Raw genomic sequence first — 227,216 nt, forward strand, 5'->3', positions numbered from 1 at the left:
TGTTAAATTTTTAGCTCCCTACGTGTTAGCTCACAGACTCATTCTAAAAATGGAGGCAAAATTTGAAGGAATAACAGGAGAACAAGTTATCGCAAAAATCGTTGCGCGAACTACCGTACCTACTCAAAGGAAGATGAACCTTTGATGAAACGGATACTACGAGCACTCTATCATTTTACTAAGTTATCACTCATTCCGTTATGCCTAGTCTTAACATTTGTATACGCTATGCTTCAAGGAGGGTTTGTAAGTTGGTTTTTGTTTTACAGTGCGATTCCTATTGGCCTTTATTCACTATTGCTTCCCTTCTTTGCTTTACGGAACGCCGAGGTAAAACGAAGAACAAATCAAGACGAATATGTAGCAGGAGAACCATTTTTAAGTACGATTACAATAAAAAGAAGTTTCCCTTTTCCCTTACTTTATTTAATTATAGAAGATGAACTGCCATCACAATTTACAAATTGTAAACAAACGAATATGAATAAAGTAATACTCTTTCCAGGATTGAAACGAAATATTTCGTTTCAATATGCAATTGACACAATCCCTAGAGGAGAGCACTCTTTTTCAAGCGTACGTGTCAAAACTGGCGATCTATTCGGTATGATGGAGAAAGAAGTAACTTTTTCAGTTCCAGATACATTTTTAGTCTACCCTCAGTATGTAGATATAACATATCGACAAATGGAAAATCATTTCGAACAAGGAGCACTTTCAGCAAATATAAATTTAGTAAAAGACTCTACCATTTCTGTCGGTGTCAGGGAATATAAACCTGGTGATCGCTTTTCGTGGATTGATTGGAAAGCAACTGCACGAACAAACAACATTATGACGAAAGAGTTTGAACAACAGCGCAGCCATAATATTATGATATTCATGGACAGAACCCCATCCCCTCTATTCGAATCAGTCGTCACATTTACTGCCTCTATTGTCAGGTCTGTCTTGAAGCAAAATTCACCGGCGTCATTCGTATCTGTCGGAAAAGAACGAACTTTTTTCCCTTTAGACAATGGAGATAGTCAGTTACATCAAATCTTTTGTCATTTAGCGAAGGTACAAGCAGATAGTGTATTCCCGCTCTCCCGGAGTGTAGAAATGGAATTAAGAAAAATTTATGAGCCCGTCACGATTATACTCGTGACAAGCGATCTTTCTCCCGATATTCAAAAGGCGGCTGACTTTGCTGCTATAAAAAATAGAAAATTAATGGTGTTTGTCGTAAAAGAAAAAGCAAATCAACTCTCACACCGAGAACTCAGTATTCTAGAAACTCTACAAAAACGACAAATATTTGTAAATGTGGTTTATGGAAACCAGTATACAAACGTGTTTTTTGAGGTGAGCAAATGATAACATTACAGGCAAAAAAACAATGGGATATGACTAGATTTTTCATGCATGCATGCGCATTTCTACTTTTACTAGAATGGCTAAGGCCCCTCGTAGGTATTACAAACGTAGGTAGATTAGATGTTTTCGTAATATTTATAGGGATTTGCTTCACTCTCTCTTTTTTTCAAATAAAATGGCAGATTCCAATAAAGATCGTCACGATTTTATTCATCATTCATTTCTTATATTATAAAAACGCTATTATAAATCCATCTTGGCTAATGAAATTTTTTACTGATATTTCTCGAAATGCCTCCTTGTTATTTCAGGGGAATTTGCTAGAGGTTTCTCCAGTTTTTCCAACACTTTTATTTTTTTTATCCTTTTGGTTTTTGAGTGCTTTCATCTCTTTTTGGATGATTCATAAAAAACGTGGGCTGTTATTTCTTATATTGACTATTATTTATATCACCGTTTTTCATAACTTACATTTATATCATGCAAACTACGCTATTATTCGTACTGTTGTCATCGGCTTTTTTATGCTTAGTCTTCTCCGCATAGAACGAATAAAAGAGATGGAACACTTACAAAATTATGCTAGAGAAATCTCAAAATTACTTAAACCTCTTACAATATTTATTGTATTGTCAGCAACTATCGCATACTTTGCTCCAAAATTTGGCCCTCAATGGCCAAACCAAATGGATTTTTTAAAATTCAACACATCCGAAGCAAGTAAAAAACAAGAAGTTTCTAAAATTGGGTATGGTTTAGATGACTCACGATTAGGCGGTCCTTTTAAGGCAGATCCTACAATTGTTTTCACAGCACAAACGCAAAATAAACAATATTGGAGAGTCGAAACGAAAGATTTTTATACAGGAAAAGGCTGGGAAGTTTCTGTAAATCAAAAAAAGGTTTCTTTTAAAAATAAAAACGACGTCGTGAGCTGGTACGAACAAAATACAAAAACGGAGACAACTATGGCAACAATCAACATGCAAAAAAGATATCCTCATCTTACCTATCCAGCAGGGTTAATATCAGTTGAGGCTTCTTCAGATGTATCATACAGCGTTGACCCATTTTCTGAAAAAATCTATACGATGGACGGAGACTCTTCTACTACTTTACAATCGTATAAAGTAACATATGAGGTCCCGGAGTTTTCCATAGAAAAATTGAAAGCTGTAAACACGAATGAAGGCCAAGAAACAAATCCTTATTTCATGACAAAGTACACGCAACTTCCCGAATCATTACCGCAGCGAGTCAGAGACTTAGCTGTTAATCTAACAAATGATAAAGACAACCGATATGATAAAGTATTAGCTATTGAAAATTACTTCACCGACCATTCTTTCGTATATGAAACAATGAATGTGTTGTTCCCTGCCAAAAATCAAGATTATGTTGATCAATTCCTTTTTGATACAAAAAGCGGCTACTGTAATAACTTTTCGACATCTATGATTGTGTTACTTCGTTCTGCTGGGATTCCTGCTCGATGGGTAAAAGGTTATACAGAAGGAACTCTTGATAACACACTAGTTGGTGCAGAAGGTGAGGATGTATATAAAATCGCGAACGATAACGCACACTCTTGGGTCGAAGTATATTTCCCAGGATACGGATGGATTCCATTCGAACCAACAAAAGGATTTACCAATCCCTATAATTTCACAGATAATACTCCTGCTCCTACTTTACAAAATAGCGAAGAAACTAAGTCTCAAAATGCGCAAATGCACCAAAGAAACAATGAAGCAAAGCCCAAAAGTTTAATTGAAGATACAGAAGACGCTCCTACTAAAAAGCTTACAAATTCTAAAAATGGACTTTCTTGGTGGTACGTATTCCTCTCTACGATACTAATTAGTATCATCGGATACATTCTCTTCGCTAATAGAATGAAATGGATTACATTTTTTATTATTCTTTTTTACAAATACCGAAAAGATGATGCTGTTTATAGCAAAGCTTACGGTGCACTTTTAAAACAATTTGGCAGAATTGGTATACCACGTGAGGAAAGTCAAACATTCCGAGAATATGCTCTCCACATCGATACACTTTACAATTCGGCCGATATGCAACAACTTACTTTCAGTTATGAGAACGCTATGTATCAAAAGGGACAGGCCGTAGCAGAATGGAAGAAATCCGTACACTTATGGGAAATTCTTATGAAAAAAGCAGCCTCTCCGCCTAAATCAAATGACTTCCATTCAGCGATTTAATCTTGATAATGTGAATTGATAGAAAAAGCCTCAAAGAACTACATTGTTCTTTGAGGCTTTTTTAATAAAGTGAAACTTCTAGTTATTCTCCAAGTACCTTCTCAATCTCAACCTCTAAATCCACCGGCTTCGTCTGCGGCGCAAAACGCCCTACTACTTTCCCGTCTTTTCCGATTAAAAACTTAGTAAAGTTCCATTTCACTGCTTTCATACCGAGTAAACCTGGCGCTTGCTCTGTCATGTATGTATACAGAGGATGAGCTTTATCACCTTTCACATCAATCTTTGCAAACATCGGGAAATTCACACCATAGTTTAATTCACAAAAACTAGTAATATCTGCTTCTGTACCTGGTTCTTGTCCTCCAAATTGGTTACAAGGGAAACCGAGTACTTCTAGTCCTTGGTCTTTATATTTATCATATACTTCTTGTAATCCTTTATATTGTGGTGTAAAACCACATTTGCTAGCTACATTTACAATAAGAAGTGCTTTTCCTTCGTAATCTTTTAACGATTTATCTTCTCCTGTTATCGTTTTAGCTAAAAAATCATAAACTGTCATTTTCCTTACCCCTCTCTTCACTATCATTCTATGTTTATACTATACTACATTCATGAATATACAGCTCTTATTACGTACTTACACCCCAATATGATAGCGCTTTATTTCTGTTCAAAAATTCGACACAAACTACTAGACTTTTATGATGGAAAGTTTTACAATTAAATTGTGAACAAAATGTGACAGTTTATATTCCATTATAAAAGAAAAGGATGGTGTTCATTATGAAAACTGCACAACATGAAACGATTTCAAATCGCGAGTTTTATTTCGTACTATATATGATGTTATTGTATGTGATTGGCTGGGTAATCGATGTAAATGGTTTATTTTTAAGCTCCTACTTTAATTTAGCAGGAGAAATTATGCTTCCAATCGTTGGTGGCATAGTTGGACTGTTTCTTATGTCTATCAATAAAGAACAAACGAAATAATAACACTTTAAAAAGGCAGAAGACGAGCTTTCGTTTTCTGCCTTTTTTCTATTTTAGCGTATAATAGAAACATATAGTAAATAAGGAGTGGTAATGATGAAAAAAGTAGAGCAATTATCTTCTCACCTATATCTTATTGATGATTTTGATTTACAACATAATGAACGAACAGGTACGTACGTTTTAGTAGGTGACGATATTACTTTAATTGAAACTTGTGCAGCCCCTTCTATTCCGTATATTTTAGACGGCTTACAACAATTACATATTGATTTAAACGAAGTTAAAAACATTATCGTTACACATGTTCATTTAGATCACGCCGGTGCTGCTGGTTTAATGATGGAAAAATGCCCAAACGCTACTTTATATGTGCATTCTCGCGGTGCTCGTCATATGATTGATCCAACAAAACTCATTTTAGGCGCAAAAGCTGTATACAAAGAAGATTTCGATAAACTATTTGATCCAATTCTTCCTATAGAAGAAGAACGTGTTCGTATTGTACAAAATGGTGATACGTTAAAAATTGCCGAAGACCGTACACTTACATTTTACGATACACCGGGACATGCTAAACACCATATTAGCATTCACGATTCATTAACAAACGGCATTTTTACTGGCGATACAATTGGAATTTATTATAGAGAACTCGCAGACCTTGGTGTCGAACTATATTTACCATCAACGTCCCCTTCACAATTCCAACCAGATGCGATGATTGCTTCTAAAAATCACATTCAAAGTATGAATGTAGATACTATTTATTTCGGTCATTACGGTGCATCCTCTAATGTTACAGAAGTATATAACCAACTGGAACATTGGCTACCTATTTTCGTTCATACTGGAAAAGAGATCTTTAAACAGTACACGGATTTCGATGAAGCGACTAAAGCTTTACAAACTGTATTAATGGATAAGATCTCTTCTCATCTTACAAAGTTAAACGTTCCATCAGATCATTCTGTTTACAACATTTTACATCTAGATATAGAAATTAGTGCGATGGGCATTATAGATTATTTCACGAAGCAAGAAAAAGCAAACTCCACTATTAAATAACCGTAAAAGAAGAGATATACAACAGTAGTTATTGTATATCTCTTCTTTTTTTGAATATATTTTGAGTAAAGGATGGTGGAATGTAATGCAAAAAGTGATGCTATATCTCTGCTTCACCTTATTTATCGTCTTATTATTATTTGTCGGAGTGAAAATTCAATTTTATTTAGATACAGACGCACAGGTGAACTTTAACGTTTATCCAAGATTATTCTACTTTACACTCTTCCCTCTTATAGTTGGCATTTTATTACGATTCCTTCAATCCATTAATCGCGAAACGAGTAAACAAAACTGGCGCTTTCAACCGGATAAATTTATCGCTATTACTGTGCCTACGCTATTCATTTCCTTTTCTCCAGCTCTACTCTTTTCACCAGTTGGTGCATACCTGCCTTATTTAACTAATATTATTCTTATCAATACTACTTTTGTTACGATAATAAGTTTAATAGCTGGTTATTCCCTTTTAGATTGCTTTATACAAAAAGACAAGGAGAATAGTAAGGAATATAACTAAATGATTTCCCTCTTTCACTTTATTAAGCAAATCAAGATAATTCTGCCCTGAATTGTATGCAAAAGAACCTAATGTTCAAATTTTTAAGTGTCGTTGGTTACGGTGGTTTATTTATAAATGCGATATTACTTGTAAGAGTAGCTATTCATGCGGTAAGGAAATTTAAGTAAGAATAAAACGAGTATACAATCACGTAGATTGTATACTCGTTTTTTATTGTTTACATATTCAATATATACTAGGAAATTTATGTTAAACTAAAGAAAATCGTGTACTAAGTTAAATGACACTTCAAATAAGGGAGAATTATTATGTATAAACTTTTTGGATTCTCGTGTCTAATGTTTATCGCAAGTATATGTTCTTTCTTTATTTTAAGAGGACCTAATGCAAATTTAACTCTAATTATTGCGATTCTAGTTATACTTTCATTACTCGGTATTATTTTTGCGATCGCATCAAAGAATTGGTTATTCGGAATAGGTGGTACAGCATTAAATGCAGTAATACTAGTATTTGTATATTTCTTATCGCTAGCAAAAGGAATCGGTGGTTAATAATTTTACGTTTCAATAAAAAAGCTCAGAGCTTAGGCTTTGAGCTTTTTACTTATCTCACCTTTTCATCTACATACTCCATAAACTGCTCTGCTTTCATAAATCTTTCTTTGTATGCCTCAGGTATATCTTCTGCTTTTATTCCACCAGTTGATTTAGTCTTCACTCGTACTATTTCATGTGTCATTAAAGCTTCCATATAGCGATCAAACTCTTCTTGCGTTAATATTTCTTTACTAGATTTATGACCATTTAATCTATCAAAGTATGGTTGAAGGCCCATACTTACCTTTTTCATTTCTTCTCTTTTTTCTGGTGATAATTGATCATAATCAATATTACCGTTCGAATCCCCGTACTCAAGCTTTGCATTTGTTAATTTCTTTAGTTCTTTTGTAAACTCTTCATATTCCTTCGCACCCATTTCGTCTTTCGCTTCTGATAACTTTGCATTAAAACGCATATACGCTTCTAATGTCATCGCTCCGGCATGTTTTTTTAAGTTCTCAAACGACCCGTATATACCATCCGCCATAATAGATTGGTAAGCAAAACCAGTCGTTGGGATTAAAAATGCTGCTGTAAGCACTCCTGCAATAAGGCGTCTCTTCATCTTACTCCCGCCGTGATTCATTTTTATTTGAACGATTACTTTTTCTTTTAACTCCGGCGGGGCAATAATCCCATTCGCTTCTTCTTGTATAGATTCTCTAACTCTACAATCTAAACTCATTTCACATTCCCTACCTCTCCTAAAAAGATTTCTTCTACTTGCTCTTTTTGACGTAGTTTTTTTAATGCCGCGTGAATTCTAGATTTCACAGTACCAATTGGAATATGTAATATTTGTGCTACTTCTTCTTGTGAATAATCGTGTAAATATCTTAAGATAATAACTTGTTTCAATTTATACGGTAATTTATGAATGAGTTCGATTAGTTTTTTGTTTGATATTTTACTTACAACATCGTTCGAAAAATCAATTTGTTCCGGTTTTCTTTGCTCTTCTACTTTTTTTATAATTCGTAATCGCATCCACCTCTTTCTTCTATAAGAGTGAATTTGTTTAATCGCAAGTCCAATTAGCCAAGGTCTAAATGGCTTCTCGCTATCATACTTACGAAGCGATTCATATAACTGTATGTATATTTCTTGAACGACATCATCTACATCCATTTTATCTTCAATTAAAAAATGTGCTGTTTTATATACTTCTTGAATCGTTTTATCATACAACTTGCTATATGCTTCTTTATTGCCTGATAAAGTTAATTGGATCAAATCTGTATACACTGTTTCACCCTTCACATACCATCCCTCCTTTGTCTTACACTATATATTGGCAAGTAATTGACATTTCGTTCGATTTTTTCAAAAGTTTTTTTATATAGATTAATATAATGATTCAATATGTTCATAAGCTTCACTTATAATCACACATAACTATTATATAATTTTCCAATTTCTAATGAACATTTAAAATGATTTATATAGTCAAATTTAGGAGGATATATAATGAAAGCTATCATTGTAACGTCGTTCGGTGGTCCTGAAGTGATGAAATATACAGATGTGGATATGCCGGCTATTTCAGAAGATCAAGTTTTGATTCGCGTTGTTGCTACTAGTATAAATTTCGCCGATATTAAATCCCGTTATGGTAAAAAAGGAAATAAAGCACTACCTTTTATACCAGGGATAGATGCCGCTGGTGTTGTAGAACGAGTCGGTTCTCATGTGAAAAATATTTATCCTGGACAACGTGTCATTGCTTTTCCTCAAGATGGCTCTTACGCAGAATACGTTGTCGCAAACGAAAACCTTACTTTTGCTTTACCTGATGAAGTCGATTTTCAAACTGCAGCTGCTTGTCCGATTGTATCTTTTACAAGCTATAATTTACTCGCAAATGTAGCAAGGCTTCAACAAGGTGAGTCTGTACTCATTCATGCAGCGGCTGGTGGAATTGGTACGACAGCAATTCAACTTGCAAAACGATTAGGGGCTGGAACCGTTATTGGTACTGTTGGGAGTGAAGTAAAAAGAAAAATAGCTTTAGATGCTGGAGCTGATTATGTTATTTGTCATCAGGATGAGGATTTTGTAGAGAAAGTCAATGAGCTGACCAACGGTGAAGGGGTTGATGTAATTTTAGATTCTATTTCTGGAACGGTTTCGGAAAGAAGTTTAAAATGTCTTGCTTATTACGGTCGCCTCGTTCATTTCGGAAATGCAAGCGGTGAAATTGGTAACTTTCAAACGAAAGATTTACACGCAAGTTGCCGCTCTATACTCGGTTTTAGCTTTGGTACTACACGAAAAAAACGTCCTGAACTACTCCAAGAAACTGCAAATGAAGTTTTCCGTTATTTACGTGACGGAAGTTTGCAAATTAAGGCTACGAAATCTTTTCCACTTCAAGATGCAGGGAAAGCACATGAATGGGTCGAAAGTAGAAAAAGTACAGGGAAAGTCATACTAACTGTTCAGTCCTCTTCCTGAAATGAATACTTGAAACCGAGGTGTCATTCATGGGATCACGAATTATGCATGCTATTATCGCTAACAGGATTGCCGAGAAATTATCGATTCAAGATAAAACTTCTTTTATACTTGGAGGTGTGGCCCCTGATGCTGTGCATTCAAAGATAGAAAAAGTCACCTCACATTTTTACGCCGGCTCAACAAAAGACTATACGAGACGAATTGATTATGGATCATTTATTCATAAATATAAAGATTATATGGAGTCCCCTTTTCTCCTAGGCTATTGCACCCACCTCATTGCCGATGATAATTGGCTAAGCGGCTTTTTTCTACCTTGGCTTAAAAACAGAATCGAAAATGACGAAACTATCGCGCCTATGTACTACAACGACTTTAAATTATTGAACGCAAAATTACTTTATCATTACGATAAAGAACAACGGCTCTTCTCTCTTCTCAATCAAGAGGCTCACATTATAGATATTGAAGAGGTTTCTAAAGAAAACGTTTTAGCTTTTCGAAAGTATCTTTTTGAAGATATGTTGTATCCAGAGCAACATTTACATGAAAACTTACAAGTATTTACGTTCGATCAAATCGTTGGTTATATTGAAACAGCTATTGAAAAAGGGGCATTTCTTATTAATCAACTCTCTAATGAAAAATCCACTTCAAACATGTAATCCCCCTCAATATATTTGAGGGGTTTTTTCACATAGCAATATTATTATTTGTTCTTTGCCATAACCGCAAAATAATTCTCTTCACTATCAGCAAAGTTAAATACTTTACCAGAAGGCATTGTTACCATTTCACCAACAGTAACATTTTTATTTTTTAAATCTGTATATAATTGATCAAGATTTTCTGAGAAGAACATTAAAGATGGTGTACCAAGATTTAATTCTGGGCTCATCTTAGAAATCACTTCTTTATTATGTAATATAATGCTCGTTTCTGCACCGCTAGTCGGAGCAATCTCAATCCATCTCATTCCTTGCTTATTATCTTCCTCTGCAACTACATGAAACCCTACCTTTTCCGTCCAAAAATGTACTGCCTCATCTTGATTATTTACATACAGCATAATTTGTCCAACTTTATGGATCATTTCATTTCCCCCTAATGGTTTTTATATTCTATGTAGGTTTCTACAGGTACTATCGTTATTCCTTTTGAATTTATATGTACTTCTTTGCAAAATTTATCGACTGACTCATCCCATCCAATTCGTCAAAATAATCATTTCTTTCAATCATGTTATATCCGTCGAATCTAATTTCATCTAATACCTTGAAGAATATATCGAAGTCCACTTCACCATTTCCTGCTGCTACTTCTATATACTTACTCGAACTATCACTTTTTACTTCTTTACAATCTTTAATATGAGTTTGTACTATATAATCTTTTAATAGTAATAAACCTCCTACCGGATTTTCATTTACATCACTTATTAAATTTGCTGGGTCAAAGTTAACCGCTAGTCCTTTTGAATTTATATTTTCTAAAAATCTTTTTAACACTATCGCTTTTTCAGAACCCGTCTCAATTGCGAAAATCCCTCCAAATTTGAATGCTAATTCGCCTATCTCATAGCAAACTCGTTCCATTTTATTATAATACTCACTTTTTTCATCATCTGGAATTCCCCCGATATGAGCTGTTATTATCTTTGCTCCCAGCTCCAAACCTCTGTCAGTAATGTATTTAAACTGATCTATTTCACTGTCAACTTCCGTTCCCACAATTCCATTTTCTCCAAAGCTAATCGCTAATGATGGAACCTTTATTCCATTAAAAGATAAGCTTTTCTTTAAAGTATTCCATTCTACCATTGGAATATTAGCCAAGTTGAATTTCTTATTCATAGCATATAATTGAATACATTCTAAATTCCATTCTCTCGCCTTTTTTATTCCTTCATTTACTTCAATATGTTTCGTATTTAAAAACATTCCTAATTTCCTATCCATATATGTACCTTCTTTTAATTATTTCGCATCAGTTTAATATTCGACTCTCTTTATATTACTTCCTGGTACAAAACTAAATGAGAAATAATTTACCTTTATCGATATTTCTTATAAGATAGGTACATTTAAATTCCCTTTGTTATTCAATTACAAACAAAAAAGACGTAACTACAAATAGTTACGTCTTTCTCTTTATTTATCTAGGCTTTTTCTTCCCAGTAAATGCTGGTTTCTTTTTCTTTGGTGCTTTCGGTTTCGTTTCTACAAATGATCCGTTGAACATTTCTTGCTTCGTAAATACGATGCCTAGTTTTTTTGCAAATTGAAGTAATTTACGCTCTTCTTGTTGTGTTACAAGAGAAACGACTGTTCCTTCTTTACCCATACGTCCTGTACGTCCTGAGCGGTGAATATATTGGTCTACTGTGTCTGGTAACTCCAAGTGGATTACATGTGTTAAATCATCGATATCAATACCGCGTGCTGCAATATCAGTAGCAAGTAGAATTTCTAATTTCCCGCCGCGGAAAGCACGCATCGTTGCTTCACGCTCTTGCTTACTTGCCTCTGCATGAAGAGCCGCTGCTTTCATTTTACGGAATTGCAATTTCTGAGTAATTTCATCTAAACGGAATGGGTCATTTAAGAAAGCAACTGCTTTTACATCGCCCATATGCATAATTCTTCTTACGTAATCATTTTTTTCGCGTCGCTCACAAATGATATACGTATGCTCAACTAAGCTTTTTGACTCTGCACGTGTTATACGTACTAATTGTGGTTCAACTGCTAAATCACGTGCAGCATCTTCTGCCGCTTTTGTAATTGTCGCCGAGAAGAATACTAATTGACGATCTCGCATTGTAGATTTAATTACATCTTGTACTGCGCCCATCATCTTTTGTTTTACAATTTGATCAAACTCATCAAATACAATCGTTTTTACTTCATGCATCTTTAGCTTTTTCATTCGAATTAATTCTAAAATACGTCCTGGTGAACCGACAATTACTCTCGGGTGTTTCTTTAATTTTTCAACTTGGCGCTTAATATCTGCACCACCAATTAAAGATGCCCCTGAAATTTCAGTCCCTGCTGTAAACTTTTGAACCTCTTCGTGAATTTGCATTACAAGCTCACGTGTTGGCGCTAAAACAACAACTTGTGGTTGTTTTACTTCAGGATTAATTTTATGTAAAAGGGGTAATAAGTACGCTAATGTTTTTCCTGTTCCAGTTGGAGATTCAGCTATAACGTCTTGTCCTTCTAAAATAGTTGGAATCGCTTGTTTTTGAATTTCAGTTAATTCTTTAAAACCAGCCTTCTCCCAAGCTTGTTGTAAAAATGGTTGCATATCTTTTATCATTTGTTTTTCTCCTTTATCTCTATTTTTGAAGAAAATGTTGTATTGTTCGCACCGTTTCTATCATGTGTGAAATAACAGCTATTAAATCATCAACATGGTCTTCTGTAATCGCTTTTTGAAATATAACCTCTACCTTATTATGATATGAAATCGCTTGCTTATTATATTCGTATGAAATTTTCTGCGTAATCATTCTTTCTTTTCCCCATATAGAATGCATGAAATTTTCAATTTCTTCACACACTACCTCTGGCTTTTCTATCGGGAATGAAAATGCTAACTTCATTTCACAACCTGGTGTAAATTGTGGTACTTCCAATATTTCACCAGACAAGTTCTTTGCATCTACAGATAGTGAAAATGTTGCTTTTACTACCGGTTCGAACGGTTCTGTTAATTGAAATGAAATATGGTATATACGACTTAATGAGGCAAGGTCCATCATATCTTTTCGATCTGTTACAAGAATATCTCCATGTAAATCAAAATCATAAACAGCACCTTCTACGATTACTTTTAAATTATCAAAAGCAGTTGGATCAAACATAATTTCCTCCAAAAAACAGGCGCCTTTCGATGGAAAGGCGCCACTTGATGTATATATAGTTTACAGATAAACGAGATGAATTACAACCTTTTAGAATAAACCTACTGCTTTTCCATCTTCATTTACATCCATTTGTAGTGCTGCTGGCTGTTTTGGAAGGCCTGGCATTGTTAACATTGTTCCTGTTAACGCAACGATAAACCCTGCACCAATTGATGGTTTTAGCTCACGAATTGTAACGATAAATTCAGACGGACGACCTAATTTTGTTGCATCGTCAGAAAGAGAGTATTGTGTTTTAGCCATACAAATTGGTAGGTTACTCCATCCTTCTCCTTCATATTGAGCTAATTGCTTACGTGCTTTCGGAGCAAATTCAATATCTTTTGCACCATACACTTTTTGAGCAATTGTACGGATTTTTTCTTCTAATGGTAATTCTAATTCATAAAGTGGTGCGTAGTTGTTCTCACCTTTTTCAATTTCTTTTAATACTTTTTCAGCAAGGTCAACTCCGCCTTGGCCACCCTTCTCCCAAACTTCCGTTAAGGATACTGCATAGCCACGCTCATTGCACCAATCTTGTAAGTATGCAACTTCTGCATCTGTATCTGTAATAAATTTATTAATTGCAATTACGAAAGGCACACCGAAGCTTTGAATTGTTTCAACATGCTTCTGTAAGTTTTCCATACCTTTTGCTAATGCATCTACATTTTCTTCTTTTAATTGATCTTTTGCTACGCCGCCATGCATTTTAAGCGCACGAATAGTCGCAACAATAACAACTGCTTCTGGTTTAATGCCAGCTGCACGAGCTTTAATATCTAAAAACTTCTCTGCACCTAAATCAGCACCAAATCCAGCTTCTGTAATAACATAATCACCTAATTTTGCGGCCATTGTTGTAGCGATAACACTGTTACAACCGTGAGCGATATTCGCAAATGGTCCACCGTGAATGATAGCTGGTGTATTTTCTAACGTTTGCACTAAGTTTGGTTTTAATGCGTCTTTTAATAATAATGTTAACGCACCTTCTACACCTAAATCTTTAACCGTTACAGGTTGATTTGCAAAGTTATAAGCAACTACGATGCGAGATAGACGAGCTTTTAAGTCTTGAATATCTGTTGCAAGGCAGAATACGGCCATAATTTCAGATGCTACTGTAATATCAAAACCGTCTTCACGTGGTACACCTTGAACTGGTCCCCCAAGACCAATTACTACGTTACGTAGGGCACGATCATTTAAGTCAACACAGCGTTTCCAAACGATTTTACGCGTATCAATTCCAAGTGTGTTCCCTTGTTGGATATGATTATCAATAAACGCCGCTAACGCGTTATTAGCAGTTGTGATCGCATGAATATCTCCAGTAAAGTGAAGGTTAATGTCTTCCATAGGTACAACCTGTGAAAAACCGCCACCTGCTGCCCCGCCTTTTAGTCCCATTGTTGGTCCAAGAGATGGTTCGCGAAGTGCAATTACTGTTTTCTTACCAATTTTATTAAAAGCTTGGCCTAAACCAACTGTTACTGTTGATTTACCTTCTCCAGCTGGAGTTGGGTTAATCGCTGTTACTAAAACAACTTTACCGTCTTTCTCATCCTGTAAGCGCTTAAAAATATCAAGAGATAACTTACCTTTATAATGCCCGTATGGCTCTAATTCATCTTCTAAAATATTTAATTCAGCTGCAATTTCTTGAATCTTCCTCATACTCGCTTCTTGCGCGATTTCAATATCGGATTTAACTGTTGTAGTAGTTGTCATATACCCTAGTCCCCCTTTAATTGGTTCTGATGATATTGTATCAGTTTTTTGTATTTTCTGCACTTATTTACCTCCTAAAAATTCTTTCATTTCTTTATGCGTTTTTTAACATAAATACCCATAAGAATGTTAACGATTGTTGTAACTCGATAGGTAGTTGACCTAGCATCTTCTCATTTACTCCGCGCTTATATACACCGATGCCATCTACAACTTCAAAACCTTGTTCTTTCGCTAACTGTTCAAACTCCCAAGGCATCATCGTATTACAAACAACGTCTTTGCCATATAAACGAGGATAACTGTTCTCTCGAGGCTTTGCTGTCGGTCCTAAAATTGCAATACATGCATACCCATCTCTTTTTAAAACGCGCTTTATCTCATTTAATGCTCGTAATGGCTCCTCGGTCCATTCTAAAGAATTTATTGCCATAATTGATTCAAATTGCTCATTTTCAAATGGTAAGGAAGAAAGATCCCCTTTTATAAAAGATAAATTCGGTCCTTCTCCACGCTCCTTCCCTTTTTGAATCATCACTTCTGATAAATCTACTCCAACTGCTTTATAGCCCGCGCGACTTAATTTATATGTACCATATCCATCCCCACAACCAACATCGAGCACCTGAGCTTCTTTCTTCACATACTGTTCAAAAAATGGAATAATTGTACTCCTACTCCCGCTGTCCCACATCTCTTGACTATTTTGATTCCAAAATTCTGCACTACTATCCCATTTTTTCTCTGCTGATTCATGCCAATTAAATTTCGTCATACATTCCCCTGCCTTCACGTTTTATCACTCATTTCATTCTACATCATTTTCCAAAATTCCTGTTTATCTTCATTAGGAGATGTACAAGCTAATAATGGAATCTTTATTCTCCAATTTTTGCTTTACTTGGGTTTAACTCATACTCATGTTCTTCTCTTTGTGTAAGATACTATAGGTACACCCAATTGAAAGAGAGGGATGTACATGCGAAGAAAGAGAAATCATCATTTTAAAAGTGGTGAAAAACACGAAGAGTATGCAGCTGAAATATCACCAGCTGGCATACCAATTAGACATAAGCGTAAAGAAATTGCAAATGAAATAGAAGGTACAAACACCGGTGCAATGGTAGGCTATGTCGCTTTATTTCTTTCGCTTTTCTCAATTGCATTTTATCCAGTTACACTCGGCTCTCTTGCGATTTTAGTCGGCTTATTAGCTGTCAATTTCGGAGCAAGAACACTTGGATATACAGCAATTGGTTTTGGTAGTTTTTCTGTTTTATTTACTTTACTCTATCCGCTTTCTTTGTCAGCGTTTTAAAAAAAACACACCAAGTTATACTTGGTGTGTTTATTCGTGATACAACATAATATGACCGCATCCACAGCAATGTTTCGCTGTAATTTCTTGAAACACTGGATAATTTTCTTCATCCCTATGTTCAATAAACACCTTTTCAAAACGGTACATGTTTGGCGCATATGCCCAATCTTGTTTCGTACGTGCATACAAAGTTGAGGAAAAAAACTCCTCACCACCGCAAACGATACATGTATTCTTCATTACTATCCCTCCTATGCTTGTCTTACTTCATCTATATGAACATAAGCATAAGAAAAAGACCTTCTATTACTAGAAAGTCTTCTCTGAAACAAAAAGAAATGTACCAAACATTCCTACTCCGCTATATTCTTTCGTAACACCAGCTTCTGTTTTAAATGTTTGCTTTGCAGTCATAAAGAATACACCATTTCGTGCATCTGTACTTTCAAATTGTAATTTTTCTTTTTTACCATCTACATTTTGTGTGCATTCAAAACTACTCTCATCACATTTCAATGCATACTTATCCTCTACATATACTTTAAAATCCGATTCTTTCGGACAAGTAATAAGTAAAATCGCTACGAGAATAATACTTACAATACCCACAATTGTATAATATTTCTTCATTTGTACTCCTTTCAAATGACAAGAAAACTTGACTTCATGCGCCAAGTTTTCTTAGTCCACAACCCATTGCCATTCTTGTTCTTTCTTATCAAAAATAAGCCAGCCTGTCTCTGTTGCTTCTTCTTTCAATTCATCGATATTATCTAGCACCTCATCCGTACTTTCATACGAACCAACTACATATACCGGAATTTCAAGACCTCTTCTTGACTCAATTTTCCCTGCTAGATCAATATAAAGACCATCCTCCATTAATGGAAGAAGCCCCATGATCACTTCTTTCGAAATTGCTGGGAAAATTTTTGATTTTTGGAACAAAGAAAAACGTTTCTTACCAAAAGCACCGAGTTTATAAGGAATGACTTTACTTAACATCCCTACAAAGTCAGCAATTCTACGATAATACACTTTGTTGTACCATCCGTCATCATGTGAAAAATAAACAAATCTATTTTTCAATAGCGGAAAGAATGTTCTTGCAAGTGGTTCTTTTTTGTGAGCCAAATATAAAAGCTCTGCAATTTCTTTTGGCTCTAATTCATCTAAATCGCTTGCATCATCAAAATCTACCCAACAAAATTCATCAAATTCATCAATCTCTGCTTGAATTAGCTTATGTATATTTTCTTCCTCAACATATTCAAATAAAGTATGATAATGAAAATCTGTCCATTCAAAGTTATGCTTCAAAAGCAACACTTGATGAAGCGGTGAAGGGATGTTACTTGCAAACTCTTTAAACGTAATTCCTGATGTAATAAAACAATGACCCCGACGATTACCATTAATATATATCATATTTTTTACTTGGTCAGATCCTCCAGACAAAGCACCTAGCCACCTTCGTTTTATATGTTTCAATTCTATAGCATATTTTAACATGAAAAATTTTAGAAACATAGAAAAAAATTCAAAAACTATTTACAATTTCATGTGTTTTATTACATAGTGATTACAAGAAAAAACACCTGCTCGTGAGCAGGTGTTTTTAAAGGATTTCATCTGGGTTTTGAGGATGATGATTTCCCTCTTTCTTTTCATCTTTTTGGAACATCGATTGAATTTTATCAATTGTTTGTGGAGCTAATTCAATCATTTTTTCTGCTAAATGTGTCGCATTTTGTAGATGCAGAATATTTACTCCATCTTTATTCACTACAAGAAATGCTACTGGTGTAATAGAAACACCACCCGCGCTACCGCCACCAAATGCAGGGTTACCGTTCGCTCTTTGGCCATCATTCGTTTGGAAATCAGAACCTCCTGCTCCAAAACCGAACGCCACTTTAGAAACCGTTAACACCACACCACCGTCAGCCGTTTGAACAGGCTCTCCAACAATCGTATTTACATCGACCATTTCTTTTAAATTTTCCATTGCCGCTTTCATTAACCCTTGAATTGGATGATCCACCGTTCATAACCTCCTTTGTCATATCTTTCCTAGTTTTTCCGAAAGTTGGTGAACTAAACATAAAATTTTATATTGATTTCAAAAAACTTAAGTTGTAATATTTAGAAAAGTAAAAAAGAGGTCGATTCGTTATGATGCGAAAGTTAACAAAGAAAGATCATGAACAAGTATTCGATTACCTAAAAGAAGAAGCAGCCCTTAACTTGTTTATTATTGGGGATTTAGAAGCTTTCGGTTATGAAACAGACTTTCAAGAATTATGGGGCGTATTTAAAGAGAATGGAACATTAAAATCGATTTTACTCCGCTTCCATGATGCATTTATACCCTATAGTAAAGAAGAATTTGTTACCATTGATTATGAGGCACTTATTTCCGCCTATACGCCGCTTAAACTCTCTGGCAAATCAACTATTGTAGAAAGATTTGAAACCGCTCCGAGTATACAACTAGGTGTCAAAAATGAAATGTATTTTTGTGAATGTCTAAATGACAACAACTTACCTATTACGCCTGTCCAAGAAACAATTAAACTTGCCACACTAGATGATGTAAAGCGAATAATGCAATTACGAAGTAACATCGTTGAATTTCCGACTGCTAATGAATCAGAGAAAATATTAAGACAAGCTCTCGAAACAAACACAGGACGTACATACTATATTGAAAAAGACGGCGCTATTATTGCATCCGCCTCTACATCTGCTGAAAATTCATTATCCGCTATGGTAGGACAGGCGAGTTAATCCCCCCGAGGTAGGACAAGCCTCACAAGGTAAGGCTGAATGGTTGTATGACAGAAACAATATTCTCACAAGAGACCACTTTCTAGGTTACTCACAAGTGGTACTCCTCGTAGGTTCAAATAAGTAACACCCCGAGCTGGCTCCCTGAGTCGGCTCTTTTGTTTGCCTCTTTTGTTTGCCTCCTCAGTTTTACCCTTACAGTAATTGAAATTATAGTTTGTACACTCTTTGAAACCAGTGAGATAACTCTTGGGACTACTGTTTATTTAGCACAGATCCCCATTTTCACCTACAGTAATCCCCCCTCAGATATCCTAATTTAATGATGCTCTACTTAGTAATTCTATACAAAAAATAAAGCAAGGATTTCTCCCTGCTTCTGTTAGTTTCTTTTATTGAGAAGATTAATCACCAATATTCTTATCTGCCATTCTATACAATTTATATCTATTTTGCCCTCTTCTTTTTTCGATTTCTAAATATAACCTCTAACACTACTACTGTGGTGAATCCTACAGTTAGTTGTAAACCTGTAAACAGCAGTTTATCATTTAGAGGAATATCAGGTGCACTCCACAGTAGTACCGGAGGGATAAATATACCTATGATTACAAGAGTTCTCATTATCTTTCCCATTTTGTTTCCCCTATCGTGTTTTTAAAATCTATACGTATTTTTCAATTTTTTTACAATTCTACTAACCTCTCACGTAAAACTAATTCACTCTCATTCAAATATCCTCTATGTATTTCCTCTACAATCTTATCATGATTAAAGCATAACACTTTTTCATCACCTAAATAACCAACCGGATAAAGAACCCCTACATAATCAAAATCACGTTTATCTGCTGAAATGACCATTCTTCCAATAATCATAACAGGTTGTTTTAGATCTTTTAGCTTTACAACTGAACCAATCGGGAAAAGCTCCATCGTCATTCTCCGTTCTTTTTAGATATATTCTTCGACTTGTTACTCAAAATTTCTAATAGATAGGAAATTCCAATACCTATTCCACCAATAATCAATGCTGCAATAGCTGTTAAAAACCTTTTTTCCATTGGTTGCGGAAAAAAGAATGAAGAAAAAAATAAAACCGCGGTAAAAATATACATCAAAATACGTCCTTGTTTAAACATGTGTGATTACTCCTTTTTTTCAGGTTTCAAGAAAAAACCTCCTCCAAAACCTTCGTATGATGCATAAAAACCTTTCTCTTGACCCATGTGAAGCTTATACCCATAAGTCCCTACTCCCAATTCTAAGCGGATTGTTATATCGTGATCACTGAAATACGGAATAATATCCGGAACATCAATTTTCTCTAAAAGCAATTCATACTTGCGCGAACTATATTCCGCACCTACCTTCGCTGTATACTCATCATAACCTACAATACTACTAAAATCGTGCATTTTTTGAGTTACAGTTATATCTTCCATATAAGGAATATCCGTTCTTACATAAGATGTTTCTTGAGCGCGTGCCTCCACTTTTCCACCAATCAAGTTACCACTAGAAGCATCTTCGCGGAGTGTTTCTTTACTATACGGAATATTTAGCTCTGCAGAACCAGTACCGAACTTTGTATTTATTTTACTATCCTTACTTAATTCAAACTCACCATTTACTACTGTACCTTCTAATTTCCCTCCAAGTCGATCTCCTTCAGCACCTTCTGCCTTACCTGTAAGATATTCGACTTTATCATTATTTTTATTAAGAATACCAGAAGCCATCGCAATGGCAACATCCATATTATCTACCTGTTCGAATTTATTAGCAGAATCAAGTAGAAACTTCTCAAGCGGCTCTAATATGGTTATAAATTGAGCCATTTTAAATGATGAATCACGGAAATCCGTATTAAATTTCATATAGGTTGAGCCCAACCAATTACTAGAAATCATATCAATATCTCGTTTTAGTCGCTCCTGTGTTGCAGTTGCATTCGTGATAGTTGATCTAATAGTCCCAGCAACTTTTCGCAACTGTTCAGGAGTAACTTTTATATTCCCCATATCCATTCCCCTTTTAAATATTTATATAGGATATTTTACCATAGAAAATTAATTTTACAGAATAATATTTTTTATACTCTTAAAAATCCGAAAACTCCCATTCTCAAGAGAAGCAATTCCTAGTATTCTTTTCCTAGATTATTTGTACACAAAAAAGAGTAACCTGTGCAGGCTACTCTTCCTGAAATCTCTCTTAATGGAGAAAATTATTGTGATAATCCACCTATTTTATTAGTCTTATTTTTTATTAAGTTTACTATACATCCGTTCGTAAAGTTTGTTAGTTCCAAGTGCACATGCTCCTAAAATAAGAACACCTATAATAAAGCCAATCTTTTTAGGTAATTCATAAGGAGACATTATAGCGACTACAAGAAATATAGCAATTGCAACATATGTAATATATTTCCCCGCTTTAATTGGATACATCTCAAATTTTCTCCTTTGTTTTTTCGACTTTTATAAATTCACTAAGTCCAAATGCTTCTCCAAAGTATCCGTCTGTCTCAGCATCTAATTATACTCTAGTGCCAGATGGACCTAGTTTAACTTCTCCTTTTGCTATCAGATCATGGTCTCCTACAACTAGAATGAAATCTAATATACGAAAAGATTCCATTCACCCATATTAATTATTATCAGAATATACCTACAATAAATTAGGTCCTTCCTTTCTTAAACAAACTAATTATTTCTATTCTCTCTAAATTTATTAGTTATGTATTCTACTAAGTTTGTAGTCCCAAGAGACATTACACCCAATACCAGTATAAAAGTAAAAGAAATAATTTTCCCTTTTACATCGAAAGGGAAGAATATACTAGCAATAGCCATTGCTATAAACCCAATAATTTTAATAATTTTTAACGGTTTTAACATTCTCTTATTCCCCTTGTTTTTTAACTTTACAAATAGACCACCAACTACTTTTCCGATTGGTAAAATTTTTATTTATAACTTTCTTCTTTGCTTTTTAATGATATAATCCAATAAAGTAATTCCACCTAACCCCGTTGCCCCCAAAAAAACCATACTAAATGTATATATTACCTTTTCCTTAATTGAATATGGACCCATTAATCCAACAATGATTGCAATTACAACTCCTATAACCATCACAATTTTTGGAATCTTCATCACCTAACTACTCCTTACCCATCTTCTCAAATTTTACAAATCTACACCTTTGGGCTTTACTACTGTTTCCACTTGAAAAAGCTTCATTGTCATTCTCTTCTATCATTTTTTTCCAATAAAGTTCATCAAATATGTAAATCCAATTGCTAATCCGCCAAAAACAAGTACAAAAAAGAAAGTAAGTATACGATCTCCTACTGACTGTGGAAAAAATAATGAGAGTAATGCAATAATAGGTACTGTTATTAAATATATAGTTCTCATTTGCTTGAAAGGTCGCATTTATTTAATCCTTTTTCTATTGAATTTCTCCATAAGATTTATAACAAATGTGTTCCATACTAGAGAAAATCCAGTAAATATAAGAACAGCTAGCGAAACAACAATTTTATCTTTCCACGTTTCTCCATTTATCATAGCTAGTGTGATAAATAGTACTGCTGCTGCACAGATTACTATTTGTGTAACTTTGCGCATAGTAATCCCCTCCTTATACACCTTTATCATCAAATTTCCCCACTTCTTTCATTAAAACTCCTTTCTCTAGTTCCTCCGACTCAATCACAATTGCCATCAATCCCTTTTCCGTACTCGTTTCATGAAATTCGCCCTTCTCCCAAAACACAGCCTGTCCCGCTTCCACCTTCACATTTTCTTTATCTGCTCCGCATACATATCCTTCTCCATCCACAATAAGAAGCAGCTGTGATACAACTGCTTCATGATATCCAATTATTCCATTCTCTCGTAAATGCATAGCACCAATATGTACATTTCCTTTATGGTTTAATATTTTTGACATTATGAAATTAGATTGAAATGCTGAGATTTTCTTTCCCACTTTTTCACTAAAATCAAAAATTTTCATTACTAATCCTCCCTATACGTATAAAACCATCCTTACTGTCTGCATCATATGTCCTTCAAAATCTTCTTCAAATTCCTCTAATTGTGCAAAACCTTTCGCTTCATAAAAACGTTTTCCTTTTTCATTCGCTGCTTCTACATGAATGTATAGTTTCCGAATTCCTTTTAATTCCGTTAACCCTTTTTGTAATAAAGCACTTCCTACCCCTTTCCCTTGCTGATCTGGTAACAAATAAATCGCTCCTAATTCTGCTTCGTTTTGCAATCTAACAGGTGAAAAATTCGCAAAGCCAATTACTTCTCCCTCTTCTTCCGCAACGAATAAATGTGTATTTTCAAGACGATATTTCATTTTTTCATCAGAATAGGCCTCGTCTAAAAATCTGTCTTGAATCTCTCTCGGAATAATGCTTTCGTATGTATCATGCCAAGCTATTTTCGCTACGGATTGTACAGCGTGAATATCTTCTTGCTTCATTTCTCTAATTACATATGTCATCTCGTTGTCTCCATTCTCTTTAACTTATATTCTGCTAATATACTAGAAGAAATGGCAGAACCATTTTCATAATTCACTTTAATTAATTTTAATTTCTCAATTGAAGCTGTTGCATAATCAAATTTTTCATATATATATTCCATTACACTTAAAAACTGATTTGCATGTAACTTATTTGCAATCGTGCAATGCGGAACCCATTTTCCTGGTACATAATATGAATTTAAATTATCATGAAAAGTTTTAAAATTATCATGATAAGAATGATGAAGTTTTAACAATTCATCTGTAATGGTCGGTGCTAAAAAGATCGTTCCATTAGTAGGAAAAACTCCAACAGAAGGAAAATTTATTGCAGCCATATTTTCTTGAACAGCTACAAACTCCTCTAATTTCTTAGTATATAAGTTAACATCTACCTCATTGTAATCAGCTAATGTAATATGAGGTTCTACTCCGGCTAATTGATTTGTGCCAATGATATTTGTTATTTCATTTTGTAATTCTATAATTTTATTAGTAAACACACGATCAAATGTAGCAATAATAGCGTACATACTTTCTCACCCCTTTGTTACATATAACGCTTCCCATTCTTCACGAATCATTCCCATTCGAATAGAATCATAGTACGTCCCGTTATAATAACGACATTTTCGCATCCTACCTTCTAAGCTCATTCCTATTTTCTCCGCTACTTTCATCATTCGTTCATTGCCAGACCAAGTCGTGATTCCTACTCTGCCAATCTCCATCTTTTCAAATAGTAAATCTCGATATAACGTTAACGCCTCTGTACCATAACCACCATTCCAGTAATTTGGATTATAAATAACAAGCCCTATCTCTAACCAACGCGTCGGTTTATATTCCCAATAAAACCCGATTGTCCCTATAATTTGACCGTTACTTTCTATAATTAAATTGGATAGAGGTTCCTCTTTTAAACGAGTTTTCATCTTCTCTTTATAAGACGAGTATTCTTGCATTGAAAACGGAAAATACGGTGCATCCCATTTTTTCCATTCTGGATTTTCTTCTTTAAATACGAGATCCCATAATGTTTTTATATCTGATTCTTCAATTGCACGAATTGTAACTTTATCCCCTTTTACTCTTACGTTTTGCATAATTTCCTCCTACACTCCTCTTTATTTCATATATAATTATAATGTTTTTTCAGAAAAATCAAAACAAATATCGTTTATTATATTGTATAATTTTGTTATAAGATACCAATTATTCATGTGGAAAGCTGGTGATTCAATGAATAATCGATTTAGTATTACATTATTTCTCACTATTATTACAACAAATATTATTCTCTATTTCTTCTTACCATTACGTATTGTTACGAAATGGGACTTCAATGGAACGCCTACATCAACAATGGATAAAAGCACTTTTGTTATCGTAAATATAATTATATGTACCTTCTTATTCTTTTTATTTTTAGCTTTATCTAAAGCAGCGAGTAACCAGAAATTTCTCCTTTGGATTGGCAACACAATTTTACTATTTTTATTTTTTGTCGATATTGTCATTGCTCTCATCGCTCTTGGCTTCACTCTTCCTCTTGATCATTTAATATTTTTAGCATTAGGGCTTTTATTTATATTAATAGGCTATTTCAGTTCCAAAATCGATACGAGTAAATCAACGGTTTCATTGGAATGGAATGATAAACATCTTGAAAAAAGAGCTTCAAATATTTGTAGTATTTCAATGATAATAGCAGGTATTTTCCTAGCCGGGCTTCCATTTATCGTTCCTGTTCCGTATAGAGGTTATGCTATAATCGCAATTATTTTAGGAATGACGCTTGCCATTTTACCGAGTACGATTTACTTACTTATGAAAGACAGCAAGCAATCTACTCATTTAAAAAGGTAATAAAAAATAGGAGGTTCTATACCGCCTATTTCAGCTAAACGTTTTCTTTTTCATTTTTTCTATCTCAACTAAAATCCCTTTCTCTATCCAGCCTTCTATTCCATCTCTTTTCACTAAATCATATCCTGAACAGCTTCCATCAATGAGAGAAACAATGTCCCCTTTCCTTACACATATTTGTGCACAAGAAATATCGGTTTTCACTGTGTAATCACCTGACTCAAGCTGCCTAATATATTCATTTTTCACATAAAGTAATGTATTCGTTTCCTTTTGCTTGCATATTGTGTATTCTTGCACCTTCTCCATCGGCTCTATGTAATAATATGGATATGTTACCCCGCCCTGCATTTCTGAATTCGCATTAAAATCTGCTATCACTTCAAACTCTGGAAAATAGTCTACATATGTATAAGAAAACATATCACCTGCTGGTTTCCTTTGAATGATAAATGCGTTTAATTGCCCTGCCTCTTTAATCGCATTTCCCCCATCCATCGCAATAATCTTTTTCTCCTTATCAATAACTGGATTATTAGACGGTGCTTTGTCTGAATAGTTTACAACAGGCCAATGACCGACAACTACATATTTATGTGCTCTATGTGATTTATTGAAAAACTCCGGCATTGCTATCGCATTTTTTCGTTCTGTCTCTTTCCAATCTTCTCTATCTTCAAGGCCAGCATGTACAAAGATATAATCTTCTGTTTCAAGCGCTGTTGGCAATTCTGTCAGCCACTTTATTTCTTTTGAAAAATGGCTCATTAATACTTCCCTTACTTTTTGAATAGGCGTACCTTCATGAATAGAGAAATGCACACACTCTAACCATTCATTAAAAATCGAATGCTTTCTCGTACATAAATAATTGATAAGACCAGGATTTTCATTTAAAAGCGCATCAACTAAAACTTCACAATTCCCTTCAACAACGTGAACATTTGAATTGTTCTTTACAAGATTCATAACGTAGTTTACGACGCCGATGCTGTCTCTTCCTTTCTCACAAAGATCACCATTAATAATTAAATAATCTTCATCTTTAAAGTTAACTTTCTGTAGTAATTCTTTTAAAAGAAGTAATTCTCCATGAATATCAGATATTACGATTACTCTAACATCATTAGGGATTGATAGTTTCTTTATTTTTCCCAAGTGTAAGCGCTCCAATCATTCTCTGTATTATTTACAAAAAAACAATTCAACAACATAAATTATAAACCTTTCTAAATGAAATAGGTTCTATATATTATGTCATATAGAACCTATCCTTCTTTATAATTCTTTATAAAAAGAAAAACTTACCTTATCATAACCTTCTCTTTCATAAAAGCGGTGAGCGTCTAATCTAGGAAACGCTGATGTAAGAACGATGGACTCACATTCGTTTTCTTTTCCCCAGTTCTCTATATAGGAGAGTAATACATTCCCATACCCTTTTGAACGATGTGCTTCTGCTGTTACAAGGTCATATACGAAAACATGTTTCTCATTATAAAAATTCGTACAAATCGCTACACCGGCTAGACTAACTGCTTCATCCTCTTCATTACGTAGCGAAAATAGTTTATAATTCTCTTCTTTCATTTTTTGAAACAAAGAACTTGCTTCTTCTCTTGAAAGTTTCGTTCGTAACTGCTGTAATACGGGAAATACATCATGTAAATCCGCTTCTGTTACTACTTCTCTAATATTCATTTTGATTCTCCCCTTACTATTTATAAAATTTTCTAAATGTTATATCATCATTATAGAAAGCCACTGCCCTTAGCTTAAGTGACAGTTTTATCCTTTTTTATAAGGCCAGTATGAAAAGGAGCGTCTACGAATGGATCTGACTATCCCATTATTATTACAAAGTAAAACACCCCTTTACTTACAAATTTATGAATATATGAAACGAGAAATCTCTCATGGATCACTATGTGCCGGTACACGCCTTCCTTCTCACAGAAATTTAGCAGTACAACTTAATGTGAGCCGTATTACAGTGGAATCCGCTTATCAACAATTACTAGCTGAAGGGTATGTAGAAAGCAAACCGAAACGTGGGATTTTTGTTGCAGAAGTTGATATGGATGTCATTCAAAAGAAACAGCAAATTGCGTCAAACAGTGCTAACAATAAAGAAAACGAACAATATGATTATGATTGTAGTCAAGGACTTATTGATCAAAAAGCTTTTCCGATAACAAACTGGAAAAGAGCAATACACGAAACTTTATTTCAGTATGAAAATGAATTATTTGCTAAGGAAGATCCACAAGGTGAGCTCGTTCTACGAGAACATATTTCAAAGTATTTATATCATGCTCGCGGGGTACATTCTTCACCGGATCAAATTATTATTGGAGCAGGTACGCAGCCTCTTCTTTGGCTACTACTTCAACTACTTGGTTCAAAAAAGGAATTCGGAATCGAAAACCCTGGATTTCACCGTATTCCTGCTATGATTCAAAGTTCTGGTCTTACCGTTCACCCCATCCCTTTAGATGATAAAGGAATTCATATTTCCGCTTTACGTGAATCGGGTTGCAATGTAGCTTATGTCACTCCATCTCACCAATTTCCACTTGGAATCATTATGCCATTATCTAGAAGACTCGAGTTATTAAAATGGGCGAATGATTGTAAGGGCTATATTATTGAAGATGATTACGACGGGGAATTCCGTTATATAGGAAAACCTATTCCTTCTTTACAAGGACTAGATGCAAATGAACGTGTTATTTATATGGGAACTTTCTCGAAATCTTTTTTACCTTCTTTACGAATGGGATATATTGTTTTACCACCTCATCTGTTAAGATCCTATGAAGAGCTTGGTGGTATGTTTAAACAAACTGTTTCTACGCTGCAGCAACTTACCTTTGCCACCTTTATTCAAAATGGTGATTGGGAACGTCATATTAACCGAAGTCGGACGTTATATAAAAGAAAACATATTTCTTTAATTAAATCTATTACAAACGAGATGGGAAATAACGTTCATATACTCGGTGAACAATCCGGACTTCATATTGTACTTCACGTTCATAACGGGATGAATGAACAAGAACTTATTCATGCAGCCGCAAAAGAACGTATTAAGTTATACCCTCTCTCCACATACGATTCTGTTCATAATGTAATGGATGAATCGTATGTATTGCTCGGTTTTGGCAGTATTCCAGAGGATTGTATCGAAACTGTAGTTCAATTACTGAAGAAGGCCTGGTTCCTTAAATAAGAATAGCTCCACGCAAGTTATACTTGCGTGGAGCTATTTTCATTCACTATTTTTCTGATCTCGCTGCCCTTCCCGGACGTTTGACACCAGTTGTTTCTGTTGAATAGGAAGCTTCAATGATAGCAGTTGGATCTACAGAGAGAACGAGATCTTTCATTTTTGGATAAATGAAACGGTTTGTAATACAATAAATGATTCTCTTATGTTCTCCTAAAAAACCACCTTCTCCATGTAGATACGTAACGGATAATTGCAATTCTTTCATAAGCAGATCGCCTATTTCTTTATTTTTACCAGAAATAATCATGACGCTCTTTCCTTGGTTAATACCATCTAATATAAAATCAATCATCTTCGTAACAATATAGAAAATTGCTAATGAGAACATCGCTTGTTCGATTGAAAATAAAATCGCTACAAATGTGAAAATAACTGCATTTACAGCAAGTAAAAATGTACTAATCGGTACTTTAAAGTGTTTGTTCATCCAAACCGCTAACATTTCTGATCCATCTATTGCGCCACCCATTTTAACAACAATCCCAACGCCTATTCCAAACAGTACGCCACCATAAAGTACAATTAATAATTCAGAAGTTGTAATCGCCGGAAATGGTTTTAAATAGATTAATCCGAGTGTTGTAACTACATTTGCATAAGATGTACGGATGAAGAACTTCTTCCCCATTACTTTTGCAGTAAATAACAGGATAGGAATATTAAGTCCTAAAAACACTCCGTAAAGCGGTAATCCAGCAACTTTATTTGCCATAATAGCAATGGCCGTTACCCCACCATCTACTAAGCCATTAGGTGCTAAAATAAGCTCTAATGAACCCGCTACAATAATCGATCCAATTGTTAATAATACGTATTCAAATACCCTTTTCATTCATTACCCCCAAAACTTATATATTTTCTTAGTATTATTTTAACGTAATTTTACTACTAATTCAAAGATATGAGTTTATATACACAAAAGTTTCACCTTTACAGTGATTTTTTATGTAATTTATTTACAGAAACACACTTACGTATTACAGTAAGTGTGCTCCAAACATTTATTTAAGTTTTAAGTATGAATTCATTTTCACTTTTAATATTTCATCAACTGCCCTATTATACCCACCAGCATTTCTAAGGGACTCACCAACTTTACGACTATTTTCTTTAAACTTCACATCATCCATTACTTTTTCTACAGTCTCACGTAACAATTCAGAACTTAATTCTTTACGATTAATCCTTATTCCAGCTCCTACTTCACTCACTCGTTGCGCAACTAAAGGCTGATCTCCTGTTACCGGAATTACAACTAACGGGACACCGTAATATAGTGCTTCACTCGAACTATTCATACCACCGTGTGTCACGAATACATCAGCATGCTGTAATATTTCTAATTGCGGTACGTAATTATACAACTTAAAGTTATTCGGAATGTTTTCAAATTGATTTATATTTATCTTCTTACCAACAACTAATACGACTGTCGCTTCTACATCTTTAAACGCTTCAAAACATTTTTCATATAGTTCAGGTTGTTCATTAAAAACTGTTCCCATAGAAATGAAAATCAGTTTTTCATCTTTTAAATCTTCCATAGAAAAGCTGTCTACTTCTTTTCGAGTAGCAATTGATGGGCCGACAAACTTATACGATTCATCGAATACATCTGAACGCGGCTGGTATTCTTTTGAAGTATATACAATAGTAATATCACCAGGATGATTCATAATATCATACATACTATTACATTTCATTCCATACTGCCTATTCCATTTTTCCATTCCCGCTAAACAAGATTGATATAACGGATTCGTTTCATCTACTTGTCTTGATTCTTGTTCATCATTAAAATTAATGTACTGATTAAAAGCAAATGTTGTACAAGAAGAAACGCTAGGTAATTTTAAAACATTGGCTATAATACGTCCTACGGGAAAATGATTATCGTATAGCAAGTAATCGTACTTTTCCCCTTTTGTTTCTTCTACAATTTGAGTCACAATACGCTCTGATGCTTCAATCATATGAGATAGCATCGTCAAAGGACTCCCACCTTCATTTACTCGTTCCATAATATTAATTTGAGAGAGGAAATTCTCAAACACTCGGAATTCTGCACCTGTTGCTTCAATCTTCTTTCTATAATCTCCAATACAATACGAAACAACTGTCTCCCCTCGCCGAATTAACTCACTTACAATAGCTAAAGTCGGATTTATATGACCTTCTCCGGGAAAATTTATTACGAGTACATTTGCCATCATATTCTCTCCTATCTAACAATATTAATAGTTAATTATATTAATTAATTTAAAACTATTATAAAGGAATCTATTCTACTTCTTCATATTTTTCACTTCATTTTATTATTGAGAAATATTTTTCATAACCTACATTATAACTCTTATAAAAGTATGCTTAACCTTTCATTTATTGAAAAATACGGGAGTTACATTCAGGCATTTTTACAGATTTATCATCAGAAACATTATTTTGATAATTCATACAAAAGTAGAAAAATATAATTTTCACACTGATTTCTCACTATAAATTTATTTAAGTTCTAAGTTGTCCTCATCATTATCCACTTGGAACATATTCTGTTATATAATGAATTTATAGAATTTACAGAAAAAGAGGCAACTTCATGCTACAACAACTATTCACTTCACCTATTTTATCTATTCAAGCTTTACACCCAGGTTATGAAGACCATGCAAGCGATGTGTTTCTCGTCCGAACAGAAGATGCAGAAGTCATCGTTCGTTCTTCTAAAATGAATGAAGACCCAAATAATGATTTTTGGTGGGGATGTAAAAACCTATTTGGAATTGATCCAAGGAACGTACATCATTTAAAAGCTGTACATACATTGCTGCAAGAACATACTAATCTTCCTATCCCAACAATATTAGAAAAACATATTTTAAATGGCCGTGAATTCGTTGTAGCCGAAAAGTTAGTAGGTAACACAGTTCAATCTTTTATCGGGCAACCAGATTCTATTTTATTCAGTCTAGGAAAAGGGCTTGCAGAAATACATACATTTAAAGCCGATTACATAGGAAATGTGTCAGGTTCCTTCCAAATTACACTAGATGAATACCAATCACACATTTTAAATGTGAGTAAAGAGCTTGTGAATATGTTTTATTCCGATAATGAAAGCATACAAAATGCATTTCCTACTTTTGAATCACAACTTTCTTCCTTACCAGCACCAAAGGAATCAACGCTCGTTTTAATTGATATGGACCCTACTCAGTTTTTATCAGATGGTACAACTATTACGGGATTAGTAGATACAGAAGCCTATGCCGTTGCTCCCCGGGAGTTTGATTTTATCGGCTTAGAATATGTGTTTACAGAAAAAGAGGCACATGCTTTTAAACAAGGTTACGAAACCATTATGCCCCTTCCTCATCTTGCAGAATGTAGACCTCCCTATCGATATTTGTACCGGTTATTATCTGTTCAGGGCAGTGTGGAGTTAAAAAAGTGGCTTAGTCATCCATCCTATTTTTAAATACGAATGAGAGGGGTTATGAAATGAATATTGAACAAAAGAAATCTTTAATAGCAAACGAAATTCAGCAAATGAAAGATTTAGCTCATATTTGTGGGCAACACGATCAAATTGATTACTCATCAGATTTACATATAAACTTTTTAACTGCTCGCAATAATGAAGAGGTATATGATTTCCTATTTTATGATAATACCCAATTAATCGGTGCATTAAGTATGTATGATTTTGAAAGACCGACAAAACTGGAGTTAATAGGGTTTGTTCATCCGAACTATAGGAAACAACATATAGGCACTACTCTTTTACAAACTGCAATGAAAGAAATACGAATAAGAGCGGCAGATGAAGCTCTTCTTATTATGAATGTGGATTCTGCTTCTGGGAAAGAATTTGCAAGACATATGAAGTTACCTTATTTATATAGTGAATATAGTATGGAGTTCAAAGCTAAAGAAGTTCAAAAAACAACAAAGAATTCTATACAGCTTACTCTTGCATCTTCAGAATCACTTCTTGATCTTATTGAAATTTCTAGTAAAGCTTTTGGAGATTCAGCAAAAAATACCGCTACATGGTTACAAAAAATGATGAATTCCCCTTCCCATCAAGTTTACTGTGCTCTTATCGACGAAAAAGTGATAGGAACGATTACAGTTTCTGAGCAAGATCAATCTACTACACTATCAGGATTCGCCGTTCATCCTTCTTATCAAGGTAAAGGATACGGAAAAGATATTCTTAGTTATATGGTACATACCCTTATTACAAAAGGAATTTCAACAATTGAATTAGACGTGGAAACGAAAAATAACCACGCTTTAAAACTATATACACAATGTGGTTTTGAAATGAAAAAGAAGCATGACTATTATAATGTAATGAATCTTGAGGTGAATACATATGTGTAAAAAACTAATTTATTCTGATTATGATATTTTCGCATCCATTTATAATAAACATTGGGGGCATTATGCTGAACACTCCTATCTACTTTTGGAAAAACTCGTTTTACAATATGCACCACCACATTCTCATATTCTAGATCTTTGCTGCGGGACTGGTCACCTTACTAAGAAATTAATTGATAATACTTTTTTAGTAACTGGTATAGATGGTTCTGCTCAAATGATTGAATACGCACGTCAAAACGCGCCAGACGCAACCTTTATCGTCGATGATGCTCGTTATTTCAATATAAATGAGCAATTTCACTATGTTATCTCTACTGGCGATAGCTTAAACCATATTTTAAAATTAGATGAATTAAAAAATGTTTTTCATAATGTTTACTCCGTATTACATAGCGAAGGTACATTCGTATTTGATATGAATATGGAGAAAGGTTTTCTTGAAAATTGGATTGCTTCATTTCATATTTCAGCGGAAGAATATGTATGTACAATTGATTCTACATATGATATAGAAAATAAAAAAGCAGAAATGAACTTTATACTATTTCAGCATGACATAGATAATTCTTGGACAAGAATTGACTTTTCTTTTGAAGAAGCTTGTTATTATAAAGAAGAAATAATTTCTTCTTTGGAATCCGTAGGTTTTAAGAATATTCAACTACACGGTACGAATAGAGCATTTTTCATTTGTCAAAAATAAAAAAACTGAATCATATCGATTCAGTTTTTTCTTAGTATATTTACGACAGCAGCCGTTTCATTATTTTCTTTATAAACTCGCGGGATTCTTCTGTCTAACATACATGTCACTTCATAGTTAATTGTACCTAACATATCCGCTACTTCTTCTACCGCAATTTCTTCTTCACCTTGTTTACCGTAGAATACTACTTCATCCCCAACTTGTACTGGCATTGCTTTTGAAACGTCTAACATAAGTTGATCCATACAAACACGGCCAATAACAGGTACTCGAACTCCATTTATTAATGCATGCCCTTTATTAGATAACTGACGATTATATCCATCAGCATAGCCAATCGGTACAGTTGCAATCCATTCTTCACCAGTCGTTACATACGTATTCCCATAACTTACACCGCGATTCTTCTTCGCATGTTTAATATGAGCTACTTTTGATTTTAACGACAACGCAGGCTGTAAAGAAACGATTGCATGATCTACCTCTTTTGAAGGATACATTCCATATATTCCAATACCTACACGAACCATATTTTGAAATGTATTGCTAAGCTCCATTGAACCTGCACTATTTGAACTATGAATATATGGAATATGAATTCCTAATTCTTTTGCTGCATTGACAGCTTTCTCAAATAAACTTGTTTGCATATTCGTATATGATTTATCAATTTCATCTGCCGTAGAGTAATGTGTAAACATTCCTACTACCTCTACATACTCCATACGGTTTAATTCTTCTAAAAATGGTTTAACCTCTTCTTCTTGTAAACCGATACGACTCATTCCTGTATCAATTTTCACTTGAATTTGCGCTTTCTTTTGAAGACGGTTTGCGATTTCATTTATACCTTGTAAATCTTCACTTCTATAAACAGTCATCATAACGTCATATTGAATTGCCTCTTCCGCAGCTGCTACTGATGTATAACCTAAAATTAAAATCGGCACGTTAATTCCTGCTTCTCTTAACTCTATCGCTTCATCTACAAATGCAACTGCAAGCTGATCTATTCCTACTTCAATAGCAGCTTTCGCAACTTCAACCGCCCCGTGACCATACCCATTTGCTTTTACAGCCGCCATCATTGCAATATTTTCATCATTCACACGCTTTTTAAATTCTTTTACATTATCTTTTACTGCATTTAAGTCAACTTCAATAATTGTATCTCTTCCATATTTCAAACTCATTGGTCTAACTCCTAACTCAATAATTGCATTCCATTCTATTTCACGTTTCATATGACCTTTTACAATATAATACTTTTCAATATGCTAGTCAAACTACTAGAATTTTCAGAATTTTGAGTATGATATAATACCCTCAAGAAACTATTATATACGGAGAAGAGGAGAATTACAATGGTTGTTCAATCTGCCTTACATCAATTTAAAGTTGCTGTTGATACTTCTATTCAAATGCTTATGCAATATAAAGAAGACGAATTAAAAATACACCCCATTCACTCAAAGCGGTCATTATTTGAAATGTGGGCACATCTTTCTCTTATTTGCCATGCAGATTTACTCATTTTAAATGGTATTACAGAAAAACAACTACACACTTTCTATAAAGAACAAACGCCCAAAACAATTACGCAAATGCAAAAAACGATGCTACAGGGCTACGATTTACTTTCTAAAACTTTTTTATCCTATTCCAATGAAGAATTAGCGGAAATTAAGACTGCTTATTGGGGTATTTCTTATTCCCGCTTTGAATGGTTACTTGAAATTGTTGCCCACTTTTATCATCATCGTGGGCAAATTCATATTTTATTGTGCGAGCACATTAAAGATCCTAACATACCTTTATTCCAATAAAGGTATGTTAGACGACATGAAAATTCTCTAAAGCAAATAAAATACCACCTTCACTCGCCTTCTTTGTAACGAAATCAGCTTTTGTTTTTAGTACTTCTCCGCCATTCCCCATCGCAATACCTAATCCTACATACTGCAACATCTCAATATCGTTTCCACCGTCACCAAAAGCAATTGCTTCTGATTTACAAATGTTTAAGTGATCCAATACTTTTTGAATTGCGGTGAGCTTCGATACTTTATTATCTTCCAATACATTTATGACATAACCATGAAAACGGTCGAATGTAAGCATTGGGTATTTTTCAATAAATTTTTGAGATTCTATTTCATCCGCATACAAACATAAACAATAGATCTCTTCAGACAAATCCTTGCTTTTTTCAGGGTACTCCCCTAAATTTAACGTCTCGCTAAGCGCTTGCATTACACGCTCATTATCTGAGGCTATTCCGTTCATTGTAAAACCCTCAGTAAAATAAGAAACGCCGTGACCATGTAATTCTGCAAACTCTGAGATATCATGAACGATTTCACTTGAAAGTACCGATTTATGTAGAACTGTTTCCCCACACTTAATATGTGCACCATTTGCAGAAATAATTGTATGTATGCCCAGCTCTTTAAATTGCGAACATAAGCTATATGGTCTCCCTGTTGTAACAACTACGTGAATTCCTTGATCTATTAATCTTTGTATCGCTTCTTTTGTACTTTCGTGCATACTTCTATCAATCTCACTTAAAAGCGTACCGTCAACATCAAAAAACACTACTTTGTACACGGGTCTTTACATCCCGTCCAAATGATTCGTATCATTAATGAAATGTACCGTTTTTTGTTCGCCATCAATTTCAATTAAGCTTATTCCCGTATCTCCCATTTTAAAATAATAGTCCATTGAAATGGGCATTTTGAAAAACGCACGTAATAGACTATTTATTACACCACCGTGTGCAACGATTGCTATCCGTTCATACGTATTCTCTGTCACGATTTTAGAAAAGATTCCTTCTATTCTCATTCTAAATTCAATAAATGATTCCCCATTTTCAAAACGGTCATGAAGAAACTTTGGCTCTGGATATTTCTTTGCTTCTTCAAAAGATAGGCCTGCTTGCACTCCGTTATTAAACTCCATTAATTCCTCTTCTAGTTGAATTGGGCATCCAATTCCTTCAGCTAACGTTTCACCAGTTTCACGAGCACGCTTTAATGTACTTGCCCAAATGAAATCTGGTGGAAAATCTGCTTTCACTTTCTGTACAAGCCTTTGCACTTGCTGTCTTCCTTTTTCTGTTAATTCAAAGTCAGCTCGTCCTTCATGTACGTTTAAGATATCAGCTTCTGATTCTCCGTGGCGTATTAATAATATTTGCACTTGTTTCCCACTCCCTTGTTTAATATCCACAAAATTCCATTATATCATATTTTAAATTTTATTTAACAAAAATATATTACTTTGACAGTTTTTTAACCGTCTAGTAAACGTGTTATTCCACTTAACATTTCCAAACACTCTAAACTTATAATTCTTTGAAAAGTGACAAACAAAAAAGCCCTATCCATAATGGCAAAGGACTAATATTTTTTATCCTACTCAAAAATAAAAAGAGAAATGGCATCCCATTTCTCTTTTTCACTCTTATTGTTCTTTTTGTGTATCTGAAGAAGGCAATTTCTTCGCTTGTTTTTCTTTAAAGATTTCTCCAATTGCCCCGAGAGTACCAAGTGTTTCAATTGCATTAGACGGAATAAAGACTTTATTTGCTGGCCCTTTTGCAACCTCAATCAATGATTCAAATGATTTATAAGCAAGTATACGTTCATCTAAATTCGCTTCACGAAGTAATTCAATTCGGTTTTGTTCTGCTTTTGCGATTTCCTCGATCGCTCTTGCTTCCCCTTGCGCTTCTAATTCTTTTGCTTCTTTTATACCTTCAGCTTCTCGAATACGTGCTTCTTTATCACCTTCAGCCATTAAGATTTTACTTTGCTTTTCACCTTCAGCACGAAGAACTTTATCTTGTTTTGCAGCTTCAGCTTCTAAAATGATCGCACGTTTATTACGCTCTGCTTTCATTTGTTTTTCCATTGATGCTTGCACATCTTTCGGCGGATTAATATCAACAACTTCAACACGTTCAATACGAACGCCCCATTTTTCTGTTGCTTCATCAAGTGCTAAGCGAATTTCTGTTGAAATTTTTTCACGACCTGATAACGTTTCATCCAGTTCCATATTACCAATGATTTGACGCATCGTTGCAGAAGTAATGTTACGAACACCATATTCATAGTTTGAAATACCATATGTCGCAAGTTCCGGTTCCACAATTTGATAGAAAATAATTGTATCAATCTCTACTTGTACATTATCTTTCGTAATTACCTTTTGCGGTGGTACATTCGTTTGTTGAATACGTAAGTCATGATATACACGAACTCGATCTACAATCGGGATTAATAAATTTAATCCTGGCTGCATAACACGTTGAAACTTACCAAATCTTTCAACGACTCCAACTTTTTGCTGTGGAATAATTTTAATTGTTAACGCGATAAATGTAACAACAATTAGTGCTAAAATAATCGTTAATGTTAATGCTACTGCCATATTTATTCACTCTCCTTTTTAACTTGTAATATAGTACTATTCCTCTTTATAACAATAACTTTTTCTCCAACATCAATTGGATCATCTGCAATAGCTGTCCAAGTATCTCCATCCACCTTCACAATACCATTCGCTTCATTTGTAATCGCTTGCATAACAATGCCTTTTTTACCGACAAGCAAATCTACTGTATCAGTAAAACCTTTTGCTTCTCGAAAGTTTTTTGAAATTCTTTTCGTAAAGAAAGTCAATGTTAAACTTACAATCGCACCAGCAACAACTTGTAACAGTAGTGCTTCAGGGGCAAACAAAGCAATTAGACCTCCGACAACAGCTCCAATTCCAAGCCAAAGCATATAAAACGTAATCGACAACAGTTCCGCAATAAATAAAATACCAGCTATTATAAACCAAATTACCCAAGCAGCCATATGCAACCCTCGCTTTCTTTCTCATTTTCTATATGTATATGAAGAAAAGAATGGTTTATCCGCCCTTTCTTATACCGGGGCATTTACTACAAGCTATTGTACATATTCACTGTTATAAAAAGTATCAATAAAATACTATATTAATATATTCTTCATTATACATGACATTTCCTTTCAAAAAATGACAAAAAATTAAATTCTTTCACAATTCCAACTTTCAAATTATAATTATTCTAACTATTGGAATGTTTTTCCTCAGGAAGGTTGTGTACTTATTGCAAAATCGTTCACTAATTTACTATTTAGGCTCTAAAATATGCATTACTCTCGCTGACATCGTATACATCATGATTATTACAACTCATATGTATACCACAACGAAATCAGCTACATTAACCGCGCTTTTTCCATTAGTACAAGTCATAACTAATCTTATAGCAAATACATCTGCACCACTTATCATGAATCGTTTTTCATCTTATTCCTTACTTTTCACACTACAATGGACAAAAACTGTTCTATTATTTTTATTAATGATATTATTCCCAGCCCTTTCCTCAAACGTTGTAACACTATTCATTTTCATTTTTTTCATTTCTTTATGTAGCGGCTGGAGCGCACCGTTATTATACGGTATCCTTCCTCGCCTTACACGAAAAGAACAATTAGTAAAAGTAAATAGTATTTTTTCCTTTTCCACACAAATTGCGCAAGCCGCTGCTTATTCATTTACAAGTGTTATAGTTCTTCTTATCGGTGCTACTTCTACACTCATGATGAATAACATTTTGATGATTTTTGGGTGTGTTGCACTACACGTTTCATTACGTTCCATACATACTGAACGAGTAATTGAACCTTCTTCTTCAAAAGGCGCTGCTTTACTGGAAGGTTGGAAACTCTTATTTCAAAACCCCTCTCTCCGTACCGTTACATGTATGGACTTAATTGAGACTTTCGCAGGGACGATATGGATCGGCGCTATTACGATGGCTTATGTAACAACTGTCCTTCATAAAGGAGAAGAATGGTGGGGATATATTAACACAAGTTATTATGCAGGGACGTTAATTGGCGGGATATTAGCGTGGAAAATGAGTACATACATTCAAAACAATTTAATACGCTCCATGGCGATAGGCTCTCTTATGTTTAGTATTCTTACATTTTTATATGGTATGACAAGTAGCGGGTTTATTGCGCTTTTTCTATGCGTTCTAATGGGGCCATGTTATCAAATTAGAGATATTTCTCAAACGACGGTTTTACAATCCAGCGTCGCTCCTTCTTTATTATCCAAAATGTATACAGCACACGGCGCACTTCTTTCAACAGCTTCTGGTCTTTCTATGCTTAGCGTTGGCATTATTACCGACCTGTTCGGTGTTCGTACTATTTATATTCTCGCTTCTATCCTTATATTGTGCTCTGCTTGTTTATCATTTAACTTATTAAAATATGATAAAACAGAGAAAAAAGATATTTCACTTTTATGAACAAAATAAATAGGACAGGAATTCCTGTCCTATTTATTTTATTCATGATAAGTTAGGGATTTTCCGATGCTTTGTCGCTTGTTCAAAAGCGTATGCTAGTTTAATCAAGGTCCCCTCAGAAAAAGCAGTGCTTGCAAGAGTAATTCCAAACGGTCTTCCGTTATCCATATATCCCGCAGGTATCGCTATAGACGGATAACCTGCTTTCGCACATATAGTCGAGCCGATATAGGAAGGGAATAGAATCGCATCAAGATCATATTTTTTCAGTGCAAAATCAATACCTTGTTCTTGTGAAAAATATATATCTGCTAATCTTGCATTTAAATATTCTGGATTTCTTAACGTATTAGGAAAATCTTTTCTTCTTTCTAACTTAGTTTGTCCATATTTTAAAGCTCTTTCAGCTATGTTTTCATTAAACGCCATTAACTCTGAAATAGAATGTACTGGCATAGTAGAAGGTAATTTAGAAAGATAGTTATCTAAACTATGCTTTAATTCATAGAGCGATACTCCCCAGCTCCATTCTCTATGAAAAGACGGAATATCAATATTTTCTACTACTGTTGCTCCCTCACTACGCAATACTTCAATCGTTTCCTTAAACAATTTTTCATCATATTCACCAGTTTCATAATAATCTTTTGGTGCATTGCTATATACACCAATCTTTGCTCCATGTAAACCGTTAACATCAAGATATTTTGTATAATCATGTTCTGCTATACCTTCACTTTTATGAGTAGCTACATCCTTCTCGTCTACCCCAGTTAAACTCCCTAGCAAAATAGCAGCGTCTGTAACCGTTCTAGCAAATGGACCAGCTGTATCTTGCGAATACGTGAACGGAATAATGCCTCTACGACTAATTAGACCAACAGTCGGTTTAATACCGACTACAGAATTTTGAACAGCCGGGCTTAAAATAGAAGCATCCGTTTCCGTTCCAACAGATACTACTGTAAAGTTAGCAGCAACTGCAATCGCAGCCCCCGTACTAGAGCCACCAACAAACATATCATCCTCGCCCGTCCCATATGGATTGATTGTTTGTCCACCTCTTGCACTATATCCAGCCCACATGTCAAAAGACATTGCATTTGCTAATTCTGTCATATTTGTTTTTCCTATTATTACTGCTCCTGCTTCTCGAAGTTTCGTAACGAGAAATGCATCTTCACTACTTATATTTTGTTCCAGGGCAATCGTACCTGCACTTGTATGCATAGAGTCATTCGTTTCAATATTGTCCTTAAGTAAAACAGGTATACCATGTAATGGTCCCCGTCCACCTTTTGTCTTTCTTTCATAATCTAACGCTTCTGCAATAAAAATAGCGTCTGGATTGATTTCTAAAATAGAATTGATTTTTGGCCCTTCTTGATCATATTTCGCGATTCTATGAAGATAATACATAACTAATTCTTTTGAAGTTAATTGCCCAGCTTCCATCGCTACTTGTATATCATGAATTGTTAATTCTTTTTGTAATCGAGCATTGAACTGAATCTCCATCTTCATTCTCCTTCTTTAAAAGCTTTTATTGATAACGTGTATCTATTACTTTTTCATTTTCTCCGCTCCTCGCATATACAACTACAATCCCTTTCAAAGAATTCAACTTACCAATGTAAAAACCTTTTATTTCCTGAAAAATAAAAAAGTCTGAAACGATTAAATTTCCGCTTCAGACTCTTTTATTACTTTACATATACCTCATCTAACAAATGTAAAAACTCACCTTGTTTCCCAGCTAGTGCAGGGCATTTTGCAATATCAATCCATTTGTAGCAAAATACTAACCCTTGATCTTCCTCACCGGCACTTACAATATGTTCCCAATCATCTTTTACATCTGTTAGTAAAGTTACGTGGAAAAAATGCCGCTTTTGATATTCCTTTTTCTCTTTCACAAGTATGATGTAATCGGCTAGGAATCTTTCTATGCATAAATGACGTAATCCAGACTCTTCCTGTACTTCACGTAAAATTGCTGCTTCTAACGTTTCCCCTTCGTCAACTGTTCCCCCTGGTACTTGTATACCAGCTTCAGGTATATCACGATGTTTAAAAACAAGCAGTTGCATAACTCCTTCTTTTTCTCTTGTCACATATGCGTATACTTTTTTCTTATATAACACCGTCATAATCCTTCTCTCCCCTCAATTGCTCACTGCGTTACTTCTTCAAGCGTCAGTTGATTTTCATATAAATATGTAGCTTGTGGGTTACCCACATACCTTACGTGCCATGGTTCATATCGATAGCCCGTAAGCGATTCTTTCTCTTTTGTATATCGAATTACAAACCCAAATTTATGGGCATTTTCAGACAGCCACTGCCCTTCTTTCGTTTCACCAAAAATTGTCTCTAGCTGAAACTTAGCAGCTTGAGATGTAATATCCATAGCAAGCCCTGTTTGATGTTCACTCGTACCAGGAACCGCACTCGACATCGCTGTTTTTACTGCTCCATCTTGCTTTTTATACATCGTATTTAATGCTTTTTGTCGATCGAAAGATCTAAATCCCGATACTGCAAATAAGAAAATATGCTCCTTATCTGCTTGCTGAAACATTTCCTCTAGCGCCCCTGCTGCTTCTTTCCTCATTTTTTTCTTTTCTTGATCACCTTCACTTGAGTAGCGCACTTTCGGAATAACTAAATCTGGCGGTCTGTATCCATCTGGTAAACGTCTACTTTTATTCACAAGCACAAGCATCGAATTCGGATTACTAATTACCGCAATATCACCATCCATATTGGCAATCGTTTCTTTCGCTTTCGGAAATATGTTATTTACATTTACCTCGCGCGCCTGCTTATCCTTATACATTTTATAATTGATTCCTGCTACTCCAACAATGAGTATCATCGCTACGATACCAAGTAGTATCCATCTTTTTTTCATATAACGACCTCTTATTTTAATAATTTGGCCATTTCATACTCATCGATGTTCTCTCCACCGATAATAAGAGCTGCTCTTTTGACACCTTCTTTCTCAAATCCAACTTTTTTATATAGTGCCTGAGCTCTTGTATTGTGGGCCATTACCGTTAATTCTAAACGCCATACATCATGTAATCTTGCCCACTTCTCAGCCTCTTTAAACAATCTCGTCCCAATACCTCGCCCGCTATACTCTTGCAAAATACCAATTACAATACTTGCTACATGTCTCTTTCTTTGAATATGATTTCCATTCACTAAAATAAACCCTACTATACTTTCTTCTTCAACTGCTACGAATATTGTTGCATATTCATTTTCTATAAAGCGATGAATCATTTGTTCTTGTTGCTCGGCTGTAAATTTTCTTTCTCCTGGTTCATATAGCATGAATTTCGTTTCTTCATCTAGTTGCTTACTTAATTGCAAAAATGGTGCTGCATCTTCTATTTTGATCTCCCTAATCACTTCTATCACCCTACCCGTTTTATAATAAAAAGTTTTCCTTGTAAAAAGATTTTCTCTACTTTCCCGAAAATCCCTTTGTAAATCTCCCAGTATGATTTGACAAATTTCGATATTACTATAACAACGACAAATTATGTCTATTCTGTGACGTCTCATCATGACAAAAAACGCAAGCTTTACACTCACGTTTTTTCAGACTCTCCCACAAATTTATGTTTCATTTTATCCATTCACCTTTTCTGCCTGCCAGAAATATTCACCAAATGCTTTAGCAAGGGCATCAATCGATCGATTTAGTTCTTCCTCCGTATTATCTACGCCACCAACTTCAATTAATATCGCTTGTCCTGATAAGTCTTGATTGTAGACACCATTTCCTGTTTGGAATCCTTTTTGAATGACACCACGACTCACTCCTGGATATTTCTTATTAATTTCCTCATGAAGAGCTGTTGCTAATTGTAAGTTCTTTTCATAATTTTTATTACCTTTCCCTATTACGAAAGCAAGCTTTGCATATGATTTATCTCCAATTGCTTTTGTCGTGACATTTTTCCGAGCACTATCACGATGCAAGTCAAAGAAGTACTGCAGTTCTTTATTACCTGTCATTGCTTCTTGTACAATTTCCCGTGACACTTTGTAAGAACTATTACTATTTAACCCTTTACTAATCAACTTTTGACCGACATCAGTCTTGTCGTTAGTAGCTCCTATCCCTTCACTTTCTAATTGTTCACGAAATCGATCGCCCACTATTGAAATATTAGTGACGGAACTTGTTGCTTTATTCGGATTTGGATCGTTTGCTAAATTTAGTAACGGCAAATAAGATTCCCAACTATGCGAATGATAAATAAGCGCAACTTGTCTTTTTCCTGTTGTTTGAGACGGTTGCTTTTTCTCTTTGTTCGTATTTGGCTTTTGAGCCTGTCCGCCTTCACCAGTCCGTTCTTTTACCACTTCTTCAAGCGGAACGCTCGACTCTATCGGTAAGTTAGAGTAATTTGTCCCTTCACCCGCAATAACAATTTCTGTATCGTACTTTCCAAAACCAGGTAGCTCTTTTCCAACAAAACTGCGTACATCATTAAAACGAATATTCGTAGCCATAGAAAAGAGAAACGAAGAAATTGAAAAATCTTGATTTAAATTTCGATACTCCTGTGTAAAATAATGATTCTCTTTCCCAAGAACGTACATGTAACCATTCATCGATAACTCATTTAACCAATTATATAAATACGTTGACTTTGTCTCTTTCATAGAGGTTACCATCATACTAATAAGAAAAAAAGTCGCTAGTACTGTAGTAATAATAAATAAAACTAACTTACGTACACTTGTGAACTTCACATAAAAAAAGCCTCGATTCATACTATCACCCTCTCTATTTCAAGTTATGTACAAGCTCTAGAGAATAGACCGTCTAAATTCCGGCTATATTGTTAATGAGGTGAAATGAATTGAAGCTACTAATAGGAACATTACCCATTGTACTATCATTTATTTTTTATTGGCTTGCTAAGCATCCTACAATCCGTGTTGCTTTACATATTTCAGCGTACTTAGCACTTTATGTACTCGGTACAATTATTTCTATTAATATATATGATGTTTTAATACAAGATTTAGTTTTCATGACAAGCATTCATGGAATTTTACTAAATCCATTTTTTCTTATATCAGGAGGATATATAGGGATATACACCTTGCACTTAATCTTGTCTTACGTTATTACGAAAATAAAAAATGGAGCGTAATAAAATGCAACCACCATTCATCTGTCATACATGCAAAAAAAGAATTGTGCGAAAGAAAGATCTTATTATTGCCACATCGTACTTCCGCTTTTATTTATTTCACAGTGATTGCTTTAAACGACAGCAAGTGTTCATCTCACGATTTATCCCTGTAAATACGCTTTTTAATTTCTTTCTTATTATATACGGACTTATTTTTGGCAGCATGCTTATGATTACAGAACCATCTATTATTTGGGTGATTTTCTTATTTCCCATTTTATCTCGGTTTCTTTCCTATTATTATGTTGAACGTTTTTTCTCTACATAACGTGCAGACTGTCCTCTAGGAATACTTAGACATTCCCACTCATTTTCTTTTAACATCTTCCCAATGTAAATAATCTGTCCAATATGCAAAGCATAATGAGAAATTTGTCTTTCAATTGCTTGCATGACAGTATGTGCTTCACCGCGAATATATACCGTCTGTAATAAATCTTCTGGCGTTAGCACATGCATCGTTTTCAAAACATATTCCCATCCTTCATTCCATGCTGCGAGAACCTCTTCCTTAGAATGATAACCATCTTCAAATTCAGCGTCTCGGTTACGATTTATTTTTTCACCATCAGATGTTAAAAAATCCGTCCATCTAGAACGCATATTACCTTGCAGATGCTTTATAATAACCGCTATACTATTTGTTGCTTCATGAGAAGACCATTCAATCTGTTCATATGATAATTGAGAAAGCACCCGTTCCCCTTGTTTCTTTGTTGCTTCAAAATTCGAAATGGCACATTGTAAATATTCTCGTCCAATATCCATGTTCCCCCGCCTTTACACTAACTAATTTTCGTTCCATTTGGTAATTCCATATTGGGCTGAAGTAATACGACATCACCGGCTTCAGGTACTCCCCCTAAAACAAGCACTTCTGATTTAAATCCAGCTACACGTTTTGGCGGAAAATTTACAACAGCAACGATTTGCTGACCGATTAAATCTTCTGGGGTATATCTCTTCGTAATTTGAGCACTTGACTGCTTAATTCCAAGCTCTCCAAAATCAATTTCTAGTTTAATCGCTGGAACTCTTGCTTCTTTAAATTCCTCTGCATGTGTTACAGTTCCAATTCGTAAATCCAAAGCTAAAAAATCTTCAAAATTAGCCATTTTATCATTCCTCCCATTTATTACTTAGACAAAACAATAAAATCCCCTTTAAAAAAAGAAAGGCGCCTAAGCACCTTTCTTTTGTAGTTCACTTGATTCATTTGATTTATAGAAGAAGAAACCAAGAATCCCGCCAATACATGATGGGATTAACCATCCTATTCCTTCATTATATAATGGTAACATTTGTAGTACGTTAGAAATCGCGTCAATTTTAATGTTCGCACTTTCTAAACCGTTAAAGAAACTAATTAACAATGCGCCTAGAATAGCTCCAATATAAATGGTATTACGCTTCCCAATCCATTTATGGAAGTAAGAAAGTACGATTAATACGATTGCAACTGGATAAATGATCATTAACACTGGTAAAGTAACTGTGATTAATTGTGTTAAACCTAGGTTAGATACAATTAAACTAAACACACATACCATCGTTACAATCGCTTTATGCGAAAGTTTAGGGAATAAGTTTGTAAAGAAGCCAGCACAAGCTGATGTTAATCCAACAGAAGTTGTTAAACAAGCGAGTATAATAACGAGCCCTAATAAAATTTTACCACTTGTTCCATATAACTCATTTACAACATTCGTTAAAATAAGTCCACCATTCTCTGATACACCAAGTGATGTACTTGTTGAACCAAGATAAGCAAGTGATAAATAAATTAACGTTAAACCAAGTACTGCAATAATACCTGATACTACTGTTATTTTTGCAACTTGACTACTTTCTTTTATTCCTTTAGAACGGATAACTTGTACAACGACAATTCCAAATACAAGCGCACTAATTGCATCCATCGTTAAATATCCTTGTATAAATCCACCAAAGAAAGCATTTTCTTTGTATGCTGCTAGCGGCGCAGCTGGTTCTCCAATTGGATCAATAATTGCCTTTCCAACAATAACAGCAACAATCAATACTAACAATGGTGTAAGAAATTTTCCGAACCAATCCACTAATTTAGATGGATTTAATGATAAATACCAAGTTATTCCGAAGAAAACTATCGTGAAAAGAAATAGCATGTACCATTCGGAAACCAATGCCTCTGATAAAAATGGCTTCATACCCATTTCAAATGAAACGGCTCCAGTACGCGGAATCGCGAAAAATGGTCCAATTGCTAAATAACTAATCAATGGGAAAATAAACGCGAATATTGGGTGAACTCTAGAAGATAGCGCTTTCAAGTCCCCCTCTACAAACGCGACAGCTGTTACAGCTAATAGGGGTAATCCGACTCCCGTCACAAGGAATCCAATTGTAGCAATCCAAACATTCTCTCCAGCTTGTTGCCCTAAAACTGGTGGGAAAATTAAATTTCCTGCTCCTAAAAATAGTGCAAATAACATTAAACCGATTGCTACCGTATCACCTGGCCTTAAACGTCCCTTCATACTTTTCATTTGCATAGCACTTTTTCATTGTTTATCTCTATTTTCACAATATGCTATGCATCCTCCTCTCTGCTCAAGCTGATAAAATATGCCCCTTACAAAGCAGTGTCTTTCTCCATAATTTCTCCATTCCCCTTATTTTTACTCTAATTATTAATTTTTGATTTTTTTGAATATTTAACTCATTAGAGTGGTATTGCGTGGAGTATAGTTGTCAGACCTCTTTGTTTTTATCACACATATAGTAACATATTTAGTTGAAAAATAAAAACATATTTTCAAATTGATTTTTTTGAAAATCAAAATTATCTACATTTTTTATTCTTTTACACAAATATTGTTACAATCTCGACTTTTATCCTATCATTATTTTTAAATAACTTTATTCAAGTAACATAACAAAAACCATCCAACATAATTAGATGGCTTTTGCATGTTACTCTATCGTTTCAACTTCGCGTGGATTTTTCATCTCTTCCACATACACAACTCTAAATCCGTGATCTTCTAAATCTTTCAGTAACGTCTCTAATTCACCGTCGTTAAACTCTTCTCCTAATGTAAACATAATTCTCCGAACTAATAAGGCATCATTATCAAAAGTCATTAAACTTTGGATACCTGTATATTTCTTTAATACTGTCGATAATTTTTGAATGGCCCCATTATAATCTTGTGTCCCAATCATGACAGAATATTTACTAGAATGAACGCCCCAAGCATCTTCTAATAACTCGAAAACCTTTTTATGCGTTAAAATTCCAAGAAAGACTCCATTTTCATCAACTACTGATAAATAAGGTAATTTTTTTATTGTAAAAAATACTTTAAAGAACGAAGAATCTTCTCTAACATAACCTTCTTTATCGTTTAATAATTGTACTACACTCTCTTCCAGCGAACCTTTATATTCTAAAATATCTACTTTGTATACATTCCCTAAATATTTCTCTTTTTTTTCATCTAAAACTGGTACACAACGATACCCAGTTTTATTTAAATGCTCCAGTGCTTCCCCTATCGTAATTGAACTTGAGCAAAATAAAACTTCCTTTTTCGGCACATAATTCCCTTTAATCCTCATAAACAGCCTCCTTATGTTAAAATACTTTCTGTGCCATAACTATATTATATTTTCAGAAAAAAATAAATAATTTATTTTACTTTTCTGAAAATTATTCATTTTCTTGTCATAATTTATTCACGTTTCATTCACTTATATCCCCTACAATACTAAATTTCTTTAAGAAAAATATATTGTAACTTACGCCGAAAAAAGCTAAAATAAGAATAAGAATTTTCTGAATATTCTAAGAGTAGGTGATTACATGTCTTTATTGCGCTCACATATATGTAAATTTATCGTTGGTGTTCTCATTATATTTATCATTAGTCCTATTCCTGCATTACTCATTACACATAAATACTCATACATAACTGGCTTTATAAGCATTTTTCATAACTTCGCACAACTTTCTTCTATAACAATTCCAAAGATTGATTGGATGCACGAATCTATCTTTTTCTCAGCAAATCAAATGGTTCATACTTCTAATCATTCAACACCGTTATTCCCTTACATATGGGAAATATATTTTTTATCGATTGTTCGTTTTACCTTTACTCTTGCGATTGGATTCTTTATCAGCTTAGGGATCGGCCATTTATTTTTTAAAGCACCTCAATCGGTTAAGAAGTTCACTTATTTATTAAAATGGATACCGTACTCTTTTTGTACTGTATTATTACAATGTTCGGTCTTATTACTACTCCTATACATCGCAAAATTGATAAAGCTTCCTTACTACTCATCTTTTATCATCGTTTGTAGTACTTCCATGATTATCGTTATGCAAGCAATAAAAAAGTGGGTTCCTTTCTTAAGTAACACCAATGAATATGAAATAAAACAATCTTCTTTCCTTGTAGATACATTGTTTTTAGCGCTTACTTCGAATCATAAATCTATTCTAGGTTCCATTATTCTTTCATTCGTTATTATGGAATGCGTTTTTCATGCAAGCGGACTATTGCAATTTGTCGTTCAATTCGGTGGAAATGCACCTGTTATTGTTACAATTAGCTTATTACTTTTGTATATCCCGTATTGCATACTCTCTTTCCTTCAAACACTATGGACGACAAATCACGTTAAACAACAATCATACGCTTTAACGAGAAGTATTCCAAAACCTTAATTTGAAATAACCCTCTATAATCTGAAAGTAGGGGGTTATTCCTTTTGGATAGCGGACAAAATAACAGCAAATTCAAAAACTATTGCAGAAACATGCCAATATTTACCCTTTTTCTTTGACTATTCTTTTCGTTTGGATTTATTATAAAAGCATAACATAATCGCAGGAGGTGACATCTTTATTCCAAACTACGGAATAGAGAACACACTTGGACATATTAAATATTTTTCTCATCTTTGTGCTCATCCTTATTTCCGGCTTTTTCGTTGCATCAGAATTCGCTGTTGTAAAAGTACGAAAAAGTCGCATTGACCAACTTGCAAATGAAGGCAATAAACAAGCTTTAGCTGCAAGAAGTGTCCTATCTAATTTAGATGTTTATTTATCAGCTTGTCAGCTCGGGATTACGATTACTTCTTTAGGGCTTGGTTGGCTTGGTGAACCGACTGTGGAACATTTACTACGACCGCTCTTTGAAAAGATTAATATTACTGGAACAATGGCGAATACTTTATCCTTTATTATTGCTTTTAGTGTTATTACATTTTTCCATGTTGTATTAGGTGAATTAGTTCCAAAGTCTTTCGCCATTCAAAAAGCTGAAGCAATCACACTTAAGTTTGCACGACCACTTATTTTATTTGATAAAATTATGTATCCATTCATTTGGCTACTTAATAGTACGGCAATCTTTTTCACAAAACTACTCGGTTTAGAGCCTGCGAAAGAAAATGAACTTGCCCATTCTGAAGAGGAACTACGACTCATTTTAGGTGAAAGTTTCAAAAGCGGCGAAATAAACCAAACCGAATATAAATATGTAAATAATATTTTTGAATTTGACGACCGGGTCGCGAAAGAAATTATGGTCCCTCGTACAGAAATGATTTGCTTATCTACTGAAAATACGTTAGAAGAGAATATGGATATCGTCGCAACTGAAAAGTATACACGCTATCCGATCATCGAAAAAGATAAAGATGATATTATCGGTATGATCAATACGAAAGAAGTATTTCACGATCAAACGAAAGGCATTCATAAACCACTTGAATCTTACATACATCCAGTACTAACTGTATTTGAAACTGTTCCAATTCGCAAAACATTAGTACATCTACAAAAGAATCGCGTTCAGATGGCAATCATTATGGATGAATATGGTGGTACTGCTGGACTTTTAACAATGGAAGATATTCTTGAAGAAATCATTGGAGAAATTCAAGATGAGTTTGATGCGGATGAATCACCTATGATTGAAAAACGTACGCCGAAGCTTACTGTTTTAGATGGGAAGGTGCTCATTTCTGAAGTAAATGATATGTTTGGCCTGCATATTGATGATAGCGATTTAGATACAATTGGAGGCTGGCTCCTCTCTCAAGCAGTTGATTTAAATATTGAAGCTGGTTATTCCATTGAATTTGCCGGTTTTCAATTTAAAGCACTAGAACTTGATGGACATCAAGTGAAAAAAATTGCGGTACATAAATTAGACACGAAGAAGGAGTTATAAAGTGACAGTATTATTAACAATCTGTATCATTGCCTGTTTCATTGTTTCATTTCTCGCCTTTATTTATCCTATCATTCCAGGCATCCTTGCTGTTTGGGCTGGATATTTCATTTACCATTTTGGTATAAATGGCGGAGAACTAACAACTTCCTTTTGGATTATTCAAGTCATTTTCACACTATTTATTTTCATTGCTGATTTTATTGCAAATGGATATTTCTTAAAGAAATATGGGAGTTCTAAATGGGGAGAGCGTGTCGGTATGATTTCTATTATTGTCGGATCTTTCTTCTTCCCACCATTCGGTTTAATTATCATACCGTTCTTATCGGTATTTATTACAGAACTCATGCATAAAAAAGCGCCAAAAGACGCCTTTCTAGTAGGAGTTGCTACTGTAGTTGGTTTTTTAAGCAGCACAGTAGCGAAAGCTATTCTCCAAATCATTATGATTCTCATATTTGTATGTTATATCATCTTTTAACCATCCCAATTTCGGGATGGTTTTTTTAATATGAAATACCTACTCGACTATTCTCATATTTGTTTTCACTACACAGATTCCACGTAAATTGCGCTGTATCACCAACTGTTATTTTCGCTCCCCCTTCTGGTAATACATCTTTTTCAGTTCGATACACTCCTGTCACATCACCGTCTATTAAATGCGTCGGACAAACGACCGTCCAACATAAATTACTACTACTAAGTATCTTATATGCAGCTAAATGATCTTCTGCTGCTGTTGTCATTTTCCTTTTTGATTCAGCTGATTGAAAACGATATAAATTTAGATTTGTTCTTGCTTGTAAAATACCTGCTGTTCCTATTGTAATGATTTTATGTACCCCTTCTTCTTCCATTTGCTTTATAATTTGTGGCATACTCTTCGCTAACGTTCCATTTCGATCCGTACCAAGTGCACTTATTACTATATCGCTTCCTTCTATCGCTTTCTTTATATCATTTTCATTTAGTACATTACCTTCTATTACTCGTAACCTTTCATGTTGTATTTCTATTCTATTTAAATCACGTGCTAATGCAGTTACTTCAGCTGCATCCTTTAATGCTAATTTTATTATATTTGAACCTACTCGACCTGTTGCTCCTAATATACATACTTTCATTTGTTTTCCCCCTATTTCATTCTCCCTCTATTTTTCAATAATCTCAATCAATTTACAACAAAAAAGCTTCCTCATATATAAGAGGAAGCTCTATTATTATTTTAACCCGCTTTAACGGGCAGTAAGACCCCACCTCAAAATTCAGTAAAAACAAAGAAGTTAGATGGGGATCAATTGCCCGTTAAAGCCCGATTGGTTCAACTAATAATCAGTGGGGGATGCCCCACTGATTAAAGTTTCACTTTATTTCTTTTCTTTAGAATCTGTAGACTTCTCAGTTCCACTTGTTTCTTTATCCTTTTTGTCCTCTTGTTGTGTTGTTGTATCGTCTTCTTTCTTCTTGTCCTCACCTTTACTACAACCTACCATTAATAAAGAACTTGCAAGTGCCATAGCAGTTAATGATTTAACCCATTTGTTCATTTGCGTTTCCTCCTTTAGATAGAATATGTACAACCCCCATATTACTCTCTATTTTTAAAGGAAAGATTGAAAAATAGTAAATAAACGGTAAATATTTGTAAATTTTCTAATAATAGATATGTACACCTAGTCTTTTTTCTCCATGAAAAGTAAAAAACTAAGGCGCCTATCTTTCCGCCTTAGTTTCTTATGCAAACTTCTCATTTTCATATACATGTTTAATCTTATACTCTTTCTTCACAACATATTGCCATACACTATAGGCATAACGATTCATTTTCAGGAAGCAATTTTCTAAGAACGAGCGGAATTCTGGATTCGCAACTTCAACTGCCACTTGAGCGAACTTTAGTGCTAACCGTTTTAAATGCGAAATATAACAAGTTGCAATATGGATATCCCCTGTATATTTACTATCAGTTTCCTTTTCCATTTCATGAAAATGAGATGAAATTGGTTCACAAGTTATATGCTGTACATTCTCTCCTTCTTGAAAATTCACTTGTTCATTATACGCTTGCAACATATATGGTAAATGATGCTGTAATAGCTCTTTTAATTCTTCGTCTCTTACCTCCCCTGTATACTCCCCAACCTTATAAATAAGCATATAACTATACCTCATTAATTCTTTCATACAATCCATGAAAATACCTCCCTCCTCTTTTGTCTATATGTTATAAATATGATGCTATAACATTTGCTATTCTTGCTAAAAACCAATCCCACTTACTAATTTTCTCAAAGTCTTCTTCTGAAAATCTTTTTGATTTATGAAAGTCTTCTTTTAATCGGTTCCATACGTCAGCAACAACTGTTGTATCATATATGATACAGTTAGATTCACAATTTAAATAAAAACTTCTATTATCAAAATTCGCTGTACCTATATCAACAATTTCTCCATCAATGATTGTTACTTTCCCGTGAAAAAAACCATTCCGATATTGATAGATCTCCGCTCCAGCATGGTTCATCTCTCTCAAATACGGATAGGCAGCTTGTTTTAACAATACTGCGTCGCTTTTAAATGGTACGAGAATTTTCACATTGACACCTCGGTTTAATACACCTTTTAACTCTTTCATCATTTCTTTACTTGGTACAAAATATGGCGTAGCAATAATTAAAGACTTTTTAGCCTGCTTTAAAAGCGCTCCATATTTTTCCCATAACCCTTTTCCATCTGAAAATAAATATTGATATTTCACATGCCCAATTGCAGGTAGACTTTTATGTATAGGCATTTTTTCTCCCGTATCTTCTTTCCAGTCAGCAGCAAATTTTCTTTCCATATCCTTAGCACCATTCCCATTTACTCGCACATGATAATCACGCCACGGACCAAATTTCGGATCTTGTCCAAGGTACTCCTTTCCAATGTTAAAGCCGCCGATATATGATACTTTTCCGTCAATCGTAACAATGCGTCTATGGTTTCGTTGATGCAACGAATAAAATAAATGTTTCAATTTAGGTTTTTTACTAAACGTAAACTGGACACCATTGCTTTTTAGTTGACGAATTATCTTTTTCTTCAGCTTATATCCACCTATTCGATCAACTGACAATTTTACTTCTACTCCACTCAATGCCTTTTTCTCGAGTAACTGCAAAAACTCTTTGCTTATTTCATCTTTACCTACAATATAAAAATGGATATATATGTACTTTTCTGCATTACGTATATCCTCAAATAATTTCGTATATAACTCTTCACCGTTCGTATATAGTTGAAATTCACCTAATCGAACTTGCCCTAATTCATATTCACTAGCCATTTTTTTCCCCATTTCCACATCGATGTTCATCCAAATGAATACACCTATTAAACAAAGGATTACAACGAAAAAGTGTTTCATGGATATTTTCCTTCCTCCACTTACTGTTATTTCTATATCTTCCCTTTTTTAATACAATATCATTCAAGAAAATATGTCATTACATGATATATGTCCATATCAAACGATAGCTCATTTGCATATTGTATGTTGTATCTTAAAATAAAAGGAGGAAATAACAATGGGCTTCGCACATGGTAATGGATTCGCACTATTAGTCGTATTATTTATCCTCTTAATCATCGTCGGTGCTGCTTGCTTCTGCTAAGTAGTTATCGTCATATGATATGTGGATGAAAAAACTATAAAAGCGGACACCTATTTTTAGGTGTCCGCTTTTCATATGAAAAACATTTCCGTTTGTTATTGTACCTTTAACGACTACATATTCAACTCAAAAAGTTAATAATGTAGCTACTTTCTTACTCTCCGCCTTACGTATATGGCGTTGTTCTGCACGTAACACTGCAATGCGATGTAATTCTTTCTCTTCTTCTGTTTCAGGGATAACTCGCGGCACAGGAACCGGATTATTTTCCTTACTAAGTGCAACAAAAGTAACAAATGACGTTGCTGCTATACGTTTCTCACCCGAAATTAAATCTTCTGCTACTACCTTCACAAATACTTCCATAGAAGTTCTACCCGTCCAAATTACAAAAGATTCATAACTAACACAATCTGAAGAGCGAACAGGATGTAAGAAATCTACCCAATCCATAGATGCTGTGACACATTCTTTTCTTGCATGCCTCGTTGCTGAAATAGAAGCAACCATATCCATCTCGGCTAATATCTTCCCACCAAATAGCGTATTATGATCGTTTAAATCTGTTGGAAATACTCGGCTCGTTTTAAACACTCTAGACTCATTAGCTGTTTTCCCTTTTACTTCAGTCATTGTTATCACCTCTTTGATTATTTAACCCGCTATTTGCAGACATTAAGACTCCCACCACAAAATTCGGCTGGAGCAAAGAAGTTCGGTAAGAGTTCCATTTCCCATTAACACTAGAACGGTATGAGCTTACTATCACTACACGTTTAATATTAACAACATTCAGAACTCTTAGTCCACAAAAAAGAACCGATGTTATCAATCGGCTCCTCTAAATACATATTGTTCTTTTGGCGGTTCAACCTTATTCCATTTCGTTACTTCTAATACAGGGATATTCGCATGGAATGGCTGATAAAATTCCGTTGATATTTCTCCTTCAACTTGAATCCAATCATCATTTTTCCATTCTACACCTTCTGGTTTTTTCACTAACATACCATATACACCAGAATCCGCTACACAATGTATAATCCCGAAACGGAATAAGAAATATTGTTCTTTTTGAGAAGAGTCATCTTTGAAAACAAACCCTTTAAAAGATAATTTTTTCCCAGTAAACTCGCCAGGATAATTATAAATTGTTTCCATCCCTTTTAGAAAATCTTCATCTTTTAAAGTAATACTATCTTTCGTAACAAACTCTTTTTTCCCCTTTTCCATTACACCACGGTATCCTTCTTTCCCGTAATAAATGCTCGTATCAGGTCTTAGAAATTGCCTTGTCATAAATGGATCTGTACTTTCTGCTTGTGCAACAGGAAAATGAAATCCTTTCGCCTTAACGATATCTGAATCTAACGTTGCAATCGGGAAAAACAGCCCTGAGACAATCGGAAAACAAAACAATGAGTACGAAAATGCTTTTTTCCACCATGTATTCTCATCTTTTGAATGATCATGCCCGCAATGGCTATGATCACAACCACAATTGTGCTGTTCTTTTTCTTTTTGATGTTCTTTTTGGAAAACGATAATAATTTGAACGACCGTTAAAAAACCTAAAATAATAGCTGCTGTTTTTGATAAATAGGCATACTTCATATTGATATACTTCGTAATATTACCTGAAATATGAAGCTGCGCAATTAAGATTGTAAAACCTAATAATATATATGCTCGAAACATAACCTACCACCCCATCGCATAAATGAGTAGTGAGCTTGCATAAACAACAAGTGTAACTGTAACTGTAACGACAATTACAAATTTCGTTTTAAATGTCGCAAGCATCATAAACATATTTTTAATATCCACCATCGGTCCATATACGAGGAACGCGACAAGTGATGCTGTTGAAAATGTACTTTGGAATGACGAAGCAATAAACGCATCCGCTTCTGAACAAAGTGATAAAATGTAAGCTAGTCCCATCATAACAGCTGGTGAAGAGAACGGCCCTTGTCCTATAGCAAGAAGTGTTGAAGTTTGTACGAACGTTTGAACTGCCGCTGCAATTAACGCACCTAATACTAAATATTTTCCCATCGAGAAAAATTCCTCAACAGCATGCGTACATACATCCCACATTTTTTTACGTAATGGACGCTTATGATTCACTTCTGGGAAGTGATCATCTCGTAATTGATGTTCTTTAAACATAAATGATAATATAATTCCAACGATAATTGCTACGATAATCGCTACGATAGAACGATACCATACCATGTGCATACTACTTCCAAAGGCAACGTATGTTGCAAATAATACGACCGGATTAATAATTGGCCCAGTTAACATAAATGCAATCCCGGCATATGGTGGAACCCCTTTTCCGATTAACCGTCTTACAATCGGAACGATTCCACATTCACAACCTGGAAACATCATACCTAAAAAAGTAGCCATTAAAACAGACAGAAAACGGTTTTTCGGCATCCATTTTGCTACCATATCCTCTGTCACAAACATTTGAATGAATCCTGAAATAAATACACCAATGAGCACAAAAGGAAGTGCTTCGATCAATATGGAGATAAAGATTGTATTCATTTGCAGGAATGCTTTCGGTAATTGAAACAATTCCATGATGTATTTCCTCCAACTTTTCATTAACAATATGTAATTTTAACCCCATTTTATGAATTGGACAAGGCTTATACGGAATTCACTTCCTTCATATACATTACATTTTATAAGTTATATTCTATTCAAAACTTTCGATTTCATAGCAAAAAAGCTGCTCTAGCGCAGTTATATAACTATGCTAGAGCAGCTTTCTTCTCGTTAAAAGTAACGTTTCTTCCAAAAAACAAATGCTAATGTGAAAGATAGTGTTACACATATTATGAGTACAATTACAAAACCATGTGCTTCCCCTTCAAACGGAACCTTTACGTTCATTCCAAAGAAACTAGAAACCATCGTTGGTAATGATAAAATGATTGTAATAGACGTTAACAGTTTCATAACACTATTTAAATTATTTGATATAACGGAGCTAAAAGTATTCATCATTCCACTTAAAATGTGACTATATATTTCCGCCATTTCAATAGCCTGTTTATTTTCAATTAATACATCTTCTAATAAATCTTGATCGTCTTCATACATTTTTAAAAATGTACTGTTACGCATTAATTTTTGAATTACAATTTTATTCGCCTTTAATGATGTTGTAAAGTAAACTAAACTTTTTTCAAGGCCTAGCAATGTGAAAATCTCTTTATTTTTCATCGACTTATTTAATTGATGCTCTAAATCGATTGTTTTTCTGTTAATTTGCTTTAAGTATCTTAAATAATAAGTAGAAATCGTATATAAGAGCTGAAGTGCAAAGCGTGTCTTTTTAAACGTATAAAATTCTTTAATACGTTGATTAATAAAGCGTTCGAAAATTGGGTTTTCTTCTAAACAAATTGTCACAAAGCAATCTGGCATTACAATCATACCTATTGGAATCGTGTCATAAATCGAATTTCCTTCTTCATCATGTCTAACTGTTGGAATATCCACGATTATTAAGGTATTATTGTCTTCCTTTTCAATACGAGAGCGTTCTTCATCATCTAAAGGGTCTTTAATGAAATCTAAGTCTACATTTAAAGTTTGTACTAGATATTGAATTTCTTCTTCCGTTGGATGAAGTACATTAATCCAGCAACCCTTTTGCATTTCCTCAACCTCTTGTAGTTTTCCGTTTCGGTCTGTTAAATAAATATTTAACATACTATCACCCCGATTCTTTTTACATGTAGGAATCTACCTCTCTTACATAACAGTTTTTGAACCGCCATTCTCAGCATATGAAACATACGTTTAAATTTCAATAGAAAAATTATTTTGAAAACGTTTTTATAAGAAAAATATTCTAAACAAAGAAAAAGACAGAGTGCTCTCTGCCTTAAAAAGCTTATGTTGCCTTTATAACATATTTAGAAAGCATCCACAAGTTAAAGCCAACTGAAATCGTATAACCAGCGTATGTTGAAATAATAAAACTTACATAATCCAAATACGGAAGCAATACGATATTTAAAACTATCTTTACAATAATGCCAATTACTAATCCTAGCACTGTTTTCTGTTGTTGGTTAATTCCTTGTAACATCGCAGCTGTTACTGTAAAAAGCGAAAATAGTATACAGGCAGGAGCATAATACTGTAAAATAACTCTCCCCATCTCCGGATCATTTCCGGCACCAAATAAAAGAGTATATACTGGTTTTGCTAACAACATCATTCCAATCGCCGCTGGTACCGTAATACCTACTACTAATACATTCGTTCTCGTAAAATGTTTGTACAGTAACTTCACATTCCCTGCTGTATAGGCTTTTGTCATCTCAGGTACGAGAGACATACTAAAAGCAGTCGCAACGGAAACTGGGATGAGTACAACCATCTGAACAAGACCAATTATTGCATTTATCTTCTCCGCTTCTCCTTGCATATACCCTATTTGTATAAGTAGTTTATTAATTGTAAATGTATCAATCGTCTGATACAACGGAATTGCTAAACCAACCACAACAAACGGTATTGAATATGTAAAGAGCTCCTTATACAGTGAGAAGAAAGATTTCGTTGTTTGCGGTATACTTGCCATCTCTTTTTTCTTTAAGTGCTTTCTCCTCCTTATGTAATACGCACTTAGAACTGTTAATCCACCTATCGCTCCCATAAAAGCACCGAACGTTGAAATACCAACAGCTAGCGAGACAGAAGCTTTTAAAATATATAAAACGACAAAGCTTCCTATTAAAATGGTTAAGACCCGAAAAAACTGCTCAACAACTACACTTAAAGCAGAAGGCCCCATCGATTGAAACCCTTGAAAGAATCCCCTTAATAAACTCATTACCGGTACAAGTATTAACGCAAAACTTACAATTTGGATATTAGTAGTGACCGCTGCTACACTATTCCCTGTTTGATCATTTCCATCGATTACAAGTTTAGCTAAATGTGGAGCTAATATATATAGCGTAAAACATGAGATTACTCCCATTATTAACATAAAAAAGATACCGCTCTTTAGCACTCTCTTAACCGTATGATAATCATTCAGTTGATCATATTTTGATACCATTTTTGAAACGGCAAGTGGTAGTCCCATCGTCGCAATGCTGAGCATAATCGTATAAGGACGATATGCATATGTGTATAAAACGTACCCACTCGTACCAACCATTGCTGTAAATGGTATAACATATATAAATCCTAACATTTTAGATATCATCGTTGCCATCGTTAAAAATATCGTTCCACGTATAAACGGTGACCCTTTCATCACATTCCTCCGCTACGCTTTATTATTACACATTATGGACAACTCCTTTTTTTTAGAACCGAAACAAATAAAAAAGCCAATGAAAAATCATTGACTTTAACGCGCTGCTTTTTTCTTTTTTAAATACTTTAAACCGAAGTATAGAGCAACAAAGAGAACAGCTCCTATAATTATGTAATGTGTGTAATCAGATGCATACTCTTTAATGTGTCGCCAATTTCCACCAAGCTTTTCACCTAAGTATATAAATAGTATTGACCATGGAATAATCGCAACTACTGTATATAGTGTAAATAGTTTTAACGGCATTTTAGCTAATCCTGCTGGAATAGAGATTGCATGACGTACGACTGGGATAAAGCGTGCAGAAAAGATTACTCCTGCTCCGTAACGCTTAAACCAACCTTCTGCTATGTCTAAATGGTGTTTATTAATAAGTAGATATTTCCCATATTTCTCTACAACCGGACGCCCTCCGTAATATCCAAGCCAGTATAAAAAGATTTGGGCTAAAGTACCACCAATAGTTCCGGCGATAACTGCACCAACAAAACTAATTTTACCATCCGCTACTAAAAATCCAGCATACGAAAGTACAATCTCACTCGGGATAATTTCAATCATTAAAGCTAGCGCTACTCCAAAGTAACCTAAGCTTGCAAAAAATTGCAATAACTGATCTATTATGCTTGCTAACATTTTATTTTCTATCTCCTTTTTTCTTCACATACCATCCCATTATTACATAAAGGTCGCATTCTGCCAATATCTTCATTTCAACAATATTATCGGCATAAGCATAATTAATCTATTAATGTTTCTTTTTGAGGTTCTTTCATGTAGGCAAACATTTCTTTAATTTGCTCTTCTGTATTTCTAGCAATCGATAAATTAGGCAATTCATTCTCACCAAAAAACTCCACATCTTCTGTTTCAATACTAGTTTTCTTTTCGCCACCAATAATCTTACAGCTAATAAAAATTTTATATACGTGTGTTGCTGAAGGCGATGGTTGATGTTTTTCTTTATCAAATATAGCGAGTAGCTTAAAATCATCTACTTCATAACCCGTCTCCTCTAAAACTTCTTTTGCTGCTACTTCTGTTGGCGTATAACCGATATCGGCCCATCCACCTGGCAATGCCCATTTCCCATCACTTTTTTCTTTCACAAATAATAACTTTTCATTTTGAAAAATGACTGCTCTTATATCAACTTTAGGTGTTTGATAGCCTGTCTCACTTGCAAATAACTTCTCTACTATTTCCCAATCTGTCTTTGTATAATGTGACATCATTGAAATGGAAATATCCCGTAATTGTTGGAAACGCTCTATATCATACACATCTTTAGAATACGTTAAACCCGCTTGAGCTATAGATTGTATTTGTTTTACCCAATCAACCCACTTAACTGTCATGTTTCCACATCTCCATTCTTTATTAAGTAAATATTACTTCAATTCAATTGATACATCTTTATTATACAAAAAAAGAGATTGATAATGTTCCAATCTCTTTCAAAATTAATCCAATTCATGTAAGTGGTCTTGTATATACTTTCTTCTTTTATTTATATATTCATCAATCATATCAGCTTCTTGATCAAATGTTTCTAATTTTTCTTTCATATATGGATCTTGTAGTAAATATGGGCGAATCGATTCACACAAACCTTCTACTTTCGGCATCATAAATGAAACGGTAAATTGTTCTTCTAATATTTCTTCCAAAATGCTTCGGTATTGTTTTCTAAATACAGGTATATCTAACAATCTTGCACTTAACGTGTTATAACCTTGGATACGAATATACTCATGATTAAGTGGTCTCCCTTGTACATCTCGCCCCCAAGTCGCATCATAATCCCACGGTATCACTTCAAATAAATTTGTTTCATCGTTATGATATAGTGCATAGTTATGAACGAAACCATCAAAGTTTTGTGTAAAAATAACGCCAGCTAACCATCGTAAATATTTATCAACATGCAAAAACTTTCCAATTTCTTTTTCATAAGCTTCCCTCGACAAAGCATTCGCTTGAAATACAAATTCACTCAGCTGTTCTTCACTATTTTTATTCGAATATTTAAATTCATAACCCGCAAAGAGCTCAGTCTTAACATCTTTATCTCTCTCACTCATTAAAGAAAAATTCGCATCATCATCTATCGCATAATAAATAGAACCACTCGGTAATCCTCTATTTTTCAAAAAGTTTTCATCAACTGATTCTAACTGTAAATATACACCTTGAATTTGACCATTAATTTTTATAAATACATGTTGTGATTTTGGTGAAAGTACACCAATATCATGAAAAAAATCTAAAGATAATTTATTTCGTATGAGAGACGGATCCATAAACTCAGAATTTAAATGAAACTCTTTCGCACCTTGAAATTTTTTCGGTTTATAAAACATAACATGATAAGACTTTTTCTCAAATTCACGAATATGAGCGCCTCGGTATACGATATCAATGTCATACTTCTTTTTTCCATAAGTTAATTTTGCTGGCACTGGACTATCTGACCAAATTTCTTTTTTCAACTCCACTAAGTTCATTGGATGAATAAAAAAATCATATGAAGGTAGCATATTTCCCCATCCCTTCTCAGTTCTCTTCATTCAATGTATGCACCTTGCCTTGTCCATACATCCGCTATCATCTATTTATATAAAATTACACTCTTGTCCTGTTCAGAAAGACGTCATATCTCATATCATGTTAAGGAAAAAGAATACCTTTTCAACTTAATACATGATAAGGAGGATTTCTATGAAACGTGATATTAGAAAAGCGGTTGAAGAAATCAAAAGTGCTGGGATGGAGGATTTCTTACACCAAGATCCAAGTACTTTTGAATGCGATGATGATAAATTCACTCATCATAATTGTACAACTGGATGTAAATGTACAACTGGGGGTAAATGTCCAAGAACAAGATGTACTCGCGTGAAACATTGTACGTTCGTTACAAAATGTACGCATGTAAAAAAATGGACATTTGTTACGAAATGTACTCGTGTACGTGTTCAAAAATGGACATTTGTTACGAAAGTAACGCGTAGAAAAGAATGCGTTTTAGTTACAAAACGTACTCGCAGAAAACATTGTACTTTCGTTACAAAATGCATACGCTTTGAAAAGAAATTTTTCTGGACAAAACGAAGTTTCTGTAAAAAATGCGAATTCTTCCCTCACGGACACGGTCACTCTTGCGATGATTCATGTGATCATGGTAAAGACTGTCACGATGACGGGCACAAATGGAATGATTGCAAAGGCGGACATAAATTCCCATCTTGCAAAAACAAGAAATTCGATCACTTCTGGTATAAAAAACGTAATCGCTAGTTTTTATGCCTACAAAAAAAGGCCGTTTTGCGGCCTTTTTTACGTTCATTGAAAATGACTTATATCTGCAAATTGCTTCACTTCACCTTTATCTTCTTCAAATTCTATTATACTTAGACTAGCACTATGCATAAATGGATCATCCCATACATTTTCTATTTCAATACCCGCAAAATGTCCTACAAGTAGTTTTGCCGCTGCCGCATGGGAAACAATTAATATACTTTCTCCTTTATGCTTTTCTAAAAGAAGCTGTATCCCATCCATTACCCTTTTATGAACAGCCGCAAAATTTTCTCCCGATGTTGACTGGAAAAGATGTGGCTCATACCAAAACAACTGTATTTCGTCTGGGTACTGCCTTTCTATATCATCGACTGTCTGTCCTTCCCATATACCCATGTTAATTTCATAGAAATGCTCATCCGCGATTATCGGTATATCACGTTCGCCCTTTATTAACTCTGCAGTATGAAGGGTTCTTTCACTCGGACTACTATAGATCGCATCGATAGATAAATCTTTCATTCGATCTCCTAATTGCTTAGCTTGTAACATACCATTTTCAGTTAAAGCAGAATTTTTCCTGCCTTGCATTCGTTTCTCTACATTCCATTCCGTTTCACCATGCCTTGTTACATATACCGTTGTCTTCACTTCAATTCCCCCTTACCATGTCGGCCGCAATTCCCACGGTTCTACTCGTCCTACAATCCATTCATCACATTTACTTTCAATTCCTTTTATTACTCCATCCGATATTTCTTCATGAGTAAGCCATCTTCCGTATGTATCTTCTAATATAAAACCTAATATTATTCTATGATAGCTACATCGCGTACCGCCTATTTTTTGTGAGGCTATTCTCGACGCTTTACTGCCTAAAATATGAAAAACGTTGTATGTTTCAGACGACAAGTCTAATTCTCTACAAATGAGTGATAATGCATCCTTTGCACTTGAGTGTATCCATGCGACAACCAATGTTATTGGGCCATTCCTCTCAATTGTGTTTTTAATAGCTAACTTTACATCGTCATCATGATGATAATCTAACAGAAGGCATGTGATACTTTCAGGTGTGGTACTCTCCCGTTTAACATTTTCTAATTTCACTTCATCTCTTCCAATAATAGAAACATGAAACCCTTGCTCACAAAGCCACATAGACACCCTCTTTAGCATTCCCGTTCCACCAATTACTAACGCATGCAACTTCTTCCCCCCTTAGTAAAATGTCATATGAGGTTTATCTTCCCTATAATAATTAATTCGGTCTTGCAATGTCCCTGAATGAAACTCAAACTTATGTCCATCAGGATCAACAAAATATATAGACTCACAATCTCTTACATCCCGTTCTCTTCCTTGTAAAATATGAACATCATTTTCTTCTAATCGCTGTATTAGACGTTCAAAGTCTTCTTGTTCAACAGAAAATGCAATGTGCGTATAAGATTGATGAATCTCATTTCTCGGAATATGTTTCTCTTCATTAAGTGCTATCCATACTCCACATATGTTAAAATACGCCAATTTCCTCCCTTTAACTAATAATTCTCCCCCTAATACTTTTTCATAAAACATAATAGAGTTTTCTAAATTAGACACTGAAAAACAAAGATGATTGATTCCCCTTAACAACTATAATTCCTCCTTATACAAAAAAGATGAGCGAAAATTCACTCACCTTTTATTTTACTATTTTTTTGTAATATATGCCCATTTATAACTGAAGTCCCCGCCAAACGTATGATTAGCAATACCTTTTACAAACGGCTTCTCTAAATAAGCTGTGCTTTGTTGATACGTAGGAGAAATGGCAGCATCTTGACCAATTAAGATTTTTTCAGCTTCCGCAAGTGCATTCCAGCGTGCTTTATCATCTTTTAATAGCTCTCCTTTTGATTTCGCTACTAAATCATCATACTTCGGATTAGAATAATTCATTTCATTAAATGAGCTTCCAGTAACAAACATATCAATATAAGTCATTGGATCTGGATAGTCAGGGCTCCATGCAGATAATGAGAATTCATATTCGAATTTCTTTTCTAAATCTAGCTTCTGCTTGTATGGTTGCTGTTTCAAATTCACTTTAATACCAGGTAAGTTTTTCTCTAATTCTTCTTTAATAAAGTCGCCTACTTTTTTACGGCTACCATTATCATCATTTAGTAATTCAACCGTAATTGTATCTTGACCAAGCTCTTTCTTCGCTTCTTCCCATAATTTTTTTGCTTTCGCTGCGTTATCTTTACTATCACGGAAGTTTTTATTTACAGAGCGGAAGTCTTTTCCATCCGGACCTGTCGTGAATTTTTCAGGTACTAAGAAATATGCTGGCAAAGAACCGTCATTTAAAATGACATCAGCAATTCCTTTTTTATCGTATGCTAAATCAATCGCTTCACGTACTTTTTGGTTTTTAAATGTTGCATTTTTTTGGTTAAAACGCAAGAAATACATACGTGGATCTAACTTCGTTTTAAATTCATCTGGCTTATTCTTTTTATATTTATCAACAAATTCAGAAGTTAAAATAACTCGATCTGCTTGATCACTATCATATAAATTTACTCCAGTGCTTGTTTCCTTCACAATACTTACATTAATTTCGTCTAACTTTACAGTATCTTTATCCCAATAATTAGGATTTTTCTTTAACTGATAATTTTGTTCATGTTTCCATTGACTCATTGTAAATGGTCCATTATATAATAATTTATCTGCTTCTAATCCGTATTTATCTCCTTGCTCTTTCACATATTTTTCATTTAATGGGAAAAATGTAGGGAACGACGTAAGCTCAAGAAAATAAGGTGCTGGTTGCTCTAATTCTACTACCAACGTTTTATCATCCTTCGCTTTAACACCCAATTGATCTGATGGTAATTCTCCTTTATTTACTTTCTGTGCATTTTTCACATCAAATAAAATGAATGCATATTCTGCCGCTATTGCTTTATCTAATGTACGTTGCCATGCATATACAAAATCTTGTGCTCGAACTGGATCACCATTTGACCATTTCGCATCACGTAATTCAAATGTATATGTCTTTTTATCTTCACTAATCTTCACATCTTTTGCCATGCCTGGTGTTGGTTTATTATCTTTATCTAGACGATATAAACCTTCCATTGCATTTACAAATACACGGAAAGATACAGAATCCGTTGATTTAGATGTATCCATTGAAGGAATTTCAGCTGTTTCTAGCAAATTTAAAACTTGTTTATCTGCCATTTCCTTATTCGATTCTTTCTTCGTTGTCGAAGCCTTCTCACCATTCCCACATCCTGCAACCAATACACTCGTCGTTAACGCAAGTGCAGCAATTGTTGTTGTCTTTCTCTTCATTCTTCCTTCCCCCAATCTATATGTATAAGTTAAATCTTGTATAATATATTTCATTATACAAAAGATTCTGATTATTTTAAATATTTATTTTAACAAACATAGAAAAAAGCGGTCGGAAGTTTCTTTCCAGCCGCTTTTTTGAATCGCATTTACTTGTAATCCATCCTCTATATCAAATGGATTTTGAACCTTAAATATTTCGTCCATCATCTTCAAAAACTCTTCTTCATTTTTAGATTCACCATTAACCGTAAGCGAGTACGGTTCCACTTCACCCAATTTATAATCGACAACAAATTGAATCGTCACCTTTTGTCTTGGTGCTCCCGCGTTATATCCTTGGAATTCTACTAATTCTAACCCTTCCGTTCCACGATAATATATCCAATCTGAATTTTGAAAATAATTTTCGAAAGATTCACCTATTGAAAAGAAAGGATATTCATAAAGCGAGCTTGTACGAACCTTTTGTATAACGTCTCGATCAGTCGGAAAAAAGAAATGACTAAAAAATATGCTAGCAACTGCTAAAATAGTAACAATTGTCGCTCCCATTTTGCTCGTTCCGCCGCTATCATGGATAAGATAGTTTTCAACTGATTTATCTTTTATTTCTCTTGCTTTTATTCGGTATATACGTCTTTCCACAAATTGATAGTATAATCCATTTGCAAAAATCCCCATTCCAAACAGAATAAAAATGAGTAATAAAAACGTAAGAGGCACCATATTAATGATTGGCAGTGCTACATTGAAACCCATATAATAAGAAAACGCATCACACGCTACTAATAACAATACAAATAATGCTGCCGGTAAATAGTACTTACGATATCCAAGCCAACCTATATTGAAAATAGTTGCCCAACCATTCCAGCTCCACCTAGCAATCCGCTTATTCTCAAGCTCCCATTTCCTTTTGTAATACGGATATTGTCTCCCTACATATACTTCTAGTTCTTTATCTATTAACGAGCTACTTTCACCTTGTTCATTATCCAACTTTCGCTGACAACTTGCACAATTTAACTGTTCCTCCTCGCAAGGTTGCCCACAATTTATACATTTCAAAACAATCCCTCTTCCCATCCATACGTCATTTCAAAATACCTTCGTGTTTTAATAACCACTCTTTCCTCCATAAACCACCAGCATATCCAACAAGCTTTCCACTCTTTCCTATTACACGGTGACATGGAACGATTATTGAAATTGGATTCCGACTATTTGCCCCTCCTATCGCCCGTACAGCTTTCGTATTTCCAACCTTCTCTGCAATATCTAAATATGAAGCACTTACGCCATAAGGGATAGTATAAAGCGCATCCCATACATTTTTTTGAAATACTGTTCCCTCAGCAGATAGCGGGACTGTGAACTCTTTTCTTTTCCCCTTAAAATATTCATCTAGCTCATTTATACATTGATCTATTATTTCATTTTTATGTTCTTCTTGTCTCTCATCAACAAATATAACAGACGTAATTCCTTTATCGTTCGCTGTAATTTCCAGCAAGCCTAATTCACTTTCATAATAAGCCTGGTACATATGTCATCCTCCAATTCAATTCATATTAATTATTGTAACACGAATAGACAAAATTTTTCGTATAAGCGTTTTATTAGGGAAACAAAAACAAGAATGATACAATGTAAGAAAATTCAATCTAGGAGGCTATTAGATGAATTCTGAACTTTTTTCACCTTATACAATTAAGGACGTTACATTAAAAAACCGTATCGTTATGTCACCTATGTGCATGTATTCATCAGAAAACGAGGATGGCCAAGTAACTAATTTCCATCACGTTCATTACGGAACAAGAGCTGCTGGTCAAGTTGGTTTAGTTATGATCGAAGCAACAGCCGTGTTACCTGAAGGAAGAATTTCTAATAAAGACCTAGGTATATGGGATGATAACCTAATTGAAGGCTTACATAAAACGACAACTTTTATACATGATAACGGCGCAAAAGCCGCCATTCAACTTGCTCACGCCGGAAGAAAAGCTGAATTAGAAACGGATGCTCTCGCTCCATCCGCAATTCCGTTTAATGAAACTATGAAAATCCCAGTAGAAATGAGTATACAGCAAATAAAAAAGACCATATTAGCTTTTCAAGAGGCTGCAATACGATCCAAACAAGCTGGATTTGACGTTATTGAAATACACGGCGCTCACGGTTATCTTATTAATGAATTTCTTTCTCCACTTTCTAATAAACGGACCGATGAATATGGAGGTTCACCTGAAAATCGCTATCGTTTCTTACGTGAAATCATTGACTCAATAAATGAAGTTTGGAACGGACCGTTATTTGTTCGTATTTCAGCAAACGATTATCATCCTGACGGTTTAACGGTTCAAGATTACGTTCCATATACAAACTGGATGAAAGAACAAGGAGTAGATTTAATTGATTGTAGTTCTGGAGCTGTTGTTCCGGCACACATCGATGTATATCCCGGGTATCAAGTGCAATATGCTAAACATATTAAAGAACATGCTAACATTGCAACTGGGGCTGTTGGTTTGATTACGACTGGAGTACAGGCAGAACAAATTTTAAATAATAACGAAGCAGATTTAATTTTTATCGGACGTGAGTTACTTCGCAATCCTTACTTTCCAAGAATAGCCGCCAATGAACTTAGTTTTGAGTTAGAAGAACCGTATCAATACAAACGAGCACCGGGGAAACTCCATACAAATAAATAAAACCGAGAATAATATGTACTACTGAATCTAGAGGAATAAAAAGTATACTATAAGATAACGTATGTTATTTCATAATATCGTTTTAAGGTGGATCAACATTTTGCTTGATACACCTATTTTTTTATGTATTTATCTCCCTTTCTGAATATGTGACAGGGTTAAAAATCGAATTCCACAATCATGATTACGAAAAAAAACAATTCCTCAGATTAAGTGAGAAATTGTTTTTTCATATAGTAGTATTCTACATATTAATTCGTTTGTTTCGTTTATAACTCCAACAATTTTAAGTATCATTTACAAATAAGAACGATGCGCTGGCCATGAACCTTGAAGCTTGCGAAGTTGCACAATTTGCCCGGTATGATAAGCATCGTGCAAAAGGATGTTCATATATTGTTGCCAAATTGGTAGAGAAGGAGTTAATTGATTTAGTTCTGCTTCTTGAAGGGATATTAATGCAGATTGTAAGGCATCATGCACTTGAATTGTTCGCAACACTGTTTGTTGCCAATCCCTCTCATCATTACGTCCACCTTGGACAAACGTTTCATCATTATTTTGTGGCGCCACAAATGTTTCATCTTGATGCAAGCGGGCAAGTAAGCGTTCTTTAAAGATAAGTAAATGGTTTACATTTTCCCAAATCGTATTACTAGCCTCTCCTTCTGGTTGCCAACATGCTTGTGCAGCAGTAAGGTGCTTTAACGCGTCTGATAAAGGTGGATACCATTCTTCTTCGTAAAACACTTGCTTAATTCCATTTTGCAACATTTCTTTTTTACTCATTCTTATATCCTCCTTTTGCAAATCTCCCAAAAATACGGAGTAGTACATATAGGACTTTTATATCTTCGGAACCCAATTCCCTTCAGATTTTACTCAAACAGATTATTTCCAAATAGAAAGTATATTCTATTTGATTTATTGGCATTACAAACAATGGATATATGATAGTAGTATATTTTCAAATGAAGTGAAACATTCTTATAAGATGAAATCATCCGTTAGTATAATACGACTCTAAAAATAGCATTGCAATAAACGAGGTCACTTGTCGTACTAGAGTTGGAGACGTATAAAGTAAAACTTTAATCCGCGGGGGTTTTGCTGTCCACAAATAGCGGGATAAGAATGCGATTTGCATAATAAATTATCGTAAAAAAGGAGTGGGCTTCCCACTCCTTTTTTACTTTCTTATAATTGCTAAACTACATGTATTTACTATTCATTCAAGATTCAAACTTGATTTTTAATACATGCCATTTTTCACGTTTTTTATTCTATCGTTGTAATTTCATTTGAGTTATAAATATAAATACCCGTTTCTTCTCTCAATGCAGTTATATACATCCCTTTCGCCACATCTTTCGCTGAAATTGGTTTATACTTTTTGAAAGCCCCTTTAAATATAAAAGGAATGATACGAGATAACTTTTCAGCCATTCGTTCACCGAAACGAAATTCTTGTCGATTTCCTACTAATAAAGATGGCCTAAAAATGTGAATACCACCAATGACTAACTTTTGTAATTCCTCTTCCATTCTCCCTTTAACTTGCGAATAAAAGAAAAACGATTTAGGTTTTGCTCCCATTGAAGACACAACAAGGAAATTTTGTACTCCTTGTTTTTCAGCTAAACAAGCAGCTCGTAACGTATATTCATAATCTACCTTTTTGAAATTTGCCTTTGTTTTTGCTTTTTTGATTGTTGTTCCTAGACAACTAAATACGTCATCTACAGCAAAAAACTCTTTATATTCCTCTAACATCGAAAAATCTATTTGCTTTTGCTGTAATTTTTCATGTTGCCATTGCATTGGTTCCCTTACAAAAATAGTAACCGAATCGTAGTAATCTGATTCAAGTAATAGACGCGTTATCTCTTGTCCAACTAAACCACTTGCACCAAGTACTAACGCTGTTCGCTTATTCATATATGCATATACCTCTTATTTTACTTTTCTCTCCTTCAGTAAAATACAACTTTTAGGAGTTTCCTGCTCTCATTTTACCACAAGTAAAGCACTATGCGTACGCATAGTGCTTTACTCACTCTTTTTTCTCATCTTTCTCTCGCAATTTTGTTACTGTTGATGCATCTCCTAAATTACTTATTAATCTTCTTAAAAAAATTAAGACTAATGCTAATGGTAATACTACCGCTAATATCAATAAAATAGCTTCCATTAAGTAACCCAAACACTCATCCCCCTCTACACCCTCCTTTCAAATATATGAACGTAGCGTTGTCACATATGCATGCATTCCTAAAAATAACACATCCAAATTTGACAACTTTATAACAAAAACAAATCGGAATGATTATTATTTATTGCAACTTTATAAAAGATGTATTATACTAAGTTCGCAAACTAAAACGTAATTATTCCGTTTTGTATTAAAATGATATTTTTCTTCTATAATTGGGGAAAATATATCCGTAAAAAAAGAAAAGAGGAGAACTTCATGCCTAAAAGATTGACTATATTTTCATTCTTACTTATTTTCACTTTAATTTTTACTGGCTGCTCAAATAAAAAAGAAGGTAATGCCAAGAAAGACGGAAAGCTAACTGTTTATACTACTATTTTTCCTCTTGCAGATTTTGCAAAAAAAATTGGTGGCGACTATGTAACTGTTGAAGCGATTTACCCACCTGGTGCAGATTCACATACATTTGAACCAAGTCAAAAACAAACAGTACAAGTTGCAAAAGCCGATTTATTCGTTTATAACGGCGCTGAATTAGAACCATTTGCTGAAAAAATGGAAAAAGCATTACAAAAAGAAAATGTTAAAATTGTAAATGCATCAAAAGGTATTGAACTGCGTACTTCTACTGAAGAAGAGTATCATGATCACGGAGACGGCCATAAAGAGGATGAACATCATCACGATAAAGACCCACACATTTGGTTAGACCCTACTCTAGCAATGAAACAGGCAGAAAAAATTAAAAATGCACTTGTAGAATTACAGCCTGATCATAAACAAGAGTTCGAAAAAAATTTCGCAGCACTGCAAACAAAATTTACTGATTTAGATGATCAATTTAAAGCAGCTGTTGCGAATGCAAAAACGAAAGACATTTTAGTTTCTCATGCGGCTTATGGATACTGGGAACAACGCTATGGCCTGAAACAAATTGCTATCGCTGGTATTTCAGCTTCTAATGAACCATCTCAAAAACAGCTTGCTGACATTACAAAAACAGTAAAAGAACATAATCTACAATATATTTTATTTGAAACATTCTCTACACCAAAGGTAGCGTCCGTAATTCAAAAAGAGACGGGTACAAAAATTTTACGCTTAAATCATCTTGCTACTATTTCTGAAGATGATGCGAAGAGCAATAAAGATTACTTCACTTTAATGGAAGAAAACGTAAATACATTAAAAGAAGCTACTAACTAATCAAATTTTTAAAAGAAGCTGAATATGTCATTCAGCTTCTTTTTTATTTGTTCTTACTTGACTTGACCAAAATAACAAGTAAAATTATCCATATTAGCTTTTAAGCTATATTAATTTAGAAGGTGAGTTGGAATTATGACTCTTCACATTTGTGAAGTTACAGCAAAAAATTGGCGTTCGGTAGCTGCTTTAAACGTCGCAAAAGACCAGCAGCAATTTATTGAAAGCAATGCGTTTTCTCTAGCAGAATCATTATATGAGGGAAACGGAACGTCAGTAGGTTTATATGATGGAGAAACACTTGTAGGATACGCAATGTATGGATGGTATTGGGAAAAACGTAAAAGTGTGTGGTTAGATCGCTTTATGATTGACGAGCAATATCAAGGAAAAGGATACGCAAAACGTTTCCTTCGCATACTCATTCAATTCTTACAAGATAAATTTGAATGTAAAATAATTTATTTAAGTTTACATCCAGACAACAAACTCGCAATGGGATTATACGAGTCATTTGGTTTCCGTTTAAATGGTGATATTGATGACGAAGGTCCAGTTGTAGGTGTTGTAATGGAGTTACTATTAGATGAACATACAAGCCTGTGAAAACAGGCTTTTTATTATCCTTCGTTTTTTGCAATCTAGCATTTTTCTACAAAATACTTAGTTAAGTTAAAAAAATAAGCCTGCAATATATGCAGACTTATTTCACACACTCCCCGAAATGTTCTTGGAACCATTCTTTATTAATATCTTTTCCGATAAACACAACTTCACTTACTCGTTCTTCGCCCTCTTGCCACTCTCTATCATATGATGCAGCAAACAGTGTATGCACACCTTGGAAAACGATACGTTTATCTACTCCATCAATCGATAAAATTCCTTTGTAGCGATATAAATACTCCCCTAGCTCTTGAACGACAGCTGACATCCACTCATTTAGTTTTTGTAAATCTAACGGTCGCTCTTCGCGTAGTACAAACGACTTTACCCCTTCTAAATGATTATGCTCTTTATGAGGATAAATTTGTAACGTATCTTTCGTTTTAAACGTTTGAATTTGTAGTAACGATGGAATATCTACATCACAGTTAGTCGCCTCGATTAACTTTGCAGTTGGGTTAATACCTTGCAGTTCCTGCAATAGATTTTCCTTTTCACTTTCATCCACTAAATCTAATTTATTTACTAAAACGACATCAGCAAATGCAATTTGTTCCTTTGCTTCTAGTCCTTTTTCAAAATGTTTATGTATATGATAACTATCTACTACTGTTACAACGCCGTTAATTTGGTATGCAGATTGAATCACAGGATCTAAAAAGAATGTTTGAATAATCGGACCTGGATTTGCAAGACCAGTCGTTTCAATTACTAATCCATCAAATTCCATTTTACCTTCTGCTTTTACGTCCAGTAATTGTTTTAAAGCGACTAGTAAATCTTCACGTACAGTACAACATAAACATCCATTCGTCATCTCCATAATCTCTTCTTCGACATTCATAATCAGCTGATTATCAATACCAATTTGTCCTATTTCATTTACAATCACTGCTAATTTATGACCGTGATTTTCTGATAAAATGCGATTTAATAATGTCGTTTTCCCTGATCCAAGAAAACCAGTTAATATTGTTACTGGAATCATTTCGTACATCTCCTTATAGCTATATGTTTTTACATTATAGCATATAGAGAAAATCGTTTTTGTAGCAAAACATATTTATTGTATGTACGACACTGTAACTATATAATAATATGTAGCAAGAAAGCCTTTTCAAAAAATGATTCATTCATCAAGGAGGTACTTATAATGGAACGAGTTCAAATGGCCGAAACACTAGAATTTTCTCGTATTATTCAAGGTTTTTGGCGTTTAGCAGAATGGAATATGCCAAAGCAAGAGTTACTTTCTTTTATGGAAGCTTGTATGGATATTGGAATTACTACTTTCGATCATGCTGATATTTATGGCGGATATACGTGTGAAGGATTATTTGGAGAAGCGTTACAACTCAAGCCTTCCTTACGCGAAGACATGCAAATTATCACAAAATGCGGAATCGCTCCCCCATCACCAAAATTTCCAGAGAGATATGTTGCGCACTACAATACGAGTGCTGAACATATAATAAAAAGCGCGGAAGACTCACTACAAAACTTACATACAGATTATATTGATGTACTGCTCATTCATCGCCCTGATCCATTTATGGATCCAAATGAAGTAGCAGAAGCGTTCTCACGCTTAAAGCAAGAAGGAAAAGTCCATCACTTCGGTGTATCTAACTTTTTACCTTCACAGTTTAATATGTTAAGTTCTTATTTAGATTTCCCGCTCATTACAAATCAAATTGAAGTATCTGCGATGCAGCTTGAACATTTCGAAAAAGGGACAATTGATTTATGCCAAGAAAAGCGAATCAATCCTATGATTTGGTCGCCTCTTGCTGGCGGAGAAATCTTTACTGGTCAATCAGAACGTGCTGTACGTTTACGTGAAACTTTACAGAAGGTTGCTACTGAACTAGATGTTACTAGCATCGATACAGTTATGTATGCATGGCTGCTTGCTCATCCAGCTAACATGATGCCAATCGTTGGATCTGGTAAATTAGATCGTGTTAAAACAGCCGCCCTTGCTACAAAAGTTAATTTAGATCGTCAACAATGGTTTACAATTTTCGAAAGCTCTAATGGACATCCTGTACCATAATACACAAAAAGAAGAGCTGTTTCTTTACAGCTCTTCTTTTTCATATGTATTTCTAGTCATGGCAAATACACACATATCCCTTAATCCATTTCCATCTACCGCTACACTCGCACTTTCCAATGTACCTTCTAACTTAAATCCTAATTTCTCAGGTATCGCTCTACTCTTCTTATTTAAAGAATCACATCGAATTTCTACGCGATTTGCTTTCAGCTCAGAAAAAGCATAATCTGTTATACCCTTTGCAGCCTCTACCATATAACCCTTTCCACTAAACCTTGAATCAATCCAATACCCAATTTCAAATTGAGGTATATCCCAATTAATACGATGCAATCCAGCTGATGCAATAAATTCACCTGTTTCTTTCGAAAAAACTAGTAATCTTAAATCCTCACGCTGTAAAAATTGAATATGCGATTTTCTAATGCTCACTTCTACTTCTTCCTCTGTTTGCTCTTTTTGTGCAAAAACCATCCAAGGTTTTAATTCTTTCATAGAAGCTTGAATTGCATCGTATACAGATTTACCGTCACCCGGTTTCGGCATTCGAATAAATAGCCTATCAGTATAAAATTCAGAAGGAAAATCAAATAATAACGGATTCACTTTCAACACTCCTTTTAATTCTTTTATATATAATAATATCCATCTCAAACTATACAGTAAAGAAATTTCTGAATTTTATACATTTTAATTATTTACCTCTACCGCTACACGAACTCCAGATTCAATTGCACCTTGTATCCATCCGTGATATAACGTTGTATGATCACCTGCAAAGTATAATCTCCCCTCTGGTTTTATAATCGCTGGTTGTAGCTCAGATTCTTGACCTGCCTGAAATAGCGCAAATCCTCCAAGTGCATATGGATCCAATGTCCAACTTTTTGATATGCCAGACATGAACTCATCATATACTTGACCGCCTAATATGGTCGCTAAATTTTGTAGTGTGTAATAAATACGATCACCTTTTGATAACCCATCCCATAACAACGCATCATAAGACCATGTATAGCTTCCTAACATCATAGCAGGTCCTTTTTCTCCAATTCCGTGACTTGGATAATAGGCGTAACGAATTGGTAAATCCGTTATAATTCTGCCACCTAATTGTCCTTGTTCTTCCCAAAATCGACTTTTAAATTGAATTCCTATTTTCGTCGCTGGCATATAATGCAATTCACGAATCGCTTTCCATTTTTCATGAGATATAGAATTAAATGGATCTACTTCCACAAAGCGCATTGTCGAAAATGGAATTGTAATAATAACTAAATCCCCTGTAATACTACTATACTCAAAAGTTTCCTCGTTTCGATAGAAAGCTGTCACACCATTATCATGTTGTTGTAGCTTCATTAATTTTTGATTATATATAATATTTTCTTCTAATTGTGGTAAAAAGGACTTCGGTAATCTATCATTCCCGCCTACTATTTCACAAAATCCACTCTCCACTTGCATAATATATAAAAAGCGTAACGTCTCAACAAATGACCTTTCCAAAAAACCTTCTAAATCTAATAAAACACCAATCATCTCGATTGTTACTGGTGAAAAGTAAGTATTATATTGATAAGGGTAATACTTTAAAAATTGTCCTGTAGAGTATCTCCCAAAATCCTTTACTACAATATCCCAATTTTTCTCTGGGTTCTTTTTTATAAAATTTATAATGGGCTGCACCGCTAACATTAATAGCTCCTCAGACGTTTTCCCAACTTCATTCATTTCCACAGGATACTTTAATATACTTGGATCTTTTTCATATTGTTTTAATGTCGTTTTTCGGCCATTTACGTAAACGATATCTGTCTCATTCCTATTAATAAAAGGGCTTACCTGTAGCCCGAATTTTCTTATATATGCCATCGTTAATGTGTGCGAATACGGAATTCTCATTGCCCCAACATCTAAATATAATCCGGTATCTTCCATTCTAACCGTCTCTATGCGGCCACCTACCCGGTTGTTTGCTTCAAAAATCTTCACATCATGTCCTGCAGCTTTTAATAAAGATGCCGAAACCAACCCAGCCATACCGGCCCCTACTACTATAATTCGCTTCGGACGAGTCGTCTTCTTTAACCCTTTATTTATAACTTTTAACGTTTCATCCATCTCAGTGTTATACATTATATCTTTCTGCACAATTCCACCCCTTACTTCATAAAGTGAAACTATAATCAGTGGGGGGTCTTCCCCTACTGATTATAGTTGAACCAATCGGGCTTTTATGGGCATTAGTGGTTTAGTGCATTTTATTCATAAATTCCTATAAACATAACAACATAGAAAGAGGAATATTCACTAAAAGTACATAAGAGTTAGCTTTCACACCTCTTCACGCTTCGTATAATATAGCAACAGCAAAGAAGGAGTGGTTAAAAATGAAACAAACTTACGACTACCACGCTACAAAGAAGTATTTAGAAGAAAAGAAACAACAACTATGCAACAAACTTAGTTGTAAGCATCTATCTAAAAAAGAGCGTGAACAACTAAAACTTGAGATTGATAACTACGAATATATATTAAATTTAGCCGAAATGAATCATTATGAACGAGGATTTTCTCGTTAAAAGTAAATATAGAATTTATCCACTTTTTATTTTGAGCATTTTATTACGCATTTTTCGTAAGTAAATATATAATAGGATGTACATTAAGATTGAGAGGTATATTCTATGATCAAATTAAGCGTATTAGACCAATCACCTATTTCAGATGGTAGTACAGCAGCCCAAGCTTTTTCACATACAGTTACACTTGCGCAAGAAGTTGAAAAACTCGGATATACACGCTTTTGGGTATCGGAGCATCACAACTCTGTCAGCCTTGCTGGTTCAAGTCCTGAAATACTTATTTCACATATTGCAGCAAAAACAGATCGTATGAGAGTGGGTTCAGGTGGTGTTATGTTGCCGCACTATAGCCCATATAAAGTTGCTGAGAATTTCCGTGTTTTAGAAGCGCTTTATCCAAATCGTATTGATCTTGGTGTCGGCAGAGCACCTGGTGGTATGCCAATTGCAACTCGCGCACTTCAAGAAGGCAAAATGGTCTCACTTGATCAATACCCAGAACAAATTGCAGATGTTGCAATGTACTTACATGATCAAGTACCAGAAAACCATCATTATGCAAATTTAAAGGCTACTCCTGTCATTCCAACATCTCCCGAGATGTGGATGCTTGGTTCTAGCGGAGAGAGTGCAATGATTGCCGCAAAACAAGGTGCTTCTTTTGCATTCGCACAGTTCATTAACGGATACGGTGGCCCTGAAGTAATGACTGCTTATCAAGAACAGTTCCAACCTTCTTATTTAGGAGATAAACCAAAATCAATCGTCTCTATTTTTGTTATTTGCGGAGAAACGAATGAAGAGGCGGAAAAAATTGTTTCTAGTTTAGATTTATCAATCTTATTACTAGAACAAGGAAAGCGTACAACTGGTACTCCTTCTATCGAAACTGCACAAAATTATTCATACAGCGCTTATGATTTATTCCGTATAAAAGAAAATCGTCAACGTATGATCGTCGGTGATCCATCTTCTGTGAAAGAACAAATCGTAAACTTAAGCAAAGCGTACAATACTGATGAATTTATGATTGTCACAATTACTCATCGATTTGAAGATAAATTGAATTCTTATCGCTTACTAGCAAATGCTTTTCATTTATAATGACAAAAGGGAGATACATCAATTATGATGCATCTCCCTTTTTTACTACTTATTATTTTTGTCGTCTATATATTCAATAGCTTCTTTTAATAGTTCATCAAAATCCTTAGGATAATCATGATTTAAATTGGGTATAACTTTAAACTCATGTTCTATATTCTTATCTCTTAATAATTGTACAAATTGCTGCGTACATTCGAAACAATCTTCATCTTGATCCCCACACACTATATATCCCTTTATATTTTTATTCTGTAACACTTCCAACAACTCATTCCATTCTTCAATCTCTGGAAGCCACGGCGCCACAAAAATAAAACCATCTACATCTATATCTTTTTGTAAAATTGTATACAAAGCTACTCTTGTGCCAGCAGAAAAACCACCAATTATTACACTTTCTACTGTATGATTTTCTATAAACATAACGTAATGCTCTTTTAATTCCTCTTTCCCTCTATGTTTATCATCCCAAACAAATCCATCTGAAAACTGAATTTGCGAAGATTGTGGTAAAGCTAACGTATAATCTTGTGTCAAAACAGATTTCCAATATGGTTCTATTATTTCTATATTTTCTTGATCCCCGTGCATTGCAATAAATAGTTTTCCTTCTTTATTGCTGTCTAAATATTTCACGTCTGCTCGTTCTGTTTTCTTTGCTAATTCTTCTCTTTCTTTACATAATTGAACCATTTTATGAAACTCTTCAAATTTATGTAGTGGTGTTAAATCATCGTCCGAAATTAAATACTCATTTCCGTACCAAAATCCATTGTCTATAATAGCTTCCTTCATTATCTGTAACGCTTCTTCTTCAAGCCCCGCTGCACTCGCTAGCGCATATTTAAAATTATATATTTGCGCTTTATTCCCCACTACACCTTTAGCATGCTCCATTATATAAGTGTACGCTTCCAAACTCCCTTTATTTGCGTAACAATGTAACGTTTCATTTAATAATTGAATGTAAGTCATACTATTTTTCATACATCCATTCCCCCGTAATCTTTTATAATATTTATTTCTCAAACCTTTATACCATTCTGTAATCACTGTATATAACTCACGCTAACAATACTTAATCATTACTTCTCTTCGTCCAATAAGTTTAGTATAAAATTTAATAAACTGAAAAATCAATATTTTACTAAACAAAAAAAGACAACAATATATTTATTGTTGTTTTCAATACATCTACCCACTCTTTTGTTTTTTTCTGTCTGGTTTACTTGAAACTAAATAGTGTTTTTCTGAAATATATAAGTCTCTTTTTAATATACGATTTAAATACGGCCCTAATTTCATCCCGCATATAAGGCGATCTTCACTACCTTCAACAATTGGAAACATTTCTTTTTCTGTTACGTATTGATCTACTGCTTTTTGTACGATATCAATTTCTTTAACTAGGTTTAGATTTTCTTCTGTATGTTCAAATACCTCAAGCGTTTCCTTCGTAATAAGAAAACTATTTGTTGGAAATGCAAGTAAATACGGCTTTAACAAATCATAATTTACTGTATAATCATCATTTACTAATACTGTATAAACAATATTAGCATTCGTTTCTAGAAACTTAGCCATCGCTTGTTCTAATTCATCTTTCGTAATTTCACGCTCTTCTTTTCCAGTTCTGAAAAAGCGAAACATTGCATCGCCTCCTTTTTACTATATTATAGCATAAAAGAAAACTGAAAAATGACAAAAAAAGCCATTGAAAGAATTTTTCAATGACTTTTTTCTTTATATACTTATATTTATTTTAAGAACGCACTTAGCATCCATACATGTTGTTCTAATGTTGTATGAATCGCTAACAACATGTCTGCTGATGTTTCATCGCCAGCTTCGCCAGCAACTTCCATACCTTCTTTTAATTCTTGAATAAGTGCAGAGTAATCATTCACTAATGTTTGCACCATTTCTTCTGCAGATTCCTTGCTTGTCCCTTCACTCACACTAGATGTTGCAAGATATTCTTTCATTGTCGCTAGCGGTTTACCTTCCAACGCTAAAATACGTTCTGCTAATTCATCAATATTTGTTCCAGCTTCATTGTAAAACTCTTCAAATTTCTCATGTAACGTAAAGAAGTGTGGTCCTGTCACATACCAGTGATAATTATGTAGTTTCACATATAACACATTCCAGTTTGCTACCTGCTTGTTTAATACTTCAACAACATTTGTTTTCGTACTCATACAATCCACTCCTCTTATCATTTCATAATGTTTATCTTTTAATAACCTAGTTACATGTTACCATACATTTCCTATCCTTTCGAACGATTGGCTCATATGTAACAAAGTTTTAACACCTTTAATACTTCCCTAATATCTTTTAATTCATGTATGTTTTCAAACACTTCATACGTCTAATTGTCCAAGCTCATACATATGCATAATAGTAAATCAAGCTCATCGTAGTAGAAAGAGGGATAACATGGACAATCAACAATGGCAAGTAGCAAAGAAGGTCGCTGCTACTTATATTGGAACAGTCGTTGGAGCTGGATTTGCTACTGGACGAGAAATCGTTGAATTTTTTACAGTGAACGGATTATATGGAACAATTGGCATATGTGTAAGTGGATTTTTTTTTATTTGGCTTGGCACAAAGATGATGTTACTTTCATCACAAATCGGTGCATTTTCAGCGCAAGAATTTAACAAATATTTATTTGGGGATGTAGTTGGCAATGTTGTAAACACACTATTATTACTCGTATTATTTGGTGTAACGAGCGTTATGTTATCAGGAGCTGGGGCGGTATTTGAAGAGCAACTTCGTTTACCAAGACAACTTGGTATTTTCATTATATTGATCGCCTGTCTCATTATAGGTAGTCGCGGATTACAAGGGGTTTTTGAAGTTAATACACTTGTCGTACCTATTATGATGATTTTTATTATCGGACTTGCTATTACAACTTTTTTTCACGGTACAACTCCTATTAGTGACACTATTCCTGCAGAAAGCTGGAATATGAAGTGGATTACTAGTCCTATTACATATGTCGCCTTAAATCTTTCTCTCGCCCAAAGCGTTCTCGTCCCGTTAGCCAGTGAAGTAAAAGATCGAAAGGCCATTTTATGGGGCGGTATTTTAGGCGGTGCAGGACTTTCTTTAATTTTATTATGTAGCCATTTAGCTATTTTATCAGTCGATCAATTTTATCAATATAATATCCCAATGGCTGAAGTCATAAGAAAATTCAATGCAACTTTTCACTTTTTCTTTGTTCTTATCATTTTCGGTGAAGTGTTCACAACTTTAGTTGGTAATGTGTTCGGAATGACAAAACAAATTCAATCCATCACCAGATGGAAAAGTAACAATATTATTTTCTTCATTTTACTAATTAGTTATTGCTTTAGTTACATTGGTTACAGTGAATTACTCCACATTCTATATCCTATAATTGGATGGGTCAGCATCATTTTACTGCCAATTATTGCTTTTAAACAACTTCAAAAAACATAAAAGAAGCATCCATGTTATTGGATGCTTCTTTTATGTTCATTCACAATCATCGCATACTTCCCAGTACGGCCCCATTTCGAGTGCTAAATATGGCTTTAATTGCAACCGAATCATCCGACTAGGCATACGTTCTAAAACGAATTGAATTCCTTCTTCCTCTTCGTCTAATTCAACTTTTGAAATCGCAATTCTTTGCATAGTAGAAATAGGCATTCCATCTTTATATAAAGTGATTTTCACCTCATCATATTCATTAAAATACAATTCAACACTCATTTGATTTTTCAACAGTTCATCAACAATTTCATATTTATCATTTCGTTCCTGGATTATATATTTCCAGCCGCCTCTACCTTCTTCTTTCGGAGCTGCTTGAAATAATGTCATCAAATCCTCGTATAGCATAAGATAACCCCTCTCTTACTAAAAAACGATGAGTATTTTATATACCCTTTATCTCTATCACTATCCATATGTATTGTACCATATATCGTCGTTTTTACCGTATTCATTTGCTTCATAATTGCATGTAAAACACCTGATTCTCTTCATTATTATATGAATTGTCTCTCATTATATTTCTTAATATGCTTCTAACGCTTTCCAATCATATCAAACATAAGTAAATGCACTCTTTGTCCATCCTCCGCTTAGTATTTCCTTACAATAACAAAAAAGAAGAGTGACTTTTATCACTCCCCTTAAAAGAATTTCCCCGTAGCTACTAACGCTAATACTAGTATTAAAATTGTAAATAATAATGATACAATGAAACTAAAAATAGGTAATGCTTTCTTTTCATTCTTCTTAAAGAGTAACTTTAAACTAAGAAAGATGTTTACTGGTACAAGTATAAAATAAAAATATTTAACAATTTGCACCGAACTATTCGAAAGTGTTTTTAAAATAAACACTTCAATTAGAAAGACAATAAAAAATGAAATACTTAACCAAAATGAGACATAACTAAGCCAAGAATGTCTTTTGGTACCCCAATAAACTCCCATAGTAATCTCCTTTATTTGCATTTTATACGATTATAATTATACACAAAGCAAACAAATACCTCTATTTTTCGACAAATATCATACAAAATATACCTTTAAATATTATAAAGATACTCTCAATCTCATTTCATTTTACATAATAAAAACAGACTACTCCAATAGCATACTGCTATTTTGGAGATAGTCTGTCCTCTGTTAAACTTTAAATCTTTCAATTAACCCTTGTAACTCTTCAGCCATTTGAGATAATGTACCAGCCGCCGAACTAATCTCCTCAATGGACGCTAGTTGTTCTTCTGCTGATGCTGCAACGTTTTGAGTACTCGTCGCATTGTTCTGTGCTGTCATTGCAATTTGACCTACTGAAATAGACACTTCATTTGCACCTTTTGACATCCCGTTAGCCGTTTCAACCATCGTTTTAATTTGATCTGCAATTTCATTTGTAGATAGTAAAATCTCAGTAAAGTTTTGCTTCGTTTCATTCGCAATAACAAGTCCAGATTGAACTTCTTCATTTACATGCCCCATAGATTTTACAGTCTTACTCATGTCATCTTGTATTTCACATATTAATTTACTAATTTCACTAGAAGATACACTAGACTTCTCCGCCAATTTACGTACTTCATCTGCAACAATCGCAAATCCTCTTCCGTGCTCTCCTGCTCTTGCAGCTTCAATTGCCGCATTCAAAGCTAGAAGATTCGTTTGATCTGCAATATTTTGAATGACTTCTAGTATGTCACCAATTTGTTTTGATTTATTATTTAGCAACTGTATAACTTCATCTGATTGTGAAACAGATTCTGCAATAGACTGCATTTGATTTACTGTTTTTCCTACTAGTTTCCCGCCATCTTCTGCTTTTTCACGAGTATGAGCAGAAGCCGTACTAATTGATGATGAACTATTTGCTACATGCTGAATTCCTTCTGTTACATCAAATAATAACATTGCACCATTTTCTACGCTCGTTGTTTGCGTTGTTGCCCCGCTCGATATTTCATCCATTGCCATTGTAATTTGCTCAGTCGCTTCACTCGCTTGTCTTACACTTGCCGTTAGCTCTTCTGATGCTGCTGCAACATGTCCAGCCGACGTATTAATTCTTCCAATTAACGTTCGCAATGCATCTGTCATCTCATTGAATCCTTTTGCAAGTTGGCCAATTTCATCATTAGAATGAATCTCGATTGTTTGCGTTAAATCTCCCTCACTTATTTCTTTAGAAGTAGCAACTAATCTTTTTAATGGCTTCGTTATAGAAAGTGTCACAAAATAAATAAGTGCTCCGCCTATAACTAATGAAATGAACATAACAATTAACATATTATAAAATACAGGCTGCGCAGCTTCAATTATTTCATTTGAGTACATCGTTCCACCGATTTTCCAACCTGTTTTTACATTTGTAGCAAATACCATTTGTTTTTCGCTGCCATCATACATATATGAAAAAGCACCATGGTTATCTTCATAAATTTTCTTCGCCCAAGAATCAGCTGCTTTTTCTCCTGATTTTTCTTGAGGATGTGCAATTATTTTTTGTTTTCCATCTAAAATGAAAGCATATCCCTTTTTACCGATATTGATTAACTTTGTTGTTTTTAATAAATTATCTAAACTTAAATCTATTGCTACAACACCGTTTTTATCTTCTGCTTGTTTTGCAATCGTTACGACAATATGTCCATTTCCTTGCGCCTTATACGGCTCAGTAACGACAATACCCCCTTGTTTTGCCACTGCATCTTTATACCAAGAACGTTCTGTTGGATCATAGTCTGCTGCCATTTGTATATTTGGTTCTTGCACAAATTTCTTATCATTCCCAGCAAAGTATACTTGTTCAACATCTTTATTCAAATTAATATATTGAGATAACATTTTTCTTAATTCATCTTGATTATCCCCTTGATACATATTACCTTGAATCACCCGTGCAAAATTATTTACATCATTAAATTTCGCCTCAATCATTTGATTGATTAAATTATCTAATATTTTTATATTGTCGTGAGCACTGCTCGTAATTTGTGATTCAAAGTTCTTTTTAGCCGTTTGATAAGACATGCCTCCAATAATAGAGACAGCCGCAATTAAAATGACAAAAAACGAAATTAGTAGTTTTTTTGCTACTTTCATATCACGAAACAAATTTAATAGTCTACCCATTACAAACCTCCTGCTTTTCAATTTAAAAAGTTAAACGTAACGAATTATAAATATTTCCCAATCCCTAATTATTATTTTCATAACCTATTATGATGAATACTTTGTAAAGTTTAAACAATTAAATTCCCTTTGTCTATATATTTGAATAATATTATTATAAAATTTACAAATGCAAAAAAAGCCAAAGGGAACCACCCTTTGGCTTTTCATATTTTTTTATGCTGTTTAGAAATCTTTTTCCACTTATCACGCTCTGCTCTCGCAAGAATAGCATCTTGTTTTCTCATAAAATACGCCAGTTCTCTTTGTAATTTTTTATAGCTTTGCAAACGATTTATCGTAATAATTCCGTTATCAATTGCATTATGCACTGCGCACCCTGGCTCATTTTCATGTTTACAATCCCTAAAACGGCACGTTTTTGCTAATTCTTCAATATCAGAAAATATTGTTTGAATTGCATCGCTTCCTTCCCAAAGCTGCAGCTCCCTCATACCCGGAGTATCAATAACTAAACCACCACTCGGTAATCGGAACAATTCACGATGAGTTGTCGTATGCCTTCCTTTACTATCTTCCTCACGAATATCTCCCGTTTTTGCTACTTCAAGTCCTATGAGTGCATTTAACAAAGTGGATTTTCCAACCCCCGATGACCCGACTAAAGCAATTGTTTTTCCTGGAGAAACAAATTGCTGCAACGATTCAATACCAACATGCTCTAAACTATCAACGACGAAGATCGGAACACCAATTGCCACAGCTTCCGTTTCAACAATTTTCTGTTCCACGTCTTCACATAAGCTACTCTTTGTTAAAACAATAACAGGCATTGCACCACTTTCATACGCTAATAGTAAATAACGTTCTATTCTTCTTACGTTAAAATCATGGTTAAGTGCATTTACTAAAAATAGATAATCTACATTTGCTGCTATTACTTGTTCTTCCGTTCGAGTACCAGCCTCTTGTCTAGAAAAAGAACTTCTTCTTGGAAAAATACGATGAATAATTGCTTTCTTTTCATTCTCTATTTTCTTTATATACACCCAATCGCCAACCGCTGGATAATCTCCCTTCGTTACTGCTTCATGTCGAAACTTTCCAGACAGCTCTGCCATATATTCACCATCATTACAAATAATTCGATATATATGTTTATGCTCTAGTAAAATACGCCCTACTTCAAAGTTCTCTACAGCTTGTTCTTCAAAAAAAGAATCCCAGCCGAATGATTCTAAAATATTTTGATTCAAATTGATATCCTCCCTAGTTTAAGCTAAGCGGAAGGATCGTGCGCTCACTTATACAGTCTCGCCCTTTCCATCCACCTTTGTATTTGGTTTATGATTCATATACTTTATTTTCACCATAATACATCACCCCGTTCTCATTTTAATTACTCTCATTATATGGAATATTTATTTAAAAAGCTACCTTTTTTAACGCAATTTTCAAACATTTTATTTTTCATCATTCTAATTTGTCCACGATGACTAATCTCATCTTCTAGCACATGAAACCACAGATAGTGCTGGTTATACGCTACACCGTTAGGCCACTTTCTTTCTGACATAAGCCATTCATCATCTTGTTCATTCAAATACTTCAGAGATTCTTCTCGAACACTTTGTAGAATTTGTATATAATACTGTATTTCATTACCACGGATTGTTCTCCCCGCTTTCCCTAAATACAGTGCGTCTTCCCATATTTCTAATTCTTCTTTTGTAAAGTCGCGCTCTTGAAATGAAATAAGTTGATGGGCTTTTTCTATAGCTGCTATATGCTTTAGTAACGCTCCGATGGAATTCCCTCCACTCGTCATAATGAAATCTACTTGCTCAACTGATAGATCGTTTATTTCCTGTAATGTTACAGCCCTCGTATGCTCCAGCATGCTTACTAATTCCCCTATATTTTTTGTATAACCATCCATACTTCTTATTCGATAATCTATATTCATCTCACGCACCCCTTTCTACATTCATATTAAGGAATAACCGCTTCATATAATAGACTGAAATATATCAGATTTTTCTGTTATAATTAAATTGAATACGTAATAAACCCAAACAAACTTTCTCAATATGCTTCTATGAAATATTAAAAGGAATCAATATAAAAGAATCGAATCTTATTCACTAAAAGGAGTGGATTCGATGGAAATGTATCAATGGCTAACCGCTATACTCGTTGGTGGCATTACCGGTTTCGTTTCCCATCTAATCAATAACCAAGGTAAGTTATTGCTTCCACGCCGTTTGAAAACTTTTTTTCACTTTGGGTTTTTGACTGATATTTTCACTGGTAGTCTAGCTGCACTTCTTGGACTCGTTTTATTCGATGTTACCTTAATAAAAGAAATTATTAAAGTATCCATTGTGACTGCTATTTCCGGTCAGACTTTCTTACTGCACCAAGCGCTTGGTGGTGAGCAGGCTAAAAATAAACAAATTGGGAAAGCTGATGAGAAGATTCAAGAAATTGACAAATTATTACGACGTTAGTCTATACTTTCTTTAAAAATTATTGCTATAATAAACAATAAATATTTTCTATTGCGTCGTTTGTCAGAAGAAAGGGTGTTTCGTATGACAAAAAAGAAAATAGAAGATTTCTTAACAAACACTGAAAAAGAGGAACTGCTAGAAAACTATAAATGTTTACGAGAAGCCCGCACAAAAAGCGAAGCTAATTATTTTGGTGAAGCAGTAGACCATCTATTAAATAAAGCAAAACAACGAATTATTAAAGATGCAGGCATACATGATGAAAATGCAGCAACAGTTCAATCAAAGAGAAAAGCACTGTTTTAGTTACATTAGCTAAAACAGTGCTTTTTATTACGGGATTTTTTCACATCTATTTCACATCTTTTTCACAAATATAAGTAGTCCTATATGCTAAACTAAGTATATCCTTTTCCAAGGAACTATATGCCGATATATAAATCCCTATTTTTATAGGGATTTTTTATTTTTGGATTCCTCATAACTTTATTACGATACCTTTATACTATTTGTCTATTTTCTTTAATCTCTGCACTCAAAAACTCCTTTATGTATTTCTTCTCCTTTTATATAAAAGAGGGAACTCCCCCTCTTCTCAACTAATCTTCTAAAATAGATTTAATTTCTTCCATAACCTTTTCATTTAATGAAACTTCCACCGCTCTTACACTTTCTCTTATTTGCTCCGCTCGTTTCCCACCAGGAATAACAGTATCAATTCCTTTTTTATTTAATAGCCATGCTAAAGCTAAATGTGATACTTCAAGATTCATTTCTTTAGCTAAACCTTTTAACTTCTCAACTTTTTTAAAGTTACTCTTATATGTATTTTCTTCAAATAGATTTACACTTTGACGCCAATCGCCTTCGTTTAATTTAAAATCTTCTGTATATTTTCCACCTAGTATCCCAAAAGCAAGAGGCCCGTATGGTATAAATGAAATACCTGATTCTATACAATACGGCAAAAGTTCTTCTCCAGCAGTACGATCCAACATATTATACGGTGATTGTACAACATCTATTTGTTTGTGCTGATTCGCTTCTTTTAATTGCTCTACGTTTACGTTAGATATTCCAATTGCACGAATTTTACCTTCTTCTTTTAGACGAGCAAGCTCTCCAATTGAATCTATGTAACTTGTTTCTGGATTTGTAAAATGTAAATAATATAAATCAATATAATCAGTTTGTAATCTTCTTAAGCTATTTTCCACAGCATTTCTTAAATAGCTTCGTTCATTATTAATATAAACTTCTCCATTTAATAACGGCTGTATTCCACCTTTTGTAGCAAGTACAACTTCTTGACGTTTTCCTTTCAATACTTCTCCTACCAATTCCTCTGATCTACCGAGACCGTATGAATCCGCTGTATCAAAAAATGTAACCCCTCGCTGGATAGCTTCTTCTATTAATCGTTTTCCTTCTTCTTCGTTCACATTAGCATATAAATTATGCCCCCCTACAGCATTTGTTCCTAGCCCTAACTTCGAAATATGTAGTCCTGCCTTTTGCAATTTGGTATATTTCATTTTTTCTCCCCCTATATTTCTATTGTTCGAACATATTCGAACAATAGAAATATACCACTTTATATGTTATAGTGCAAACTATATTAACTTATACAAGCAGGTGAAAAAATGCGTACTCTCTATCATCCAAATCGAGAAGAAATTCAATTCTCTTCTGTCTTATACGCACTTAGCGATCAAATTCGTTTACAAATTGTAACGATGCTATTAGAGAAAAATGAACAATCTTGTGGTGCGTTAAACATTCCAATTGCGAAATCAACTTTATCTCACCATTTCAAGGTTTTACGTGAATCCGGTGTTATGTATACACGCATTGAAGGAACACAACGTTTCATTTCAATTCGTGAAGATGACTTACATGCTAGATTCCCTGGTTTATTAGACGTCGTATTACATGCGGCAGAACCATACTAAAAACATCTCATATTCATATGAGATGTTTTTTAGTATGGTTCTATTCTTTTAATAAAATGCAACTTTAATCAGAAGGAACTTTGTTCATCACACACTAGAAATATATACGCTTCATTCTTTTCACTTTATTTTTGTACTGGATCCTTTGGACACTTTAATTATTTGATTACATTTTATACACATCATTAATATAGGGCCGCCTATCTGTTTCAATTCCTGTAGTTGCTTATGCTCACACTCCTCCATATTATTACCTCCCTTATCATATAATTAGGTCATTTTGTAATCACCATCACTACTAAGTTCATTCCTTATTTAACCTCTGAATAAAACGTTTAAATGCCGATATCCCTTCGTCATCTCGTTTAAAAACGCCAGCATCTTCAAGCGCCTGTATAAATTTCTGTCCTAATTCTGCTCTTACTATCTCCTGTACATTTTGTTCATGTATCCGATGGTAATATTTGATTTTTAATTGTTCAGCCCATCGTATATGAAGCGTTGGAATATCACTTGGAATGTTAAGTAAGAATTTTTCCACTTCCTGAAGTTCTGTTTTTAAACGCGCCGGAAGTACTGCTAACCCCGTTACTTCAATTAGACCGATATTTTCCTTTTTAATATGCTGTATTTCCGCATGAGGGTGGAAAATACCTAACGAATGTTCTTCATTTGTACGATTGTTCCGCAAAACAAGATCCAATTCGTACATACTATTCCGGTAACGAGCAATCGGAGTTATCGTATTATGTGGAATATCATTCGTAAATGCAAATATATTAACAGATGGATCACTATATCCCTTCCACCTCTCTAATATGTACTCCCCTGCATTTACTATTTGTTCTATGTCTTTACTTCTTAAGCGAATAACTGACATAGGCCATTTAATAATAGAACATTGCATTTCTGGAAAGTTAGTTAGTTCAAAAATTAGGTCGTTTGATGCATTTGCCATAGCAAATTCATAGTTTCCACCTTGATAATGGTCATGTGTTAGAATAGATCCTCCTACAATAGGCAAATCAGCATTAGAACCAAGGAAATAATGCGGGAATTTTTCTACAAATTTTAACAAACGTAAAAATGTTTGACGGTCAATTTTCATATCACGGTGTTCTGAAGACAATACAATACAGTGTTCATTGAAATATATATACGGAGAATACTGTAGAAACCAGCTTTCATCTGTAAGATTCATACGAATCATACGATGATTCGAGCGTGCTGGATGTCCAATTCTGCCTCTATATCCTTCATTCTCAATACAGAGTAAACATTTTGGATAATTTGTACTTTCCAATACTCTCTCTCTAGCAATTTGTTTCGGGTCTTTTTCCGGTTTTGATAAGTTAATCGTTATATCAATGGGTCCATATTCCGTATTTACTTTATAATTTATATTTTTGGCAATTTGCTTCATTTGGATATAGTTGCTGTTTTTACTTAACTCATAGAAGTAATTTGTCGCAGCCTTCGGATTTTGTTCGTATTTTTCATAAAATAGAGAATTGATAACGGACGGTTTGGACATAAAAACATCCATAATTGCACTTGCTAAAATCTCCTTCTCGTCCATTACTGCCTCAATGACTTTATGCATACAAGCATATTCAATTAACTCTTCCAATAACTCCGAAATTGCTTTCTTTGCGGGTGCGGGCGCTGACGCTTCCACTACAAAGTCATCTAAACGAAGTAAGGAAAGGATTTGATTCCTTGTATATATTTCATCTTCTTTTTCAATTAATTGAACTTCAATAGCACGATCAATTAACTGCTGGATAGCTTGATATATCATCAGTATATACCTCCTCTAACCTTATAGCGGTTTTCGTTGTTACGATGCCAGTTCTATGTACCTTTTATCATTTTATGAACAGATCTATGGGATAACCACCACCCTAATAAACATTTCATGAAAAAGAAATAAATACTAGATTCCACGATATATTCGACAAAGCCATACAAAAAAACATCTCATAAAATTATGAGATGTTTTTAGTATTTGCTATTCTTTTAATAAATCTATTAATCCATTCCCTTCAGATGTACGTTCATACCCTAAAGGTACAGTTCTTTTAATAAGTTGTGCATATATTTCTGGCTCTGATAACTTTCTACCATATTCTCTCTCACACTGCTTAATGAGCAATGCCAGCGCTCCAGCGACATGCGGTGTCGCCATAGAAGTTCCACTTAATACCGCATATTTCCCTTCAGGATACGTAGATAATATTTCATCACCTGGCGCCACTAAATCAATTTCTTGATTCGAATTACTAAAACATGCGATTTTCCGTTCTAAATTGACAGCGCCGACTTCAATTACTTCGGAATAAGCACCTGGGAAATCTAGTTCCTCTGTATTATCATTACAATCTCCATTATTCCCAGCAGCACATACGACGAGAACATCTTGCTTTACTGCATTTTGAATCGCTTCATGTAATTCTGGAACGTCCTGCGGGCCACCAAGTGACATTGAAATAACTCTAACTCTTTCTTTATTAGGCCCTCTCCAATTTACAGCATAATGAATCGCCTCAATAATTTGCTCATAACTTCCAGAACCATCTCCCGCTAAAACCTTTAACACTAACATTTTAGCAAGTGGTGCAACTCCTAAAACACCGACACCATTTTCAGTCGCTGCAATTGTCCCCGCTACATGAGTACCGTGTCCGTTATTATCAAGATAAATATTTGGATCCCCTTCGTAATCTTTCGTGAAATTTCTTCCACCGATAATGCGATCCTTTAAATCTATATGATTCACATCACAACCTGTATCTAATACGGCAACAACAATATCATTTCCTTTCGCACTCTTCTCCCATACTTGTGGAGCATGAATGAGTTGTACACCTGGTGGAATTTCATTTACTTGTTCAACCACCTTATCTACTGTAAAAGGAATCAATTGTATACCTTTTTGTTTATTCGCTGTACTACTATTCATCGTAATCCCTCCTGAAAATATATTATTTTCATTTCAGACCACTTTTGAAAAGGTTTAAATGTAACATTCGTTTTATTCGTTTCGTTTTCCTTCCTTAAAAATATTTCTCAATATAGCTTACTAATTCTATACTACTCTTTTTATTTATCTCGTAATTTTTATTCACCAAAAATTCGATTGGTACAACCAATAACCAAAATAAAAGGACCAATTTAATGGTCCTTTCATAGTTTTTAAAGAATGATATGAAATTTTAAAAATAAAATAAATTAAGACTAAGCCTCACTCTTATTTAAAAACTTCTCTATTTCTTTTATTAAATGTTTCGCTCCATCTATACTAACAGTAATGTTTCCATTTGCTAATGATATGTTTTGATTTGAAACATCACCTGTTATTTGACAAGCATTGTAAGGTTGATATTTTTGTAAAATGACTTTATCTTCTTCTACGAAAATTTCAAGTGGTGATTTGATTTGTATTCCTAATACTTCTCGTAACTCTTTAGGAATAACAATTCGTCCTAATTCGTCTACTTTTCGAATAATTCCTGTTGCTTTCATATTACTCCCCCCTTACTTTCTATTAATTTTTCCACCTCGCTCTTTCCATTTTATCACTTTTTGGTAATACTTGTATCTTTTTAGAAAATTTTGTACTCAAGTTAAAAATACACATTTAACTAATACGTAATCTCTCTTTCAATTGTTTTAAATAACGAGATCGTATCAATAAGAAATATACAACTTGAATTCCTACGAAAACACTTAATACAATCGCATTTTCTTTAAATAATGAGTACTCAAACATCTGTCCCAGTGCAGTTAACGCTACTGCCCCGTGTAATGTTGCAACACCTATTGGAACGAAGAATAATAGTGCTAATCGAATTGTAACTACTTTCGATAATTCTCCGCTCGTTAAACCTACTTTTCTAATCATTTCAAACAAACGAGTATCATCCTCTAAATCAGAAAACAAACGGAAGTAAAGGAAGCTTCCTGCACATACGAAAAATACTATACCAATAAAGAAACCTACAAATAAAATTGGTCCTGCTATTTGTAAACTTTGGTTTTGTTCGTACTCTTCCGCACTAAACGTTGCATGTTCTTCATAAGTCTTCATTTGATGCGTAAGCTCTTTACCAACCTCTATTTCATCTTTCGTTCCTTCTGTTTTGTACACATAATCTTTTTCCTCTTTAAATCCATCTTGTAATGCATCATATTGATTTTTAGAGATTACATAAACGTTACCTCTTAGTATTTTACTTAATGAAGAAGTATTAACTTTTTTCACTTTTAAAGATTCATTCAAATGTGGTAAAGTAATTTCTTTTCTTTCTTTCATCGGTGGGCCTGGTATATCGACTGATAAAAATAAAGCTTCTTTATTTGCTACAGTTTGAAATGGTTCTCCTGTTAACTTCGCATATTCCTTATAATCTGATTCTTTTATGAAAATAGCACTTCTTAACGACTGCTCCTCCGCCCTTTTCGTTGAAATAGTAGCTTTAGAAGCTGTTATACTATGTTTCTTTAATCCTTCATCAATCATCTTCAAATGCTGTGATTCATTACTATTTCCTTGCTTAGAATGATACTGAAACGCAATTGGTCTCTCCATAATCCCTTTCGTCATGGACGTGAAACCTACTAATGTACCTATTGCTGAAAATGCTACAGTTGAAATAATAGTTACAATAAAGAACATTCTGGCGTTGTCTCTCATACGGTAAGCTAAATCTGATAACGTAACAATATTTGTCTGTGTCCAATAGAAACGTTTACTTTTTTTACATAGTCTAATAATAAAGACACTCAACTGCTTGTACAGCAAATATGTACCAATAATGACTACCGTTGTAACAGGAATCATCATGACAAATACCATTGCACCGTGTGACATAAGCGCTCCCGCATATCCCGCACTAAGCAATATGACCGCTAATATAGAAGAAATAATGGAAGCTTTCGGTTCCGGCTTCGCTTCTGCTGATCCTCTAAACAATTTCATAATTTTATTTTTCCGAATCATTCCTGCACTAAACAATGAAATGATCATAAATAATACGAAAAACATAATGCTCGTTACAACAATGGCTTTCATTGGTATGTAATAAGCTAAGGAAATATCTAATTTTAATATCATCGGAGCTACAAATATTAACATTCCGGAAAATAGCATTCCTGCAAGTATTCCAAAAATAATAGCCCCTATCCCAATCATAATATTTTCAAAGAAGATAAGACGCTTTAATTGATATTTCGTCATACCTAACATCATTAAAATTCCTAATTCACGCTTTCTCGTTTTTAAAAACATTCCCATCGAATATAAAATAAAGAAAAACGTAAATAAGTAAATAATGGACTGTGCAAAAGACATACTTACGAATACGTATCGTCCCAATTGTCCAGCACTTAATGCGGGATGAAACGCAAAAAATGAATAAACAAAAAAGGCCATAATGGCAAATGCACTACTTAAAAAATATGCTGAGTATGTTCGTCTATTTCGTGTTACATTTCGATATGCGAGTTCTCTAATGTTCATATTCCTTCTCCGCCCTTCTACTAACTATGTTCTTATATTAGTAAAGTCCGGAAATACCTTCCATCGATTCAAATGACAAAAACCTTACATTATTGAAAGGTTTAAAAAAAATTGCTTAAACGAAAGAGTTTCATTATAATGACTACATTCATATTCATACACGCATCCTATTGTATATTCGTTAGTTTTGCGAAATAATAAAGGATAGAAGTATGTACCAATATACATATAAACTTATTTACCGCTTTAATATGAATAGGAGGAAACATAATGACATTACAAGAACAGATTATGAAAGCATTACATGTTCAGCCTGTAATTGATCCGAAAGCAGAAATCCGTAAACGTGTTGATTTCTTAAAAGATTATGTGAAAAAAACAGGTGCAAAAGGATTTGTACTTGGCATTAGTGGCGGACAAGACTCTACATTAGCTGGACGTTTAGCTCAGCTTGCAGTGGAGGAAATTCGTAATGAAGGTGGTAACGCAACGTTTATCGCCGTGCGTCTTCCTTATAAAGTGCAAAAAGACGAAGATGATGCACAATTAGCATTACAATTTATTCAAGCTGATCAATCTGTTGCATTTGATATCGCTTCAACAGTTGACTCTTTCTCAAACCAATACGAAAACTTATTAGGTGAATCATTAACAGATTTCAATAAAGGTAACGTGAAAGCACGTATCCGTATGGTTACACAATATGCAATTGGAGGACAAAAAGGTCTACTTGTTATCGGAACTGATCACGCGGCAGAAGCTGTTACAGGATTCTTTACAAAATTCGGAGATGGTGGTGCAGACCTATTACCATTAACGGGTTTAACGAAACGTCAAGGACGTGCTCTTTTACAAGAATTAGGTGCGGATGAGCGACTTTACTTAAAAATGCCAACTGCTGATTTATTGGATGAAAAACCAGGTCAAGCTGATGAAACGGAGTTAGGTATTTCGTATGATCAACTAGATGATTATTTAGAAGGTAAAGCAGTTCCAACTGACGTTGCAGAAAAAATTGAAAAACGTTACACAGTGAGCGAACATAAAAGACAAGTTCCAGCATCAATGTTTGATGATTGGTGGAAATAAATAAAACATAAAAAAGAAGCTAATCTCATTAGCTTCTTTTTTATGTTAACGATACACCCCTACTCTTTTCTCTAGTAAGTCCTGTAAACAATCCTCATGTTGTTGATTAAACAATGGTGGCATTTTGTTTAGCGGGAAAAACTTCAATTCCAACGTTTCATCACCGTCTACTTTTTGCTCTCCACCGGCAATTGAGCATGAAAAGAATATTAAAATTGACTGGGCATTATCTCCATTTGGATATGCTTGAAAATATTTTGTATACACCCCGATAAGCTCATTTATTTCCACGTCATAACCTGTTTCTTCTTTTATTTCTCGAATCGCGGTTTCTGCGGCAGATTCTCCAATTTCCATTGCACCGCCAGGAAATCCCCAAGCGTTAAAATCACCTCTTTTTTGCAGTAATACTTCTCCATGTTCATTCAACACACAACCACCCGCAAAGTTTATGAGAACACAGTCGTGACCTACTTTTTCACGTAATTCTTTTATATAATTAGCCATCCTCTTCCCCTTTTCATACATCTTCTATCATTATTTCTTATCTTTTTCAAGCAATTCAATCATTCGATCTAGCTTATTATTCATATTAATTACATGTTGTTTTTTTGCAGCGCTGTTTTGCAATAATTTTCTAAGGAACAAAGTAAATGATAGGAAAAACAAAACGATAAGTCCGATTACTAAACAAGTATATATCAATGTAAAAATATTACTTTCGAACAAATTCATTCAAATCCCACATCCTTCCTTTTTATATTTTATCACACAATTCTGTTTTTTAAAGTGATACATAATAAAAAGAGCACCTTTTACAGATGCTCTTTTTAATTAATAAGTAAATGTAATTGTCGCTAATGAATAATCTGCCATCGCACTATATGGTGCTACTTCATAAGATACACGTTTTGCACCTTTTGGCCAATTTATTTCATTTAACACTTTCTTTATATCTTGCATTGTTCCATCCATCGATTGCTTATATCGTACTTCTACCTTTTCTGGCTTAGAAGCGAATTGTTGCTGTAATTTTTTCTTAAATTCACTATAATTATCTGCCCCGTATTGTGCAGACAAATATTTTAAATTTGTTTCTTTTAACATTTGTTCATACGCAGCAGTCTTTGAACTACCCGTTTTTATTTTGTTTGTTAATTCATTAAAGTAACTTGCAGTTGCCGCCGGATATTTACTACGATCCCATTCATGATCTTTACTTAATTGCTCATCAGACATATTAAAATATGAATATGTTACACGCCCAGCTTTATCTGGTACTGGATCATCGAATGTCGTATCAATGTGGTACCATTTGTTTTCAATGTTTACTAAATTCCATGCATGAGCTTGTCCATTCCCTGTGCCTGTTACAATATGATTTTGAATACCTGCTTCTTTTAACAACTCATACGTTAATAACGTATAGCCTTGACAAACGGCAGAACGATTCGCTAATGCTTCATATGCTGTATACGCTTTATAAGACGTATCATAAGATACATGTTTTACAACATAATCGTGAATAGCTTTTACTTTCTCATGCTCATCCATCCCTGTTTTTACAATTGAACCGATAATTGCTTTTGCCTGAGATTTTACATATTGTGTTTGCTCTTTTGATTCACGGTATTTCACTTGCAATGTAAACGTATAGTTTCCTGGTAACCCTTTAATAGAATATTTAGTAGACGCTACATTATATTTTACATACTCATCTGCATCTACAATTTTATTAAACTCGCCATACAATTGGTCCATAACATTTCTAGCATTTCTATCTTTCTTTTTATATGTGATTGTAATATTTTCTTCTCGATTATCAACCTGTTTTTTTAATTCTTTTCGGAAATCATCTAATAGCTTTGCATCTGATTGTGTTGTCGCTACAGACGGATTCGTAGCTGCATAAGATACCGTTGACGCGTGTAAGCCTCCCATTACTATAGTTGAACAAAGCAGGGTAGCTGTCACATACTTACTTGTCTTTCTCATCTCGTCACTCCTTACATTCTATAACTATACGAAAAAGTATCGTATAGTTTCAGAGTATACAATACTTTTCCGTATAGGTCATATGAGATTATGCATATTTAACATTGTAAAAAGGTTGTTCTTTTTACAAGAACAACCTTTTTCATTAACAAGTTTGTAATACACAACATGTATTTTCAAAACGTCGATTTTTTAAGTCTTCATTTCCAATACAGAAATAAAGCATTCCTAAATCTCCCCACATCATATTACAATTTTTAGTATCTGAATCGATTTGGAATAAAAGCGTCATTTGCTGCGGGTCTATCCCCATATATTCTCCTGTCTCATATAATACTTCCTCTTGTACAGAGAATGGTTCACCAAACATTTGATGGTTATCATAGTTGTCTGGGATTAGTTCTTCAAGCAATTGTAAGAAACGATCTGAATCAGCCTCATCTTCAATGAAAAGCTCTGGCAATTTATATGTCAGTTCAAAAGTAGTTGCACACTGGTTATAATTTGTTTGCAATTCATCTGCTCTTCGTAATTGCTCTACAGGAACATCATAATAAAGTACACGCCCCGCTTCAGTTGGATTCACATCTTCTTCAAAGTAATTTTCAATGCTAAAGAAATATAATATCCCTGTCTTAGGAAGATTGTGACCCATACCAACATTTTGTAAATCATTTAAATTAAATTGAGCGATAAATTGTAATGGATTTCCTTTGTGCATTGGGTATTCCAATGTAGCTGGCAAGTCAGGAACTCCTCCCATTTTCGAACTACCTACCGCAACTGTTTCCTCCTGCTTTGGCACAACTTTTACAAAAGGAAATACAGTGTGAATAAGTTCCTCTTTTAAATGTGTCAGCCCATATTTATCAATTAATACTTCAATTTGTTTATTCATAAATTCTCCTTATATTTACATACTTATTTGTATCATCGCACAAAAATTATACTCCATTCTTTGTAAAAACAACAAGCCTCCAAAAAAACGGGCTCTTCCTCCATACGCGAACAAGTTTAAAAAAGCATAGTATACATTGTTCCTACAAACACGATAGTTCATTATTTCTTCCAGTACATTTTCCCCTCGTTCATTTTTATTTTTAATTTAAGGAGGAATTCCACATGGGTTACGGATATAGTTGCGGCGGTTACGGTGGTAGTTGCGGCGGTTACGGCGGTAGTTGTGGTGGATGTGGTTATGGAGGTTTCGCTTTATTAATCGTTTTATTTATCCTTCTAATCATCATCGGAGCTAGCTGTTGGGGCGGCTTTGTAGGCTGCTAGTAAATTTAAAAACTATTGCAAAAAAGCACGTACAATACGTGCTTTTTTGCCATTTTCAAATCTTTTATTCGAAAGGAAGTATGATTGATGAAGATTGATGGTGTTTTTGAAGGAGGCGGTGTACGCGGAATTGCGCATGTAGGAGCAATTTGCGCGTTAGCTGAAAAAGGCTATGAATGGGAACGTGTAGCTGGAACATCAGCTGGTTCCATTATCGCTGCGCTCCTAGCAGCAGGATATTCTTGCTCAGAGTTAAAAACGATTATAACCGATATCGATTATAATACATTTACAAAGAAAACCTTTATTGACAGAATCCCCTTTATCGGAAAAGGATTAAGCGCATGGACTACTCTTGGTATTTACTCTAATATATTTATAGAAGAATGGATTGAAGAATTACTTCGAAAAAAAGGAGTTCACTTATTTACAGATTTACCTGATTTAAATAAGCTTAAAATTATCGCTTCTGATATAAGTAATGGCAAAATGGTTATCTTTCCTGATGACTTACCAAACTACGGATTTTTAAATTATCGCTTCTCTATTGCTAAAGCTGTAAGAATGAGTAGTACAATCCCTTTCTTCTTTGAACCGGTAAAATGGAGAACCCCAAAATGGAAGCAACCTTGTTATATGGTTGATGGAGGGATTTTAAGCAATTACCCAATTTGGATTTTCGACTCACCTTCCTCTCCTCGCTGGCCAACATTTGGATTTCATTTCGTAAAAGATGAGATTCAAGCTGATCCTGCCCACTATAATGAGCCTATTTCCATGTTCAAAGGACTTTTTAAAACGATGATGCAAGCCCATGATTTACGACATTTAGACAAGGAATCAAAAGCAAGAACGATTACAATTCCAACAGGGTCCATTACAAGTACAAACTTTGAGTTAACAAAGGAAGAAAAAGAGTGGCTTTACAATTCTGGTTATAACGCCGCAAATAAGTTTTTACAATCTTGGAACTTCAGACAATATATTGATGACTATAGAAACGGAAATCAGGACCGAAAAACAAATCGGTATTTCCGTCAACTTGACTCATAATACTATTACTTTTCATACGAAAACACGTAACGCTTTCAAAAAAAATAAGCCTAGTAATTACACTGTAAAACTAAGGGAATATAAATAATAATTTAGCCTTTAATTTCGATATCCCAAATAGAATGTTCCACATTATATAAATATTGGTACATCACTAACTATTAGTGGTGTATCTTTTTTTATTTATAAGACCCCTAAATGACCTCGATTTTTACCGCGACAAGGAAAAAAAGTTATTTATTTACAACGATTGTATAGGTGTTGTAAAATCAGAACATATATTTGAAGAGGGAGGATATTAATGAAAGAGTACACAGTCAAAGAAGTTGCTAGTCTTCTAGGGAAGCACGAAGAAACAGTAAAACGATGGATTCGTGCTGGTAAATTGTCTAACTCATATAGAAACAGTGATAAAGAAGGTTGGAGAATCCTAGAAAGTGACTTATCAAGTCTCAATAAAATTATTGTTCCTGTCGGAACAACAGAGCAAAACCCCTACGAGCAAGTAAAATCTGATTTTGATGATACAGGACTGATTAAGCTTGCTTATGAAGCTGTTACCCTAGCTTCACCTACTGATGACATAATATCCATCCTTAATGTTGCAGGAATTAAACGAACACTAGAAATACTCCTTATCATGCAACAATCTCCTACAAAAGTGAAAAACCCAAATGGATTCATAAAAAAAGCCATTCGAGAAAATTGGAGTCCTGATTCTATTCTTGTGACAATACCACGAAAACAAGGCAAACATTTATACGACCTCACTCAACAAGATTACAATCCAATACATAATAATGAGAGCAAAACATATAAGCAACAAGTCCATCTTTACAATTGGTTAGAAGATTAACTTTTAAAAGTGCAAAGAAGGTGACTGTTTATGACAACTAAATACTGGTATAGTTACTGCCCCGATGGTGTTAAAAGTCGGTATGGATTACTTGTGTTTGATCATAATAATCAGCCGTTTTTACCGTTAACAAATTTTTACCATGACTGCATTGGGAAAATAGACAAAAGCTCTGCTCTATCATATTTACAATGCTTACTCCCTTTTTTTAGTTGGCTCGATACTTATGGTAACTACCAAGGAAATCATGTTCAATGGGACGAGCATCCTGAAGCTATAAAAGTGGTTGTTGAAGACTACCTTAAGAATGAAATGAATTGTAAAGTCAGTGAAAAGAATTCTTTTTGTTTTGTAAAACGTACAAGCAAAAGTCCTAACACAGTCAACCTATTTCTAACTGCTTTAAGGAGGTTTTATAAGTCTCTTACAAGGTTAAAGCAATATAACTATCCCAATCCAATGATAGATCCTAATGCTATTTTAGATGAGTACAAAACTCAAACCGAAGGTGTGAGAAAGAATAAACCACGTATGCCATCTGAAGCAGGAACGGAAGAACCTGTTCCTCACCGAAGATTAACAGATTCATATTTTAAACTTATTAATGAAGAATGGCATCCAGAAATTATTGATGATCCTTATCTTCCGCATCAAGTTTATCAAGCAGGAAAGAAAGTTAACTGGTCATTAAGGGAAATGGTGATTGCTCGTATAATTTTCGAGTCAGGGGCAAGAGTTTCAGAAGTAATTGAATTAACCATTGGAGACTATCGTTCGCGAAAATCTTCCCAGGAGGCTAATACGTTTAGTAAAGGAAGTCATGGTCGGAGGGTGAAGTTCATTCACTTTGGTAAAGATACCGTTAAAATGCTCATGGACTATATAGATACGGAGCGCAAGCAAGTAGATTCCTTACAACGAGGTTTTAATATGTTACCAAGCACAGAATCGATATTTCTTACGAAATCAGGAAATCCATATAACTATGATGCATGGTTATACCACTGGAACAATGCGATGGACAAAAGTTACATGAAGTTAAATCCTCATAAAGCAAGGCATTGGTTTGTTACTACAAGAATGCGCGAGATCCTTAATACATCTAAAGATAAAGCGGGAGTTGAAAAAAGAAAAAAGGAACTCATTAATTATATGAAGTGGTCTCCTAAAAGCAATACGATTGAGATATACGAGCATCACTTTGATGAAGAAAACCATCGTAAAGAACATGACAAAATGCTAGAGAACATGGATAAACGAGGGCAAGAGTACATTAAACAGAAGAACAAACGAAAGAAAAAACCAACACTAACAGTGTTGGAAACTACTGATGAAATTGAAATTCCGGAAGATTTACGAGACTTATTTGATTGATTGGAGTGATTCATCTGACAGTATTAACGGTTGTACCCAATTCCCCTTTTTATCAGCAACTAAAAGACAAAGTTGACGAGAAGCTCCTCCACTTACAAGATTCACGAGGAACATTTTTGTTAGATAATTTACATGAAATAAATTTAAACTATTTTGTTAGTCATGTGTTAGATAAACCTTGGAATAATCACCTTTTATTGATGGTAATGATGGTTAGTGTTGATAATAATAAAGATGTACAAACAATACTCAATTTATCAAAGGTAATTCATCCAAGGATGAAAGATTTCTTCAATGCTTTTTCTTTGAAAGATATGACGGGATTTGATGTGGAGGTACATCTATATCAATACCTAAAAGGAGATGTTTTTCCAGAGCATTCAAATAATATGAGAGTACAGATATTAAGGAATTATAGGTGGGGAGTTAGTATAACAAAGAAATGGTTAACGACCAAAAAAGACGTTGAAGAACAGGTCTATTTTCAACAATTTTTGTTGCCTATGCCATCTTTTAATTCAAGAGATTTTTCGTTTAGTAAATTAGCTATTTCTGAGCGACATAACAACCGAAAAAATGAAACAGATGCTGTTGTTCCGTTGATCTCTGAGATTCGAGCAGAAGGAAACTTCCGTATGAATCAAATCAAAAGAATGAGAGATAACTTTTTGGCAGCTTGTGAAACGGTTAAAAAGACCGGTGTAGATTTACCCTTAGAGTTTTCTTGGGATGAACCTGAACGAATTGGAGAGCGTTTTTATTTTCACTTATGGGACAAGACTTCGTTTGTGTTGCATCACCGAGAGCAGTTCCCTGAAAGCTCTATAAAGGCAGCTGAAAAGTGTTCTGGTTCATATTCAACTGAGAAAAATTATTACTTCGTAGAGTTTATCAAAGCAGAACGCATTGAAGATGACGACGTGGCAGAGGGCCCTTGGTTCATTGAACTTTTTGAAAAAGGTGTTGTTGGGAAATGGTTTCAAGGGGCTACTGATGAAGAAATACAAAAAAAGCGTCAGTTATTGTATTCGTGGGGATATGGAGAAGAAGATTTAGCTTCAAACCCTGATCCTTTTAATTCAAAACATGGAGAGATACTCACCTCTAGTACATTTGTTTCTCGTAACAAAGATAAAGTGGAAGGAGCTTTGTTCGATGTAGAACCAATATATGCCGCAACAACTTTCGGTTTGTTAGCGTTAGATATTTTTACCACAACAGGTGCCAGAATCAATGAATTATTACAACTTAACAATGATAAAGGTTGTCTCAAGGCAGTGAAGTTTAAAAATAAAACGCAATACTCTTTTTATGCTGTCCCAAAAGGACGGGATGAAGTAGAACAATTTTATATTAGCGAACAAACTGTAAGACTAATTAAAGAAGTTCAGATGATGTTAAAAGAGCATTATAAAGGTGAAGAAATTCAAAAGGTTATGTATAGGAATAATCGCAAGCACTTGTTTCCTAACCCTAAAAAATATTTTTTTCAATATAATCATAAAGCCTTTGACAATACTGGAGTTTCGGTATGTGTTCGTTTTTTAGTTCACGGGTTAAGATTTGAAACACAGGAAGGGAAACCTGTCGTTGTAAAGTCGCACTTATTACGCCACGCATTTGCCACTGAAGCCGTTCAAAGGCAAAACATATCAGTTAATGTTATAGCAAAGATTTTACACCAAAAAGACGTTAAAGTAACAGAGTATTATTCAGAGCCTACGCCAAGTCAAATAGCTCAATCTGTTAGCGACTTACATGATGTAGTTTCTGATTATGTTGACATAGATGAAGTCTATCTTAGAAGTTCTGAGAAGCTCCAAAAGGAACTAGATGAATATCAAGAAAAAGTAGGAGTATTCAATAACGTTTTGGGTGGAACTTGTGTTACAGATATGGTTTGCCCTATCAAGATGGCATGTTTAGGCTGCCAAGCAAAAATTCCAGATCCAGAAAAAAGGCATGAGTTAGTAGAGGTAATTGATTTATCAAAGGATATGGAAAAACGTTACGCTGATCTTGGGTTAACGGTAGAGGTGAAAAAAGCAAGAGCAATGAGGAGACATGCACGTAATGAGCTAAAAGAAATTGAGTCAATTGAACGGTACAGGGAGGAACAAAATTATGAGTCAAAAATTCAATTCAATAAGTGAACGTCCTTGGCTGAAGAATAATCACCTAGCTAGTAGTCAACGTGTAGTTGAATTGGGACGAAAAGTGATTGACCTTCTAGTTAAAGCGGATCGCCCTGTCACCTTCAGTTCTATATCGGAAGAGTCAAAAAAAATCGATACTAAAGAAAAAGGTATTCATGAAAATACCATTCGTACAAACAAGGAGTTGTATGACTATTATAAACAACACAGTACAACGTATAAACGAAAGCAGAACTCTAACAGAACTAGTTCAGCAAACTTTTCCAGTATCGAAGATACTGACTACCGAAAGTTAATTCATAAAAGAGACCCGGAATATCAAAAAAAGAAATACATGAAGTTAACCAAAGGAGAACTTATACAAAAACTAATCTATGCAGAACAGTATATTGTTGAAAATAATAAAAATTGGGTAACTAACTATTTCGAAAAATTTAAGTAGAAATTCCCTTTCTTCATTTTTACGTGAGACTTTTTTTCTAAAAACCCAGTGTAAGCTCTATAAAGATTTGCATACCAAATAAACCCTATCGGGTTTCATTTTTTGAATTAAGCGGCTTGATTATCAGACAGGGTACAATTGTAAACGACACCTAATATATCAAAGACCGTTTTTTTCTCATATCGATGAGATTTCCGCCCGTTTTGCTGTAGGAGATTGAACAGGCGAAGTAACACCTTTGATAGCTCTTGGGTGTTTTTTTGTATAGTTTGGAATAGAAGTAGAAAATAATCTTTAATCATATATATGGCTTTATATTCACTCAGCTCTTGTTTCTTCTTCATGAGAAGTAACTTCCGCATTTGAAACATAATAGAGGAACAGAGTAGAATGGCAATCAATTGCCCATACAAATGACATTCTAATCGTTCTCGTTTTATCTTTTTACAATGATGAATGTGAAAAAATGATTTCCACGTTTTAAATAAAATTTCGATTTGCCAACGTAAAGAATACCAATCATGTACTTGTCCCATCGGGACAATATCTGTAGGGGTGTTTGTCATATATACATTGATACCACTGAGTCGTTTACTACGAGGAGAATACTTCATTCCTTTCTTTTTTTCTCTTACAGTTTGATCTTGTAATCGTTTTTGTTGTTGTTCTTTTGTTAGTCGATGAACAATCAAGCGAGTTGGTATTTTATCAGTCATTCCTACATAAGCGTCGAATATTTCACATGTTTGTCCTGGCTGAAGAGAGTTCATTAAGACCTCCATATCTATCTGTATATACTCTGTACTTTTTTGATTCTTCCATCTTGAAAATAATCAGGGGTGGGATTTTTTTGATAAATACGTGTATTCGTTTTGATACGTGAGATATAATAAGCCTTTTTATCTTGTATATGTTGAAAATCTTTCAAATGAAAATAACCTAAATCTCGAATACATAAATCATTCGCTGCCACAGTTGGGACACACAGAGAACCGTAGGTTCGATCATGTTGTTTACCTGGACCTGTATGAATATGTAGGAACTGTCCACTTAATAGATCATACTCAAGCTGAATCTTCACCCCAGCTGTATGGCTGCATCCTCCTGCACCTGGATAAACGAATGAAAAGGGATCTGGGAGTTGAAATGCAGTGGAATCTAAAATACGAATACGCTTGAAAACAGAAGTGTATGGAAAAGAAATCGGCATAGATGAGGACAATTTTTGGTTTAGTAGTTCAGCTAATATCTGTTGTGAAAATTGGACGGCTGCTTGATTAAATCGTTGATTCAGTCCCTCAGGACTGATAAGAACTTCTGTTGATGCTTCTAAACAGCTAGATAACTGAGTTAAAGAAGTCGAAGCGGAATTTTGACTCATCCATACACATAAAGCGACTAAATCTTTTGCTTGGTACTTACTGGTTCGTTGCACAAAACCAACATCCCTAGCAAGATTTCGTAAGATATTTTGGGATAAGAAACTTTGAATTTCTTGAGCAAATAGTTGTAATTCATCAGATCCAGAAATAGACATAAATAAACGCCATCCTTTCCTATGATTCTACAGAAAGAATAACGTATTTCTTTCATTTTGAGGGTATTTCTTTTTATTAGCTGAATAGCAATGTGGAGTTACCTCTTTATAAATTTGTTATGTTGTTGTACACTTGTTTATTATTTGATGTGGTTAATTTTCAAAGGAGAATTTTGATGAAAAAATATAAAGTATGTCAAAGTTGTGGAATGCCTCTTTCGAAAGATGAATTAGGTGGAGGTACAGAAAGTAATGGGAGTAAAAGTATTAAATATTGTAGTCATTGTTATATGGATGGTAAGTTTGTTCAAGATATTACAGCAATACAAATGCAACAATTTGTACAAGAACATTTAATAAAAAATATAAAAACCCCTAAATTTCTTGCTAAATTTCTTGTAAGAAATATTCCTAAATTAGATCGTTGGAAATAGTTTATTGGTTATATAATGTTATCATGCGTTATTTAGACCCTAGTACATTTATTTAAAAGTTTACATTTTAACACTTTTTCGAAATTCAACGTATAATGCTATGAGCATTCACAACATAGTTTAGGTCATTAAAAGAAAAACCACAGCAATTGCTGTGGTTTTTCTTTTTGAAACTGTGAAATCATAAGTTCCTATCCTAAATAAAAAAATAAGCTTAGTTCTCATAATCAGCTGTAGAGAGATAAAAATTTCGTTTTTGGGGGTACTTCAAAATCTTAGGTTGATGGCAATGTGGCGGTACCCCATCGCTATCAACCTAACAAATGCAACAGATCCAGTGTATTTTAGCATACTTGTAACTATAGTAGTATTAATAAAATGTGGATTAGATTACAAATTGTGGATATGAATATTGCATGTCTTTTTTTCAATTGAATATCGACAGTGAAAATATTCGCAACCATCTGCTGTATTGTTTAGAAAAAATAAAAAAGAGATCCGATAGGTTCTTTTGTCATAATTGATTCCACAATGCATATATTTAGTATGATAAGTGTTTTTTGGAGGTGACGTATGTCAGAAGAAAAAGATTTACAAGGTGCGGCAATAGACCCAAGCTTACTCGGTCCGACACTTCCACCTATTCCACCATTTACTTTGCCTACAGGACCAACGGGACCTACAGGAGTAGCCGGAATAACAGGCCCCACAGGACCAACGGGACCTACAGGAGTAGCCGGAATAACAGGCCCCACGGGACCAACGGGACCTACAGGAGTAACCGGAATAACAGGCCCCATAACAGGCCCCACGGGACCAACGGGACCTACAGGAGTAACCGGAATAACAGGCCCCACAGGACCAACGGGACCTACAGGAGTAGCCGGAATAACAGGCCTCACAGGACCAACGGGACCTACAGGAGTAACCGGAATAACAGGCCCCACAGGACCAACGGGTCCAACTGGATTAAACGTAATTGAATCTGCATTTAGAGCTTCTAAACAAGGACCACTAGGGGCACAAGCATATACCGCAGGGGATGAATTAGTTCTTACATTTAATAATGAACAATTTGATTTTGGAAATGAATTTGACGGTGTTTCAACATTCCAACCAAATCAAGACGGAGTATATTCATTAGCAGCAGGTGCAAGATTTAGCCCTAGTAGTACATTAGTTAGGTATGGGTTTTCATTCAATATTTTACTTAACAATGTTGAAGTTATAGTTGCAACTAATAATGTGGATTTTTTTGCCGACTTACTTGTGAATATTTCCACTATATATGGATTAAAAGCAGGAGACAGTGTGCAAGTTATATTTCGTGCTACTACAAATGGAAGTATTGTGGGCGATCAATTTATTCCAACATTCTTTGCGGCATCAAGATTTCCTTTTACAAGCCCGATTCCATAAACTTATTATTGTGTATGAAACAAGAGAGCCAAATTGCTCTCTTGTCATATTTGGGGTATCACCACATCCATCAACTTAAGAAAAGTAAACACCCCAAAAACAAAAAAGGAGCTGACTTCTCAAAATAACTAACTGTAGAGAAAGAAAAATTTCATTTAGTGGGTACTTCAAAACCTTAGCTTGATGGGCATGTGGTGCTACCCCGATATGACCTACAACATGTTGTAGTACAATCCCCTATTGTTGTAGTAGTAAATGAGGTCATATGTGGTACTAAAAAAGGATAGATAAAGCCGATTATATCTGCGTTATCTATCCTTTTCTCTTACTCCATATAATGTGGAACATTTTATGAGAAATCAGTAACTGAAAGTCCGATAACGCCTTTCGGTGTTTTTAACAAAAATCATAGATTACGAGGCTTATTTACTTCCTGCATAAATTATTATACGTCTCTTAAGGATACGTTAACCCTTTAGCTTCTTCCGCAGTAATAACGGTATATCGATTTCCCGTTCGTAACCCTAACAATTCTGCTTTTTCAATTGCATCCTGCTTCGTCTCCGCATAAGCAGCTAAATATTTTTCTCCATTAATAATTTGGCAAATTACGTATTGTTTCATTACTTTCTCCTCTTACTTTTTCATTAGTTGTGCAAGCTTTTTTATACCTATTTCAATTTCTTCTAACGTTGCGTATGAATAGGATAGACGCAAAAATTGGTTTGCACTTCTATCATACAAAGTACCTGGATTTAATAAAATCTTTTCTTTCAAAGCTTTGTCAAATAAGCTACGGTTCGAAACGGGTACATTCATATGTAACCAAATATAAAAACCACCTGTCGGTTCATACCATGTTGCTATATCACGACAATATTTCTCTAACATTTGCAACATAAAATCTCTACGTTTTTTCAACTTAGTTCTTACAAACTGTAAATGTTCATCATACAATCCATCTGCAAACCATTCCGCTGCAATTTGCTGGGATATAGAACTTGAACCATAATCTGTTTGCATTTTTATGTCTGCCAATCTTTGAATGACTGGCTCAGATCCAACAATCCATCCAATTCTTAATCCTGGACTAATGACTTTAGACATACTCCCAATATGTAGTACAATTCCGTTTTTATCATATGCTTTTAAAGGCTTTGAAACAGGCTCATCAAACCATAAGTCTTGGTACACCGCGTCTTCTATAATAGGCAAACCAATTTCGTTACATATTTCCATCACTTCTATTCGTTTCTTCGCATTCATACTAAAGTTCGTCGGATTATGAAAAGACGGAATTGTATATAAAATAGATGCATTAAATTGCTTCTTATATTTCGTAATATATGATGCATGTAAACCGTTCTCATCCATTGGTATACCAATTAAACGCATTCCTGCTGATTGAAAAACATTAAGAGAATATAAATAAGATGGTTTTTCTAATAAGATGGATGCCCCTTTTGGAAGAAGTCCCATAGAAATAAGTTGCAACGCTTGAATTGCTCCTGAAACAATTAATATAGAATCAGGAGTTACATCTATACCATGTCCTTTTAAATAGTCCGCAATTTTCTTCCTTAAATAGAAATTCCCTTTTGGTTCTTCATACCCAAGTATCATGCTCGACTTTAAAAGCTTATTCATAATATCTTTCATCTTTTTTTCAGGTAAAAGACTCGGCGCGAGCTCACCTGTTCCTAAACGAATTACATGCGGATAAAATTCAACTTGATTAATCTCTTGAATAGCAGGCAGATTCGGATAATGAAGTCCTGTTTCTACATAAGACTGCCAATTAGGCGGGGGCGCGTACGTTGAAGCATTCTCATTATTATTTACAACAATTGTTCCTTTCCTGCCATTCCCTTCAATGTATCCCTTTGCCACTAGTTCATCGAAAGCCATTACAATTGTACTCCGGTTCACACCGAATGTATGTGCCAAATCTCTTTGTGAAGGTAATTTCGTTCCAACAGTCCATTCTCCATTAACGATTCTTTCTTTTATATACGTTTCTATTTGTTTATACAGAGGAGTCGCTAGAGACATATTCGGTTTCCAAACAAATCTTTCCATCATATCACCTTATATTCTTTTTGGTTGGTAACCTCTCCAACCATATGGATGGATACAAATTTTCATTTCTTCTATACAATATACACTATCATACTGAATTAAAATAGGAGGTAATATGATGAGTGAAGCAATTATTCATGGTATCATTCTTGCATTTGGTCTTATCATTCCATTAGGTGTCCAAAATGTTTTCGTCTTTAACCAAGGTGCGAGCCAACCAAACATTTGGAGGGCAGCCCCTGTAGTATTAACTGCCTCTATATGTGATACGTTACTCATATTGATTGCAGTGCAGGGTGTCTCCCTTGTACTCCTTACTTTTTCTTGGCTAACTAACACGTTATATATAATTGGATTTTTCTTTCTCCTATATATGGGCTTTGTTATTTGGAGAAGTAACCCTTCCAACGATATAAAAAAAGAAAACAGTATGCCATTAAAAAAGCAAATCCTTTTCGCTGCATCGGTTTCGTTATTAAATCCACATGCAATTTTAGATACAATCGGTGTAATCGGAACAAATTCTATTCAATACATAGGAAGTGAAAAATGGGCTTTCACACTTGCAACTATTATCGTTTCGTGGATTTGGTTTATAAGCTTAGCTTTAGCGGGGAAATTTCTAAAAAGAATAGACTCAACCGGAAAGACAATCGTATTATTAAATAAATTTTCTGGCCTCATCATATGGGGCGTCGCGCTTTATATGTTAAAACAAGTTATGTATTCTTAATGAATGAAAGAGAATTGCATGTTACTGAAAACATCATGCAATTCTCTTTCAAATTATGAAGTAGGTTCCGGTTTCTGTTTTACGTTCTTTGCATCTTTTGCTGGTTTAATCCAAATCATTGCTATAACAGCACCGATACCAGCGAAAATACTTGTTACATAAAACACTTCATGGTCAGCACCTTTCATGAAAAAAGAGTATAGAGGTGGGCCGGCTGCTACACCGATAAATCGCATGGAACTATAAAAAGATGTAACCGTTCCCCTTTGCTCCTTTTCAATTCCTTGTGTAATTAGGGAGTCTAAACATGGGAGTGCCATACCAATTCCTATCCCCATGATAACGAGACAAAGAAGTAGTAAATAAATCCCTTTTATAAATAAAGGAATGATGACTGATGCAGCTGCCATTAAAAAACCAATATAAATACACTTCTTCATTACATTTTGATTATCTCCAATTTTTTTACCCGCCATATATGAACTAAGTGACAGTACAAGTAACGGGATAGCAAGTACACAACCTTTCCATATACCATGTATGTCATACTTTGATTCCAGTATCGTCGACAAATAAAAGAGAATTCCGAATAAAATAAGCATAATAATTGCACCTAATACAAAAATGGCAATTAACCATCTTCCCTTTTCTCGAAATGTAGAGATAATCGATTTTATAAACTCTTTAAGTGGTGGCACTTCTCCTTCTTGTTTCTTTGCCTTTACTAGAATAAGTAATAAAACAATTGATACTATGCATAAAACTGGAATTGCCCAAAATGGTAAGAACCATACAATGGCAGCAAGAGCAGATCCTAAAATAGGGCTCAGCACTTTTCCAAATGTATTGGATGTTTCAATGATTCCTAAACCTGTACTAACTTGTTTTTCATCCTTGTATAAATCACCAACACATGGTATAACAACTGGCATTGCACCAGCAGCACCAATACCTTGAATCGCTCTACCGACCAATATCCAAGTGTAGGGATTATCAACTTTCCATGATACCCAACCAGTTATCGCTCCTCCTATAGCCGCAATCAGCAAACTCGGAACCATTATCATCTTTCGTCCCCATCTATCTGATAAATAACCAGCAATCGGTATAAGAAGAATGGCTACGATAGAGTAAATTGTAATAATCATGGATACTTGAAACGATGAAATATGTAATTTCTTTTCGATTGTCGGTAGAATTGGAATGAGCATTGAATTCCCTAATGTCATAACAAGTGGAACTGATGCAAGCGCAATTAAACAACAGTTTTCTTTTTTTAACATGTTGGCTTCGGAACCCTTTCATCGTATATTTCTGACCATATAATAGCCCTGCTGGAACGTAATTTTTCATTCCACCAGGGCTATTACATCTTTACTACTTCCCATTTACAACAAAAGAAATTGGGGAAAATATAGTATTATTCCTATTCTTTGAATCCAGTTCGCAATATATTCATACCAATTAATTGAAAAAAAAGAAAGGAAGAATCCTTCCTTTCTCCTATAACCTTCTACAATTAGCGAGTATATCCGCCACCAAGTTGTTGTTCTGCCATCGCTACTAGACGTTTTGTAATTTCACCGCCTACAGAACCGTTTGCACGTGAAGAAGTATCAGCGCCAAGTTGTACACCAAATTCTTGTGCAATTTCATATTTCATTTGATCTAAAGCTGCTTGTGCTCCATGTGATGCTAATTGATTAGAGTTACGATTTCTAGCCATTACCAATCACCTCCTTATTTATATATAAATTGTGTTAAATTTCAATTTAAATACATGGTAATTTTTGGTTATTTATATTTTTAAAAAAAGAGTCTCTACAATGAGAGACTCTTACATCATTTTATATTAAGAAGTTACTACTTCTAAATTTCTATTTGTTAATACTTTCATTTCTTCTTTTAATATATCTTTCGCATTATGTCCAAACCATTCGAGTGAAGCAAAATGGTCAGTATCTCTCACTTCCTGAATAATCTCATCATAATTTACCACACCTTCAAATAATGGAACCATACCAATTCGACTTCCCGCTGCTGCATATACATTATTTGGTTCAAACACATGCAAATAATCTGCTGACGATATATTCTTAAAATGGTAATGTTGTATCCACGGCTTTAGTCGATGGAAGCTGTCTATTGGATCTGCACCAGACTCCCATATATGAAGAAAATCAAGGTTTATTTTCAAATTCGGATGATCTACTTCTCCTAATAATTCCAAAGTAGAAGGCAGCGTATCCGTTAACGTATTTGGATGTGTTTCTAAAAGTACATACATATTATGCTGAGCAAATACTTCACAAATCATGCGAATACGATTCACATACTCTTTTCTCTCCTGTTCCGAGAAACCTTCGCTACCTTTTTGTCCAGCAAACGTACGAATTTTGTTTGTTTTAAACCAATTAGCTAATATTGCAAGTTGTTCACATTTCTCTATCGTTTTTTCAAAATCTGCCGATAATGATATGTCTAAGTAATCACTTATCATCGTAATTTCCAAGTTTTTATCCTTTAAACAATTCAATTCTCGTTCTGTCGTTTCATACTCTTGCATATACAAATTTCGTGCATGAGTCCCCCACAATTCAATTCCTTTAAAACCGTTTTCATATGCAAATTGAACAATATCAGTAAATGAAATTAATTGATGACGAAAGGAAATAGTACATAATGAATATTTCATAGGTTTGAACTCCCTTATCTTAAATTCAGTTAGGTTTTTAAAATGCTAAGACAGACTCGTTTGTTTTCATTTCTTTCCATGATAAAAACTGTCTCTCTAATTCAGCCTTAATTTGCAGTTCAATTGCATTCATTTCATCCAACTTTTCAACAATTGATAATAACATGCCTTTATTATTCGTCATCGCCATTTTAATTGCTCGATACTGTACATTTGTAAATCCTTGTACAATATCCTCTACCCGATCACACCAATAATCAAACTCTTGCTCCGAATATTGCAACGTTTCACGGAAGTATGCAAAGGCATGTTCATAACTATATTTACGAATTGCAAGTACTGGTATTTGCTTCACTGCCGCTACAAGACCAGAAAGCGAATAACCTTCTTCTTCATTTGCCATTTTTATAATTAAATTTTTCAATTCCATAGTCAGTTCATTGTCATTTCTTTTGAAAGTTTCTATGAAATAACTCGCTACCATTTCTTCTGTTGGCTCCTGAATTTCTTCTACATCAATGAAATACCCTCCACCAAATGGGTTATCTTGAACAGAGTGAAGCACTTTTTCTCTTTCCATATTCCCTTCCCAGCGAAAATCAGGATCTAGCATGAACCATTCTTCATCTTTCTCTGTCTTCGATATCATTAAATAATGCGGAAACGGTTTTTGATGAAATTTATTTTCCCTCTCTGGCAATAGAGACATATCAACCATTACAATGACATAGCGATTTTCTGGCTTGTTTTCTACTAATTGTAAAAACGTTTCTACATTGCTATCTTTACCTTTTGCATGATCATACCATTCGTTCACTTTCATACCGTACAATTTTTCATACCATAATAAATAATTATCATGGTTAATATTTTCGGAGTGATACGAGATAATGCCGCCTTCTGTTATATCAAAATCTCCGTCCCATAATCCAAAATAAAATGGACGGAAATCTATTTCGCTACGCCTTTTTATAATTTCACAAAAACAACTCACTAAACAGTGAACTTTAATTGAAGTCATATTCTCATCCACTTTCCTAAAGGTTAATTATTCACATTTACTACTTATACCGGCTGTAACTCCTCCATAAAATCAAGCAAAGATCCTACAGTAAGAAATGCTTTTGGGTCTACCTCATCCTCTGGAACGCATAGCTTTACATCCATTTCTATGTAGACTATGAGTTGTAACATCATTACCGAATCTATATATAAATCTTGGTTTAAACGCATCGTTTCTTCTAAATGCGTTACATTTTTTAGCTCCATTTTTTCTGTCATAATTTTCAACACTTCATTTTTTAATGTTTCACGTCTCATGTTGTAACCTCTCCCATCTCTAGTAATTTTCTACTTACTTTTCCAGTTTTATTTTTCGGAATTTCAGTTACACTTTCAATCTCATGCGGAACTTTATAAGATGGTAAATGCTGCATACACCATTCTCTTATTCGCACTGGATCAACATGAGAGATTACTTTCGCTTTAACAACTTCGCCCATCACAGGATGTTTTCCCCGATATACAATTGCCTCTTGAACGCCTTCTAGTCGAAGCATTGTTTCTTCTACCTCTATCGGAAAGACTTTTAATCCTGAAACGTTAATCACATCATCCATGCGCCCCATAAAATGAAGACCATGCTCAGATTTATACCCCAAATCTTTCGTGAAAATTTCCTTATCTTTCATTTTCACTACGATTTCTTCGGGCATATTTTCATCTGAACCTATACTTATACTCGCATGAGGTAGTGGATTACCTAAATCTAAATGGCTTTTCATATCATGACATATACTAATACAACCTGCTTCAGAACAACCGTATTGCTGCATCATATATGTTGTCATTTCTTTTAGTTTATAAAATAATGCTTCTGGTAAAGGTGCTCCGGATGTCATAATTTTATGAAACTGAAACGTTCCTTGCGGGAAACTCCCCATAATATGTAACATAAGCGGTACTGCATAAATGATATGTTTTTCTGTATTGCGAACTATATTTAATGCGAATTTAGGGTTTTTATTCGTAATGATGATAGGTTTGCTTCCTCGCGTAATTGCAGATAACGTACCACATATTAGTCCGTATGAATGTGAAACAGGAGCCATAACGATCGGCACTTCATCTACTTCACAGTTTAAAGCTTCATTATAAGCAGTAATTTCTGTATCCACTTCCGCCCATGCTCTACGAATCAGTTTTGGTTCTCCTGTTGTTCCAGAACTATATTGCAATAAAGAAGGCTCTTCTAGTAAAGCGTTCACTACTTCTAATTTCGTAAAATCGGGATATTCTCCATATAATATCCCGATACAATTTGCACGCTTTGCCATTTCAATAGCCGTTTCTTTTGGCGTATCTTCATGTATAAGCAATACTGATGATTTCTTTTCTTTTAAGAAAAACACAAGCGTAATAATATCGAATGGATCTTTCAGACAAAGCGCGAATCTATTTCCTGCTGCTTTTTGAAATTGTTCCATTTCCTCATAAACTTGTAATCTCAAATCAAAATCACTTTTGCTATACTCTTGTTTATTAACGATTAGCATAATTTCCCCCTGTAACAACTGATTTTTGTTTGATAAGTTGTCTTGCTCTATACAATGGATTTGGAACTTCATGAACAAGCGAGTCCACATCCATATATAATCGTCGCTTCGTTAATTGCTCAGCATAGAATGTAGGAGTGTATAGCTGAATACTTTCAAATCTATCTTTCAAGTGTGGATATTTTCTAAAATGATTTTCAATTTCTTCGACAACTATCATCCAAAAAATTTCTTCTTTCCAATCATATTCGTCTGCAAGTACGAAAGCTAATTCTCCTACATTAAATAAGAACAGTGCATCTAATACCATCTCTTGTAAACATTCAATACGATCCATTTCAAAGAAATCATTCATTTTCCCATTCGCATACGTTTTATGCATTTTAGTAAAGTCTGGACATTTATTCATTTCTTTTAAGAATGGACGATAAAACTCAAGTCCTTCATGGAAATCCTTTAATGCAATACGGACAGGTAGCCCTTCTTTATGAACTAAAATCATATTTTGTCCGTGTGATTCTAATGCGATTCCATACTCTACAACAAGATGTATAACTGGTATGATCGCTTTTTGAATCAGTAATCGTAGCCAATTTTCTATCCCGTATTTGTTTAACCATGCATCAATAACTGGTGTCCCGTCTTTCTCCTTTGCATATAAGCCGTTAAAGGGAACCGCATCCTCTTGCTCATCTAAATATTTATGAACGCTTTCACGCCAAATGCACCCTAATGAACCATATGTGGCTTTCTTATTCGTATCATACGTTACACTCGAAAATTCCTTTAACAAAATAATGCGCGATTCATCCCTTAAATAAGAATCCTGACTTACGACATCACTTAACCAATTCGATATAGCTGGTGCACTCACAACCGAATATGGTTTCAGCGTACGGAGTGTTGAAGTGTTAAGTATGTTCAGCGATAACTTTACATATGGTCTCTTTGGATTCGTAGCATTTCTTAACGTCCTCATCGATTGTTGCGCGCAATAATCATCCGCCGATTGTCCTAAATAAATTATATTTTTATCCTGTATATGGTCAGCGTAATTTGGAATGATGAAATTCTCCCACTGCCAAGGATGAACAGGTATAAACACGTACTGTTTTGGATTACATCCCGCACTGTGAATTCGTTCCATATACGTTTCTAATGTATGCTCGCCTATCTCACCTTTTAAAATATTGTCATAGATCATTTCATTTTCATAACCTACAGTCGCATACTTCTTATGAGCTGCAATCCATATAATTTTTATTGGTCTCATAAATTCATATCCATATTGAAAATTGTCACGATATTGAAACCCAATGCGTGCTTTATAGCTAGGATGATATGGATGACCGTCTATTAAATGGCTTTCAAATTCATCGTACGATTTTTGGGTATATTTCACCTTATTATGTCTTTCATATTGTACAATCGTGTCTTTAAATATCGTTTGTTCTAATTCATGAATAAAAGAATCTAATTTCGTTTGTTCTACGTTAACAATTCGAAAAACTTCTTCCAAAAATTGCGAAACTGATTGTATTTCTTGTTTTTCCTCTTGAACTCTTATTACTAATGAATCTATAGAGATACGTCCAAATGTCATTCGTTCTCTTCCGTAACATTCATACGTGACACTTTTGTTGTCCTCATCAAGTCCTTGAATAAGAAAAAGAATTTGTTCTTCGTTTTCTATGCGAATTGGCGTAATAATCCCCTCATAAATTAACGACTCTACTAATTGACGTAACACTCTTCTTCGTACTGAAATGTAATCTTTTGATTCAAGCGCTTTCAATATTCTCGTATGATACATGTCCACTCTCATAACTCCTCCACCTTATGAAAAATACCATTATTTGTATTACGTGAAATTTTAACGTTATTTATGAACGGACAGCCACTTCTCTAACGAGCGGATTCTGTACCTGTGCGTAAATTGCTTGTTCTAAAGGATTACTTAACTCATCGACATCGAAAAATCTCGTTAATAAATTTGCTTTACATGCCAACTTATCCTCTTCTAACAATTCTCTTAAAAAGGTAGAAGGTTCACGGTTATACGAAAGGAACGCTTCAAGTACAGATCTTAATTCAGAGAGAAGAATTTCCTCCTTAATTAATCCTGCTGTGCCAAAACCGTTAATGAGACCAAACATATGATTGAAAATTAAGTAGTAACGAAATCTCTCATCTACAATATAATCGTCATATAGATTTCCAGTACGTTCTCCAATGCCAGCCAACTCATTATTAAGCGTCTCTTTCATTGAATTACAGAAATAAAACCCTTGATTATCACGGAAATAATATTTGACCGGATAACCATCCTTTAGCTGAACAACACTATTTTGCTGATGCGCTTCTACTGCAACACCATAACGTAAGTACATCCATACCATCGGCTTTAAAGAAATATTCATATATCGTCTAAACCAATCTAAACTTACTTCTTCACAGCTTCTACTTTCTACATCTGCTAGTCGATGAATAATATTCGATAAACGAGTACGTTCTCCAGGTATTGCATCTTGAACTAGTCCAGCAATTAAAGTAGCGTCATTTGCATGTTCACCATAAAAAGGGTTCTCTCGTATAATTACTTCAAATCCAGATTCTTTTGCCCCGTAATTTAATGTAATAAATGCTGGATCACAAATAAAATCAAAACCTGGAAACTTATCTAACACTTCACCAATTGCTGTATTTAGCATTTCCTTTCCTTCAAGACCACTCTCTAGTTCCTTCAATTTATTAATACGCATTGAATTTGTTACTTTTACTGGGAATGAAAACTTAAGCATATATTTTGATTGGGGATGATATAACGTCCTAAGTGATGATGTTGCCATATAATACTTACCGACAGGACCGATATATTCAAGTACTCCTTGATCTATCCACTCCTGTACGTATGATTGGTGTAATAGCCATTCTGCCTGAAGCGGATGAATTGGAAGTAATGAATATTCATCTTCATTACAATACTTCGATATAAATTCTTTACAAACCATCTCATCATTACGTAACTCTTCTTTTAGAATTACTGTTGTAGAATCTAACAATAATGATTTTTCATTTACTATATTTTTATGTGCCCTAAAATAATGAAGCTGACATTCTCCTTTTAATTCTGGAGAATACATTGCGCTTTTCCATTCCAAAATACCTTGTCTACTCTTTGGGGTTGGATGCGTTAAATGTCCAAATAATAAAGATTGCTCCGCTTCTATAAAGGATGTATGGAAACCGTATAATGCAGATGTATCTTCTATTCTCTCCTTTGTAAATTCTTCAATATTTTGACAACTACAAATAACTCGAAGCATAAGTTCAGCAGGATTCGTCCCTTCTCCGTAGTTGATAGACATCTCTTTTATTAAGAATGTAATAACAGTAACGTAATCTGCTTTTATAACATTCTTATTTTCTCCCATTTGATAATAAAATTGTTCTCCAAACAAATGGCGATCTGTTGCTGATTTATATATAACTTCTCCATACAAAGTAATGTTTTGTGCCGATAACCGACAACATAAATAAGTAGAGCCAGTATCTCTTTGAAATGAATTGTAGAAAATATCCTCTATCCTTTTATCCGCTGTAATCCATTCTCCACTTCCTGTTTCTCTTAAATAACAATTTAAAAAACTTTGTATTGTTGCATGTTCCGCGATTTGTTTCGCACGCTGCATACTTGTCCTCCTCTTTATATGAACACTATCGTAATTTCATATTACAATCGATAATTGAATATCGTTATCAATTAAAATTTTAATTGATTATCATTATCAATTCAATAGTTTATTTCAGAATTTTTAAATCCGAATAAATATTTCTTTTTTTCAGCCTTTCTTTAATCTAATTAAAAATACACAAGAAAAATTCTCACTTTCAAACTACATACTTATTTATTTCATTAGTAATCCCCTTCAAAATAGTTAAACAAAAGAGGTATACATTAATTCGTATACCTCTTTCAAACATAAAGTTTACATAATAATATTATTTATATCCCTCCAACAATAGGCTGTCTCTTCTACCTGTACTCTCTCTAAAAATTTCGTATCAATTTTTTCTGGATTAAATTTTTCATAAAAATTTTTAGAAGGGTTATTCGTAACAACCCATACTAAAAGTGATTGCATATCATTGTTTATACATTCCGATAATAAAGCTTGAAATAACTTTTGTCCTATTTTCATTCCTTGATACTCTTGTAAAAGGTAGATTGCATATAATTTCCCATCACAATTATATGTACCACTTCTTTCCACTCCCCCGTCAATGAATCCGATTATTGTTTCATCTGACGTCTCTGCTACAAATCTATATTGGTATTTATCTTCTTGTTGAAAAATGTTTTCCCATTGTTTTTCTCGTTGCTCATATGTTATATTTTCTAAAAATTCGTCAGCAAATATCCCTTTATACGTTGTTTTCCAGCTATCAACATGCACCTTTGCTATACCTCGTATATCATCTTTTATCGCTCTTCTAATATGTATTTCCATCATTTCTCCCCCTTGTTATTCATCATTATATCAATTTATTTCCTTAAAAATCCAAATAAAAAAAAGAGCGAATGCACTTCACTCTTTTTTATCACAATTATCTACTTTCCACTTCAACTGAAACAACACGATCAATCTCTTTCAGGGAACTATATAACTCTGTTGTATATAAATCTTCTGGAGCTAAAATAACCATTTCCAGTTGCTGAAATGCTCCATTATCTATATCTTTAATTTTCACTCGTTTCACATGCATACCTAAATTTTTAATTTGCTTAAATATACCATCTAACTCATGATGCTCTTTTACAGTAATTTTTATAGATAAATCCTTTTGTCTTAATGAATACGGACCTGCAATTTTCACAAGTTGTGGAAGTACGTTAATTGCTAAAATAATTAAAATCATAGCAACCGTCGCTTGTAAATAAAAGCCCGCCCCAATTGCTATACCTAAAGCTGAAGCAGCCCACACCATAGAAGCTGTCGTTAATCCAGAAATAACATCATTACTTCTTCGTAAAATAACACCTGCCCCAAGAAAACCAATCCCACTCACAATTTGAGCAGCTAGACGCATTGGATCCATATTTGTATGCCCTGGAACAGAATATACATGTACGGCTTCAATTGAAACCATCGTAATTAAACAACTTGCTACAGAAATAACCATACTTGTTTTCACACCAAGCGGTTTATTCTTTAGCTGCCTATCTATCCCGATGAATAATCCTAAAAAGAGTGCTAAACCTAATTTGAGTAAAAATTCATATGACATATTTCCATTCTCCTTACTTTACAATGTTTCCCTTGGAATAATTCACTATAACTCTTTTATGATATCAATTCCAGTCTTTTCTATTCATTTAACATAAAAAGCCGAAAAAACATTTGTAACGATGTTTCTCCGGCTTTTTATTATGCTTAAGATTCTTCTTTATTTCTGATCTTTAATCTTAATCTCTGCATCTTTGTAGAATGCTAATTTACTGTCATTATACTCTTTTGTAAAATTGTTAAATTGCTCTTTTGATTTTTGTGCTTCCACAGTTAATTCATTAACAGCCTTAACTTTTTCACCAATCTCCTTTAATTTCGTTTCTTTTACTTTTAATTTTTCATACAGTTCTTTTTCAGTCGCTAACGCCTTCGTATAATTTTCATTCATCTTTTGGAATGCATCATAACGGTTTTTATACGACTCTTCTACTGCTTTCGCTTGTTTTTGTAACTTCTTATCTTCAAGCTTCTCTATATTTCCTTGAACAGATTTTGTTTCTTTCTGAGCTTTTTCTAGCATTTCTTTCTCAGTTTTTAATACTTTTTCACGGTCATCTACATTTGCAGTAGCTTGCTCTATCTTCTTCATAACAGCGTCATTATGATCTTTACCTTCTTGTAAAATTTGAGAATATAGTTCTTGACCTTCATTCTCTAATTTCTCTAACTTCTTCGCTTCATCAACTAATAATTTTTCTTGTGTCGCTGCTGTTTCAAAAGCTGTATATAGATTTTCTTCTGGTTTTTCACCGAAACAACCTGTTAATAGTCCTACTGATAGTGCTCCAACTACTGCTACTTTTCCATACTTCAACGTTCATTCCTCCATTACATACGGTTATCATGCCAGAAATTCACTGGGAAGTGACTCTCTTCATGATAAGCTTCAAACTCATAACCCTTTTCTTTTAACCCTTTTAAAATTGCTGGCACAGCAGCAACTGATTGTGGGTGAATGTCATGCATTAAAATAACTTCCTGTGGTTTTGTTGCATTTGTTATTACATTTTGAGCAATTTGTGCTGCCGCTGCATCAACTTGCATTTTGTTATATCTCCAATCTAATGAATCAATTGTCCAATCCCATACTTTAAAACCGCCCTCTACTACTTTATTTCGAAGACCTTCATTTAATCCAGGCATCGAACCGTATGGTGGACGTGTTAATTTAGGTGATTTTCCAATAATATTTGCGATTAAGCTTTGATCTTCTTTCATTTCATTTACATACTCGCCATTTTTATATAACTTTGCAAAATTATGTGTCATACTATGCATACCTACATAATGACCCTCTGCATTTTCACGTTTCACTAAATCCGGAAATCCTTTTACATTCGCTCCAATTAAAAAGAACGTCGCCTTCGCATCATGCTGTTTTAACGTATTTAACAATTCAGCCGTATATTTCCCTGGGCCATCATCAAATGTAAGGTAAGCAACTTTTCTTTCTTTTCCATTAAAACGACTTGGTGCCGTTTTATTCATTTCTACTTTCGGTTGTTCACTTGCAAGCTGTACTACGTTTTCTTGTTTTGCAACAGCCTTTGCTGGTGAAGTAATGGATTGAAACATGAAATACCCAATAGCTACTGCTGCAATCGCTATTAAGCCGACTACTACTCGTTTAACTTTAAAAGCTTTTTCCATTCTATCGAATTCCTCTCCCTATTAATCTTATATATAAATCACCCAATATAATTATACATCTATTTATTTTATTACACTATATAAACAGACTTTATATGTATTATAATGGGAGTTTTATCAAAATGGTTGTTCCTTTTCCTTCTTTACTTATAATAACTAAGTGTACCTCCATGAAGCTCCACCATTTTTTAACGATAGCTAAAACACCTGTAGCACGGTTATTAATCTAGTAAAATGACTGTTCTATATATGGTAAATGCTCTGTAGCAATTCCAATCCCTTCGTCTTTCACCTTTATCACTGCTTGTCCTTCTTTTTTAGTCGCTTCAATATATACTTTACCATTTTTATGTGAATATTTAATGGCATTTTGAACAATATTCAAGAAAACTTGCTTTAGCCTATTTCGATCTCCTATCAATTCAATTCGTTCTATAGTTTTGATGAATTGCATTTGCTTCTCTTCAGCATTAGGAGTTAATTGCCAAATCGTCTCCTCTAGTATATCGTATAATTGCACCTTTTGTTTATATAAATTGAAATGATTTAAGTATAAGTTTTCTAAAATAAAAAATCGTTACAGAAAAGTTACAAATCCATCTCAATAAAAAAGATTGGCAAAGGCCAATCTTTTTTTATTATTCATTTCGAACTGGTTTTGGTGTTACACCTAAATGCTCATTTAATTTTTTCGAAATATCTTTTACATTTTTTTCGTTTGGAATGTAATAATAAATACCTCCGATACGTTTATCCGTACCTTCTATTTGCATTTTTTCCATTTCTAAATTAGATCCTGCCATATTTTTTGTAATCGCAAGCATATCATCGAAAGTTAAGTTCGTTTTCATATTTTTATCAACCGCATCAAGTAAAGAGCCCATTTTGCTAATTGATTGCACAGACATCGCTTTTTTTGCAATTGCTTCTATTACAAGTTGTTGTCTTTGTCCACGCATTGCGTCACTATCAATTTTACGCGTTCTTGCAAGTGCAAGTGCTTGTTCTCCATTTAAATGTTGGAAGCCTTTTTCTAAATGAATCATACCCGCTTGGTCTTTACTATCTTGCTCTGTGAAAGTAACAGGTACATCAATATCAATACCACCAAGTGAATCGACAATTTGTACGAATGATTCAAAGTTAAACTTCACATAATAATCAACAGGAACATTTAAAAATCTTTCCACCGTATCTCGTGTACTTTCAACACCACCAAATACGTGTGCGTGTGTAATTTTATCTAATTTCTTTCTAGATGGAATATATACACGTGAATCACGCGGAATACTTACTAATTTAACTGATTTATCATCTTTATTAATTGTTGCTAATAAAAGTGCATCTGTGCGAACAGCTTCACCATATTGACTTTTTCGCATTTCACTACCATCTACACCCATAATTAAAATAGAGATGTTATCCTTTAAAGGCTCAACTTCTTTATCACGTTTTGATGATTTATCAATTTGTGCATACGCATCACTTACAACAGCTTTTGCTTTATTATATATTAATGATCCATATCCTACTCCTCCAAAAATAAGTAGGAAAAATGGAATTAAAATGAACCATTTTATTGACCTTCTTTTAGAACGTTTTTTATTGCTTCTCGTATTTTGTTCTAATTCAGAGCTCATCTTCATTCGCCTCTCTTTCTCTTTCCCTAGTATAATGTATGTCTAGTATTCTTCATATTGAATTTCCTTTCAAACACCTTACATTTTTGTAAGGTTACATGATGAATCCAATATGTATTCCATTTCACATTATACTCTCGTGCTTATTTTTGGCAAGTCACTATTTTCCAACTTCAAATATTTAGCGCTTCGCAACATTCGAAATTATAGATTTATAAATTTATTCGTTTCGAATCCTTCAATTTTCACCTAAAAAATTAGTAATGCAACAATACATTTCATATTATCTCTCAAGCGGTGTATACATTGTTTTCTTCCCATGATTATTAATGAAAGCGGATTTTGCTTTTAGTTTCGTCTTTTCTATTTCTATATCTTCATTCGAGAAATTCACAATAATTTTAATATCTTTTCCATAAGAAGCAGATTGAACTAATTTATCTTCTGACAAATATACAAAGTTCGTCATTTCTTCTTTTACTGCCTTTTCATGAACGTCATTCCAAACTTTCAGGTGCTGCGTAATTTCTTGTTTATGCTTATTCCACTCTACTTCATCTAAATGGTACAACGGAGGAACATTATACAATAATTCGTATAGCATACGGTTCCCTACCTCATCTTTTACTTTCAAACTTCCCCATTCCCAGTGGTGCGTTGTAATTACAGAATCATTGTATACTAATTTATATAATGGTACTGAATATACAGGGTTTAAATACACTTGTTTATATTCTTCTTTTAACGGTACTTGTTTTGCATATTTTTCTGGAACATTTTGATTCGGTGACCAATATCCGCCCACATAATACGGACTTGTTTTATTTTTCCTCATATCTTCATCGTCCCATTTAATAACCGGTGTTTCAATACCGTGAGCAAATGCAATCGTGCTACTTGCAAAGTCATTTCCGCCTTCTGAGCCAACTACCATACCTTTTTCTTGCGCAATATAATCCATTCGTTGCAATCTTGCTTTTAAATCTTGTTCTTGTGTCGTTATATGTTTGGCTGAATAGTCATCATAAATTTCACCTGTTGCATCACAATCAATAAACCATGAATTATATTTAGGTCCATTTTGTAAAATATCGTTCATTCGCTCTTTTACACTAGGAAGAGATAAAGTTGGATTTAACTTTCGCCCTCTACCTAAAAAGCCTTGCACTTTTTCTCCATTTTTCTTCGTCACAGTTCCCTCTTCATATAACGATGGATCCTGAAAAGAAGCTGTATTCCAATTTTTATCAGCTTTTTCGTGAATAGAATGATAAGAATCATACGGACCAACTAAATATCCCATTTTCTTAGCTTCTGTCACGAAATCAGACTGCATATACCCTTGTTCCCAGTTCGGTAGCCCAATCCATGCATTGTCTATTCCTGATTCTTTCATTTCCTTTATAATATCCGTTCCATCTGCCTTACCCCATTTACTTACTTCTTCAACCGCATCACCGAGCGCTGACTTTAATACATGCTTATTTAAGTTATATAACTCCATCTTCGATAAATGGTCTATCCCTTTGTTTAATAACTCACTAGCGTTCTGATCAACCTTTTGAAAAATATCATCTTTATACAATTCCTTCATTGATAATACTTCATTTACATAACGTAAAATAACATTTTTTTGGTACTTATCAATGAAATCTTGTTTACTTACTTGCTCAAACACACTCAGTTCTCCAGGCTCCGAACTATTCTTTTGAATAAGCCCTTTTATATGACTAAATACAGGACTATTTATTTGCTCTCTTATTTTAGGCCAATTTACGTTACTGTCAGACAAACCATTTTGATTCCAAAAATAAAAATGAGCAGCACCATAAAGTTTTTCAATCTCTTTATTTTTTCTAGCCTTTTCTTGTAATGTTTTAAATTCACCTTTTTGAGCAATATTATCCTTATACAGTTTAGCAATACTGACTGCATCATTATTTGTCACATATAATTGAAATCCATATGCTTTATTTTTATTTATACTCGGGAATTCATGTATAAAATCAAATCCTATTTTCGGATCCGAATGAAATTTCAATTCATTATTAAACATATTGTTCGCAATAAATACAATTGAATATTTCGAACCATTTAACGCAAAAAACTTCATAGAAAATGATTCAGCAAATGAATATGCATCATCCTTTAAAAACTTCTTCCAATTTTCATCATTACTCGGAATTTGCTTACCTTCCCATAACGGAAGTGTATAATTTTCAGCTTGTACTTTCGGCCACGTAAAGCTTTCTGCACCAGTCGATTCCACTTCAATATTTAAGTGATCTTTTTTCTTTTCTAGATTCACTTTTACTTTTTGATCTGGATATTCCCAAGATGTTCGATCCTTGTCTTTTTTTACATTCGACACCTTCATTTTCGGTAACGGCTGTGACGCCTGTTCCTTTACACCATCATGTTCTACAGTTAACATGAAAGTCTCTGGATTTACATCGTAAGTAAACTCTTTATACGTCGCTTTCTTTACTTTAGAATCTTGTACAGCCTTGTTACCTTTTACATCACACCCGACTAAAGTCGAAAATGACATCGTTGTAAGAAGACATATTGCTATCATTTTTTTCATCTTCTGCACCTCCACCACTGAATATACAGGGGCTTTGTTACAGGAATGTGGCAAAAAAATAGAACTAGCATAACGCTAGCTCTATTTTGAGTATTATAAATAAGTGTGTATGAACAACTATAATCTGCTTAAAGTATATGTAGTACAATAACCGTGTTTTTTCATCCCCACTAAATATAAAAGCAAATAATTCGAAGCCTTAACACTTATTTTTCAACTAAAAAAATAAGTGTATATAATATACCCTAAAACTAGCACTAAAATTACTAGCGCTGTACCTTTCCAATTCATACCACCCGTCATATCAACTGGACTACCTGATTCAGCTCTGCTGAATCCATCATTTAAAGAACCGGTAGGATTATTTTTCAATTCACTTTTCCTTATACGTTCTCTGTTTTCTTCTGGTGACTCTTTTTTCATACGATCACCTCCAAATTAATACACGCTTTACTAAATTATACATTATTACTTTTCTTTTATATGCCAACTGAAAAGATATTTACAACAAAAAAAGCTAGCAATGCTAGCTTTTTTATAGTTCTATATGTTCTTCTTTATTTACAGTAATTCCTCTATGATCGATTTCTAGCACACACACTTTCATAGACGTAAATACTCTCGCTAATTGCTCAGCAATTTCTTGACGCTTATCATATGGCGTTAATATAAAAATGGATGGACCTGCACCACTAAGCGCTGTGCCGTATGCTCCAAACTCTTTTGCACATTTACGAATTGAGGGTAATAGCGGTACGAGTTCTAAACGATACGGCTCGTGAAAATGATCTCTTTCCATCATTTCACCTACAACTTCCCACTTCTTTTGACAAAACGCAGCTACTAATACGTTGCTGATTGCACTAGCCTTAACTGCTTCATGAAACGGAAACACATCTGGTAATACAGATCGGCTTTCCTCTGTATTTAACTCTTCATTTGGAATAAGAGAAATTACACCTAATTCCTTACTTTCAATTCTTACAACCGAAACATTCTTTCCATCAAGTGCTCCGATTACAGTTCCTCCTAATATAGAAGCCGCAACATTATCTGGATGCCCTTCAAAATTTGTTGCAATTTGAACTTTTTGATCAGTCGTTAAGTTTAAATTGCCAAGTTGATTCGCAAGCTCTATCCCTGCTACAATTGCTGATGCACTACTTCCTAGTCCTCTTGTAAGCGGGATATTACTAGTAACTTCTATTATATGAGGTGATAAAGAAGGACATACTTTACATGCCGTGCTAACGATTAAATTTTTATCATCTGTCGGAATTAATTCTTCAAAGGAATGGATTACTTGCCATCTATCAGCTTTTTCTTTTACCACCACATCTAAATATAATGACAAAGCTATTCCTACTGAATCAAATCCAGGTCCAACATTCGCTGTACTAGCAGGAACACGAATACTTAATGGTATCACGACATAATCACCCCTTTAATATGTTCTTTAATTTGTTCTATATTATTTGAAACACTTGCAATATCTAATGTATTAGAAGAAATTGCGATATCAGGATCTTTCAAACCGTTTCCAGTTAAAACTGCAACAACTGTCTCTCCTTTTTTGATTTTTCCAGATTGAACATGTTTAATTACACCTGCTAATGAAGCATTTGATCCTGGCTCAGCGAAAACCCCTTCCGTTTTTGCTAATAATCTATACGCATGTAAAATTTCTTCATCTGATACCATATCTATTTCACCGTGAGACTGTTCAGCAGCCTCTACTGCATATGACCAACTTGCGGGGTTACCGATACGAATCGCTGTTGCAATTGTTTCAGGTTCTTCAATGACATGTCCTTTTACAATAGCAGCTGCTCCTTCCGCTTCAAATCCGTGAATTCTTGGCTTCTTATAGCCTTTTTCTTTCTCATATTCACAGAAACCTTTCCAGTATGCTGTAATATTTCCGGCATTCCCAACAGGAATCGCTAAAACATCTGGTGCACTTTGCAACTGGTCACAAATTTCAAATGCTGCTGTCTTTTGCCCTTCAATTCGATAAGGATTCACTGAGTTTACTAATGTAATCGGCTCTTCCGCAGCAATATTTCTTACAGCCTTAAGTGCATCATCAAAATTTCCTTCTATTGAAATGATTTCAGCTCCGTAAGCGACTGCTTGCGCTAATTTTCCATGTGCAATCTTTCCTTCCGGGATTACGATTATACATTTCATTCCAAGGCGTGCCGCGTATGCTGCGGCCGATGCCGAAGTATTACCTGTTGATGCACAAATAATTGCCTCCGAACCTTCTTCTTTCGCCTTCGCAACAGCCATTACCATACCACGATCTTTAAAAGAACCTGTCGGATTCGCACCTTCGTACTTACCGTATAACTGAATCCCTAATTGTTTTGATATATTTAATAGCGGAATAAGAGGTGTATTTCCTTCCATTAAGCTAACATCAGGTGTATTTTCATTCACCGGTAAATAAGAAGCATACTGTTTTAATAATCCTTTATACATATTGTTTTTCCTCCTCAATAATGTAATAACTGTTTATTTCACTTGCGACACTTTCTATCGCTCCTAGAACTCGTTCAAATTGATACTTTGAAGTTTGATGTGTCACAACAACGACTTCTGCAAGTTCACGATTTAAAGGTAATTGAATAACTTCTTTTAAACTTACAGAATAATTAACGAAACATTCTGTTATTTTTTGCAACATCCCAGGTTCATCTCGTAATGAAATACGTAAGAAATATTTCGAAACGACTTCTTCATCCCCCTGTAATTCATACGGTTCTGGTTCTTTTAATGCGCTTTTATTTTTCTGAACTTGATTCATATTTTTAACGATTGAAATAATATCACTTACTACAGCAGAACCAGTTGGTAACTTCCCAGCTCCAGGTCCGTAAAACATTACTTCTCCTACTGCTTGACCATGAACATATACTGCATTAAATTCATTATTTACATTCGATAATGGATGATGACTTGGTAAAAGAGTCGGTTCTACACTTAAATGAATGGCTGACCCTTGTTTCTCTGCTTTACCAATTAATTTCATAGTAAATCCTAACTTTTCAGCCATTTGTAAATCTTCTTTTTCGACCTTTCGAATCCCTCTTACTTGCACATCATCTAAAGAAACATTCATCGAAAAACCTAAGTTTGCAAGAATGGCTACCTTTCTCGCCGCATCTAACCCATCTACATCCGCTGTTGGATCCGATTCTGCGAAACCTAATTTTTGTGCTTCCTGTAAAGCCTCTTCATACGACCATCCATTTTGACTCATCTTTGTTAACATGTAATTTGTTGTTCCATTTACAATTCCCATTATTTTTTCAATTTGATCTGAAGCTAATCCGTCTGTTAATCCTCTTAACACCGGAATACCGCCCGCTACACTTGCTTCATAACATAAATCACAATCATTATCGTTCGCCACTTGGAGAAGCTCTGCACCGTATACAGCCATTAAATCTTTATTTGCTGTTACGACATGTTTTTTATTTCGTAAAGCCTTAACAATATGTTGCTTTGCTTCTTCAATTCCGCCCATTACCTCTACTACAATATCAATATTTGGATCATTTAGAACTTCATCGACATGACTTGTTACTACGATTCCATCAATGCAAACATCACGTTCTTTTTCTAAGTCACGTACAACGACTGTCTTTACCTTCACTTCATACCCTGTATCAAGTGTAATTTTTTTATAATGTTCTTTCAAAATATGGACAACACCACTTCCGACCGTACCTAAGCCTAACACCCCAACATTAATAACGTTATTCATTTTCTAATCTCCTCCTACAATTTTATTTTTTATCTCTATCAATCACCTTGCTCTGCTTTTTAATCATGCAGGTGGTGGTTATTTCCGTACGTACAAATCGTTTCATTTTACTGCACCTCCTTTCAAAGTAAAAAAACACACTCATCCCTAGGAAAGGGACGAATGTGTTTTCGTGGTTCCACCCTTGTTCCAATCCAGACTTAACTCTTTCTAGATTGCTCAAGTTCAGATAACGGCTGATTCCGTCAATAATTACTAGATTACTCGTTCACTATTGAAGTTCAAAGGTGGTAAAATCATTTCTCGTGTTAGGAAGCTCACACCCTTGGCTTCCCTCTCTGTAAACCGTAAAAATGATTCCGTGTCCTTATCGTTACTTTTTCGTTCATGTTTATTTGTTAACTCATTATACTCGTATAAACAACAAAATCAATACTATTTTTTAATTATTTTTAATTTTCAATCCCTAATTCAATAAAAAAACACACTCATCCCTAGGAAAGGGACGAATGTGTTTTCGTGGTTCCACCCTTGTTCCAATCCAGACTTATTTCCTTCTAGATTGCTCAAGTTCAGATAACGGCTGATTCCGTCAATAATTACTAGATTACTCGTTCACTATTGAAGTTCAAAGGTGGTAAAACCATTTCTCGTGTTAGGAAGCTCACACCCTTGGCTTCCCTCTCTGTAAACCGTAAAAATGATTTCATGTCCTTATCATTACTTTTCGTTCATGTCTATTTGTTAACTTATTATAGTTATCAACTTTTTAAAAAGCAAGCCTATTTTTACTAACTATTTTCAAAATCTTTTTTTATTATATTTCACAATAACATTTTACAATTGCCGCTCGATTTACCTATTTTGCTATTTCTCCATTTTGTAAATCAACAGTTCATATATAAATATCCCATTCTAAAATGTGTACATATTCACCTTACAAAGATATATTAATAAAGTTTTTTAATACAATCTTTTCGTATAACTTTCTTCTAAAGAACGTGCAACATCTTCTTCTGAAGCATTCACTTTCGCATGCTCCAGCAACATTTTTGCTGCTGAAGGTAATTCTTTTTTATTTAACCAAAATTCTGAATCCCACATCTTAGAACGAATAAAAGCTTTTGCGCAATGAATATAGCATTCCTCTATTTCAACAACAATTCCAAGTAACGGATTGCGTCCATTTGCCTGCATTTCTTGCAAAATTTCTTCATCGTTTGTAATGAATGCTCGGCCGTTTATTCGGAGTGTCTCCCCAAGACCAGGGATCAAAAAGAGTAACCCTACGTGCGGATTTGAAATAATATTCAAAATGGAGTCTATACGACGGTTGCCTGGTCTTTCTGGAATAATAATTTTATTATTATTTAATACGTATACAAATCCAGGTGCGTCTCCTCTCGGCGAAGCATCACACTCTCCTAATTTATTTGCAGTAGATAATACTAGAAAAGGAGATTTAGACAGAAAATCTATGCAATGATGGTCTAATGATGAAATAACTTTTTTCAAAGCTCGCTCACTTGGTCGCCCCAATATTTTTCGTAACTCTTCCTCTGTTGAAATAATCGATTTTATTTCCTTATTCTCTATCCCCACTTATACCTACCCCTTTTTCTTTATTCTTCCAAAATTCAATACAGATATTGTATAATAAAATTTGCAGAAAGGGGAATTTAAATGACAGAGTGGTTAACAATATTTGATACTGAAAGAAATATACTTGGGAAGAAATTACGTGATGAAGTGCATCGTGACGGTGATTGGCATGAAACATTTCATTGTTGGTTTGTAGAAAAAGATGCTGAAGATATGTTTTTATATTTTCAATTACGCTCTAAAAATAAAAAAGAAGCACCGAGTATATGGGATATTACTTCAGCTGGACATATTATGCATGATGAAGAAGTACAAATTGGCGGTCTTCGTGAAATTGAAGAAGAATTAGGGCTTTCCTTTCAAACTACTGATTTAGCATACAAAGGTATCTTTAAAATAGATTATGAAATTTCAAATCTTACTGATCGTGAATTTTGTCATATGTATTTTCACAATGTCATCAATACACTTTCATTTGCACCAGGTGAAGAAGTAGACGATGTGATGAAAATACATGCAACTTCTTTTCTACAACTATTAAAAAGAGAGATTTCATCTTTTACGGCTATTTCTGTTTTAAGCAATACACCGATAACAATAACATTTGAAGATATTTATCCATATGATCTTGCATACTATGAATTTGTTATAGAAAAAGGAAAAAACTTACTAGAAAATAATAGTTTATAAATAAAATAGGACTCCCATTTTAAAGTACTTGGGAGTCCTATTCTTTATAGTGGATGATTGACAATACCCGACTGATTTAAATTCCAGTTTATTTTCTCTCTTTCGATGTTTGGAACATACTTGGCAGCGTTACAAAGCGTGCCCCTTTCGTTTTTAACTGCGGAATAATTTTGTCTAGTGCCTCTACAGATCCTTGCAAATGCCCACCTGGTGTTGAATGCTGAAGTATAACACTGCCAGGAAATGAATTCCCTAACACATTATTTGTAATCGTATCAGCGCTTACTCCTTTCCAATCAACCGTATCAACACTCCATTGTACAATCATAAAATTTTGCTCTGTTGCCCACTTCAATTGATTTTCAAGTATTTCACCGTATGGCGGACGAATAAATTTCGGTGCATAACCAGCTAAACGATTTAATATTTCTTCGGTTTTCATAATTTGATTACGGTACTCAGCATCATTTACTTTCGCTAAATTTGGATGGCTATACGTATGATTGCCAATTACATGCCCTTCATTCGCAATACGTTTTACTACATTCGGAAACTTTTCTGCATTTTCACCAAGCAAGAAGAAAGTCGCCTTCACATTATGTTGTTTTAACTTATCTAAAATTTTCGGCGTAAATTCTAAATCTGGTCCATCATCAAATGTAAGAGCGACTTCCGCTTTATTGTACGGCCCTGAAAATGCGTACGCATATTTTTCGACCCACGAAAATGGCGTCCACGATCCACGCTCATATGCTTTCATTTGTACTGTATATTTTTGAGGGATATATGTGTATGGCAATGAACTCATATAGTCTCCATAATAAAATGAGTGATATGGCATATAGGCGTACGAAACATCTCGTTCTAGTCCCCATTCATATGGGGCAAACATTTCTGACGAATAAAAATAATACATAATAAAAACCTCCCTAAAATTTCATATGTGATTCATCTGCACTTTGTTAGAGAAATTATTATTCATGAACAAAAATAAGACTGTCCATAATTAGGACAGTCTTACTGCTATATACAATTAATAAATCGATGCACTATCTTTCGGCAAAGCTTTTACATGTTTTAAATAGCTTGTCACTCTGTCATCATCACCTTGCGGGTATTGATACCCATATGTGTTACCAATTTCGTTCGCAACTTTTCTAAATAAATCGCCCATTACAAAAAACGACTCCCAAATGTCTTCATATTCAGCATTCGAATAGGTCCTTTTAAATTGCTCCCACATATCTTTTTCAATGTATTGCTCGAAAAGCTTTCCAAACTTTCCTGCATTAACTGTAAAGTCTGTTTTCATACCAATATGCCATTCTAACATTACGATGAACATATCCCGCACCGGGCCATCAAGTATTCCTTTCGCATAAGAAAGTTCTTCTCTCCATAGTCCTTTTGCCACATTCGTACTACACCACCAAAATTCATTACAGCAATCTAAAAACTCTTTTTCTGTAGGCTTTTTTATTAAGTAATCCCTATCGCTTGCTGGTGGAAATTCGTCAATACAATTATCTTTATCCAGAAGCAGTTCACTTAAACTATCTTGTCCAATGAACTTATTTATCAAATCAAAGGGAACGAGCGTTAAATCAATTCGGTTTCCATCCATAAACTGCATTAAATACGGAAATTTCCCGTCTTCATCTGGTGGAACTAATGACATTTCTTCCGGCATTTGTACAATCATTATTTCGCCAAATCTATGAATCCAATTATGATTAGACGTAAAAGATTGTATATCATTTACAACATACATAATATCATAGTCTTGAAAACAATCTTTTTTCACATGTTGATTTACACGTGACCCATTCATGATGACAGCTCGAATTCTTCCATCCTCTTTTGCTGTACTAATAATTAAGTCTAACATTTCTTTTTCAGTTCTCATCTATTCCTAACCTCCAATTTTTATATAAACTTATATTTCCAAGTATGTTGGAGGTCCACGAGCTAGCTGTGTTGTACACGATACATATTATAATTTTTGAAACATCTTTTTCATCTTTTTACCACCTTCCGTCATTCTTTTACGACTACCATTACAAACCCATCGTATCCTTTACTTCCGACAGTTTGAAGCGCAGTAGCACTTACACGTGGCTCTGCAGCTATTAATTCATAGAAGCGACGTATCCCTTGTACGCGAGGATCGTTACTCGTATTGTCAATAACTTCTCCTTCACGTACTACGTTATCACCAATAATTATAGTACCAGGGCGTGATAGTTTCAGTGCCCATTCAAAATAAGTAGGGTTATTTTGTTTATCAGCGTCTATAAAAATAAAATCAAATGGTTCATACTTCTCATTTTCGATTTGCTGTAAAGAATCTAAAGCTAATCCTGTTCGCACTTCAATTCTATCATTCAAATTGGCACGCTCAATATTGCTACGTGCAATTTCAGCATGCTTTTCACTTGCCTCCAATGTAACAACTCTGCCTCCAGATGGCAATCCCCTTGCAAGCCATATCGTGCTATATCCGCCTAGAGTACCAATTTCCAAAATGTTTCGAGCTCCTTGAATTTGTACTAATAGTTGCAAAAACTTCCCTTGCGTTGGCGATACATCATGTGCTGGTAAATTAGCTGCAGCGTTTGCTTGAAGTACTTCTTCTAATGTAGAATCTTTCGGTATTAATACATCACTCACATATTGATCAACAGCCGTCCATTTCTCAATCGTACTCATGTAAATACCATCCCTTTCAATATATTTCTACTATTCACATATTATTATACAGAAAATTCTGCCTTATAAACAAAAATAAAGAAGGGACATCTCCTCCATTACAGAATAAATATCCCTTCTTTTGTTTATGAAATTATCCCTTACGGATTAGTAGACCAAAGTCCTGCTGATTTAATAAATGTACGTTTATTTAATTTCAGCTGCGCTACGATAAACTCTGCAATATCTTCTGCTTGCATTACTTTATCTGGGTTTCCATCAGTTAACCCTAAATCTACAGCCATATCAGTTGCTACTGTACTTGGGGTTAAAGCTGTTACACGAATATTATGTTTGCGAACTTCCATCGCTAACGATTCTGTTAAGCCAAGAACACCAAATTTAGAAGCACTGTATGCACTTGTTACAGGTGCACCTTTTTGTCCTGCTGTAGATGAAATGTTAATAATATCACCAGATTGTTGTTCAATCATACTTGGTAAAGCTGCACGAGTTGCATAGTATACACCCATTAAGTTTACTTGAATGATTTTTTCCCAATCAGCAACGTCTAATTCTAAAAACTTACCGAACTTAGAAATACCAGCGTTATTAATTAAAATATCGATAGACCCTAAACCATTTTTTAACGTTTCAATTGCAGTCGTTACCTCTTCATATGAAGATACATCAGCAGTCGTAATAACAGCTTTTACGCCTTCTGCTTCTACTTCTTTCGCTACAGCTTTCAAGTTTTCTTCTGAACGAGCTAAAAGACCTACATTTACGCCCTCTTTCGCTAATGCGATTGCTACAGCGCGACCAATTCCTCTACCTGCTCCTGTAATTAAAGCATTTTTACCTTGTAATAATTCTGCCAAGTATAACACTCCTTAATCATCTCAGTTATGTATTATATTAAAATTGTATCTGTGTTTATGTAAAAAGGCAATGATGCACTTTCATGTGCGTAGGTTACTTATAGGTAACTATGGAAAGTTTTTATTGATAAGTCTCATGTTTTTGCCATAATTCATGTAAAATAAAAATAAATCCAGCATAGGAGAGTGTATGTGTATGAAAAGAAAAAAATGGTTCTTGTCACTAACTGCAGTCGGACTATGTATCATATTTTTGGCTATGTACTTTATATTTGGTAATCCACTACATTATAAAGTAATAGAAAAAGATACTAGCGACTATCTCTATACTATACAAGGCTATAAGCAAAAAGAAATACAAAGCATAACCGGAAAATATACTCCCATTTATAATATCGACTATTATGCAGAGGTAGTATATAAAGACGAACCTTATTTTACATACTCTTATACATACGATAATAATAAGAAAATAATACAAGACAACGGCATTTTAGGAAGACATACTGATTCATTTAAAAATCTTAATTTAAACTGGTCATTGTTTGACGAGTTAGTAGACGGTATCCATACTAACTTGCAAGAAAGAGGTTTAAGCGAAAAGAAAGATTATTCTATACGCTATGTTCAATTCATTGATATTGATGATGATACAAACGGTGCAGAAGCATATGTTGACTTTAAGAAAGATAAAGAATCAGATTATTCATACCGTATGAATGGCCAAGGAACAGCTTATCAATATAGTTGCAGTAACGGGGAATGTATTTTTAAAGAAAAATAGTGTTAGAAGATATCCTCCTAACACTATTTCTCTTCATAATTCGGAATACACACAATAAATTCTGTTCCATTCCCTTCCTCACTCTCGACTTTTATTTCTCCTTGATGAAGGTCAAGTACCTTTTTTACAATGGCCAAGCCTAAGCCACTTCCTCCATAAGCACGATTTCGTGAAGAATCTGCTTTATAAAAACGTTCAAAAATATGTTGTTTCTGTTCTTCAGATATACCAATTCCATTGTCACGAATACGTATTTCTACGAATTTCTCATGTTCTTGTAACTGAATTGTAATTGTGCCACGACTTGGAGTAAATTTAATACTATTATGAATTAAATTAATCCACACTTGACTCATACTTTCTTGATCCGCAATTATATGCACTTTTTCTAAATCAAGGTCTAATTCAATTTCTTTTTCAGCCCAGAGCGGTTCACTATTTAACACAGTTTGCTTTAACTGTTGATCTAATCGATAAATCACTCTTTCTGGTGTATACTCTTCCGACTCTAAAAGAGTTAGTTTCAGTAAATTTTGGCTTAGTTTAGATAATCTCGTCGTTTCCGTTTCAATAATGGTAAGATAATGCTTTCGTTTTTCCTCGGAAAGATTATTATCTTGTAGTGCTCTAGCAAATCCTTTTACAGAAGTTAAAGGTGACTGTATTTCATGAGAAACATTCGATACAAATTCCTGGCGCATTTTCTCCATCGCATTCAGTTCATCTGTCATATCATTTATACTTTTTACGAGTACACCAATTTCTCCATCATACTTTTCTTCATTTCGTATTTTTACGGAGAAGTCTCCTTTTGCAATTTTTTGTATCGGTTCAATAATAGTCCAAATCATTGCCTCTCGTTTTGGTCTCATTAATATCCCAATCAATGTCCAGATAAGAACAATAAATACAAAACCGACCATATCACTAATTAGAAAGGCTACAAACGACGATACGTTTACTTCAAAAGCATTCAATATACTAGTTGCTACATAAAATGCGATAGACCAAATTATAGTGAGAAAAGAAAAAAGCGCTAATACCGCTCCCGTTACTTTCAACATCTTCAACTTACTCATTCGTTTTCTTTTCCTCATTTACTTACCTCTAAGCGATACCCTAATCCTCTTATCGTTTTAATACTAAACTTCGACTTCTCTTCTTGAAACTTCTCACGTAGTCGATTAATATGAACGTCTAGTGTACGTTCATTCCCTTCAAAATCATATCCCCATACATCTTCAATTAACTGCTCTCTCGCACAAGTTCTTCCTGCTTTAGAACCTAAAGTAAAGAGCAATTCGAATTCTTTTAGCGGTAATGTGACTGTTTGTTCTCCGGCTGTAACTTCAAATGTTTTACGCTTTAACAGTACATTCCCAATTTGAATCGATTGCGACACTGTAATTTGGTAACGTTTCAATAACGCCTTAACTCTCACTACTAGTTCTATAGGATCAAATGGTTTTACAAGATAATCATCCGTGCCAAGGTGAAATCCTTTTACTTTTTGAGACGTTTCCCCTTTAGCAGTTAGCATCAAAATCGGAATATCATAGTACTTCCTTAATTCAAAACATACATCAAATCCATCCATATTTGGCATCATGATATCAAGAACAACCATATCAACTTTTACTTCGTCTATTTTCTGAAGTGCATCTAGTCCATCAATTGCCTCATATGTTTGAAAACCTTCTCGTTCTAAAAATACAGAAACAAGTTCCCTAATATGCGGATCATCGTCCACTATTAAAATGTTAGGTATCAAAGAAACCATTTCCTTTCTAATTCGCATCCTTTATAAAACTTTTAAAAATGAATCATTAGTGGAGTAAAAACCCCACTGATGATTCATTTTATAATACGCCCTCTTTAATTTTCAATTGTTGCGTTGCAAATTCACGATACATATCATGTGTCTGTAATAATTCATCATGTGTACCGCTTCCTGTAAGATTCCCTTTTTCTATAAAGATAATTTTATCTGCATCCACAACAGTAGAAAGTCTATGTGCAATAACTAATGTTGTTCTGCCTTTCATTAAGTTATTTAACGCTTTCTGAACGACAGACTCTGATTTACTATCTAGACTGGAAGTTGCTTCATCTAACATAAGAATTTGTGGATTTCGAAGTAACGCTCGAGCAATTGCAATTCGCTGTCTTTGCCCTCCAGAAAGCTTCACACCACGCTCTCCAACTTCTGTTGCATATCCGTTTGGCAAATCATGAATAAATGCATCAACATATGCCATCGCTGCTACTTTTTCAATTTCTGCATCAGTCACTTCACCCTCAACACCGTAGCAAATATTATCACGAATTGTCCCATCAATTAACGGACTATCTTGTGAAACGTAACCAATTTGACGTCGCCATGATTGCAATGAATAACTCGTAATTGAGTCTTTTCCTAATTTAATGGCACCGCTAGTTGGCTCGTAAAAACGTTCTAATAGTGAGAATAACGTCGTTTTCCCGCTACCACTTGGTCCTACAATCGCTGTTACTTTTCCTGATTCAATTGTGAAATCAATATTCTTTAAAACTTTCTCTTCTTCGTTATACTCAAAATGTACATTTTCAAGAACGATTGGCTGCTTAGCATTTGTGACTTTCACACCAGTTTCATGATCTTCTACTTCATATTCTAAAATTGTATTAATTCTTTCCGTTGCACCAATTGCCTTTTGGAATTGTGTAAAGAACATAGATAATTGACTCATCGGCATTATAATTTGAACTAAATATAAAATAAATGCTACTAGTTCTCCTGTTGTTAATGCACCGCTAGAAACTCGCATTCCACCATACCCTACGATAATAACAAGTAATGCCATTAAAACAAACGACATAACTGGTGAAATTAACGCTTGCACTTTTCCCTCTTTCAAGCCAAATTGTAATAGCTTTTCAATACCTTTATTTCCAGTTTCATATTCCTTTTTTTCTGTGTTCGAAGATTTCACTAAACGAATTTCTGATAATACTTGTGTTAATACACTAGTAAAAGAAGCCGTTTCATCTTGAAGTGCTTTTGAAATCTTATACATTTTTCGTCCAAGTGGAACTAAGATGAGTACTGATAACGGAATAACCGTTAAAAGTAAAAGTGTCATTTTCCAATCTAAAACAAATAGTACAATTAATGATCCAACAATTGAAATACCGCCTGTTAATAAATTTGACAAATGCTCAGAAATTAACGTTTTCACAACTCCTGTATCATTTGTCATACGGCTAATTGTATCGCCTGTTCTATTTTGATCATAATAAGTTACCGGTAAAATAAGCACCTTTTTCCACAAACGTTCTCTCAGTCCAGCTACAATCTTCTGTCCTATATAATTTAGTAAATATATAGACAATCCCGCGGCTATAGTTTGCATAATAAAGAATGCAATTAGCCCAACAATTTGTCCTGTACTAATTGACGAAAGTGAAAAATTATCTACTAAGCCCTTCGTTAACATCGGTATAAATAAACTTGCTCCAGTAGAAAGTAAACTCATTAATAACGCAAAAGCAAGAATCCCCTTTGGAGGATTTGTATCTTGAATAAGGCGTAAAAACTGCCTCCAGCTCCCTTTTTTCTCCATCTCATTTCTAACTTCCATTTTTGTTCATCTCCTCGTGTTCAACCAAACTGTTCTTTCTAAAAGTAGAATACAATACAAATGTAAACTGAATGTAAACACACTTTTTCTGTTTTTACAAAATATACATACAAACGCATCTTTACAACAGATATAAACATCTGATATTATTACCTGGTGCTTAATATTATTCTATGTGAATTATAGATAACTAATTTACAATACTGTATAAATCTCCCGTTATTGAAAGGAGTATCCTTTTTGCAAACAAATATACATTCCGAAAAGGAAACAATCATTTTTATTCATGGATTAGTCGGCAATCGTCGTGCCTTCAAAAAAGAGCATAAGCGATTTTCCGCCTCTTACAACATTATTACTTATGACTTATTAGGTCACGGCGACGATAAAGGAGAAGCTATCGAATTTTCATTACAGCGCCTCGTAGATCAACTATTGAAATTATATGAAAAAGAAGGTATTACAAAAGCTCATATTTGCGCTCTAAGTTATGGCTGTTATATCTCTACAATTTTTGCACAAATGCACCCAGAAAAAGTATTAAGCATTTGTCATATTGGTGGACATTATAATAATCCATCCCTTTTATATAACGTATTTCAAAAATTTTGGGAGAAGCGCGGAGACGAATACTCTAAATGGCTCTCTCAATATGCAAATACCATTTTTCCAAGTGGCATACTAAAGGCAAATCCGTTCGCAGTCATTTCAAGAAATATTTATTACCGTTTCGGATTGCAATTACATTCATCAATTATTTCCCAATCATTACGGCATCGTTTAGAATTCGATTTAAAATCTAAATTAAAATCACTTCCCCACCCTATATTATGGGTAATGGGTGAACATGATCATCTCTATAAATCTTGTCTTTTTGATTTAAAGTCCGTTCTTCCTAACGTTTTATATAAAGAAATACCGTTAGCAGGACATGCAGCAAACTTATTTCGTCCCAACTACTTTCATGACCTATACGCTCGATTTTTAAATGGGAAGTTACAGTAAAAACTACTACATTCCCAATTTACTCAACTATAAAAAGGCTTCCCAAGTTTCCCTGGAAAGCCTTTTCTCTATACGAAAAGTATATAAACTACTTTTTCTTAGTATGCTTTTGTGTAACCTAACATGTGCTTGCTCCAGTAAGAGTTACTTACAGAACTAATACGTACACCAGTTGCATCAGTTTCTGCACTAATGAACTGACCGTTTCCTAAGTAAACACCCATGTGAGAAGGACCTGATTTATAAGTATTTTGGAAGTATACTAAATCACCTGGTTGTGGATTGCTAGTTTTTGTTTTAGAGCTCCAGTATCCAGCAACTGTTTGACGAGCGCCTTTATGACCAGTTTGATTTAATACGTAGTGAATGAATCCACTGCAGTCAAAACCAGCAGGTGTTGTACCAGCAGTTCTGTATGGTGAACCATTTAATGATCTAGCGAATCCAGCGATTGAAGATGTATCTCCACCTGTTGTTGGTTTTTGTACGTCTTTACCTGGTTGTTGAACGTTATTTGTAACGTTATTGTTATTTGTAACGTTGTTTACTCCGCCTTTTACAAACTTAACGAAGTCTGCACTTACGTAACCTGTACGGCCGTTATGGTTAATTTTGTACCAACCATTTTCAGCGCCAGTAACGTTTAATACTTTACCTTGTGTTACGCCACCGATTACAGCGTTGTATGTAGCTGGGCCTGTACGTACTTTTAAAGCACCAGTGTTAACAACATAAGAACCACCAGTTTGAACTGTAGTAGTATTGTTGTTTGTAGTTGGTTGTTTTGTTTCGTTAGATACAGCAGAACCACCTTTTGTTACGAAGTCTTTGCTTACGTATCCAGTTCCACCATTGAAGTTGATTTTAAACCAATCTTGTACTTCTCCAACAACTTGTACTGTTTTACCTTTATTTACAGAGCCTAATACTGTATGAGATGTACTTGGGCCTGTACGTACGTTTAGTGAAGAAACGTTTACTGTGTAAGTACCAGTTCCTTGTTGAACAGTAGTTCCTGTTTTACCACCAGTCGTTACGAAGTCACCACTTACATAACCAGTTTGACCGTTTACAGTTACTTTGAACCAACCGTTTTCTTGTCCAATTACTTGTAGTACTTGACCTGATTTCACTTTAGAAATAACGTTATGTCCTGTACCAGCACCTGAACGTACATTTAATACATCAGCTGTTACCGTGTATTTTAATTCAGAAGTTGTTTCTACCTTTTTTGTTTCAGTTACAGTCGTTTGAGTTTGAGTTTGTCCATTAATTTCTTTTAGCGCCTCATTTGAAACTTGTGCCTGAGCAGAATCCATACCTGGAACTGCAACACCCACTACAGAAGCTGCTGCTAAACCTGCAATTACTTTTTTCATAAGTTGTCTTTACTTCCTTTCCCTACTATCCTCTTAAAAAAACTTATAAACTTAATACATTACAATATTATCAAAGTAAAATATTCATTAAGTTCCATTTTTTAACAAGAGTTTTATTTTTCACACAGAGTTCATTTTAAATGAATGAAGTGAATTCCGTGTGAACTTCATGTGAACTTTACCATTAAACTTATTGTTTTTGCAATGCTTTTTTCAATTCTCTTATGTATTTCATTGAAAATTCGACATTTCATTCATTATCTTAATATACATTTTCTATCCACTTTGAAAAACTCTATTCATCGAATCCAATGCAAAGAATGTATTTTCTAGTAAAGTCCCTTACATAAAGCATACTCTTATCATGACAAAAAATGCTTTTTTAATCAATAGTATAATATTTTCAGAAAACTTTTTTTGATACTATCTATCACTTATAAAAGATTTGACGATTTGTAAGATTTAACTTCAAAAATTTTGTTCTAATTTGGCGAAAACACACACCACTTCCTATTTTTCACTAACTATGGAATTTATAGGATATTTATATTATCATATATATAGTGGTATTTTAACCAATACAAATTTTATTTACCCTACACTGAAACCTATGGAACTTTTACAGGGCGGTACATTGAATTTTGAGATGGAAGTCTTATTGCCCGCAAATAATGGGATTAAAAAAGGAGGTATATTTATGAAAAACATAATAGATGATCCTATAAATAAAAATATAGAATTGTACTCTGCTTTTTTTCAATTCGTTTCAATTATTACCTTACAAAAAATATCAACTATTGAAACACGTAAAAACGAATTAAAAGATCAGATGAAAAATTCCTATCAAAAAAATCCTTATTACTTATAAAAGGTGAACAGGTTGTATCCCTGTTCACCTTTTATCTCGCATTATTTATAAATTTTCACACGATTTTCTAAAGGTTGGTATTCTTTTTCACCTGCAGGTACCACCGGTTTACCAAACGGCATTTGCGCAGTAAGTTTCCAGCTTTCTGGAACTTCCCATTCTTTTCTCACTTCTTCATCAATTAATGGATTGTAATGCTGCAATGTAGCACCAAATCCTTCAATTTCTAAAGCTGTCCAAATTGCAAATTGTAACATTCCTGAGGATTGCTGTGACCACGTTGGGAAATTCTCTTTGTATAATGCAAAGTTTTCTTGCAGTTCTTCCACTACTTGACTGTCTTCAAAGTATAAAACCGTTCCATAACCACTTTTAAATGCATTCATTTTTTCTTCAGTAGATGCAAAGTTATTTTCAGGTACAATTTTTCGTAACGTTTCTTTCGTAATATCCCATAACTTATCATGTTGTTCTCCTAGCAAGACGACAACGCGGGCGCTCTGAGAGTTAAAAGCTGAAGGTGTATGTTTTACAGCATGATAAATCACTTCTTGAATTTTTTCATCAGAAACTACTTGCTCTTTACTAATCGCGTAAATAGATCTTCTGTCTTCAATTGCTGTGTAAAAATCTTTTGCCATCATAATTCCCTCCAATTTTCATTTGAGGCTTTTTCATATGTATACATCATGTTCCGCCTCTTAAAACTTATCATTAATAAGCTTCTAACTTTATACTATCAACAAACAATAATAAACTCAAATAATAACACTCACATTTTTTACCTTTTTACTTCCTAATACTAACAATAAAAAGGCAATTTATTGTTACCGATAATAAGTAACAACAAATTGCCTTGCTTATATGATGCTCCAACTCAGTATTTCACTTAATTAACTAAGCCAAAAGCATAAGACATTAGCTTGTTCGTCTCTGTAAAACGCTGCGTTTTACCTTTCGTTCCCATTACAACAGTAATAATACGAGTATCACCTTGTTTTGCTGTACCCGTAAAACAATACCCCGCGCTATCTGTAAATCCTGTTTTTAATCCGTCTATTCCTTCTATATATAAAGCTTTATTATTTTTGTTTAACATATCATTTGTACTTATAACATTAATATTATTAAATGCTAACTGACTTTGACGTAAGTGAGTCACTTCTAATATTTCTGGATAGTCTTTTATTAGATGATACGCCAAGTTTGCTACATCAGCAGCCGTCATCTTCGTCTCACTTCCATCAGGTTCTTGTAGTCCTGATGCATTTGCGAATTTAGCATAATCCGACATTTTTAACTCCTTCGCTTTTGCATTCATAAGCTGAACGAAATCTTTCTCCGTCTTAGCCATATGTTCTGCTAAAGCTACAGCCGAATTATTTGCCGATTCAATCATTAATGCATGGTACAAATCTTTAACAGTCAATGTGTCATTCACTTGGACTGGGATTCTCGCACCCTCTGTTTGTGCCGCTTTCATACTCATTTTCACCGGATCTTCCCAGCGAACTTTCCCATTATGTACATTTTCTAATAGAAGATACGCTGTCATCATCTTAGACATGCTTGCTGGCGCAAAAGCTTCTTTTTCATTATGTTGATAAATAACTTCTCCATTACTCGCATCAATAATCATAGCTGCTTTTGCATCAATTTTCGGTGGTATGTACTTTGGTGGCACTACTTTTTCAGCTAATCCTGTTTTAGGTAGTTCTGCCACCTGTAAAGGTTGTCCCTCTATATTTGTTGCACTCTTTTGAGTTCCTTGGAATAAGAACCAACATATCCCTAAAATAATGACTACTAGGATCGTCAGCCTTCCCCATTTTAACCGCTTCATTTCAAAACTCCTTTAGCAAACCTTTTATACACTCACGTTTAACCATAACAATAATTACTTTATATCGTCAAGGTAAAAAGCATATTTATTCATCTAATACATTTATGTTACACTAATAATACCGAAATATAAGAATATTCAATGATAAATATTAGAAACTCATAATTCAATAGAAAGGATTCTTACGATGCTACTTCCAAAACCATTAAAATACGGAGACACAATCGGCATTTATTCGCCCTCTTCACCAGCAACCTACACTTCTCCTAAAAGATTTGAAAGAGCGAAATCTTATTTACAACAGAAAGGATTTCACATATTAGAAGGTTCACTAACAGGTCGATATGATTATTATCGCTCCGGCAGTATACAAGAGCGTGCCGAGGAACTGAATGCTTTAATAAGGAATCCCTACATTTTACGGTCCGGCACTCGTCCCCTCCTTTGGAGAATTTGAGCCTTTTGTAGATTATACATACAATTATTTTGTAGAAACATTACTACATGATCAATCGCTTCCTTACAACATAAAACAGCCTTTATTTTGGTCAGATGAATTTATTAATTGGGAAGTGAAAACGAAAGAAAAAGAACTTAAACCAAATAATTGGATTTCCGTAACAAATGGACAAGCTACTGGACGTATTATTGGAGGGAACTTAAATACAATAGAAGGAATTTGGGGTAGTCCTTATATGCCATGTATTCAAAATGGGGATATTTTATTTATTGAGGATAGTTCAAAAGATGCAGCTACTATTGAAAGAAGCTTTTCATTACTTAAAGTTAACGGCGTATTTGATAAAGTTTCAGGTATTATTCTTGGAAAACATGAGCAGTTTGATGATTGTGGTACAAATCGCAAACCTTATGAAATATTATTAGAAGTACTGCAAAATCAAACAATTCCTTTATTAGCTGACTTTGATTGTTGTCATACCCATCCGATGATCACTATGCCGATAGGTGCTCAAGTGAACATGGATGCAACTAATAAAACAATACATATTTTAGAACAATGGAAGATATAAAAAAAACACTTATATTATAGGAAGAAAATATTATAAACTTTTCCATTAGAAAACATAAAAAAGCTCCGTTCATCACAAAACGGAGCTTTTTATTATTGTCCTAAATTTTGAACCTTCTCTTTCAAATCACGAACTTGATCAATCGTCTGCATAAGCTCAGAGTTTTTAAATTGCTCTACATCCACTTTTCCTTCTTCTATCTTCGTCATTGCCGTATCAATTAATGTATTTAACTTTTCGTTATATCCGACGATTTGCTGATGAAGATCCTTTGCTACATCAGGTGGTGTTAATTCATTGAAAGCGGGTATATCTTGTTTAATTTCACTAAGCTTCGTTTCTAACTCTTTTCGAGCTTCGCTATCATTAACAGCCTTTTCAGCTAATGCTGGTGCATCATTTGCAAATGCACTTATTTCATTTACATAGTCTGTCGCTTTTTGAGCATAATCTATGGAGTTCTTTCCTTGCTCTACTAGTGAACATCCCATTAAACCAATTGAAACTATAAATACTAATAAAATTGATTTGATTTTCATTTTAGACTCCCTTCGCCTTTATAATTGTCTGCAATTTTCTCTATGCATAACTTCTAGCTAAATTACTTATAACCTTTTTCAAATAGCTATTTACCCTCTTACATGCCCTATTATCGTTACAGCATCTATTTCTATATTTACGCTAATAATATCTTCAATTATATCCATATATCCTTGTCCTATAGCTGTTCCATAGTGTAATGTAAGCCCCTTCTTTTCATACACTGACTTTGGCACCGAAAAAATAAACCTCCTCAAGTTACTTTCATCAGCTGGTTCCATAATTAAAACAATCCCATCCTCATCAAACATATATGCTCGCCCTCCAACTTTACATTCACTATGGCTCAGTATTGCCTTTGTCAGCTAAATTTAAAACATAATAAGTTAAGATACAACTTTGCTGTATCTTAAAAATAAAAAACATTAATTCTTTTTTGTTAAGAATTAATGCTTTTTAAAAAATCATTTTCTGACTCTAGCATCTTTTTTTGACGAGGTTTTATTTTTTTTACGGGAACTCCAGCATAAATATACCAATCATCTAAACTCTCCTTTACCATACTCATCGCACCAACTGCTGTGCCTTCTCCTACAGTTACATTTGGAAAAATAATAGAATCAGCACCAATAATCGTATGCTTTTTTAAAATAACTTTTCCTGTTTTCACATTCCTATATTGATTCGGGACAGTTGGCCCCATTAATGTATTTCCACTGAAATCATCTAGTACTGCATATACGATTGTTTTAGCTGAGATATTTGCAAAGTCATACATTTCAATCCCAACTTCCCCTCCATATAACGCTGTATACGCTGATATATGCGAATAACTTCCAATTGTGATTTTACCACTTAAAATACAAAAATCATCAATTCTTACATTATTACCAACTGATATAACACCTGGATTATATATACTTGCTTTTTTACTAATCAATACATTTTTCCCAACAGATAAAAATCCAATTTTCTTTAGCTCTTCTTGACTATAAAAACTATTCATCTGCCGACACCACCTTCTGCCCTAAACAGATTACAATTTGTTCTACTATTTCTTTCGTCATTCCTTCCCATAAAGGTAAACTTACTATTCGTTTGGCTATTTTATTCGTTTCTATTAAATCTGTAGACTTATAAGTTCTAAAAAGAACTTGTTGGTGGCATGATGGTGAAAAGTATAATCTAGCTTCTATTTTCTGTTTTTTCAGTTCTTCTATTACTTGTATGTTGTGAACTTCTTCCGGACAAAGAATAGGCATAAATTGTTGAATAACTGCTTCTGTCTTTTGGAGTTTCCATCCTTTTTTCATTAATCCATTACTTTGTAACAATTGTTTATACCATTCAGAAATACGGGTGCGTTCTTTTAATTTTTGATTCCATTTTTTCATAGTCGCAATCCCAACAGCTGCCGCATATTCAGACATTTTACAATTAAACCCCATCATCGTACATTCACGATTTTTATCAAATCCGAAATTACCCATTCTTTTAATACGTTGTATATCTTCTCCCTTTTTACTATATATGAGCCCTCCTTCACCAATTCCGAACGGCTTTGTTGCATGAAAGCTATATACGATCATACCACTAAAATCCTGACCGTAATGCATACTTCCATTCATTAACCCAAATCCCGGTGCCGCATCTACGACAACCGGAATACCCTTTTTCTCTAATTCTTCATATTTTTCTAAGTCCATCCATGATCCAAAAGTTGCGTACGGGACAACAATCGCAACCTCTTCTTTTAATTCTTCAATCTTATCCCAAAGTACTGTTTTATCCATATACCAATCATCTATTGAAATATCAATAAAATAAGGTTCCAATCCACACCAAATAGCCGCTAATGGAGTCGCAGGGAATGTAAAACTAGGCATGAGGGCATATTTTCCTTTTCTTCTTTTCTTAAGTTGAATAGCGGCCATTAACCCTAATGTTGCGTTTGCCACCGTTGTAACAGCGCCCCTGTTCTGAAAAAATTCCGACATAATTGTTTCTTCAAAACGTTGATTTATAGGTCCATAATTCGTATATATGTGAGATGTATCAATTTCCTTCAATTCGTCCAAATACTCAATTACAGGTACAGTTGAAGCACGCAAAAAAGGAATATTCTCCATATCTATCTATTCCTTCCTATCATTTTCGGACAATATAGAGCGTATCTGTTTCAGATAATCCAAATTTCCTAGCACTTTTCATTCCTTTTCTTTCAGCTACGTTATATAATTCCACCTTAAACCCTGCATTCATTAATCGTTGAATGAATCCCGATTGATTATAAATTCTCACATGATCTTCTTGACCAAAAGCTAATTTTCTCAATTGTGGTGTTACAATTAATTTATTTTCTATAATAGAATCTACATTCATTACGATTGGTACTTGAATAATTCCCCATCCATTTGGCTTTAATACTCTATATAACTCTCGCATTGCTTTGTCATCGTCAAGAACGTGTTCTAATACATGGCTACATAAAATTACATCAAAAGTATTACTATCATATGTAATGCTTGTAACGTCAATTTCCTTCATTAATGGATCCTTTGGTTCTATATCCCCACATACATACGTAATATTTTTATACTCGTTAAACCAATCTCTTAACTTCTCTTCAGGTGCAATATGAAGCATAGTGTATTCTCTACTTAACAAGTCCGTTTCCATTTCAATGTACGCACGATACAACCTTTCACGATCCATTGAACTACAAACTGGGCATATCCCTGTATCTTTATTCCACATCTCAAATTTATATTTCGGAAAATCATAATGTGCTGGCCAAGGTGAAAATTTTTCAAATTGCTGATTGCAATATTGACAATAAAAAGATTCTTTCTCAAACATATGAGCGACTAGCTTGTTTAACCCTTTTTTTATCTTTTCATTATAAATTTGATCTAGTTCCCCATTTCTTACCGCATCCTTAACTATAAATCCCGCATTTTCTAAACAATAAGATAAACTCTCTTTATAATCTCTCTCAGAACTTAAAAATCCACTATTATATGCATCTATAATTAATTCAATCCACTCTTCAATTGTCATTAAAATAAAATGTATTTGTTTTTGATTTTGTCCACTATGTTGTCTAAAATAACTAAGAGGTTCTTGTATATAAACTACTTTTCCTTTCCTCATCATATCTAGCCAAGTTGCAATGTCATTAATAGAAGAATAAGCCTTTCCTTTAAAATACCCAAACTTCCCTTCAAACAAATCTCGATTAAACAGAACAGTTGTCGGCTCACCAACTATATTTTTTAAATTTTTTAATATGTAATTTCCTAATTCTTTTCCTTCAAAAAGTGTAGTTTCTTTCGCAATTTTCATATTCAATGTTGAGGGTGGTAATATCTCTCCATTCTCATCAATCAGTTCACGATATGACGTCACAAATGAAATATTTTCTAACGTCAAAAAGTATTTCATCATTCTCTCGATCTTTTCATGATGAAATAAGTCATCATCTAATAAAAAGTTTATATAATCCCCGTTCGCAAGTTCTATACACTTATTAAAGTTTTCAGCAACTAACGGAGTTTCATTTTTAGCATATGTAATACACTCATATTCACGTAAATACGGTTGAATCATAGCATTAACTTCATTATTTGTACTGTCGTCAGAAATAATAATTTCAATATTTTCATATGTTTGATTCAGTGCGCTATTGAGCGCTAATTCCAAGTAATAAGGTCTATTGTACGCGGGAATAAGTATACTTACTTTTGGTAAAGGAGAATTATTATTTATATGTTGTTTTTTCTTTTCTATGTTTATTTTCTTTCTCCTAATTTTTTGATAATAGTCTAATGTATACAATATCGATGATGGAACTATCCTTCTTGCATAATCTAGAAAATTAGTTATCGCTTTGTCTAATTCTTTTTCGTCGGATAAGAAACCATATTTTTTTCCTGCTATAATACTATGTGAAAAATCTTCTAACCCATCCATCATTTTATTAGATTCATTTAACTGTTGATCTGGATGTAATCGAAAGTAACTAAGTGTCTCTGCTATATATACTGCTTTTCCTTTACTTAATAAAGATAACCATGAAGCTATATCTACGTTACATAGATACCGCCTCTTATCAAAAATCCCATACGGTTCTTGTAAATCATTTTTACGAAATAAAACTGTTGTCGGTTCTCCGATATAATTTTTTTGATCCACAATTACCCTATTTGCTAATTCTGTTCCCTCTATAATCGTATCCTTTTCAAATAAACGGACAGTTGAATAAATATGTCGTAGTTCTTGCCCTTTATCATCAATTACTTGGCGATGAGATGTTACAAGCTTAATTTCATTATCTAGATCATTCAAAAAATACTTCATCATTTTTTCAATTTTATTCACGTGAAATATATCATCATCCATTAAAAAGTTTACATACTCACCGTTCGTTTCATTAAATAACATTAGCGCATTTTCAAATTGTCCGAGAGTTGACCTGTTTTTTATATAAATAATATTTGAATGATTACATAAGTATTTTTGTAACACCTTTTCTGTTTCGTCATTCGTACTATCATCTCCAACTATAATTTCTATATTAGGATACGTTTGTTCTAACACACTACATAATGCCTTTTCAAAGTAGCGAGGTCGATTATACGTAGGAATTAACACACTTACCAACGGAAGTTGATCTACCACCTCTACAGTTCTTTCAATATGTGTTCTCATTTTACTCTCTCACCTCTTCGCATATTATTTGTATACGCGATGCAAAAATCACATTACTTTAACTGTATGGAGCCTATATACTTTTATGCAAATATGAATCGAAATATCATACTTTCCGTTCCTGAATAAACATATTTAATAACGCGGACATTTTATTTGCACCTTTTTTATTCATATGATCACTATCATAAAAATCTTCATCACAAAATAATGGTGAATCAAATAGATCTATGATTTGAAAAGAATATTGTGCTTGAAAATCATTTATAACTTTATAAAAATCTTCTTTTAATTTCTTACTACTACAATTGAAATAATGTGAAGTAACAGGGAAGACAACAATTAGTGGCTTTATATCATTTTTTAACAGTAATTCTAAATATGTTTTAAAAATCGTTTTATTTTCAACTAAAGTATGAGGATACGACAATTTAGCATGTGAAGCTGCTCTCATTTTCCCATGTTCTTCAAAAGGAATATGAAGGGGAGTGGTATTCCATTCAGCATTTATCCAAGGTAGTATCAATGATTCATCTTTTAGTTCGTCTAATAAAATATATTCAAAATGCAAAGTAAAAATAGAAAAAAGTGGTTTCGGACTATCTAGATGTGAGAATCCATCAGTGGGTAAAGGAGAATGAACTACAGTATGATGACCGTCTTGAAACAATGGATAGTATACTTTGTGAATTCTATATGCTTCAGATGATAACGACATGTCAAAGTAAAAAGAGAAATAGGCTATTCCTATCAAACAATATTGAAATGAATGATCGTTTGATAGAAGTTGTGACGCTATTAAATAATCATAGTATAGATCTTGCGATGGAAGTGTTAATTTTATTGACTTTTTTGAGAGGAGCTCCGTACTTATGCCACAATGCGGATAAGACAAACCGGTAGCAAACAATTCATATGTGGGATCACTCTTTACTTTTTTCATAGACATGTATAAAAACATAAGATCCGGATTTATTTGATATATAGAAATTAATTTATTCCTCCATTCATACATGTATTTTGTTAAATTAATAATTTTTTTACTTTGCACGCCCTTGTTTATCAATTCATTTGTAAGTTTTTCTGCGTCCACTCTCCAAATGACTATATATTGAAAAGAATTTTCTATACGAACAATAGTTGAAACGTCTACAACATGAGCTATTGTTTTACATTTATTTTTGTCTAATGCATTTTGAATCCTTCCCCCTGATACTTCATCACTTAAAACAATAATTTTATACTGCTCCTTCATGTATATCCCCCTCCATTATATGTATAATATGAAATTCATTTTTCATTCATAATGATCATATACATCTGCAATCCAACATTAAAAAAGAATAGAATATTCATTTCAAAACAAAAATAGCTCCACCATTTGGCGTAGCTATTTTACAATTATTACTTATTCAAACTATATTCCTTTATCTAACTCATACAGCTTACGATACTTCTCGTTTTCTTTCAGAAGTTGTTCATGACTGCCTTGCATCACAATTTGACCACGATCAAGGAATATAACTTCATCTACATGTTCAATTCCTACAAGGTGGTGTGTAATCCAAATAACAGTCTTTTCTTCTGTTGCAGAAAACATTGTTTCTATTAAAGATAGTTCTGTCTTTGGATCTAAGCCGATCGTAGGTTCATCAAGTACAATAATTGGAGCCTCTTGCATTAGCGTTCTAGCAAAAGCAACCCGTTGTCTTTCTCCACCAGAAAACCTTTTTCCCATTTCATGCATTTTTGTTTGCAATCCATCTGGAAGAGAAGCTATATGCGAAGCTAATTGTGCTTTCTCTAAAGCTGTCCATATCTCTTCATCCGTAGCCTCTGGTTTACCGATTCGCACATTATTTCCAATTGTCGTATCGAATAAATGCGGCTTTTGATTCAATACAGAAATATATTTTGATAAAAGATTCGTATGAGCATGTTCACTATTCAATAAAACTTCACCATGTAACGGGCTTAGCGCACCTGCTAACAATTTTAACAAAGTAGATTTTCCTGTTCCACTTCTTCCTAAAATGGCGATTTTCTTTCCTGCCTTTATTTGCAGTGATACTTCTTTCAATACAAATTCATTACTATCTGGGTAACTATACGATACATTATTTAATTCAATGTCTATATATTTTGATGCAACATAATCTTTATCCTCATGTAATTCCTTTTCATCCTGTAAAACATCATTAGCTTCTACTTTATTTAGACGATGAGCAGATTCTACATATGATGGAATTCGATCGATAGCATCTGAAAGTGGAATTAACGCATTTGTCACAGATAACGTCATTAAGACGAAAGCCGCAATAACGGTAGATGCAATCTGTTCACTTGCTGCCTCATTTCCAGTCCATATGATCATTGAAATAACTACGATTCCCACTACTAATTGAATGATACTGTCCCGAATATGATTCCAGCGCTTCATTCTTTTTTCCGTTTTTAACAACTGAGCATTTTGCTCTACATACTTATCAATGAATTCATCTTTTCTACCACTTGCTTGCCAATCAGATAACCCAAAAACAGCGTCTGTTAGTTGTTGATACAAACGGCTTCTTCCTTGCTTTAAAGTAACATGATGTTGCTTCATTAAAAGTAATGATACAAACGGAAGAAGAAAAACGATAATAGCCAACATACATGCTGCAATAAGTGCAAATACTACGTCAAATGCTCCGATAACAAGTACGAATATGCTATATACAACTAACGCTAATAGACTAGGAAATATTGTACGTAAATATAGGTTTTGCAAATGCTCTATATCTTCGGATAATATACCTAACATATCGCCCGTTTGAAATCGTGAGCGGAAAAATAACGCCTGCGGTTCTACTATTCTGTATAGTTTCGTTCTCATCTTTTCTAATATGCGTAGTACGACATCGTGTCCAACTAAACGCTCTAAATAATGAAATACCGCTTGTCCTATACTAAACGCACGTGTTGCAACAATAGGAACATATACAGCCATTACATTTTCTGGTCTAAGAGCAGATTTAGAGATTAAATAACCTGAAATGAAAAGTAACATCGCACCTGAACTAACTCCAAGAAGACCAAGGAAAATAGTTACAGTCATTCTACCTTTTTTTTGCTGTATATAAGGTTTAATCCAGTTACTCATCTCTATCCCCTCTCTTTCCTTTGAAAATGTAATGCCTCATTCTTTAAAAGTTCTTCATACGTGCCGCTTTTTATCATTTCCCCTTTATTTAAAATAAGAATATGATCCATCTGTTTCATCCAGTGAAGACGATGTGTTGCAAGAAATACTAGCTTACCTTCAAACAGACGTAACATCGCTTGCTTTATTTCAAATTCAGTTTCAATATCAAGATGTGCTGTAGGCTCGTCTAATAAAATAATTGGCTTTTTGCTTAAAAGTGCACGCGCCATAGCGACACGTTGTTCTTGCCCGCCACTAAGCATACGTCCACCTTCTCCAATTCTTTCATACACCCCGTTCGGAAGCGATGTAACGAGTGAACGAAGACCAACTTCATTAATAACTCTTTCCACTTCTGCATCAGTTGTATTTGTTTCATAGAAACAAATGTTATCTTTTAATGAAAGCGGGAAAATATAAGGTTGCTGCGGAATATAAGCAATATTCTTTTGCCAATCTTCTCGAGTAGACCCGTCAATTTTCACACCATTTATTATCAGCTTTCCACCCGAAGGAGTTAAAAATCCTGCTAATACGTCAATTAACGTCGATTTCCCTGCCCCACTTTCACCAATTACACCTATAGCGCCGGTGCCTTTCCAAGTAAAATCAATTCCTTCTAATATAGCTTTTTCAGATTCATTATTCTTTACTTTTACATCTTGTAATTTCAAGTTACTAGAGGCATTCCATATTAAACCTACATTAGATTCTTTCGTTCCTATTTCTTTTTGTTGCTGTAAAATCTCTTCTATTTGCTCCATTGCAAGTTGTCCATCTAACGTAGCATGATAATTCGCTCCAACTTGTTTAATTGGCAGAAAATATTCCGGAGCTAAAATTAAAATCGTAAGGGCTGGCAATAGTACAATTGTCCCATCTATTAAACGTATCCCTAATCCGACCGCCACAAATGCAATGGATAAGCTCGTAAAGAAATCTAATGCAAAAGAAGAAAGAAAAGCAACTCGCAAAGTACGCATCGTTGCTTTTCTATACCTTTTACTTACTTTTTCAATCTTTCCTTCGTGTTGTTTACTTTTCCCTAAATACTTTAATGTTTCTAATCCTTTTAACGTATCTACAAAATGATTAGAAAGTACTCGATATGTTTCATATTGGCTATCTGCCATTTTCTGCGCTGCTAATCCTAGTAGGATCATAAATGTAATTACGATAGGAATCGTTACAACTAAAATGATTCCAGACTCAATATCTAACGTAAAAACATATAGTACAATTAGTCCCGGTACGATACTACTTCTAATCATTTTAGGAATTGTTAATTCAATATATGTTTTAAATTTCTCAATACCTTCAATCGATAAGGTAACCAGATGACCTGTTCCAGCAGTTTGAACATACCGTGGACCTAATGTGAAATACGCCTCTATTAATTGTTTTCGCAGTAGCGATCCTGTTTTTTCAGCGAAACGTTCCACTAATATTTGCGAAATTCGAACTAGCATATGACGTACTGCAAACGTGATTCCAAAATAAACCGTTTCATTTAACACAGATTGCACTGTTTCTCCTTGAAATAAAAACGTAATAGCCCGTGCTAAAAACACTGTTTGCCCAATAATACTTATAGCTTCTAAAATGCTAATGATTGTTAACACTACATATAAAACTCGGCTACCAGGATACGACGGAAGTCCTCTTTTTCTTTTCATTAGTACTCCAAATCTTTATCTGACTTAACAGGTTGTCTAAACACATAGAAACTCCATATTTGACTTCCCAAAACAAATGGCAATATAGCAATTGAAAAATACGTCATCAGTTTTAGTGCATAATCTCCCGATGCTGCATTATAAATTGTTAAATCGTATATTGACCCTAACGAGCTAATTAAGACACGTGGGAACATGCCGGCAAACACACTCGCACTTAGTAAAATGATTGTTAAACTCGTCATAACGAAAGCCCAACCATCTCTTCTTCTTTTATTTAATAATGTTGACGCACATAATGCTACAAAAGCTCCAATCGGAACCATAATCCACTCTGTACCATGACCAGTGAAAATATCTGTTTTCCATAACCCTACACCGGCAAAAATAAGAAGTGCTATAATTGCAAGCGGTGCAATTTTCAACGCAGCAATACGTGCACGTTCTCTTAACTTACCAGTTGTACGTATAGTAAGGAATTGCAATCCGTGAACAATACATAGCAGAAGGAACATAACTCCTCCAAGTAATGCAAATGGATGAAGTAATGGTAAGAATCCACCTACAGCATTTTTCGTTTCATCAATTGGAATACCTACCATAAAGTTAGCAATTGCAACTCCCCAAAGAACAGGCGGTAGTAAACTTCCTAAAAACATACCCCAATCCCAAAAACCTTTCCATTTATGATTGTCTATTTTCGCACGGAATTTAAAGGAAACCCCTCTTATAATTAAAGCAAGAAGCATAAATACAAACGGAATGTAAAACCCGCTAAATAAAGTTGCATACCAGTGCGGGAATGCCGCGAACATAGCTCCACCAGCACAAACAAGCCATACTTCATTCGCGTGCCAAAATGGGCCAATTGTATTTAAGTAAATTCTTTTCTCTAAATCGTTTTCCCCTAAAAACCTTGAAACTATACCTACACCGAAATCGAAACCTTCAAGTACAAAGAAGCCTACGAATAAAACTGCAATAATGATAAACCACAACTCATTAAGAGATAACATACTCTTCCTCCTTATCAAATGGATCATGGCTTTGAGAATCCTGTTTCGCTTTCTTATTCTCATGTCCTTTAATAATACGAACGAATAAGTAAATAGTGATTCCACCTATAATTAAATATAGTGATGTGAATGAAACTAAAGAGAATAATACTTCTCCGAACGTAACATTTGGAGATACAGCATCTTCCGTTTTCATAACACCGAAAACTACCCAAGGCTGACGTCCCATTTCAGTCATAATCCATCCTACTGTATTACCGATAAACGGTAGTGCAATTGCATACACCATTAATTTTAAATACCAAGTTTTTTCAGCTAAACGATCTTTTCTTGATAAGAACCATCCGTATGCTCCTAGAAGAAGCATAAATGTTCCACTCATTACCATCGCTCTAAAACTCCAGAACATAGTGTGTACTGGCGGTATATAATCTCCAGGCCCATATTTTTCTTCATATTGTTTTTGAATTTGATTCATCCCTTCTACTTGACCACTAAATTTATCAAATGATAATAGACTTAGCATATAAGGGATTTGAATTTCAAACGAATTTTCTTGCTTCTCTGCATCAATTTTCGCAAATACTGTAAATGGCGCTGGATCCTCACTCGTATTCCATAACGCTTCAGCTGCTGCCATTTTCATTGGATGCGTCTTAATTAATTGTTGTGCTTGCGCATGACCAAAGAATAATACTAACGCCGTTGTAAGTGTTCCAACAATGATAGAAATGCGGAACGACTTTTTAAACACTTCAGTTTCTTGAGCTTTCGTTATTTTCCATGCACTCACACCTGCAATAAAGAATGCACCAGTTGCAATCGCAGCTGTAATTGTATGCGGGAATTGTACCCATAATTGTGGGTTTTGAATAATCGCTAAGAAATCATTCATCTGTGCACGTCCATCTGCTGCCATTTCATATCCTACTGGCGATTGCATAAATGCACTTGCAGTTAAAATCCAAAATGCTGATAACATTGTTCCAATTGAAAGGAGCCAAATACATAACAAGTGAATTCGCTTCGGTAATTTGTCCTCACCGAATACCCATAAACCTAGGAATGTAGACTCTATGAAAAATGCTAATAAGCCTTCAATTGCAAGTGATGGACCAAACACATCACCTACGAAACGTGAATATGTTGACCAGTTCATGCCAAACTGGAATTCTTGTAAAATACCAGTTACTACACCTACCGCAAAGTTAACTAGGAATATTTGTGTCCAAAACTTAGTCATCTTCTTATAAATTTCTTGTCCCTTTACCACGTATAACGTTTGCATTAACGCAATGATAAAAGCTAAACCAATAGACAGCGGAACAAAAAAGTAATGGAAAATCGTTGTTGATGCGAATTGTATTCGTGCCAATTCGAGCGTTTCCATACTACAATCACTTCCTTCATAATTTTTTATATCGTAATTTCAATTGAGTTGTATGAATAAAACAACTCAAATCTTAGAAATATAGAAAGATAAATTTGTTTATGTACTTTTAGAAAATATAATTTTTCAGTTTTCAAGATAATTACAAAAGAACTTTCTCATAAAATTTACCTTTTCACTATTTCAGTAGTGTTTTATCCGTTAATCGAATTGTATAATATACCTGCATAGTAAATTCAGCTGATTTTTGACGTATTATTGACATCATTTTGTCTGAAATATGTCTTTTGTCATTTTTTTGAATTAGATTTTTCTCATTACTAAAATGTATTTTTTTAATATAAGACTTACTCTCATATCAATAAAAAAATCATTTTTCTCTACATACGCTTGACTTATTCACGAAAAAATGTCCTCTTTACCAATGAAGAAATCAGTTGCTTTTTTGTCAAGAGAAAAATACATTCCTAAAATTCAAACACGAAATAATGTTATTCAAAAATAGAAAATCCCTTCCCTCTTTCTAGACTAAAAATTTATTTTTTTGCCATTTTTTCAAAATAAATTAATACATAAAAAAATACCGAGAATCGATTAGACTCTCGGTATTTTTTAAATTATTTCGCTGTATGTTTTCTAACAGCCGGTAAAATTTCAGTAGCAATTAATTCGATATTTTTCTCAATTTTATTAAGTGGCACACCACCAAAATCAATTTGTGCCATAAAACGTTGTTGTCCAAACAATTCATATTGGTAAAGCATTTTTTCAATAATTTGTTGCGGGCTACCAACCATTAATGCGTCACGATAATCTACTGCATTTGTAAATTGTTGCTTCGGATACCCACCACCACGCAGTGTAAGCATACCAGCATTAATATGAGGATAGTATTCACTAAACGCATCTTGTGAATTTTTTGCTGTATAAAATAAACTCGTTGTTGCAACTGGCAAACTTGCTGGATTAAATCCACTTTGCGCCGCAGCCTCACGATAAGCATCTACTGATCCTTTAAAGTTAATAGCTGGACCACCTAGTGTTGTTATCATCATTGGTACACCCGCACGTCCTGCTTTAATCGCACTAGCTGGTGGGCCACCAACTGCACGCCAAATTGGTAAGTTATTATTTTTAGCTCTCGGAATAACCGATGCATGTGCAAGCGGCGCTCTGAACTGTCCGTTCCATGTTACATGTTCCTCTTTATTAATTTTTAATAAAAGTTCCATCTTCTCTTCAAATAGCTCTTCATAATCATTCACGTCATAACCAAGTAAACTATATCCCCCAATACGAGATCCACGACCAGCCACGATTTCTGCACGTCCATTAGAAATTAAGTCAATTGTAGCAAAATCCTCATACACTCGTACCGGATCAGATGTACTTACTATCGTTGCTGAACTTGCAATTTTTATATTTTTCGTAGCTTGTGCAATAGCTCCTAAAATAACTGTATGAGCTTGCGTTGTAAAATGCGTTTGATGACTTTCACCGACAGCAAATACATCAAGTCCAGATTCATCCGCTAACTTTGCTGTTTCAATTAATTCATGAATTCTTTGTTCTGCACTAATTTTCTCTCCGTTATGTGGATTTAAAACATGATCCCCAATTGAATATAATCCAAACTCTATTCCTTTACTTGTATCCATACGGTATTTTTCCATAGTTGCTCTCTCCTTTAATTCAGTCGTATTCATTTTCTTCAATCACCCATCACTTGATTAGTCAATTGATAGTGAAAAAAAATTACTCTTGCGGCAATTCTTTTTTTTCACTATGCTTATGAACTTTCGTCATCAGCTCGTATAATATTTTCTGCTCTTCTTCATTTAATACATCATCAAAAAACGATGATTGAAATGCAAGTTGCTCTGGCAACGCTCTCTCTAAAGCTGCTTCCCCTTGCTCTGTAAGACTAATTGTTTTCGTTTTCCAATCTTGTTTTCGTACAATATATCCTTCTTTTTCAAGACGAGTTAACATTCGAGAAATACCGCCTTGTGTAACAGTTACCTTTTCAGCTAACTCCATTTGTGTGAGTGGCTGATACGTACGTATTTGCAAAAGCACATCAAATTGAGCTGTCGTTAAATCAAACCGTTTTAAAAACTCATTTGACATCTGATTACTTTGGTTCGTAAATCGTATTAAACGTAACCATATTAATGACCCTATCGTATTATCACGCATGTTTGATCACTTCCTATCGTGAATCTTACTATCAATTTACTACGCAAGTGATAAAAAAGCAAGAGAAAAAGTGAAAAATATCTCATTAGAATTGCTTTCTTATCGTTATTCTTAACCTTCCATTTCATTCATTGCTATATTTAAAGCTGCTACCGCTTTGGGCCAACCAACATAAAAAGCCATATGTGTTATTAATGCGATCATTTCATTTTCTCCAATTCCATTTTGTTTGGCCAGTCGCAAATGAAATGGTAATTGTTCTGTATGACCAAGACTGATTAATACCGACACTGTACATAAACTTCTTTCTCTTAATGTTAAAGTGTCATCCCGCCACACTTCCTCAAACAATATCTCTTCACTATAATGAGCAAATGCAGGTGCCATTTCTTTCATTCTCTCTTGAATACAATATTTAATTGATTCATTCATCATTTCACTCTCCCTTCACTTTTACCAATTGTGCCAATCCTTGACCAAATGACCAATTTTCAGCAGATGTCTCATTTAGCGTAATAAAAATATCTGCACTTTTTATACTAGAACATTCAGAAATCTTCGAGGATATCGACTGATACAGATCACTTTTCTGTTTTATAGTTCTTTCCGGTCCGCATGTAATAGAAACATAAATCATATTCTCTGTTCTCTTTTCTCCTCCTTCCAACAAATAATATGGATTATATAAAAAGTGATTTTGCGAGTAAGATAAAAACAGTTGAAAATAATCATTTTTAGGGATGTTAAAATGTTCAATTAATGAAAGATGAATACATTCACCTATCTTTTTCAACTCTTCTTTATTTAATTTATTTTCATGATAATAAACGTTCACAAAAGGCATACATTTTCATTCCTTTTCCTTAATTTAACATTCAACAAATTTTCATCGTGAAATGTGTAAAATCTCATATACTGTAACATCTTTATTCGTTACCATATCAGGCTTTTCATTGTAAAATCTGAATTGACTATATCCCCATTTATCTGGATTATAAACTATTACATTTCCTAAACACTTTTCTATATTTTGTATATTTTCATTCATAGTTTTTAATTGAGTCTCCCTCAGTGAATTACTTTGAGAAATACTCCCTACATGTTCAACAACATATTTACTTTTCTTAAAGTCATCACTTAGATTAACAACTAATGGAACACCTATATTTATTTGTTGCCACCCAAAAGATTGTAAAATATTATCGTAATACCCTTCAAAGATAAATTTGTTCATTCCTTCATGACCATTCCAAATATATAAAGGTGCATAACAGTTATAAAAATTCCCTTCCATACCTACCTCAGTAATTAAATATGCTTTGAAATTCAATTCTTGAAAACCATCCGTTTTATGCCCATTATCCTTTACCCTTTTTTTAATACTCTCCATGTCATAATCCTTTGGCAAAATGACTTTATATTGCATTCCAATCATGTTTATCACTCACTTTCTATCTTATATACACAATGATAAACCGGTGATTGACTAACGTAAAATAGGTATAAATTATGTTTGTTATCATTTATAATGATACCGTATAAGGGGCTGTGATAAATGGAAATAAATGATCTTATTATATTCAAAACTGTAGCTAGTGAAGGTTCTATTAGTAAAGCTGCTAAAGAGTTAGGATATGTTCAGCCAAACGTAACTGAGCGAATCAAAAAATTAGAACAAGAATTAGAAACTCCTTTACTACATAGAGATAACAAAGGCGTTTCCTTGTTACCTTCTGGTGACATTTTATTAGACTACACGAATCAAATATTAACTTTAGTAGAAGAAGCGAAAGATAAACTTAAAACGAGTGGTTCTTCTTATATAATCGCGACGTCACAATCTATTTTGACTAATTATGTAAGTAAGCGTATTAAAGAAAATTTCAGGAATTATCAAATATATGTAGAAAATAGTAGTCATTTACAAAAATTACTGCAACAACAAAAAGTTGATATGGTCATCACTTATGAGGATGATCCCGACGCAGCTTTTAAAAAAGTATTTACTACTTCAATTTCTATAGGCTTATTAAAAACGAAAGAAACACGTACCATTGACTATTCGCAGGAACTCTTCTTCGTTAGTAATGACAAAAAGTGCCCTTTTAGAAATAAGACGATACAATTTCTAAAAGAAAATCATTTATCTCAGCGTCAACTTCAACAATTAGATTCTTATTCGCTTATGGAAGAGTTTATTCAGGACGGAAAAGGAATAGCCTTTTTGCCGATTAGAAATGATACATTGGTACCAATTGAAAATGTTCCAATTGAGAAATTAGCTGTTCATTTTTTTACAAATGAAAACTCTTTAAAACAAATCCCTGATGAACTATTTGATTAATAGAATAGCTATAAACTAATTACATACACCAATAAAAATCCCTCCTTTACGAATTTAAAAGAGGGATTTTCATATTCTATACAATTGATTTTTCACACATTTTGCTCCACTTCTGCACTTTTCTCCTTCTTACTCTGTTTCACATTCTTCAGTCTCTTAATCGTGCCAACTAATCCTTTCGGAAAAACTAGCAAGACGATAATGTACAATAAACCAAGAATAATTGTCCATCTTTCAAAAATCGGATACGCTGTGGCTAGTTCTGATAAATAATATTTCAGTGATTCAATAATTCCAGCTCCAGCAATTGCTCCAATTAACGTTCCAACGCCTCCAATCATTGTCATCAATAATGCATTTAATGTCATTTCAATTGAAAATACAGTCGTATTAACAAAGCGTAGTGTGATAACAAATAAACCACCGCTAATCGTAGCAACTACTCCTGCAACAATACTAGCAATAATTTTATAATGAAGAACTTTATATCCTAATGCTTCAACACGTTGCTCATTTTGTGAAATTGCCTTTAATACTTTTCCAATAGAAGATTTTGTGAAAAGACGTAACAGAATAAAAATGACAATTAAACATATAAGTGTTACATAATAAAACGTAAAACGATCACGGAATAAGTCTGGTACACCAAATGTAAAACCGTCCCCTCCGTGAGTGAGTCCACGCCATTTTTCAGCAAGTACGAAAAACAACTGTGAAATAGCAAGTGTTAACATTGCATAAAAATGACTTTTCAGCCGTAACGAAAGCAAACCGATTATATAACTAACAATTGCTGAAATGATAATTGCAGCTACTATCCCTATTAAAAAGTTCGTTATGGATACTCCTTGCCGATCAAATAAAAGTGCTACCCCATACGCTCCTATTCCAAAGAACATACAATGGCCGAACGATACAATTCCTGTATACCCAAGCAATACATCAAAACTCATTGCAAAAATAGCAAAGATGAAGATTTGAGTGAACAAAATTAACAAGCTCCGTGAATCATTTACGAATGGAAATACACTTAAACAAATGAGCATAAATACTCCGAAGTATACTTTAATTCGATTTGATGTGCTGTTCACCATTTCACCCCTTTTCACTAACAAGTCCATTTGGCTTCACTATTAAGAAAAATAGTAACATTAACATATTGATTGCAAGTGATAAATCCGGTATAAAATACGCTGTAAAAGCACCCGCTAATCCGACAATTAAAGATGCGATTGCTGAACCTTGTACGCTTCCTAATCCTCCAATGATTACTACTATGAAAGCTAAAATCGCATACTGCATACCCATCTCGGCGAAAATAACTCCTGAATACGGTGCTAATAAGAAGCCTCCCAACGCTGCCATCCCTGCTCCTAATAAAAAGACGAAAGAAAATATCGCTTTTACGTTAATACCGAGCGCTTGAACCATTTCTTTATCCATTACACCTGCACGGATCATTAGACCTATCTTTGTTTTTTTAAGCAATAATAGTAAGGAAATATAAATGATGATCCCAATTAAAATTACAAATAGACGATATTTAATTAATATAATACCTTCAAATGTATAACTACCTTGTAACCATAACGGTAATTTAGCACCAATTGGATTTGGCCCCCAAAATACTTTAATACATTCACTAAGTACAAGCATTCCTCCAAGCGTCACAAGAAGCTGGCGAACATGATTTCCATATACCGGTCTAATAAGGAATCTTTCTAAAATGAATCCAAGAAACATCCCCATAGCAATTGCTCCAATTAACGCTAATACATAACTACCTGTCATATTAAATATCCAAACACCTGTAAACGCTCCCCAGGCAAATAAACCACCATGTGCGAAGTTTAGAACGCTCATTAAACCGAAAATAAGTGAAAGTCCTGATGCTAATAAAAAAATGAGCATCCCTGTTGAAATCCCATTTACAAATAAATTGATTAACACATCCATCCTTCTCACCTCGGATTCATGTTAAGAGATTCCTAAATATTTGTGACACATTTCCTTATCCTCTTTTAATTCATGCATAAAACCGTTATGAACAATTCTTCCGTTATCCATAATATAAAAGTAATCACCAATTTGACTAGCCATCATAAAGTTTTGTTCAACGAGTAAAACTGTTGTTTTCTCCTTCATTTTCAAAATGGCTATCATTAATTTTCCTATCATAATAGGGGACAAGCCTTTACTCGGCTCATCAATAAGTAATAAACCATCACTATTAATAAATGCTCTTGAAATTGCTAGCATTTGTTTTTGTCCTCCGCTTAAGAGTCCACTTTTTTTGTGCCAAAACTGCTTTAAATCTGGAAATAGTTCAAGCATCCACTCAATTTTCTCTTCCGCTTCTTCTCCCTTCCCCCTAGCAAGAGCGAATGTTTCTTCTACTGTCAGATCGTGAAAAATACCTTGATTTTCTGGTACATAACCTATTCCTTTCCTTGAAATTAAATGTGTAGATAATCCATTTACTTGTGTACAATCATAATAAATTTCACCATGTGCGATATGGTGAAATCCCATAACCGAACGTAATGTCGTCGTCTTTCCTGCCCCATTTCTTCCAAACAGTACAGTAATCGTTCCTTTCTCAACAGCAAGAGATACCCCTTGTAAAATATGAAACTGATCTAAATACGTCTCTATATTATTCACTTGTAATAGTGCCACTATATAATCCCCCTAAATAAGCACTTTGTACACGCTCATCTTTCATCATTTCTTCAGGCAAACCTTCAGCCAATAACTCTCCATGGAACAAAACGATAAGATGGTCTGATAAACCTAGTACCATATCCATTTTGTGTTCAATTAGTACAATTGTACTCTCTGGATGTTTCTTAATATTTTCAATCACTTGTAAAATAGCCGGTACTTCCTCAACTGATATACCTGCCGTCGGCTCATCAAGTAGTAATACATCCGTTTTTAAAGCTAGTAACATCGCAAGCTCTAACTTTCGTTTTTCCCCATGTGCTAAATCTTTCGCTAATACATGTTCTTTCTCGTGAAGTAAGACTGTTTTTAAGAAACGTCTCGCCTCTCCCACTTGTTGCTTAAATTTTGCCGAACTCGGAAAAAAACTATAGTAATCTTGAACAAATGATTGAACACTTAAACGAACATTTTCAAGTACCGTTAACTCTGGGAATATATTTGTAAGTTGAAAAGAACGACCAATTCCTAATCGAGTTCGATCCGAAATTGATAATTTTGTAATCTCTCGTCCTTTAAAATATACTTCACCCTTCGTTGGAGTAATTTGTCCACTTAGTAAATTAAATAATGTTGTCTTTCCTGCACCATTCGGTCCAATAATGGAAATGAGCTTTCCTTTTTGTACTGTTAAATTCACATCTTTAATAACATGATGCTCGCCAAAAGATACGCTAAGATTTTTCGTTTCTAGCAAATGTGTCACAAAACCCCTCCCTTTAAAGCTTTAAGTATGAAAGAAATACATATAAAGAGGGTGTGCCCCTCTTTATACAAAAACAACAGAAAATTCAGTCTATTTATTTTGAACTGGTGGTTCTGTCTCTTTCATCGTTAATTCTCGCTCTAATACTGGCACTGGATAATCAACACCATCCTGCTTTTTCAATGTGATAGAATACAGTGTCTGCATCGCTTGGTGATCCTTTTCTCTAAACTTCATCTTTCCTTTCGGTGTATCAAATTCCATTCCTTCCATTTTCTTAATCAACGTATCAACATCTGTATCACCTTTTGTTTTCTTTAAAGCTTCTACAATAGAAATTGCCGCTGACATTCCACCTGCTGTAAATAAATCTGGCACCGCACCATTAAATCGTTTTTTATGTTCTTCCACTAACCAATCATTCACCTTATTTTTCGGGAGTGTATGATAATAAACAGAAAAACCTTGCATTCCTACTAACGCATCCATCGTTTTTAATGCCGGTATATCTGGTGCACCGGTAGAAATTTTAATACCTTGTGCTTCCACATTCATATCTTTTAACTGTTTCCAAGGTGAGTTTGCCCCTGCCCAAACGATAAATAAATAATCTGGTTTTGAGCTAATGATATTTTGAATATTTGCAGTGAAGTCAGTCGAATTCGTATCAGCATATTGCTCGTTTACAATATTCGCACCTAATTTCTTCGCTCCAGCTTTAAAAGCTGCAATCCCTTCACGGCCAAATGCATTATCCGGAGCAAACGTCGCAATCTTTACATCTTTTTTTGCAATTGCCGCTGCTCCTGCAATCGCATCTTGCGAAGAACTTCTTCCTGTTCTAAAAATATATTTATTCCAGTTCTTTCCGGTAATACTATCAGCAACTGCCGGTTCAACAACCATTATTTTTTCATATTCTTCAGCTAGTGGTAATACCGCTAATGTATCACTTGAACTAGATGATCCGATTAAAAAATCGACTTTCTCTTCTTCTAATAACTTCGTAGCTTTTTTAACCGCCACCTCTGCTTTTGTTTCCGTATCTTCTACAACAAACTTAATCTTCTTCCCTTCCACTTTCCCAGTTCCACCCGTTGCATAGTCTAACCCTAATTCAAATCCGTTCACTGTTTGTTTTCCATATGATTCTAATGGACCTGTTAATGAAGCAAGAACCCCTACCTTAATCGTCTTTTCATCCTCTGTACTTGTTTTCTTTCCTGAACAAGCTGCCGTTATTAATAACGAACTTAAAATACAACCAGTAGCCACCGTTCTTAGCCATTTACGTTTTTTCATCGACATTGTGATCCTCCCCATACTTTTCTTTCTGATAGAATCAAGCACGCCAAAGTTATCCACCCGTAATTATGACTTTTCCTCTGAATCATACAAACAAATCTGTTAAAAAAATTTAATGAAGTACCTTTACATTCGCCGCCATTTTCCAAATACCTCCATTTACCATATATTCATCTAGCATTTTTCACCACCTAATTACAGTCGCTGCCCACGTATATCCAGTTCCTGCACTAACTACTACTGCAATATCTCCGGCCTGTAATTTTCCTTGTTCATTTGCAAAGTGAAGACCAATGCAAGGATCCAGCGCTGACATATGTCCATAATGATCTAAATATACAACTTGTTCTTCTGCTAGCCCTAGCCCCTGTATCAATTCTATTAACATAGAACGTTTTGTATGCAGTGGTAACAATACTTTAATATCTTTAGGAGTAAATCCACTTTTTCTTAACGCCTCCCGAATCACCTTGTCAAAATTAGGAGTTGAAACCCGGTCTAGACGTTCTTTCATACTAATAGGATCTATTACATCAATAATAATGTTGTCGATTCTCAACAGTATCATAGCTCGCAACCTGCTTCGATCCACCAGCTGGGATACCAACATCTTCATGATCAGAATGAATCAACGCCCCGTCAGTTAATTTTTTTATACTTCCCTCTTATAACACCAAATATATTTAAGCAATATTCCGAAAGTAAATCCATATTTCATAAAAACTAAATATACTAATACAACAGATAAGTGATTATCACTTAAAAGTAACGGATATGAGTGAGAAAATATTGTTTTATATACTTAGGAAGAATCATAATGAATTTTAAACATGTACTTGCAACAGGCTTAATTACCGCCACATTATTCGGCGCAACGAATGCTCATGCACAAACTGAACGTTTCATCGATGTACCAAAGGGGCATTGGTCTGAAGACTCGATTGACCATTTAACTGAACAAAAGGTCATGAATGGTTATGGTATTACAAACGGAATTGGAAACTATCAATATGGCGGAAAACTGAATGTAACAAGAGAACAATTTGCAAAGTTTATGTATAGCGCAATTAATGTAAGTCCTTATTTTGTTCCTGATTCTATTCCTGCGAAAGATGAGGATAAGTATAAAGAAATTGAGAATATACTAATTGATTCTGGATTTTTAAAAACCGATTATAACTATGTATTCACTAAAACTGGTCAAACATATGATGGCATTATGCATTTTAATTTTTCTCCCTATGATGACAGTGCATATAGAATGTCTATTCATAGTGATGATCCTGTATTAAACGAGCCGGTGAGAAAAATCCTAAATACACTACTACCAACTAAAGCAGATTATCTGTATAGTCTAATTAAAAATCCTACTGCAAGCTCTCGAACAATAGAATTAGATGGTCGCAAAATTGAATTTAGTAGAGACTCTAGTACTAGAGTAAATGTTTATCTTGGAAAACGAAAATACTAAAAGAGTGACTATTTAACATGAATACAAGTAGCTAAATGGTTACTCATAAGAAATAAAAAGGCTGCCCCACAAGTCGGTTTCAACGACTTGTGGGGCAGCTCCTTTAATCTTAATTAGAATTAAGTTCCACTTTCTCTAACCCTTCAGCCAATTGTTTCTTATCTAGCCCTTCTCCTATTACTACCAAGTTCGTTGGGAAACCGAAGTCTTGTTCCAATAAAGTCGGTACCCCGAACGAGTATTGGAATAAGTGAGGATATTTGTCCCCATGAAATTTCACAAAACCTTTTACACGATAAATACTATCTGGTAAATTCGAAAGCCATTCGTATAATTTATCTTGATCAATTGATTTCGTAAATTGATATGTCATCGTTTGTATATACAAATGATGTTTGACATGTAGTGTCTCATGTTCCCCATCATTCGTAAATTCAGCTGCTTCTATGTCTTCTAAAGATATATTACAATACTTTGTTTCAAACAATTTCGCATGATTATTTATTGCTTTCACTTCTTCAATTACTTTGTTCTTATCCGCATCTGTTAGTAAATCTGATTTATTAATTAAAATGTGGCTACCAAACTTCAGTTGCTCATGCAATAATTGCTGAACGTTTGCACTTAATACACTTCGATTTAACCACCTTACTGCATCTAAAACGACGACAATTGATTTCACTTCTAGGAAAGGTGCTAAAATTGGTGATACACATGCATCTAACACTTCAATTGGATGTGCAACACCTGTCGTTTCTATATAAATGACATCTGGTCTTTCTTGCTGATATAACGAATGTAATTGTATTTCAAGCTCTTCTTTTAGCGTACAACAAATACATCCTTTCAGAAGCTCTCTTAAAACATTCTCTTTTCCAATAATATCTGTATCTACCGAGTATTCACCAATTTCATTCATTAATACTGCAACTTTTCTATTCTTCTTTTTCTCCGCTAACAATAAATTTTGTAATAATGTTGATTTTCCACTACCTAAAAAGCCACCTAATATATGAATTTCTACTTTATTCATTTGATCAACCATCCATTTCTTTATTTCAAAACGTATTCAAAGCGTAATAATTACGATTTATATTTATTATTTTATTAAAAGAGTGGTGATTTGTAAATATATGTTCACTTTTCGTTTACTTCATGAGCAGCTCGAATTCCAGACTCTATTGCTCCTTGCATCCACCCATGTGTTAATGTCGTATGCTCTCCGGCAAAATGCACTTTCCCAGATGGTGGTGTAATATACGGAAATAACTCGAGTTCTTGGCCCGGTTCGAAAGCTGTAAATGCGCCGCAAGAATACGGATTTTGACTCCAGCTAAAAGATGCCCCTGTAACAAACTCACTATAAACGATGTCACCGTATATTTCCGCTAAATTTCTTAATGCATAACGAATGCGTTCACTATTCGGTAAACTATCCCATGTTAACGCCTCATCTGCCCACGTATAACTCGCTAAAACGGTAGCTGCCCCTGGTGTATGAATGCCATAACTCGGATAATATGTAAACCGTATAGGTAAATCTGTAATAGATTTACCGCCACATTGCTCCACTCTTTCCCAAAATCTACTTTTAAACTCTATCGCAATTTTAGTTGCAGCAATATAATTTAATTCACGAATTGCTCGTCTTTTATAATAAGAGAATAAATGATACGGCCGAACTTCTACAAATCGTAACGCTGAAAATGGAATTGTGATAATAGCAATATCACTTGTTATAGTAAATCGCTCTAACGTTTGCTCACGATTTCCTTGTAACATTACTTTATTATCTTCTTGTATAATTTTCTCTACTTTATATGACATAAAAATATTATCCTTTAGCTGTGGCAAAAATGAATTGGGTAATACATCCATTCCACCCGTTATCTCATAATATTTCGTCGTTGAAGTAAAAAAAATCATTTCCCGTAATACTTCAATTAAAGACATTCCCATATAAGCTTCCATATCAAGAAGTACCCCAATCATATCTATTGCACCGTCTGAATAATATTCAGTTAAAAATGAGCCGAGCGAATATGTTTTATACTTTTTTTCAACGATAATCCAGTTTTTATTAGGATCTTTTTTTATAAAATTTAGTATGGGTTCTAATACTACTAACATTAACTCTTCTGCCGTTTTCCCTTTTTCGTTCTCTAAAACAGGATATCCAAGTATACTTGGATTTTTTTCGAATATGCTCAATCTCGTTTTAATATTATTCGTATAAATAATATCTGAAGCGGTTTTATTTATAAACAGATTTAACGGTAATTTAAATTTATGAATGTAAGCCAAAGTTAACTCGTGTGTTCCAGGAATTCGCATCGGCCCTGCATTAAAATATAAACCAGAGCTAAATGGTTCACGAATCGTATATATTCTTCCGCCTATTCGATTATTTGCTTCTAAAATTGTTATGTTATGCCCTGCTTCTTTCAATAACGATGCTGCAACTAATCCTGAAATCCCTGCACCAGCAATAATAATTTGCTTTGGATTCTTCGTTTTAACGAGCCCCACATTAATAATATGAAGCATTTTTCCCATCGTTAATGGCTGCATCATACCCTTTTCCCCTTTGATAAAGGATTTTATTGCATTATATTCCTTTAACTTACTTCCTATGTTTCATACAAGAAATTGCAAGGATACATTTTCAAATACTTGAATATCTTTTATAAAATGTAATAAACTAGATATGACTCTATAGAAGTAAGACGTATTATCTTACATAATAAAATCAATGAAATTGCGAGGAATTTTGAAATGAAAAAAGGGATTAACCGTGTTGTATTAGTAGGAACAGGAGCAGTTGGATGTAGTTATGCTTACTGCATGATTAACCAAGCTGTAGCTGAAGAATTTGTTTTAGTTGATGTAAACGAGGCAAAAGCTGAAGGAGAAGCAATGGATTTAAGTCATGCTGTTCCATTCGCTCCAGCTCCAACTAGAGTATGGAAAGGTAGCTACGAAGATTGTAAAGATGCTGATCTTGTAGTCATTACGGCTGGATTACCACAAAAACCAGGCGAAACACGTTTAGATTTAGTTGAGAAAAACGCGAAAATCTTTAAACAAATCGTTCGTAGTATTATGGATAGCGGATTTGATGGTATTTTCTTAATCGCAACTAACCCTGTCGATATTTTAACTTACGTAACTTGGAAAGAATCTGGTTTACCGAAAGAACGCGTAATCGGTTCTGGTACAACTCTTGATTCTGCTCGTTTCCGCTATATGTTAGGTGAGTACTTCAATATTGGTCCACACAACATTCATGCTTATATTATCGGTGAACATGGTGATACGGAACTTCCTGTTTGGAGTCACGTATCAGTCGGTATTCAAAAACTACAAACGCTTCTTGATAAAGACAACACATACACGCAAGAAGACTTAGACAAAATCTTCATAAACGTTCGTGATGCAGCTTACCATATTATCGAGCGAAAAGGCGCAACTTACTATGGTATTGGTATGTCACTTCTACGTGTTACTAAAGCGATTTTAAACGACGAAAATAGTGTATTAACTGTTTCAGCATATTTGGAAGGTCAATACGGTCAAAAAGATGTGTATATCGGTGTACCTGCTGTATTAAATCGCGGCGGTGTTCGTGAAATTTTAGAAGTAGAATTAAGCGAAGAAGAAGAATTAAAATTCGATCACTCTGTTCAAGTGCTGAAAGAAACAATGGCTCCAGTTCTTTAATATGCATAATAAAAAGCAATCCAATTTATTTTGGATTGCTTTTTTGTTTATTTTCTATTTTTTAATCGATTCCTCATTATTTACATCAAGTACATCTAAGAAAAAGATGAAGATTGGTATCCCGATAATAAGCCCCCAGATTCCGAGGAAATGTTCTGAAAAGATGAGAATCATAAATGTATAAAAGATTGGTAAATTCGTTTTCGCAGACATAAACTTCGGGTTTAAAAAATAACTTTCAAGAGCATGGATTACTGTAATGAACACAAGTATGTATACAACGTACATAACTCCGCCTACGTTATATGCAATAATACAAAGTGGAAACAAGGAAATGATTACCCCGGCAACAGGGATTAATCCAAGTAAGAAAATCATGACAGCTAATACGAGAAGCTGCGGAAATCCTAAAACAATTAATGCAATGACAGTAAGAATACAATTTACAACTGCAATTAAAAACTGCGCTTCAATTACTTTACCGAACGATCTTGCAAACCTTTCACCAAAATATGCAATCTCCTCATAAAAAACCTTCAGACTACTATCTTTAAATTTCGAAGTAAATGATATGATGCGTTCTTTTTCTAACAAGAAAAATAAACTTAAAATAAGTGAGAGTAATATTTGCAAACTGACTTTTCCTATATTTGCAATCGATTGATATATGACATCTACACCTTGTTCTATATATTTTGATACTTCCATTCCGTTAATTGTCGAAAGTGCATATTTAATGATTTCATTATCAGGTGGGTTTTGAAAAAACAATTTAAATTGATAAATCAATTGTGAAATTTGTATCGTTAGCACAGGTAAATATTTATATAATGTCGTGCCAATAAAGGAAACTAATATGATATACAAACAGGCGATAACAATTTTCCGGTTCACTTTCAATTTCTTTGAAATAAAACGTTGAAAACGATCCATTAAAAATGTCAGTATAAACGTAATTAATATTAAATTGATCATACTTTTTAATCCATATAATACTAACGCTACTATTATTAAAACGAGAAACCGTTGAAACCCTCTACTTCGAAAGAAATTTTTCACTTCATTCATTAAGATTTAACCTCCCCCTTCAGTGGATGGAAATTGAATATATTACATTTTATGAACTTCTATAGACAATCTTTCTTACTAATTAGAAAGAATCCTTTTTTTCTTTTTATATTGTTAGATTCTATTTACATTAGCCACCTACTTACTTCAATGGAGCTCTTTTTTTCGTTTACCCTTTTACAATTTAGGTGATTTTCTATTTTTAGACTGCTGTTCATACGCATAACCAATATTGAATAGTTCCTTCTCACTAAATTGCTTCCCGACAAACACTGCACCTACTGGCTCTCCATTGTTATCATATCCTGCTGGCACCGCTAATTCTGGATAGCCAGCTACAGCTGATAGAAGAACTTCATCGTTGTTAACCATAACTAAAGCATCCAAACCTTTTTCTACTAAATATCTATCTAGCTCTTTTCTTGCATTTTCTTGACTCGTTTGCACTACTTTTTCAAACTCATCTTTCGTTATAACAGATTTTTCAGACGCCTCAATTAATGTTTGTCCATATTTTATTCGTCTATTACTATCCTTTTTATTAAACGCTATAATCTCTTCTAACGATTTTACCGGTACATTTTTTTGCTGTGAAAAATAATCGTTAACATTATGTTTGAATTCATATTCTAATGTTTGCAGATTATCTACACCCTCGCTGTTTAACTGAATATCATCAGTCAATATCGCACCTGCATCTTGAAGGTCTTTTTCTAATCTTTTCTGCTACTTTCTTTCTATTCTCATCTTGTTGATCTATTGAAAAAAGAACCCCTATTTTTTTCCCTTTCAATCCATCTATTGATAAATCCTTCGTATAATCAATTCTTTCTTTTTCTTTCATTTTTTCTGTCATAGTATCTTTTTCATCATAACTTACCATTATGTTAAATAACGTTGCCGCATCCTTTACCGTTCTTGCCATCGGCCCTGCTGTATCAAGCGTTTCAGCTAACGGAATAATGCCTGATCTACTCACCATACCTAGTGATGGACGTAATCCAACTACTGATTGCTGCGTCGCTGGTGCTACAATTGATCCAGTCGTTTCTGTCCCGATTGCAAGCGGCGCAAAATCTGCCGCAACTACTGTAGCAGATCCAGAGCTTGATCCTGATGTATCAAACGTAATCGGACCGTACGGATTCAAATTTTGTCCTTTTTTCCCGCTATATCCGCTAGGCATTGTAAAGGATAAATAATTTGCCCATTCAGACATATTCGCCTTTCCTAAAACAAAAGCACCTTCTTCTTTCAACTTCTTCACGATTGTCGCATCTTCATCTGCAATCCAATCTTTTAACACATACGTGCCCGCACTTGTCGGCATCACCTTTTCTGTTTGTACATTATCTTTTACGATAACCGGCATGCCGTATAAGTTCGATTTCTTATTTGAAGACCTTTCTTTATCTAACTTTCGCGCTTCTTCCATTGCATTTGGATTAATCTCTGTAACAGCATTTAATGATATTCCATTTTGGTCATGTTCTTGTATTCTAAAAAGATAAATACTCGTTAATTCTTCATATGATAATTTTCCATCATCAATCATTTTTTGAAGCTCGTTTACAGTTGCATTTACAACCTCTTTTTCTTTTATCTTCACATTATCTATGTTAATCCCTTTCAACTGATTATGTATCGGTTTTAACACTCTATCTTTATCATATACGATACGCTCAGGTTCCTTTGGAAAATAATTTTTATACACGTAATATCCTCCGGCACATGTCAATAGGACGATACCCCCAGCAATTGACAGCGTTATCTTTATCCACTTTTTCATGCTGTTTCCTCCGCTCTAAAAGTTGCTCCATTGTATTGAAAAAGAGAGTTATCCTCATAACTCTCTCTAATTAGAATGCTAAATGAAAAAATAAAGGATTTCAATTTCATTACTTCTTTTTTTGCATTTGCTTCGCTAATAATTCTTTCACTTGATTATATGATAATCCCGAATTTTCATTTAAACGTTTTACTTCTTCAACATCAGTACCTACCACTGTATACTTTTTCTCATCATTCATTTTCCCACTTCCCTTTCGATTATTTCTTATATTTTTCCCCTAAACTCTTATTAATTAACACAAATACAAATACGGAAACTGGACGAAATTCAATAGCTAAAGGGAATTCAGTTACATAAGAGGAAAAGATAAAAAAATGTCGAATGTATATACTTGTTAAATTTAAGGGCTTGGAGGGTACATTTTGAAAACATATGAGTTTAAACATAACATCCCAACATTAGAAGAGTACAAATATTTGTGTGATTCTGTTGGATGGACTGATTATATGAATTTTGATGTAGCAGATACTTCACTGAAGAATTCTATTCACTGCATCACAGTGAAAGATAATGAACAAATAATTGGCATGGGGCGAATTGTTGGTGACGGATCTATCTATTTCTATATTCAAGATATAATAGTTCATCCGGATTATCAGAAACATGGTATCGGGAAAGAAATCATGCATCGTTTAGTTGCATACTTACATGAGAATGCCCCTGATAAGGCGTTTGTCGGTTTGTTTGCATCAGAAGGTAAAGAATCGTTCTATGAGAAATTTGATTTTAAGGATTACTCACCAAACATGACGGGGATGTTTACTGTCATTACAAAACAATAAACATAACAGATTTTTAATTGTAAGGAAAAACTTCGATTCATATGAAGGAAATCGTTCTTGCAGTAAGAGTTTAACATTGCATACGAAAGGAGAGTACATATATGGCTAATATGTACTCTCCTTTTATTTAACTTTTTACATATTAAATTTCTTAATAAAATTTCACTACATCTTCAGTAGGTAAGAAAGTTCTTTCTCCTGGTTGTTCATTTGGCTCACCAAATGGCATTTGTCCTACTAAGCTCCACTCTGCTGGAATGTTCCAAGTTTCTTTCACTTCAGCATCTACGATTGGATTGTAGTGTTGCAGGGATGCGCCAATTCCTTCAGCCGATAATAACATCCATACAGTATGCTGTAACATTGCATTTCCTTGATGAGACCAGAATGGGAACTGATCTTTATATAATGGTGCATTTTCTTGCATTTTTTCTACTGTTGCTTGATCTTCAAAGAATAACACAGTCCCAACACCTGTATGGAAACCTTTTAATCTTTCTACAGTCGCTTCAAAGTTTTCTGCTGGTACGCGGGCTCTTAGTGTTTCTTTAACAATATCCCAAAACTTTTCATGTTCTCCATCCATTAATACAACCATACGACCACTTTGCATATTGAAAGATGTTGGTGCGTGTAAAGCTGTTTGTAAAACTTCTTCAATTCTTTCTTTCGTAATTGCATCGTTTTTTGTTACTTTACGAATAGAACGACGGTTCACGATTGCTTCTTTTAAATTTGTTGTAGTTGCTGACATTTTAATTCCTCCAAATATTTGTTTTATAATTTATTTTGTTATTTCATAACAAGCGAATTAGCAATATCCATCTGTATTACATTGCATACCTTCAAATGAATTTGTTTTATCCTTTTCAATTTCTTTATCGATGACTCTTTGTAGCGTTTCTTTACTAGCAAGCCCTTGAATGACTTCATCTCCAATCATGACAGTTGGAACAGCCATAATATTTGCTTCATCATATGCATGCTGAATTGCTTCTTGATGCTTTTCTTTATATTTACGAGTTACTAAAGCATCTTTAAATTCAGCTTCAGGAAGACCTACTTCTACCGCTAATTTTGTTAAAACATTAATATCTTCAATGTTTTGCTCTTCTTGGAAAAATGCGGTGAATACGCGGTGATGATACTCATTTCCTAGTCCACGTTCTTTCGCAAATTGACATCCTTCGAAAGCTAAATGTGTATATGGATGCGGTGAAACACGCGGCAAACGCATATCGATTCCTAACTTCTTCGCAGTTGGAAGAATAAAAGCATCCCATGAGCCTAATTTTTCTGGCTCATTCCATGGATCTATTTTTGAATATGGACTTGGACGTAATTCAAATGGCATCCATTCAATTTCTACATCTTTCTCTTTCGCTACTTCATCTAATGGACCTTTTGCTAAAAAACAAAATGGACATATAAAATCTGAGTATACTTTCATTTTTACAGTCATACTTTTACACCTTACCTTTATAGTTGTAATCGAATCAGTTACATTAATAATAAAAAAATATAAATATGATTTAAGCATTCATTTTTTCTTGCAAAGTTTCAAACAAATGCCCCATCGTAATATTTCTCAAAATTTCTTCCATCGCGGATTGCGCTTGTATTAATATAACTTCTAACACCGCTTGAATATTTGCTCCAATTGGACAATCTGGATTTGGTTGCTCGTGAATATGAAATAGTTTGTCTTCTTCGACTACATTTACTGCATGGTATACATCTAACAATGTGATTTCGTGTAAATCCTTTAATAATCCCGCACCACCTGGACCGCGATTTACATATACAAAACCAGCTTGTTTCAAGTACGACATCATTTTACGAATGACTACTGGATTTGTGTTTACACTTTCAGCTATATAGTCTGAAGTACAAAGTGAAGATGGATTGTTTTTCAAAATAGATAAAATATGAACAGCTATAGAAAAGCGGCTACTAATTTTCATCGTGATCACCACCTCGATGTAATCATTATAGTTACAACAAAAAGATAAGTCAATCCTTTTCATAGATTTTTTATAAGCAAATTAAAAAGTGTCCCATTATGATATATGAGACACCTCTTTTTATTCTGCAAATAGCGCTTGAAATTCTTCAATAAATAGCTGCACAGCGATTGAGGAATCCTTTAATGAAGGAACAGCTAAAGCAATTTCTCTCCATACTTGTGGTTCCAATTCTCTCGTTTGCACATTCTGTGGTAAATTCGTTAAAGATAATTCGGCTAATATTGCAATTCCTAACCCTTCTTGAATCATATTTAAAGCTGTAGTAACGGTCGATATTACATACTCAGCCCGAAGTGGTACGTTGGCTTGTTTAAACATATCAATAATGGGTGGTTCGTATCCACCCTTACATAATATGATCGGTTCATTCTCTAAATCACTAATTGCAATAGAGTCCTTCTTACAAAGAGGATGATCATCTCTTAAGATAGCAACCATTTTCCCCTTCGTTAATGGGACAATCTCCATCTCTTTATTAGGCAAAATGACAATTCCTATATCAACAACCCTCGATACTAACCAATCTTCAACTTCTTTAATCGTTCCTTCACAAAGAACGACTTCTAAGTTCGGATACTTCTCCTTAAAAAGGTTTATCATTTTGGGTAAGAAATGTGCAGAAGCACTCGGAAAACTCCCAATTCGAATCGTCCCAACTTCGTGTCCTTTCTCCATCGCAACTTCTTGTTCAATCTTCTCTACACCGTTCAAAATCTCTCTAATATGCACAAGAATTCTGTTTCCTACATCCGTAACGATTAGCCCTTTTCGTTTATCACGTATAAGAATCGTAACTCCTAACTCTGACTCAATACTTGAAATCGCATGACTTACAGCTGGCTGCGTCATATTTAACACCCGAGCAGCCTTCGTAAAACTACCTAACTCAACAGTTTTTATTAATACTTGCAGTTGTGTAATGGTCATAACTAATCACTTATACTCCTTATAAAAAAGATTCATTTTATTTATTACAGTCGATATCATATCATAGTGAAATGAATAACAACAAGGAGGTCTTACCGTGACACAACTTTCTCGAACTAAGACGGCCATAATCCTTACCTTTCTCGTTTTCATGTGGGGAATCAATTGGCCTTTATCTAAGTTTGCCCTGCATTATACACCACCCGTTTTATTTGCAGGCGTTCGAACTTTAATTGGAGGATTCATTTTACTTCTTTTCGCATTACCGAAATACAAAGAGTTACACTTAAAAGAAACTTGGCATTTATACGTTATTTCTTCTTTACTTAACATCATTATATTTTACGGATTACAAACTGTAGGCCTTCAATATATGCCCGCTGGGTTATTTTCCGCCATTGTATTTCTACAACCTGTTTTACTCGGCATTTTCTCATGGATTTGGCTTGAAGAATCTATGTACGGCTTAAAAATTTTCGGGCTTGTTCTTGGATTTATTGGCGTAGGTGTGATTAGCTCTAGTAGTTTAACTGGACATATTTCTATTACCGGAATCCTTCTCGCGATAGGATGCGCGATTGGCTGGGCACTAGGTACAGTATTTATTAAGAAGACTGGTCACCGCGTTAATTCCATTTGGATGGTAACACTGCAGCTTATTATTGGCGGGCTTTGCTTAATTGGATTTGGATCAGAGTTTGAAAGCTGGTCTAGTATTGCTTGGAGTATACCGTTTGTTAGTGTACTACTCTTTATTTCATTCTTTGTTATTGCAATGGGATGGCTTGCATACTTCACTCTTGTTGGAGCTGGTGAAGCAAGTAAAGTTGGGGCTTATACATTCCTCATTCCACTAATCGCTATTATTGTAAGTTCAATTTTCTTACATGAGGCCATTACTATTAGCTTATTCATCGGACTATTATTTATTGTTGTGAGTATTTGCTTCGTAAATATAAAGCCGAAAACACTTACTGTAAGGCAGCAGGTTGAAGTGAAATAAAAATGAAAAAGAGCCTGCTGTTTGTAGGCTCTTTTTCACCCTTTTATCAGTACAGTTCAGTTACGGAGAGTTGTATTAAAAGGAATTTTTTTCTTTTTTATTGTATGATTATACTTAAGTAGTAAGAATATTACCTCTACTATAATGGACTAACAATTCTAATCATAAGGGGGCATTATATGGTTTTACAGTATAAAGAATTTGGAGATTCAAGCTCACCACTTATGGTTTTTATTCATGGAGGTGGAGTCAGTGGTTGGATGTGGGACAAACAAATTAAACATTTTACTAACTATCACTGCCTTGTTCCTGATTTACTTGAGCAAGGAAAAAATAGAAGTAAAGATCCTTTCTCAATAAACTTTAGTGCTGAAAAAATCATAGACCTAATTGAAGAAAAAAGTCAGGGTAAAACTGTTATAGTAATTGGGTTTTCATTAGGCGCTCAAGTATTAATTTCCATGCTCAGCATGAAGCCAAACTTAATTCAATATGCTATGATCAATAGCGCATTAGTTAAACCAATCCCTTTCGCTAAAACATTAATAAGCTCCCTTAGCTTAACCTACTTCCTAATAAAGAGTAAGACATTTTCCAAAATACAAGCAACATCAATGTACATAAATGAAACACAGTTTGATAACTATTATCATGACAGTTGTCAAATAAATAAAAATACATTTGTAAGGATATTAGAAGAAAATATGTCGTTTACAATACCAATAGGTTTCAAGGATGCTAATAGTAATATATTAGTAACTGTTGGAAACAAAGAAAAAAGAATTATGAAAGACTCAATGACTGAAATCCTTGAAAATAATACGAATTGCACAGGTATTATCATTCCTAAAATTGGTCATGGAATCTCTTTAGCAAATCCCATACTATTTAATACTTTAATTGAAAACTGGCTCGAACATGATATCCTGCCGGAAGACTTAATAATCGTCAATTGATTTCCATACATCAATACATTTCATTATAGAGTGGCTATAATAGTACCACTATCTTCATTCTTTCTAATCCATAGACCTAATAAAAAAGGTCTCATTATTTTCGATGAGACCTTTCAATCTTACTTACCTTTTACGACGTACTACAAAAACACACGCACCTACCGAAGATACAATCGCCAAAATAGATAAAACAATTGCGATCAATTGCATATTACTAGTACCTTCATTCTTTTCTACACTAGATACTTCACCATGTTCTCCTGTTAATGACGTACCTTTTGCAATTGTAGTAAGTGAATGTGGTTTTTCAGCTTTTTCATCGCCTGTCCATTCAACAATTTCTCCGTCTTTATATTGTTGATATGCATCCCAAGCTATTTTTTGTTCTTTATCCGGATTTTTAGCGACGAAAGTAAATCGCTGGAACTGACCGGGTAAAATCCCTTCTCCTGTTGCTTCCCATACTACAGTTTTCACTTTTCCGGCATTATCTTTCTGCTCTTCCACTTTCCATCCTGGCACTGGTTCATACTGTTGGAACTCTACTCCAGACGGTATTTTCAATGTAACTTTTGTCGTTGCTACATTCTTCTCAACTGGTACTTTTATCGTGTAAGTCTCCCAAGAATTAACGTCCGAAGCTTCTGGTTTCACAGTGACGTGCGCACTAACAGGTAACGAAAAAATCCCCATTGCAATTATTGTTGCGATCATTGTTGTGCCAAATTTTTTTATACGTTTCATTTTCTATTAGCTCCTTTTTATTTATACCTTCTCTTTATCTGCCGCCTACTATAAATTTATAATCCGTATCAAAACTATCAAGAGATTTTGTTAATCCGTGCACTTGTATATTCCAGTTTCCTGTCATGTTAATATACATACCTTCCGCTTCATATTCTCCTGGTGACACGGCCGAAACTTTAAATGAACCTTTTCCCATATTCATATCTAATGATTGCGTGGTTAAAATAATTTGCTCCATATCAGTAACAGGTTGTCCGTTCTCATCCTTTAAAGTAATATGGAATGTATTTTGTCCTACTTTATTAGGACTTACATTTAGCGTCATTTCATATCCATTATCCAATTGTTTACTCTCTGTAAAAGGTCCAGTAGGAGGCATCGGTGGTGTTTGTACGTTTGTCATAAAAGCTACGATTACAAAAATGATAATTCCAATGATAAACTCTACTTTCACTGTAGCACCTAATCCTTGCTCCGCTCTCATTTTCCCTTTCACATAATGAATAATTCCCAATATCCCCATGAAAATGAATAAAAGTATCTTTGCTAATAAAGCTAATCCATACTTCGTATCAAATAACGAGTGGATTGTTGGAATAAAAAATGTACTGTTAAAAAGACCTGTTATTAAAATCACAATGACAGCACATGTTGCCCACGGTGAAAAACGCTTAATCATATCCCAATACATACTCCACTTATCATCTTCTTTACGTAAAAGAAGAATAATAGATGATAGACCACCAATCCATAATGAAGCTGCGAATAAATGTAAAAAGTCCATAACAACAGCAATGTCTTTAAACTTTATACCATATGCGTGACTATTAAATGCTTTCATAACAAGTAGCCCAATAAACAATACTATTGGGACGCTCCATACTTGAAACGACGACAGCTTCTCACGCCTCATCGCAAAATACGTAACGATTATAAGCGAACTAATAAGAGTCATTTGAGTAATCCATATATAACCAAAAACAGAAAGCTGTAATGTTTCTTTTAATAGTAAAGGATCGAATGCTTCTAGCCATGAAACATCCGCATTTATTTTCGCTTGTAGTGGTAGATTGAATAACAAGCTAATGAATATCCCAAATAAGGAGATCCATATTATGTTCTTACTCCTGGATCGTACCGAGGTTGCATTACCCTTATACATAATAAGATTAAAGAAGAGAACTCCTATAAATAGTGAGAAACTTGTATATAAAATTCCACGTTCCATAATCATATCAATTTGCGGGACATATCTCATCTCTTCTACCTTTACATCGTCTGCTCCCGCTTCTGCTAATCCAATACGGAATGGAATAACTCCTTGAATTGGATGGCCATCAGCTGAAATCACTTTCCACTGAATAGAGTAGAGACCATTTTTGAGATTCTCTTTTAATCCGGCTTCTAATAGCTTTTTATTATTTTTATCAATATGAGCATCTTTTAAATCGACCCTTTTACCTGATGTATCTCTCACGTACAATGTATTAAAACTTGAAACTTGTATATCCTCATCGAATTCAATTTTCACAACAGATGGTGCTTTCTTCAATGTTTCATTTTCAGCAGGGTTTGATTTCATAACGTACGCATGAGCAGATGCACTTTTCGGTATCAATATAATAAGCACACACGCAAGTAATAGCCATGTCCCTAACCGTCTCATTACTTTCACACTCATTTCACTTCTTTCTTCTTTAGTGCTACACTTTCATTACTTTTAACTACCTAATCTTGATCATCTGGCGAAATATTAACCTTATTAAGTATAAATTTCTGCACAGTATGACTCTTAACTTCCCCCCACCTCTAAACTTCTAATACAATAGTAACTACCTTCATATATATAACTTATATTTTTAAAGCTGATTGTTATTATATCATAAAATATATTTATGTAAGTTTTCGAAATAGAAAAGTTATCGTGAATCATTTGTGAAGAAAATGTGAAATATATACAGCAAAAACTTTAATCCTCCCCACACAAGTCAATCTCCAGTCTAACTCCCTCCACATTCAACCAGTTTTAAGATTGGAGTCTTACTGTACACATATAGCAGAATAAATAAAAAAGGTATTACGTTATTACGTAATACTCTTCCAGATAATCATAATACTCAATAATCGTTCACATTGAAAAAAAACATAAAATGAATCTTTAATAAGTATTTTTTTGTTCATCTCCACAAATAGCAGGATAAATAAAAAAGTGTCACATTATAAAGGGTACAGATTATTATTATGTAACACCTTTTCGTAAAAACATATAGTACTACTTGAATTGCAATACCGCTATCCCCAACAAAATGAAACACTTCTTTAAATCCCTCCATGATAGAGGACAACCTTTATATCGCCACTTCTATATCATCGTTTTAATTATAATTAAAAGCTAACCTTTTCTATACAATAGATCCTTTTATTTTTCATATATGTTTAAGGAATGCATTTACATGAAACAGCTATTCCTAACGTATCATATTAGGAATAGCCTCAATAACAAATATCTTATCTAGCTTAAAAATTAAATTTGACATTTTCAATTTCTGTATTCTCGATTACTAACCCTTCAATCTTAATATTTTCTAATTTTATTTCCTTATTTGAGCTAATCGTGTCTAAGATACCTAAAAAATTCTCCGCTAATTTTTTAATGGTTTCCATTCTATACAAACTACTTGCATATTCAAATTCAAAAAATAACTCTTTTTTTCCTTTTTCTACAAATAGGGTTAAATCAAATTTCGAAATTTTATTTCTGTATTTAACAGGCGTCATTTTCAAATTCCCCATTATATTTTCATTGATTTGAGATTCTTGAAAAGCTAACATTGTAGAAAATATAGGGTTTCTCCCTAAGTCTCTCTTAATTTTTAACTTATCAATAATCATATCAAACTGATAATCTTGATTATCATACGCTTTAATTAACTGTTCTTTAATCTCTGACAAAAACTCCGTAAAGTTTTTTTTCTCAATGGGAAAACTTCTAATTGCAATAGTATTTGCAAACATACCAATGATATTTTTCAAATCAGAATGTGTCCGCCCTAAAATAGGCATTCCTACAATTATATCGTGCTGCGAGGAACATTTTGATAACAAAATACTATAAGCTGCAGACAAAATCATGTACAATGTCGTATCTGTTTCTAAACATAAATTGTCTAAACGTTGCTTTAATTCATTTCCTCCTTCAAAAATAAAACTATTTCCTTCAAAGCTTTGTATAATTGGTCTAGGAAAATCCGTAGGCATATCTAATACTGGAAGATCCCCTGAAAGTACATCTAACCAATATTTTTCTTGTATACTTGCAGCACTAGTCTTTAAAAACTCATTCTGCCAATAAACGAATTCTTTATATTGAATAGGGTTTTCCTGTAACAGTTTTCCTTGATATAATTCTGATAACTCCTGCAGTAAAATATTGACTGAATATCCATCTGAAATCAAATGGTGCATATCTGTTAAGAGCACATGTTTATGACTACTTAAGCGAATGATCTTAACCCTTACTAAAGGAGCTTTACTTAAGTCAAAAGGTTCAATAAATTCATCAATTATTTTTTCCAGTTCGACATTCAGCTTACTTGATGGATTAGAACATAAATTTTCACCTAAAACAGAATAACTAATTTCTATATCTACTTCTCCCTGAATTCGTTGTTTGGGCACACCATCTACTACTTCAATAGATGTTTGAAATGCCTCATGTCTCTTTACAATCTCACAAAAAGCTTTTTCCAATTTCTCCAGGTTGATTTCACCTTCAAGTAAAGTTGCTCTTGGCATATTGTAACTAGTTCCAATCCCTTCCATCTGTTGTAGTGTATATATCCTTTTCTGAGCGGAAGAAAGGTCGTAATATTCACAATTTTCTACAGGTTGTAGTGACACATACTTACTTTCATAACTTTTCTTTATATGCTTACTTATACCTCTTACTGTTGGTGCTTTAAACGCTTCTCTTAACGATATATCTACACTAAACTTTTTATGAATTTCTGCCATTAAAAGCATTAACGACAATGAGTTTCCACCCATTTCAAAAAATGAGTCATTCATACTAATTTGCTTAACATTAAGAGTTTCTTCCCACATTTGTGCAACAGTTTTTTCAATTGGATCCTCAGGCAGTTCATAATTAGTTTTTATCAATAATTCATCCTTAATTTCTGGGAGCGCTTTAACATTTAGCTTACCATTTGGAGTCAAAGGAATTCTATCTAACTTAATAAAGATAGAGGGTATCATATAGTAAGGAATCTTACTTGAAAGGTATTCCCTTATTCCCGACCCATTCTCGTTCTCTTTCAACACAATATAAGCACATAGTATATTATTATTTTCTTTATCTTTTTTTGGAACAACAATTGCATCAAGTACCATATCATGTTGCAACAGTACTGAATTTATTTCTTCTAACTCAACTCTATATCCTCGAATTTTTAATTGATTATCCATTCTTCCGAGAAATTCTACTTCTTGATGGCATGTGAGCCTCCCTATGTCTCCCGTTCTATAGAGTTTGATTTTTTCTTGTCCCAAAGGTGAAACCGTAATAAACTTTTCGCTATTCAAATCAATTTGATTCAAATAACCTTCTGTCACTCCTACTCCACCAATACAAATTTCACCAGCCACTCCAATTGGAACAAGTTTTTGATCCCTATCCAAAATGAATATTTTCGCATTATCTACTGGTTTTCCAATAACCGTTCTCTTGGATACAATGTCAAAATCAGTAGCATTAAATTTGTGAAATAGAGCGCCAATAGTGGTTTCTGTAGGTCCATAGTGATTCATAACTGCAGTTTGCGGATACACCCTATTAAACTTACTAATATCAGCTGACTTCACTTCTTCACCGCCCAATACGATTAACCTTAGTGCCATGCAATTCTCATAATCTTCAATCGCGCGATGGTTAACTAAATAATTGAATAGTGAAGGAGTCAATTTTATATAACTTATCTTTTTCTCTTTCAAATATGTTATAAGGGTTTCTGGGAGCATATAATGTTCTTTTGGAACCAAATGTAACTCACATCCATTTAATAAAGCTGTATACAAACTTGTATATCCTAAATCAAATGCAAAGGAAGATAACAATATTGTTTTATCACTATACGTTATACTTACTTCTCGTGTGAACCATGAAATATAATTTACCAAGCTTTGATTCTTAATTGGTACCCCTTTTGGGAGCCCAGTAGTACCAGATGTATAAATAATATATATTGGATTATCAACTGTACTTCTTTCTTCTATGTTTGAAGGACATTCAAAAAATAAGCTCTTATCTTCCAATTCCATAACCTCACAAGTAAAATTATTAGAAGTTAATAAGTGAGACTGGGTCAAAAGAAGAATTGTATCACTGTCTTCAATCATGCTATTTATTCGTTCTAATGGAAACTCCGGATCAAGGGGTAGATAAATTGCCCCACTTTTAATAATACTCCATAGTCCAATGATCATTTCAATAGAAGGCTCAGCTAATAAAGCGATTACTGTATCACTTCCTGCCCCCTTCTTAATCAAGTGTTTAGCTAATTGATTTGCTTTATCATTTAATTCCTTATAAGTTATTGTCCTCTGTCCAAACACTACAGCAGTACGATTCGGATGTTTTTCCACCAGTTCTTCAAATATACGTTTAATCGTTTTTTCTTCTGGATACAGAGTATCAGTATTATTAAAATCACATATTCTATTTTTTTCTTTCATGGTTACTATATCAATTTCCTCAATTGGAATAGTAATGTCCTCTATGATAGTATCAATAATTTGAACGAAATGTTCCGCCATTCGTTCCATGGTCTCTTTACGGAACAAACCTGTACTATATTCAAATATAAAATGAAGTTGTCCATCCTGCTCAGTTACTTTCAGCTCTAAATCAAATTTAGATGTACGATTCGTATACTCGTACGGTTTAATTTCAAAATCACCTATTTCCGCCCTTACTGCATCAACATTTTCAAAAGCAAACATCACATCAAACAGAGGATGACGATTCACACTTTTTCGCAATTGTAGCTTATCAACGAGCATCTCAAATGAATATTCCTGATGTTCCAGAGCTTGAAGTGTGTGGCTTGCAACTTCTTTCAAAAAATCCTCAAACCGTTTCTCTGAAGTAGGATAATTTCTGAGCGCAATTGTATTAACAAACATACCTACTACATTTTCTAATTCAGAATTCAGTCTTCCTGCTACTGGGCTTCCGATTATAATGTCTTCTTGTCCGCTATATTTAAACAATAATATATTGAATGTCGAAAGTAATAATGAGTACAGAGTAGCTCCTTTTCGGCTTGAGATTTCATTTAATTTAGATGTATAATTTTCATCCAAATTAAATTGAACTACATCACCTTCAAACATTGGCTTATCTAATCTTGGATAATCAGTTGGTAAATTGAGTAATGGTATTTCTTTTGAAAATATTTCAAGCCAGTAAAGTTCTTTTAGTTTCCAGTTCCCGGATTCTATCATTTTGTTTTGCCAGTTTGAAAAATCTTTGTATTGAATTCTTACATCTGGCAAATTATTTTTTTGATAAAGAGATGCAAACTCTCTAATTAAAATTCCCATTGATAAACCATCGGATATAATATGGTGCATATCATAAACAAGCAAATATTTCGATGATGATCGCACCTCCACAATTGCCGCTCTGAACAAAGGCCCTTTCTCTAAATCAAATGGTCTAATAAATGTTTCAACAACACTCTCAAAATTTTGTTCATCTGCATACAAGTGTTGCATATTCCATTCAGGATTCTGATGGATTTTTTGAACTATTTTCCCTTGTACTTGTTTAAATGTTGTTCGCAAGCTTTCGTGGCGATTAATTAAAGCTTGCAATGCCTTTTCTATCTGTACTATATTAACTTTCCCTTCAAGAAATACTGCTCCGGTAATATTATAGTTTGTAGATGCACCATTCAATTGACTAACAATATACATACTTTTTTGTGCTGGAGAGACTTCATAATACTCCTGTGGTGCTACTAGACGAATCGCTTCATATGTTTCTTTTTTCCCCATCATTTCTTCAATGATTACAGCCAATTCCTTAATAGTAGGAGCTGCAAATATATTTCCAAGTGGAAGTTCAACTTCAAATTCCCTATGAATTTCAGAAACAAGTGTTATTGCTTTTAATGATTGCCCCCCAATTTCAAAGAAATGATGGTTAATGCCTACACCATCAGTTCCCAGTATCTTTTCCCAAATACTTACAAGTTTTTGTTGTATCGTATTATAAGGTTTTTGATACTCTTCATCAAACTCTACTTTAATCTCCATATTTTCTAGGGACTTCCGATCAATTTTCCCATTCGGACTGAGTGGAAGGCTTCCTAGTTGAATAAAATAAGAAGGAATCATATATTCAGGAAGTTTCTTCCGCAAAAAATCCCTTATACTGCATTGATTATTTGTATCATGTGAGGGGGAGTCATAGAATGCAACAAGATACTTATCATTTGCTGCTCCATTCTTCACGACAACTATAGAGTTTTTTATGCTATCACATTTGTTTAAAACAACTTCAATCTCTCCTATATCAATTCGATGCCCTCGTATTTTTGTTTGGTCATCCTTCCGTCCCAGAACCTCAATGTTACCATCGCAAAGTAATTTCCCCATATCTCCTGTTTTATAAAGCATTTTTCCATAATTATGATAATATGGATCTCGAATAAACTTATCCTTCGTCAACTTAGAATTGTTAATATAACCTCTAGCTAAAGGTATGCCACCTATGAATATTTCCCCCTTCACTCCAATTGGCAAAGGATGCATATTCTCATCAAGGATATAAATGCGCCTGTTAGCAAGTGGTTTTCCCACGGGAATAAATTTTAAATCGGCGCTTTTAGTTCCTTTTCCAGACACTTCATATAAAGTACTTGTCATCGCCGTTTCAGCAGGTCCATATGCATTTAATAAAATAATATCTTCTAAAGGTAACTGTTCCCACATCCCTACTTTCTCCGCTGGCATTTGTTCCCCACCAACTATAACGAGTCTGAGCTTACTATCTGGAATTATTTCTGGTCTTGTATACCATTCTTGTACAATTTCGCCCCAATAATTTGTAGGTAGATTAACAACTGAGAGTCCAAGTTCAACACATTTCTGAGAAAACTGATACGGAGTCCATATATTCTTATCACGCAAAACAAGAGAACTTCCTGCAGCTAGTGTTGTAAAAATCTGTTCAAGTGAAATATCAAAACTTATCGAAGAAAACTGAAGAACACGATCCTCTGGTGTCAGCTCATAACGTTTGCGAATATCAATGGAGTGGCTTACAACTGCTTCATGAGACATCATTACACCTTTTGGTCGACCAGAAGAACCCGAAGTATAGATGATATATGCCAAATTCTGGGATTCAATTCTAACACTCGGTTGTTTTTTTGGTTCTTCGAGCACTGAATCCCATTCTATATCAAGACAAACGATATGCCCCTGATAATCTCTAATCTTCGGTTGTAAATTATTTTGGGTGAGTAATATAGGTACTTGGGCATCTTTCAACATCAAATTTATTCTTTCTCCAGGATAATCCATATCAATAGGTAGAAAAGCTCCACCAGCTTTTAAAACAGCTAAAATTCCTACAATCATTTTAGGTGAACGTTCAACATACACTCCCACAGGTATTTCAGGCCCGACCCCTAACTTAATGAGCTTATGTGCTAACTGGTTTGAAAGTATATCTAATTCTGTGTAAGATAAACTTTCATTCCCCTGTATAACAGCAGGTTTGTTTAAATTTAATTTTACTTGATCAGTAAATAAATCCTGAAAACATTGATTCTTAGGATAATCCAACCAAGTAGAATTATTATCACTTAAAATATGTGTAAGTTCTTTTTCAGAAATCATTGAGATATCCTCTAACTTATCATCTTCGCTAACAAGCATTTCCCACAAAATATTGATTAAATGCGAAAGTATCTGATTTGCTTCCGTTTCATTTAAAAAGGAACTATTGAATAGTAGCTTCAATTGAAGCTTTGGTTGTAGATTACAATAAACAACCAAAGGGTAATCCATTTGTTCATCTATACGTACTGATTTCACTTGTAATGAACCAATTCCATCTTTCAATTTCACATCGAATGGATAGTTTTCAACAATTACAATACTCTCATACAAATCATATAAGGCAGAGCTTCTTGGCATATCAATCCAACTTCTTATATCAACGAGTGAGGTATATTCATATTGACGCATTTCAACCTGCTTCAGTTGTAAATCTTTAAGCCACTTAATTAAATTTACATTTTTATTTATCTTTACCCTAAAAGGAAGAGTATTCATAAAGCAACCAATTATTGAATCCGAACCTTCTAACTCAGCTGGACGCCCTGATGAAGTTACCCCAAAAATAATATCTGTTTCTTGGGAATAGCGATTTAAAAGAATTGCCCAAGCCCCCTGAATCATAGTATTTAGTGTAATCCGATTCTTTCTAGTAAATTCTTGAATTATCTGCTGTTTATCTTCAGACACTTCGTATACTACATCTCCAAAAGCGGATAACTGATTTGAATTTTTTGCAGGAAAAATATTATTGAATCGTATAGGTGTTTTAAATCCATCTAACGCGGTTCTCCAAAATTGTTCCGCTTTCTTCTTGTCTTGCCTACTTAACCAGTCGATATAATCTTTAAATGAATATACGTGTCCAAATGTTATCTTTTCACCAACACATAAGGCTTCATAACACTGACCCAGTTCTTTAAAGAGAATGCTATTACACCAACCATCTAACTGAAGGTGATGATGCGTCCATACTACATCATAGGCATACTCGTCTTGCTTAATGACCAAAATTCTCATAAGTGGTGGTTTTGAAAGATCAAATCCTTTTTTACGATCTTCCTCAATAAGTTGTTCTAAATTTTGCAATCCTTCAGATTTTGAAAAATTTGTCCAATCTAAAACTTGGAAAGGAATTTTTATATTTTTATGAACAATCTGTACAGGTTCTTCTAGTCCTTCCCAATGATATGATGTTCTTAAACTTTCATGTCTATCTAAAAGTTTTTGCCAAACCTTTTCAAATATCTCAATATCTAGTTTTGATTTTATTGAAAATATTGTTTGCTCCACAGTTACTGACGATTTTGGTGAGTAGATATGATGAAAAACCATACTTTGTTGTACAGGTGAAAGCATGTATATATCTTCTATATTTTTATATACCTCAAGCCATTCATCAATTTTCTTTTGATCTATGGAGGCAAGAGGGAAATCTGAAGGCGTCAAATATGTACCTTCTTTTGTTTGACAGTGGTCAATTATATCCTTCAAATTGTTGACAAAGTCCTTTGCCAAGCCTTGAATTGTTTCAACCAAATGACTATTCGCACTGTATTTCCATTCTACACATAATTTTTTATCAACAATCATACATTCAATTTCAAGCAAGTGACTTCTAATTCCATTCAAATCACGGGTTGGTCCTGTATTCACATCCGATATATTAAATAACTGCTGTTTTTTAGTTGCTTGTTCGAACTGTCCTAAATAATTAAAGCTTATTTGTGCCCTTTTCCTAGACGAAATTTGCTCTCGCATCTCTTTCTCTGCTAAGTAATATAAAATTTCATAACCAATTCCACCATTTGGTATAGCACGATACCGCTCTTTTACTTCCTTCAATATTTCTGCTATGCCCTTCTCTTTTTCAATGTCGCCTATAACAATAGGATAGACACAAGTAAACCATCCTATAGTTCTTGAAGTATCGTACTCTTTTAACAAAGGATTCCTACCATGGCCCTCCAAATCAACTAGTGTTTCACCACTCCAATTTGCTAATGTACTAGAAAGTGCGGAAAGCAGAATATCATCAATTCTCATTTTAAATAATTGATACGTGTCATGCAGTAAATACTTTGTTTCTTTCTCCGTCAACATAAAAGAAAGTGTACGAGCAGATTTTTCATCATTTCTCCCCCCTTCCATGTCAATAGGTATAGTATTTATAGAAGAAGGAACATTGTTCTTCCAAAAAGCAAGTTCATCTTTTAGCTGATTGGAAGAAGCATATTCATAGAGATGCTCAGACCATTTTTTAAAAGAGAGACCTTTCACGGGAAGTTGAACAGAGCCACTATTTGTAAGTTGTTCATATATCATCTGTAGGTTGTCCAGCATAAGTCGCCATGAATATCCGTCTATTACAAGATGATGTACTGTTATAAACAACCTTCCTTTTTCCTGATCCCCAGAATCAAAATATGCAACTTTAATTAATGGCCCATCTGTGATGTTTAATTCATACTGCAATTTTGATAAAATTTCATGCATATGACTATTATTAAAATCATGTAATTCAAATAATACATTCTCATCAGACTCTGAATAAACTTGAATCCATTCTCCAGCTCTTTGGTAATAACGGAGCCTAAAACTATCATGATAATTTGTAAGTATACGAAAACTTTCATGCAACAAATCCGGATTTATGCCTGCTTGTGTTTCCAATAGCACAGATTGATTCCAATGATGATAATTTTCCAAATCTTGCTCAAAAAACCACTTTTGAATCGGTGTAAGAAGCACTTCACCAGTCTCAGGTTCTTCTATTTGATCTTCACTATAGCTTTCTTTAATATCTGCAATACAATCCGCCAGCTCTGCTATCGTTTGGTTCTCAAACATCTGACTCACGGTAATCTCTATACCCTTTTGAAGCGCTTTACCTACTATTTGAATACTTAGAATCGAGTCTCCTCCTAACTCGAAGAAGTTATCATGTATACCAATTTCCCTCTGATGTAGACCCAATACTGCAGACCATACCTCTACTAGTTCTTCTTGAACTTTATTTTTTGGAGCAACGTAACCTTTATAGGTATGAATTTGAGGAACCGGTAAGTTCCTTCGATCAAGCTTTCCTATCGAAGTTAAGGGCAGACTCTCTAGCTGAATATAGTATGACGGAAGCATATAATCTGGTAACTCTTTTGCTAAAGATTCCTTAAGTTCCTCCATGTTAATCTGAACATGGGAAACGATATATGCACAGATAACTTTTTTCCCATTATTAATTTCCCAATCAATTACAGCAGCATCTTCAATGTAGTTCCTTTTTAATATTAAATTATGAATTTCTGAAAGTTCAATCCGAAACCCTCTGATTTTTACCTGATGATCCTCTCGTCCAAGAAACTCAATTTCTCCGTTTGGAAGCCATCTTCCTAAGTCCCCTGTTTTATACATACGATCATTTGGATTAAAGGGATCATTCATAAACTTATCATTTGTAAGTTCTGGAAGATTCAAATAACCTCTTCCTACACCGTCTCCAGCAATATACAACTCACCAGGAACACCTATTGGGCTAATATTTTTATCTTTATCCAATATATAACATCTAACATTTGAAATCGGCCGCCCCAAAGAGACAGTATTTTCCGAACATTCAACACTTAAAGCGTCCACTGTTGTTTCTGCTGGACCATAATTATTATATAATTTATATCCTCTATCAATCAGTGCATTTTTTAATGATTCTTCTAGTCTTTCTCCACCTGAAATAACTGTGTGTAAACTCTGTAATTTGCGATCATGACATAATAATTCTTTTAATACAGTCGGTATGAAATTAATAATATGAATTTCATGTTGATCAACATAATCACAAAAGTGCTTCCTATTTAAAATCAAATTCTTTTCGGCTATATGTAATGTCGCTCCATAAAGTAATGTACCGAAAAAATCCTCAATACTCGGATCAAACACATAATTTGTTAGTTGTAATAGATTCGTTTTTTCCGTTATATTAAATGTTTTTCCAAACCACTGAACAAGATTAACAACATTTCGATTTTCTAACATTACACCTTTAGGTTTTCCTGTAGTACCTGAAGTATACAAAACCGTAAATAAATCATTCGGACTAAGGTTTACTTTTGGTAGAAGAATCTCACCTGAAAAATCCCCACTATCATCCAATGCAAAAACACAATCATTGCTGAATTTTTCAATCACATATTCGTTTTTATTAATTAAATCCTTACTGGTCAATATGAACTTTATTTGACTATCCTGTATCATATACATTTTCCTTGACTCTGGATATTCTGGATCAATTGGCAAGTATGCAGCTCCGACTTTTAAAATAGCAATTATCCCTATTAGCATTTCAATTGATGGATCCGTCATGATTCCAATAATCTCACCCTTTTTCACTCCTTTTCTAAGCAGTTCATTTGATAAGTTATTGGACATGTCATTTAATTCTTCATAAGTCATAGTCTTATTTTTATATACAATCGCAACATTATCCGGGGTTTTCATCGCTTGTTGCTCAAACAACTGACTAATTGTCAACTGATTTGAATATGTTTTACGAGTATTATTAAATTCCAAAAGGATTTGTTTTTTCTCTTCAATAGATACGATATCAATCTCTTCTATTTTTTTTTGAGGGTTTTTTATGACTGCTTCTGTAATTATAGTAAAATGTTGAGCTAAACGTTCAATTTTAGATGATTCATATAATTGTTCGTTGTAACTGAAACATATCTCAATATCTTTATGCAAACTTATACTAATAGATAAGCCATAATTAGTCATTTCAAAGGTGGAATATGAATTCAAAGCGATTCTATTTTTGTTTTTCAGTATCGTCTGATCTAAAGGATAGTTTTCAAAAACAACAATAGTATCAAAAAGATCGTTTTCTATTTCCAATTCACTATATTTTTTTATATCTACCAAAGATGATGTTCCATACAATTCCCAATCCTGCAATGTCTTATTTAATTTTTTGATAAGTTCTATAGATGTTTCGCCAGAACCCTTTTTGACTCTTAATGGAACTGTATTTATAAACAGGCCTACCATTTCTTCAATCCCATTAAATGTTCCTGCTCTACCGGAAATAGTTGAGCCAAAAATAATGTCATCACAATTATGATTCTTTTGTAGCACAATTCCCCATAAACTATAAACAAGGGCGGCAAGAGTAACTTCATTTTCCTTCGCAAATCCTTCCAACTTATCCCTTGAAAATCGAATACGATACTGCTGATCTTTTCGAATTGATTTATGTTTCTTTTTTGTTACTTCCAATCTATTTTGCGAGTTAAATCCTTTTAAATACTCTTGCCAAAATACTTTCTGCCTTTCTTTATCCTGTTTTTGAATATATTTAATAAAATCTTTATATTTTTTTTTAGTAGGCAGATTGTAAGTTTCTGATTCACTAAGGCATCGGTATGCGTTTAGGAATTCTTTTAAAATAATTCCATTACTCCAACCATCATATATAATATGATGATTACTTATAATCATTTCATGTCTTTCTTCTGCTAATATGCACAAAGTAACCCTGAATGGTATTTCTCGAAGATCGAACTTTTTTTCACGATCTTTAACTTTTATCTCTTCTAGTAAAATATTTTTTTCACTTTCACTCTTGTGTGTAAGATCAATTATTTTAATATGAGGGGTATGTTCTTTCAATACTATTTGAACAGGAGTTTTCACTTTTTCCCAACGAAATAGTGTACGTAACTGCTCATTTGTTTGGACAACCGCCTCCCAAGCTTTCGTAAACAATCCTGCATCAACTCTACCTGAAATCCCCAAACATATCTGTTCAAAATACTCATCACTTTCAGGATTTTTTAAGTAGTGAAATAACAATCCTTCCTGTATTGGCGCTAAACCAAGAATATCTTCCACATTTTGTTTATCCAATTTTATCATCATTGAGCTCCTCCTTGAGACAATCAAATGAATCTAAATAATTATGCTTCTGCATATTTTCTATAATTTCCCCTCTTTCCATCTTGATAACTTTATCCGCGATATGAAAGTACCTATCATCATGAGTAATAGCAATGATAGCTTTTCCTTTTCCCTTTAATTCAGCCAATAGTTCTGTATAGAAAAAATGTCTAAATTCAGGGTCTTGATCTGCCGCCCATTCATCAAATAGATAAATAGATTTATCCTCTAAATAGCTAATTAATAGCGCTAGTCTTTTTCGTTGTCCTGTTGAAAGTTTAGTTGTACTAAATTCTCCATTTTGAATTTGTACTTTTTCATCGATACGTAATATTTTCAAATATTTTTTTATTTCTTCTTCTTTTGAACTATAGTCAATACCATAGACTTTTGTAAACAAATAAAAATCACTAAATATTGCGGAATATAGCTCTCTTAACTGTTCCTGATTTATTTCTTGATTGTTAACAAATATGTTTCCGCTATTTGCAGAATACAAACCTGTAATTAGTTTAGCAAGAGTTGATTTACCACTACCATTGCCACCAGTTATAAATACAACCTCTCCTGATTTAAGTTCAAAATTAATTGGCCCTACTTGAAAAGCTTCTCCATGTTCACTTTCGTATTGATATACTACCTCTTTAATCTCCATGTTTATTTTACTTTGAGGCATCAAAGTACTGTTTACGTCTGTCTTATTAGTTTCGGTTTTTAAATACCTTGAAAAATCGTTTATTCTCTTCCAACTAATTTTCATTTGAATCGCATTAGGGATAGTATTGAGTATACTATGTAGCGGCCCTGTCATATAAAGAAAAACAAAAACATAGCTTCTTAAAAACTCACTCTGTACCCCTTTAAATAAAAGCGGAAATAAAAATGTAACAGCCCCAATTACCATAACAAACAGCAATTCACCAATAATAAAGACATTAGCAAACTTAAGACCACCTTGAATCCGCTTATCCTTATAATCCCCACAGCTCTCTTGCATCCCTTGTCCAAACTCTTCTCGTTTTGACTTTCCTATGCTTAACTCTTTATAACCGCCAATGAGATCGTTTATATATCTAAAAAAAGTGTTTTGGATGTCTCTTGTTTGTTCCCAAAGATTATTAGCTGATTTTCCAGCTACATAATACATACCTGCTGCAACCAAAATAACTGCAATAGAAACAAGCAGTCCATAAACATTAATTACTCCCAAATAAACCAAACAACATAAAAGTGTAATTGAATCAGTCAAACCAGTAATTATGGTGGCAGCATAATTACTGATAGCTTCTGTATCATTATTTAAGGTGGTTTGAATTCTTTCTGACTCTATTTTTTCAATTTTTTCATAAGGATTTTTTAATATATCGTTAATTAACTGGATCCTTTTTTCATAAATTAGATTATTTGTAATGGTAATCAACTGCGTCCGTACCAATTTTTGCGCTAATACATAAGTAATAATTCCTAGCAAAAAATATAAAAATAGACTATTGTTGCTTGAATAATTACTTCTAGTTAAAGCTTCATTAATAATAAAAATAATCATCGCATTTCCAAAACCACTTGTTACACTCAACACAAAAATCGGAAAAAAATTTTTCTTATCATGCAAAGGAAAAATAATTATTAAAGATAAATATAGGCAGAACAGTACAATACCAATTAAAGTAGCCCATACCGCAAAACTCATACTGATAGGTAACCAAACATTAACAAAATCCCAAGAAAGTCTCCCGAAAAATACAAATGGAATTTTATAAAGCGCATACCCAGCTAAGAACGCAAACAGAAACGTTATAAAGGGGATACAAATACTTTTAAATTTATTTTTTTCCAATTTCCTTTTTTTCTTATATACCTGAATCATAACTATGAAAATGAAGTATAGAGTAATAATTGAAAAAGGAACCATAAACAAAAGTACAGTAACAGAAAAAGCATCGATACTCTTATACATATCTTTACCGTTTGTCACCACACTCTCCCCCACAAGTGTGTCCATAATACCCTGGCCAATATTTTGAGTGTAATCGGAGTTCATGTTAGCCATCACCGCAACTCCCAACTTCTCTTGAGGATGAAATACAATGAAAGAGGAGAAATTCGGATTACTGCCTGCATGTGATATTTCACCAGGACCATTTTGAAAAACTTGCCACCCTCCGGCATAAGAAGAGCCATCCTCAGATGGTGGAACTGATCTGTTTGGTATATGTGTACTATAAATTGCCTTTTGCTGATCATCACTTAGTCCATATATCCCAAGCTGCATACGAAGCCACTTTTCCATGTCTTCAGTATTTGAGATAAAATAACCTGCGGGTGTATTCCCTCGATAAATAGGTGCATTAAACTCTATAGGCTTTAAAAAACCTATTTTATACCCCTTTGACATATCATATTTAGCGACATCTTTTCTAAACAAAAAAGTATTACTCATATTAAATTGGTTTAATATATTATTCTGAACGTATTGTTCAAAAGATTGTTTGGTAACTTTTTGTATAACTAATCCTAGAATATCGTAGTTAATACTGGCATAATTGAATTGCTCTCCTGGATATGTCTCCAATCTTTGATTTAATATTTCTCTAACTGTATTTTCCAACGCATCATTGTCATTTGAGATAGGTATGTCCCCAATCGTATGAAAAGGGATCCCACTCGTATGATATAAAAGCTGTTCAAGAGTTATTTCAACATTTTTATTAAGTTGTTGTCCTTTATAATTACCTTCATATGTCATTTGAAACCAATGCAAATATTTGCTAACGGGATCCTTTAAATCAATTAACCCCTTTTGAACAAGTTGATATATTGCGAGAGCTGTAAACGCCTTACTATTCGAACCGATTTCAAATAATGTTTTTTCCGTTACACGTCGCTTTTTCTCAAGATTTGAATAGCCAAAACTTTTTTTATATACAGCTTGATCACCTTTGACTACTATCACTGACATTCCAGGAATTTTGGCTTCTTGCATTTGTTTTTTTATAAGCGAATCTAGTTGTTCTTTATCGTTTTCCGTAAACATTCTATCATTCTCTGCATTTGCTATTTGAATCCCAAATAGCATCTGTACATTTAATAATATTACAAGGGTAATCAAAACAATTTTTACTCTCATCATGATTGAATGACTCCTCTCTAATATCATATATTAAATATATTTTCAAGATCTTCACTCGAGAGGTTTGCCGTTTCAAAATCAGATGGAGTGAATTCAACCTGTCTTCTCTGGCAACAATGTTGAATCAAATCTCTCAATTGATTCATATACTCTGTGAAAAATTGGGATATTGTTTCTTGTTTAAATTTGTTTTTGCTGTACGTAATCGACAAATTCAACTTTTTATCTACTGTATACGCAACGATATCTAACAAACAATCCATCTCATTTTTATTGCTGTTATCTTGACCGGAATTTTCATACGCAAACTCAAAAATCCCATTGGAAAATGTAGCATTAAAATCACCTAAATAGTTAAAACGAACATGCTTTCGAGATTCGCAACTTAATTCCTTCGAAATATACTTTAAAACTCCATAATTTAGACCTTTATTCGGAACGCCACGCAATTGCTCTTTTAATTGTTTAATTTGTTGTGATATATCTGTATCCTCAAATTGTAACCGAATTGGAAATAGACTCGTAAACCATCCAATAGTTCTCGATACATCGATTTCATCATTTAATTCTTCACGCCCATGCCCTTCAATTTCAATAATCACATCATTTGTTTTAATATACTTAGCCATTACCAATGATAGCGCTATAAGCATTAGCTCATTACCTTTTGTTCGATAAGCTTCATTTGCTTTTTGTAACAGCTGCATAGTTTCTTCTTCTGTTAACTTCTTAATCATTTTCTCGCAAAATTCCATACGATCCAATCCTAAATCAAAATCATTAAATGATTTCTCTTCATATTGATATACATGCTCCCAGTATCGCTTTTCTGATTCTGAAATTTGTTTACTCATTCTCTTCAACTCAATTGCCCAATCCTGTACCGAATTATCTTTTGGCGGCAAAGACGTTTTCTCCTTATTTTCTATCTGTTTATATAATTGATTTATATCTTCAAAAATAATTCGCCACGATATACCATCAACAGCTAGATGATGAGCTGTCATCAATATTCTTTTACCGAAATTACCTAAATCAAATATACAAACTTTAAGAAGAATTTCATTTTCAATATTAAAACTTGATTTCAATATTTCTCCAATACTAGCAATATGAACATTTTGTTCTGATTCCGATAATTCAGATAAATCGAATGATTCTATTTTTATCTTTTTATTGTAATTATTTTGATTATAAAATAATTCCTTCGTTTCCATCCGGTAATTCAAGCGAAAAGCGTCGTGATGACAAACTAATAAGCTAAATGCCGATTCAAGTATCCCAACCTCAATGTCATCCTTTACTTTGACTAACACCGACTGTGTATAATGGTTTATATTGTTCAAATTTTGCGAAAAAAACCATGAGATAGATGGTATCGTTTCAATACTACCAACACATTGTTGATTACTCTTCTGCTCTTTTGTACTATTCATTTCTAAATATAAAACCATATCTTCAATAACTGGATTAGCCAAAATATCCTTTGTTTTTATTTTAATCCCTTTCTCACGTATCTTAGAAGAAATTTGAATTGCTTTAATGGAATCCCCACCTAGATGATAGAAGTTGTCTCTTATACTTACTTTTTCAACATTTAATACTTCACGTATAATACCTACTAAATCACTTTCTATCTCGCCCTCAGTTTTTTTCTCTATTTTAATTTCAGGTTTCGGCAAAGCCTCTCTATCCAGCTTTCCGTTAAACGTCAACGGTATTTCTTTCAACACAATAAAATACGAAGGAATCATATAAACTGGTAAGCTTTCTTGTAAGAATCTAAATAGTTCGGATGTCTTCACCTTAACATTCTCAATATAGTAGGCACAAAGATAGCGATTTCCATCATAATCCTCTTGATCAATCACTACTACTTCCTTAATGCTCGGATGTTTTTGCAAGTTTATTTCGATTTCTTTTAGTTCTATACGGAACCCACGAACTTTTACTTGATCATCTTTCCTTCCCAAATACTCGATCTTATCTCCTTCAATAAATCTAGCTAAATCACCCGATTTATACATCTTCTCTTTTGCCGAATATGGATTTACAATAAATCTCTCTCGTGTCAAATCCTGATTGTTAAAATATCCTCTTGCAACACCCTCCCCAGAGATATAAATTTCTCCAACCTCACCCATTGGTACTGGGCGAAGATCGGAGTCCAACACATATATCTTCATATTTTGTGCAGGTACACCAATAGGAACAGATATCCCTTTATCTTTTTCAATATCGAATTGATGAATCATACATCCTACAACTGTTTCTGTGGGCCCATATTCATTATATATTTTTGTTTCTCTACCTAATTTTTTCTGTATGCTTGCGGCAAGGTTTACTGTTAAGTTTTCTCCACCAACAATAATTTTTTTAATTGAACACTTATACACTTCTGAATCTTTCAATAAATTTAGGTGAGATGGGGTTAATTTAATAATACTTGCTTTTTTTTCTTTAAATATCTTATATAATACATATTCGTTTTCATCAGCAGGATAAATAATAATCTGATTACCACTAATTAATGGGGTAAATATAGTTGTAACAGTAAGATCAAAAGCAAGAGATGAATACAATGGGAAAACTTCATTTTCACTTGCGCCTACATATACTTGCTTTGCCCAAGAAATATAATTAACCAATCCTTTCTGTTCAATCATTGTACCTTTAGGGTTTCCCGTAGAACCCGATGTATATATGATGTAAGCGAGGTCAGTCGGCTCACTTCTATTTTTAATATTAGAAGTATCTCCCATATAAATATGAGCTGAATTTATATGGATAACCTCAATCGCATACAAAGAGAGATCCCATTGATGCGAAATATCAAAATTAGTGAACAGAATATTGATATCTGAATCTTGCAGCATATAATTGACCCGTTCAGATGGATATTGTGGATCAATAGGTAAATATACCGCTCCCGCTTTTAAAATCCCTAAAATTCCAATAATCGTTTCTAGAGAATGCGTAGTTGATATTCCTATCACTGTACCTTTTGTTACATTTTTCTTTAATATATATCTCGCTAATTGATTAGATCTATCATTCAATTCACGATACGTAAGTTCCTTATCTTCCAAGCAAATTGCAACTTTATCTGGTGTCCTTTCTACTTGTTCTTCAAAAAGCTGATGGATTATCTTGTTCTTTGGATACCCCCTATTCGTTGCATTAAATTCGTATATCAATTTATTCCACATATCTTCTGGTAAAATTTCTAATTCCATCAACTTTTTATTAGGCGATTCCAGCATCTGATTCAGTAAATGACTGATTCCAAGATACATTTGTTCAATTTGCTTTTCTGTATACATATGATCCTTATAATCTATATCTAGATTAAATCCTCCTAATCTAGACCATTCTCGAATAATCAATTGAATTGAATAAATCTGATTCCTATTGTAAAATTCTTCATTTTCTATTGGTGTACCATTAATTTCAGTAGGAAGTTTTGTATTGTAATAGTTAATACATGTATCAAATAAATCACCGTATCCCTTTTTCTTTAATTCCAAATCTTTCACCAATACATCATATGGATATTTTTGATGATAATAACAGCGAACCAATTCACGATTAATGCCTTTTATAAAATCTAAGACTGTCATTTCACTATCAACAGTATGACGAAATGGCATAGTACTTGTTAACATCCCCACAATATTTTTTTCATTTTTCCCCGCTCGATTAAGTACAGGCATTCCAATAATTAAATCATCCTGCCCATTTACTTTATTTAAGTAAATATAATATAGGGCAACAAAGAATGCGTACACAGAAACATTTATGCCAGTAGCAAATTGTTTAATTTCATCCGATTGATTATTTGTTAAAGAATATGTTTTTCTATTTGCCTTTGCACAATCTACTTCGTTCTTCCGCTTCACAGTTGGGAGCTTACTAAACTTCTCATTCCAAAATTTTTTATCCTTCATAAATCTTTTTGAAGTTAAATACGATTCTTCCTTCTCAAGGCAATACATATAGGTACTATTAAGCTGATCTGTTATTTTTTCACCTTTCAAAAATTGAGTGTATGCATTACAAACCTGTTCAGTTAAAAGATTCATAGACCAACCATCAGAAATTATATGATGGACCTTAACGAAATATCCCCCTTCTTTAGTATCTCGTAATTTGAACAAAGCAAAATCAAATAAGTCTTGCTCATTGATATCGAAAGGTTTTGCAGCTTCCTGCTGAACCCAGGCATCTAAATCCTTTTGACTATTAAAAATAGTATATCGTACTTGATATTTATGATATTCCTCCACATATTGATGAACCTTCTCATCCGATTCTACAAATCGATGCCTGATTCCATCATTTTGTTTAATAAAATAATTAATTGCTTTTTCAAGGCAAACAAAATCCACTTCTCCTTGTATCTTTACTGTTCCCCCAATATTATGCAATGGCTGATGAGGATTAATTTTCTCCATATACCAAATCCTTTGTTGAGGATGAGTTAGTGAAAAATATTCTCTATACTTCAAATTATCACCACTTTATATTTAATGTTTTTTGAAATAATTCACTTTTTGACCATATCTAATCATTTTTTTAGTCATTTCATCCGTAATATTATTCCATACAAAACCCGTTTTTCTTAACAGCATATTCGTTTTATCCCCCATTATATGGAATAATGTTTGTTCGACATCATTAAATGTTTTCAATTCATCTCCTATACAATGCAGCTGTAAATTATATATATCAGATGCATGTTGATCAGCTTGTTTTTCATCAAAGATATAATCTATAAACTTTTCAATTGAGGTTTCTTTTACGTCTATGTCTAATCCATACGTTGTTAAAAGAGCTGATAAGCTTACATAGTTAGGATTGAAAATGTGATGAGTCTCATTCATTAATTCTTTTTTATTGAACAACTTAATAATTGCCTGACTAACATCATCCACACATGCAAAGTCTATATCTCTTTCCATTTCTGGAACCAATCCAATTCTTATATATGATTTCATCATTGAGTATAATGCATTCTGCTCTATGTTTTCTTGAAACCTTCCTGTTTTAGAATCAAAACCGATGTTTCCCACTCGAAAAACATTTACATTTATCCCCTTATCCCTCGTTTCCAGTACAATCTTTTCAGCTTCTAACTTTGTCTTTGGATAAGGATTTTCAATGATTTGCCCTAAATCATTATCATACTCTGTATACAATATGTCTTCTTTATTCTTTACCACACCAGAAGCTACAGCCAATGTAGAAATATGATTCACATCTTTCTTTACTCCCTTAACCGAAAAATCAATTACATTTCTCGTGGCTAGAACGTTTGCTTCATAGGATTTTTCATATTTCCCATAATGACTAACACTACCTGCTGAATGTATAATACATTGGATTGTTTCACTCAAATATTGATAGTTCGGCAGATCTAAACCCATATATTTTTTTGTCAGGTCGCCACTATATACAAAAATTCTTTTCTTATACTTATCATAAAAAGATGTTCCAAAATAAGAGCAAACTTTTTCTTTAATGCGATTTTCTGCTTTTATACAATTGTCACTTCTTATAATTAAATGTACATTGCAATCTAATTCAGTTAATAAATCATGTAATAAATAAACGCCCAAATATCCCGTGCTTCCTGTCAATAGAACTTCCTTATAACCGACTTGGCAAGAAAGGTTGATCCCGTAATACTTTTTGTTTCTATCATCGTATAAACTTCGTATCGCTATGTCTCCTCTTATCTTCTCCTCCATCAACCGATGCCTTTCTCCTCTAGCAATCAGATAAGTTGCTAATGCATCTGGAATAGTCTTCTCCTTTTTATATGTCATATGTTGCGCTAAATCAGAGACTCTAGGGTATTCAAATAAATGATTAATAGAAATATCAAAATCCTTCTGCAAACTCGAAACAACATTGATAGCCGTTAGTGAGCTACCTCCTAATTCAAAGAAATCATCATGGATACTAACTTGTTTTACTCCCGTAACTCTTTTATATGATTCTATAATTTTCCGCTGTTTATCATCTTTCGGAATAATATTCCCCTTTAGCTCTTCTACATAGTCGCTTTGCGATAAAGGGGACTTCTCTTCCATTTCAATATCCTTAGCGAGGCTAAAGAACTGTCGTTCAAAAGGATACGTAGGGAGCGGAACACGATATCTTCTTTCTTGCGAAAAATACTTGGACCACTCGATCTTCACGCCATGAATATGCAACTTACCAATACTTTGAAGTAAGTACTTGTCATCACAAGTTTTTTCTTTCGGATGCCTTACAGTATTTACAATCGGGCATCTAGATTCTCCTTGAGTATGTTGTCTAACAAAACTGCTTAATGTTCTACCTGGTCCAACCTCCACAAAAACATTTTCCGTATCCGATAGTAGATGCTTAATACCCTCAGAAAATTTCACTACATGTCGCAGATGATTCACCCAATAATCTGCACTTTTTGCTTGTTCTTCCGTAATCCATTCTCCTGTAAAATTGGATATAAACGGTATTTTAATGTCATGGAAATTAATTTCTTTTAACTTCTTTCCATAGGTATCTAAAATTGAGTCCATCATGGATGAATGAAAGGCATGGGAAGTTGCAAGTTTTTTAAACTGAAAACCTTTCCTAATCAATTCCCCCTCAAAAGTATAGATTGCCTCATCAGAACCTGAGATTACGCATGATATTGGACTATTCACCGCGGCAATAGATACATCTTGATTCATTAGTGGTAAAATTTCATTTTCCGAGGCCATTACACTTATCATGCTTCCTTTAGGTAATTGCTGCATTAAGGTCGCCCGCTCATACACCAACTGTAGCGCTTGCTTTAATGAGAACACTCCCGCCAAACAAGCAGCCACATATTCCCCTATACTATGTCCAATCATGCCGTCCGGATAGATGCCCCATTCCATTAGTGTTTTTGCTAAAGAGTATTCAAAAATAAATATCGCAGGCTGAGTATTAGATGTTTGATTTATATCATCTCTCATTCTAGCGTCTAGGTCCTTTGGGTATAAGACTTCCTTCCAATCAATCCCACTAATCTCTTCTAAAATCTCGCAACAAAGATTCACTTCATCTCGAAATCTCTTCTCTTCTTTATATAAATCCAATCCCATATTTACATATTGCGCCCCCTGCCCGGGAAACATGAAAATTATTTGCTTACTACCGCCATCACAAATATTAGTTTGAACCTTAGCAAAATTTTGACTAAAAAATTCTTGCTTCGCTTCCTCTATGTCCGAAACCACTAATGCTCTTCGATATTTTAAATTTTTCCTTCCATTTAAAAGTGTATAAGCTACATCAGCCAAATTTACATTATTGTTATGATTTAAATATTCAGCTAACCTTTTAGTTTGCTCTTCAAGTGATTTTTTCGTTTGTGCAGAGAAAGAAAGTAATTGATATCTCCTGCTCTGCTCCGAAGCTTCTCTTTGGGGAGGCTCCTCAAGTACAACATGGGCATTTGTTCCCCCCATACCAAATGAACTTACTCCCGCTCTTAAAGGAAAATTTGGGTTCTTCCATCCCGTCAATGTATCCTGTACATAAAATGGACTATTACCAAAATCAATTTTTTCATTTGCTTTCTCGTAATTAATGCTTGGTGGAATCATGCGATGCTCTAAAGCAACTACAGTTTTTATCAAACCTGCTATACCTGCAGCGTTATCAAGATGTCCAATATTCCCTTTAACCGATCCAATACCACAAAAATTATTCTTCTCTGTATTAAATGCCAACTTCAAAGCTTCAACCTCAATTGGGTCACCTAGCATTGTTCCCGTACCATGAGCCTCTACATATGATATACTTTCAGATTCTACCTCGGCCATGTGATGAGCTGCTCTAATCACAGCAGCTTGTCCCTCTACACTTGGCGCATTAAAACTAACCTTATCAGCGCCATCATTATTTATTGCGGATCCTTTCACAACAGCATGGATGAAATCTCCGTCGACAATCGCATCCTCCATACGCTTCAAAACAACAATTCCCGCTCCATTTCCATTGACCGTTCCTCTAGCATTAGCATCAAAAGGTCTACAGTGTCCATCTGGTGAAAGAATCATACCATCCTTGTATAAATATCCTCTTTTCTCAGGTAATGTAAGTGAAACTCCTCCAGCCAAAGCAATGTCACAATCTCCACTTAATAACGCTTGACATGCCAAGTGCACAGCAACCAACGAAGATGAACATGCAGTTTGAACTGTATAACTAGGACCTCTCAAATTTAATTTATGTGATAATCTGGTACCGAAAAATTGAGAACCATTTAAAAATTCCGCTTCTTTTATAAAGTCTTTCGCTCCATGATATACCGTTTCTAACCAATATAAGTTTGTTGCTGCTCCAATATAAGTACCAATTAAACCATTAAAGGTATCCGGAAAGTAAGCACTACTCTCTAATGCCTCCCAAGCACACTCGTGCAAAATTTTCAGCTGTGGATCCATTACCTCTAATTCCCTAGGTGAGTAATTAAATAATTTATTGTCGAACCATTCTGTTCCTGTAATAGCCCCACCAGCCTTTATATAATTGGGATTCTGGATCGTTTCTAGATCAATTCCTCCTTTCTGTAACTCCTTATCTGTAAAGAAAGTTACCGATTCTACACCATTCTTCAAATTTTCCCAGAATTCATTTATAGTATCTCCACCAGGAAATCTACAAGACATTCCAATAATAGCAATCTCTATACCATTTCTTATCGGTTCCTGTGCACTATCATTCATTCGAATCCCTCTTTCTTTGACGTCTCTGTTTCAACCTATTTTTCGATTCCTTTATTACCTGAACTCTATTTGAGTTCATTTCTTCCTGTACCCTGCTCTCAGCAGTCATCTTTAATTGCTGGGATAGAGAATAAATTGTAGGATATCTAAATAGCATCATCACAGTTATGTCAATGTTCAAATCATTTTTCAACCGTTCATTTACTTGAATAATATTCAGTGAATTCCCACCAAGTTCGAAGAAATGATCATAAATACCGACCTGATTTACCCCAAGTACCTGTTTCCAAATTTCCGCTATCATTTTTTCTAGATTCGTTCCAGGTGCTATATAAGTAGTACCTAACGATATATAATTCTCATCATCCCTTTCTTGCAAGGCTCTTACGTCGACTTTGTCGTTATTCGTTAAAGGCATACTCTCTAATTGCACAAAATGTGACGGAATCATATATTCAGGTAACTTATTCCCCAAATAATTCCTTAATTCTGTACTGGTAACCTCTTGGTTTGCAATTAGATACGCACACAAATAGCTTTCATTACTTTGATTTTGTTTTGCAACAACAATTGCATTCTCAATAGATTTATGATTTAAAATATGGTTTTTTATTTCATCTGGCTCTACTCGGACTCCCTTAACCTTTACCTGATGGTCAATCCTTCCAATATACTCGATGTCCCCATTAGGAAGCCACCTTGTAAGGTCTCCTGTTTTATACATTTTCTCACCTGGAATAAATGGATCCGATATAAATTTTTCATCTGTCAAATCTGACTTATTGATATATCCCCTTACTACACCTGCTCCAGCGATATATAACTCCCCAGTCACACCAATAGGTACAGGATAATAATCTTGATTTAAAATATATGCCCTATAGTTACTTAGAGGTTTACCTATTGGTATGCTCGAACTCTCTTCATTTTTATGACAAATATAGTATGTTGAAAAAATTGTCGTCTCGGTTGGACCATACAGATTAATAATCATCTCAGCATTAACAGTACTCTTTAATTGATTATAAAGACTGTTTGTAAAGACCTCACCGGCTACAAGAACATATTTAAGCGATTGACTTGTAACAATATTATCTATTAAAACTTTCAAATGGGTAGGTACAGCACCCAAGACATTAATTTTGTTTCTCTCAATAAAGTTCCACATATTTCTTGGCTCAACGATTAGCTCTTTCTCAGGAATATATAACCTCCCCCCAGAGAGAATCGGGAGAAGAATTTGTTGAACAGAAACATCGAATGTGATTTTCGCCAGTAATAAATGATTCATTTCTTGATTAAATTTTAATTTTCGAATGAGTCCTATTAACTGATTCACAATATTTTTGTGTTCGACCATAACCCCTTTAGGGTTACCTGTTGTTCCAGAGGTATAAATTACATATGCCAAATCTTCGGGCTGGTTTATGCTTTCAAGATGACAACCATCTTCTTTACAGTTTATTTCATCATCCAACCTAATTACTTCCTGTTCAAAAGTAAATCGTTCCTTCATATTATTTCGGACCAGAACCAACTGACAATCACTGTCTCTCAAAAAATATTTTATCCTGCTTATTGGAAGAGTGGGATCAATCGGCAAAAATGCCCCTCCTGCTTTTAGCACACCGAGAACTCCTATGACCATTTCTAAGGAAGGCTCTGCAATAAGTCCAACAACGCTATTTCTTTGAACTCCCTTTTTTCTTAAGGTGCGGGCCAGTTGATTTGCCCTTGCATCCAGCTCAGAGTACGTTAGTGTCATCTCTTTATATACGATGGCATTTTCTGATGGATTTTCTTTCACTTTCTGCTCAAATATCTCATGCACCGTCATTTGATACGAATATTCATCCGTCGTATTATTAAATTCATAAAGAATAGTTTTCATCTCTGCTTCAGACATCATCTGAATATCTTGTAATGGTATATCCATCTTTTCGGTAATCTCATCAAGTAGATAAATAAAATGTTCTGCTAATCTTTGCACTGTATCCTTCTTAAATATATCCTTACGATACTTCCACTTAAAATGCATATCTTCATTAATTTCTAATACATGAATGAACATATCAAATTGAGTCATACTACTTTCAAAGGGGAATTTACGGAAAGTTAAATCCCCTGTATCCTTAAAGAAACACTCATCATTATCCAAAGAAAACATAATATCAAATATTGGATTTCTCCCTGTATTTCGATAAACATCAACTTCATTTACTAACAATTCAAACGGATATTCTTCATAATCAATGGCTTTTATTGTATTATCCTTCACTTCATCCAGAAAATTCAGAAATGTTTTTTTACGACACGGGAAATTCCTTATTACTACCGTATTCACAAACATACCAATAATCCGTTCCAAACCTGGACGAGATCGGCCAGCTGTAGGAGTACCAATCGTAATATCTTCTTTACCCGTATATTTTAAAAACAATACATTTAAAGCAGCAAGTAGCACCGTATATAGGGTTGTCCCATTCTCCTTCGCTATCTTTTTCAAACGCTTTGTCAAATCGTATCCTGCCATAATTGGTACATAATCACTATCATAAAGTTGCACCGGGTGTCGTGGATAATCTGTATTTAACTCTAGCAATGGGGGTTCCTCTTTAAATATATTTAGCCAATACTTTTCTTTACTCTTAAAATCATCAGTCTGAAAAAACTCTCCCTGCCATACTGCGTAGTCTCTATATTGTAATTTAACCGGAGGTAAGTCTTTGTTTAAATAACTATCATAAAATTCCTCCATAATTATGTCCATCGATATACCATCAAAGACAATATGGTGAGCATCAGTTAACAGTAAATGCTTATTTTTTCTGATTTTAATAACTTTGACTTTAAATAGAGGCGGTTGTTCCAGATTAAAAGGTGTAGTAAACCCATGTACATACTCCATTAATTCTTCTTCCGATGCTTCAACGATATCAACAATAACCTTTAATGTAGGATGTACATACTGCACCACTTGTCCATTGATGAATGAAAACGATGTACGTAAAGATTCATGACGATCAACAAGATGTTGAAAAGCTCTCACCAACATATCATATTCGAGATCCCCCTCTATGATTGTCCCAGATGGTAAATTATAAGCTACTGAATCACGATTAAGTTGCCACATAATAAATAGCCTTTTTTGCTGTGATGAAACAGGATAGTATTCTCTTGCTTCAACAGGCAATATAATTGAACTTTTATGTTGTTCTCCATCCAGTATTAGAGTTGTAAATTCTTTTATAGTTGGCTTTTTAAACATTTCACTTAAGTGTATATTCACGTCAAATTCTTGGTTAACTTTCAATATAATCGAAGCAGCATTTAAAGAATGCCCACCTAACTCAAAAAAATTATCATACACTCCTATCTTTTGAATATTAAGAACATCTCTCCATATATGTGCAACCTTTTTTTCCAATTCGCCTTCTGGTGCAACATAGTCGAAGTCTGATACTGGATCCAAGTTGGACACTGGCAATGCTTTACGATCAATTTTCCCGTTTTGATTGAGTGGCATTTTTTTCAGTTGAGTGAAGTAGTTTGGCACCATGAAATTTGGCAAACTTTTAATAAGGAAATTTCTTAATTCTGAGTTTGTTATATTCACATTGGCAACAAAATAAGCACTTAATACTTTCGTACCGAAAGTATCTTCGATTGCAACAACAACAACCTCATCTACATCTGGATGCTTCATAAGACAAGCCTCTATCTCCCCAACTTCTACCCGAAACCCCCTTATTTTCGTAAGATTATCTTTCCTTCCAATAAATTCAATATTCCCATCAGGCATCCACCTTGCCATATCTCCTGTTTTATAAACTTTTTTTGGGGTGATTTTCGGAAACTCTACAAATTTTTCTCTCGTTAAATCTGGAGCATTATAATACCCACGTGCCAATCCAACCCCAGCAATACACAGTTCTCCCGTTATACCAATAGGTACAAGATTCATCTCTTGATCAACAATGTATATTTCGACATTATTAAGAGGCTTTCCGATTGGAATCACCTTCAATTGTTCTATCTCTTGATTACTAATTCTATAGAAAGAGGCTAAATCCGTGCATTCCGTGGGACCATACGTATTTATAATTTCGCCCTTGAAATTTATTGATTTAACTAAAGGTTTGAGTTTTTTACAATTTATCGATTCACCACCTAAAAAAATACGCTTCAACGTGATTAACCTACTAAAATTAGTTCTCTCATTATAATCAACCAATGGATAAAAACCACTTGGGGTACAATTAACGCTCGTAATTTTATGAATTTTTATATAATCAGACATTTTATTGTAATCATACATACCCGACTCAAAAAGGTGCAATCGCCCACCTTTTATCAATGGAGCAAATAAATTTTTATGCGCTGTATCGAAACTAATTGGGGCAATTAATAATACATTATCGGTTGGATTCATATCAAATTCATTGGTATACCAGTTGAGCAAATTCATAAATGAATTTCTTTTCACCATAACTCCTTTAGGGTCACCAGTGCTTCCAGATGTATAAAGAACATACATTAAGCTCTCTAATGGGATTTTCAATTCTAAATTCCCACTCATTTCTATAGGTGTACCGTCTCCCAAAGTTGTATCTATATCAACAAATCTAGTGTTTTCATTTATAAAATTAAATTCATTATTGCTGCACTTCAAAATGATATCTACATTAGAATTACTTAAAAGATAATTAATTCGTTCATTTGGATAGTTTGGATCAATGGGTAAATATGCAGCTCCTGCCTTTAAAACACCTAATATACCAATTGGAAGTTCAAGCGATCTATCTAACATAATTCCTATTACAGAATCTTGTTCAGCTCCTAATTCAACTAATTTATGTGCTATATGATTTGCTTTTATATTTAATTCCTCGTAAGTTAAATTTTGATTTTGGTAAAAGACTGCTAGCTCATGTGGACTTTTAGCTACTTGAAATTCAAATAAGTCAACAACAGATTTATCCTGAGGAAAACTTGATATTGTGTTGTTAAACTCATTTAGAATACGATTTCTCTCATTGGATAAAATGTCGATTTCAGAGAGCCTTATACTCGGATTAGCTACTACAGCTTTTAACAAATGAGTCAGTTGATCTATAACTCTTCCAATTAAGTCTCCTACACTTTCTTTACAAGTGATACAACACTCTATTTTATTTCCATACCATTTAAAATTAAAGACGGTATCTGCATTTGTATAATGATTAGAACTATTATGTTGAATATTTTCAAACTGTATGACTGTACGAGGATTCAGTTTATTAGAACTTGTATTCTCATCTCCTAAAAGTTTTGCTAATCGCTTATGCGATACTTTCTGATTTTTATTTGCCTCTGTAATGTTTTGTTGTACTTTCAATAGAAGCTCTTTAAATGTCATATTACTATGGACGTTACTTCGTATAATCAAAAGATGATCATAATATGCTGTACCAGATTTTGATTGAATTACTGGCGTTCCAATAGAAACATCTTTACTATCCGTGTATATTGAGAGTAAATATTTCACACTAGCAATCAAAATGATAAATATTCCATATTCAGAATGATTACTTATTTCACTAATTTTATGTGATATGTTTTCTGACAATCTATATGTAAATACTTTTTCTTCCTGATTTTTTACACCAACTTTTTTATTAAAATTTACAAAACTACTCATTTCTAAATCCGTTGATAGTTGATCCAACCAAAACTTCTCCTCTTTAGTTAACAAATCTGTATTATAAACATCATTGCTCATAATAATCTCCTCTCCCAACCAATGTTGAATTAATAAGATTTATAATATCAATGTAATTTTCATTAATAAAAAAGTGATCTCCTGGATAGCCATAAACAACCGTATCTCTCGAAGTAAACTCACACCATTTTTTCATGTATTCCTCAGTAACATCATCCACCTTACCGTACATTGCAGTAATACACGTATTTAACTTGTACAATTCATTACTGAATTTATATTCTTCTATCAATTTAAAATCAGATCTTAAAATTGGGATAAATATATCCATTAACTGTTGATTATTAAGAATCTCTTTTGGAGTACCATTTAAATTTAATATCACATCTTTAAATTCTTTTTCTGGTAAGTTAGACACTTTTTGTTCTCTAATAAAATTGGGAGGCTTTACACCTGATAGAAAAATATGCACAGGAGCATTGAGATTTCTACTTTCTATTTCCTTACAAAGTTCATAAGCGATAAGTCCTCCCATACTGTGACCAAAAAACGCGTAATCACAATTACCTACAACTCTATATATATATTCGAATATATCATTAACAGCGTGATTCATATCATCATAACAATCTTCTTGAAATCTTATACCCCTTCCTGCGTATTGAATTGGTTTCAATTCAATACTAGGATGTAAATAATTTTTCCACTTACTATATATCGAGCCGGATCCACCAGCATAAGGGAAACAAAAAAGCATCGTATTATTCATATGCTCTCCTTTCCTATGAATCAAAATTATTTACTAAATTTTAAAAGGCTCTATAGAACTTAATTAGCCACCTAACATCTCCCAATTTTTTTATTAATCTAGCTCCCATTTATATTTTAGGGTGCAATCAGGAATTATCTTTGGTAAACCATTAAATTTCCATACAGCCTATGTAGCACAACACGTATAATTATCTATTTCCCTTTCACTTTATTCCAAAATGGTATCCGTCCTTGTATATCATCTATTACAGAAGAAAATCCTGGTGCAGTGGAAAAAAAGAACCCTGTACAATGATGCGCTTTTTGATATTCTTCATCTTTCATTAAAATAAGATGGGCCTTCTTTATGTTAAAGTGTGGAACAGCTGGGAACAGATGATGTACCAAATGGTATGAGTTTCTATGAGGATGTATGAGAAAGCGCTCAAACCAATTCCCAAAAGAATTTCTTGATGCAAATATCTCATTTTCTGATTCTAGTCCTGCATGTTCGGCCATTTCAGCCCAATATTTTAGCATTTGAAAAGTTGTTAAAAACGGAACTACCCAAAATAAAATCAACTCTTTCCAGAAACCGAAAACAATTGAACAAATAATGATAGCGCCCCAATATAGAGTCCTGATTATTTGATCAAATCTAGGTTCCTCTTTTGCATATGCTGTTACTTTAATCATTCCAATCAAATAATTTGGCACATGTACTAAGAACAAAGGCTTTAAGCAATGCTGAATAAAAAATTTCAGTTTATTTTTAGTCGGTTTATCTAATCCAACAATTTGATACCTTTGCTTATCAGGGTCTATCTCACTCCATAAATACCTGTGGTGATTCATGTGACTCTTACAATATGCTTTATAAGAAATCATTATCGGATAAGCAGCAAATAAACACGCAACCCACTTATTTAATTTACGATTTTTAAAAAGCATACGATGACTTGACTCATGCATCATAATATCAAGGCCACGCATACGGCTACCAATGATAACAATACTAATCAAATACATCCACATAGTTGGGATAAAATAATTCAAGGCAATTACTAAGGACACAATACCCCAATCTAATCCTATGGCAAAAAAATTATACCAATTGTTGGTTTTTTGTAATTCGCGAATTTCCAAGTTGATTTCTTTCGAAAAACGATGCTTCTCTAACTCTTTCTTTTGACTTTCCCCTAAATCGGTAGTTCCTCTAATCATGTTATTAACTCCTTTATATAGAAATTAATGCTTTTGATTTATATCAGGAATCCTTAACAAACACCCTTAGACTCTCAAAATTTTATACTCTAATTGATTATTTAAAGCGAACAATCCAACAGTTTTTATAAGCATATTAACTCTTAGTTAAATATTCATATCCTTTTTTATTTTGTAGGTATCAAAAAAACATCCATGAATCTCAAAAACTAAATCTTTTTTTCAGTAATTAATTTATCAATCCCAATTTTAATAGGAACTACGTTTTGTTCTATATTAGACATAATATGGAATTGCATCTTAGACTTTGCATTTACAGATGAATGAACTCTCACACCTGGATCAAATCCAAATACAAAATATTTGAGAATCTCATCATTTTCCATTGAAATCCAAACACCATATCCATAGTATAAACTGTTATTTTTCACATAAGGAGTTAACAACCGATTAGTGTACTCTTTATTTAGGAGTTTCCCATTAAATAATCCGTTCCAAAATTCTCCTAAATCTAAAACTGTTGTAAAAGCCCCTCCATCTGGACCACCAACTATAGGAACTGAATAGATATTAGTTCTCCAAGTGTTATCATCTTCATTATCTATATATCCAAGTGCAGTTCGTTCCGGCAGTTGATCCATCCGGAAATACCCTGAATCTGACATACCGCAAACCTTAAATATATTCTCTTTTACATATTCTGCAAACTTCATCCCTGTCAATTTCTCTACAATCAACCCAAGTAAAATATAACCTGCATTACTATAAGAAAATTTACTTCCAGGATTAAACTTCATATGAAAATTTTGAAACATAGGTAGAAAATCTGCAGGAGATTTAATAGAATACATTGGGGTATCCTTCCATAAATCTTCAAAATCATCCATCTCTTCTTCATCAAAATAATCTGGTATGCCCGAAGTATGAGTTAATAAATGATGAATTGTAATATTTTCATAAAAATGTGGGAATGAGTCTTCTAAACACTCTTTCAAGCAGGTATCAAAAGTTAAAACACCTTTTTCAACTAATTGACATATTGCCACTGCAGTGAAAATTTTACACCCAGAAGCCATACCAAACCGAGTACGTGATGTATTAAGAATTTGTTCACTTCTATTCGCATATCCAAATCCATCTTCAAAGATCTTTTTTTTATTTTGAATTAAAATTGCACCTGAGAATGGTAATTTTTCATCATAATTCATTATAAATTCTTTTATTTCTCCAGAAATTATCACTTACCCAATCTCCTTTTAATTTTCTAATTTTTCTAACTATTAAACAGGGTTAATTGTAACTTTATTTAATTTTCAAAGCAATCTAAAATACATACCAAAACTTGAGAAACTTTTTTAATAATTGAATTGACTTCAAAAAAAAAAACACACATAAGTTTGTTCATTTTTTTCAAACTAGCTATACAATAACACTTAATATAATTCACATTATTTCTCAATAAATCTTATATAGCTCTCTATAATTTGATGGTAGTTGATAAATAATAAAATTAATTATACATTTAAATTCTCTTGAGACTATTTTTTATATTGTTAGTGAGGTCATTATGAAAAAAATTGATAGTTATTTAGAAATTATTGCAGTTAAATTAGGAATCTTACTACCCTACAAAGACATAGAGCTGAAACTCACAGAATTACCTAGAAATGAAAGGGAACGAATTTTAAGATTTCATAAATTAGAAGATCAACAAAGAACATTATTAGCTCATCTATGCATCAGAAAACGTTTAGAAAAATTTTTACTCATACCTGCAGATACTATCTCTATAAACAGAGATCGAGCAGGCCGCCCTTTTTTAAATAAATATCATGGTTGGAAGGGGGATTTTAATTTATCTCATTCTGAAGAATGGATTATATGTGGACTTGCTTCAACTGGAAGAATTGGTGTAGATATTGAAAAAATTCAGCCTATAGATCTTTCCATAACCGAACTGTGCTTTACTCAAGAAGAAATTGACTATTTTCAGCATATTCCTCACGATCGAAAGTTATCATTTTTCTTTGATATTTGGACTTTAAAAGAATCATTTGTTAAAGCGATTGGAAAAGGACTTCTATATCCATTAGATAGTTTTGGCTTCAATATGGACGATTGGTCCCAAAATAAAATAACATTACGGAACACTAATTCCGCTTTTAGTCAATTTTATTTCTGCCTAAATCGGTTAGAGCAAAATTACACTATCGCGGTTTGTTATACAGATTGGGAACAGATAAACAATTTGTCTATAAAGATACTAGATTGTTCTGAGTTCCTATAGTTACTTTACGTTTTTTCTAGAGCAATGATACATCCAGCATTTAAAATAACCGAAAACACAGAAAAATAACAACTTATAATAATCACTTTAATTATTATAAGCTCCATCTTTTTAAGTTCATATTTTATTACGTTTTATCTTCTGTATCCAAAATTATTTTAAGCTTCAATCATCGTATAACAATTTAAAAATTAACTATATTGGAGGATTATTAGAATGAGTATTGTAAAGTCATATTGCTCAAGTGAGTATAGTACGTTAAAAAAAGTTATACTATGCGAACCACTATATATGAATATTTCTAGCGGTATAAACAAGACCCAAAAATATTTTATCAATTTAGGCTTTAATGTAAATCTAGCGAGAGAACAATACTCAAAATTTATTGATATACTTAAAGAAAATAGAATACACACTTTAATGCTACCTCCTGAAGTACGCTTTCCCGAACAAGTTTTCACGAGGGATGTCGGTTTTACTATAGGGGAAACTGTTTTCATTTCTAACATGAAAAATGAAGTTCGTAAAGGTGAAGAGCAAATTTTCAAAAATATATTGTTAGAAAAAGATATTACTTATATAGATTGTATTAATAGTCATATAGAAGGTGGCGACGTCATTATCGATCAAGATATTATATATATTGGCGTAAGCAATCGAACGTTATTTAACTCTGTAAAAAAACTTCAACAGTTGCTCACACACTATAAAATAATTCCTGTTCCTTTTTCAAAAGATTTTTTACATTTAGATTGTGTTTTTAATATCATTTCACAAGAAGAAGCTTTAATATATCCACATGCATTTAGTAATAGTACACTAAAAATGTTATCAGATCGTTATAATTTAATAGAAGTATCTAAAAAAGAGCAATTTACTTTAGCAACCAATGTATTATCTTTAGGCAATGAAAAGATTATTAGTTTACCCAGTAATACTAAAACAAATAAAGAGCTGAGACTTAGAGGTTATGAGGTTATTGAAATTGACTTTGAAGAAATTATAAAATCTGGCGGATCTTTTCGCTGCTGCACTCTTCCTCTGCAAAGAGAATGATAAAAGAACTAGAAATTAAATGCTCTCATTTTAAAGCGTAGCCTACAGTTACTGGCTTTCTCTACTAATCTGAATTCTATTTTTATTATATAACTATAATAAAAACTGCCATGATTATGTATTCTATATATAAAAGGGTTATAGGATTAAATTCTATAACCTTTTTTTACTTAACCTATTTTCTTACTCACTCTTGCTGCTGGTTGCAATTGATTTTTCACTCTTAAAATACTAATACCCTCCCCAATAAATCCACCGATAATCGCGAGGAAAATCCAGCCTAACCCTATTACCTGCATCGGAAGGAATTTCGTGAACAGATGGCTTACTACTTCAATGTTAACTCCAGCTGCACTTAATCTATTACATAAACTGATGATAAATGTATATTTTCACAACAGTTAGCGTTTCTTCAACGTTTCATGTTCAGTAGGATTCGATGTCACAACATACGCATGAGCAGAGGTACTTTTTAATACTCCTATAATGAAAACGCACTCTATTAACAAACATGCCTCTAACCTTCTTATTACTTTCACACTTCACTTATTTTTTCGTCACTACACTTTTCTTACATATATTCCCTAAACTATATTCCTATCCTAAGAATTTAACCTCATTAAATATAAGGAACTCTATAGCCTGATGTTCCATCTAAAGAAAGTACACAAATTAAAAGGTGTTACACAATTACGCAACACCCTTTTTCAATAATAAAATCCCTCTACTTCTCTTCTGGATAATCACAATACTCAATGATTGTTCCCTCTGTATCCGCTGGGTTAAGATATATTAATCTTCTACCGTGCTTATTAATTCGAAGTGTATGCTCTAACGTTCGAATACCTTGTTCTTTTAACTCTTCTAAAGCTACATCTAAATCATCGACACGATACGCAACGTGATGAACACCTTTACCTTTTTGTTTTATAAATCGTGCAATTGGAGATGTCGTATTATTCGTAGGCGCAAGTAATTCAATTCTATCTCCATCCACTTCAAGAATGGCTACTTCGCTTTCCACACCAGGAGCTTCACTTACGTAACGATCTATTAAAGTTCCTAACAACACCTTTTCATAAAAACGTATCGTACTTTCTATATCTCGAACTGCGATGCCGATATGATCAATTGTTTTTTTCATTTTATTTCCCCTACTACTTTATTTTCTTTCATTATTAATAGTAACAAAAAAAGTTATAGAAACAAGTTCTATAACTTTTTTATTTAACCTATTTTCTTATTCGCACTAGCTGGTTGAACTTGATTTTTTGCTTTTAAAACGCTAATGCCATATCCGATAAATCCACCGATAATCGCTGGGAAGATCCAGCCTAATCCTACTTCCTGCATCGGAAGGGATTTAGTGAACACTCGGCTTACTACTTCAATGTTAACTCCAGCTACACTTAATCCATCGAATAAGCTGATGATAAATGTTACGATTAAGCTTACTTGATAAACTTCAGCTCTTCCTTTAAATAATGAATGGAAGAATGTTAAGAAAATCAATACGATTGCTAGTGGATAAATTGCTGTTAATACTGGAACAGAAACTGCGATTAATTGTGTTAATCCTACGTTTGCAACAATTGCACTAAATACACATAGCGTGATTGCAATCGCTTTGTAAGGAACATTTGGGAATAACTTATGGAAGAATGAAGAACATGCTGATACAAGTCCCACACTAGTTGTTAAACACGCTACTGTAATCATTAATCCTAATAATACTCCACCATATGATCCGAAATAGTAGTTAGAAACTTTCGCTAATACTTCTCCACCATTCTCTAAATGTCCAAGCTTTGCAACACTTGAAGCACCCATATAAGAAAGAGCTGTATAGATAATTGCTAAAATAGATGCTGCAATGATTGTCGCTTTTGCACAAACGATCATAATCTGTGTTTTCGTTTTCGCACCTTTTTCTTTAATTGCATTAATGATGATGATTCCAAATACGAATGATGCAAGCGTGTCCATTGTTAAGTATCCTTCTTGGAACCCTTTAAAGAATGCATGTGATGTATAAGCTTCCACTGGCGCTTGCATCTCTCCAATCGGATGTATAAAAGCAACGATTACTAAAATACCAATGAAAGTTAACTTAATTGGTGTTAATATTTTCCCAACAATATCGACAATTTTCGCAGGATTTAGCGAAAAAAAACAAGTGATGCTAAAGAATACAATTGTGAAAAGAATTAAAGGTGTAGAACCTAATCCTTCTGGCATAAACGGTTTAAGACCAATTTCATAAGAAACATTTCCTGTTCTTGGTATTGCAAATAACGGGCCAATCGCTAAGTATAAAACTGTTGTAAACACAATCCCGAACACTGGGTGAGCACGACTTGCTAATGACTGTAAATCATCTTTACCCGAAATACCAAATGCTAATACTCCTAGCAACGGTAAACCTACACCTGTTACTAAAAATCCAGCGTTAGCAATCCATACATTCTCTCCTGCCGATTGACCAAGCATTGCCGGGAATATTAAATTTCCTGCTCCAAAAAATAGTGCGAATAACATTAATCCAATAACTACTATGAACGAAAACGGTACTTTGTTCGTCATAATATAACCTCCATTCCAATCCTTTTATCTCATTTCCATTTTTAACTAATTGAATTTTCTGAATATTTAACTTAAGTATCAACTATTCTTGACCTCATTATAGTTTGAAATATAATATTTTGCAATACTATTTTCAAACTTTTCTTTTATTTTATAAATATACATTTTTTAACATAGAAATAGACTAAAAAACCAACATGGTCATCCATGTTGGTTTTTTACATTTACTATCAATTAAAATTTCGCCGCTACTTTTTTAACGTTCTCTAAACCTTCTTCAACAATTTGTTGTGAACGATCTGGATATTGATTGTGCCCTTCAATTACAACAGTCTCTGGATTTGTAATTCCCCAGAACCCAAGCACATTCGTTACATAATTAACTGCCATTTCCATAGGAGCCATTTGTTCTGAAGAGTAATCTGAACCACGCGCACCTAATACAACGACTTTCTTATCGCCAGCTAAACCTACTGGGCCATTTGCTGTATATTTAAATGTTTTTCCAGCTTGAGATAAGTATGAAATATATGTGATTAATGGCGCTGGTACTGTGAAGTTCCATAGTGGGAACGCAAATACAACTTTATCAGCTTCTAAAAACTGATTTAAATATTGATCTACTGTTGCTACAGCCTTCTCTTCTTCTGCTGTTAATTCCATTCCTTGACTACGTTTATATCCACCTGAAATAGCGGCATTCCCATAATACGGAAGATCTAATGCAAATAAATCTAGCTCCGTAATTTCTGTATTTGGGTTGGCTTCTTTATAAGCACTTACAAATGTTTCATACATTCTTGAACTAACTGCTTGCTCCGCTGGACGATCGTTTGCTTTTACAAATAATACTTTTGACATTGTTTTATTCCCCTCTACTTTTGTATTTTCTTCTTTTTTACCAAATAATGAGCTAAATAATCCCATTTTCTTCACCTAAACTTTCTTATCATATTCATTATTCATCATCATAAAAATTCTTATTCTAATAAAGTGAAACTTTAATCAGTGGGGGGGGTCTTCATCCCCCACTGATTAT

General features: G+C 34.0%; 214 protein-coding genes, 11 pseudogenes and 2 other annotated features (1 of these 227 cut by a window edge). Of the genes and pseudogenes, 59 read left to right on the top strand and 166 right to left on the bottom strand.

What is annotated here, in order from left to right:
* The 3 genes in view from DM800_RS01385 to DM800_RS01395 are tightly spaced (each overlapping or abutting the next) and all read left to right on the top strand, a layout consistent with a single transcriptional unit that may run on beyond the window.
* Positions 1-145: the 3' end of an AAA family ATPase gene (locus DM800_RS01385; protein WP_147786257.1), read on the top strand. Its footprint begins 818 nt before the window's first position; only the last 145 of its 963 coding nucleotides appear in the window; its start codon lies off the left edge, out of view; the stop codon is at positions 143-145.
* Positions 145-1,359 carry a DUF58 domain-containing protein gene (locus tag DM800_RS01390; RefSeq protein WP_147786258.1) on the top strand — a complete coding sequence of 405 codons (1,215 nt, stop codon included), beginning with the start codon at positions 145-147 and terminating at the stop codon, positions 1,357-1,359. Before DM800_RS01385 ends, DM800_RS01390 begins: the two co-directional genes overlap by 1 nt.
* The gene (locus DM800_RS01395; RefSeq protein ID WP_147786259.1) at positions 1,356-3,584 is read left to right on the top strand and encodes a transglutaminase TgpA family protein; all 2,229 of its coding nucleotides are present in this window, start codon (positions 1,356-1,358) and stop codon (positions 3,582-3,584) included. The genes DM800_RS01390 and DM800_RS01395 overlap by 4 nt, the downstream gene beginning before the upstream one ends.
* Before the next feature lie 82 nt (positions 3,585-3,666).
* Here DM800_RS01395 and bsaA read toward each other — a convergent pair whose 3' ends face one another.
* Complete coding sequence (bsaA, locus tag DM800_RS01400) at positions 3,667-4,149, bottom strand: glutathione peroxidase (protein WP_147786260.1); 483 nt, start codon at positions 4,147-4,149, stop codon at positions 3,667-3,669.
* A 224-nt stretch (positions 4,150-4,373) separates the two neighbouring features.
* On the opposite strand from bsaA, the gene DM800_RS01405 reads away from it, so the two are divergent.
* The 5 genes from DM800_RS01405 to DM800_RS01425 all read left to right on the top strand — a co-directional run bounded on the left by DM800_RS01405 (position 4,374) and on the right by DM800_RS01425 (position 6,728).
* Positions 4,374-4,583 (top strand): DUF3925 family protein, encoded by a 210-nt coding sequence (locus DM800_RS01405; protein ID WP_088609027.1) that lies wholly within the window; start codon positions 4,374-4,376, stop codon positions 4,581-4,583.
* A gap of 96 nt (positions 4,584-4,679) precedes the next feature.
* The gene (locus DM800_RS01410; RefSeq protein WP_098133686.1) at positions 4,680-5,651 is read left to right on the top strand and encodes an MBL fold metallo-hydrolase; all 972 of its coding nucleotides are present in this window, start codon (positions 4,680-4,682) and stop codon (positions 5,649-5,651) included.
* Between the two features lie 85 nt (positions 5,652-5,736).
* Positions 5,737-6,171: a hypothetical protein gene (locus DM800_RS01415; protein WP_116443146.1), complete on the top strand. Its 435-nt coding sequence runs from the start codon at positions 5,737-5,739 to the stop codon at positions 6,169-6,171.
* Between the two features lie 56 nt (positions 6,172-6,227).
* Positions 6,228-6,341 (top strand): ABC transporter, encoded by a 114-nt coding sequence (locus tag DM800_RS01420; RefSeq protein WP_255446924.1) that lies wholly within the window; start codon positions 6,228-6,230, stop codon positions 6,339-6,341.
* A 141-nt stretch (positions 6,342-6,482) separates the two neighbouring features.
* Complete coding sequence (locus tag DM800_RS01425; RefSeq protein ID WP_147786261.1) at positions 6,483-6,728, top strand: hypothetical protein; 246 nt, start codon at positions 6,483-6,485, stop codon at positions 6,726-6,728.
* Between the two features lie 52 nt (positions 6,729-6,780).
* Here DM800_RS01425 and DM800_RS01430 read toward each other — a convergent pair whose 3' ends face one another.
* Both DM800_RS01430 and DM800_RS01435 read right to left on the bottom strand, forming a co-directional pair.
* Positions 6,781-7,461, bottom strand: a complete 681-nt coding sequence (locus DM800_RS01430; protein WP_147786262.1) for a DUF3600 domain-containing protein — start codon at positions 7,459-7,461, stop codon at positions 6,781-6,783.
* Complete coding sequence (locus DM800_RS01435) at positions 7,458-8,036, bottom strand: sigma-70 family RNA polymerase sigma factor (protein ID WP_098088314.1); 579 nt, start codon at positions 8,034-8,036, stop codon at positions 7,458-7,460. Before DM800_RS01435 ends, DM800_RS01430 begins: the two co-directional genes overlap by 4 nt.
* 207 nt (positions 8,037-8,243) lie before the next feature.
* On the opposite strand from DM800_RS01435, the gene DM800_RS01440 reads away from it, so the two are divergent.
* Together DM800_RS01440 and DM800_RS01445 are read left to right on the top strand one after the other, a co-directional pair.
* Complete coding sequence (locus DM800_RS01440; protein WP_097889458.1) at positions 8,244-9,230, top strand: quinone oxidoreductase family protein; 987 nt, start codon at positions 8,244-8,246, stop codon at positions 9,228-9,230.
* A 29-nt stretch (positions 9,231-9,259) separates the two neighbouring features.
* Positions 9,260-9,898: a zinc dependent phospholipase C family protein gene (locus DM800_RS01445; protein ID WP_098088316.1), complete on the top strand. Its 639-nt coding sequence runs from the start codon at positions 9,260-9,262 to the stop codon at positions 9,896-9,898.
* A gap of 44 nt (positions 9,899-9,942) precedes the next feature.
* On the opposite strand, the gene DM800_RS01450 is transcribed toward DM800_RS01445, so the two are convergent.
* The 6 genes from DM800_RS01450 to DM800_RS01475 form a co-directional block, all read right to left on the bottom strand.
* Positions 9,943-10,326 (bottom strand): VOC family protein, encoded by a 384-nt coding sequence (locus tag DM800_RS01450; RefSeq protein WP_147786263.1) that lies wholly within the window; start codon positions 10,324-10,326, stop codon positions 9,943-9,945.
* 70 nt (positions 10,327-10,396) lie between these two features.
* A complete protein-coding gene (locus DM800_RS01455; RefSeq protein ID WP_098088318.1) occupies positions 10,397-11,191 on the bottom strand; it encodes a sugar phosphate isomerase/epimerase family protein in 795 nt (264 codons plus the stop codon).
* 196 nt (positions 11,192-11,387) lie between these two features.
* Entirely contained in the window at positions 11,388-12,557 is a 1,170-nt protein-coding gene (locus DM800_RS01460) for a DEAD/DEAH box helicase (RefSeq protein WP_000588608.1), read from the bottom strand.
* A gap of 19 nt (positions 12,558-12,576) precedes the next feature.
* Entirely contained in the window at positions 12,577-13,104 is a 528-nt protein-coding gene (locus DM800_RS01465) for a hypothetical protein (protein WP_141499182.1), read from the bottom strand.
* A gap of 90 nt (positions 13,105-13,194) precedes the next feature.
* Complete coding sequence (locus DM800_RS01470; protein WP_147786334.1) at positions 13,195-14,883, bottom strand: formate--tetrahydrofolate ligase; 1,689 nt, start codon at positions 14,881-14,883, stop codon at positions 13,195-13,197.
* A gap of 94 nt (positions 14,884-14,977) precedes the next feature.
* Positions 14,978-15,658 (bottom strand): class I SAM-dependent methyltransferase, encoded by a 681-nt coding sequence (locus DM800_RS01475; RefSeq protein WP_060488566.1) that lies wholly within the window; start codon positions 15,656-15,658, stop codon positions 14,978-14,980.
* A 204-nt stretch (positions 15,659-15,862) separates the two neighbouring features.
* Between DM800_RS01475 and DM800_RS01480 the strand changes: the two genes are divergently transcribed.
* A complete protein-coding gene (locus DM800_RS01480) occupies positions 15,863-16,201 on the top strand; it encodes a hypothetical protein (RefSeq protein ID WP_060488565.1) in 339 nt (112 codons plus the stop codon).
* Between the two features lie 30 nt (positions 16,202-16,231).
* Here DM800_RS01480 and DM800_RS01485 read toward each other — a convergent pair whose 3' ends face one another.
* The 4 genes from DM800_RS01485 to ytfJ form a co-directional block, all read right to left on the bottom strand.
* The gene (locus DM800_RS01485) at positions 16,232-16,444 is read right to left on the bottom strand and encodes a hypothetical protein (RefSeq protein ID WP_000798747.1); all 213 of its coding nucleotides are present in this window, start codon (positions 16,442-16,444) and stop codon (positions 16,232-16,234) included.
* 69 nt (positions 16,445-16,513) lie between these two features.
* Complete coding sequence (locus DM800_RS01490; protein ID WP_048540982.1) at positions 16,514-16,834, bottom strand: hypothetical protein; 321 nt, start codon at positions 16,832-16,834, stop codon at positions 16,514-16,516.
* Between the two features lie 51 nt (positions 16,835-16,885).
* Positions 16,886-17,662 carry an oxalate:formate antiporter gene (locus tag DM800_RS01495; protein WP_000014094.1) on the bottom strand — a complete coding sequence of 259 codons (777 nt, stop codon included), beginning with the start codon at positions 17,660-17,662 and terminating at the stop codon, positions 16,886-16,888.
* Between the two features lie 160 nt (positions 17,663-17,822).
* Entirely contained in the window at positions 17,823-18,248 is a 426-nt protein-coding gene (gene ytfJ, locus DM800_RS01500) for a GerW family sporulation protein (RefSeq protein ID WP_000349987.1), read from the bottom strand.
* 131 nt (positions 18,249-18,379) lie between these two features.
* Between ytfJ and DM800_RS01505 the strand changes: the two are divergent.
* Positions 18,380-18,979, top strand: a pseudogene (locus DM800_RS01505) (GNAT family N-acetyltransferase); the annotation flags it as partial.
* Positions 18,980-19,441: 462 nt separating this feature from the next.
* Here DM800_RS01505 and DM800_RS01510 read toward each other — a convergent pair.
* From DM800_RS01510 to DM800_RS01570, 13 genes are all read right to left on the bottom strand, one after another.
* Entirely contained in the window at positions 19,442-19,630 is a 189-nt protein-coding gene (locus DM800_RS01510; protein WP_087982695.1) for a hypothetical protein, read from the bottom strand.
* Positions 19,631-19,680: 50 nt separating this feature from the next.
* A complete protein-coding gene (locus tag DM800_RS01515) occupies positions 19,681-19,929 on the bottom strand; it encodes a DUF4176 domain-containing protein (protein WP_087982697.1) in 249 nt (82 codons plus the stop codon).
* A 2-nt stretch (positions 19,930-19,931) separates the two neighbouring features.
* Positions 19,932-20,135, bottom strand: coding sequence for a hypothetical protein (locus DM800_RS01520; RefSeq protein ID WP_000476182.1), 204 nt, complete (start codon positions 20,133-20,135; stop codon positions 19,932-19,934).
* A gap of 6 nt (positions 20,136-20,141) precedes the next feature.
* Positions 20,142-21,017 (bottom strand): WXG100 family type VII secretion target, encoded by an 876-nt coding sequence (locus tag DM800_RS01525; RefSeq protein ID WP_000526853.1) that lies wholly within the window; start codon positions 21,015-21,017, stop codon positions 20,142-20,144.
* Between the two features lie 237 nt (positions 21,018-21,254).
* Positions 21,255-21,446, bottom strand: a complete 192-nt coding sequence (locus DM800_RS01530) for a hypothetical protein (RefSeq protein ID WP_098088320.1) — start codon at positions 21,444-21,446, stop codon at positions 21,255-21,257.
* A gap of 255 nt (positions 21,447-21,701) precedes the next feature.
* Positions 21,702-21,896: a hypothetical protein gene (locus tag DM800_RS01535; RefSeq protein ID WP_098088322.1), complete on the bottom strand. Its 195-nt coding sequence runs from the start codon at positions 21,894-21,896 to the stop codon at positions 21,702-21,704.
* A 72-nt stretch (positions 21,897-21,968) separates the two neighbouring features.
* A complete protein-coding gene (locus DM800_RS01540; protein ID WP_098088324.1) occupies positions 21,969-22,154 on the bottom strand; it encodes a hypothetical protein in 186 nt (61 codons plus the stop codon).
* A 102-nt stretch (positions 22,155-22,256) separates the two neighbouring features.
* Positions 22,257-22,436 (bottom strand): hypothetical protein, encoded by a 180-nt coding sequence (locus tag DM800_RS01545; protein WP_147786265.1) that lies wholly within the window; start codon positions 22,434-22,436, stop codon positions 22,257-22,259.
* A complete protein-coding gene (locus DM800_RS01550) occupies positions 22,437-22,631 on the bottom strand; it encodes a hypothetical protein (RefSeq protein WP_147786266.1) in 195 nt (64 codons plus the stop codon). It lies immediately after the preceding gene.
* 13 nt (positions 22,632-22,644) lie between these two features.
* Entirely contained in the window at positions 22,645-23,022 is a 378-nt protein-coding gene (locus tag DM800_RS01555) for a cupin (protein WP_098088326.1), read from the bottom strand.
* Between the two features lie 12 nt (positions 23,023-23,034).
* Complete coding sequence (locus DM800_RS01560; RefSeq protein WP_087982712.1) at positions 23,035-23,520, bottom strand: GNAT family N-acetyltransferase; 486 nt, start codon at positions 23,518-23,520, stop codon at positions 23,035-23,037.
* Positions 23,517-24,077 carry a 2'-5' RNA ligase family protein gene (locus DM800_RS01565; RefSeq protein ID WP_088063135.1) on the bottom strand — a complete coding sequence of 187 codons (561 nt, stop codon included), beginning with the start codon at positions 24,075-24,077 and terminating at the stop codon, positions 23,517-23,519. Before DM800_RS01565 ends, DM800_RS01560 begins: the two co-directional genes overlap by 4 nt.
* A 6-nt stretch (positions 24,078-24,083) precedes the next feature.
* On the bottom strand, positions 24,084-24,650 hold the full coding sequence (locus DM800_RS01570) for a GNAT family N-acetyltransferase (RefSeq protein ID WP_087982716.1): 567 nt from the start codon (positions 24,648-24,650) through the stop codon (positions 24,084-24,086).
* 136 nt (positions 24,651-24,786) lie between these two features.
* Here DM800_RS01570 and DM800_RS01575 point away from each other — a divergent pair, with 136 nt between their 5' ends.
* The gene (locus DM800_RS01575; protein ID WP_088063418.1) at positions 24,787-25,413 is read left to right on the top strand and encodes a DUF1648 domain-containing protein; all 627 of its coding nucleotides are present in this window, start codon (positions 24,787-24,789) and stop codon (positions 25,411-25,413) included.
* A 30-nt stretch (positions 25,414-25,443) separates the two neighbouring features.
* Here the strand turns inward: DM800_RS01575 and DM800_RS01580 are convergent, their stop codons facing one another.
* Complete coding sequence (locus DM800_RS01580; RefSeq protein WP_147786267.1) at positions 25,444-26,571, bottom strand: metallophosphoesterase; 1,128 nt, start codon at positions 26,569-26,571, stop codon at positions 25,444-25,446.
* Positions 26,572-26,691: 120 nt separating this feature from the next.
* On the bottom strand, positions 26,692-27,114 hold the full coding sequence (locus tag DM800_RS01585; RefSeq protein WP_087982720.1) for a GNAT family N-acetyltransferase: 423 nt from the start codon (positions 27,112-27,114) through the stop codon (positions 26,692-26,694).
* A 130-nt stretch (positions 27,115-27,244) separates the two neighbouring features.
* Between DM800_RS01585 and pdxR the strand changes: the two genes are divergently transcribed.
* Positions 27,245-28,645, top strand: coding sequence for a MocR-like pyridoxine biosynthesis transcription factor PdxR (pdxR, locus tag DM800_RS01590; RefSeq protein ID WP_087982722.1), 1,401 nt, complete (start codon positions 27,245-27,247; stop codon positions 28,643-28,645).
* Between the two features lie 46 nt (positions 28,646-28,691).
* Here pdxR and DM800_RS01595 read toward each other — a convergent pair whose 3' ends face one another.
* Together DM800_RS01595 and DM800_RS01600 are read right to left on the bottom strand one after the other, a co-directional pair.
* Positions 28,692-29,537: a YitT family protein gene (locus DM800_RS01595; RefSeq protein WP_000831975.1), complete on the bottom strand. Its 846-nt coding sequence runs from the start codon at positions 29,535-29,537 to the stop codon at positions 28,692-28,694.
* Positions 29,538-29,706: 169 nt separating this feature from the next.
* Positions 29,707-30,915, bottom strand: coding sequence for a macrolide family glycosyltransferase (locus DM800_RS01600; protein WP_147786268.1), 1,209 nt, complete (start codon positions 30,913-30,915; stop codon positions 29,707-29,709).
* A 386-nt stretch (positions 30,916-31,301) separates the two neighbouring features.
* Here DM800_RS01600 and DM800_RS01605 point away from each other — a divergent pair, with 386 nt between their 5' ends.
* From DM800_RS01605 to DM800_RS01615, 3 genes are read left to right on the top strand one after another with little or no spacing between them, the layout of a single operon-like run.
* Positions 31,302-32,180 (top strand): protein kinase family protein, encoded by an 879-nt coding sequence (locus DM800_RS01605; RefSeq protein ID WP_147786269.1) that lies wholly within the window; start codon positions 31,302-31,304, stop codon positions 32,178-32,180.
* A 23-nt stretch (positions 32,181-32,203) separates the two neighbouring features.
* On the top strand, positions 32,204-33,091 hold the full coding sequence (locus tag DM800_RS01610; RefSeq protein ID WP_147786270.1) for a GNAT family N-acetyltransferase: 888 nt from the start codon (positions 32,204-32,206) through the stop codon (positions 33,089-33,091).
* Positions 33,084-33,797, top strand: a complete 714-nt coding sequence (locus DM800_RS01615; protein ID WP_147786271.1) for a class I SAM-dependent methyltransferase — start codon at positions 33,084-33,086, stop codon at positions 33,795-33,797. Before DM800_RS01610 ends, DM800_RS01615 begins: the two co-directional genes overlap by 8 nt.
* 20 nt (positions 33,798-33,817) lie before the next feature.
* Here DM800_RS01615 and alr read toward each other — a convergent pair whose 3' ends face one another.
* Positions 33,818-34,993, bottom strand: coding sequence for an alanine racemase (gene alr, locus DM800_RS01620; protein WP_147786272.1), 1,176 nt, complete (start codon positions 34,991-34,993; stop codon positions 33,818-33,820).
* A gap of 171 nt (positions 34,994-35,164) precedes the next feature.
* On the opposite strand from alr, the gene DM800_RS01625 reads away from it, so the two are divergent.
* The gene (locus DM800_RS01625) at positions 35,165-35,626 is read left to right on the top strand and encodes a DinB family protein (RefSeq protein WP_137014330.1); all 462 of its coding nucleotides are present in this window, start codon (positions 35,165-35,167) and stop codon (positions 35,624-35,626) included.
* Between the two features lie 7 nt (positions 35,627-35,633).
* Here the strand turns inward: DM800_RS01625 and DM800_RS01630 are convergent, their stop codons facing one another.
* From DM800_RS01630 to DM800_RS01645, 4 genes are all read right to left on the bottom strand, one after another.
* On the bottom strand, positions 35,634-36,410 hold the full coding sequence (locus DM800_RS01630; protein WP_087982735.1) for a Cof-type HAD-IIB family hydrolase: 777 nt from the start codon (positions 36,408-36,410) through the stop codon (positions 35,634-35,636).
* 6 nt (positions 36,411-36,416) lie between these two features.
* Complete coding sequence (locus DM800_RS01635; protein WP_033656322.1) at positions 36,417-37,007, bottom strand: histidine phosphatase family protein; 591 nt, start codon at positions 37,005-37,007, stop codon at positions 36,417-36,419.
* Between the two features lie 264 nt (positions 37,008-37,271).
* Positions 37,272-38,243, bottom strand: a complete 972-nt coding sequence (locus DM800_RS01640; protein WP_046954938.1) for an SPFH domain-containing protein — start codon at positions 38,241-38,243, stop codon at positions 37,272-37,274.
* Between the two features lie 2 nt (positions 38,244-38,245).
* Complete coding sequence (locus DM800_RS01645; protein WP_087982739.1) at positions 38,246-38,674, bottom strand: NfeD family protein; 429 nt, start codon at positions 38,672-38,674, stop codon at positions 38,246-38,248.
* 275 nt (positions 38,675-38,949) lie between these two features.
* On the opposite strand from DM800_RS01645, the gene DM800_RS01650 reads away from it, so the two are divergent.
* Positions 38,950-40,170 (top strand): MFS transporter, encoded by a 1,221-nt coding sequence (locus tag DM800_RS01650; RefSeq protein ID WP_147786273.1) that lies wholly within the window; start codon positions 38,950-38,952, stop codon positions 40,168-40,170.
* A gap of 42 nt (positions 40,171-40,212) precedes the next feature.
* On the opposite strand, the gene DM800_RS01655 is transcribed toward DM800_RS01650, so the two are convergent.
* From DM800_RS01655 to spoIIP, 5 genes are all read right to left on the bottom strand, one after another.
* Positions 40,213-41,688, bottom strand: a complete 1,476-nt coding sequence (locus DM800_RS01655; RefSeq protein WP_097906684.1) for an amidase family protein — start codon at positions 41,686-41,688, stop codon at positions 40,213-40,215.
* Between the two features lie 185 nt (positions 41,689-41,873).
* Positions 41,874-42,320 (bottom strand): NUDIX hydrolase, encoded by a 447-nt coding sequence (locus DM800_RS01660; RefSeq protein WP_147786274.1) that lies wholly within the window; start codon positions 42,318-42,320, stop codon positions 41,874-41,876.
* A 23-nt stretch (positions 42,321-42,343) separates the two neighbouring features.
* Positions 42,344-43,084 (bottom strand): M15 family metallopeptidase, encoded by a 741-nt coding sequence (locus DM800_RS01665; RefSeq protein ID WP_088609016.1) that lies wholly within the window; start codon positions 43,082-43,084, stop codon positions 42,344-42,346.
* An 11-nt stretch (positions 43,085-43,095) separates the two neighbouring features.
* A complete protein-coding gene (locus DM800_RS01670; protein WP_147786275.1) occupies positions 43,096-43,593 on the bottom strand; it encodes a GNAT family N-acetyltransferase in 498 nt (165 codons plus the stop codon).
* 222 nt (positions 43,594-43,815) lie between these two features.
* Positions 43,816-44,970, bottom strand: coding sequence for a stage II sporulation protein SpoIIP (spoIIP, locus tag DM800_RS01675; RefSeq protein WP_147786276.1), 1,155 nt, complete (start codon positions 44,968-44,970; stop codon positions 43,816-43,818).
* 89 nt (positions 44,971-45,059) lie between these two features.
* Between spoIIP and DM800_RS01680 the strand changes: the two genes are divergently transcribed.
* Complete coding sequence (locus tag DM800_RS01680) at positions 45,060-45,356, top strand: hypothetical protein (protein ID WP_088609014.1); 297 nt, start codon at positions 45,060-45,062, stop codon at positions 45,354-45,356.
* A gap of 4 nt (positions 45,357-45,360) precedes the next feature.
* Positions 45,361-45,666: a permease gene (locus DM800_RS01685; protein WP_147786335.1), complete on the top strand. Its 306-nt coding sequence runs from the start codon at positions 45,361-45,363 to the stop codon at positions 45,664-45,666.
* On the opposite strand, the gene DM800_RS01690 is transcribed toward DM800_RS01685, so the two are convergent.
* The 4 genes from DM800_RS01690 to cbpA all read right to left on the bottom strand — a co-directional run bounded on the left by DM800_RS01690 (position 45,639) and on the right by cbpA (position 49,001).
* The gene (locus tag DM800_RS01690) at positions 45,639-46,166 is read right to left on the bottom strand and encodes a DUF1572 domain-containing protein (protein ID WP_088063120.1); all 528 of its coding nucleotides are present in this window, start codon (positions 46,164-46,166) and stop codon (positions 45,639-45,641) included. The two genes, DM800_RS01685 and DM800_RS01690, sit on opposite strands and share 28 nt — an antisense overlap.
* Before the next feature lie 17 nt (positions 46,167-46,183).
* Positions 46,184-46,513: a chaperone CsaA gene (gene csaA / locus DM800_RS01695; protein ID WP_046954946.1), complete on the bottom strand. Its 330-nt coding sequence runs from the start codon at positions 46,511-46,513 to the stop codon at positions 46,184-46,186.
* A gap of 66 nt (positions 46,514-46,579) precedes the next feature.
* The gene (gene brnQ4 / locus DM800_RS01700) at positions 46,580-47,917 is read right to left on the bottom strand and encodes a branched-chain amino acid transport system II carrier protein BrnQ4 (RefSeq protein ID WP_395940407.1); all 1,338 of its coding nucleotides are present in this window, start codon (positions 47,915-47,917) and stop codon (positions 46,580-46,582) included.
* A gap of 436 nt (positions 47,918-48,353) precedes the next feature.
* Positions 48,354-49,001 carry a cyclic di-AMP binding protein CbpA gene (cbpA, locus tag DM800_RS01705; RefSeq protein ID WP_088063119.1) on the bottom strand — a complete coding sequence of 216 codons (648 nt, stop codon included), beginning with the start codon at positions 48,999-49,001 and terminating at the stop codon, positions 48,354-48,356.
* Between the two features lie 244 nt (positions 49,002-49,245).
* Here cbpA and DM800_RS01710 point away from each other — a divergent pair, with 244 nt between their 5' ends.
* The 3 genes from DM800_RS01710 to DM800_RS01720 all read left to right on the top strand — a co-directional run bounded on the left by DM800_RS01710 (position 49,246) and on the right by DM800_RS01720 (position 52,115).
* Positions 49,246-50,115, top strand: a complete 870-nt coding sequence (locus DM800_RS01710) for a hypothetical protein (protein ID WP_147786277.1) — start codon at positions 49,246-49,248, stop codon at positions 50,113-50,115.
* Positions 50,116-50,323: 208 nt separating this feature from the next.
* On the top strand, positions 50,324-51,631 hold the full coding sequence (locus tag DM800_RS01715) for a hemolysin family protein (protein ID WP_000353742.1): 1,308 nt from the start codon (positions 50,324-50,326) through the stop codon (positions 51,629-51,631).
* A 1-nt stretch (position 51,632) separates the two neighbouring features.
* Positions 51,633-52,115 (top strand): DUF456 domain-containing protein, encoded by a 483-nt coding sequence (locus DM800_RS01720; RefSeq protein ID WP_000217325.1) that lies wholly within the window; start codon positions 51,633-51,635, stop codon positions 52,113-52,115.
* A 25-nt stretch (positions 52,116-52,140) separates the two neighbouring features.
* Here the strand turns inward: DM800_RS01720 and DM800_RS01725 are convergent, their stop codons facing one another.
* The 4 genes from DM800_RS01725 to cls all read right to left on the bottom strand — a co-directional run bounded on the left by DM800_RS01725 (position 52,141) and on the right by cls (position 55,046).
* The gene (locus DM800_RS01725; RefSeq protein WP_000861616.1) at positions 52,141-52,761 is read right to left on the bottom strand and encodes an NAD(P)-dependent oxidoreductase; all 621 of its coding nucleotides are present in this window, start codon (positions 52,759-52,761) and stop codon (positions 52,141-52,143) included.
* Between the two features lie 243 nt (positions 52,762-53,004).
* Positions 53,005-53,184 carry a hypothetical protein gene (locus DM800_RS01735; RefSeq protein ID WP_001045960.1) on the bottom strand — a complete coding sequence of 60 codons (180 nt, stop codon included), beginning with the start codon at positions 53,182-53,184 and terminating at the stop codon, positions 53,005-53,007.
* 187 nt (positions 53,185-53,371) lie between these two features.
* Positions 53,372-53,830 (bottom strand): spore coat protein, encoded by a 459-nt coding sequence (locus tag DM800_RS01740; RefSeq protein WP_000340548.1) that lies wholly within the window; start codon positions 53,828-53,830, stop codon positions 53,372-53,374.
* A 31-nt stretch (positions 53,831-53,861) separates the two neighbouring features.
* Complete coding sequence (gene cls / locus DM800_RS01745) at positions 53,862-55,046, bottom strand: cardiolipin synthase (RefSeq protein WP_147786278.1); 1,185 nt, start codon at positions 55,044-55,046, stop codon at positions 53,862-53,864.
* Between the two features lie 160 nt (positions 55,047-55,206).
* On the opposite strand from cls, the gene DM800_RS01750 reads away from it, so the two are divergent.
* A complete protein-coding gene (locus DM800_RS01750) occupies positions 55,207-55,293 on the top strand; it encodes a YjcZ family sporulation protein (protein ID WP_000505094.1) in 87 nt (28 codons plus the stop codon).
* Between the two features lie 126 nt (positions 55,294-55,419).
* Here DM800_RS01750 and DM800_RS01755 read toward each other — a convergent pair whose 3' ends face one another.
* From DM800_RS01755 to cotH, 8 genes are all read right to left on the bottom strand, one after another.
* Complete coding sequence (locus tag DM800_RS01755; RefSeq protein ID WP_000141167.1) at positions 55,420-55,926, bottom strand: acyl-CoA thioesterase; 507 nt, start codon at positions 55,924-55,926, stop codon at positions 55,420-55,422.
* A 195-nt stretch (positions 55,927-56,121) separates the two neighbouring features.
* Positions 56,122-56,991, bottom strand: a complete 870-nt coding sequence (locus tag DM800_RS01760) for a TIGR03943 family putative permease subunit (RefSeq protein ID WP_088063115.1) — start codon at positions 56,989-56,991, stop codon at positions 56,122-56,124.
* A gap of 3 nt (positions 56,992-56,994) precedes the next feature.
* Positions 56,995-57,891, bottom strand: coding sequence for a permease (locus DM800_RS01765; protein WP_000418724.1), 897 nt, complete (start codon positions 57,889-57,891; stop codon positions 56,995-56,997).
* A 198-nt stretch (positions 57,892-58,089) separates the two neighbouring features.
* On the bottom strand, positions 58,090-59,031 hold the full coding sequence (locus DM800_RS01770; RefSeq protein ID WP_000932392.1) for a magnesium transporter CorA family protein: 942 nt from the start codon (positions 59,029-59,031) through the stop codon (positions 58,090-58,092).
* 184 nt (positions 59,032-59,215) lie between these two features.
* Entirely contained in the window at positions 59,216-60,595 is a 1,380-nt protein-coding gene (locus DM800_RS01775) for a putative polysaccharide biosynthesis protein (RefSeq protein WP_147786279.1), read from the bottom strand.
* A gap of 96 nt (positions 60,596-60,691) precedes the next feature.
* Positions 60,692-61,294 carry an undecaprenyl phosphate transporter UptA gene (gene uptA, locus DM800_RS01780; protein WP_000881203.1) on the bottom strand — a complete coding sequence of 201 codons (603 nt, stop codon included), beginning with the start codon at positions 61,292-61,294 and terminating at the stop codon, positions 60,692-60,694.
* 104 nt (positions 61,295-61,398) lie between these two features.
* Complete coding sequence (locus tag DM800_RS01785) at positions 61,399-62,016, bottom strand: NUDIX hydrolase N-terminal domain-containing protein (RefSeq protein ID WP_147786280.1); 618 nt, start codon at positions 62,014-62,016, stop codon at positions 61,399-61,401.
* Between the two features lie 105 nt (positions 62,017-62,121).
* On the bottom strand, positions 62,122-63,198 hold the full coding sequence (cotH, locus tag DM800_RS01790; RefSeq protein WP_088063416.1) for a spore coat protein CotH: 1,077 nt from the start codon (positions 63,196-63,198) through the stop codon (positions 62,122-62,124).
* Positions 63,199-63,379: 181 nt separating this feature from the next.
* Here cotH and exsB point away from each other — a divergent pair, with 181 nt between their 5' ends.
* A complete protein-coding gene (gene exsB / locus DM800_RS01795; RefSeq protein WP_097906694.1) occupies positions 63,380-63,958 on the top strand; it encodes an exosporium protein ExsB in 579 nt (192 codons plus the stop codon).
* 45 nt (positions 63,959-64,003) lie between these two features.
* On the opposite strand, the gene DM800_RS01800 is transcribed toward exsB, so the two are convergent.
* The 6 genes from DM800_RS01800 to DM800_RS01825 form a co-directional block, all read right to left on the bottom strand.
* Entirely contained in the window at positions 64,004-64,615 is a 612-nt protein-coding gene (locus DM800_RS01800; RefSeq protein WP_097906695.1) for a phosphoserine phosphatase 1, read from the bottom strand.
* A 12-nt stretch (positions 64,616-64,627) separates the two neighbouring features.
* Positions 64,628-65,173, bottom strand: a complete 546-nt coding sequence (locus DM800_RS01805) for a short-chain dehydrogenase (RefSeq protein WP_147786281.1) — start codon at positions 65,171-65,173, stop codon at positions 64,628-64,630.
* A gap of 12 nt (positions 65,174-65,185) precedes the next feature.
* A complete protein-coding gene (gene fosB, locus DM800_RS01810) occupies positions 65,186-65,602 on the bottom strand; it encodes a FosBx1 family fosfomycin resistance bacillithiol transferase (RefSeq protein WP_088063110.1) in 417 nt (138 codons plus the stop codon).
* Positions 65,603-65,659: 57 nt separating this feature from the next.
* Positions 65,660-67,321 carry a peptide ABC transporter substrate-binding protein gene (locus tag DM800_RS01815; RefSeq protein ID WP_088063109.1) on the bottom strand — a complete coding sequence of 554 codons (1,662 nt, stop codon included), beginning with the start codon at positions 67,319-67,321 and terminating at the stop codon, positions 65,660-65,662.
* Positions 67,322-67,405: 84 nt separating this feature from the next.
* Positions 67,406-68,410, bottom strand: a complete 1,005-nt coding sequence (locus tag DM800_RS01820; RefSeq protein WP_370512858.1) for a DUF2628 domain-containing protein — start codon at positions 68,408-68,410, stop codon at positions 67,406-67,408.
* Between the two features lie 7 nt (positions 68,411-68,417).
* Positions 68,418-68,870, bottom strand: coding sequence for a methylated-DNA--[protein]-cysteine S-methyltransferase (locus tag DM800_RS01825; protein ID WP_046959201.1), 453 nt, complete (start codon positions 68,868-68,870; stop codon positions 68,418-68,420).
* Between the two features lie 133 nt (positions 68,871-69,003).
* On the opposite strand from DM800_RS01825, the gene namA reads away from it, so the two are divergent.
* A complete protein-coding gene (namA, locus tag DM800_RS01830; RefSeq protein ID WP_147786283.1) occupies positions 69,004-70,041 on the top strand; it encodes an NADPH dehydrogenase NamA in 1,038 nt (345 codons plus the stop codon).
* A 297-nt stretch (positions 70,042-70,338) separates the two neighbouring features.
* On the opposite strand, the gene DM800_RS01835 is transcribed toward namA, so the two are convergent.
* The 3 genes from DM800_RS01835 to DM800_RS29055 form a co-directional block, all read right to left on the bottom strand.
* Positions 70,339-70,830 (bottom strand): DinB family protein, encoded by a 492-nt coding sequence (locus tag DM800_RS01835; protein WP_098115773.1) that lies wholly within the window; start codon positions 70,828-70,830, stop codon positions 70,339-70,341.
* A 489-nt stretch (positions 70,831-71,319) separates the two neighbouring features.
* On the bottom strand, positions 71,320-71,979 hold the full coding sequence (locus DM800_RS01840) for an oxidoreductase (RefSeq protein ID WP_048559679.1): 660 nt from the start codon (positions 71,977-71,979) through the stop codon (positions 71,320-71,322).
* Positions 71,980-72,094: 115 nt separating this feature from the next.
* Entirely contained in the window at positions 72,095-72,244 is a 150-nt protein-coding gene (locus DM800_RS29055) for a hypothetical protein (RefSeq protein WP_000540925.1), read from the bottom strand.
* A gap of 267 nt (positions 72,245-72,511) precedes the next feature.
* On the opposite strand from DM800_RS29055, the gene DM800_RS01845 reads away from it, so the two are divergent.
* Together DM800_RS01845 and DM800_RS01850 are read left to right on the top strand one after the other, a co-directional pair.
* The gene (locus DM800_RS01845; protein ID WP_147786284.1) at positions 72,512-73,462 is read left to right on the top strand and encodes a metal ABC transporter substrate-binding protein; all 951 of its coding nucleotides are present in this window, start codon (positions 72,512-72,514) and stop codon (positions 73,460-73,462) included.
* A 135-nt stretch (positions 73,463-73,597) separates the two neighbouring features.
* Positions 73,598-74,068, top strand: a complete 471-nt coding sequence (locus DM800_RS01850; protein WP_088063105.1) for a GNAT family N-acetyltransferase — start codon at positions 73,598-73,600, stop codon at positions 74,066-74,068.
* 97 nt (positions 74,069-74,165) lie between these two features.
* Here DM800_RS01850 and DM800_RS01855 read toward each other — a convergent pair whose 3' ends face one another.
* On the bottom strand, positions 74,166-75,116 hold the full coding sequence (locus tag DM800_RS01855; protein WP_000613417.1) for a CobW family GTP-binding protein: 951 nt from the start codon (positions 75,114-75,116) through the stop codon (positions 74,166-74,168).
* Between the two features lie 165 nt (positions 75,117-75,281).
* On the opposite strand from DM800_RS01855, the gene DM800_RS01860 reads away from it, so the two are divergent.
* A complete protein-coding gene (locus DM800_RS01860; protein ID WP_147786285.1) occupies positions 75,282-76,184 on the top strand; it encodes an aldo/keto reductase in 903 nt (300 codons plus the stop codon).
* A gap of 24 nt (positions 76,185-76,208) precedes the next feature.
* Here DM800_RS01860 and DM800_RS01865 read toward each other — a convergent pair whose 3' ends face one another.
* Together DM800_RS01865 and DM800_RS01870 are read right to left on the bottom strand one after the other, a co-directional pair.
* A complete protein-coding gene (locus DM800_RS01865; RefSeq protein WP_048543150.1) occupies positions 76,209-76,793 on the bottom strand; it encodes a GNAT family N-acetyltransferase in 585 nt (194 codons plus the stop codon).
* Positions 76,794-76,877: 84 nt separating this feature from the next.
* Complete coding sequence (locus DM800_RS01870) at positions 76,878-78,341, bottom strand: flavin monoamine oxidase family protein (protein WP_098649353.1); 1,464 nt, start codon at positions 78,339-78,341, stop codon at positions 76,878-76,880.
* A 239-nt stretch (positions 78,342-78,580) separates the two neighbouring features.
* Here DM800_RS01870 and DM800_RS01875 point away from each other — a divergent pair, with 239 nt between their 5' ends.
* Both DM800_RS01875 and DM800_RS01880 read left to right on the top strand, forming a co-directional pair.
* Positions 78,581-78,772: a DUF3896 family protein gene (locus DM800_RS01875; RefSeq protein ID WP_048543153.1), complete on the top strand. Its 192-nt coding sequence runs from the start codon at positions 78,581-78,583 to the stop codon at positions 78,770-78,772.
* Between the two features lie 105 nt (positions 78,773-78,877).
* Positions 78,878-79,879: an LLM class flavin-dependent oxidoreductase gene (locus DM800_RS01880; RefSeq protein WP_147786286.1), complete on the top strand. Its 1,002-nt coding sequence runs from the start codon at positions 78,878-78,880 to the stop codon at positions 79,877-79,879.
* 45 nt (positions 79,880-79,924) lie between these two features.
* Here the strand turns inward: DM800_RS01880 and DM800_RS01885 are convergent, their stop codons facing one another.
* The 3 genes from DM800_RS01885 to DM800_RS01895 form a co-directional block, all read right to left on the bottom strand.
* Positions 79,925-80,869 carry an alpha/beta hydrolase gene (locus DM800_RS01885; protein ID WP_147786287.1) on the bottom strand — a complete coding sequence of 315 codons (945 nt, stop codon included), beginning with the start codon at positions 80,867-80,869 and terminating at the stop codon, positions 79,925-79,927.
* Positions 80,870-81,076: 207 nt separating this feature from the next.
* A complete protein-coding gene (locus DM800_RS01890) occupies positions 81,077-81,532 on the bottom strand; it encodes a DUF3939 domain-containing protein (protein WP_060490081.1) in 456 nt (151 codons plus the stop codon).
* Positions 81,533-81,639: 107 nt separating this feature from the next.
* Positions 81,640-82,083: a Dps family protein gene (locus DM800_RS01895; RefSeq protein ID WP_000105195.1), complete on the bottom strand. Its 444-nt coding sequence runs from the start codon at positions 82,081-82,083 to the stop codon at positions 81,640-81,642.
* Between the two features lie 241 nt (positions 82,084-82,324).
* Here DM800_RS01895 and DM800_RS01900 point away from each other — a divergent pair, with 241 nt between their 5' ends.
* Positions 82,325-83,365 (top strand): YkvI family membrane protein, encoded by a 1,041-nt coding sequence (locus DM800_RS01900; RefSeq protein WP_087982788.1) that lies wholly within the window; start codon positions 82,325-82,327, stop codon positions 83,363-83,365.
* Positions 83,366-83,401: 36 nt separating this feature from the next.
* On the opposite strand, the gene DM800_RS01905 is transcribed toward DM800_RS01900, so the two are convergent.
* From DM800_RS01905 to DM800_RS01925, 6 genes and pseudogenes are all read right to left on the bottom strand, one after another.
* Positions 83,402-83,770 (bottom strand): DUF3979 family protein, encoded by a 369-nt coding sequence (locus DM800_RS01905; protein WP_000965083.1) that lies wholly within the window; start codon positions 83,768-83,770, stop codon positions 83,402-83,404.
* Positions 83,771-84,066: 296 nt separating this feature from the next.
* Complete coding sequence (locus tag DM800_RS01910; protein ID WP_000539573.1) at positions 84,067-84,372, bottom strand: hypothetical protein; 306 nt, start codon at positions 84,370-84,372, stop codon at positions 84,067-84,069.
* A gap of 195 nt (positions 84,373-84,567) precedes the next feature.
* Complete coding sequence (locus DM800_RS30025; protein WP_432206306.1) at positions 84,568-85,515, bottom strand: methyl-accepting chemotaxis protein; 948 nt, start codon at positions 85,513-85,515, stop codon at positions 84,568-84,570.
* Positions 85,510-86,550: pseudogene (locus tag DM800_RS30030) on the bottom strand (HAMP domain-containing protein); the annotation flags it as partial. The gene DM800_RS30025 and the pseudogene DM800_RS30030, both read right to left, overlap by 6 nt.
* Positions 86,551-86,756: 206 nt before the next feature.
* Entirely contained in the window at positions 86,757-87,806 is a 1,050-nt protein-coding gene (gene rsgA, locus DM800_RS01920; protein ID WP_147786289.1) for a ribosome small subunit-dependent GTPase A, read from the bottom strand.
* A 152-nt stretch (positions 87,807-87,958) separates the two neighbouring features.
* A complete protein-coding gene (locus DM800_RS01925; RefSeq protein WP_147786290.1) occupies positions 87,959-88,516 on the bottom strand; it encodes a DinB family protein in 558 nt (185 codons plus the stop codon).
* Positions 88,517-88,712: 196 nt separating this feature from the next.
* On the opposite strand from DM800_RS01925, the gene DM800_RS01930 reads away from it, so the two are divergent.
* Positions 88,713-89,060 (top strand): DUF4257 domain-containing protein, encoded by a 348-nt coding sequence (locus DM800_RS01930; protein WP_060490074.1) that lies wholly within the window; start codon positions 88,713-88,715, stop codon positions 89,058-89,060.
* Between the two features lie 84 nt (positions 89,061-89,144).
* On the top strand, positions 89,145-89,369 hold the full coding sequence (locus tag DM800_RS01935; RefSeq protein ID WP_000162604.1) for a hypothetical protein: 225 nt from the start codon (positions 89,145-89,147) through the stop codon (positions 89,367-89,369).
* 46 nt (positions 89,370-89,415) lie between these two features.
* Here DM800_RS01935 and DM800_RS29855 read toward each other — a convergent pair.
* Together DM800_RS29855 and DM800_RS01945 are read right to left on the bottom strand one after the other, a co-directional pair.
* Positions 89,416-89,602 (bottom strand): annotated as a pseudogene (locus tag DM800_RS29855) (hypothetical protein).
* 60 nt (positions 89,603-89,662) lie between these two features.
* Entirely contained in the window at positions 89,663-90,598 is a 936-nt protein-coding gene (locus DM800_RS01945) for an aldo/keto reductase (protein ID WP_147786291.1), read from the bottom strand.
* Positions 90,599-90,706: 108 nt separating this feature from the next.
* On the opposite strand from DM800_RS01945, the gene DM800_RS01950 reads away from it, so the two are divergent.
* Positions 90,707-91,015: an ArsR/SmtB family transcription factor gene (locus DM800_RS01950; protein ID WP_098500409.1), complete on the top strand. Its 309-nt coding sequence runs from the start codon at positions 90,707-90,709 to the stop codon at positions 91,013-91,015.
* A gap of 304 nt (positions 91,016-91,319) precedes the next feature.
* Here DM800_RS01950 and galT read toward each other — a convergent pair whose 3' ends face one another.
* From galT to DM800_RS01970, 4 genes are all read right to left on the bottom strand, one after another.
* On the bottom strand, positions 91,320-92,816 hold the full coding sequence (gene galT / locus DM800_RS01955; RefSeq protein WP_147786292.1) for a UDP-glucose--hexose-1-phosphate uridylyltransferase: 1,497 nt from the start codon (positions 92,814-92,816) through the stop codon (positions 91,320-91,322).
* A gap of 210 nt (positions 92,817-93,026) precedes the next feature.
* The gene (locus DM800_RS01960) at positions 93,027-93,977 is read right to left on the bottom strand and encodes a serine protease (protein ID WP_088063095.1); all 951 of its coding nucleotides are present in this window, start codon (positions 93,975-93,977) and stop codon (positions 93,027-93,029) included.
* 275 nt (positions 93,978-94,252) lie between these two features.
* Positions 94,253-94,540, bottom strand: a complete 288-nt coding sequence (locus DM800_RS01965; protein ID WP_048543174.1) for an AbrB/MazE/SpoVT family DNA-binding domain-containing protein — start codon at positions 94,538-94,540, stop codon at positions 94,253-94,255.
* 115 nt (positions 94,541-94,655) lie between these two features.
* A complete protein-coding gene (locus DM800_RS01970; protein ID WP_147786293.1) occupies positions 94,656-96,536 on the bottom strand; it encodes an ABC transporter permease in 1,881 nt (626 codons plus the stop codon).
* 270 nt (positions 96,537-96,806) lie between these two features.
* Here DM800_RS01970 and nadE point away from each other — a divergent pair, with 270 nt between their 5' ends.
* A complete protein-coding gene (gene nadE, locus DM800_RS01975) occupies positions 96,807-97,625 on the top strand; it encodes an ammonia-dependent NAD(+) synthetase (protein ID WP_087982839.1) in 819 nt (272 codons plus the stop codon).
* Between the two features lie 45 nt (positions 97,626-97,670).
* Here the strand turns inward: nadE and DM800_RS01980 are convergent, their stop codons facing one another.
* The 4 genes from DM800_RS01980 to DM800_RS01995 all read right to left on the bottom strand — a co-directional run bounded on the left by DM800_RS01980 (position 97,671) and on the right by DM800_RS01995 (position 100,518).
* A complete protein-coding gene (locus tag DM800_RS01980) occupies positions 97,671-98,132 on the bottom strand; it encodes an NUDIX hydrolase (protein WP_046954986.1) in 462 nt (153 codons plus the stop codon).
* Positions 98,133-98,162: 30 nt separating this feature from the next.
* Positions 98,163-98,360, bottom strand: coding sequence for a DUF4083 domain-containing protein (locus tag DM800_RS01985; protein WP_087982841.1), 198 nt, complete (start codon positions 98,358-98,360; stop codon positions 98,163-98,165).
* Positions 98,361-98,459: 99 nt separating this feature from the next.
* Positions 98,460-99,620 carry a transglutaminase domain-containing protein gene (locus tag DM800_RS01990; protein WP_098082484.1) on the bottom strand — a complete coding sequence of 387 codons (1,161 nt, stop codon included), beginning with the start codon at positions 99,618-99,620 and terminating at the stop codon, positions 98,460-98,462.
* Between the two features lie 145 nt (positions 99,621-99,765).
* Positions 99,766-100,518, bottom strand: a complete 753-nt coding sequence (locus DM800_RS01995; protein ID WP_147786294.1) for a YwqG family protein — start codon at positions 100,516-100,518, stop codon at positions 99,766-99,768.
* A 224-nt stretch (positions 100,519-100,742) separates the two neighbouring features.
* Here DM800_RS01995 and DM800_RS02000 point away from each other — a divergent pair, with 224 nt between their 5' ends.
* The 4 genes from DM800_RS02000 (at position 100,743) to DM800_RS02015 (ending at position 104,187) form a co-directional block, all read left to right on the top strand.
* The gene (locus DM800_RS02000; protein WP_147786295.1) at positions 100,743-100,904 is read left to right on the top strand and encodes a YjcZ family sporulation protein; all 162 of its coding nucleotides are present in this window, start codon (positions 100,743-100,745) and stop codon (positions 100,902-100,904) included.
* Positions 100,905-100,991: 87 nt separating this feature from the next.
* Positions 100,992-101,957 carry a patatin-like phospholipase family protein gene (locus DM800_RS02005; protein ID WP_048559654.1) on the top strand — a complete coding sequence of 322 codons (966 nt, stop codon included), beginning with the start codon at positions 100,992-100,994 and terminating at the stop codon, positions 101,955-101,957.
* 301 nt (positions 101,958-102,258) lie between these two features.
* Complete coding sequence (locus DM800_RS02010) at positions 102,259-102,813, top strand: helix-turn-helix domain-containing protein (RefSeq protein ID WP_147786296.1); 555 nt, start codon at positions 102,259-102,261, stop codon at positions 102,811-102,813.
* A 459-nt stretch (positions 102,814-103,272) separates the two neighbouring features.
* Positions 103,273-104,187, top strand: a complete 915-nt coding sequence (locus DM800_RS02015) for a tyrosine-type recombinase/integrase (RefSeq protein ID WP_370512859.1) — start codon at positions 103,273-103,275, stop codon at positions 104,185-104,187.
* On the opposite strand, the gene DM800_RS29500 is transcribed toward DM800_RS02015, so the two are convergent.
* Positions 104,176-104,301 (bottom strand): hypothetical protein, encoded by a 126-nt coding sequence (locus tag DM800_RS29500; RefSeq protein ID WP_255446928.1) that lies wholly within the window; start codon positions 104,299-104,301, stop codon positions 104,176-104,178. The two genes, DM800_RS02015 and DM800_RS29500, sit on opposite strands and share 12 nt — an antisense overlap.
* A gap of 2 nt (positions 104,302-104,303) precedes the next feature.
* Between DM800_RS29500 and DM800_RS02020 the strand changes: the two genes are divergently transcribed.
* The gene (locus DM800_RS02020) at positions 104,304-106,340 is read left to right on the top strand and encodes a site-specific integrase (RefSeq protein WP_255446929.1); all 2,037 of its coding nucleotides are present in this window, start codon (positions 104,304-104,306) and stop codon (positions 106,338-106,340) included.
* Positions 106,312-106,785, top strand: coding sequence for a hypothetical protein (locus DM800_RS02025; protein ID WP_147786298.1), 474 nt, complete (start codon positions 106,312-106,314; stop codon positions 106,783-106,785). Before DM800_RS02020 ends, DM800_RS02025 begins: the two co-directional genes overlap by 29 nt.
* Before the next feature lie 107 nt (positions 106,786-106,892).
* On the opposite strand, the pseudogene DM800_RS02030 reads toward DM800_RS02025, so the two are convergent.
* Positions 106,893-108,322 (bottom strand): annotated as a pseudogene (locus DM800_RS02030) (IS4 family transposase).
* A gap of 176 nt (positions 108,323-108,498) precedes the next feature.
* Here DM800_RS02030 and DM800_RS02035 point away from each other — a divergent pair.
* Complete coding sequence (locus DM800_RS02035; protein ID WP_070169000.1) at positions 108,499-108,756, top strand: zinc ribbon domain-containing protein; 258 nt, start codon at positions 108,499-108,501, stop codon at positions 108,754-108,756.
* Positions 108,757-109,329: 573 nt separating this feature from the next.
* A pseudogene (locus DM800_RS29860) lies at positions 109,330-109,729 on the top strand (exosporium leader peptide-containing protein); the annotation flags it as partial.
* A gap of 902 nt (positions 109,730-110,631) precedes the next feature.
* Here the strand turns inward: DM800_RS29860 and DM800_RS02045 are convergent.
* Both DM800_RS02045 and DM800_RS02050 read right to left on the bottom strand, forming a co-directional pair.
* Positions 110,632-110,799, bottom strand: a complete 168-nt coding sequence (locus DM800_RS02045) for a DUF3933 family protein (RefSeq protein WP_087982849.1) — start codon at positions 110,797-110,799, stop codon at positions 110,632-110,634.
* A 12-nt stretch (positions 110,800-110,811) separates the two neighbouring features.
* Complete coding sequence (locus tag DM800_RS02050) at positions 110,812-112,254, bottom strand: aminotransferase-like domain-containing protein (RefSeq protein ID WP_097858790.1); 1,443 nt, start codon at positions 112,252-112,254, stop codon at positions 110,812-110,814.
* 118 nt (positions 112,255-112,372) lie between these two features.
* Between DM800_RS02050 and DM800_RS02055 the strand changes: the two genes are divergently transcribed.
* Entirely contained in the window at positions 112,373-112,987 is a 615-nt protein-coding gene (locus tag DM800_RS02055; protein WP_048543181.1) for a LysE/ArgO family amino acid transporter, read from the top strand.
* Positions 112,988-113,040: 53 nt separating this feature from the next.
* Here the strand turns inward: DM800_RS02055 and DM800_RS02060 are convergent, their stop codons facing one another.
* From DM800_RS02060 to DM800_RS02155, 20 genes and pseudogenes are all read right to left on the bottom strand, one after another.
* On the bottom strand, positions 113,041-114,270 hold the full coding sequence (locus DM800_RS02060; protein WP_088063087.1) for a bacillibactin exporter BcbE: 1,230 nt from the start codon (positions 114,268-114,270) through the stop codon (positions 113,041-113,043).
* Between the two features lie 236 nt (positions 114,271-114,506).
* Positions 114,507-114,713: an alpha/beta-type small acid-soluble spore protein gene (locus DM800_RS02065; protein WP_000113545.1), complete on the bottom strand. Its 207-nt coding sequence runs from the start codon at positions 114,711-114,713 to the stop codon at positions 114,507-114,509.
* Positions 114,714-114,839: 126 nt separating this feature from the next.
* The gene (asbF, locus tag DM800_RS02070; protein ID WP_088063085.1) at positions 114,840-115,682 is read right to left on the bottom strand and encodes a petrobactin biosynthesis 3-dehydroshikimate dehydratase AsbF; all 843 of its coding nucleotides are present in this window, start codon (positions 115,680-115,682) and stop codon (positions 114,840-114,842) included.
* A gap of 37 nt (positions 115,683-115,719) precedes the next feature.
* Positions 115,720-116,703, bottom strand: coding sequence for a petrobactin biosynthesis protein AsbE (gene asbE, locus DM800_RS02075; protein WP_142293485.1), 984 nt, complete (start codon positions 116,701-116,703; stop codon positions 115,720-115,722).
* Between the two features lie 44 nt (positions 116,704-116,747).
* On the bottom strand, positions 116,748-117,002 hold the full coding sequence (asbD, locus tag DM800_RS02080) for a petrobactin biosynthesis protein AsbD (protein WP_001250756.1): 255 nt from the start codon (positions 117,000-117,002) through the stop codon (positions 116,748-116,750).
* Complete coding sequence (gene asbC, locus DM800_RS02085) at positions 116,999-118,237, bottom strand: 3,4-dihydroxybenzoic acid-AMP ligase AsbC (protein WP_098088416.1); 1,239 nt, start codon at positions 118,235-118,237, stop codon at positions 116,999-117,001. Before asbC ends, asbD begins: the two co-directional genes overlap by 4 nt.
* Entirely contained in the window at positions 118,224-120,062 is a 1,839-nt protein-coding gene (locus DM800_RS02090; RefSeq protein ID WP_147786300.1) for an IucA/IucC family protein, read from the bottom strand. The genes asbC and DM800_RS02090 overlap by 14 nt, the downstream gene beginning before the upstream one ends.
* Positions 120,063-120,120: 58 nt before the next feature.
* Complete coding sequence (locus tag DM800_RS02095; RefSeq protein WP_147786301.1) at positions 120,121-121,929, bottom strand: IucA/IucC family protein; 1,809 nt, start codon at positions 121,927-121,929, stop codon at positions 120,121-120,123.
* A 297-nt stretch (positions 121,930-122,226) separates the two neighbouring features.
* Positions 122,227-122,748 (bottom strand): GNAT family N-acetyltransferase, encoded by a 522-nt coding sequence (locus DM800_RS02100; protein WP_147786302.1) that lies wholly within the window; start codon positions 122,746-122,748, stop codon positions 122,227-122,229.
* 97 nt (positions 122,749-122,845) lie between these two features.
* A complete protein-coding gene (locus tag DM800_RS02105; protein WP_000119502.1) occupies positions 122,846-123,526 on the bottom strand; it encodes an MgtC/SapB family protein in 681 nt (226 codons plus the stop codon).
* 159 nt (positions 123,527-123,685) lie between these two features.
* Entirely contained in the window at positions 123,686-124,342 is a 657-nt protein-coding gene (locus DM800_RS02110) for a YkyA family protein (protein WP_087982867.1), read from the bottom strand.
* A 14-nt stretch (positions 124,343-124,356) separates the two neighbouring features.
* Positions 124,357-125,178 (bottom strand): peptidoglycan-N-acetylglucosamine deacetylase, encoded by an 822-nt coding sequence (locus tag DM800_RS02115; protein WP_088608996.1) that lies wholly within the window; start codon positions 125,176-125,178, stop codon positions 124,357-124,359.
* A gap of 100 nt (positions 125,179-125,278) precedes the next feature.
* Positions 125,279-125,734, bottom strand: a pseudogene (locus DM800_RS02120) (sensor histidine kinase); the annotation flags it as partial.
* 82 nt (positions 125,735-125,816) lie between these two features.
* On the bottom strand, positions 125,817-126,818 hold the full coding sequence (locus DM800_RS02125; protein WP_000093639.1) for an LCP family protein: 1,002 nt from the start codon (positions 126,816-126,818) through the stop codon (positions 125,817-125,819).
* A 283-nt stretch (positions 126,819-127,101) separates the two neighbouring features.
* Positions 127,102-129,405, bottom strand: coding sequence for a glycoside hydrolase (locus DM800_RS02130; RefSeq protein ID WP_147786303.1), 2,304 nt, complete (start codon positions 129,403-129,405; stop codon positions 127,102-127,104).
* A 213-nt stretch (positions 129,406-129,618) separates the two neighbouring features.
* Positions 129,619-129,828 carry a DUF6366 family protein gene (locus tag DM800_RS02135; RefSeq protein ID WP_147786304.1) on the bottom strand — a complete coding sequence of 70 codons (210 nt, stop codon included), beginning with the start codon at positions 129,826-129,828 and terminating at the stop codon, positions 129,619-129,621.
* A 112-nt stretch (positions 129,829-129,940) separates the two neighbouring features.
* Positions 129,941-130,834, bottom strand: coding sequence for a homoserine kinase (gene thrB, locus DM800_RS02140; RefSeq protein WP_088063077.1), 894 nt, complete (start codon positions 130,832-130,834; stop codon positions 129,941-129,943).
* Complete coding sequence (gene thrC / locus DM800_RS02145) at positions 130,831-131,889, bottom strand: threonine synthase (RefSeq protein ID WP_000276442.1); 1,059 nt, start codon at positions 131,887-131,889, stop codon at positions 130,831-130,833. Before thrC ends, thrB begins: the two co-directional genes overlap by 4 nt.
* Positions 131,882-133,177: a homoserine dehydrogenase gene (locus DM800_RS02150; RefSeq protein WP_087982880.1), complete on the bottom strand. Its 1,296-nt coding sequence runs from the start codon at positions 133,175-133,177 to the stop codon at positions 131,882-131,884. Before DM800_RS02150 ends, thrC begins: the two co-directional genes overlap by 8 nt.
* Before the next feature lie 151 nt (positions 133,178-133,328).
* Positions 133,329-133,560, bottom strand: a binding site (T-box leader).
* Positions 133,561-133,675: 115 nt separating this feature from the next.
* Positions 133,676-133,907: a binding site (T-box leader), on the bottom strand.
* Between the two features lie 233 nt (positions 133,908-134,140).
* On the bottom strand, positions 134,141-134,779 hold the full coding sequence (locus DM800_RS02155) for a pyridoxamine 5'-phosphate oxidase family protein (RefSeq protein WP_088608616.1): 639 nt from the start codon (positions 134,777-134,779) through the stop codon (positions 134,141-134,143).
* Positions 134,780-134,860: 81 nt separating this feature from the next.
* On the opposite strand from DM800_RS02155, the gene DM800_RS02160 reads away from it, so the two are divergent.
* Positions 134,861-135,469 (top strand): NUDIX hydrolase, encoded by a 609-nt coding sequence (locus DM800_RS02160; RefSeq protein WP_088608617.1) that lies wholly within the window; start codon positions 134,861-134,863, stop codon positions 135,467-135,469.
* Between the two features lie 88 nt (positions 135,470-135,557).
* On the opposite strand, the gene DM800_RS02165 is transcribed toward DM800_RS02160, so the two are convergent.
* The 4 genes from DM800_RS02165 to DM800_RS02180 all read right to left on the bottom strand — a co-directional run bounded on the left by DM800_RS02165 (position 135,558) and on the right by DM800_RS02180 (position 139,038).
* Positions 135,558-136,385: a peptidoglycan-N-acetylglucosamine deacetylase gene (locus tag DM800_RS02165; RefSeq protein ID WP_088063072.1), complete on the bottom strand. Its 828-nt coding sequence runs from the start codon at positions 136,383-136,385 to the stop codon at positions 135,558-135,560.
* Between the two features lie 117 nt (positions 136,386-136,502).
* The gene (locus DM800_RS02170) at positions 136,503-137,375 is read right to left on the bottom strand and encodes an aminoglycoside 6-adenylyltransferase (RefSeq protein ID WP_088063071.1); all 873 of its coding nucleotides are present in this window, start codon (positions 137,373-137,375) and stop codon (positions 136,503-136,505) included.
* A 131-nt stretch (positions 137,376-137,506) separates the two neighbouring features.
* Complete coding sequence (locus tag DM800_RS02175) at positions 137,507-138,178, bottom strand: O-methyltransferase (RefSeq protein ID WP_106382826.1); 672 nt, start codon at positions 138,176-138,178, stop codon at positions 137,507-137,509.
* A gap of 140 nt (positions 138,179-138,318) precedes the next feature.
* The gene (locus DM800_RS02180) at positions 138,319-139,038 is read right to left on the bottom strand and encodes a 3-ketoacyl-ACP reductase (protein WP_142343625.1); all 720 of its coding nucleotides are present in this window, start codon (positions 139,036-139,038) and stop codon (positions 138,319-138,321) included.
* Positions 139,039-139,234: 196 nt separating this feature from the next.
* Between DM800_RS02180 and DM800_RS02185 the strand changes: the two genes are divergently transcribed.
* The gene (locus DM800_RS02185) at positions 139,235-139,822 is read left to right on the top strand and encodes a DUF3139 domain-containing protein (protein ID WP_147786305.1); all 588 of its coding nucleotides are present in this window, start codon (positions 139,235-139,237) and stop codon (positions 139,820-139,822) included.
* Positions 139,823-139,845: 23 nt separating this feature from the next.
* On the opposite strand, the gene hitS is transcribed toward DM800_RS02185, so the two are convergent.
* The 3 genes from hitS to DM800_RS02200 form a co-directional block, all read right to left on the bottom strand.
* The gene (gene hitS, locus DM800_RS02190; RefSeq protein WP_147786306.1) at positions 139,846-140,919 is read right to left on the bottom strand and encodes an envelope stress sensor histidine kinase HitS; all 1,074 of its coding nucleotides are present in this window, start codon (positions 140,917-140,919) and stop codon (positions 139,846-139,848) included.
* Complete coding sequence (gene hitR / locus DM800_RS02195) at positions 140,916-141,593, bottom strand: envelope stress response regulator transcription factor HitR (RefSeq protein ID WP_218943199.1); 678 nt, start codon at positions 141,591-141,593, stop codon at positions 140,916-140,918. The genes hitS and hitR overlap by 4 nt, the downstream gene beginning before the upstream one ends.
* 88 nt (positions 141,594-141,681) lie before the next feature.
* Positions 141,682-143,442 (bottom strand): ABC transporter ATP-binding protein, encoded by a 1,761-nt coding sequence (locus DM800_RS02200; protein WP_147786307.1) that lies wholly within the window; start codon positions 143,440-143,442, stop codon positions 141,682-141,684.
* A 240-nt stretch (positions 143,443-143,682) separates the two neighbouring features.
* On the opposite strand from DM800_RS02200, the gene DM800_RS02205 reads away from it, so the two are divergent.
* A complete protein-coding gene (locus DM800_RS02205) occupies positions 143,683-144,447 on the top strand; it encodes an alpha/beta fold hydrolase (RefSeq protein ID WP_088063066.1) in 765 nt (254 codons plus the stop codon).
* A gap of 98 nt (positions 144,448-144,545) precedes the next feature.
* On the opposite strand, the gene entFM is transcribed toward DM800_RS02205, so the two are convergent.
* The gene (gene entFM / locus DM800_RS02210; protein ID WP_000755539.1) at positions 144,546-145,826 is read right to left on the bottom strand and encodes an enterotoxin EntFM; all 1,281 of its coding nucleotides are present in this window, start codon (positions 145,824-145,826) and stop codon (positions 144,546-144,548) included.
* A gap of 697 nt (positions 145,827-146,523) precedes the next feature.
* On the opposite strand from entFM, the gene DM800_RS02215 reads away from it, so the two are divergent.
* The gene (locus DM800_RS02215) at positions 146,524-146,694 is read left to right on the top strand and encodes a hypothetical protein (RefSeq protein WP_048543210.1); all 171 of its coding nucleotides are present in this window, start codon (positions 146,524-146,526) and stop codon (positions 146,692-146,694) included.
* A 41-nt stretch (positions 146,695-146,735) separates the two neighbouring features.
* On the opposite strand, the gene DM800_RS02220 is transcribed toward DM800_RS02215, so the two are convergent.
* Together DM800_RS02220 and DM800_RS02225 are read right to left on the bottom strand one after the other, a co-directional pair.
* The gene (locus DM800_RS02220; RefSeq protein ID WP_170968397.1) at positions 146,736-147,338 is read right to left on the bottom strand and encodes a nitroreductase family protein; all 603 of its coding nucleotides are present in this window, start codon (positions 147,336-147,338) and stop codon (positions 146,736-146,738) included.
* Positions 147,339-147,583: 245 nt separating this feature from the next.
* Entirely contained in the window at positions 147,584-148,537 is a 954-nt protein-coding gene (locus DM800_RS02225; protein ID WP_087982905.1) for a D-alanyl-D-alanine carboxypeptidase family protein, read from the bottom strand.
* Positions 148,538-148,724: 187 nt separating this feature from the next.
* On the opposite strand from DM800_RS02225, the pseudogene DM800_RS02230 reads away from it, so the two are divergent.
* A pseudogene (locus tag DM800_RS02230) lies at positions 148,725-149,568 on the top strand (S66 family peptidase).
* Positions 149,569-149,660: 92 nt separating this feature from the next.
* On the opposite strand, the gene DM800_RS02235 reads toward DM800_RS02230, so the two are convergent.
* The 15 genes from DM800_RS02235 to DM800_RS02305 all read right to left on the bottom strand — a co-directional run bounded on the left by DM800_RS02235 (position 149,661) and on the right by DM800_RS02305 (position 165,718).
* Positions 149,661-150,107, bottom strand: coding sequence for a DUF6376 family protein (locus tag DM800_RS02235; RefSeq protein WP_000695207.1), 447 nt, complete (start codon positions 150,105-150,107; stop codon positions 149,661-149,663).
* A gap of 90 nt (positions 150,108-150,197) precedes the next feature.
* Entirely contained in the window at positions 150,198-150,419 is a 222-nt protein-coding gene (locus DM800_RS02240) for a hypothetical protein (RefSeq protein WP_087982911.1), read from the bottom strand.
* Between the two features lie 128 nt (positions 150,420-150,547).
* The gene (locus DM800_RS02245; RefSeq protein WP_088608624.1) at positions 150,548-151,114 is read right to left on the bottom strand and encodes an acyltransferase; all 567 of its coding nucleotides are present in this window, start codon (positions 151,112-151,114) and stop codon (positions 150,548-150,550) included.
* The gene (locus DM800_RS02250) at positions 151,107-152,237 is read right to left on the bottom strand and encodes an aminotransferase class I/II-fold pyridoxal phosphate-dependent enzyme (RefSeq protein WP_147786308.1); all 1,131 of its coding nucleotides are present in this window, start codon (positions 152,235-152,237) and stop codon (positions 151,107-151,109) included. Before DM800_RS02250 ends, DM800_RS02245 begins: the two co-directional genes overlap by 8 nt.
* A 19-nt stretch (positions 152,238-152,256) precedes the next feature.
* Positions 152,257-154,818 (bottom strand): glycosyltransferase, encoded by a 2,562-nt coding sequence (locus DM800_RS02255; protein ID WP_147786309.1) that lies wholly within the window; start codon positions 154,816-154,818, stop codon positions 152,257-152,259.
* Positions 154,819-154,924: 106 nt separating this feature from the next.
* On the bottom strand, positions 154,925-156,073 hold the full coding sequence (locus tag DM800_RS02260; protein ID WP_147786310.1) for a hypothetical protein: 1,149 nt from the start codon (positions 156,071-156,073) through the stop codon (positions 154,925-154,927).
* A gap of 162 nt (positions 156,074-156,235) precedes the next feature.
* Positions 156,236-157,960, bottom strand: a complete 1,725-nt coding sequence (cydC, locus tag DM800_RS02265; RefSeq protein WP_147786311.1) for a thiol reductant ABC exporter subunit CydC — start codon at positions 157,958-157,960, stop codon at positions 156,236-156,238.
* Between the two features lie 2 nt (positions 157,961-157,962).
* Complete coding sequence (cydD, locus tag DM800_RS02270; RefSeq protein WP_147786312.1) at positions 157,963-159,678, bottom strand: thiol reductant ABC exporter subunit CydD; 1,716 nt, start codon at positions 159,676-159,678, stop codon at positions 157,963-157,965.
* Positions 159,678-160,694, bottom strand: a complete 1,017-nt coding sequence (gene cydB / locus DM800_RS02275; RefSeq protein WP_000950075.1) for a cytochrome d ubiquinol oxidase subunit II — start codon at positions 160,692-160,694, stop codon at positions 159,678-159,680. Before cydB ends, cydD begins: the two co-directional genes overlap by 1 nt.
* Positions 160,681-162,084, bottom strand: coding sequence for a cytochrome ubiquinol oxidase subunit I (cydA, locus tag DM800_RS02280; protein ID WP_000448888.1), 1,404 nt, complete (start codon positions 162,082-162,084; stop codon positions 160,681-160,683). The genes cydB and cydA overlap by 14 nt, the downstream gene beginning before the upstream one ends.
* Positions 162,085-162,701: 617 nt before the next feature.
* The gene (locus DM800_RS02285) at positions 162,702-163,757 is read right to left on the bottom strand and encodes an LLM class flavin-dependent oxidoreductase (protein ID WP_087982925.1); all 1,056 of its coding nucleotides are present in this window, start codon (positions 163,755-163,757) and stop codon (positions 162,702-162,704) included.
* 82 nt (positions 163,758-163,839) lie between these two features.
* Positions 163,840-164,283, bottom strand: a complete 444-nt coding sequence (locus DM800_RS02290; protein ID WP_001205523.1) for a MarR family winged helix-turn-helix transcriptional regulator — start codon at positions 164,281-164,283, stop codon at positions 163,840-163,842.
* 111 nt (positions 164,284-164,394) lie between these two features.
* The gene (locus DM800_RS02295) at positions 164,395-164,718 is read right to left on the bottom strand and encodes a carboxymuconolactone decarboxylase family protein (RefSeq protein WP_087982928.1); all 324 of its coding nucleotides are present in this window, start codon (positions 164,716-164,718) and stop codon (positions 164,395-164,397) included.
* Between the two features lies 1 nt (position 164,719).
* Positions 164,720-165,127 (bottom strand): tautomerase family protein, encoded by a 408-nt coding sequence (locus DM800_RS02300; RefSeq protein ID WP_097908184.1) that lies wholly within the window; start codon positions 165,125-165,127, stop codon positions 164,720-164,722.
* Positions 165,128-165,169: 42 nt separating this feature from the next.
* Positions 165,170-165,718, bottom strand: a complete 549-nt coding sequence (locus DM800_RS02305) for a DUF4865 family protein (RefSeq protein WP_147786313.1) — start codon at positions 165,716-165,718, stop codon at positions 165,170-165,172.
* Between the two features lie 120 nt (positions 165,719-165,838).
* On the opposite strand from DM800_RS02305, the gene DM800_RS02310 reads away from it, so the two are divergent.
* Entirely contained in the window at positions 165,839-166,627 is a 789-nt protein-coding gene (locus tag DM800_RS02310) for a LysR family transcriptional regulator (RefSeq protein ID WP_147786314.1), read from the top strand.
* Positions 166,628-166,719: 92 nt separating this feature from the next.
* On the opposite strand, the gene DM800_RS02315 is transcribed toward DM800_RS02310, so the two are convergent.
* From DM800_RS02315 to DM800_RS02340, 6 genes and pseudogenes are all read right to left on the bottom strand, one after another.
* The gene (locus DM800_RS02315) at positions 166,720-167,673 is read right to left on the bottom strand and encodes a branched-chain amino acid ABC transporter permease (protein ID WP_131933559.1); all 954 of its coding nucleotides are present in this window, start codon (positions 167,671-167,673) and stop codon (positions 166,720-166,722) included.
* Between the two features lie 49 nt (positions 167,674-167,722).
* Positions 167,723-168,583, bottom strand: a complete 861-nt coding sequence (locus DM800_RS02320; RefSeq protein WP_088063053.1) for a branched-chain amino acid ABC transporter permease — start codon at positions 168,581-168,583, stop codon at positions 167,723-167,725.
* A gap of 21 nt (positions 168,584-168,604) precedes the next feature.
* Positions 168,605-169,306: a branched-chain amino acid ABC transporter ATP-binding protein gene (locus tag DM800_RS02325; RefSeq protein WP_147786315.1), complete on the bottom strand. Its 702-nt coding sequence runs from the start codon at positions 169,304-169,306 to the stop codon at positions 168,605-168,607.
* Positions 169,284-170,057, bottom strand: a complete 774-nt coding sequence (locus tag DM800_RS02330; RefSeq protein WP_147786316.1) for an ABC transporter ATP-binding protein — start codon at positions 170,055-170,057, stop codon at positions 169,284-169,286. The genes DM800_RS02325 and DM800_RS02330 overlap by 23 nt, the downstream gene beginning before the upstream one ends.
* A 90-nt stretch (positions 170,058-170,147) precedes the next feature.
* Positions 170,148-171,365 (bottom strand): substrate-binding domain-containing protein, encoded by a 1,218-nt coding sequence (locus DM800_RS02335; protein WP_098115586.1) that lies wholly within the window; start codon positions 171,363-171,365, stop codon positions 170,148-170,150.
* Positions 171,366-171,546: 181 nt separating this feature from the next.
* Positions 171,547-171,985, bottom strand: a pseudogene (locus DM800_RS02340) (3-oxoacyl-[acyl-carrier-protein] synthase III C-terminal domain-containing protein); the annotation flags it as partial.
* A gap of 194 nt (positions 171,986-172,179) precedes the next feature.
* Between DM800_RS02340 and DM800_RS02345 the strand changes: the two are divergent.
* Positions 172,180-172,833 (top strand): S-layer homology domain-containing protein, encoded by a 654-nt coding sequence (locus DM800_RS02345; protein WP_147786317.1) that lies wholly within the window; start codon positions 172,180-172,182, stop codon positions 172,831-172,833.
* Between the two features lie 109 nt (positions 172,834-172,942).
* On the opposite strand, the gene DM800_RS02350 is transcribed toward DM800_RS02345, so the two are convergent.
* Positions 172,943-173,866 carry a CobW family GTP-binding protein gene (locus DM800_RS02350; protein WP_179955661.1) on the bottom strand — a complete coding sequence of 308 codons (924 nt, stop codon included), beginning with the start codon at positions 173,864-173,866 and terminating at the stop codon, positions 172,943-172,945.
* A gap of 104 nt (positions 173,867-173,970) precedes the next feature.
* On the bottom strand, positions 173,971-175,407 hold the full coding sequence (locus DM800_RS02355) for a flavin monoamine oxidase family protein (RefSeq protein WP_147786318.1): 1,437 nt from the start codon (positions 175,405-175,407) through the stop codon (positions 173,971-173,973).
* A 201-nt stretch (positions 175,408-175,608) separates the two neighbouring features.
* Between DM800_RS02355 and DM800_RS02360 the strand changes: the two genes are divergently transcribed.
* Positions 175,609-176,553, top strand: a complete 945-nt coding sequence (locus DM800_RS02360; protein WP_016088332.1) for an L-lactate dehydrogenase — start codon at positions 175,609-175,611, stop codon at positions 176,551-176,553.
* A gap of 54 nt (positions 176,554-176,607) precedes the next feature.
* On the opposite strand, the gene DM800_RS02365 is transcribed toward DM800_RS02360, so the two are convergent.
* The 3 genes and pseudogenes from DM800_RS02365 to DM800_RS29510 form a co-directional block, all read right to left on the bottom strand.
* Entirely contained in the window at positions 176,608-177,621 is a 1,014-nt protein-coding gene (locus DM800_RS02365; protein ID WP_098721736.1) for an AI-2E family transporter, read from the bottom strand.
* Between the two features lie 177 nt (positions 177,622-177,798).
* Positions 177,799-179,410: pseudogene (locus tag DM800_RS02370) on the bottom strand (amidase family protein).
* Positions 179,411-179,519: 109 nt separating this feature from the next.
* Positions 179,520-179,651, bottom strand: coding sequence for a hypothetical protein (locus DM800_RS29510; protein WP_000997338.1), 132 nt, complete (start codon positions 179,649-179,651; stop codon positions 179,520-179,522).
* Between the two features lie 184 nt (positions 179,652-179,835).
* On the opposite strand from DM800_RS29510, the gene DM800_RS02375 reads away from it, so the two are divergent.
* Positions 179,836-180,255, top strand: coding sequence for a GNAT family N-acetyltransferase (locus DM800_RS02375; protein WP_147786319.1), 420 nt, complete (start codon positions 179,836-179,838; stop codon positions 180,253-180,255).
* 151 nt (positions 180,256-180,406) lie between these two features.
* On the opposite strand, the gene DM800_RS02380 is transcribed toward DM800_RS02375, so the two are convergent.
* The 4 genes from DM800_RS02380 to DM800_RS02395 all read right to left on the bottom strand — a co-directional run bounded on the left by DM800_RS02380 (position 180,407) and on the right by DM800_RS02395 (position 183,209).
* Complete coding sequence (locus DM800_RS02380; RefSeq protein WP_076536822.1) at positions 180,407-181,009, bottom strand: nitroreductase family protein; 603 nt, start codon at positions 181,007-181,009, stop codon at positions 180,407-180,409.
* A 57-nt stretch (positions 181,010-181,066) separates the two neighbouring features.
* Positions 181,067-181,717, bottom strand: a complete 651-nt coding sequence (locus DM800_RS02385) for a DsbA family oxidoreductase (protein ID WP_147786320.1) — start codon at positions 181,715-181,717, stop codon at positions 181,067-181,069.
* 70 nt (positions 181,718-181,787) lie between these two features.
* Positions 181,788-182,219, bottom strand: a complete 432-nt coding sequence (locus DM800_RS02390) for an Rrf2 family transcriptional regulator (RefSeq protein WP_000704066.1) — start codon at positions 182,217-182,219, stop codon at positions 181,788-181,790.
* A 120-nt stretch (positions 182,220-182,339) separates the two neighbouring features.
* On the bottom strand, positions 182,340-183,209 hold the full coding sequence (locus tag DM800_RS02395) for a LysR family transcriptional regulator (RefSeq protein ID WP_088063041.1): 870 nt from the start codon (positions 183,207-183,209) through the stop codon (positions 182,340-182,342).
* Between the two features lie 97 nt (positions 183,210-183,306).
* Here DM800_RS02395 and DM800_RS02400 point away from each other — a divergent pair, with 97 nt between their 5' ends.
* Together DM800_RS02400 and DM800_RS02405 are read left to right on the top strand one after the other, a co-directional pair.
* Positions 183,307-184,212 carry a DMT family transporter gene (locus DM800_RS02400; protein WP_147786321.1) on the top strand — a complete coding sequence of 302 codons (906 nt, stop codon included), beginning with the start codon at positions 183,307-183,309 and terminating at the stop codon, positions 184,210-184,212.
* A 179-nt stretch (positions 184,213-184,391) separates the two neighbouring features.
* Positions 184,392-185,168, top strand: coding sequence for an alpha/beta fold hydrolase (locus DM800_RS02405; protein WP_064056560.1), 777 nt, complete (start codon positions 184,392-184,394; stop codon positions 185,166-185,168).
* Positions 185,169-185,291: 123 nt separating this feature from the next.
* Here DM800_RS02405 and DM800_RS02410 read toward each other — a convergent pair whose 3' ends face one another.
* The 10 genes from DM800_RS02410 to DM800_RS02455 form a co-directional block, all read right to left on the bottom strand.
* Complete coding sequence (locus tag DM800_RS02410; protein WP_064449338.1) at positions 185,292-185,912, bottom strand: YcnI family copper-binding membrane protein; 621 nt, start codon at positions 185,910-185,912, stop codon at positions 185,292-185,294.
* Positions 185,913-185,946: 34 nt separating this feature from the next.
* Positions 185,947-187,596 carry a copper resistance CopC/CopD family protein gene (locus tag DM800_RS02415; RefSeq protein WP_147786322.1) on the bottom strand — a complete coding sequence of 550 codons (1,650 nt, stop codon included), beginning with the start codon at positions 187,594-187,596 and terminating at the stop codon, positions 185,947-185,949.
* 836 nt (positions 187,597-188,432) lie between these two features.
* Entirely contained in the window at positions 188,433-200,672 is a 12,240-nt protein-coding gene (locus DM800_RS02420; RefSeq protein ID WP_147786323.1) for a non-ribosomal peptide synthetase, read from the bottom strand.
* Positions 200,656-203,823 (bottom strand): cyclic peptide export ABC transporter, encoded by a 3,168-nt coding sequence (locus tag DM800_RS02425; RefSeq protein WP_147786324.1) that lies wholly within the window; start codon positions 203,821-203,823, stop codon positions 200,656-200,658. Before DM800_RS02425 ends, DM800_RS02420 begins: the two co-directional genes overlap by 17 nt.
* A gap of 23 nt (positions 203,824-203,846) precedes the next feature.
* The gene (locus tag DM800_RS02430; RefSeq protein ID WP_147786325.1) at positions 203,847-208,331 is read right to left on the bottom strand and encodes a non-ribosomal peptide synthetase; all 4,485 of its coding nucleotides are present in this window, start codon (positions 208,329-208,331) and stop codon (positions 203,847-203,849) included.
* Between the two features lie 18 nt (positions 208,332-208,349).
* Entirely contained in the window at positions 208,350-212,576 is a 4,227-nt protein-coding gene (locus DM800_RS02435) for a type I polyketide synthase (RefSeq protein WP_147786326.1), read from the bottom strand.
* Positions 212,569-218,337 (bottom strand): non-ribosomal peptide synthetase, encoded by a 5,769-nt coding sequence (locus tag DM800_RS02440; protein WP_147786327.1) that lies wholly within the window; start codon positions 218,335-218,337, stop codon positions 212,569-212,571. Before DM800_RS02440 ends, DM800_RS02435 begins: the two co-directional genes overlap by 8 nt.
* On the bottom strand, positions 218,327-219,046 hold the full coding sequence (locus DM800_RS02445) for a thioesterase II family protein (protein ID WP_106822359.1): 720 nt from the start codon (positions 219,044-219,046) through the stop codon (positions 218,327-218,329). The genes DM800_RS02440 and DM800_RS02445 overlap by 11 nt, the downstream gene beginning before the upstream one ends.
* 194 nt (positions 219,047-219,240) lie before the next feature.
* Positions 219,241-220,251 (bottom strand): fatty acid desaturase family protein, encoded by a 1,011-nt coding sequence (locus DM800_RS02450; RefSeq protein ID WP_147786328.1) that lies wholly within the window; start codon positions 220,249-220,251, stop codon positions 219,241-219,243.
* Between the two features lie 209 nt (positions 220,252-220,460).
* On the bottom strand, positions 220,461-221,492 hold the full coding sequence (locus DM800_RS02455; protein WP_147786329.1) for a serine hydrolase domain-containing protein: 1,032 nt from the start codon (positions 221,490-221,492) through the stop codon (positions 220,461-220,463).
* Between the two features lie 326 nt (positions 221,493-221,818).
* Between DM800_RS02455 and DM800_RS02460 the strand changes: the two genes are divergently transcribed.
* Positions 221,819-222,538 carry a 4'-phosphopantetheinyl transferase family protein gene (locus DM800_RS02460; protein ID WP_147786330.1) on the top strand — a complete coding sequence of 240 codons (720 nt, stop codon included), beginning with the start codon at positions 221,819-221,821 and terminating at the stop codon, positions 222,536-222,538.
* A 216-nt stretch (positions 222,539-222,754) separates the two neighbouring features.
* A complete protein-coding gene (locus DM800_RS02465; protein WP_074562346.1) occupies positions 222,755-223,594 on the top strand; it encodes a dimethylarginine dimethylaminohydrolase family protein in 840 nt (279 codons plus the stop codon).
* Positions 223,595-223,764: 170 nt separating this feature from the next.
* On the opposite strand, the pseudogene DM800_RS02470 reads toward DM800_RS02465, so the two are convergent.
* From DM800_RS02470 to DM800_RS02490, 5 genes and pseudogenes are all read right to left on the bottom strand, one after another.
* Positions 223,765-223,980: pseudogene (locus tag DM800_RS02470) on the bottom strand (branched-chain amino acid transport system II carrier protein); the annotation flags it as partial.
* Between the two features lie 21 nt (positions 223,981-224,001).
* Positions 224,002-224,133, bottom strand: a pseudogene (locus DM800_RS29865) (copper resistance CopC family protein); the annotation flags it as partial.
* A 185-nt stretch (positions 224,134-224,318) separates the two neighbouring features.
* On the bottom strand, positions 224,319-224,738 hold the full coding sequence (locus tag DM800_RS02480; protein WP_073518019.1) for a VOC family protein: 420 nt from the start codon (positions 224,736-224,738) through the stop codon (positions 224,319-224,321).
* A gap of 83 nt (positions 224,739-224,821) precedes the next feature.
* Positions 224,822-226,177 carry a branched-chain amino acid transport system II carrier protein gene (gene brnQ / locus DM800_RS02485; RefSeq protein ID WP_147786331.1) on the bottom strand — a complete coding sequence of 452 codons (1,356 nt, stop codon included), beginning with the start codon at positions 226,175-226,177 and terminating at the stop codon, positions 224,822-224,824.
* Between the two features lie 234 nt (positions 226,178-226,411).
* Positions 226,412-227,104 carry an FMN-dependent NADH-azoreductase gene (locus DM800_RS02490; protein WP_147786332.1) on the bottom strand — a complete coding sequence of 231 codons (693 nt, stop codon included), beginning with the start codon at positions 227,102-227,104 and terminating at the stop codon, positions 226,412-226,414.
* Positions 227,105-227,216 lie beyond the last annotated feature (112 nt).

Origin of the sequence: Bacillus sp. AY18-3, from assembly GCF_008042305.1 — a bacterium.
GTDB classification, from domain to species: domain Bacteria; phylum Bacillota; class Bacilli; order Bacillales; family Bacillaceae_G; genus Bacillus_A; species Bacillus_A wiedmannii.

Bases quoted from the DNA above. Each gene is read 5' to 3' on its own strand.
- DM800_RS01440 (WP_097889458.1), top strand. From the start codon at position 8,244: ATGAAAGCTATCATTGTAACGTCGTTCGGTGGTCCTGAAGTGATGAAA.
- DM800_RS01610 (WP_147786270.1), top strand. From the start codon at position 32,204: ATGAATATTGAACAAAAGAAATCTTTAATAGCAAACGAAATTCAGCAA.
- DM800_RS02410 (WP_064449338.1), bottom strand. From the start codon at position 185,912: ATGAAACGTATAAAAAAATTTGGCACAACAATGATCGCAACAATAATT.
- DM800_RS01970 (WP_147786293.1), bottom strand. From the start codon at position 96,536: ATGAACATTAGAGAACTCGCATATCGAAATGTAACACGAAATAGACGA.
- DM800_RS01985 (WP_087982841.1), bottom strand. From the start codon at position 98,360: ATGAATTTGTTCGAAAGTAATATTTTTACATTGATATATACTTGTTTA.
- DM800_RS01565 (WP_088063135.1), bottom strand. From the start codon at position 24,077: ATGTACGCTATTATTGCTACATTTGATCGTGTGTTTACTAATAAAATT.
- DM800_RS02425 (WP_147786324.1), bottom strand. From the start codon at position 203,823: ATGATGAGAGTAAAAATTGTTTTGATTACCCTTGTAATATTATTAAAT.
- DM800_RS02225 (WP_087982905.1), bottom strand. From the start codon at position 148,537: ATGAAGCGGTTAAAATGGGGAAGGCTGACGATCCTAGTAGTCATTATT.
- asbF (WP_088063085.1), bottom strand. From the start codon at position 115,682: ATGAAATATTCATTATGTACTATTTCCTTTCGTCATCAATTAATTTCA.
- DM800_RS01755 (WP_000141167.1), bottom strand. From the start codon at position 55,926: ATGACTGAAGTAAAAGGGAAAACAGCTAATGAGTCTAGAGTGTTTAAA.
- DM800_RS02465 (WP_074562346.1), top strand. From the start codon at position 222,755: ATGAGTATTGTAAAGTCATATTGCTCAAGTGAGTATAGTACGTTAAAA.
- DM800_RS02045 (WP_087982849.1), bottom strand. From the start codon at position 110,799: ATGAAACAATACGTAATTTGCCAAATTATTAATGGAGAAAAATATTTA.
- DM800_RS01645 (WP_087982739.1), bottom strand. From the start codon at position 38,674: ATGGCTGCTTGGGTAATTTGGTTTATAATAGCTGGTATTTTATTTATT.
- DM800_RS01750 (WP_000505094.1), top strand. From the start codon at position 55,207: ATGGGCTTCGCACATGGTAATGGATTCGCACTATTAGTCGTATTATTT.
- DM800_RS02095 (WP_147786301.1), bottom strand. From the start codon at position 121,929: ATGCAGCGTGCGAAACAAATCGCGGAACATGCAACAATACAAAGTTTT.
- DM800_RS01855 (WP_000613417.1), bottom strand. From the start codon at position 75,116: ATGATTCCAGTAACAATATTAACTGGTTTTCTTGGATCAGGGAAAACG.
- DM800_RS02025 (WP_147786298.1), top strand. From the start codon at position 106,312: ATGAGTCAAAAATTCAATTCAATAAGTGAACGTCCTTGGCTGAAGAAT.
- DM800_RS01570 (WP_087982716.1), bottom strand. From the start codon at position 24,650: ATGCAAAACGTAAGAGTAAAAGGGGATAAAGTTACAATTCGTGCAATT.
- asbD (WP_001250756.1), bottom strand. From the start codon at position 117,002: ATGAGACGTGAAACATTAAAAAATGAAGTGTTGAAAATTATGACAGAA.
- DM800_RS01860 (WP_147786285.1), top strand. From the start codon at position 75,282: ATGGAACGAGTTCAAATGGCCGAAACACTAGAATTTTCTCGTATTATT.
- DM800_RS01415 (WP_116443146.1), top strand. From the start codon at position 5,737: ATGCAAAAAGTGATGCTATATCTCTGCTTCACCTTATTTATCGTCTTA.
- cydD (WP_147786312.1), bottom strand. From the start codon at position 159,678: ATGAAAAGAAAAAGAGGACTTCCGTCGTATCCTGGTAGCCGAGTTTTA.
- DM800_RS02310 (WP_147786314.1), top strand. From the start codon at position 165,839: ATGGAAATAAATGATCTTATTATATTCAAAACTGTAGCTAGTGAAGGT.
- DM800_RS02255 (WP_147786309.1), bottom strand. From the start codon at position 154,818: ATGAGAACACATATTGAAAGAACTGTAGAGGTGGTAGATCAACTTCCG.
- DM800_RS01660 (WP_147786274.1), bottom strand. From the start codon at position 42,320: ATGACGGTGTTATATAAGAAAAAAGTATACGCATATGTGACAAGAGAA.
- DM800_RS02420 (WP_147786323.1), bottom strand. From the start codon at position 200,672: ATGATAAAATTGGATAAACAAAATGTGGAAGATATTCTTGGTTTAGCG.
- DM800_RS02300 (WP_097908184.1), bottom strand. From the start codon at position 165,127: ATGCCTTTTGTGAACGTTTATTATCATGAAAATAAATTAAATAAAGAA.
- DM800_RS02215 (WP_048543210.1), top strand. From the start codon at position 146,524: ATGAAAAACATAATAGATGATCCTATAAATAAAAATATAGAATTGTAC.
- DM800_RS01420 (WP_255446924.1), top strand. From the start codon at position 6,228: ATGCAAAAGAACCTAATGTTCAAATTTTTAAGTGTCGTTGGTTACGGT.
- DM800_RS01910 (WP_000539573.1), bottom strand. From the start codon at position 84,372: ATGGGAGTTTATTGGGGTACCAAAAGACATTCTTGGCTTAGTTATGTC.
- cydB (WP_000950075.1), bottom strand. From the start codon at position 160,694: ATGTTATCTCTTAATGAGTTGTGGTTTATCATTATTGCAGTTTTATTC.
- DM800_RS01605 (WP_147786269.1), top strand. From the start codon at position 31,302: ATGCTACAACAACTATTCACTTCACCTATTTTATCTATTCAAGCTTTA.
- DM800_RS01550 (WP_147786266.1), bottom strand. From the start codon at position 22,631: ATGCGCAAAGTTACACAAATAGTAATCTGTGCAGCAGCAGTACTATTT.
- DM800_RS01995 (WP_147786294.1), bottom strand. From the start codon at position 100,518: ATGAATAAACAAATTGAAGTATTAATTGATAAATATGGGCTGACACAT.
- DM800_RS02150 (WP_087982880.1), bottom strand. From the start codon at position 133,177: ATGAATAACGTTATTAATGTTGGGGTGTTAGGCTTAGGTACGGTCGGA.
- DM800_RS01875 (WP_048543153.1), top strand. From the start codon at position 78,581: ATGAAACAAACTTACGACTACCACGCTACAAAGAAGTATTTAGAAGAA.
- spoIIP (WP_147786276.1), bottom strand. From the start codon at position 44,970: ATGAATCGAGGCTTTTTTTATGTGAAGTTCACAAGTGTACGTAAGTTA.
- asbE (WP_142293485.1), bottom strand. From the start codon at position 116,703: ATGACTTCAATTAAAGTTCACTGTTTAGTGAGTTGTTTTTGTGAAATT.
- cydC (WP_147786311.1), bottom strand. From the start codon at position 157,960: ATGAGTAACTGGATTAAACCTTATATACAGCAAAAAAAAGGTAGAATG.
- DM800_RS01935 (WP_000162604.1), top strand. From the start codon at position 89,145: ATGACAAAAAAGAAAATAGAAGATTTCTTAACAAACACTGAAAAAGAG.
- DM800_RS01575 (WP_088063418.1), top strand. From the start codon at position 24,787: ATGAATAATCGATTTAGTATTACATTATTTCTCACTATTATTACAACA.
- DM800_RS02390 (WP_000704066.1), bottom strand. From the start codon at position 182,219: ATGAAAATTAGTAGCCGCTTTTCTATAGCTGTTCATATTTTATCTATT.
- DM800_RS02295 (WP_087982928.1), bottom strand. From the start codon at position 164,718: ATGATGAATGAATCAATTAAATATTGTATTCAAGAGAGAATGAAAGAA.
- DM800_RS01540 (WP_098088324.1), bottom strand. From the start codon at position 22,154: ATGAAGATTCCAAAAATTGTGATGGTTATAGGAGTTGTAATTGCAATC.
- DM800_RS01905 (WP_000965083.1), bottom strand. From the start codon at position 83,770: ATGCTATACGAGGATTTGATGACATTATTTCAAGCAGCTCCGAAAGAA.
- cotH (WP_088063416.1), bottom strand. From the start codon at position 63,198: ATGCTACCTTCATATGATTTTTTTATTCATCCAATGAACTTAGTGGAG.
- DM800_RS01785 (WP_147786280.1), bottom strand. From the start codon at position 62,016: ATGACAGTTAAGTGGGTTGATTGGGTAAAACAAATACAATCTATAGCT.
- bsaA (WP_147786260.1), bottom strand. From the start codon at position 4,149: ATGACAGTTTATGATTTTTTAGCTAAAACGATAACAGGAGAAGATAAA.
- DM800_RS02320 (WP_088063053.1), bottom strand. From the start codon at position 168,583: ATGGATGTGTTAATCAATTTATTTGTAAATGGGATTTCAACAGGGATG.
- DM800_RS02115 (WP_088608996.1), bottom strand. From the start codon at position 125,178: ATGGAAAAAGCTTTTAAAGTTAAACGAGTAGTAGTCGGCTTAATAGCG.
- DM800_RS01945 (WP_147786291.1), bottom strand. From the start codon at position 90,598: ATGAAATATACCAAATTGCAAAAGGCAGGACTACATATTTCGAAGTTA.
- brnQ (WP_147786331.1), bottom strand. From the start codon at position 226,177: ATGACGAACAAAGTACCGTTTTCGTTCATAGTAGTTATTGGATTAATG.
- DM800_RS01450 (WP_147786263.1), bottom strand. From the start codon at position 10,326: ATGATCCATAAAGTTGGACAAATTATGCTGTATGTAAATAATCAAGAT.
- DM800_RS01965 (WP_048543174.1), bottom strand. From the start codon at position 94,540: ATGAAAGCAACAGGAATTATTCGAAAAGTAGACGAATTAGGACGAATT.
- DM800_RS01585 (WP_087982720.1), bottom strand. From the start codon at position 27,114: ATGAATATTAGAGAAGTAGTAACAGAAGCGGATTTACATGATGTATTT.
- DM800_RS01390 (WP_147786258.1), top strand. From the start codon at position 145: ATGAAACGGATACTACGAGCACTCTATCATTTTACTAAGTTATCACTC.
- cls (WP_147786278.1), bottom strand. From the start codon at position 55,046: ATGAAACACTTTTTCGTTGTAATCCTTTGTTTAATAGGTGTATTCATT.
- DM800_RS01950 (WP_098500409.1), top strand. From the start codon at position 90,707: ATGCGTACTCTCTATCATCCAAATCGAGAAGAAATTCAATTCTCTTCT.
- DM800_RS01655 (WP_097906684.1), bottom strand. From the start codon at position 41,688: ATGGAGATTCAGTTCAATGCTCGATTACAAAAAGAATTAACAATTCAT.
- DM800_RS01815 (WP_088063109.1), bottom strand. From the start codon at position 67,321: ATGAAGAGAAAGACAACAACAATTGCTGCACTTGCGTTAACGACGAGT.
- DM800_RS02090 (WP_147786300.1), bottom strand. From the start codon at position 120,062: ATGAGAGTGGACATGTATCATACGAGAATATTGAAAGCGCTTGAATCA.
- DM800_RS01990 (WP_098082484.1), bottom strand. From the start codon at position 99,620: ATGAGAAAGACAAGTAAGTATGTGACAGCTACCCTGCTTTGTTCAACT.
- DM800_RS02355 (WP_147786318.1), bottom strand. From the start codon at position 175,407: ATGATGCAGCCATTAACGATGGGAAAAATGCTTCATATTATTAATGTG.
- DM800_RS01460 (WP_000588608.1), bottom strand. From the start codon at position 12,557: ATGATAAAAGATATGCAACCATTTTTACAACAAGCTTGGGAGAAGGCT.
- DM800_RS01445 (WP_098088316.1), top strand. From the start codon at position 9,260: ATGGGATCACGAATTATGCATGCTATTATCGCTAACAGGATTGCCGAG.
- DM800_RS02460 (WP_147786330.1), top strand. From the start codon at position 221,819: ATGAAAAAAATTGATAGTTATTTAGAAATTATTGCAGTTAAATTAGGA.
- pdxR (WP_087982722.1), top strand. From the start codon at position 27,245: ATGGATCTGACTATCCCATTATTATTACAAAGTAAAACACCCCTTTAC.
- DM800_RS01740 (WP_000340548.1), bottom strand. From the start codon at position 53,830: ATGGATTGTATGAAAGAATTAATGAGGTATAGTTATATGCTTATTTAT.
- DM800_RS02245 (WP_088608624.1), bottom strand. From the start codon at position 151,114: ATGAATAGTTTTTATAGTCAAGAAGAGCTAAAGAAAATTGGATTTTTA.
- hitS (WP_147786306.1), bottom strand. From the start codon at position 140,919: ATGAGGAAAAGAAAACGAATGAGTAAGTTGAAGATGTTGAAAGTAACG.
- DM800_RS02175 (WP_106382826.1), bottom strand. From the start codon at position 138,178: ATGAGTACGATTGAGAAATGGACGGCTGTTGATCAATATGTGAGTGAT.
- DM800_RS02060 (WP_088063087.1), bottom strand. From the start codon at position 114,270: ATGTTAAAAAAAGAAAACTGTTGTTTAATTGCGCTTGCATCAGTTCCA.
- DM800_RS29510 (WP_000997338.1), bottom strand. From the start codon at position 179,651: ATGAATGATGAGAAAAAGTATACAGTGGTAGGTACTGATGTTGAAGAA.
- DM800_RS02130 (WP_147786303.1), bottom strand. From the start codon at position 129,405: ATGAAAAAAATGATAGCAATATGTCTTCTTACAACGATGTCATTTTCG.
- DM800_RS02440 (WP_147786327.1), bottom strand. From the start codon at position 218,337: ATGAGCAATGATGTTTATAATACAGATTTGTTAACTAAAGAGGAGAAG.
- DM800_RS02260 (WP_147786310.1), bottom strand. From the start codon at position 156,073: ATGAAGGAGCAGTATAAAATTATTGTTTTAAGTGATGAAGTATCAGGG.
- DM800_RS01515 (WP_087982697.1), bottom strand. From the start codon at position 19,929: ATGGAGCTTTTCCCGATTGGTTCAGTTGTAAAGCTAAAAGATCTAAAA.
- DM800_RS01930 (WP_060490074.1), top strand. From the start codon at position 88,713: ATGGAAATGTATCAATGGCTAACCGCTATACTCGTTGGTGGCATTACC.
- cbpA (WP_088063119.1), bottom strand. From the start codon at position 49,001: ATGAGGATTAAAGGGAATTATGTGCCGAAAAAGGAAGTTTTATTTTGC.
- DM800_RS01710 (WP_147786277.1), top strand. From the start codon at position 49,246: ATGTCTTTATTGCGCTCACATATATGTAAATTTATCGTTGGTGTTCTC.
- DM800_RS01520 (WP_000476182.1), bottom strand. From the start codon at position 20,135: ATGTTTAAACAAGGACGTATTTTGATGTATATTTTTACCGCGGTTTTA.
- DM800_RS01890 (WP_060490081.1), bottom strand. From the start codon at position 81,532: ATGTTTCGCTTTTTCAGAACTGGAAAAGAAGAGCGTGAAATTACGAAA.
- DM800_RS02395 (WP_088063041.1), bottom strand. From the start codon at position 183,209: ATGACCATTACACAACTGCAAGTATTAATAAAAACTGTTGAGTTAGGT.
- DM800_RS02285 (WP_087982925.1), bottom strand. From the start codon at position 163,757: ATGGAAAAATACCGTATGGATACAAGTAAAGGAATAGAGTTTGGATTA.
- DM800_RS02235 (WP_000695207.1), bottom strand. From the start codon at position 150,107: ATGAAAATCAAATCAATTTTATTAGTATTTATAGTTTCAATTGGTTTA.
- DM800_RS01555 (WP_098088326.1), bottom strand. From the start codon at position 23,022: ATGAAAATTTTTGATTTTAGTGAAAAAGTGGGAAAGAAAATCTCAGCA.
- DM800_RS01690 (WP_088063120.1), bottom strand. From the start codon at position 46,166: ATGGATATTGGACGAGAATATTTACAATGTGCCATTTCGAATTTTGAA.
- DM800_RS01530 (WP_098088320.1), bottom strand. From the start codon at position 21,446: ATGTATCCAATTAAAGCGGGGAAATATATTACATATGTTGCAATTGCT.
- DM800_RS01465 (WP_141499182.1), bottom strand. From the start codon at position 13,104: ATGTTTGATCCAACTGCTTTTGATAATTTAAAAGTAATCGTAGAAGGT.
- DM800_RS02220 (WP_170968397.1), bottom strand. From the start codon at position 147,338: ATGATGGCAAAAGATTTTTACACAGCAATTGAAGACAGAAGATCTATT.
- DM800_RS01430 (WP_147786262.1), bottom strand. From the start codon at position 7,461: ATGAGTTTAGATTGTAGAGTTAGAGAATCTATACAAGAAGAAGCGAAT.
- DM800_RS02445 (WP_106822359.1), bottom strand. From the start codon at position 219,046: ATGAATAATACGATGCTTTTTTGTTTCCCTTATGCTGGTGGATCCGGC.
- DM800_RS29500 (WP_255446928.1), bottom strand. From the start codon at position 104,301: ATGTTCCTCGTGAATCTTGTAAGTGGAGGAGCTTCTCGTCAACTTTGT.
- DM800_RS01625 (WP_137014330.1), top strand. From the start codon at position 35,165: ATGGTTGTTCAATCTGCCTTACATCAATTTAAAGTTGCTGTTGATACT.
- DM800_RS02050 (WP_097858790.1), bottom strand. From the start codon at position 112,254: ATGGAAAGATTTGTTTGGAAACCGAATATGTCTCTAGCGACTCCTCTG.
- DM800_RS02035 (WP_070169000.1), top strand. From the start codon at position 108,499: ATGAAAAAATATAAAGTATGTCAAAGTTGTGGAATGCCTCTTTCGAAA.
- DM800_RS02065 (WP_000113545.1), bottom strand. From the start codon at position 114,713: ATGGCTAGAAATCGTAACTCTAATCAATTAGCATCACATGGAGCACAA.
- DM800_RS01835 (WP_098115773.1), bottom strand. From the start codon at position 70,830: ATGAGTAAAAAAGAAATGTTGCAAAATGGAATTAAGCAAGTGTTTTAC.
- brnQ4 (WP_395940407.1), bottom strand. From the start codon at position 47,917: ATGAAGGGACGTTTAAGGCCAGGTGATACGGTAGCAATCGGTTTAATG.
- DM800_RS01845 (WP_147786284.1), top strand. From the start codon at position 72,512: ATGCCTAAAAGATTGACTATATTTTCATTCTTACTTATTTTCACTTTA.
- DM800_RS02160 (WP_088608617.1), top strand. From the start codon at position 134,861: ATGACAGAGTGGTTAACAATATTTGATACTGAAAGAAATATACTTGGG.
- DM800_RS02125 (WP_000093639.1), bottom strand. From the start codon at position 126,818: ATGAGCTCTGAATTAGAACAAAATACGAGAAGCAATAAAAAACGTTCT.
- DM800_RS02000 (WP_147786295.1), top strand. From the start codon at position 100,743: ATGGGTTACGGATATAGTTGCGGCGGTTACGGTGGTAGTTGCGGCGGT.
- DM800_RS01470 (WP_147786334.1), bottom strand. From the start codon at position 14,883: ATGACAACTACTACAACAGTTAAATCCGATATTGAAATCGCGCAAGAA.
- DM800_RS02385 (WP_147786320.1), bottom strand. From the start codon at position 181,717: ATGACTGTAAAAATGAAAGTATACTCAGATTTTATATGTCCATTTTGT.
- csaA (WP_046954946.1), bottom strand. From the start codon at position 46,513: ATGGCTAATTTTGAAGATTTTTTAGCTTTGGATTTACGAATTGGAACT.
- DM800_RS02305 (WP_147786313.1), bottom strand. From the start codon at position 165,718: ATGATTGGAATGCAATATAAAGTCATTTTGCCAAAGGATTATGACATG.
- DM800_RS02200 (WP_147786307.1), bottom strand. From the start codon at position 143,442: ATGGAAGTTAGAAATGAGATGGAGAAAAAAGGGAGCTGGAGGCAGTTT.
- DM800_RS01545 (WP_147786265.1), bottom strand. From the start codon at position 22,436: ATGCGACCTTTCAAGCAAATGAGAACTATATATTTAATAACAGTACCT.
- DM800_RS01425 (WP_147786261.1), top strand. From the start codon at position 6,483: ATGTATAAACTTTTTGGATTCTCGTGTCTAATGTTTATCGCAAGTATA.
- DM800_RS02015 (WP_370512859.1), top strand. From the start codon at position 103,273: ATGATAGATCCTAATGCTATTTTAGATGAGTACAAAACTCAAACCGAA.
- DM800_RS01880 (WP_147786286.1), top strand. From the start codon at position 78,878: ATGATCAAATTAAGCGTATTAGACCAATCACCTATTTCAGATGGTAGT.
- DM800_RS02450 (WP_147786328.1), bottom strand. From the start codon at position 220,251: ATGATTAGAGGAACTACCGATTTAGGGGAAAGTCAAAAGAAAGAGTTA.
- DM800_RS02105 (WP_000119502.1), bottom strand. From the start codon at position 123,526: ATGTCATATGAATTTTTACTCAAATTAGGTTTAGCACTCTTTTTAGGA.
- galT (WP_147786292.1), bottom strand. From the start codon at position 92,816: ATGATATATCAAGCTATCCAGCAGTTAATTGATCGTGCTATTGAAGTT.
- DM800_RS02100 (WP_147786302.1), bottom strand. From the start codon at position 122,748: ATGGAAATACATATTAGAAGAGCGATAAAAGATGATATACGAGGTATA.
- DM800_RS01850 (WP_088063105.1), top strand. From the start codon at position 73,598: ATGACTCTTCACATTTGTGAAGTTACAGCAAAAAATTGGCGTTCGGTA.
- DM800_RS01475 (WP_060488566.1), bottom strand. From the start codon at position 15,658: ATGACGAAATTTAATTGGCATGAATCAGCAGAGAAAAAATGGGATAGT.
- DM800_RS01490 (WP_048540982.1), bottom strand. From the start codon at position 16,834: ATGAAGAAATATTATACAATTGTGGGTATTGTAAGTATTATTCTCGTA.
- DM800_RS01410 (WP_098133686.1), top strand. From the start codon at position 4,680: ATGAAAAAAGTAGAGCAATTATCTTCTCACCTATATCTTATTGATGAT.
- DM800_RS01455 (WP_098088318.1), bottom strand. From the start codon at position 11,191: ATGGATAGGAAATTAGGAATGTTTTTAAATACGAAACATATTGAAGTA.
- DM800_RS02415 (WP_147786322.1), bottom strand. From the start codon at position 187,596: ATGAGTGTGAAAGTAATGAGACGGTTAGGGACATGGCTATTACTTGCG.
- DM800_RS01885 (WP_147786287.1), bottom strand. From the start codon at position 80,869: ATGAAAAATAGTATGACTTACATTCAATTATTAAATGAAACGTTACAT.
- DM800_RS01825 (WP_046959201.1), bottom strand. From the start codon at position 68,870: ATGTACCAGGCTTATTATGAAAGTGAATTAGGCTTGCTGGAAATTACA.
- DM800_RS01395 (WP_147786259.1), top strand. From the start codon at position 1,356: ATGATAACATTACAGGCAAAAAAACAATGGGATATGACTAGATTTTTC.
- DM800_RS01560 (WP_087982712.1), bottom strand. From the start codon at position 23,520: ATGACATATGTAATTAGAGAAATGAAGCAAGAAGATATTCACGCTGTA.
- DM800_RS02250 (WP_147786308.1), bottom strand. From the start codon at position 152,237: ATGGAGAATATTCCTTTTTTGCGTGCTTCAACTGTACCTGTAATTGAG.
- DM800_RS02165 (WP_088063072.1), bottom strand. From the start codon at position 136,385: ATGTATTATTTTTATTCGTCAGAAATGTTTGCCCCATATGAATGGGGA.
- DM800_RS02185 (WP_147786305.1), top strand. From the start codon at position 139,235: ATGAAAAGAAAAAAATGGTTCTTGTCACTAACTGCAGTCGGACTATGT.
- nadE (WP_087982839.1), top strand. From the start codon at position 96,807: ATGACATTACAAGAACAGATTATGAAAGCATTACATGTTCAGCCTGTA.
- DM800_RS02380 (WP_076536822.1), bottom strand. From the start codon at position 181,009: ATGTCAGCAACTACAACAAATTTAAAAGAAGCAATCGTGAACCGTCGT.
- DM800_RS01600 (WP_147786268.1), bottom strand. From the start codon at position 30,915: ATGGCAAATGTACTCGTAATAAATTTTCCCGGAGAAGGTCATATAAAT.
- DM800_RS01685 (WP_147786335.1), top strand. From the start codon at position 45,361: ATGCAACCACCATTCATCTGTCATACATGCAAAAAAAGAATTGTGCGA.
- DM800_RS02290 (WP_001205523.1), bottom strand. From the start codon at position 164,283: ATGCGTGATAATACGATAGGGTCATTAATATGGTTACGTTTAATACGA.
- DM800_RS01525 (WP_000526853.1), bottom strand. From the start codon at position 21,017: ATGGGGAATATAAAAGTTACTCCTGAACAGTTGCGAAAAGTTGCTGGG.
- thrC (WP_000276442.1), bottom strand. From the start codon at position 131,889: ATGTATAAAGGATTATTAAAACAGTATGCTTCTTATTTACCGGTGAAT.
- DM800_RS01960 (WP_088063095.1), bottom strand. From the start codon at position 93,977: ATGAATAGTAGTACAGCGAATAAACAAAAAGGTATACAATTGATTCCT.
- DM800_RS01725 (WP_000861616.1), bottom strand. From the start codon at position 52,761: ATGAAAGTATGTATATTAGGAGCAACAGGTCGAGTAGGTTCAAATATA.
- DM800_RS01615 (WP_147786271.1), top strand. From the start codon at position 33,084: ATGTGTAAAAAACTAATTTATTCTGATTATGATATTTTCGCATCCATT.
- entFM (WP_000755539.1), bottom strand. From the start codon at position 145,826: ATGAAAAAAGTAATTGCAGGTTTAGCAGCAGCTTCTGTAGTGGGTGTT.
- DM800_RS02480 (WP_073518019.1), bottom strand. From the start codon at position 224,738: ATGAAAAAAACAATTGATCATATCGGCATCGCAGTTCGAGATATAGAA.
- DM800_RS01895 (WP_000105195.1), bottom strand. From the start codon at position 82,083: ATGAGTACGAAAACAAATGTTGTTGAAGTATTAAACAAGCAGGTAGCA.
- DM800_RS01595 (WP_000831975.1), bottom strand. From the start codon at position 29,537: ATGAAAAGGGTATTTGAATACGTATTATTAACAATTGGATCGATTATT.
- DM800_RS02490 (WP_147786332.1), bottom strand. From the start codon at position 227,104: ATGGGATTATTTAGCTCATTATTTGGTAAAAAAGAAGAAAATACAAAA.
- cydA (WP_000448888.1), bottom strand. From the start codon at position 162,084: ATGGAAACGCTCGAATTGGCACGAATACAATTCGCATCAACAACGATT.
- DM800_RS01820 (WP_370512858.1), bottom strand. From the start codon at position 68,410: ATGGGAAGAGGGATTGTTTTGAAATGTATAAATTGTGGGCAACCTTGC.
- DM800_RS30025 (WP_432206306.1), bottom strand. From the start codon at position 85,515: ATGACAGATGCATTGCGAACGTTAATTGGAAGAATTAATACGTCGGCT.
- DM800_RS01485 (WP_000798747.1), bottom strand. From the start codon at position 16,444: ATGAAGAATACATGTATCGTTTGCGGTGGTGAGGAGTTTTTTTCCTCA.
- DM800_RS02335 (WP_098115586.1), bottom strand. From the start codon at position 171,365: ATGTCGATGAAAAAACGTAAATGGCTAAGAACGGTGGCTACTGGTTGT.
- DM800_RS02240 (WP_087982911.1), bottom strand. From the start codon at position 150,419: ATGTTTGATGAGGATGGGATTGTTTTAATTATGGAACCAGCTGATGAA.
- DM800_RS02010 (WP_147786296.1), top strand. From the start codon at position 102,259: ATGAAAGAGTACACAGTCAAAGAAGTTGCTAGTCTTCTAGGGAAGCAC.
- exsB (WP_097906694.1), top strand. From the start codon at position 63,380: ATGAAACGTGATATTAGAAAAGCGGTTGAAGAAATCAAAAGTGCTGGG.
- DM800_RS02005 (WP_048559654.1), top strand. From the start codon at position 100,992: ATGAAGATTGATGGTGTTTTTGAAGGAGGCGGTGTACGCGGAATTGCG.
- DM800_RS01925 (WP_147786290.1), bottom strand. From the start codon at position 88,516: ATGAATATAGATTATCGAATAAGAAGTATGGATGGTTATACAAAAAAT.
- alr (WP_147786272.1), bottom strand. From the start codon at position 34,993: ATGAGTTTGAAATATGGAAGAGATACAATTATTGAAGTTGACTTAAAT.
- DM800_RS02360 (WP_016088332.1), top strand. From the start codon at position 175,609: ATGAAAAAAGGGATTAACCGTGTTGTATTAGTAGGAACAGGAGCAGTT.
- DM800_RS01640 (WP_046954938.1), bottom strand. From the start codon at position 38,243: ATGGCAGTAGCATTAACATTAACGATTATTTTAGCACTAATTGTTGTT.
- uptA (WP_000881203.1), bottom strand. From the start codon at position 61,294: ATGTTAGCAAGCATAATAGATCAGTTATTGCAATTTTTTGCAAGCTTA.
- asbC (WP_098088416.1), bottom strand. From the start codon at position 118,237: ATGCTAATCGTTAATAAACAAGAGTATAGCAAAAGTGATTTTGATTTG.
- DM800_RS01735 (WP_001045960.1), bottom strand. From the start codon at position 53,184: ATGAACAAATGGGTTAAATCATTAACTGCTATGGCACTTGCAAGTTCT.
- DM800_RS01480 (WP_060488565.1), top strand. From the start codon at position 15,863: ATGCGAAGAAAGAGAAATCATCATTTTAAAAGTGGTGAAAAACACGAA.
- DM800_RS02350 (WP_179955661.1), bottom strand. From the start codon at position 173,866: ATGAATAAAGTAGAAATTCATATATTAGGTGGCTTTTTAGGTAGTGGA.
- DM800_RS01405 (WP_088609027.1), top strand. From the start codon at position 4,374: ATGAAAACTGCACAACATGAAACGATTTCAAATCGCGAGTTTTATTTC.
- DM800_RS02345 (WP_147786317.1), top strand. From the start codon at position 172,180: ATGAATTTTAAACATGTACTTGCAACAGGCTTAATTACCGCCACATTA.
- DM800_RS01510 (WP_087982695.1), bottom strand. From the start codon at position 19,630: ATGGGAAAGATAATGAGAACTCTTGTAATCATAGGTATATTTATCCCT.
- DM800_RS01770 (WP_000932392.1), bottom strand. From the start codon at position 59,031: ATGTTAAATATTTATTTAACAGACCGAAACGGAAAACTACAAGAGGTT.
- DM800_RS02170 (WP_088063071.1), bottom strand. From the start codon at position 137,375: ATGAGAACTGAAAAAGAAATGTTAGACTTAATTATTAGTACAGCAAAA.
- DM800_RS02435 (WP_147786326.1), bottom strand. From the start codon at position 212,576: ATGAATGATAGTGCACAGGAACCGATAAGAAATGGTATAGAGATTGCT.
- DM800_RS01980 (WP_046954986.1), bottom strand. From the start codon at position 98,132: ATGGCTAATTATATAAAAGAATTACGTGAAAAAGTAGGTCACGACTGT.
- DM800_RS01535 (WP_098088322.1), bottom strand. From the start codon at position 21,896: ATGTTAAAACCGTTAAAAATTATTAAAATTATTGGGTTTATAGCAATG.
- DM800_RS02405 (WP_064056560.1), top strand. From the start codon at position 184,392: ATGGTTTTACAGTATAAAGAATTTGGAGATTCAAGCTCACCACTTATG.
- DM800_RS02135 (WP_147786304.1), bottom strand. From the start codon at position 129,828: ATGAAAAAAGAGTCACCAGAAGAAAACAGAGAACGTATAAGGAAAAGT.
- DM800_RS01765 (WP_000418724.1), bottom strand. From the start codon at position 57,891: ATGGAATTGTTTCAATTACCGAAAGCATTCCTGCAAATGAATACAATC.
- DM800_RS01760 (WP_088063115.1), bottom strand. From the start codon at position 56,991: ATGTTTCGAGCATATATATTATTAGGTTTTACAATCTTAATTGCGCAG.
- DM800_RS01840 (WP_048559679.1), bottom strand. From the start codon at position 71,979: ATGAATAAGCGAACAGCGTTAGTACTTGGTGCAAGTGGTTTAGTTGGA.
- DM800_RS02365 (WP_098721736.1), bottom strand. From the start codon at position 177,621: ATGAATGAAGTGAAAAATTTCTTTCGAAGTAGAGGGTTTCAACGGTTT.
- DM800_RS01665 (WP_088609016.1), bottom strand. From the start codon at position 43,084: ATGAAAAAAAGATGGATACTACTTGGTATCGTAGCGATGATACTCATT.
- DM800_RS01775 (WP_147786279.1), bottom strand. From the start codon at position 60,595: ATGAAAGGGTCACCGTTTATACGTGGAACGATATTTTTAACGATGGCA.
- DM800_RS02315 (WP_131933559.1), bottom strand. From the start codon at position 167,673: ATGCTCATTTGTTTAAGTGTATTTCCATTCGTAAATGATTCACGGAGC.
- namA (WP_147786283.1), top strand. From the start codon at position 69,004: ATGAATTCTGAACTTTTTTCACCTTATACAATTAAGGACGTTACATTA.
- DM800_RS01900 (WP_087982788.1), top strand. From the start codon at position 82,325: ATGGACAATCAACAATGGCAAGTAGCAAAGAAGGTCGCTGCTACTTAT.
- DM800_RS02055 (WP_048543181.1), top strand. From the start codon at position 112,373: ATGAGTGAAGCAATTATTCATGGTATCATTCTTGCATTTGGTCTTATC.